Annotated in this window: 210 protein-coding genes, 2 tRNA genes and 19 pseudogenes (1 of these 231 only partly in view); 105 read left to right on the forward strand and 126 right to left on the reverse strand. The window is 63.1% G+C overall.

Translation table 11 applies throughout. The annotated features are described in order from the left end of the window. From ACNJYB_RS32920 to ACNJYB_RS32935, 4 genes and pseudogenes are all read left to right on the forward strand, one after another. Nucleotides 1–745 carry the 3' portion of a glycosyltransferase family 87 protein gene (locus ACNJYB_RS32920; protein ID WP_439370686.1) on the forward strand. 521 nt of this gene lie to the left of the window's left edge, so only the last 745 of its 1,266 coding nucleotides appear in the window; its start codon lies beyond the left edge, outside the window; the stop codon is at nt 743–745. 204 nt (nt 746–949) lie between these two features. Next, complete coding sequence (locus tag ACNJYB_RS32925) at nt 950–1,171, forward strand: dodecin (RefSeq protein WP_439370688.1); 222 nt, start codon at nt 950–952, stop codon at nt 1,169–1,171. Nucleotides 1,172–1,581: 410 nt separating this feature from the next. Then, nucleotides 1,582–1,965: pseudogene (locus tag ACNJYB_RS32930) on the forward strand (diguanylate cyclase domain-containing protein); the annotation flags it as partial. Between the two features lie 142 nt (nt 1,966–2,107). Next, nucleotides 2,108–2,734 carry an HAD family hydrolase gene (locus ACNJYB_RS32935; RefSeq protein WP_439370690.1) on the forward strand — a complete coding sequence of 209 codons (627 nt, stop codon included), beginning with the start codon at nt 2,108–2,110 and terminating at the stop codon, nt 2,732–2,734. A 467-nt stretch (nt 2,735–3,201) separates the two neighbouring features. On the opposite strand, the gene ACNJYB_RS32940 is transcribed toward ACNJYB_RS32935, so the two are convergent. The 6 genes and pseudogenes from ACNJYB_RS32940 to ACNJYB_RS32965 form a co-directional block, all read right to left on the reverse strand. Then, nucleotides 3,202–4,170, reverse strand: a complete 969-nt coding sequence (locus ACNJYB_RS32940) for an ABC transporter ATP-binding protein (protein ID WP_439370691.1) — start codon at nt 4,168–4,170, stop codon at nt 3,202–3,204. Then, entirely contained in the window at nt 4,167–5,162 is a 996-nt protein-coding gene (locus tag ACNJYB_RS32945; RefSeq protein WP_439370693.1) for an ABC transporter ATP-binding protein, read from the reverse strand. The genes ACNJYB_RS32940 and ACNJYB_RS32945 overlap by 4 nt, the downstream gene beginning before the upstream one ends. Continuing rightward, a complete protein-coding gene (locus tag ACNJYB_RS32950; protein ID WP_439370694.1) occupies nt 5,162–6,079 on the reverse strand; it encodes an ABC transporter permease in 918 nt (305 codons plus the stop codon). The genes ACNJYB_RS32945 and ACNJYB_RS32950 overlap by 1 nt, the downstream gene beginning before the upstream one ends. Continuing rightward, nucleotides 6,045–7,004, reverse strand: coding sequence for an ABC transporter permease (locus ACNJYB_RS32955; protein WP_439370696.1), 960 nt, complete (start codon nt 7,002–7,004; stop codon nt 6,045–6,047). Before ACNJYB_RS32955 ends, ACNJYB_RS32950 begins: the two co-directional genes overlap by 35 nt. 29 nt (nt 7,005–7,033) lie before the next feature. Further along, nucleotides 7,034–8,822, reverse strand: a pseudogene (locus ACNJYB_RS32960) (peptide ABC transporter substrate-binding protein). 261 nt (nt 8,823–9,083) lie between these two features. Continuing rightward, nucleotides 9,084–10,502, reverse strand: a complete 1,419-nt coding sequence (locus tag ACNJYB_RS32965; RefSeq protein WP_439370697.1) for a M20 family metallopeptidase — start codon at nt 10,500–10,502, stop codon at nt 9,084–9,086. 288 nt (nt 10,503–10,790) lie between these two features. On the opposite strand from ACNJYB_RS32965, the gene ACNJYB_RS32970 reads away from it, so the two are divergent. From ACNJYB_RS32970 to ACNJYB_RS32980, 3 genes are all read left to right on the forward strand, one after another. Continuing rightward, nucleotides 10,791–11,762, forward strand: coding sequence for a S1C family serine protease (locus ACNJYB_RS32970; protein ID WP_439370699.1), 972 nt, complete (start codon nt 10,791–10,793; stop codon nt 11,760–11,762). Between the two features lie 21 nt (nt 11,763–11,783). Next, nucleotides 11,784–12,854 (forward strand): phospholipase, encoded by a 1,071-nt coding sequence (locus ACNJYB_RS32975; RefSeq protein ID WP_439370701.1) that lies wholly within the window; start codon nt 11,784–11,786, stop codon nt 12,852–12,854. A gap of 82 nt (nt 12,855–12,936) precedes the next feature. Continuing rightward, nucleotides 12,937–13,143 (forward strand): hypothetical protein, encoded by a 207-nt coding sequence (locus ACNJYB_RS32980; protein ID WP_439370702.1) that lies wholly within the window; start codon nt 12,937–12,939, stop codon nt 13,141–13,143. Between the two features lie 77 nt (nt 13,144–13,220). On the opposite strand, the gene ACNJYB_RS32985 is transcribed toward ACNJYB_RS32980, so the two are convergent. The 5 genes from ACNJYB_RS32985 to ACNJYB_RS33005 form a co-directional block, all read right to left on the reverse strand. Further along, nucleotides 13,221–13,880, reverse strand: a complete 660-nt coding sequence (locus ACNJYB_RS32985) for a DsbA family protein (RefSeq protein WP_439370703.1) — start codon at nt 13,878–13,880, stop codon at nt 13,221–13,223. Nucleotides 13,881–13,967: 87 nt separating this feature from the next. Further along, a complete protein-coding gene (locus ACNJYB_RS32990; RefSeq protein WP_439370705.1) occupies nt 13,968–14,690 on the reverse strand; it encodes an LrgB family protein in 723 nt (240 codons plus the stop codon). Next, a complete protein-coding gene (locus ACNJYB_RS32995; protein WP_439370707.1) occupies nt 14,687–15,070 on the reverse strand; it encodes a CidA/LrgA family protein in 384 nt (127 codons plus the stop codon). The genes ACNJYB_RS32990 and ACNJYB_RS32995 overlap by 4 nt, the downstream gene beginning before the upstream one ends. Nucleotides 15,071–15,136: 66 nt before the next feature. After that, complete coding sequence (locus tag ACNJYB_RS33000; protein ID WP_439370708.1) at nt 15,137–15,592, reverse strand: PaaI family thioesterase; 456 nt, start codon at nt 15,590–15,592, stop codon at nt 15,137–15,139. A gap of 3 nt (nt 15,593–15,595) precedes the next feature. Beyond that, nucleotides 15,596–16,024, reverse strand: coding sequence for an acyl-CoA thioesterase (locus ACNJYB_RS33005; RefSeq protein WP_439370710.1), 429 nt, complete (start codon nt 16,022–16,024; stop codon nt 15,596–15,598). 99 nt (nt 16,025–16,123) lie between these two features. Here ACNJYB_RS33005 and ACNJYB_RS33010 point away from each other — a divergent pair, with 99 nt between their 5' ends. Beyond that, nucleotides 16,124–16,672: a TetR/AcrR family transcriptional regulator gene (locus ACNJYB_RS33010; protein ID WP_439370712.1), complete on the forward strand. Its 549-nt coding sequence runs from the start codon at nt 16,124–16,126 to the stop codon at nt 16,670–16,672. 62 nt (nt 16,673–16,734) lie between these two features. On the opposite strand, the gene ACNJYB_RS33015 is transcribed toward ACNJYB_RS33010, so the two are convergent. Then, the gene (locus ACNJYB_RS33015) at nt 16,735–17,226 is read right to left on the reverse strand and encodes a hypothetical protein (protein ID WP_283021959.1); all 492 of its coding nucleotides are present in this window, start codon (nt 17,224–17,226) and stop codon (nt 16,735–16,737) included. Nucleotides 17,227–17,438: 212 nt separating this feature from the next. Here ACNJYB_RS33015 and ACNJYB_RS33020 point away from each other — a divergent pair, with 212 nt between their 5' ends. Together ACNJYB_RS33020 and ACNJYB_RS33025 are read left to right on the forward strand one after the other, a co-directional pair. Beyond that, the gene (locus ACNJYB_RS33020) at nt 17,439–17,714 is read left to right on the forward strand and encodes a PsiF family protein (protein ID WP_439370713.1); all 276 of its coding nucleotides are present in this window, start codon (nt 17,439–17,441) and stop codon (nt 17,712–17,714) included. A gap of 101 nt (nt 17,715–17,815) precedes the next feature. Beyond that, nucleotides 17,816–18,901 (forward strand): AbrB family transcriptional regulator, encoded by a 1,086-nt coding sequence (locus ACNJYB_RS33025; RefSeq protein WP_439370714.1) that lies wholly within the window; start codon nt 17,816–17,818, stop codon nt 18,899–18,901. Here the strand turns inward: ACNJYB_RS33025 and ACNJYB_RS33030 are convergent, their stop codons facing one another. Then, complete coding sequence (locus ACNJYB_RS33030; RefSeq protein ID WP_439370715.1) at nt 18,902–19,441, reverse strand: disulfide bond formation protein B; 540 nt, start codon at nt 19,439–19,441, stop codon at nt 18,902–18,904. A 159-nt stretch (nt 19,442–19,600) separates the two neighbouring features. Here ACNJYB_RS33030 and ACNJYB_RS33035 point away from each other — a divergent pair. The 5 genes from ACNJYB_RS33035 (at nt 19,601) to ACNJYB_RS33055 (ending at nt 22,882) form a co-directional block, all read left to right on the forward strand. Then, nucleotides 19,601–19,685: transfer RNA gene (locus ACNJYB_RS33035), tRNA-Leu, on the forward strand. A 90-nt stretch (nt 19,686–19,775) separates the two neighbouring features. After that, a complete protein-coding gene (locus ACNJYB_RS33040; protein WP_439370716.1) occupies nt 19,776–21,278 on the forward strand; it encodes a tyrosine-type recombinase/integrase in 1,503 nt (500 codons plus the stop codon). 100 nt (nt 21,279–21,378) lie between these two features. After that, nucleotides 21,379–21,570 (forward strand): hypothetical protein, encoded by a 192-nt coding sequence (locus ACNJYB_RS33045; RefSeq protein WP_439370718.1) that lies wholly within the window; start codon nt 21,379–21,381, stop codon nt 21,568–21,570. Beyond that, entirely contained in the window at nt 21,567–21,818 is a 252-nt protein-coding gene (locus ACNJYB_RS33050) for a hypothetical protein (protein WP_439370720.1), read from the forward strand. Before ACNJYB_RS33045 ends, ACNJYB_RS33050 begins: the two co-directional genes overlap by 4 nt. Beyond that, nucleotides 21,815–22,882, forward strand: a complete 1,068-nt coding sequence (locus ACNJYB_RS33055) for a hypothetical protein (protein ID WP_439370722.1) — start codon at nt 21,815–21,817, stop codon at nt 22,880–22,882. Before ACNJYB_RS33050 ends, ACNJYB_RS33055 begins: the two co-directional genes overlap by 4 nt. Nucleotides 22,883–22,886: 4 nt before the next feature. On the opposite strand, the gene ACNJYB_RS33060 is transcribed toward ACNJYB_RS33055, so the two are convergent. Then, nucleotides 22,887–23,033, reverse strand: coding sequence for an ArdC-like ssDNA-binding domain-containing protein (locus ACNJYB_RS33060; protein ID WP_439370723.1), 147 nt, complete (start codon nt 23,031–23,033; stop codon nt 22,887–22,889). A gap of 347 nt (nt 23,034–23,380) precedes the next feature. After that, nucleotides 23,381–23,725: a hypothetical protein gene (locus ACNJYB_RS33065; protein WP_439370725.1), complete on the reverse strand. Its 345-nt coding sequence runs from the start codon at nt 23,723–23,725 to the stop codon at nt 23,381–23,383. A 171-nt stretch (nt 23,726–23,896) separates the two neighbouring features. On the opposite strand from ACNJYB_RS33065, the gene ACNJYB_RS33070 reads away from it, so the two are divergent. Continuing rightward, complete coding sequence (locus tag ACNJYB_RS33070) at nt 23,897–24,130, forward strand: hypothetical protein (RefSeq protein WP_439370727.1); 234 nt, start codon at nt 23,897–23,899, stop codon at nt 24,128–24,130. Nucleotides 24,131–24,456: 326 nt separating this feature from the next. Here the strand turns inward: ACNJYB_RS33070 and ACNJYB_RS33075 are convergent. The 4 genes and pseudogenes from ACNJYB_RS33075 to ACNJYB_RS33090 form a co-directional block, all read right to left on the reverse strand. Further along, nucleotides 24,457–24,600 (reverse strand): annotated as a pseudogene (locus ACNJYB_RS33075) (PepSY domain-containing protein); the annotation flags it as partial. Nucleotides 24,601–24,827: 227 nt separating this feature from the next. Further along, nucleotides 24,828–25,457 carry a hypothetical protein gene (locus tag ACNJYB_RS33080; protein WP_439370729.1) on the reverse strand — a complete coding sequence of 210 codons (630 nt, stop codon included), beginning with the start codon at nt 25,455–25,457 and terminating at the stop codon, nt 24,828–24,830. A 203-nt stretch (nt 25,458–25,660) separates the two neighbouring features. Then, a complete protein-coding gene (locus tag ACNJYB_RS33085) occupies nt 25,661–26,905 on the reverse strand; it encodes a type II toxin-antitoxin system HipA family toxin (RefSeq protein WP_439370731.1) in 1,245 nt (414 codons plus the stop codon). Then, nucleotides 26,898–27,215, reverse strand: a complete 318-nt coding sequence (locus tag ACNJYB_RS33090) for a helix-turn-helix domain-containing protein (RefSeq protein WP_439370732.1) — start codon at nt 27,213–27,215, stop codon at nt 26,898–26,900. The genes ACNJYB_RS33085 and ACNJYB_RS33090 overlap by 8 nt, the downstream gene beginning before the upstream one ends. Nucleotides 27,216–28,212: 997 nt before the next feature. Here ACNJYB_RS33090 and ACNJYB_RS33095 point away from each other — a divergent pair. Beyond that, entirely contained in the window at nt 28,213–28,539 is a 327-nt protein-coding gene (locus tag ACNJYB_RS33095; RefSeq protein ID WP_439370733.1) for a hypothetical protein, read from the forward strand. Here ACNJYB_RS33095 and ACNJYB_RS33100 read toward each other — a convergent pair. Continuing rightward, a complete protein-coding gene (locus ACNJYB_RS33100; RefSeq protein WP_439370734.1) occupies nt 28,484–29,842 on the reverse strand; it encodes a tyrosine-type recombinase/integrase in 1,359 nt (452 codons plus the stop codon). The genes ACNJYB_RS33095 and ACNJYB_RS33100 overlap by 56 nt on opposite strands. Before the next feature lie 250 nt (nt 29,843–30,092). On the opposite strand from ACNJYB_RS33100, the gene ACNJYB_RS33105 reads away from it, so the two are divergent. After that, a complete protein-coding gene (locus ACNJYB_RS33105) occupies nt 30,093–31,127 on the forward strand; it encodes a TetR/AcrR family transcriptional regulator (protein ID WP_439370736.1) in 1,035 nt (344 codons plus the stop codon). Between the two features lie 317 nt (nt 31,128–31,444). Beyond that, nucleotides 31,445–32,452 carry a hypothetical protein gene (locus ACNJYB_RS33110; protein WP_439370737.1) on the forward strand — a complete coding sequence of 336 codons (1,008 nt, stop codon included), beginning with the start codon at nt 31,445–31,447 and terminating at the stop codon, nt 32,450–32,452. Nucleotides 32,453–32,511: 59 nt separating this feature from the next. Here the strand turns inward: ACNJYB_RS33110 and ACNJYB_RS33115 are convergent, their stop codons facing one another. The 6 genes and pseudogenes from ACNJYB_RS33115 to ACNJYB_RS33140 form a co-directional block, all read right to left on the reverse strand. Beyond that, the gene (locus tag ACNJYB_RS33115) at nt 32,512–33,981 is read right to left on the reverse strand and encodes an NCS1 family nucleobase:cation symporter-1 (RefSeq protein WP_439370739.1); all 1,470 of its coding nucleotides are present in this window, start codon (nt 33,979–33,981) and stop codon (nt 32,512–32,514) included. A 316-nt stretch (nt 33,982–34,297) separates the two neighbouring features. Then, nucleotides 34,298–34,479: pseudogene (locus tag ACNJYB_RS33120) on the reverse strand (GreA/GreB family elongation factor); the annotation flags it as partial. A 52-nt stretch (nt 34,480–34,531) separates the two neighbouring features. Then, nucleotides 34,532–35,710, reverse strand: a complete 1,179-nt coding sequence (locus ACNJYB_RS33125; RefSeq protein ID WP_439375704.1) for an acyl-CoA dehydrogenase family protein — start codon at nt 35,708–35,710, stop codon at nt 34,532–34,534. 489 nt (nt 35,711–36,199) lie between these two features. Beyond that, nucleotides 36,200–36,682, reverse strand: a complete 483-nt coding sequence (gene greA, locus ACNJYB_RS33130) for a transcription elongation factor GreA (RefSeq protein WP_439370741.1) — start codon at nt 36,680–36,682, stop codon at nt 36,200–36,202. 60 nt (nt 36,683–36,742) lie between these two features. After that, a complete protein-coding gene (locus ACNJYB_RS33135; protein WP_439370742.1) occupies nt 36,743–37,222 on the reverse strand; it encodes a hypothetical protein in 480 nt (159 codons plus the stop codon). A 324-nt stretch (nt 37,223–37,546) separates the two neighbouring features. Next, a complete protein-coding gene (locus ACNJYB_RS33140; RefSeq protein ID WP_439370744.1) occupies nt 37,547–37,879 on the reverse strand; it encodes a hypothetical protein in 333 nt (110 codons plus the stop codon). Nucleotides 37,880–38,154: 275 nt separating this feature from the next. On the opposite strand from ACNJYB_RS33140, the gene ACNJYB_RS33145 reads away from it, so the two are divergent. Together ACNJYB_RS33145 and ACNJYB_RS33150 are read left to right on the forward strand one after the other, a co-directional pair. Then, nucleotides 38,155–38,388: a DUF3551 domain-containing protein gene (locus ACNJYB_RS33145; protein ID WP_439370745.1), complete on the forward strand. Its 234-nt coding sequence runs from the start codon at nt 38,155–38,157 to the stop codon at nt 38,386–38,388. Nucleotides 38,389–38,727: 339 nt separating this feature from the next. Continuing rightward, entirely contained in the window at nt 38,728–40,266 is a 1,539-nt protein-coding gene (locus ACNJYB_RS33150) for a peroxidase family protein (RefSeq protein ID WP_439370747.1), read from the forward strand. 202 nt (nt 40,267–40,468) lie between these two features. On the opposite strand, the pseudogene ACNJYB_RS33155 reads toward ACNJYB_RS33150, so the two are convergent. The 11 genes and pseudogenes from ACNJYB_RS33155 to ACNJYB_RS33205 form a co-directional block, all read right to left on the reverse strand. Next, nucleotides 40,469–40,957: pseudogene (locus tag ACNJYB_RS33155) on the reverse strand (IS5/IS1182 family transposase); the annotation flags it as partial. 286 nt (nt 40,958–41,243) lie between these two features. Continuing rightward, nucleotides 41,244–42,287 (reverse strand): IS110 family transposase, encoded by a 1,044-nt coding sequence (locus tag ACNJYB_RS33160; protein ID WP_128944741.1) that lies wholly within the window; start codon nt 42,285–42,287, stop codon nt 41,244–41,246. 23 nt (nt 42,288–42,310) lie between these two features. Continuing rightward, nucleotides 42,311–42,958, reverse strand: a pseudogene (locus ACNJYB_RS33165) (IS5/IS1182 family transposase); the annotation flags it as partial. 67 nt (nt 42,959–43,025) lie between these two features. Further along, nucleotides 43,026–44,273: a group II intron reverse transcriptase/maturase gene (gene ltrA, locus ACNJYB_RS33170; protein WP_439368284.1), complete on the reverse strand. Its 1,248-nt coding sequence runs from the start codon at nt 44,271–44,273 to the stop codon at nt 43,026–43,028. A 534-nt stretch (nt 44,274–44,807) separates the two neighbouring features. Next, a pseudogene (locus ACNJYB_RS33175) lies at nt 44,808–45,077 on the reverse strand (transposase); the annotation flags it as partial. 403 nt (nt 45,078–45,480) lie between these two features. Further along, a complete protein-coding gene (locus tag ACNJYB_RS33180; protein ID WP_439375460.1) occupies nt 45,481–46,662 on the reverse strand; it encodes an IS91 family transposase in 1,182 nt (393 codons plus the stop codon). A gap of 6 nt (nt 46,663–46,668) precedes the next feature. Beyond that, nucleotides 46,669–47,529 carry a tyrosine-type recombinase/integrase gene (locus ACNJYB_RS33185; protein WP_439368084.1) on the reverse strand — a complete coding sequence of 287 codons (861 nt, stop codon included), beginning with the start codon at nt 47,527–47,529 and terminating at the stop codon, nt 46,669–46,671. Between the two features lie 319 nt (nt 47,530–47,848). Continuing rightward, entirely contained in the window at nt 47,849–48,991 is a 1,143-nt protein-coding gene (locus tag ACNJYB_RS33190; RefSeq protein WP_439370749.1) for an alpha/beta hydrolase, read from the reverse strand. Nucleotides 48,992–49,114: 123 nt separating this feature from the next. After that, nucleotides 49,115–49,291, reverse strand: a complete 177-nt coding sequence (locus ACNJYB_RS33195; protein ID WP_439370751.1) for a hypothetical protein — start codon at nt 49,289–49,291, stop codon at nt 49,115–49,117. Nucleotides 49,292–49,652: 361 nt separating this feature from the next. Next, nucleotides 49,653–50,171 (reverse strand): hypothetical protein, encoded by a 519-nt coding sequence (locus ACNJYB_RS33200; protein WP_439370752.1) that lies wholly within the window; start codon nt 50,169–50,171, stop codon nt 49,653–49,655. A 250-nt stretch (nt 50,172–50,421) separates the two neighbouring features. Beyond that, nucleotides 50,422–51,969, reverse strand: coding sequence for an acetolactate synthase large subunit (locus tag ACNJYB_RS33205; RefSeq protein WP_439370754.1), 1,548 nt, complete (start codon nt 51,967–51,969; stop codon nt 50,422–50,424). A 291-nt stretch (nt 51,970–52,260) separates the two neighbouring features. Here ACNJYB_RS33205 and ACNJYB_RS33210 point away from each other — a divergent pair, with 291 nt between their 5' ends. Together ACNJYB_RS33210 and ACNJYB_RS33215 are read left to right on the forward strand one after the other, a co-directional pair. After that, nucleotides 52,261–52,860, forward strand: coding sequence for a L,D-transpeptidase (locus tag ACNJYB_RS33210; protein WP_439370755.1), 600 nt, complete (start codon nt 52,261–52,263; stop codon nt 52,858–52,860). Between the two features lie 84 nt (nt 52,861–52,944). Beyond that, complete coding sequence (locus tag ACNJYB_RS33215; protein WP_439370756.1) at nt 52,945–53,760, forward strand: DUF2927 domain-containing protein; 816 nt, start codon at nt 52,945–52,947, stop codon at nt 53,758–53,760. Nucleotides 53,761–53,823: 63 nt separating this feature from the next. Here the strand turns inward: ACNJYB_RS33215 and sorB are convergent, their stop codons facing one another. The 3 genes from sorB to ACNJYB_RS33230 form a co-directional block, all read right to left on the reverse strand. Continuing rightward, complete coding sequence (gene sorB / locus ACNJYB_RS33220) at nt 53,824–54,132, reverse strand: SorB family sulfite dehydrogenase c-type cytochrome subunit (RefSeq protein ID WP_439370757.1); 309 nt, start codon at nt 54,130–54,132, stop codon at nt 53,824–53,826. Between the two features lie 14 nt (nt 54,133–54,146). Continuing rightward, nucleotides 54,147–55,346 (reverse strand): SorA family sulfite dehydrogenase catalytic subunit, encoded by a 1,200-nt coding sequence (gene sorA / locus ACNJYB_RS33225; RefSeq protein ID WP_439370759.1) that lies wholly within the window; start codon nt 55,344–55,346, stop codon nt 54,147–54,149. Between the two features lie 252 nt (nt 55,347–55,598). Further along, the gene (locus tag ACNJYB_RS33230) at nt 55,599–57,332 is read right to left on the reverse strand and encodes an adenylate/guanylate cyclase domain-containing protein (protein WP_439370761.1); all 1,734 of its coding nucleotides are present in this window, start codon (nt 57,330–57,332) and stop codon (nt 55,599–55,601) included. A gap of 297 nt (nt 57,333–57,629) precedes the next feature. Between ACNJYB_RS33230 and ACNJYB_RS33235 the strand changes: the two genes are divergently transcribed. After that, the gene (locus tag ACNJYB_RS33235; RefSeq protein WP_439375705.1) at nt 57,630–59,135 is read left to right on the forward strand and encodes a glycosyltransferase family 39 protein; all 1,506 of its coding nucleotides are present in this window, start codon (nt 57,630–57,632) and stop codon (nt 59,133–59,135) included. A gap of 61 nt (nt 59,136–59,196) precedes the next feature. Here ACNJYB_RS33235 and ACNJYB_RS33240 read toward each other — a convergent pair whose 3' ends face one another. After that, nucleotides 59,197–60,324 (reverse strand): threonine synthase, encoded by a 1,128-nt coding sequence (locus ACNJYB_RS33240; RefSeq protein ID WP_439370762.1) that lies wholly within the window; start codon nt 60,322–60,324, stop codon nt 59,197–59,199. 311 nt (nt 60,325–60,635) lie between these two features. On the opposite strand from ACNJYB_RS33240, the gene ACNJYB_RS33245 reads away from it, so the two are divergent. The 3 genes from ACNJYB_RS33245 (at nt 60,636) to upp (ending at nt 63,931) form a co-directional block, all read left to right on the forward strand. Next, nucleotides 60,636–61,892, forward strand: coding sequence for a GTP cyclohydrolase II (locus ACNJYB_RS33245; protein WP_439370764.1), 1,257 nt, complete (start codon nt 60,636–60,638; stop codon nt 61,890–61,892). 7 nt (nt 61,893–61,899) lie between these two features. Beyond that, nucleotides 61,900–63,138, forward strand: coding sequence for a URC4/urg3 family protein (locus ACNJYB_RS33250; RefSeq protein ID WP_439370766.1), 1,239 nt, complete (start codon nt 61,900–61,902; stop codon nt 63,136–63,138). Between the two features lie 163 nt (nt 63,139–63,301). Further along, nucleotides 63,302–63,931 (forward strand): uracil phosphoribosyltransferase, encoded by a 630-nt coding sequence (gene upp, locus ACNJYB_RS33255; protein ID WP_212348577.1) that lies wholly within the window; start codon nt 63,302–63,304, stop codon nt 63,929–63,931. Here the strand turns inward: upp and ACNJYB_RS33260 are convergent, their stop codons facing one another. Then, nucleotides 63,932–65,044 carry a M48 family metallopeptidase gene (locus ACNJYB_RS33260; RefSeq protein WP_439370768.1) on the reverse strand — a complete coding sequence of 371 codons (1,113 nt, stop codon included), beginning with the start codon at nt 65,042–65,044 and terminating at the stop codon, nt 63,932–63,934. Between the two features lie 3 nt (nt 65,045–65,047). Further along, entirely contained in the window at nt 65,048–66,202 is a 1,155-nt protein-coding gene (locus ACNJYB_RS33265; RefSeq protein ID WP_439370769.1) for a YjgN family protein, read from the reverse strand. A gap of 295 nt (nt 66,203–66,497) precedes the next feature. Here ACNJYB_RS33265 and ACNJYB_RS33270 point away from each other — a divergent pair, with 295 nt between their 5' ends. Together ACNJYB_RS33270 and ACNJYB_RS33275 are read left to right on the forward strand one after the other, a co-directional pair. Then, nucleotides 66,498–67,763 (forward strand): cytochrome P450, encoded by a 1,266-nt coding sequence (locus tag ACNJYB_RS33270; protein ID WP_439370771.1) that lies wholly within the window; start codon nt 66,498–66,500, stop codon nt 67,761–67,763. Between the two features lie 191 nt (nt 67,764–67,954). Next, nucleotides 67,955–69,229 (forward strand): cytochrome P450, encoded by a 1,275-nt coding sequence (locus tag ACNJYB_RS33275; protein WP_439370773.1) that lies wholly within the window; start codon nt 67,955–67,957, stop codon nt 69,227–69,229. A gap of 417 nt (nt 69,230–69,646) precedes the next feature. Here the strand turns inward: ACNJYB_RS33275 and ACNJYB_RS33280 are convergent, their stop codons facing one another. After that, nucleotides 69,647–70,567, reverse strand: a complete 921-nt coding sequence (locus tag ACNJYB_RS33280; RefSeq protein WP_439370774.1) for a LysR substrate-binding domain-containing protein — start codon at nt 70,565–70,567, stop codon at nt 69,647–69,649. Nucleotides 70,568–70,691: 124 nt separating this feature from the next. Here ACNJYB_RS33280 and ACNJYB_RS33285 point away from each other — a divergent pair, with 124 nt between their 5' ends. The 4 genes from ACNJYB_RS33285 to mdlC all read left to right on the forward strand — a co-directional run bounded on the left by ACNJYB_RS33285 (nt 70,692) and on the right by mdlC (nt 75,636). Then, the gene (locus ACNJYB_RS33285; protein ID WP_439370776.1) at nt 70,692–71,861 is read left to right on the forward strand and encodes an acyl-CoA dehydrogenase family protein; all 1,170 of its coding nucleotides are present in this window, start codon (nt 70,692–70,694) and stop codon (nt 71,859–71,861) included. Between the two features lie 9 nt (nt 71,862–71,870). Continuing rightward, nucleotides 71,871–72,971: a CaiB/BaiF CoA transferase family protein gene (locus tag ACNJYB_RS33290; RefSeq protein ID WP_439370777.1), complete on the forward strand. Its 1,101-nt coding sequence runs from the start codon at nt 71,871–71,873 to the stop codon at nt 72,969–72,971. A gap of 14 nt (nt 72,972–72,985) precedes the next feature. After that, on the forward strand, nt 72,986–73,837 hold the full coding sequence (locus ACNJYB_RS33295) for an FAS1-like dehydratase domain-containing protein (protein WP_439370778.1): 852 nt from the start codon (nt 72,986–72,988) through the stop codon (nt 73,835–73,837). A gap of 176 nt (nt 73,838–74,013) precedes the next feature. Next, nucleotides 74,014–75,636 carry a benzoylformate decarboxylase gene (gene mdlC / locus ACNJYB_RS33300; RefSeq protein ID WP_439370779.1) on the forward strand — a complete coding sequence of 541 codons (1,623 nt, stop codon included), beginning with the start codon at nt 74,014–74,016 and terminating at the stop codon, nt 75,634–75,636. 212 nt (nt 75,637–75,848) lie between these two features. Here mdlC and ACNJYB_RS33305 read toward each other — a convergent pair whose 3' ends face one another. Further along, nucleotides 75,849–76,643 carry an SDR family oxidoreductase gene (locus ACNJYB_RS33305; RefSeq protein ID WP_439370781.1) on the reverse strand — a complete coding sequence of 265 codons (795 nt, stop codon included), beginning with the start codon at nt 76,641–76,643 and terminating at the stop codon, nt 75,849–75,851. Between the two features lie 70 nt (nt 76,644–76,713). Then, on the reverse strand, nt 76,714–77,409 hold the full coding sequence (trhA, locus tag ACNJYB_RS33310; RefSeq protein WP_439370782.1) for a PAQR family membrane homeostasis protein TrhA: 696 nt from the start codon (nt 77,407–77,409) through the stop codon (nt 76,714–76,716). A 184-nt stretch (nt 77,410–77,593) separates the two neighbouring features. On the opposite strand from trhA, the gene ACNJYB_RS33315 reads away from it, so the two are divergent. The 3 genes from ACNJYB_RS33315 to ACNJYB_RS33325 all read left to right on the forward strand — a co-directional run bounded on the left by ACNJYB_RS33315 (nt 77,594) and on the right by ACNJYB_RS33325 (nt 80,580). Further along, the gene (locus ACNJYB_RS33315; protein ID WP_439370784.1) at nt 77,594–79,063 is read left to right on the forward strand and encodes a YcjX family protein; all 1,470 of its coding nucleotides are present in this window, start codon (nt 77,594–77,596) and stop codon (nt 79,061–79,063) included. Continuing rightward, the gene (locus tag ACNJYB_RS33320) at nt 79,060–80,088 is read left to right on the forward strand and encodes a YcjF family protein (protein ID WP_439370786.1); all 1,029 of its coding nucleotides are present in this window, start codon (nt 79,060–79,062) and stop codon (nt 80,086–80,088) included. Before ACNJYB_RS33315 ends, ACNJYB_RS33320 begins: the two co-directional genes overlap by 4 nt. Nucleotides 80,089–80,379: 291 nt before the next feature. After that, the gene (locus ACNJYB_RS33325; protein WP_027527932.1) at nt 80,380–80,580 is read left to right on the forward strand and encodes a cold-shock protein; all 201 of its coding nucleotides are present in this window, start codon (nt 80,380–80,382) and stop codon (nt 80,578–80,580) included. A 173-nt stretch (nt 80,581–80,753) separates the two neighbouring features. On the opposite strand, the gene ACNJYB_RS33330 is transcribed toward ACNJYB_RS33325, so the two are convergent. Beyond that, nucleotides 80,754–81,215, reverse strand: coding sequence for an Lrp/AsnC ligand binding domain-containing protein (locus tag ACNJYB_RS33330; RefSeq protein ID WP_439370787.1), 462 nt, complete (start codon nt 81,213–81,215; stop codon nt 80,754–80,756). A 114-nt stretch (nt 81,216–81,329) separates the two neighbouring features. On the opposite strand from ACNJYB_RS33330, the gene putA reads away from it, so the two are divergent. The 3 genes from putA (at nt 81,330) to ACNJYB_RS33345 (ending at nt 86,454) form a co-directional block, all read left to right on the forward strand. Next, nucleotides 81,330–84,329: a bifunctional proline dehydrogenase/L-glutamate gamma-semialdehyde dehydrogenase PutA gene (putA, locus tag ACNJYB_RS33335; protein WP_439370789.1), complete on the forward strand. Its 3,000-nt coding sequence runs from the start codon at nt 81,330–81,332 to the stop codon at nt 84,327–84,329. Between the two features lie 115 nt (nt 84,330–84,444). Next, nucleotides 84,445–85,650: a CaiB/BaiF CoA transferase family protein gene (locus ACNJYB_RS33340; protein WP_439370790.1), complete on the forward strand. Its 1,206-nt coding sequence runs from the start codon at nt 84,445–84,447 to the stop codon at nt 85,648–85,650. 156 nt (nt 85,651–85,806) lie between these two features. Next, entirely contained in the window at nt 85,807–86,454 is a 648-nt protein-coding gene (locus ACNJYB_RS33345; RefSeq protein WP_439370792.1) for a glutathione S-transferase family protein, read from the forward strand. A 46-nt stretch (nt 86,455–86,500) separates the two neighbouring features. Here the strand turns inward: ACNJYB_RS33345 and ACNJYB_RS33350 are convergent, their stop codons facing one another. From ACNJYB_RS33350 to ACNJYB_RS33375, 6 genes are all read right to left on the reverse strand, one after another. Continuing rightward, complete coding sequence (locus ACNJYB_RS33350; RefSeq protein WP_439370793.1) at nt 86,501–86,665, reverse strand: hypothetical protein; 165 nt, start codon at nt 86,663–86,665, stop codon at nt 86,501–86,503. A 28-nt stretch (nt 86,666–86,693) separates the two neighbouring features. Further along, a complete protein-coding gene (locus ACNJYB_RS33355) occupies nt 86,694–88,241 on the reverse strand; it encodes a hypothetical protein (protein ID WP_439370795.1) in 1,548 nt (515 codons plus the stop codon). 93 nt (nt 88,242–88,334) lie between these two features. Next, the gene (locus tag ACNJYB_RS33360; RefSeq protein WP_439370796.1) at nt 88,335–89,306 is read right to left on the reverse strand and encodes a hypothetical protein; all 972 of its coding nucleotides are present in this window, start codon (nt 89,304–89,306) and stop codon (nt 88,335–88,337) included. A gap of 475 nt (nt 89,307–89,781) precedes the next feature. Next, nucleotides 89,782–90,279: a TPM domain-containing protein gene (locus ACNJYB_RS33365; protein WP_439370798.1), complete on the reverse strand. Its 498-nt coding sequence runs from the start codon at nt 90,277–90,279 to the stop codon at nt 89,782–89,784. A gap of 3 nt (nt 90,280–90,282) precedes the next feature. Then, nucleotides 90,283–91,173, reverse strand: coding sequence for a TPM domain-containing protein (locus tag ACNJYB_RS33370; protein ID WP_439370800.1), 891 nt, complete (start codon nt 91,171–91,173; stop codon nt 90,283–90,285). Between the two features lie 198 nt (nt 91,174–91,371). After that, the gene (locus ACNJYB_RS33375; protein ID WP_439370802.1) at nt 91,372–91,980 is read right to left on the reverse strand and encodes a LemA family protein; all 609 of its coding nucleotides are present in this window, start codon (nt 91,978–91,980) and stop codon (nt 91,372–91,374) included. A 176-nt stretch (nt 91,981–92,156) separates the two neighbouring features. Here ACNJYB_RS33375 and ACNJYB_RS33380 point away from each other — a divergent pair, with 176 nt between their 5' ends. Genes ACNJYB_RS33380 through ACNJYB_RS33390 form a run of 3 tightly spaced genes read left to right on the forward strand, consistent with a single transcriptional unit; the run spans nt 92,157 to nt 95,368 of the window. Then, nucleotides 92,157–93,011: an enoyl-CoA hydratase gene (locus ACNJYB_RS33380; RefSeq protein WP_439370803.1), complete on the forward strand. Its 855-nt coding sequence runs from the start codon at nt 92,157–92,159 to the stop codon at nt 93,009–93,011. Nucleotides 93,012–93,016: 5 nt separating this feature from the next. Next, nucleotides 93,017–94,156: an acyl-CoA dehydrogenase family protein gene (locus ACNJYB_RS33385; protein ID WP_439370804.1), complete on the forward strand. Its 1,140-nt coding sequence runs from the start codon at nt 93,017–93,019 to the stop codon at nt 94,154–94,156. A gap of 15 nt (nt 94,157–94,171) precedes the next feature. Then, nucleotides 94,172–95,368, forward strand: a complete 1,197-nt coding sequence (locus tag ACNJYB_RS33390) for an acyl-CoA dehydrogenase family protein (protein WP_439370806.1) — start codon at nt 94,172–94,174, stop codon at nt 95,366–95,368. A gap of 122 nt (nt 95,369–95,490) precedes the next feature. Here the strand turns inward: ACNJYB_RS33390 and ACNJYB_RS33395 are convergent. From ACNJYB_RS33395 to ACNJYB_RS33405, 3 genes and pseudogenes are all read right to left on the reverse strand, one after another. Then, nucleotides 95,491–97,814: pseudogene (locus ACNJYB_RS33395) on the reverse strand (xanthine dehydrogenase family protein molybdopterin-binding subunit). A gap of 111 nt (nt 97,815–97,925) precedes the next feature. Continuing rightward, on the reverse strand, nt 97,926–98,801 hold the full coding sequence (locus ACNJYB_RS33400; protein WP_439370807.1) for a dihydrodipicolinate synthase family protein: 876 nt from the start codon (nt 98,799–98,801) through the stop codon (nt 97,926–97,928). Between the two features lie 56 nt (nt 98,802–98,857). After that, on the reverse strand, nt 98,858–99,823 hold the full coding sequence (locus ACNJYB_RS33405) for a VOC family protein (RefSeq protein ID WP_439370808.1): 966 nt from the start codon (nt 99,821–99,823) through the stop codon (nt 98,858–98,860). Nucleotides 99,824–100,013: 190 nt separating this feature from the next. Here ACNJYB_RS33405 and ACNJYB_RS33410 point away from each other — a divergent pair, with 190 nt between their 5' ends. Beyond that, nucleotides 100,014–100,880, forward strand: coding sequence for a S1C family serine protease (locus tag ACNJYB_RS33410; protein WP_439370810.1), 867 nt, complete (start codon nt 100,014–100,016; stop codon nt 100,878–100,880). Next, nucleotides 100,877–101,248, forward strand: coding sequence for a response regulator transcription factor (locus tag ACNJYB_RS33415; protein ID WP_439370811.1), 372 nt, complete (start codon nt 100,877–100,879; stop codon nt 101,246–101,248). Before ACNJYB_RS33410 ends, ACNJYB_RS33415 begins: the two co-directional genes overlap by 4 nt. Before the next feature lie 10 nt (nt 101,249–101,258). On the opposite strand, the gene ACNJYB_RS33420 is transcribed toward ACNJYB_RS33415, so the two are convergent. From ACNJYB_RS33420 to ACNJYB_RS33445, 6 genes are all read right to left on the reverse strand, one after another. Then, complete coding sequence (locus ACNJYB_RS33420; protein WP_439370813.1) at nt 101,259–102,500, reverse strand: amidohydrolase family protein; 1,242 nt, start codon at nt 102,498–102,500, stop codon at nt 101,259–101,261. 29 nt (nt 102,501–102,529) lie between these two features. Beyond that, nucleotides 102,530–103,612 (reverse strand): sensor histidine kinase, encoded by a 1,083-nt coding sequence (locus ACNJYB_RS33425; protein WP_439370814.1) that lies wholly within the window; start codon nt 103,610–103,612, stop codon nt 102,530–102,532. Beyond that, nucleotides 103,599–104,291: a response regulator transcription factor gene (locus ACNJYB_RS33430; protein WP_183246543.1), complete on the reverse strand. Its 693-nt coding sequence runs from the start codon at nt 104,289–104,291 to the stop codon at nt 103,599–103,601. Before ACNJYB_RS33430 ends, ACNJYB_RS33425 begins: the two co-directional genes overlap by 14 nt. Nucleotides 104,292–104,391: 100 nt before the next feature. Then, nucleotides 104,392–104,886 (reverse strand): hypothetical protein, encoded by a 495-nt coding sequence (locus ACNJYB_RS33435; protein ID WP_439370816.1) that lies wholly within the window; start codon nt 104,884–104,886, stop codon nt 104,392–104,394. A gap of 255 nt (nt 104,887–105,141) precedes the next feature. Then, nucleotides 105,142–107,475: a Tex family protein gene (locus ACNJYB_RS33440; protein ID WP_439370817.1), complete on the reverse strand. Its 2,334-nt coding sequence runs from the start codon at nt 107,473–107,475 to the stop codon at nt 105,142–105,144. A gap of 233 nt (nt 107,476–107,708) precedes the next feature. Further along, complete coding sequence (locus ACNJYB_RS33445) at nt 107,709–107,885, reverse strand: hypothetical protein (protein ID WP_439370819.1); 177 nt, start codon at nt 107,883–107,885, stop codon at nt 107,709–107,711. A 277-nt stretch (nt 107,886–108,162) separates the two neighbouring features. Between ACNJYB_RS33445 and ACNJYB_RS33450 the strand changes: the two genes are divergently transcribed. The 11 genes from ACNJYB_RS33450 (at nt 108,163) to ACNJYB_RS33500 (ending at nt 117,249) form a co-directional block, all read left to right on the forward strand. After that, nucleotides 108,163–109,413 carry a tyrosine-type recombinase/integrase gene (locus ACNJYB_RS33450; RefSeq protein ID WP_439370820.1) on the forward strand — a complete coding sequence of 417 codons (1,251 nt, stop codon included), beginning with the start codon at nt 108,163–108,165 and terminating at the stop codon, nt 109,411–109,413. Nucleotides 109,414–109,569: 156 nt separating this feature from the next. Next, on the forward strand, nt 109,570–110,376 hold the full coding sequence (locus ACNJYB_RS33455; protein ID WP_439370822.1) for a hypothetical protein: 807 nt from the start codon (nt 109,570–109,572) through the stop codon (nt 110,374–110,376). Between the two features lie 68 nt (nt 110,377–110,444). Beyond that, complete coding sequence (locus ACNJYB_RS33460; RefSeq protein WP_439370823.1) at nt 110,445–110,711, forward strand: hypothetical protein; 267 nt, start codon at nt 110,445–110,447, stop codon at nt 110,709–110,711. 61 nt (nt 110,712–110,772) lie between these two features. Then, nucleotides 110,773–110,952, forward strand: coding sequence for a hypothetical protein (locus tag ACNJYB_RS33465; protein WP_439370824.1), 180 nt, complete (start codon nt 110,773–110,775; stop codon nt 110,950–110,952). Then, the gene (locus tag ACNJYB_RS33470; RefSeq protein WP_439370825.1) at nt 110,949–112,985 is read left to right on the forward strand and encodes an AAA family ATPase; all 2,037 of its coding nucleotides are present in this window, start codon (nt 110,949–110,951) and stop codon (nt 112,983–112,985) included. The genes ACNJYB_RS33465 and ACNJYB_RS33470 overlap by 4 nt, the downstream gene beginning before the upstream one ends. A gap of 299 nt (nt 112,986–113,284) precedes the next feature. Next, the gene (locus ACNJYB_RS33475; protein WP_439370827.1) at nt 113,285–113,833 is read left to right on the forward strand and encodes a hypothetical protein; all 549 of its coding nucleotides are present in this window, start codon (nt 113,285–113,287) and stop codon (nt 113,831–113,833) included. After that, a complete protein-coding gene (locus ACNJYB_RS33480; protein WP_439370828.1) occupies nt 113,833–114,189 on the forward strand; it encodes a hypothetical protein in 357 nt (118 codons plus the stop codon). The genes ACNJYB_RS33475 and ACNJYB_RS33480 overlap by 1 nt, the downstream gene beginning before the upstream one ends. Before the next feature lie 387 nt (nt 114,190–114,576). After that, the gene (locus tag ACNJYB_RS33485) at nt 114,577–115,068 is read left to right on the forward strand and encodes a hypothetical protein (protein WP_439370830.1); all 492 of its coding nucleotides are present in this window, start codon (nt 114,577–114,579) and stop codon (nt 115,066–115,068) included. Between the two features lie 228 nt (nt 115,069–115,296). Next, entirely contained in the window at nt 115,297–116,226 is a 930-nt protein-coding gene (locus ACNJYB_RS33490; RefSeq protein ID WP_439370831.1) for a hypothetical protein, read from the forward strand. Further along, nucleotides 116,223–116,429, forward strand: a complete 207-nt coding sequence (locus tag ACNJYB_RS33495) for a hypothetical protein (protein WP_439370833.1) — start codon at nt 116,223–116,225, stop codon at nt 116,427–116,429. Before ACNJYB_RS33490 ends, ACNJYB_RS33495 begins: the two co-directional genes overlap by 4 nt. A 52-nt stretch (nt 116,430–116,481) precedes the next feature. Further along, nucleotides 116,482–117,249, forward strand: a complete 768-nt coding sequence (locus ACNJYB_RS33500; protein WP_439370834.1) for a hypothetical protein — start codon at nt 116,482–116,484, stop codon at nt 117,247–117,249. Between the two features lie 174 nt (nt 117,250–117,423). On the opposite strand, the gene ACNJYB_RS33505 is transcribed toward ACNJYB_RS33500, so the two are convergent. The 3 genes from ACNJYB_RS33505 to ACNJYB_RS33515 form a co-directional block, all read right to left on the reverse strand. Next, nucleotides 117,424–122,658, reverse strand: coding sequence for a beta strand repeat-containing protein (locus ACNJYB_RS33505; RefSeq protein WP_439370836.1), 5,235 nt, complete (start codon nt 122,656–122,658; stop codon nt 117,424–117,426). Nucleotides 122,659–122,957: 299 nt separating this feature from the next. After that, nucleotides 122,958–123,641: a helix-turn-helix transcriptional regulator gene (locus tag ACNJYB_RS33510; RefSeq protein WP_439370838.1), complete on the reverse strand. Its 684-nt coding sequence runs from the start codon at nt 123,639–123,641 to the stop codon at nt 122,958–122,960. 641 nt (nt 123,642–124,282) lie between these two features. Next, nucleotides 124,283–124,819, reverse strand: a complete 537-nt coding sequence (locus tag ACNJYB_RS33515) for an ATP-dependent DNA ligase (protein ID WP_439370839.1) — start codon at nt 124,817–124,819, stop codon at nt 124,283–124,285. Between the two features lie 184 nt (nt 124,820–125,003). Here ACNJYB_RS33515 and ACNJYB_RS33520 point away from each other — a divergent pair, with 184 nt between their 5' ends. Both ACNJYB_RS33520 and ACNJYB_RS33525 read left to right on the forward strand, forming a co-directional pair. Then, on the forward strand, nt 125,004–125,960 hold the full coding sequence (locus tag ACNJYB_RS33520; RefSeq protein ID WP_439370841.1) for a hypothetical protein: 957 nt from the start codon (nt 125,004–125,006) through the stop codon (nt 125,958–125,960). A gap of 117 nt (nt 125,961–126,077) precedes the next feature. Next, entirely contained in the window at nt 126,078–126,656 is a 579-nt protein-coding gene (locus ACNJYB_RS33525; RefSeq protein WP_439370842.1) for a HEPN domain-containing protein, read from the forward strand. 10 nt (nt 126,657–126,666) lie between these two features. On the opposite strand, the pseudogene ACNJYB_RS33530 reads toward ACNJYB_RS33525, so the two are convergent. Beyond that, nucleotides 126,667–126,834: pseudogene (locus ACNJYB_RS33530) on the reverse strand (transposase); the annotation flags it as partial. 470 nt (nt 126,835–127,304) lie between these two features. On the opposite strand from ACNJYB_RS33530, the gene ACNJYB_RS33535 reads away from it, so the two are divergent. Continuing rightward, entirely contained in the window at nt 127,305–127,913 is a 609-nt protein-coding gene (locus ACNJYB_RS33535) for an MgtC/SapB family protein (RefSeq protein ID WP_439370843.1), read from the forward strand. Here the strand turns inward: ACNJYB_RS33535 and ACNJYB_RS33540 are convergent. Continuing rightward, nucleotides 127,910–128,293 (reverse strand): NUDIX hydrolase, encoded by a 384-nt coding sequence (locus ACNJYB_RS33540; RefSeq protein WP_439370844.1) that lies wholly within the window; start codon nt 128,291–128,293, stop codon nt 127,910–127,912. The two genes, ACNJYB_RS33535 and ACNJYB_RS33540, sit on opposite strands and share 4 nt — an antisense overlap. 752 nt (nt 128,294–129,045) lie before the next feature. Here ACNJYB_RS33540 and ACNJYB_RS33545 point away from each other — a divergent pair. Together ACNJYB_RS33545 and ACNJYB_RS33550 are read left to right on the forward strand one after the other, a co-directional pair. Continuing rightward, nucleotides 129,046–130,155 (forward strand): ring-opening amidohydrolase, encoded by a 1,110-nt coding sequence (locus tag ACNJYB_RS33545; RefSeq protein WP_439370845.1) that lies wholly within the window; start codon nt 129,046–129,048, stop codon nt 130,153–130,155. A 127-nt stretch (nt 130,156–130,282) separates the two neighbouring features. Beyond that, nucleotides 130,283–131,752, forward strand: coding sequence for an amidase (locus ACNJYB_RS33550; RefSeq protein WP_439370846.1), 1,470 nt, complete (start codon nt 130,283–130,285; stop codon nt 131,750–131,752). A 117-nt stretch (nt 131,753–131,869) separates the two neighbouring features. Here ACNJYB_RS33550 and ACNJYB_RS33555 read toward each other — a convergent pair whose 3' ends face one another. After that, nucleotides 131,870–132,187, reverse strand: a complete 318-nt coding sequence (locus ACNJYB_RS33555) for a hypothetical protein (protein ID WP_439370847.1) — start codon at nt 132,185–132,187, stop codon at nt 131,870–131,872. A 151-nt stretch (nt 132,188–132,338) separates the two neighbouring features. Between ACNJYB_RS33555 and ACNJYB_RS33560 the strand changes: the two genes are divergently transcribed. The 7 genes from ACNJYB_RS33560 (at nt 132,339) to ACNJYB_RS33590 (ending at nt 137,305) form a co-directional block, all read left to right on the forward strand. Beyond that, entirely contained in the window at nt 132,339–133,247 is a 909-nt protein-coding gene (locus ACNJYB_RS33560) for a PaaI family thioesterase (RefSeq protein ID WP_439370848.1), read from the forward strand. A 69-nt stretch (nt 133,248–133,316) separates the two neighbouring features. After that, complete coding sequence (locus ACNJYB_RS33565; RefSeq protein WP_439370850.1) at nt 133,317–133,682, forward strand: hypothetical protein; 366 nt, start codon at nt 133,317–133,319, stop codon at nt 133,680–133,682. A 208-nt stretch (nt 133,683–133,890) separates the two neighbouring features. Continuing rightward, nucleotides 133,891–134,751: a tyrosine-type recombinase/integrase gene (locus ACNJYB_RS33570; protein WP_439368084.1), complete on the forward strand. Its 861-nt coding sequence runs from the start codon at nt 133,891–133,893 to the stop codon at nt 134,749–134,751. Nucleotides 134,752–134,757: 6 nt separating this feature from the next. Further along, entirely contained in the window at nt 134,758–135,939 is a 1,182-nt protein-coding gene (locus tag ACNJYB_RS33575; protein WP_439375460.1) for an IS91 family transposase, read from the forward strand. A 413-nt stretch (nt 135,940–136,352) separates the two neighbouring features. After that, nucleotides 136,353–136,739: a helix-turn-helix domain-containing protein gene (locus ACNJYB_RS33580; RefSeq protein WP_439370851.1), complete on the forward strand. Its 387-nt coding sequence runs from the start codon at nt 136,353–136,355 to the stop codon at nt 136,737–136,739. A gap of 82 nt (nt 136,740–136,821) precedes the next feature. Further along, nucleotides 136,822–137,022 (forward strand): hypothetical protein, encoded by a 201-nt coding sequence (locus ACNJYB_RS33585; RefSeq protein ID WP_439375706.1) that lies wholly within the window; start codon nt 136,822–136,824, stop codon nt 137,020–137,022. Next, the gene (locus ACNJYB_RS33590; protein ID WP_439370853.1) at nt 136,952–137,305 is read left to right on the forward strand and encodes a transposase; all 354 of its coding nucleotides are present in this window, start codon (nt 136,952–136,954) and stop codon (nt 137,303–137,305) included. The genes ACNJYB_RS33585 and ACNJYB_RS33590 overlap by 71 nt, the downstream gene beginning before the upstream one ends. A gap of 6 nt (nt 137,306–137,311) precedes the next feature. Here the strand turns inward: ACNJYB_RS33590 and poxB are convergent, their stop codons facing one another. The 3 genes from poxB to ACNJYB_RS33605 form a co-directional block, all read right to left on the reverse strand. Further along, nucleotides 137,312–139,048 carry a ubiquinone-dependent pyruvate dehydrogenase gene (poxB, locus tag ACNJYB_RS33595; protein ID WP_439370854.1) on the reverse strand — a complete coding sequence of 579 codons (1,737 nt, stop codon included), beginning with the start codon at nt 139,046–139,048 and terminating at the stop codon, nt 137,312–137,314. 120 nt (nt 139,049–139,168) lie between these two features. Further along, nucleotides 139,169–139,801, reverse strand: coding sequence for a 2-dehydro-3-deoxy-6-phosphogalactonate aldolase (locus tag ACNJYB_RS33600; protein ID WP_439370855.1), 633 nt, complete (start codon nt 139,799–139,801; stop codon nt 139,169–139,171). A gap of 13 nt (nt 139,802–139,814) precedes the next feature. Then, entirely contained in the window at nt 139,815–140,729 is a 915-nt protein-coding gene (locus ACNJYB_RS33605) for a 2-dehydro-3-deoxygalactonokinase (protein WP_439370857.1), read from the reverse strand. Nucleotides 140,730–140,939: 210 nt separating this feature from the next. On the opposite strand from ACNJYB_RS33605, the gene ACNJYB_RS33610 reads away from it, so the two are divergent. Together ACNJYB_RS33610 and ACNJYB_RS33615 are read left to right on the forward strand one after the other, a co-directional pair. Beyond that, nucleotides 140,940–142,037: an LLM class flavin-dependent oxidoreductase gene (locus tag ACNJYB_RS33610; RefSeq protein WP_211413171.1), complete on the forward strand. Its 1,098-nt coding sequence runs from the start codon at nt 140,940–140,942 to the stop codon at nt 142,035–142,037. Nucleotides 142,038–142,094: 57 nt separating this feature from the next. Then, nucleotides 142,095–142,649: a flavin reductase family protein gene (locus ACNJYB_RS33615; RefSeq protein WP_439370859.1), complete on the forward strand. Its 555-nt coding sequence runs from the start codon at nt 142,095–142,097 to the stop codon at nt 142,647–142,649. Between the two features lie 206 nt (nt 142,650–142,855). Here ACNJYB_RS33615 and ACNJYB_RS33620 read toward each other — a convergent pair whose 3' ends face one another. From ACNJYB_RS33620 to ACNJYB_RS33640, 5 genes are all read right to left on the reverse strand, one after another. Then, complete coding sequence (locus ACNJYB_RS33620) at nt 142,856–144,721, reverse strand: sigma-54-dependent Fis family transcriptional regulator (RefSeq protein WP_439370861.1); 1,866 nt, start codon at nt 144,719–144,721, stop codon at nt 142,856–142,858. Nucleotides 144,722–144,819: 98 nt separating this feature from the next. Next, the gene (locus ACNJYB_RS33625) at nt 144,820–148,125 is read right to left on the reverse strand and encodes a carboxyl transferase domain-containing protein (RefSeq protein ID WP_439370862.1); all 3,306 of its coding nucleotides are present in this window, start codon (nt 148,123–148,125) and stop codon (nt 144,820–144,822) included. Nucleotides 148,126–148,137: 12 nt separating this feature from the next. After that, nucleotides 148,138–149,859 carry an AMP-binding protein gene (locus tag ACNJYB_RS33630; RefSeq protein WP_439370863.1) on the reverse strand — a complete coding sequence of 574 codons (1,722 nt, stop codon included), beginning with the start codon at nt 149,857–149,859 and terminating at the stop codon, nt 148,138–148,140. 150 nt (nt 149,860–150,009) lie between these two features. Then, nucleotides 150,010–150,681, reverse strand: a complete 672-nt coding sequence (locus ACNJYB_RS33635; protein WP_439375707.1) for an aspartate/glutamate racemase family protein — start codon at nt 150,679–150,681, stop codon at nt 150,010–150,012. A gap of 374 nt (nt 150,682–151,055) precedes the next feature. Beyond that, complete coding sequence (locus ACNJYB_RS33640) at nt 151,056–151,655, reverse strand: TetR/AcrR family transcriptional regulator (protein ID WP_439370864.1); 600 nt, start codon at nt 151,653–151,655, stop codon at nt 151,056–151,058. 155 nt (nt 151,656–151,810) lie between these two features. On the opposite strand from ACNJYB_RS33640, the gene ACNJYB_RS33645 reads away from it, so the two are divergent. Further along, nucleotides 151,811–152,188, forward strand: coding sequence for a tautomerase family protein (locus tag ACNJYB_RS33645; protein ID WP_439370865.1), 378 nt, complete (start codon nt 151,811–151,813; stop codon nt 152,186–152,188). A 72-nt stretch (nt 152,189–152,260) separates the two neighbouring features. Here ACNJYB_RS33645 and ACNJYB_RS33650 read toward each other — a convergent pair whose 3' ends face one another. From ACNJYB_RS33650 to ACNJYB_RS33660, 3 genes are all read right to left on the reverse strand, one after another. Then, complete coding sequence (locus tag ACNJYB_RS33650; RefSeq protein ID WP_439370867.1) at nt 152,261–153,130, reverse strand: urea carboxylase-associated family protein; 870 nt, start codon at nt 153,128–153,130, stop codon at nt 152,261–152,263. Nucleotides 153,131–153,206: 76 nt separating this feature from the next. Then, nucleotides 153,207–154,136, reverse strand: coding sequence for a CobW family GTP-binding protein (locus ACNJYB_RS33655; protein WP_439370868.1), 930 nt, complete (start codon nt 154,134–154,136; stop codon nt 153,207–153,209). Between the two features lie 3 nt (nt 154,137–154,139). Further along, nucleotides 154,140–155,630, reverse strand: coding sequence for an amidohydrolase family protein (locus tag ACNJYB_RS33660; RefSeq protein WP_439370869.1), 1,491 nt, complete (start codon nt 155,628–155,630; stop codon nt 154,140–154,142). Nucleotides 155,631–156,135: 505 nt separating this feature from the next. On the opposite strand from ACNJYB_RS33660, the gene ACNJYB_RS33665 reads away from it, so the two are divergent. Continuing rightward, the gene (locus ACNJYB_RS33665) at nt 156,136–156,678 is read left to right on the forward strand and encodes an SEC-C metal-binding domain-containing protein (RefSeq protein WP_439370871.1); all 543 of its coding nucleotides are present in this window, start codon (nt 156,136–156,138) and stop codon (nt 156,676–156,678) included. A gap of 46 nt (nt 156,679–156,724) precedes the next feature. Here the strand turns inward: ACNJYB_RS33665 and ACNJYB_RS33670 are convergent, their stop codons facing one another. Beyond that, nucleotides 156,725–157,993, reverse strand: a complete 1,269-nt coding sequence (locus ACNJYB_RS33670; RefSeq protein ID WP_439370872.1) for an IS256 family transposase — start codon at nt 157,991–157,993, stop codon at nt 156,725–156,727. Nucleotides 157,994–158,556: 563 nt separating this feature from the next. On the opposite strand from ACNJYB_RS33670, the pseudogene ACNJYB_RS33675 reads away from it, so the two are divergent. The 3 genes and pseudogenes from ACNJYB_RS33675 to ACNJYB_RS33685 all read left to right on the forward strand — a co-directional run bounded on the left by ACNJYB_RS33675 (nt 158,557) and on the right by ACNJYB_RS33685 (nt 160,589). Continuing rightward, nucleotides 158,557–159,335, forward strand: a pseudogene (locus tag ACNJYB_RS33675) (alpha/beta hydrolase). 194 nt (nt 159,336–159,529) lie between these two features. Then, nucleotides 159,530–160,000, forward strand: a complete 471-nt coding sequence (locus ACNJYB_RS33680) for an aminoacyl-tRNA deacylase (RefSeq protein ID WP_439370874.1) — start codon at nt 159,530–159,532, stop codon at nt 159,998–160,000. A 169-nt stretch (nt 160,001–160,169) separates the two neighbouring features. After that, nucleotides 160,170–160,589, forward strand: coding sequence for a CBS domain-containing protein (locus tag ACNJYB_RS33685; RefSeq protein ID WP_439370876.1), 420 nt, complete (start codon nt 160,170–160,172; stop codon nt 160,587–160,589). A gap of 322 nt (nt 160,590–160,911) precedes the next feature. Here the strand turns inward: ACNJYB_RS33685 and ACNJYB_RS33690 are convergent, their stop codons facing one another. The 6 genes and pseudogenes from ACNJYB_RS33690 to ACNJYB_RS33715 all read right to left on the reverse strand — a co-directional run bounded on the left by ACNJYB_RS33690 (nt 160,912) and on the right by ACNJYB_RS33715 (nt 166,921). Next, complete coding sequence (locus ACNJYB_RS33690; protein ID WP_439370877.1) at nt 160,912–161,877, reverse strand: ATP-grasp domain-containing protein; 966 nt, start codon at nt 161,875–161,877, stop codon at nt 160,912–160,914. Nucleotides 161,878–161,939: 62 nt separating this feature from the next. Further along, the gene (locus tag ACNJYB_RS33695) at nt 161,940–162,191 is read right to left on the reverse strand and encodes a hypothetical protein (RefSeq protein WP_439370878.1); all 252 of its coding nucleotides are present in this window, start codon (nt 162,189–162,191) and stop codon (nt 161,940–161,942) included. Between the two features lie 524 nt (nt 162,192–162,715). Further along, nucleotides 162,716–163,668: pseudogene (locus ACNJYB_RS33700) on the reverse strand (IS630 family transposase). A gap of 413 nt (nt 163,669–164,081) precedes the next feature. Beyond that, on the reverse strand, nt 164,082–165,263 hold the full coding sequence (locus ACNJYB_RS33705; RefSeq protein WP_439375460.1) for an IS91 family transposase: 1,182 nt from the start codon (nt 165,261–165,263) through the stop codon (nt 164,082–164,084). A gap of 6 nt (nt 165,264–165,269) precedes the next feature. Continuing rightward, nucleotides 165,270–166,130 carry a tyrosine-type recombinase/integrase gene (locus ACNJYB_RS33710; protein ID WP_439368084.1) on the reverse strand — a complete coding sequence of 287 codons (861 nt, stop codon included), beginning with the start codon at nt 166,128–166,130 and terminating at the stop codon, nt 165,270–165,272. Nucleotides 166,131–166,852: 722 nt separating this feature from the next. Further along, a tRNA-Glu gene (locus tag ACNJYB_RS33715) sits at nt 166,853–166,921 on the reverse strand. A gap of 113 nt (nt 166,922–167,034) precedes the next feature. Between ACNJYB_RS33715 and ACNJYB_RS33720 the strand changes: the two genes are divergently transcribed. Next, entirely contained in the window at nt 167,035–168,390 is a 1,356-nt protein-coding gene (locus ACNJYB_RS33720; protein WP_439370879.1) for a tyrosine-type recombinase/integrase, read from the forward strand. A 72-nt stretch (nt 168,391–168,462) separates the two neighbouring features. Here the strand turns inward: ACNJYB_RS33720 and ACNJYB_RS33725 are convergent, their stop codons facing one another. Further along, entirely contained in the window at nt 168,463–168,843 is a 381-nt protein-coding gene (locus ACNJYB_RS33725) for a hypothetical protein (RefSeq protein WP_439370880.1), read from the reverse strand. A 503-nt stretch (nt 168,844–169,346) separates the two neighbouring features. On the opposite strand from ACNJYB_RS33725, the gene ACNJYB_RS33730 reads away from it, so the two are divergent. From ACNJYB_RS33730 to ACNJYB_RS33750, 5 genes are all read left to right on the forward strand, one after another. Continuing rightward, nucleotides 169,347–169,526, forward strand: coding sequence for a dsDNA nuclease domain-containing protein (locus ACNJYB_RS33730; RefSeq protein ID WP_439370882.1), 180 nt, complete (start codon nt 169,347–169,349; stop codon nt 169,524–169,526). A 56-nt stretch (nt 169,527–169,582) separates the two neighbouring features. Continuing rightward, a protein-coding gene (locus ACNJYB_RS33735) for an IS3 family transposase (RefSeq protein WP_439368046.1) occupies nt 169,583–170,760 on the forward strand; the annotation gives its coding sequence in 2 pieces (ribosomal slippage) (nt 169,583–169,880 and nt 169,880–170,760; 1,179 coding nt in all). A 574-nt stretch (nt 170,761–171,334) separates the two neighbouring features. Next, nucleotides 171,335–171,736, forward strand: coding sequence for a hypothetical protein (locus ACNJYB_RS33740; RefSeq protein ID WP_439370883.1), 402 nt, complete (start codon nt 171,335–171,337; stop codon nt 171,734–171,736). Continuing rightward, nucleotides 171,733–172,290 (forward strand): hypothetical protein, encoded by a 558-nt coding sequence (locus tag ACNJYB_RS33745; protein ID WP_439370884.1) that lies wholly within the window; start codon nt 171,733–171,735, stop codon nt 172,288–172,290. The genes ACNJYB_RS33740 and ACNJYB_RS33745 overlap by 4 nt, the downstream gene beginning before the upstream one ends. Beyond that, nucleotides 172,287–174,194, forward strand: a complete 1,908-nt coding sequence (locus tag ACNJYB_RS33750) for a hypothetical protein (protein ID WP_439370886.1) — start codon at nt 172,287–172,289, stop codon at nt 174,192–174,194. Before ACNJYB_RS33745 ends, ACNJYB_RS33750 begins: the two co-directional genes overlap by 4 nt. A 234-nt stretch (nt 174,195–174,428) precedes the next feature. Here the strand turns inward: ACNJYB_RS33750 and ACNJYB_RS33755 are convergent, their stop codons facing one another. From ACNJYB_RS33755 to tnpA (ACNJYB_RS33765), 3 genes are all read right to left on the reverse strand, one after another. Beyond that, a complete protein-coding gene (locus tag ACNJYB_RS33755; RefSeq protein WP_439370887.1) occupies nt 174,429–174,701 on the reverse strand; it encodes a hypothetical protein in 273 nt (90 codons plus the stop codon). Then, nucleotides 174,701–174,838 carry a hypothetical protein gene (locus ACNJYB_RS33760; protein ID WP_439370889.1) on the reverse strand — a complete coding sequence of 46 codons (138 nt, stop codon included), beginning with the start codon at nt 174,836–174,838 and terminating at the stop codon, nt 174,701–174,703. Before ACNJYB_RS33760 ends, ACNJYB_RS33755 begins: the two co-directional genes overlap by 1 nt. Nucleotides 174,839–175,173: 335 nt before the next feature. Then, a complete protein-coding gene (tnpA, locus tag ACNJYB_RS33765; RefSeq protein ID WP_208088656.1) occupies nt 175,174–175,635 on the reverse strand; it encodes an IS66-like element accessory protein TnpA in 462 nt (153 codons plus the stop codon). Between the two features lie 417 nt (nt 175,636–176,052). Between tnpA (ACNJYB_RS33765) and ACNJYB_RS33770 the strand changes: the two genes are divergently transcribed. Beyond that, nucleotides 176,053–176,493, forward strand: a complete 441-nt coding sequence (locus ACNJYB_RS33770; protein WP_439370891.1) for a YybH family protein — start codon at nt 176,053–176,055, stop codon at nt 176,491–176,493. 234 nt (nt 176,494–176,727) lie between these two features. Here the strand turns inward: ACNJYB_RS33770 and ACNJYB_RS33775 are convergent, their stop codons facing one another. Further along, nucleotides 176,728–176,850 (reverse strand): hypothetical protein, encoded by a 123-nt coding sequence (locus tag ACNJYB_RS33775; RefSeq protein WP_439370893.1) that lies wholly within the window; start codon nt 176,848–176,850, stop codon nt 176,728–176,730. Nucleotides 176,851–177,072: 222 nt separating this feature from the next. Between ACNJYB_RS33775 and ACNJYB_RS33780 the strand changes: the two genes are divergently transcribed. From ACNJYB_RS33780 to ACNJYB_RS33790, 3 genes are all read left to right on the forward strand, one after another. Continuing rightward, nucleotides 177,073–177,282 (forward strand): hypothetical protein, encoded by a 210-nt coding sequence (locus ACNJYB_RS33780; RefSeq protein WP_439370894.1) that lies wholly within the window; start codon nt 177,073–177,075, stop codon nt 177,280–177,282. A gap of 772 nt (nt 177,283–178,054) precedes the next feature. Beyond that, nucleotides 178,055–178,444 (forward strand): transposase, encoded by a 390-nt coding sequence (locus tag ACNJYB_RS33785; protein WP_439370896.1) that lies wholly within the window; start codon nt 178,055–178,057, stop codon nt 178,442–178,444. Further along, complete coding sequence (locus tag ACNJYB_RS33790) at nt 178,441–178,899, forward strand: IS3 family transposase (protein ID WP_439370898.1); 459 nt, start codon at nt 178,441–178,443, stop codon at nt 178,897–178,899. The genes ACNJYB_RS33785 and ACNJYB_RS33790 overlap by 4 nt, the downstream gene beginning before the upstream one ends. A 429-nt stretch (nt 178,900–179,328) precedes the next feature. Here ACNJYB_RS33790 and ACNJYB_RS33795 read toward each other — a convergent pair whose 3' ends face one another. Both ACNJYB_RS33795 and ACNJYB_RS33800 read right to left on the reverse strand, forming a co-directional pair. Further along, nucleotides 179,329–179,499, reverse strand: coding sequence for a hypothetical protein (locus tag ACNJYB_RS33795; protein ID WP_439370899.1), 171 nt, complete (start codon nt 179,497–179,499; stop codon nt 179,329–179,331). 513 nt (nt 179,500–180,012) lie between these two features. Beyond that, nucleotides 180,013–180,297 (reverse strand): PilZ domain-containing protein, encoded by a 285-nt coding sequence (locus tag ACNJYB_RS33800; protein WP_439370900.1) that lies wholly within the window; start codon nt 180,295–180,297, stop codon nt 180,013–180,015. A gap of 310 nt (nt 180,298–180,607) precedes the next feature. Here ACNJYB_RS33800 and ACNJYB_RS33805 point away from each other — a divergent pair, with 310 nt between their 5' ends. Then, nucleotides 180,608–181,066 (forward strand): cupin domain-containing protein, encoded by a 459-nt coding sequence (locus ACNJYB_RS33805; RefSeq protein WP_439370901.1) that lies wholly within the window; start codon nt 180,608–180,610, stop codon nt 181,064–181,066. 1,160 nt (nt 181,067–182,226) lie between these two features. Here ACNJYB_RS33805 and ACNJYB_RS33810 read toward each other — a convergent pair. The 5 genes from ACNJYB_RS33810 to ACNJYB_RS33830 form a co-directional block, all read right to left on the reverse strand. Continuing rightward, a complete protein-coding gene (locus tag ACNJYB_RS33810; RefSeq protein ID WP_439370887.1) occupies nt 182,227–182,499 on the reverse strand; it encodes a hypothetical protein in 273 nt (90 codons plus the stop codon). After that, nucleotides 182,499–182,636: a hypothetical protein gene (locus ACNJYB_RS33815; protein WP_439370889.1), complete on the reverse strand. Its 138-nt coding sequence runs from the start codon at nt 182,634–182,636 to the stop codon at nt 182,499–182,501. The genes ACNJYB_RS33810 and ACNJYB_RS33815 overlap by 1 nt, the downstream gene beginning before the upstream one ends. 341 nt (nt 182,637–182,977) lie before the next feature. After that, the gene (locus ACNJYB_RS33820; protein ID WP_439370903.1) at nt 182,978–183,220 is read right to left on the reverse strand and encodes a hypothetical protein; all 243 of its coding nucleotides are present in this window, start codon (nt 183,218–183,220) and stop codon (nt 182,978–182,980) included. Nucleotides 183,221–184,252: 1,032 nt separating this feature from the next. Next, a complete protein-coding gene (locus tag ACNJYB_RS33825) occupies nt 184,253–184,531 on the reverse strand; it encodes a hypothetical protein (protein WP_439370905.1) in 279 nt (92 codons plus the stop codon). An 8-nt stretch (nt 184,532–184,539) separates the two neighbouring features. Then, the gene (locus ACNJYB_RS33830) at nt 184,540–185,544 is read right to left on the reverse strand and encodes a chemotaxis protein CheB (protein WP_439370906.1); all 1,005 of its coding nucleotides are present in this window, start codon (nt 185,542–185,544) and stop codon (nt 184,540–184,542) included. An 83-nt stretch (nt 185,545–185,627) separates the two neighbouring features. Here ACNJYB_RS33830 and ACNJYB_RS33835 point away from each other — a divergent pair, with 83 nt between their 5' ends. Both ACNJYB_RS33835 and ACNJYB_RS33840 read left to right on the forward strand, forming a co-directional pair. Then, nucleotides 185,628–186,032 carry a response regulator gene (locus tag ACNJYB_RS33835; protein ID WP_439375708.1) on the forward strand — a complete coding sequence of 135 codons (405 nt, stop codon included), beginning with the start codon at nt 185,628–185,630 and terminating at the stop codon, nt 186,030–186,032. A 137-nt stretch (nt 186,033–186,169) separates the two neighbouring features. Further along, nucleotides 186,170–186,613: a hypothetical protein gene (locus ACNJYB_RS33840; protein ID WP_439370908.1), complete on the forward strand. Its 444-nt coding sequence runs from the start codon at nt 186,170–186,172 to the stop codon at nt 186,611–186,613. A 122-nt stretch (nt 186,614–186,735) separates the two neighbouring features. Here the strand turns inward: ACNJYB_RS33840 and ACNJYB_RS33845 are convergent, their stop codons facing one another. Together ACNJYB_RS33845 and ACNJYB_RS33850 are read right to left on the reverse strand one after the other, a co-directional pair. Continuing rightward, the gene (locus tag ACNJYB_RS33845) at nt 186,736–186,945 is read right to left on the reverse strand and encodes a hypothetical protein (protein ID WP_439370910.1); all 210 of its coding nucleotides are present in this window, start codon (nt 186,943–186,945) and stop codon (nt 186,736–186,738) included. Nucleotides 186,946–187,023: 78 nt separating this feature from the next. Then, nucleotides 187,024–187,236 carry a DUF6894 family protein gene (locus tag ACNJYB_RS33850; RefSeq protein WP_439370911.1) on the reverse strand — a complete coding sequence of 71 codons (213 nt, stop codon included), beginning with the start codon at nt 187,234–187,236 and terminating at the stop codon, nt 187,024–187,026. Between the two features lie 257 nt (nt 187,237–187,493). Here ACNJYB_RS33850 and ACNJYB_RS33855 point away from each other — a divergent pair. Then, a pseudogene (locus ACNJYB_RS33855) lies at nt 187,494–187,673 on the forward strand (alpha-amylase family glycosyl hydrolase); the annotation flags it as partial. A gap of 1 nt (nt 187,674) precedes the next feature. On the opposite strand, the pseudogene ACNJYB_RS33860 reads toward ACNJYB_RS33855, so the two are convergent. The 20 genes and pseudogenes from ACNJYB_RS33860 to ACNJYB_RS33955 all read right to left on the reverse strand — a co-directional run. Continuing rightward, nucleotides 187,675–188,439: pseudogene (locus ACNJYB_RS33860) on the reverse strand (IS66 family transposase); the annotation flags it as partial. A 51-nt stretch (nt 188,440–188,490) separates the two neighbouring features. Continuing rightward, a complete protein-coding gene (gene tnpB / locus ACNJYB_RS33865) occupies nt 188,491–188,835 on the reverse strand; it encodes an IS66 family insertion sequence element accessory protein TnpB (protein ID WP_271597244.1) in 345 nt (114 codons plus the stop codon). A gap of 2 nt (nt 188,836–188,837) precedes the next feature. Next, nucleotides 188,838–189,260 (reverse strand): IS66-like element accessory protein TnpA, encoded by a 423-nt coding sequence (gene tnpA / locus ACNJYB_RS33870; RefSeq protein ID WP_439370912.1) that lies wholly within the window; start codon nt 189,258–189,260, stop codon nt 188,838–188,840. A gap of 1,283 nt (nt 189,261–190,543) precedes the next feature. Then, nucleotides 190,544–190,906 (reverse strand): hypothetical protein, encoded by a 363-nt coding sequence (locus ACNJYB_RS33875; RefSeq protein ID WP_439370913.1) that lies wholly within the window; start codon nt 190,904–190,906, stop codon nt 190,544–190,546. A gap of 165 nt (nt 190,907–191,071) precedes the next feature. Continuing rightward, nucleotides 191,072–191,209 (reverse strand): hypothetical protein, encoded by a 138-nt coding sequence (locus tag ACNJYB_RS33880; protein WP_439370914.1) that lies wholly within the window; start codon nt 191,207–191,209, stop codon nt 191,072–191,074. A gap of 611 nt (nt 191,210–191,820) precedes the next feature. Beyond that, nucleotides 191,821–192,105 carry a DUF6894 family protein gene (locus tag ACNJYB_RS33885; RefSeq protein ID WP_439370915.1) on the reverse strand — a complete coding sequence of 95 codons (285 nt, stop codon included), beginning with the start codon at nt 192,103–192,105 and terminating at the stop codon, nt 191,821–191,823. A 486-nt stretch (nt 192,106–192,591) separates the two neighbouring features. Further along, nucleotides 192,592–192,843 (reverse strand): annotated as a pseudogene (locus ACNJYB_RS33890) (transposase); the annotation flags it as partial. Between the two features lie 77 nt (nt 192,844–192,920). Next, nucleotides 192,921–193,682 (reverse strand): hypothetical protein, encoded by a 762-nt coding sequence (locus tag ACNJYB_RS33895; protein ID WP_439370916.1) that lies wholly within the window; start codon nt 193,680–193,682, stop codon nt 192,921–192,923. A gap of 254 nt (nt 193,683–193,936) precedes the next feature. Beyond that, a pseudogene (locus tag ACNJYB_RS33900) lies at nt 193,937–195,031 on the reverse strand (SphA family protein). 340 nt (nt 195,032–195,371) lie between these two features. Continuing rightward, nucleotides 195,372–195,818 (reverse strand): DUF2721 domain-containing protein, encoded by a 447-nt coding sequence (locus ACNJYB_RS33905; protein ID WP_439370918.1) that lies wholly within the window; start codon nt 195,816–195,818, stop codon nt 195,372–195,374. Nucleotides 195,819–196,283: 465 nt separating this feature from the next. Continuing rightward, nucleotides 196,284–198,032: an arylsulfatase gene (locus tag ACNJYB_RS33910; RefSeq protein WP_439370919.1), complete on the reverse strand. Its 1,749-nt coding sequence runs from the start codon at nt 198,030–198,032 to the stop codon at nt 196,284–196,286. After that, a complete protein-coding gene (locus tag ACNJYB_RS33915; protein ID WP_439370920.1) occupies nt 198,010–199,011 on the reverse strand; it encodes a formylglycine-generating enzyme family protein in 1,002 nt (333 codons plus the stop codon). Before ACNJYB_RS33915 ends, ACNJYB_RS33910 begins: the two co-directional genes overlap by 23 nt. Before the next feature lie 168 nt (nt 199,012–199,179). After that, nucleotides 199,180–199,473, reverse strand: coding sequence for a hypothetical protein (locus tag ACNJYB_RS33920; RefSeq protein ID WP_439370922.1), 294 nt, complete (start codon nt 199,471–199,473; stop codon nt 199,180–199,182). A 298-nt stretch (nt 199,474–199,771) separates the two neighbouring features. Further along, nucleotides 199,772–200,515, reverse strand: a complete 744-nt coding sequence (locus tag ACNJYB_RS33925; RefSeq protein WP_439370923.1) for a S1 family peptidase — start codon at nt 200,513–200,515, stop codon at nt 199,772–199,774. Nucleotides 200,516–200,999: 484 nt separating this feature from the next. Continuing rightward, nucleotides 201,000–201,253, reverse strand: a pseudogene (locus ACNJYB_RS33930) (DUF459 domain-containing protein); the annotation flags it as partial. 114 nt (nt 201,254–201,367) lie between these two features. After that, a complete protein-coding gene (locus tag ACNJYB_RS33935; RefSeq protein ID WP_439370924.1) occupies nt 201,368–201,889 on the reverse strand; it encodes an ATP-dependent DNA ligase in 522 nt (173 codons plus the stop codon). A 194-nt stretch (nt 201,890–202,083) separates the two neighbouring features. Then, nucleotides 202,084–202,326, reverse strand: coding sequence for a hypothetical protein (locus ACNJYB_RS33940; protein ID WP_439370926.1), 243 nt, complete (start codon nt 202,324–202,326; stop codon nt 202,084–202,086). A gap of 203 nt (nt 202,327–202,529) precedes the next feature. Further along, nucleotides 202,530–203,147: a LuxR C-terminal-related transcriptional regulator gene (locus tag ACNJYB_RS33945; protein WP_439370928.1), complete on the reverse strand. Its 618-nt coding sequence runs from the start codon at nt 203,145–203,147 to the stop codon at nt 202,530–202,532. 1,719 nt (nt 203,148–204,866) lie between these two features. Continuing rightward, nucleotides 204,867–206,080, reverse strand: a protein-coding gene (locus ACNJYB_RS33950) for an IS3 family transposase (RefSeq protein ID WP_439375484.1) whose coding sequence is annotated in 2 segments (ribosomal slippage) — nt 204,867–205,804 and nt 205,804–206,080 — 1,215 coding nt in all. Because the reading frame shifts where the segments join, the coding sequence is not laid out codon by codon here. A gap of 38 nt (nt 206,081–206,118) precedes the next feature. Continuing rightward, nucleotides 206,119–206,436, reverse strand: a complete 318-nt coding sequence (locus tag ACNJYB_RS33955; RefSeq protein WP_439370929.1) for a hypothetical protein — start codon at nt 206,434–206,436, stop codon at nt 206,119–206,121. A gap of 1,241 nt (nt 206,437–207,677) precedes the next feature. Here ACNJYB_RS33955 and ACNJYB_RS33960 point away from each other — a divergent pair. The 8 genes and pseudogenes from ACNJYB_RS33960 (at nt 207,678) to ACNJYB_RS33995 (ending at nt 216,192) form a co-directional block, all read left to right on the forward strand. Then, complete coding sequence (locus ACNJYB_RS33960; protein WP_439368084.1) at nt 207,678–208,538, forward strand: tyrosine-type recombinase/integrase; 861 nt, start codon at nt 207,678–207,680, stop codon at nt 208,536–208,538. Nucleotides 208,539–208,544: 6 nt separating this feature from the next. Beyond that, a complete protein-coding gene (locus ACNJYB_RS33965) occupies nt 208,545–209,726 on the forward strand; it encodes an IS91 family transposase (protein ID WP_439375460.1) in 1,182 nt (393 codons plus the stop codon). A 403-nt stretch (nt 209,727–210,129) separates the two neighbouring features. Then, a pseudogene (locus tag ACNJYB_RS33970) lies at nt 210,130–211,035 on the forward strand (IS5 family transposase); the annotation flags it as partial. Between the two features lie 23 nt (nt 211,036–211,058). Further along, nucleotides 211,059–212,102, forward strand: a complete 1,044-nt coding sequence (locus ACNJYB_RS33975; RefSeq protein ID WP_439370931.1) for an IS110 family transposase — start codon at nt 211,059–211,061, stop codon at nt 212,100–212,102. 286 nt (nt 212,103–212,388) lie between these two features. Further along, a pseudogene (locus ACNJYB_RS33980) lies at nt 212,389–212,877 on the forward strand (IS5/IS1182 family transposase); the annotation flags it as partial. 504 nt (nt 212,878–213,381) lie between these two features. Continuing rightward, entirely contained in the window at nt 213,382–214,587 is a 1,206-nt protein-coding gene (locus tag ACNJYB_RS33985; protein ID WP_439370932.1) for a CRISPR-associated endonuclease Cas3'', read from the forward strand. Beyond that, a complete protein-coding gene (gene cas3, locus ACNJYB_RS33990; RefSeq protein ID WP_439375709.1) occupies nt 214,520–215,452 on the forward strand; it encodes a CRISPR-associated helicase Cas3' in 933 nt (310 codons plus the stop codon). The genes ACNJYB_RS33985 and cas3 overlap by 68 nt, the downstream gene beginning before the upstream one ends. Nucleotides 215,453–215,583: 131 nt before the next feature. Then, nucleotides 215,584–216,192 (forward strand): hypothetical protein, encoded by a 609-nt coding sequence (locus ACNJYB_RS33995; RefSeq protein WP_439375804.1) that lies wholly within the window; start codon nt 215,584–215,586, stop codon nt 216,190–216,192. A gap of 19 nt (nt 216,193–216,211) precedes the next feature. Here the strand turns inward: ACNJYB_RS33995 and ACNJYB_RS34000 are convergent. Beyond that, nucleotides 216,212–216,736, reverse strand: a pseudogene (locus ACNJYB_RS34000) (alpha-amylase family glycosyl hydrolase); the annotation flags it as partial. Between ACNJYB_RS34000 and ACNJYB_RS34005 the strand changes: the two are divergent. After that, entirely contained in the window at nt 216,697–216,936 is a 240-nt protein-coding gene (locus ACNJYB_RS34005) for a hypothetical protein (RefSeq protein WP_439375805.1), read from the forward strand. The pseudogene ACNJYB_RS34000 and the gene ACNJYB_RS34005 overlap by 40 nt on opposite strands. A 126-nt stretch (nt 216,937–217,062) precedes the next feature. Here ACNJYB_RS34005 and ACNJYB_RS34010 read toward each other — a convergent pair whose 3' ends face one another. From ACNJYB_RS34010 to ACNJYB_RS34020, 3 genes are all read right to left on the reverse strand, one after another. Beyond that, nucleotides 217,063–217,347, reverse strand: a complete 285-nt coding sequence (locus ACNJYB_RS34010) for an inorganic diphosphatase (protein WP_439375710.1) — start codon at nt 217,345–217,347, stop codon at nt 217,063–217,065. A gap of 351 nt (nt 217,348–217,698) precedes the next feature. Further along, nucleotides 217,699–218,178, reverse strand: a complete 480-nt coding sequence (locus ACNJYB_RS34015) for a DUF2269 family protein (protein WP_439370933.1) — start codon at nt 218,176–218,178, stop codon at nt 217,699–217,701. Then, nucleotides 218,178–219,449 (reverse strand): SDR family oxidoreductase, encoded by a 1,272-nt coding sequence (locus tag ACNJYB_RS34020; RefSeq protein ID WP_439370935.1) that lies wholly within the window; start codon nt 219,447–219,449, stop codon nt 218,178–218,180. Before ACNJYB_RS34020 ends, ACNJYB_RS34015 begins: the two co-directional genes overlap by 1 nt. A gap of 555 nt (nt 219,450–220,004) precedes the next feature. Here ACNJYB_RS34020 and ACNJYB_RS34025 point away from each other — a divergent pair. Further along, nucleotides 220,005–221,930, forward strand: coding sequence for an APC family permease (locus ACNJYB_RS34025; protein ID WP_439370937.1), 1,926 nt, complete (start codon nt 220,005–220,007; stop codon nt 221,928–221,930). Between the two features lie 477 nt (nt 221,931–222,407). After that, entirely contained in the window at nt 222,408–222,626 is a 219-nt protein-coding gene (locus ACNJYB_RS34030) for a hypothetical protein (protein ID WP_439370938.1), read from the forward strand. 216 nt (nt 222,627–222,842) lie between these two features. Here ACNJYB_RS34030 and ACNJYB_RS34035 read toward each other — a convergent pair whose 3' ends face one another. After that, complete coding sequence (locus tag ACNJYB_RS34035; protein ID WP_439375806.1) at nt 222,843–223,097, reverse strand: hypothetical protein; 255 nt, start codon at nt 223,095–223,097, stop codon at nt 222,843–222,845. 169 nt (nt 223,098–223,266) lie between these two features. Between ACNJYB_RS34035 and ACNJYB_RS34040 the strand changes: the two genes are divergently transcribed. Beyond that, nucleotides 223,267–223,398, forward strand: a complete 132-nt coding sequence (locus ACNJYB_RS34040; protein ID WP_439370940.1) for a hypothetical protein — start codon at nt 223,267–223,269, stop codon at nt 223,396–223,398. A 556-nt stretch (nt 223,399–223,954) separates the two neighbouring features. On the opposite strand, the gene ACNJYB_RS34045 is transcribed toward ACNJYB_RS34040, so the two are convergent. Continuing rightward, the gene (locus tag ACNJYB_RS34045) at nt 223,955–224,452 is read right to left on the reverse strand and encodes a ferritin-like domain-containing protein (protein ID WP_439370942.1); all 498 of its coding nucleotides are present in this window, start codon (nt 224,450–224,452) and stop codon (nt 223,955–223,957) included. 232 nt (nt 224,453–224,684) lie between these two features. Here ACNJYB_RS34045 and ACNJYB_RS34050 point away from each other — a divergent pair, with 232 nt between their 5' ends. The 5 genes from ACNJYB_RS34050 (at nt 224,685) to ACNJYB_RS34070 (ending at nt 227,240) form a co-directional block, all read left to right on the forward strand. Then, nucleotides 224,685–225,251: a NuoB/complex I 20 kDa subunit family protein gene (locus ACNJYB_RS34050; RefSeq protein ID WP_439370944.1), complete on the forward strand. Its 567-nt coding sequence runs from the start codon at nt 224,685–224,687 to the stop codon at nt 225,249–225,251. A 22-nt stretch (nt 225,252–225,273) separates the two neighbouring features. Continuing rightward, the gene (locus ACNJYB_RS34055) at nt 225,274–226,152 is read left to right on the forward strand and encodes an MBL fold metallo-hydrolase (protein WP_439375711.1); all 879 of its coding nucleotides are present in this window, start codon (nt 225,274–225,276) and stop codon (nt 226,150–226,152) included. 32 nt (nt 226,153–226,184) lie between these two features. Continuing rightward, nucleotides 226,185–226,556: a hypothetical protein gene (locus tag ACNJYB_RS34060; RefSeq protein WP_439370945.1), complete on the forward strand. Its 372-nt coding sequence runs from the start codon at nt 226,185–226,187 to the stop codon at nt 226,554–226,556. Nucleotides 226,557–226,951: 395 nt separating this feature from the next. Then, nucleotides 226,952–227,062, forward strand: a complete 111-nt coding sequence (locus tag ACNJYB_RS34065) for a hypothetical protein (protein ID WP_439375712.1) — start codon at nt 226,952–226,954, stop codon at nt 227,060–227,062. A gap of 19 nt (nt 227,063–227,081) precedes the next feature. Further along, the gene (locus ACNJYB_RS34070) at nt 227,082–227,240 is read left to right on the forward strand and encodes a manganese catalase family protein (protein WP_439370947.1); all 159 of its coding nucleotides are present in this window, start codon (nt 227,082–227,084) and stop codon (nt 227,238–227,240) included. Nucleotides 227,241–227,584 lie beyond the last annotated feature (344 nt).

Raw genomic sequence — 227,584 nt, forward strand, 5'->3', positions numbered from 1 at the left:
GCGCCAGGTCATGGCCGGTCTTGCGCTGGGCGCGATGGTGATCAAACCGCATCTGGCCATCGCCGCGGGCTTCTACATGCTTGCGACGCGGCGTTGGACGGCGCTTGCCACTGCTACGACAGTCGTACTCGCGAGCTCGCTCGCCTGCACGTTGATGTTCGGATGGCAGATCTGGACCGCATGGCTCGGCGCAATCAGGGAATCGGCGATCTTCCTCGATCGCGGTTTTTATCCACTGTTCCGCATGGTCTCGACCTACGCCGCGCTCGGCCGGGCCGGCCTGCCCTCGAGTATTGCCTTTTGGGCGCAGGCGGCTGCCGCGAGCCTTGCCCTGTTTGCAGTCGCGCTTGCTGTCTGGCTCGGAACAACACGCAGGGCGTCGCCTGCGTTTACGATCGGTGTCGCCACCCTCGTCTCGGTGATGATCAGTCCCTACGCCTATGACTATGACTTGCCGATCATCGGGATCGGCCTCGCCTTGATACTTCCTGACCTCACGCAAATGGCGAATGCGCGAGAGCGCGGTTTCGTCTACGGACTGATCCTGCTTGCCGGCGCCTACGGAATGCTGCAATCAGCGCGGCTCGCCGCGCAGTTCGGCAGTGATGCGGATCTGACCGGAATGGAGGACAAGCTCGCGCCATCCATCGGGGGCTTCGCGATGATGGCGCTGCTGGCCCTGTTGCTGCGGCTCCTATGGCGGGCAACGCAGCCTGTGGCCGCAGTACCTCAGCCGGCGGAATAATTCAGGCGCGCTGAAACGCCAATGTCGCGCCGAATCCATGGTAGCTCTCAGCAGGCGGACACTGGCAGCTACGCCTCGACCGGTGCATGCTGGCCATCGCCGGGCACGGAACCCGCCGCCCGGGTGCCCGTTCACAGGGAGGCCCGACGCCGATAACCGCGGGAGCGGTATCGGGCCCCGCCACAGCCCAAGGGGAGACGCCTCATGCCTACAGCCGAAAATGACCACGTCTACAAGATCCTGGAACTGGTCGGATCATCCGAGACCTCGATCGAGGATGCGATCAAGAACGCCATCGGCCGCGCCGCCAAGACCGTCCGCGAGATGAAATGGTTCGAGGTGGTGCAGACGCGCGGCCACATCGAGAACAACGCGGTGCGGCACTACCAGGTGACGCTGCGGGTCGGATTTACGCTGGAGGGATGACGGGCCGACGTCGGCAAAGCCGTCTCGCCGCAGCGGCATGGTTAACATCTACTGGCGAGAGTCGATCAAGACCTATCGACCCGATCTGGTTGAATACGGACCGCGCACGATCATCGCGGATATTGCAACAGGCCGTTAAGTCGAAAATGAGAGGCTTGCTCCGATTTGGAGCAAGCCTGATGGTCACGAGCCGCGAACTCGGCACGACGCGCCTTCCGCTCTGGGCGGCGGGTTTCGTGGTGCTGATTTGCGTGACGATCCTCGGCTTGAGCGCCTGGCGCGAATGGGAGACGCGGAATGCCGATCTCAGGAACGCCGAGGTCGACATGGCCAATCTCGCGCATTCGCTGATTCAGCACGCCGACGACACGTTCGAGCTCGCCGATACGATCCTGGTCGGGCTGGTCTCACATCTGGCGGGCGACGGGTGCCTTCGCGCGCTGAGCCGGATTCTATCCGCCCACGCCAGGCGTCCCGCCGATCTCGCCGCCCGCTACGGCGGCGAGGAATTCGCCCTGTTGTTGCCGAACACCGGCCCGGACGGCTGCGCCGAGGTCGCCCAAGCGATTCGAAAGGCGCTGCACGATCTCGCCATGCTGCATGTGCAAGACCCGCCCTCTCGCCTGGTGACCGTCAGCTTGGGCGGCGCGGCAAGCCTCCCATCGGAGACCACGGCGGACTCCAGCACGCTGGTCGCGGCTGCCGACCGCGCGCTCTACGCCGCCAAGGACAGCGGCCGTGACCGGCTGGTGATGTCGGGACAGGTCGTCCCCTGGCGTGCGAAGACCGCGTGACGGGATCGGACCGCTCACCAGGCGTAGCGAGCGCTGCGGCGCGCACCACAACCGTAGAGAGTCTCGGGTTTGCACTCTGTACTTTGGCGCGATATGACTGCGATCGCGGCCGGATGTTTTCGGCCAATCCAAGAGTGCTGTTGTGACCGACGGAATCAAGCTCGTCCTGTTCGACATGGACAATGTGCTCTGCGACTATGACAGGGCAAAGCGCGTCGCCTGCCTGGCAGAGCTGGCGGGAACGACCAGCGCGTTCGTCCACGAGGCGATCTGGGACAGCGGCTTCGAGGCGCTCGGCGATTCCGGCGCGCTCGATGCTGCGGACTATCTGCGAGGCTTCGGCGAGCGCATGGGCCATCCGCTGTCGCTCGATGAGTGGGTGGAGGCGCGGCGCCGTTCGATGCAGGCGAGTTCCGCGATGCTGGAGATCGTCCGCCGCATGCGCGAGACCGTCGATGTTGCGGTGCTGACCAACAACACCACGCTGGTCACCGACCATCTCGACACGCTGCTGCCCGATCTGCGTCCGCTGTTCGGCTCGAGGATCTACGCCTCGGCCCGGTTCAAGACGGCGAAACCGGACCCGCGCTGCTATCGTCTGTGCCTGTCCGAGCTCAACGTGATGCCGCAGAACGTCCTGTTCGTCGACGATCTCATGGCCAATGTCGCCGGCGCGCGCGAGGCGGGGCTATTCGCGCATCACCACACGTCGGTGGAGGCCTTCAGGCAGGCCCTCTCGGAATATGGCCTGCTTCAAGGACGAACATAACGTCGGTGAAGGCGTCCAGGCAGGCTCGGCCCCGGCGCGATCACCTGTCGTGGTTGGGGACCCATTCCTCCGCGGTCGAGTCCCAATGATGGGTGTCGTCGAAGTGCCGCCACGGGGGCCGCTGTGGTTTGGGCTCAGCGGGCTTTTTCCGCGGTTGGGGCATGAGCGCGCCAAGCCTCATCGTCCAGTCACGGGCGCTCTGTTCCCAGTACGGCCTGTTGAAGGGTGTCAGCATTCGGGGCCTCCTTCAGGGAAGAAGCGTGGCTATTCTAGCACCATCGGAGGCATGTGGTGTAAGATGCTTCACAGTCCGGAAATGAGTTTGTCCGCTCAGTCCAATGGGCGGCCAAGGGACCCTTGCCGCCCGCGTGCAGGACGACGCCCAACTCGCCCGTTCGAATTATTCCTCCCTCAGTTCAAAGATTAAGCGGCAGCGTGAAGGCGCCTACGCACGGCGCGCTGCACCATTACGCCAGATGACACGCCACGAAGTGCCCGCCCGCCCCCTCCTTCAGCTCGGGCGCGCTCTCGGCGCAGCGCGGCTGGGCGATCGGGCAGCGGGTGTGGAAGTGGCAGCCCGACGGCGGCTTCATCGGGCTCGGCACGTCGCCCTTGAGGCGGATGCGCTCGCGCTTGAGCTTTGGATCGGGCACCGGCACCGCCGATAGCAGCGCCTTGGTGTAGGGATGCTGCGGATTGCGGTAGAGATCGCTGGCCCTCGCCAGCTCGACGATGCGGCCGAGATACATCACCGCGACGCGGTCGGAGATGTGCTCGACCACTGAGAGGTCGTGCGCGACGAACAGATAGGTCAGGTTCAGCTCGGCCTGGAGATCTTCCAGCAGGTTGATGACCTGGGCCTGGATCGACACGTCGAGCGCCGAGACCGGCTCGTCGCAGACGATCAGCTTCGGCTCGACCGCGAGCGCGCGCGCGATCACGATGCGCTGGCGCTGGCCGCCGGAGAATTCATGCGGATAGCGCCGCATGTGCTCGGCCTTCAGGCCGACCTTCACGAGCAGGCCCGCGACGCGCTCCTCCCGCTCCTTGGCCGACGAGGCCAGATTGTGGATGGTGAAGGCCTCGCCGAGGATGGCGCCGATCGTCATGCGCGGATTGAGCGAGGCGAACGGGTCCTGGAACACCAGCTGCATGTTCCGCCGCATCGCGCGCAGATCGTTGCCGCCGAGCTTGCGCACATCCTGGCCGTCGAAGGTGACCTCGCCGTCGGTCGGCTCGATCAGTCGCAGCACGCAGCGGCCCGTGGTGGACTTGCCGCAGCCGGATTCGCCGACCAGGCCGAGCGTCTCGCCGCGATTGACCGAGAACGACACGCCGTCGACCGCATAGACGGTGCCGACCTGGCGCGACAGCAGGCCACCGAGCACGGGGAAATGTTTCTTCAGGCCGCTGACGCGGAGCAAGGGCTCGCTCATGCAGCGCCTCCCAACTGTGTATCGCCGAGGTGACAGGCCATGCGATGGCCCGGTGAGACCTCGCGGAGCAGCGGCTCCTTCTCGATGCAGACGTTCATGGCGAACTTGCAGCGCGGCGCGAAGCGGCAGCCGACCGGCGGATTGATCAGGATCGGCACCGAGCCACCGATCGCCTCCAGGCGCGTCTTGTGTTCGCTGTCGAGATCGATGCGCGGGATCGAGCGGATCAGGCCTTGCGTATAGGGGTGACGGGGATCGCCGAAGAGATCGTCGACGGGCGCCTCCTCCACCACCTTGCCGGCATACATCACGACGACGCGCTGCGCGGTCTCGGCGACGACGCCCATGGCATGGGTGATCAGCATCACCGCCATGCCGAAGCGCTCCTTCATGTCCTGCAAGAGGTCGAGGATCTGCGCCTGGATGGTGACGTCGAGCGCCGTAGTGGGCTCGTCGGCGATGATCAGCTTCGGCTTGCAGGCGAGCGCCATCGCGATCATCACGCGCTGACGCATGCCGCCGGAGAACTGGTGCGGATAATTGTGCACGCGGCCTTCGGCGTTGGGGATCTGCACCAGCTTCAGCATCTCGATGGTGCGGTCGAGCGCCTGCTTCTTCGTCACGGCCTCGTGCCGGCGCAGGCTCTCGGCGATCTGCTCGCCGATGGTGAGCACCGGATTGAGCGAGGTCATCGGCTCCTGGAAGATGAAGCCGATCTCCTTGGCCCTGATCTCGTCGAGCTGATTGCTGGTCAGCGGCACGAGATCGCGGCCCTCGAAGAGGATCTGGCCGGCCGCGATGCGACCCGGCGGCATCGCGATCAGCTTCAGGATCGACATCGCGGTCACGGTCTTGCCGCAGCCGGATTCGCCGACGACGCAGAGCGTCTCACCCTTGTTGATGGAGATATCGACGCCGTCGACGGCCTGGAGGATACCGTCGTCGGTGGAGAAGTGGGTCTTCAGGCCCTTGATCTCGAGCAGCGGCGCCATCAGATCACCCGTCGCGCGTCGAGCGCGTCCCGCAGGCCGTCGCCGATGAAGTTGATGGCGACCACCGCGATGAAGATCGCGCCGCCCGGGAACAGCGCCCAGTGCGGACCGATGTCGAGAAAGTCCTTGGCGTCGTACAGCAACCGTCCCCAGGTCGGAGTGTCGGGCGGAAAGCCGAGACCGAGGAAGGACAGCGTCGATTCCGCGATGATGGCGGCGGCGACGTCGATGGTGCCGGCGATGATCACCGGGCCGACCGCATTCGGCAGGATGTGGCGCACCACCTGCCGGACCGGGCTGGCACCGAGCGCGCGGGCCGCCTCGACGAACTCCTTCTCGCGGATCGACAGGAACTGCGCGCGCACGAGCCGCGCCACCGGCATCCAGCGCAGGCCGCCGATCACGAGCACGATCAGGATGAAGATGCCGCCTTCGGGACCGAACACCTGCTTCAGCCCGTCACGGAAGAGGTAGATGAGCAAGAGCAGCAGCGGCAGTTGCGGCAGCGACAGGAAGAGGTCGGTGAGCCACATCAATCCATGCCCGAGCGCACCACGCGACATGCCGGCGAGCGCGCCGATCAGCGTGCCGATGAAAACGGAGACCAGCATCGCGGCGAGCCCCACCGCGAGCGAGATGCGGCCGCCATAGATCATGCGCGCCAGAATGTCCTGGCCGAGATCGTCGGTGCCGAACGGATGGGCGAACGACGGCCCCTGCATGCCCGCGACAATGTCGATGTCGTTGATCTTCACGCGCCACACGAACGGCCCGAGCACGACGGCGAGCACCAGGATGAGGAGCAGGAAGGCGCTGACGACGGCGAGCTTGTGGCGGCTGTAGCGCCGCCACGTCTCGCGCCAGGGCGAGTAGACCCCCCGCTCAGCGGAGGGAGATGCGAGGGTCAAGCCAGCCATAAAGGACGTCCGCGATGAGGTTGAACAGCACCACGAGGCACGCGAAGACGAAGGTGACGGCCATCACCACCGGCGTGTCGTTGGAAAGGATGGAGGAGATCAGCAGCGAGCCGATGCCGGGGATACGGAAGATCTGCTCGGTGACGATGGCGCCGCCGAACACCGCGGGCATCTGCAGCGCGATCAGCGTGACCACGGGGATCATGGCGTTGCGCATCACGTGCTTGACGATCACCGTGGCCTGGCCGAGACCCTTGGCTCGCGCCGTGGTGACGTAGTCGAGCCTGATGACGTCGAGCATCGCCGAGCGCACGAAGCGCGTCATCGACGCCGCCTGGAACAGCCCGAGCACCGCCACCGGCATGACGGCCTGACGGATCATCTCCAGCACCCAGTGGATGCCGGTGGCCTTGATGTCGGTGGTGTAGACGAAGGGCAGCCAGTCCAGCGTGACCGAGAAGATCAGGATGAACAGGATGCCGGTGAAGAAGGTCGGCAGCGAGAAGCCGACGAAGGCGAGCGTGTTGGCGATCTGGTCGAATAGCGAATAGGGCTTCGTCGCGGCATAGACGCCGACCGGAATCGCGATCAGCAGCGCCAGGATCTGCGCCGAGCCGATCACGTAGAGCGTGGCCGGCAGGCGCTGCAGGATCAGCGTGTCGACGTTCATCCGGCTGACGAAGGAGAAGCCCCAATCGCCGTGCACCATCGCGTTGAGCCAGTGCAGGTAGCGGAGGTAGATCGGATCATCGAGGCCGAACTTCGCCCGAAGCGCGAGAGCGACTTCGGGCGGAACGTTCGGATTGGTCGCGAGCTCCGAGAACGGGTCGCCCGGAGCGAGCGCGAGCACGACAAACAGCACCAGCGAGATTCCCAGCAAGCTGGGAATCGCGATCAGGAGACGACGCAGAACGTACTGAGTCATGAGGGAAGGACCCGCCTAGCCGCGCGTGATCATTCCTCGCGGTACCAATCGTGCAGATTGTCGGTTTCGTTGGCCCAGCCGCTGACGATCGGCCGCAAATTGTTGGCCGCGGCCTCCACCTTCAGCCGATGCTGCACCGGGATGAATACGGTGTCCTGGTACATGAGGTCGTTGGCCTTGATGTAGTGTGCCGCGCGCTTGAGCGGGTCCATTTCGCTTTCGGCAGCCTCGATCGCCGCGTCGTACTCCTTGTTGACCCAGCGCGGGAAGTTCGTGCCCTGCCACTTGTTCTCCTTGGTGGCGACGTTGGTGGACAGATAGCGGCGCATGTGCTGCGACGGGTCCGGCTGGCTCAGCGGAATCTGGAACATCTCGATGTCCGCATAGAACTTCGCGTAGGTATCGGGATTGGCGACGTCCGAGGAGAAGAAGACCGACGCAACGACCGACTTCAGTTCGACGTCGATGCCAGCCTTCTGGCAGGCCTGCTTGACGATCGCCTGCGTCTTCTGACGGGGACCGTTGATCGAGGTCTGGTAGAGCAGCTTCAGCTTCTTGCCATCCTTCTCGCGGATGCCGTCCGCGCCCGGCTTCCAGCCGGCGTCGTCCAGCAGCTTCGAGGCCTTTTCGACGCTGAATTCCCAGGTCGTGTTCTTGGAGACGAACTTTTCGGGACCGTTGAGGAAATTGGCGGTGGTACGGCCGGCGCGGCCATAGATCGCCTTCTTGACGGACTCGCGATCGACCAGCAGCGACAGCGCCTTGCGCACGGCGGGATCGGAGAACAGCGGATGCTTGGTCTTCATCGACGAGCGCTCGCCGTCGACCTCCGCGTTGGGATCGGTGAAGTTGAGCGCGATGAACTCGGTGTCGCCGCCGACGGCGTAGACGGTCTTGCCCTTGCCGCCCTTCTCGAGGCGCAACAGGACGTCGTCCTCGACCTGGATGTTCCAGCCGAAATCATATTCTCCAGTCTGAATCACCGCCCGCGCGGCCGAAACCGCATCGCCACCGCCCTTCATCTCGACCGTGTCGAAATAGGGGCGGTTCGGCATGTGATAATCGGGATTGAGTTGCCCGCGGACGAGATCACCGGGCTTGAACTCGACGAACTTGTAGGGACCGGTTCCGACCGGAGAAAGGTTGGCCGGCGCTTCCCGCGACTTGCTCCCCGTGTAGTCGGCGAAGAGATGCTTGGGAATGATGGTGTTGGGCGCTCCGACAAAGGCGTCGGCCCAGAACGGCGTCGGCTTCTTGAAGAGAATGCGGACCGTGAGGTCGTCCACTTTCTCCACGGTGATGTCGCGGTGCGTCGCAATGGTCAATGCAGAGGTCGCCGGGTCCTTGGCGTACTCCCAGTTGAAGACGACGTCATCCGCGGTGAACGGCTTGCCGTCATGCCACTTCACGCCGGGCTTCAGCTTCCACGTCACCGACTTGCCGTCGGCTGCGAGCAGACCGTTCTCGATCGACGGAATTTCCGCCGCGAGCACCAGCTTCATGTTGCCATCCGGATCCCAGCAGGCGAGCGGCTCGTAGAACAGGCGCGAGCCGTCCTGGTCCTTGGTGCCGGTGGCGAAGTGCGGATTGAGCAGGGTCGGGCCCTGCCACCACAGCAGCTTCAGCGCACCACCGCCGCCACGCTTGGTCGGCTTGTAGGTCGACGGGCCCTCCGCCATGGCGACGCCGCCGAGCGCGAGGATCTTTGGCCAGGGGGGCGGTGAGCCCGACCGCGGCCATGCGCTTGATGAAGGCGCGGCGATCCATCCGCCCGTCCTTCACCTCGCCGATCATCGAACGCAGTTCTTTATCCAGCATGGTTGTCCCCCGTCTGGTTCCCGTATGGATGCAGGCGGCCGCGAGAGGCGGCCGCCGGGTTTGGCTGGCGGTAGATGGCACACCGATTAGGGGGCACGTCAACTGGGACCGTGTGTATGCAAACGGTCTTCTGGCTGTCCGTTGGGCAAAACCGTGTTCCGCAGCCCAGGCGCTCGGCAATCCCGCGCCAAAACGGCCGGAAACCGCGCTGCACTGCGGAAAATTTGTTCGCCGGATCAGACGAAGTATCGAGACGGAATTCTATGCCACGGACATGTCGAGCGGAGGCGCGACATGGTCCGGCAGCGGACAGACGTAAGGTGTCTTGGCCGTGCGCTTCTGAAGATCGGCTTTGGCGGCCTTGATCAGCTCGGGATCCGTCAGCGCCTTGATGCCGAGCCCGGCCATCGCCTTGGCCGCCTGTACCATGGCCTTGTGCGCGTGCGGGCTCTTGCCCTGCGCCACTACCTGCCAGGTGTGGAAGGGCGTGCCGATTGCAACCGTGGGTGCGTGAACCTGCACGGTCGGCACTACCCAGCTGACGTCGCCGACGTCGGTCGAGCCGACAAGCGGGTTGCGCTTGGCATCGAGCGGCACCAGGAAGTCGGCCAGCGGCCGATCGTTCGGCTCCATGCCGATCGCGTAGTAGACCGAGGAGATGTCCTTGTCGCTCAGCGTCGCGCGGATCTCCGTGGCAAAGCTCTTGTCCGCATCGTCGAAATGCGGCGGACCGAGCTCTTCCATGACCCGGTGCAGCGCCTGCTCCAGCGGCGCGTTCGGTAGGATGTTGGAGACCGCGGAGATGATCTTCATCTCGACCTTGGTCTCGGTCATCAACGCGGCCCCCTGCGCGATCTTGGACACGCGCTCGACCAGCTCGTTCATGCCGGGAAGATCGCGGGCGCGGATCGAGTAGCGCACGCGGGCATGCGCCTGCACCACGTTGGGCGCGATGCCGCCGGTGTCGAGCAGCGCATAGTGCACGCGGGCGTCGCTCGGCATGTGCTCGCGCATATAGTTCACGCCGACATTCATCAGTTCCACGGCATCGAGCGCGGAACGGCCGAGATGCGGCGAGGCCGCCGCATGCGACGTGCGGCCGGTGAAGATGAAATCGGCGCGCGTGTTCGCGAGTGACGGCGTCACCGCCACTTCCCAGAAGCTGTGCGGATGCCAGGTGATGGCGATGTCGGCGTCTTCGAACGCGCCGGAGCGCACCATGAAGGCCTTTGCCGCGCCGCCTTCCTCGGCCGGACAGCCGTAATAGCGCACGCGACCCGGCACCTTGTTCTCGGCGAGCCAGTCCTTCACGGCAGTCGCGGCGAGCAGCGCGGCAGAGCCAAGCAGGTTGTGACCGCAGCCATGGCCATGGCCGCCGGCTTCGACCGGACGGTGTTCCGCAACGCCAGCCTCCTGACTGAGGCCCGGCAACGCATCATATTCGCCCATGAAGGCAATGACCGGTCCGCCCTCGCCCCATTCGCCCATCAGCGCGGTCGGAATGCCGGCGACTTTCTCGGTGATACGGAAGCCCTGATGACGCAGCTCGGCGAGATGTTCGGCGGCGGACCGCGCCTCGGTGTAGCACACCTCGGGCGTGCCCCAGACCTTGTCGCTGAGGTCGATGAAACGCGCCTTGATCGTGTCGACGCCACGCCAGATGTCGCTGCGGTTGTCCATGCTTCGGTCCATGATCCCTTGGTCAAACGAAGCGGCAATGGTTAGCAGCTTCACTGCAGCCCGCCTAGCACCTCGCCGGACAGCAGCCATGCGGCCGGTCCCGGATCGCGCGGTTGCCCGCCCCCGGTGCACGAGGTGTTTCGGTGCGTTTCGAGGATTTCATGCGGCATTCTCGGGAATTGTTGAGGAGCGAGGCTTTCAAGACGGCCCTCTCCGGCCTAAATTATCCACGCTTCGCGCATCGTCCCGCGCCAACGGCGACGCGATGCCCTCAGCCAGGAGAACTCCATGCCCGCCCTGACCGAATGGAGAGTGCCGCCGGCCAATCAGCCGCGCGCGAGCGATTACGGATTCGATCTCGACCGCGCGCTCGCCTCCGTCGTCGGCCTGCACGCCATCGTCCCGCCGGACGCATTCAGCGCCGAGACGCTGGGCACCGAACGCGCCGGAAACGGCGTTGTGATCGATAACGGCCTGGTGCTGACCATCGGCTATCTCATCACCGAGGCGGAATCGGTGTGGCTGCACCTCGCCGACGGACGTGTCGTCGAGGGGCACGCCCTCGGCTTCGATTCCGTCACCGGCTTCGGCCTCGTGCAGGCACTCGGTCGTCTCGACGTCGACCCCCTGCCGCTCGGCAACTCGGCCGATACCCGCGTCGGCGACCGCGTCGTGCTCGGCGGCGCCGGCGGCCGCACGCGATCGGTTGCAAGCCAGATCGTGGCCAAGCAGGAATTCGCCGGCTACTGGGAATATCTGCTGGATGAAGCCGTCTTCACCTATCCCGCGCATCCGAACTGGGGTGGCACCGGCCTGCTCAACGAGCGCGGCGAGCTGATCGGCATCGGCTCGCTCCAGCTCGAGCGTGAACGCGACGGCAAGGCCGAGCACGTCAACATGGTCGTGCCGATCGATCTCTTGAAGCCGATCCTGGAGGATCTGCGCAAGTTCGGCCGCGTCAACAAGCCGGCGCGACCCTGGCTCGGGCTTTACTCGACCGAGATCGACAGCCGCGTGGTGGTGATCGGGATCTCCGCCAACGGCCCGGCCGCGCGCGCCGAGCTCAAGACGGGCGACGTCATCCTCGCGGTGGACGGCGACAAGGTCACGAGCCAGACCGCTTTCTACAGGAAGATGTGGGCTCTCGGCGCCGCCGGGGTCGACGTGCCGCTGACCGTGCACCATGAAGGCGTCACCTTCGAGGTGACGGTGACCTCGACCGACCGTTTCAAGCTGTTGAAGGCGCCGAAGCTGCATTGACCCCAAGCCAGGGACGCCGCGATGAGCGAGGCCGTGATCGACGACATCGTGGCCGTGCTGCCGCCGCTGCTCAATGCGCTTGAAGCGCTCGGCTTCTTCGCCCGGCATCTGCATCCGCCGGCCTTCGCGTCCGTGATGAACGCGATCGGAACGCCGGACGAAGCACTGCAGGCATCACAAGCCGGGATCGGAGAATGGCCGGAGCAATTCGCCGGACTGCGCGAACGGCTCGACCGCGCCTGCAGCGAGACGCTCGCCGCCTTTGCCGGCATCCGCGACGTCGAGCGCGGCAATGGCGACCTCGTCACGGTCTTCCGCGCATTGCGGCATCTGCCGCGCGCGCAGGAGGCGCTTTATCCGCTGGCGGCACAGTTTCCACCGGTGAACAGCTTCTTTCTCAACGCCGCCAATCGCGAGAACGGTGATTTGCTCTCACGGCTGGAAGCCGGCGCAGGGGAGCACACCGGCATCTTCCACGACCACAACGAGCCCGGCAGCCGCGGCGGCTTCTCTGTCTATGTGCCCGAGTATTACAGGCACGATCGCCCCATGCCGCTGGTGATGGCGCTGCATGGCGGCAGCGGCAACGGCCGCGGCTTTCTCTGGAGCTGGCTGCGCGATGCCCGCAGTCTTGGCGCCATTCTGGTGGCGCCGACCGCGACCGGTCCCACCTGGGCGCTCATGGGCGACGACGCCGACACGCCGAACCTGATGCGCATCCTCGAGAACGTGCGCAGCCGCTGGAGCATCGACACATCGCGCATGCTTCTGACCGGCATGAGCGACGGCGGAACCTTCTGCTACGTCACCGGGCTCGACGGCGCCTCGCACTTCACGCATCTTGCGCCGGTCTCCGCGACCTTCCATCCGCTGATGGCGGAGATGGCCGACGCCGAACGCATGCGGGGCCTGCCCATCTTCATCACCCACGGCAAGCTCGACTGGATGTTTACGGTGCAGACCGCGCGGCAGACGCAGGCCGCGCTCTCCGCCGCCGGCGCCGACGTCACCTACCGTGAGATCGACGACCTCAGCCACACCTATCCGCGCGAGATCAACGCGGAGCTGCTGCAATGGCTGAATGGAAAATGAACAACCTCTCCTTGGATGCGCCGCATGGCTGCGGAACCATCATTCCGGGCCGACGTTGTCGTCCCGCTACCGGAGGTTCCACATGCAGACTTTTTTCGGAATGATCCTGGGCGCGCTGCTGCTTGCGGGCGGCGTCTACGTCTATGACTCCATGCAGACCTCATCGGTCGCCAATGGCGGGGTCGCGACCACCAATCGCACCATCGTGAACTGGGATGTCGCCAAGGCCGATTGGGATGCGCTGCGTGATCGCGCGCACAAGGACTGGGTCCGGATCTCGTCGAAGTAACGTCGCGGTATCATGAACAAGGCGCCGTCGCGGGTCCGCGGCGGCGCCTTCACGTTGGCTGCGCTCAACGATGCGCCTCAGTTCATCTTGGCTTTGCGGGCGTCGGCGATGACCTGCTCGAACTCGGTCATGCTGAGCACACCGGGCACGCGGTACTTTCCGACGATGAAGGACGGGGTGCCGCGGAAACCAAAGGCTTCGGCCTGCTCGTTGTTGCGCTTGAGAATGGCGTCGATGTCCTTGGCGCGATCGGCAAGATCGCGCTTCAACCGGTCCATGTCGACGCCGGCGGCAGCGAGCCGCTCGTTGATGCGCGGCTCGGTCAGACGCGAAGAGACGCCCATCATGGCGTCATGGGCCTGGTGGTACTTGTCCTGGAATTTGGCCGCGAGCGCGATCCGCGCCGCCGTGACCGAGACCGGTCCGAGGATCGGCCAGTCCTTCATTACCAGCCTCACCTTGCCGTCATCCTGAACGACCTGGCGCAGCTCGGGCTCGAGCTTGCGGCAATAGGGACAATTATAGTCGGACCATTCGACGATGGTGATGTTGCCGTCGGGATTGCCGGCGACCGGGGTGTCGGGATCGCGCAGCACCTTGGATTCCGTGAGCACCTCGTCGTCGGCGGCGGCCGCCAATGCCGAGGTGATGCCGCCCGCAAGCGCCCCTGCCCCGATCAGCGTCAGCGCTGCGCGCCGCGTCGGCACCAGGCGGTTCTTATTCCAAGATCCAGTCATATCTCGTCCCGTTTCGGTCCCGTCTTCGGCAAATACGCTTGGGATCGGGAATTGTTACCGATCATATAGAGAGTCGCGGCGGCGATGTCATCGCACCAGCAGCGTGACTGCGAGGGGGACCAGGAACGAGGTCACCAAAGCGTTCAGGCTCATGGCGATGCCGGAGAAGACGCCGGCGATCTCGTCGACCTGGAACGCCCGCGCGGTACCGATGCCGTGCGCGGCGAGGCCCGCGGCAAAGCCGCGAGCCCGGTAATCGGTGATGCCGGTGCGGTTCATCAGCGGCGTCACGATGATCGCGCCCATGATGCCGGTGAGGATCACCGCGACCGCCGCCAGCGAAGGATCGGCATGCAGGGATTCGGCGATGCCCATGGCGACGCCGGCGGTGACGGATTTCGGCGCCAGCGACAGCACGACATCGCGCGGCAGCCCGGCGACTTCGGCCAGCAGGACCACCGACACCACCGCCGTGACCGAGCCCGCGATCAGCGCCACCAGCATCGGCACGATGGACGAAACCACGCGCTTGCGGTTTTCATAGAGCGGCACGGCGAGCGCGACGGTCGCCGGTCCCAGGAGGAAGTGCACGAACTGCGCACCGGCGAAATAGGTCGTGTAGGAGGTGCCGGTCAGGAGCAGGAACGCGCCGATGATCCACATCGCGTGCAGCACGGGATTGGCAAGCGCATGGCGCCGCGTGGCCAGCGACACCGCATCCGTGCCCGCATAGACCAGCAGGGTCACGGTCAGCCACAGCAGCGGCGACTGCGAGAGATAGACCCAGAGCGAGAACGGGTTGTCCGTCATTGCGCGTCCTGCTGCCGCAACAGGCGGGTGACGAGGCGGAAGGTCAGCACGGTCGTGAGCAACGTGACGGCCACGGACAGCGCGAGCACGACGACGATGGCAATGCCGTGAGAGGCGAGGACGTCGAGCTTCTGCACGACGCCGACGCCGGCCGGCACGAACAGCAGCGAGAGATGGACCAGAAGGCCCTTGCTCGCCGTCTCGATGCCGTTGTCGCGCAGCGGCCCGCGTGCAAGCAGCGCAAAGCGGTCGCGGGCGAGCAGCAGGATCAGGAGCAGCAGCAATCCGAGCACGGGTCCCGGCAATGGCTGGCCGAGGCCGCGCACGACGGCTTCGCCGATCAACTGGCAAAGCAGGATGAGACCGAGACTTGCGAGCATGGCGTTCGCATGAGGGGACGCGCCGCCCGGCTTGTCAATCGCCGCTATGCGCGGGACGCGCGCACCTCATGCGAACTCGCGGGGGCGAGGCAGCATCGCCATCAGCGTCCCGGTCATCGTCGCGATCAGCGTGGTCTTGCCGTCATGCTCGGCGAAGGCCTTTGCCTCGCAGAAGGTGAGCGCACGGCCGGGCTTGACCACCTCGGCCTTGAAGACGAAACGCTCGCCGCGGGCGGGCGCGAGCAGCGTGGTCTTGAATTCGACGGTGAGGATATCGGCCTCCGGCGGCATCAAGGTGAAGGCGGCAACGCCGCAGGCGTTGTCGAGCCCGGCCGTGATGATGCCGGCATGAATGAAACCGTTCTGCTGTGTGAAGGCCGGCGCATGCAGCATCGCCAGTTCGACCTCGCCCGGCGCGAGACGGACGATCACGATGCCGAGCGTGCGCATCGCCGGCTGGGCGTCGAACATGGCGACAGTCGCCGCGCGGTAGCCCGGGTTTTTCGGCTCGAACGCAGTCATGGTTCAGGTCCCGGCCGGTTCGGCAAGATGCCTCGCGGCAGCTTCGCGGATGGCATTGGTGAACGGCGCGGACTTGCGGAGCTGACGGTCCAGATGCACGCCGGTGATCTCGCAGGTCGCGGCGATCTCCCCGGTCTCGGCATTCCGCATGTCGTGCCGGAAGCGGATCGACTTGTCGCCGACCTCGAGCAGATGGCTGCGGATCTCGACGATGTCGCCGGCAAGCAGCTCGCGCTTGTAGGCGATGTTCTGCTGGACCGCGGCCATGCCGCGCCCCGAGCTGCGCAGGTAACTCGGCGTCAGGCCGAGGCGGGCGAACAGATTCCAGTTGGCCTCGTCGAATTTGCCGACATACCACATGATGTTCATGTGGCCGACATGGTCGCATTGCCACGGATAAACCGTGCCGCGATAGGTCGCCTCCCGCTCCATCGCCAATCCTCCTGCCCTTGATTTTTGATACGGTAGCGTATCAGGGCGGTTCTGCGTTAGCAATACGGCACCGTATCAAGAACCGGTGAGGCTTCCTCCATGAGCGACGGCAAGGGCGATGTCTGGGTCGAGGCGGGGTTCGCCGAGCTCGCCCGCTCGGGGGTCGAGGGTGTCAGGGTCGAGGTGCTCGCCAAGAATCTCGGTGTCACCAAGGGAGGCTTCTACCGCCGTTTCGCCGACCGCGCCGCGCTGCTCGAGGCCATACTGGAACGCTGGCGCGAGGGGCGCGCGGCGTCGATCGCGCAGCAGACGAGCCTCGACGGCGAAGCGCCACGCGAACGGCTGAAGGCCGTGATCCAGCTCTACTCTGAGCGCCTCAATCCGGAAGGAATGGCGATCGAGCTCGCGATCCGGCAATGGGCCCGCTCGGACGAGAACGCCGCGGCGGCCGTGGCGAGCGTCGATGCCGCGCGGCTCACGCATGTTGCCGAACTCTATCGCGCGACCGGCCTCGACGCCGACGCAGCCGAGGCGCAGGCCTTCCTGTTTTATTGCTTCATCTTCGGCCAGAGCCTGCTGTTCGTCGAGCGCGGCCCGCGCAAGCGTTCGCAGCTCGTGGCGAAGTCGGCCGAGAAGCTCCTGGACTAGGCGATCGGTCAAACGAAGATGGCCGGAGCTTTACTCCGGCCATTGCACGCTGTTGTCGAAGCTCAGGCGGCGCCCTTCAGCTTCTTGGTGCATTCGCTGTAATAGCCGCCGCCCTTCTGGATCCACTTCAAGCCGCCATTGCCGTTGGTGGTCTTGTTGGCATTGTACTGATCGACGCAGGTGTGCAGGCGCGCCTTGCCGGCGGGCTCCTTGGCGTATTTCGGATCGACCGCGTTCGGATAGATCGCGGGGCCGGCCGGCAGGGTCGGCGCGGCGGCGGGAGCCGCCTCCTTCTTGGCCTGTTTCGGCTCGGCCGGAGCGGCGGGGGCGGCCGGAGCAGCCGCCGTCGGCGCGGCGGCGGGCGTCGCATCGGCCCCGCACTGGGCCTTGCGGAAGTCGTTCCACTTCATGGTGCCGAGCGAGCCGTCCTTCTTGGCGGCCTGATATTTCGCGCTGCACTCCTGCGAGGTCAGCGCCTGCGCCGGCGCGGCGGCCATCAATGCCACGACACCTGACGCCACAATCGCACACAGCAATTTTGTCTGATTGGTCATCCCTGATCTCCTCCTTGGTCTTCGCTTGATCTTCCCCGAGGGGAAGTGAAACGGGGATTGCTATCCTAGCGTGCCGCCGCCTCGCGACAAGGAAGCGATGGCTTTCGCCGCAAAAATATAGTGATCGCACCGTCCAGATCATTCATGTCGCGTTCAGCATCGCAAGCCGACGTTCCACTCCTTCGCAATTCTCGCAAGAAGAGTGCAACACCATGACCCTCGCCTCTCGCCTCGCCGCCGCCGCCCTCGTCTCCCTGCTCGCCTCCGGCACCGCCTTCGCGCAGGCCACCGCGCCGGCCGCCAAGACCGATGCCGCTGCCACCGCCGACAAGAAGGCGCCTCCGAAGGAGCGATCGGCCGAGTCGCTCGAATGCTCCAAGCAGGCAGACGCCAAGGCCCTGAAGGGCAAGGAGCGCAAGAAATTTCGCCGCGAATGCATGAAGGAAGCGAAGGCCGGCACCTCGGCCCCTGCCGCCGACAAGAAGTAAGTCCGTCACAATACGGTTCGCGAGCAGCAAGGAGAGGCGCGCGCATTGCGGCATGACGTAGCCGCAATTGTGCGCCTCCCGCTGATTTGCGATAAGGCGGCGTGAAGCAAATCACCGCCTCCCTGCCGTTCGAATGGCCGAGCCGTGCCAAAATCCTGAGCATGGTGGAGACGCTCGCCATCGGCACCGCCGGCGGTCTCGTATTTCTCTTGGCGGGCCTTCCCGGCGGCCTGATCTCGGGCTCGATGATCGCGGTCGGGATCGCCGCAATCGCCGGCCGCCCGCTGACGCTGCCGCCGATCCTGACCCAGACCGTGCTCGTGCTGCTCGGCATCTCGCTGGGCTCGGTGGTCTCGCGCCATTTGATCCAGCAGCTCAGCGCTTATCCCCTCACGATCGGGCTGCTCGCGCTCGCCACCTTCTGCTCGACCTTCGGCTCGAGCTATTACCTCCAGCGCATCCATGGCTGGGACCGCACCTCGGCCTTCCTCGCCGGCAGCCCCGGCGCGCTGTCGCAGATCACGATTTTGGCCGTCGAGCGCGGCGCCGACCTGCCGGGCATCGCGGTGGTGCAGACCATGCGCGTCATCGTCCTCACCGCCGCGCTGCCGATGGTGCTGGCGCTCGCGGGTGTGGCGCCTTCGGCCGCGCCGTCGCCGACGACGACGATCGCCTCCCCGCTCGGCCTGCTGGCGTTGGTCGCGGCCTCCCTGGTTGCGGCGCTCCTGCTGCGGCTGGTCAAGTTTCCGGCAAGCTGGATGTTCGGCGCGATGATCGGCTCCAGCGTGCTGCACGGCGCCGGCTTGATCGAGGGCGGCCTGCCGGATTGGGTGCGCGGCGTGGCGCTGGTCGGCATCGGCGCGCTGATCGGCAGCCGCTTCGCGCGGATGCGGATCAAGACGCTCGCCGGCCATATCCATGCGGCGCTGGGCTCGTTCACCGTGGCCATCGCCGTCTCCGCGATCTTCGTCGGCGTCGTCGCGCTCACCACGCAGGTGAAGTTCTCCGACGTGGTCGTCGCCTTCGCCCCGGGGGCGATGGACGCGATGCTGGCGCTGGCCCTGACGCTGCACATCGATCCGATCTTCGTCGGCGCCCATCACCTGTCGCGTTTCGTATTCGTGACGATCGCAACGCCGGGCATCGTGCACCTGTTCGGGCGCACGCAGGACGATGTGGATGATTGACTAGCGCTTCGCGGTCCGCACAAATCCCCAGGCGGCGATCGCGGCCATCAGCAGCGAGATCAGGACGTTGTAGCCGGCGAGCGAGAGGCCGAGGAAGCGCCACTGCACTTCGTCACAGCGCACCACCTTCACCGTGTCGAGCTTCGACAGCAGATCAGCGGCGCTGCCGAGATTGATGACGGGACCGGAGCAATCGGTCGGCCCCTTCCACAAGCCCCATTCAACGCCGGAGTGGTAGGTGCCGAGGCCGGCATTGGCGAGGGTCGCCAGCGCGAGGATCGCAAGCCCTGCGAGCAGCAGCGGCCGCGGCGCGCCGGCGCGTGCCGCGAGCGCCGTGAGAGCGCCGACCGGGATCGCCAGATAGTAGGCGTAGCGCTGCTCCAGGCACAGCGGGCACGGCAGGATTTCAAGCACGAGCTGGAAGAACCAGGCGCCCGCGATCGTGGCCGCCGCGATCCCGGTGACCGCAAGCGAGGCGGCCAGCGCGGGGCTCGTGGCCGCCGGCTTGAACGCAGGTGTTGCGGCACTGTGGGTCGTCACGGCAGCCTCTTTCCGATCGCTCGCGCTCCAATGCCTCTAGCCCTGGCCCAAGCGGCTGTCGAGAACGGCCGGGATCACTTTGGCGCGGGTTGACCCCGCCATGTGCATGGCTATAGTCCGCCCGCTTCGTGACGCCCTCCTTGGAGGGGCCGACCGAGGGCCCCTGTGGCGGAACTGGTAGACGCGCTCGACTCAAAATCGAGTTCCGCAAGGAGTGCTGGTTCGATTCCGGCCAGGGGCACCAACTAGGCTGTTCGAGCCAGTTCTAAAGCCTCCGCAACCGTCCGCGCAGTGCTCGGAAGCCCTTGAAAAATAGGCGCTTCCGCGTACATCGGTGTTCGTCACCGTTTGTTCTCGTCCGCTCCCAGCCGCCCGATTTGTTGGTATTTTTGTTGGTATCGTGTTGGTATCGGGAGAACAAACGTTCACGGCGACTTTCGCTATTCCGAACGAAGGAATTGAGCAGATGGCCCCCAAGAACGGTGGCGCGTGCGCCCACCCCGAGCAGATCAGAACCGACGTCGACTGCCGCGCTGCGCGACCCAGATTCGACAATGGCGCGTGGAGTCCCGCCAAGATTTCCGACGTGACCGGCGGCGGCCTTTATCTCTTCGTTACGCCGAACCAGAGCAGGCCCGGCAACGCTGCTTCCAAGCTTTGGCGGATGGGCTATCGCTTCCACGGCCGCCAGAAAACCTACTCCATCGGCCCTTACGGCAACGGCAAGGATGGAACGTTCTCGCTCGCCGACGCGCGGCGCGAGCGCGACAAGGCCAAAGTCCTGCTCAAAGACGGCAAAGACCCAAGTACCGAGAAGCAGCTCGACAAGCACAGGCAGGCGGCCGCTCGGCCTTTCGGGCAATGGGCCGACGAGTGGCTCGCGAAGAAGAAGGTGGAGAAAGTCAAACGCGGCAGGATCGTCGCGGTGCGCGACCCCAAGACCATCGAGGTGCTTGAGCTCCGCGTCGGCTACGTCAAGGATCGCTTCGGCAAGCTGTGCAGGCAAGACATCAAGCGTCCGGACGTGCTCGCGTTTATGCGTTCATACGAAGCCGAGGGAAAGCTGGAAACCCGCGACCGTGTGCGCAGCATCGGTGAGCAAATCTGCGAATATGCCGATGTCGAAGGCGACGGTTACAATCCATTCCGCAACCTGAATGGGCAGATGATTGCCAACATTTCGACGCCGCGTCCCGGCGTCACCGAACCACGTGACGTGACGCGCGTCTTCAAGCTCATCAGTGCACCCTGGACGAGAGCGAGGTTTGGTGATGTTGTTGGCCTTGCCTTGCTCTTCGATGCGCTGACTATTCCCCGCCCCGGCATGGTCAACGAAATGGAGTGGAGCGAGGTCGATTGGGATGCCGAACGCTGGACTATTCCAGCCGCCAAGATGAAGACTGGTTGGGACCATGTCGTGCCTTTGTCACGGCAGGCACTCGCAATCCTGCGCAGCGTTCAGAAGCTGACCGGCCATCGCCGGTACGCGTTTTCCTGCTCGAAGGACGCGCCGCTATCGAACAACACGCTCAACAAGCGCCTGCGGCTGCTTGGCATTGACACCAAGACTGATCATTGTGCCCACGGATTCCGGACCACCTTCTCGACCTTGTCTCACCACGAAGAGATCAAGGACGCCAAGGCGTGGGATGGCGATGTCGTCGAGTTGCAGCTTGCGCATCTCGATAACTCTACTGTCGAAGGTCTGTACAAGAAGCACGGACCGCTCGCGTTGATAGGCTCGCGTACGAAGCTGATGCAGCATTGGGCTGATCGGATCGACCACTGGCTGGATCCCAAGAAGCTGATGCCGATCAGCGGGGGCGCGCTTGCGTGATCATCTAAAGGCGACCTTCCGGGTCGCCTGCGCCGACATCGCAAGTATCGGGGCGCAATCACCGCCTAGGCTCTGTTGCTCAGATCGCAACCTGAACCGAATGTCGGTATCGCTCGTGCTTGCCGATCCGCGCCTCGCCAACAAGATCGACTTCGAGGTGACGAGCCTCAGCAAACCGAAGAAAAAGCCGCAGTATTGGCGCGCCAATACCTTCTACCTGCTCGACAGCTACGCGCTCGATATCCCGGGCAACGAGGCCATCAACAGATTCGGTGCGGCGGCGAAATCATGAGTGGTCCCATCAAGGCCTCGCAGGTCGAGCAAGGTTTCTATTATGAGAAGACCGATACACCGGGCTGGCTGCGCCTGATCGTGCGCCGGCACGGCGATGAGGTCGTCTATGCCGACTTCACCGGCTTGAGCCAATGCTGGGCCTCGACCATCGCCCGATGGGCAGGCACAAAATACAGCCAGATCGAGGCCGCAAGGTTGTTTCCAAAAGTGGTGGCCGACATCGCAAGGCAGCTGGAAGCGCGATGAAGCTCGACCGCAACACCCGGATCGGAGGGCAGCCGGCCAAGCTCGTCCGCGACCTGCTGGCGATGCCACGAACCGACGGCTTCTACGCCGATCTGGTCGACGAGCACCTCTTCAAGGCACGGTGGCGCGCGATCATCGATGAGTTCATCGATACCGGCAAGCTCGACGGATCCAACCGCGGCCACGCCTTGCGCCTTTGGACGAATGCACGCAAGCGCGACAAAATGTTCGGCGTACGGTTGCCCAAAGTGCAGGATTTTACTGGGCAGACGCACGGCCTGATCGAAGCTTTGCCCGCGCACGAGCTGATCTGCGAAGAGGGCCGGGAAAGCGACGGCCGCGTGGTCTATCGGGTGACGGACGAGGACCACGCAACCGGGATGAAATCCCCGACTTCACGCGTGAACCGCACGGCCGCTGAGGCTCTGCTCGAAGAGGTTCTGGCGCGCGTTGAAAGCATCAACGGCGACAGCGAGCTCCTCCATTATGTTACAGAGGTGGGCGTATTCGGCTCCTATCTCACCGACAGCGATGATCTCGGCGACCTCGACGTCGCCATCAAGATGGAACGCAGGCGGATCGCGGGCGAGTGGGTGGAGGCCGCCCAGGCTGTCGCCGACAAGAGAGGCAGGACCTTGAGCTTCTTTCAAAGGCTGACGTTTCCGGAGACGGAAGTCCGGCGCCGGATCAAGCGCCGTTTGCCGCGAATCTCGCTGTACGAGACAAGCGAGCTCGATGAGCCCCCCAAATGGGCCGTAAGACGATCTACACTCTCACACCGCCCGCAGATAAGCCGAAAGATCTCTTGGGACGGGCCGATGACGGAGCTTAACGCGCACGTCTTGCCACCGTGTACGATCCCGCACCCATCGACATCATGGAGATCCTCAGCCGCAGCGGCAGGCACGGCATCCGGAAAACCATCCACCTGCTCGACATTGAACACGGGCTTCGCCCGCGCAAATGCGCGGCCTGGATTTCGTCTTCGGCATCGTCGTCAGACGCAAACTCAACCTGCTTATAGAAAGCGACGTAGGAAGCCTTCTGGCCCTTGCGGACGCTAGACACCTAATCGGCCCGCTGGGGGCAGGTCCCCCACAGGGGCGAGCTGCCGTTGACCTGGGACTCGACCCAAAGCGCAAGAACGTTGACGCGGCGATAGGTGTTGCCCGAGGCGATGTGTCTCGATGGCGCCTGGCGCTGCCGCGATGCCATGGCATCTGCCTTTGTCCCGCACCGGCCTCGATCGCCGCGACGATGCGGTCGATGAGATGCTGGTGAATATTCCTTACATATGTCGTATCTCCTTTGTTTGCGGCCATCGTCCGTGCCGGCGACCGAAGGGATGCGGAGAGACGGGAGCCGCACCCGGACGGCGCGCCTGTGCGAGGGCTTGCCCCCAGCGGTGGACGGAAATCCGCGTCAGGTCAGCCGGTGAGCATGGCCGGCGGCTGTACAGGAGAGATGGCAAGGCACGCGAGAGCAGAAGCATGAGGCGTCGCGCGGCCGGTCTAAGCTCGAAGGACAACGACAAGGCCGGTGAAAACCGCGCCTGCGCTGCGCTACCATTTCCACGTATCGGGGCTCGTGGCGGTAACAAGCACCCCGATGCCGTAGCCGCTGATGGTGACAACGGCATAGGTGTCGCCATCGTAGCAATTCAGCTGGTACTCCCTGAATCGTTCCGACCAGCGCCAATAATCCCGGTTACCACTGGACGGAAAAAACTGCTTTCGCGGCGAACCTCTGCCGGGCTCAAGCCCATTGACGTCGAGCTTGATCTCATTGCCGCCGCTTCTCCACAAAACGTGCCCCTTCAGCTTTTCATTGGTCAGATTCACCACGAAAAATTCGTGCCTTCCTCCGCCCTTCATTGCTCCCTTTTCGCCTTCTCTTTCCTTACTCATCACCGGCCCTCATGGCTCCCCTCCGCGTGAACGGCAGATTCGCCGGAGTTTGCTAACGTGATCCTGCTGTCTCAACTACCTGATTTGGTGGGGTTGGCAGTCACATCCGGCTCGCACATCGCCGATAGCTTTCGAGCATCTTGGTGAGCTGGTTGGAAAGGGACAATACTTATGGCGGTGCGTGCGCGCAGATTGCGGGCAAAAGAGTTCCGGCGGCTGGAGCAGAGTTACCTGCTACAGGCTGAGCACTCACCAGGAGAACTCGAACGGGACAGCTTACTCAATCTCGCCCAAGGTTTCGGATATGCGGCCGAGCAAATCGAGAGACGCGCGGTGATCGCCAAGACAGTAGTTCTCTGCGCTATCGCCGCGCTCGCACTCTTTGCCGTTCTGTATATTCCTTAGCGTGCTCCCACGCGTTGCCGCGGCTCCAGGGCGTGCGAAGTCCCGGACGGTCTGCAATCCGAAAAGCGCCTGGTCAAAAACTGCTCGAACGCTGTTGTCAGACTGCCCCAAACAGGAAGGGATTGCCGCAAACAAGGTTTCGCTCGACACGCCGCGTTGGAATGCCAGCGAGGACGTCGTTCATCGATCGAAGGCGAGAAGCGCACCGCGACATTTCAGTCGGACCGATTGTGATTCGAGCGGAGGCATGGGTGGCGAGGACGAAAAGAGCCAGATCGAGGCATTAGGGTCGTCGGATACTGACCTTCACGGCGACCACGAGGGCAGATGCCTGAAATCCACAGAACCACTTGCCGCCAGCTCGCACCGTCCTGCCGAACGACCGTGGGATAAATCCAGTGCGGGATCGAGCCGAGCCAATTCCAGAGCCTCTCGTGCCGCGTGGTGTCGAGCGCCAGTTCGCCTGTCTTCGCCGAGATGTGGCTTTGCGAACGAGTTCGTTGCGGGCTTCGATGTCAACAAGATCGACTTCACTCACGCCAACAATTCGCCCTATGGCGGGACATCCTCGGTCAGCGCCGATGCCGTCGACATGGGCTATTTTTCTGCCACGACAACGCCGACTACTCCTGGTTACAACGCAATCGTCAATCGATACGCGCTGTTCGCCGAAGACCGACTATCACTGACCGATTCCCTAGCGCTTCGCCTTCTTGGGGACCGCATCGGCCGGAGGAAGCCGACTCGGAAAATACCAGCCCCCGCGTCTGCTAATCGGCGCGCCCTTGCCCGTCGTCCGGCAGAGGTAGGCGTCCCAAATGCGCCACTCCGGATCTTCCGTCCGGACGAAGACCTTGCCGTTGAGGCCGAAGTCGACGATCGGATGCCCCATCGCGATGCGGAATTCGGCTCGATCGACGCCCATCGCGGCGAAGCAATCTTCAAGCGTATCGGTCTCATCCACCGCATCGTTCATCGAATGCTCGGCCACCCCCGGCCGCATCACCCGCTTGAGCAGCTTGAGAATCTCGTCATCGTCTTCAGAGGAGTAGAATTTCAAGCGCATCCGACCGCGGACAAGATAGCAGGCCTTCATTCCCGGCTCTCGGTCCTCGGCGCGCTCCACCGCGGCGTATCTGGGGACGTCCCCGATATCCGGAGGCAGCCGCTCTCCATCCTCGGAGAAGCGCGGCTTACACGCCATCTGTACCGCATCAGCAACGCGCGCGAGACCGAACTCGCCGATCCAGTCGACGAACGCGTCGGTCCAGCCCGGGCCGAGAGGCTCGTCGGGCCAGGTCTTGTTCTCCCACATCTCGCGCAGCATCCACGCCGCGCCACGCCACGCCATTCCGAAGTGGAGCGCATCGTCGTTCGCCTGTGGATGTCGTCGTCCTGCGGACAGTGGCGATCGCACGCTGCTGCCAGCGTAACGCTCGGAAGGCCGGCTAAAAGAGCGAGCGCATTCGTCAAACGTCACTCATGGGATGGCGGAATCGGCTGCTATGCGTTTCAAGACCTGCCCATCCCCTAGGGAGCAAGAATGGCTGCCATTTCATCGATATGTTTGTCGATACGATCGAGGACCTGCGCGGGAACGACGTCGCGTTCTGGAAGAACCGACCACTTATCTCGTGCGGCCACCGCAATCTCGGATACGGCGGTTAGAACCGTCCCTTCCGGGAGACGGCTGCGGTTTGCGAAATTGCGCCAGCGCTCTGGGGTCAGAGCCTTGAATGACTTTTCGCCGGCAAGGCTCAGTGCTAGACCGTCTTTCGGGATGTAGGGCACTGTTGAGAGCACGTCGTAGATTGGCGCCAACCTAGGCGTCCGCCCGTCTCCAGGATACAGTAGCGACCAATTCTTGAGATGCATGTCGCCATTGCCCGTGATCGCGGTGAGCGCAAGACGGCGGACAAATTCGATCGCGGAATCGAACGAGACACCGCTGTTCAGCGCGGCCGCAATATTGTGATACGCCGCGCCAGTATATTTCTCGGACGGATAGCGACCGAAGACCTGTGCAAAGTCCTCCATATGCACGCGCGCTCCATCGGCACTGCGATCGAAGCGACGGACAAGAAGCACTTTGCCCGTGGACATCGTGTTGAACTCTTCCGGAATGCCGGCGAAATCCGTCTTTTCGACGAGCTCACGCGCAGGCGCTTCCATCCCTAGCGCTTCCGCCAAGGCCAGGATCGCGAATTCGTTTTCCGAAAGTCCAATATGGGTGAGGGAGGGAAATTTCGCGATGTACCGCCCTTGCTCATCGTCGACTGCGAGCGTGATTCCCCCTTCTTGTCCGGTATTTTTCATGACGGAGAGCTTCATCTGGACACCGGCGAGCGAAAAGCGCGCCTTCTTCTTGCCTTCTGATTCTGGCCCGGCCGGAACGGGAACGCGGTCGCTCGGCAACGCTCGTACCGCTCCCGGTAGATTTGTCCCCAGTGCCGCCAAGAGATCGAAGTCGTTTCCAGGTCGTACTGACGCTGCGTGGTGCTTTTCCATTGCCTCGCGCAGTTTCTCTTCGGGCAGCAAGTTTGCGAAGAACGGCGGCAGCGCGCCGCGTATGGGTTTGGGATCCCGACGGAGGCTGCCATCTGCCGAGCGAAGCGACAGGCTGAATACCGGTGGTTTTTTCAAGCTCCGATACGCGGGCAAGAGATTGAATGCGTTGTAGTCGCCCGGCGTTCGGACGAGCGTGCCGACAGCAAGATCGTTTAATGAGATGTCGAGCGATTGGATACGTTCAGCCGCGAGGACAGGCTTATTCATGCTCCTCCTCCTCCTCAACGTCTGACGTGAACGCAGGACGGTCATCATCGCCCGTAGCTGGCTGCAGCATTGATTGAATAGCCGGTACCATCGCTTGCGGAATCAGCATCATTTCCATGCCAAGGGCGCGGGCCACGTTGACGAGTGTCGTTGCGCGGGCTGCAGCGGTACCCGTTTCAATGTCGCGATAGCGGGGTCTGCTAATGTTCGCCCGGAGGGCGATTTGCTCCTGCGATAGGCCAGCAGCCATCCGCGCTCTTCGAAAGTGCAAGCCAAGTTCCTTGAGCAGCGGGTTCGGGGTCGAAGCCATGGATACGTTCTCGGATCATTAAAACCAAAATGATACCTAAACAGATCACAGATCGCGGTCAAGTGGAACCTAAACAGATCTTTCTTGTTCATAATGATCCGTAAACATATCTTTTCGACGATGATTGAGCGGCACCCGTCGTCTGAACTGTTGATCTGCTGCCAGAATGCTTTTGTGGCTATGCGCCTGACGCGATGAAGGAGGCAGATCTTATCGCCAAGGTCGACCAAGATTTCTATGGCGCTCGCGTGCATTGGGCGCACAGCAATGGCCCTTCAGCGAACGAACCAATCCTGGAACGCAGTGCCTCGCTTTTATGGAACGCCGAAAGCGATCGGTAAATGGACCGTCCAAGTTCATCCATGACTCCGTCCCGGTGGCGTCGTGCCGAGTCGTTTCCGCGAGACGCCTTTGGCGCCGAGCAAGTCCGTATCACCAAGTCAATTCCAATGTCCCCCAACCCGCCTCGACGTAGCTGCGAAGCGTCGAAACCTATCAGTTTGTTTTTCAATCCTGAGACTGCGGGTGCAGGGTCGTCATCTCGCACTTCCAGCGTCACCAATCGGTCGGAGTGAGGGTGCTGTTCACCCATGAGTCTCCGCTTTCCTGAGCATCAGTCTTTCCGAGGACGCCGACAGCCGAAACGCATCGCTTTCCATTGTTTGAACAACAACGCTGCTACGATATAATTTTCAGGCTATAGGCCATCAGTGGAAGCATGTCGGGCGGGGGCGGGACCGGCCGCTGACGTGGCCACCTCGCAGGGCTGCAATGCGAGCGGAGTGGTCTCAGCAACTTTTCTTCTATTCGCGTTGATATCCAATCCCACGACGCGCAATTGACGTGTTCCAATGCAACATCAACCGGAGCATGATGGTCGGATCGGCAGCACTCGACAGGCAAAGTTCGACGACCGCGTGATTCTCTTGACGTTCCGCCCAAGAAGCGACGGGCGATTACACAAGAGCCTCGCTCGCTTCAACCGTGAGAGTTGACGATGGGCCAATCGAAGGAGACGTTCCGCACCATGAAGCGACCTCGGAAGAATCGTGGCATGCCGCCGCCCGCGACGTTCGATATCGATTCGCTGCCGGGCAGCTCTAATTTAACGGCATTAGAGACGGCCGCCGTCATCCGGCGCACGCCTGGAGCTCTGGAGCTATGGCGGCGCAATCCGAGCCATCCGCTGAAATGGCGCTACGTCGATGGCCGCCCGCTTTACCGCGTCGATGCGGTGCGCGACTATCTGGCCGGACGCGACAAGACAACTAAGTCGCCGCAGCCGCATAATGCTCGCGAAGACGGCCAAGCAATTCGCCCTTGATGGGATCGAGCGGATTCGTACGCTGCAGTCGCACGATCTTGCCCGCCCGTTTCGCGCCGACCAACTCCGCGATGTAGTCATGAGCAGCTTCGAACGCCATCTTGCGGATAATCCACTGTTCGTCGTGATTGTAGACCTGATCGATTCCGCGCGGCTTTTGCCCGACACACAACCGCTGGATTTCGTTGTCATAGCCGCAGCGCGACATGATGGTTCGCAAGCTGCGCCTTAAGTCATGCATGGTGAATTTGGCGGCCCCCGCTTCCTTGACCAGGCGCTCGACCATCTTTGTGAAGCCCGACATCTGGCCGCCGGTCTTCGGTGACGGGAAGACATAGTCCGACGTCGCACGCTGGAAATGTTTCGCGGCCGCAAGCACCTCGTCAATGAGGTGGGTGCGCGGCACGTCGTGGTGGAGGCCCATCTTAGTCCATGCTGCATCGAAAGTGATGCGGTCATCCATGACGCGATTTTGCCACTCGATCATGGTTGGCTCGCTGCGGCGCGGGCCACCGAGTAGGCACATTCGTGTCAATAGCCCAAACGTCCCGAGCTTGCCGGATGCGTGCCAGACTTTGATGATCTCCTCGTCGGTCAGCGCCCGGCCCTTCGTTCGGCGCCCGACTCGCTGCGCGCGCGTCTCCTTGGGCACGCGATAGCCGGCGAGCACGTTGTGCTCGACGTAACCTTCGCCAACGCACCATTCGAGGAACGCGTGCGTGTGCTTGCGCAAGTCCTTGGCTGCACCGCGCTTGCCGGTCTTGGCGATCCTGTCCACCGCCGCCATGATTTGCCGTCGCGTGAGCTCGGCGATGGCGAGATCGAAATGATCTTTCAGACCGCGTCGGAGCGCCGACATGGCCGGTTTCCAGTTGACGACCTGGCGCCCGGTCAGGGACATTTCGTAGGGGCCATATTCAACGATCAGGATCGCCAGTGTGGTGCACTGCCGCTCGGCTAGCGCTTGCCGCTTCGCCTCGCGTTTGGCCTCATTGGGATCGACCCCAATGACCACCTCCCCAGCGACGACGGTGGCCGCCCTGCGCGCGGCCTTCTCATTGAATTTGGGCCATGCACCCAGCGTCTTGCGTTGTGTGCCTTTCGTTCCAGGCTTTGTGAACATGAAGACCCAGGTCCGGCCACCAGTCGCGCGCATCCTAATTGCGAGCCCCGGCTGCTCTGTGTCGTGAAGATAGTGCTGCGACTTGCCCGGCGGCAGCGTTGCCACACGGATCGCCGCGTCAGTGAGTCTCAGGTAGTTCGTTGTTCCTTCAGCTCTGAGAGCTTCTTCGCTCTTTTCCATCGTTTGTGCCCATGCTCCTTGCGCCACGGGTCGAGGCGCGACCCTAGAAACGGACTACAAGCCGTTCCCTCCACGTTCCCAGTTTTGTTGTGCCCGAAGGGAATTTCTCCGGAGGGCACAGCAGGGACATACAAAATGTGGTAAGGCCAGCCAAGGCCAAGGATGGGCCGATATGGCCACAAACCCCTACCCTACAAGGACTTTTACAATCAAACTATGGCTGGATTAGGTTGACTGCAGTCTACCAATTGTGGTTCACACGGGAGAGGTCCAAGGTTCGATCCCTTGTGCGCCCACCATCCATTGCCCCGAGCGAGAAGTTATCGGCGATCCTCGCGCCGTCGCTGTTGGCAACTGCCTCCTCCAAAGCTCGAAAACAACCCCATGCACAGTAGCCGACCCAAGCCGGATCAACGGGTTATGCCGCTACGCGTTTTCCGAATCAACCATTGACGGGCCGGGCGAAGGAACGGCCCTTCCGCAGCGATCCAAGGGCCAATTGCGTGCAAGGAGGTTGTCATGTAACTCAGCTGAATCAGCCTGCCGCTCGAGCGGCCGTATTTCCGGAAATCTCATGCCGGCGGAAGCAACGAACAAAACGCACTTTCGCATCCGCCGCGCGCCGAAGGGCGGCCGCAGGGCCGCTGCGCCGGCCCCGGATATCGAGGAAAAGATTCTCGATGCCGCCGAGTTCGTGTTCGGACATTTCGGCTTCCGCGGAGCGACGACCGCGCTCATCGCCAAGAAGGCTTCCGTGGCGAAGGCCCACATCTATTACTACTTCGAGGACAAGGAGGATCTGTACCGCGCGATCCTCGAACGGGCGATGAACAAATGGGCGCGGGACATGGAGTCCCTCGACGCCACCACCGACATCGAGACCGTTCTCGTGCGCTACATCCACAGGAAGGTCGATTTCTCGCGGGATCACCCCCATCTGTCGCGGATCTACGCCAACGAAATCATCAGCGGGGCACCTTTCATCGGCAATTTCATCGAAAAGGTCTCGACGCCACTGCTGCACGAGAAGATCAAAACGATCGAGGCGCTGGCCGCGCGCGGAGCCATCAGGCCGATCAGCGCGGCCGATCTGTTCTTCTGCATCTGGGCCATGACTCAGGCTTACGCCGATTTTTCCAGCCAGATGGCCATCATGAAGCGCAAGCGGCAGCTGGAAGAGGCCGACTACGCATCGGCCAAAGCCACGATCGTACAGCTCGTGCTCGGCGGGCTTGGTTTTTCTGCCGCCGGCGCCGCGGCAGCGTCCAACCCCAAGGCCGGCTGAACGCCCGGCTCAGTGCCAATTGTCGGCATCGAAGACATTTGCCCCTGAACCGGGGGGCCGCGAACCCGCACCCTGCGCGCCTCTCTGCCTATTGACCGGGCAATTGTCTGCGCCTGCATACCTGTGCCGGCGTGTGTGCTCGCGGATGGCACTTCGAGCCTTTCACATTTTGGGCTCCCGACCCTGACCTTTCGTCTTTTGACCGATCGTTATAGACTCTTGAACGATCGTTTTATATCTGAGTGCAACCTGAATGTTGCTGCTCCCGGCCCTGCCGCGAGGAAACGTTTCGGCTGTCGATGAGGATATGAACGAACATGAGACGCCTGCTCCCGTATCTCGCCGCACCGGCCATCCTCGGAGCTCTGGCTTTCGCCGCGCATCTCTTCTGGAGCGGTGGGTCTCAGCCTCTCACCCCAGACGTCGATCCGCTCAGTTTCCGGCGCTTCCATGCCGCGCTGCTGGTCATGAGCAGAATTTCCGCAGAACGCGGTCCAGCCAACAGTGCGATGACCGAGGCGGCAGGGGACGAACCATTCACGGGCGCGCTGCGGGCGGCGCGGACCGAGGTCGATGATACCATCGCGATCCTGTCGGCCCTCCTTGCAGGCAAGGATCAACGCTCGCGCGACTTCCTTGCGCAGCTTGACGTCATCCGCTCGGATCTCCGTCGCGCACGGCGCGGCGTGGACGCGATCATCGCCCAACCTCGGACAGAGCGCAGTGCGGAGGGGCTTCAGCTTGCGATCGAAGGCATGTTCAGCGCCATCGATCCCGTGCAGGCTCTCGTCGGCGACCTCGGAGATCAGATCGTGGCCGCCGATCCCGCCGCCGCCAGCATGGTGCAGGTGGCGACGCTCATCACCGAGCTGCGCGACGTCGCCGGCCGGCTCGGCTCGCAGCTCATCGTGCCCTTGCACACCGGCCAACCGCCCGATGCCGAACGGGTGGCCGAGATCGCCCGACTGCGCACGCGAGTCAAGCAGATGCACGCGCTCGTCGCCGCCGACGTCGCGGCCTATCTCGCCGATCCCAGCGTAGCGCAGGCCTGGACCGTCGTGAACTCCCGTTACTTCGATCGCGCAATGGAGCTCGTGGACGGCGTACTTTTCCTGGTCGAGCCCCCCGGTGCCGTCGCCAAGCCGATGACACCAGCACAATTCACCGCGCGACTGGTGCCGGAGATGACCACGTTGCAAGCCCTGCGGGACGCTATCGTCAGCATGCGTCCCGAACGCACGGCGGATGCGCGTGATCGCTCCCGGCACTACGTGGCGGCCCTGCTTCGGGCGCTGGCATCCGCGCCGGAGCGGCAATCGTTATAGGGCATCCGAACATGCGAAAGGCGGCCTCGAAGCAAGGCCGCCTTTCCGGTGAAGAACAGTCACTCCGCCGGCACGGACGCAACCCGCATCTCGCGCGACATGAGCACGAGGTGCAGCACGGCTCCGAGACCTGCGCCGACCAACCAGCCCCAGTCGCCGATATTGGGAATGACCTTGTAGGCGCCGAGCAAGGAGAGACCGATCGAGGCCGCGCCGGACAACACCAAAGCGATCAGCGCTCTGCGATTCCAGCCGTTCTCGAAGTAGAGCGAGCCGGAGGAGGACATGGTGTAGAGATCCTCGACGACGACGTGCTGCTTACGAACAAGATAATAGTCGCTCACCATGATGCCGAACATCGGGCCTAGAATGGCGCCGAAAATGCCGACGAAGATCGTAATCGCTTGAGGGCTTGATACGAAGAGCCAGGGACAGACCATGACCGATAGGATCGAGGTGATGAGCCCACCGGTCCGGAAATTGATGCGTTCCGGATTGAGATTGGAGATGTCGTAGGCAGGGGAAACGAAATTGGCGACGATGTTGATGCCCATCGTTGCAACGATGAAGGTGATCGATCCCAAGGCGACGATCCATGGGTTGCCGATCTTTTCGACAATCAAGACGGGGTCCATGATCGCCTGGCCGAACACCTGCACGGTGCCGGCCGTCACGACGACGGTGATGACGGCGAAGACGATGAAGTTGACCGGGAGCCCGAGAAAATTGCCGAGCTTCATTGCCTTCTCGTCGCGGGCGAACCGCGAAAAGTCGCCGAAATTGAGCAGCAGCGCAGCGAAATAGGCCACGATCAGCATCGCGGCATTCGCCATATGGCCGGCCGTCGCTCCCCCGGCAGGCGGACTGAGCTGCAAGTCGAGACTGGAGGTGCCGGTCTGCGCCAGGATCCAGATCGCCAGCGCGAACATTACGACGTAGACGACCGGTCCGCAGAAATCGATGAACTTCCGAATCGTCTCCATGCCATTGAGGAAGATCAGGAGCTGAAACACCCACATGAAGCCGAAGCTGAGCCAGCCGAGCGTCGACAGGCCGGCGATGCCGTTCTGGGTCAACGACACCGCGCCCGGAAACCAAGTCAGCACGAGAACCTGAACGGCCTTGGATGCGAAATAAGTTTGCACGCCATACCACACGATCCCGACGATGCCGCGCAAACAGGCGGCAAGATTGGCGCCCATGACCCCGAAGGACATGCGGGCCACCACCGGAAACGGCACACCATACTTCAGAGAAGGGCGGCCGATCAGGTTCATCAAGACGTAGACCGCGGAGATGCCGATCACCATCGAGAGCAGGACTTGCCAGCCCGTCAGCCCCAGGAAGAACAGGCTGGCCGCGAAGGTGTAGCCCCCCACCGAGTGCACGTCGGACATCCACATCGCAAAGATGCTGAAAGCCCCCCAGGTCTTGCCTTCTCGCGCGGTCGGCGCGAGGTCGTGGTTGTAGAGCTTCGGATGGGCGCCCGTGATGACGACGACGGGCGGGTTGGCATGCGATCCGCTCATTGTTCCGACTCCTTGCTGAACAGGCCGTTCAACAAGCAAGCGGCGCGCCATTTTTGACCAAACGGTCAAACACATTTTACGATCGGTCAATTCGTGGGCAACGTCGGACCGAGGTCCAAGCGCCCGTCCAGCCCGTGGAGCGATTTCCGCCTTGATCGTCGAGGTTCGACACCCGGCGCCGACGGATTAAGGTGACCGTCCGACGACGCCCCGGGGCAGCGCGCATTCGAGCCGTGTACTCGCAGCAAGCACGGGAGGCGATTATGCGTGACCGTGGAGGACGCTTCCGCCCTTCCCGGATGCGCGGACGGCATGCCTACTCGATCGCCAGAATCTCGATCTCCTGCGCACCCGCCCCCCGACATCGCCCACGGTCTTTCCGATCAGCGAGCGCGCGACCGGCGAGACGAACGAGATCGAGCCGGCCTTCGGATCGGCTTTGTCCTCGCCGACGATGCGGTAGCTCCGCACGCGGAGGTCCGCCCGGCTGAACGTCATGCGCAAACACAACCTAGAGCGCGACGACGATTCATCCCGGTCTCATCGCGCTTTAGCGCGGCTTGAGCAGCTCGCGCGCGACGATCAGCTTCTGGACCTCGGTCGCCCCTTCGTAGATTCGAAGGGCGCGGACCTCGCGATACAGGCTTTCGACGATTTCGCCCTTGCGCACGCCGCGTCCGCCAAACATCTGCACCGCACGGTCGACGACCCGCTGGGCGGTCTCGGTGGCGGACAATTTTGCCATCGCAGCCTCACGCGTGGTGGGAAGCTTCTGGACGTCGCGGCGCCATGCGGCACGATAGGTCAACAGCGCCGCGGCGTCGGTTTCAGTCATCATGTCGCCGAGCGCGGCCTGGGTGAGCTGGAGATCCGACAGCGTCGCCCCGAACATGCGCCGTGTCTGGGCGTGCACTCGCGCCTCCTCCAGCGCACGTCTGGCAAAGCCGAGCGCGGCTGCAGCAACCGAAGCGCGGAAGATGTCGAGGGTCTGCATCGCGATCTTGAAGCCTGCACCGGGCGCCCCGAGCCGCCGGCTGCTCGGAATCCGACAATTGTCCAGGCGCAACGTCGCCAGCGGATGCGGCGCGATGATGTCGATGCGATCGGCAACGCTGAAGCCCGGGTCGTCCGGAAACAGGACGAACGCGGAAATGCCGCGCGCGCCGGGCGCCTCACCGGTCCGGGCAAACAGCGTGTAGACGTCCGCGATGCCGCCGTTGGAGATCCAGGTCTTCTCGCCGTTCAGAACATAACTATCGCCGTCTTGGCGTGCCGTGCAGGTCATCGCCGCAACATCGGAGCCGGCCTCCTGCTCCGAAAGCGCGAATGCCGCCAGCCATTCGCCCGAACGGACTTGCGGCAGCACGGAATGTCGCAGTTCCGCCGAGCCGGCAAGCGCAATCGCGCCGGATCCGAGCCCTTGCATGGCGAAGGCAAAATCGGCGAGGCCATCGGCATAGGCCAGCGTCTCACGCGACAGGCAGATCGAGCGGGAATCGATGCTCGCCACGTCGCCATCCGGCGCCGCGACCGCGCAATCGAGCAGCCCCTCCGCGCCAAGCGCGCGCACGAGCTTGCGGCAGGCGCCATCGACGTCGCGGTGATCGGCAGCCTGAAGTCCACCCTGCGCGACGAAGCGGTCGAGCGCGTCGCAAGTTGCGCGATGACGCGGTTCGAAGAACGGCCAGTCCAGCCAGTCGCGGGAGATTGTCATTGCCGGTGAGCCCATCTGTCGCTCCGCAAGGTCGGTGTCGGTTCGGGCGGCCGGCATGTTCTCTCAGAACCAGCGATCGCATCTGCCAACGCGGCTCGAACCGACTATTGTTTTAAGCATAAACTATTTCCTTCCCCGAAGGCGTTGTCAACGCGCCAAGACGCGGACGATGTTTCCAGTCCTAGTCCGGCGCTTCAGCGCCGGACTCGAATGCCCGGGACTTCGCGGTCCCGGGTCTGCGCCGTCTCACTGCCTGCTGCAGGACCCCTTCCTGATCTTGCGGGAAGACCGACTCCAGCAGCACGCAGACGAACATGAAGGCCGGAAACCACGGTGAACCGGTCGCACTCTGCACGACGGCGTTCAAGTCCAAGAGGCTCGTCCTGCACAGGACGAGGTACATCACATGGCAAGTCCTGCCAGCGCGTAGAACGGCGGTGCTCCCGACAGAAACCGCCTCATTCAACCATCGGGCTTCGTTTCACGGACGCGGCGGGAGCGATCTTACGCAATCGATACGATCTCGATCTCCTGCGCGCCCGTCCCGACGACGTCCCCCACCGCCTTCCCCATCAGCGACCTCGCCACCGGCGAGACGAACGAGATCGAGCCGGCCTTCGGATCGGCTTCGTCCTCGCCGACGATGCGGTAGGTCTGCACGCGTCCGTCGGTGCGGCGGAAGGTCACCGTGCTGCCGAAGGCGACGATGTCGGTGGTGACAGGATCCGGCATCACATTCGCCGTGCGCAACCGTTCGGTCAGATAGCGGGCGTCGCGCAAGGGCACGGCCGACTGCCGACGCTTCTCGTTGACGTCGTCGATGGCTTGTGCGGCCTCATAGGCCTCCCGCGCTTGTTGAAGCTGCGCCTGCAGGGCCTTGAGCCCGGCTTCCGTCACGAGATTCGGATGCGGCGAGATCGGACGATCCGGCAACAGCGTCTCGGACGCGGTCTCGGCGCTTTCTTCCTTGGTAAAGGCAACGCTCAATTCAAGAATCCTGTCGCTGTCCTGATGGTGACGCCCGCGCGGCAACATCGAGGACCACGACTATATCTCAAGTGCGACGAAACGGCGGAGCTTGACGACGAGATCCGGCATCGCCCGGCGGAACCGCGTCGCGTTCTGGAAGCTGGTGGAGAACGGCGCGAACGTGATCATCGCGTTCCAGTGCCGGTAACCGTAGACCGTGACCGAGGCGCCGGTCGCGGGAAAATCCTCCATCTTGCGAAGTTCACCGAGCACGAGATCGGCAATCGCTTCCGCGGGCAGCAACTGCCTGCCGTCCGGCGTCGTGGCGACCTTCACGGCCGGTTCGGCCGTCTTGGCTGCAGCCGGTGCGGCATCGGACGCGGCATCGGGCTTGGGCGATTCGGGGGTGGATGCCGGAACGGGCTCGAATCCATTCGTCGGGGCCGTCGGTGGAACCTCGGTGAGCGGTGGCGGAGCAACGATCTCTGCGCGCTTGTTGCCTCCGAGGATGCTGCTGATCATGGCCATGAGGCCAGCATCCTTCACGTCGTCGCTCATTACGCCCCCTGGCACTCCCTTCGGCCTCGGCCTACCTTAGCACCGCTCCGGCAGAGCGCCACAATGGATCTGCGGCCGGCCTCCGCCGAGCCGTCTTTCCCAGGGCAGCGGGGGCATTTCGCTTCTCGGCGGCGGTCTTCGCGCGCTTCGTCCTTCGGGACGACCGCTTTGCGGTCTCCTCATGATGAGGCTAAGCAGCATCGGTACCGTTGAAATTGCCGCCGCGTCGACCGCCCTCATCCTGAGGGCCCGCTGGAAGCGGGCGTCTCGAAGGATGGGCCGCGGCAGCGGCGCGAATTCTGATCACGTCGCCTCCGCAATCCGTTACTGCTTCTCGAACGGAATATATCGCTGGTACTGCTTCGGGACCGAGCTGCGGTAGCGCGCGGGCACGGTGCCGCTGTCGATCGAATGATCGATCTCCTGCTGCCGGGTCATCTTCTTCTTCGCTGGCTTCTTCGATGCGCTCTTCTTGGAGTCGGATGATTGGCTGGTGTCGGTAGTGGCGGCCGGCGCTGTCGCCGTGGCTGGTGCGGTGGCTGTCGCCGCAGGCGCAGCGGTCCCGTCGGCGGCGGGTGCGCTCTGCGCCAGCGCGAGCGATGATTGCGCAAGAAGCGCCAGCGCTGCTGCCGCAGCCAGCAAATATGACCTTTGCATCAGAACCTCCAAAACCTGAGCTGACCCGAATGAGGAAAAGCGTAGGCTTTCGGGAGTGGCGCGTGCAAGCCCGCTCACACAAGTTTGCCGACGAGAGGCCAGATGAACTGTGGCCGAGATCACATTGCTCACCGAGGCTTGGCCCATCATAGGCGCATGTTGAACGCGGCGCCCGCTGCGGACACCAAAACGTGCACGGCAATGTGTCGGACAAGTCACGGAACACGCAGATTGAGCCGGTGTTCCTCCTCCCCCCGTTCTCGAAGGAGACTGAAATGCGTCGCACCATCCTCGCCCTCGCATCGTTCGCAGCGCTGATCGCCGTAGCTTCCCCGGCTGCCCAGGCGCAGCCTGCAAACGACCGATATTGCCTGCAGGGCCGCATCTGGGGCTATCCCGGCAACTGCCAGTTCGCGACCTATCAGCAATGCCAGGCCTCCGCCTCCGGTACGTCGGCCTATTGCGGCGTCAATCCGCGCTACGCGTTCTGGCAGCAGCGTTACTACTGACATGATTGCGGCGTGCGCGCGACCACGCGCGCGCCGCCACAATTTTCACGCGAAGACGATCGGCCGCGCCGACAGCGCGGCGAGTAGACATCGCCTCCCCCGGCTCGCGCGCACCGATGACGAGAATGTTATCTCGTCATCGCTCCGGGACGAATTTGCAAAGCGCAGCCGCGGCTTGCTCGCCCCCCTCCGCTTCGAAACAGCGTCGACATAGCGCACGATGTGAAGCTGCGGCTTGTGGCGCGCCAAAATCCCTGATCTAGCTTTGCCTGCATATTCTATTGCGAACAACTTTAGCTTTATTCGCTCCGTCGTGACTTTGTCAGGGAGGTATTTTCAATGAGCAGCCGGCACGCAATTGTTCCGCGCGGATTGAACGCAACCCGTTCGCCGCTTTCGCAAGGCCGCTTCGGCCGCATGTTTCGCAAGCTCAGTCCGGCAAAATTCGGCGCGAACGACGCCGACAATGTCGCCAACCTGTCGGCACTCGCCGACAAGATGGTCGGCACGTTCGACGCGCCCAAGGATGGGCCGGACGCCGAGGAGAGCGGCATCCCCGCGCTCTACACTTATTTCGGCCAGTTCGTCGATCACGACATCACCTTCGATCCGGTCAGCTCGCTGACCAAGCAGCAGGATCCCGACGGGCTCGTCGACTTCCGCACGCCGTCGTTCGATCTGGACAACGTCTATGGCCGCGGGCCGAACGACCAGCCCTACATGTATGACGGCAACAAGTTCCGCCTCGGCGAGAAGCTGAGCGGCACGGGCGTCGCCGACACCAACGACCTGCCACGCTTCAAGGGCCGCGCGCTGATCGGCGATCCCCGCAACGACGAGAACAGCATCGTCTCGCAGTTCCAGGCCCTGATGCTGCGCTTCCACAACCGCATGGTCGACGACAATGACAGCCTGTCGTTCGAGGACGTGCAGCAGCGCGTCCGCTTCCACTATCAATACGTCGTGCTGAACGATTTCCTGCCGCGCATCGTCCACGCCAGCGTGCTGGAGGAGTTGAAGACCGCAGGGCGCTACGACCGCAGCAAGCTCGCCCACTATCACTGGAAGACCTATCCGTTCATGCCGGTCGAGTTCTCGGTCGCGGCCTACCGGCTCGGGCACTCCATGATCCGCCCCGGCTACCGGCTGAACGACGCGGACAACATGCTGCTGCAGATCTTCCCCGATCCGAACAATCCAGACAGGAACGCGCTGACCGGCTTCCGTGCCATGGGCCCGGGGCGCGCCATCGACTGGGGCCGCTTCATCGATCTCGACACGCGGCCCTACGGCGTCGAGGACGACGACACCAATCCCGACAACAAACGGCGACTGCAGTTCGCCTATCGCATCGACACATCGCTGGTCGATCCGCTGCGCAAGCTGCCGCCGGAGGTGGCGTCCAATCCGGCGTCGCTGGCGCTGCGCAATCTCGAGCGCGGCTGGCGGCTCGGCCTGCCCTCCGGCCAGGCCGTCGCCAGGGCGATGAACCTGACGCCGCTGACCGACGATCAGATCATCATCGGCAAGGCCGTCGACGAGCCGGGCCCTGGCGATCCGCAGGTGCCGATCGCGACGATCGCGAACGGCGTGTTCGCCGGCAATTGCCCGCTGTGGACCTACATCCTGGCCGAGGCGCGGCAATTCCAGACCGCCGTGGCCATCCCTGCCACCGGCGCACCGGCAGGCGGAATCAACACGCCGCAGCTCGGCCCCGTCGGCGGCCGCATCGTGGCCGAGGTCTTCCTCGGCATGCTGTTCGGCGACAATTCCTCGGTGCTATCGCTCGACCCGCAATGGACGCCGGTGACTGGCTCTGCCTTCGCGCTGAAGGACCTCGTCGCCTACGCGCTCGGCCAGGGCGATCCGCTGCACTGAGCGCGCCACGGAAGATGATGAGGAGGCCGCTCGCGTCACGCGGGCGGCTTCTGTGTACTCACTAGTCGCGTCCCGTCTTCTCTTGAAAGGCGACATTGAAAATGAGATGCATCATGTCGGCCTTGGGGCCAACAGGCGACATCGCCCTGCGGTTCAAAGGGACCAAACGGGCCACGAACTAGCGCCGCTACTGAGTCGTCCGTTAAGAAGGCGAATTGAGCGGGGCGGGACGGCCGAACGTGCGCCATAGCTGGAGCAGGATGAGGCACAAGAGTTCTCTGAGCCAGGCGAGGATGCGGCGGAAGTTGTGGCCCACGGCTGAGAGGATGACGTTAGCCGCATCGCCGGCGCGGCCTTTGAGGTAGCAGCGGCCGAGGTGACCATCGGCCTTCAGGTGTCCGATGATGGGTTCGATGGCGGAGCGGCGGCGCAGCTCGCGCTTGATGACACCGAAGACGCCGCGCTTCTGGCCGGAGATGAAGATCCGTCGGGGATTTTGTGCGTCGTGGCCGCGGTATCCCTTGTCGACATAGGCCCGCTCGATCGCGCAGCCGGTGAGTGTCTCGGTGCGGTCGATGACGTCCCGCAAGGTGTGACCGTCGTACGGGTTATCGGGTAGCGCCCTGGCGTGCAGCACGAACAGGCCCCCGGGAGAACGGCGGTTGTTGGTGACGATGGAGGCTTTGACGCCGATCTATGGACCACGCCCGCGTTGCAAGAGGAATCGACAAAGGGATGAAGCGGTTTGCGCCAATCTATCCGGCTTCAATTTGGGGCTGTTGCCCCGAGCCATCATGGATATCCGCTCACTTCTGTCCTCAATAACTCGCCGGCCTCAAGAAGGGCCATGGAGTCGAACCAGGCTTCAGAAGTGTCGGTGGAACCGTTTCTCCATTCGTCCTTTCCGTCTCGCAAACCTCGGCGGGTTATTGTGCCTTCTGATCCCGACCTTGGATTTTCCTTTCCGGCCCTGTTTCTTATGCGGTGCGGCCCAGGAGGTTGGCGTCGTAGTCACGGCCCTTTGCGAGCATGCTCCAGGCCATGCGCGCAAGTTTTGCGGCCAGGGCAACAACCAAGACATTGGAGTGGAGCCGCTTCGACGCTGCCTCTAACCAGGCTGCGAAGCCATGCCGAGGCCAACTCTGACGCTGCAGAAGTACGGCTCTGGCACCTTGAATAAACAGCGTTCGCAGGTACCGATTACCGCGCCTCGATATGCGCCCGAGAATGGTTCGATCGCCGGTCGAGATTTGCTTTGGTACCAGACCAAGCCATGCTGCAAAGTCTCGGCCTTTATGGAAGGCATCACCGGTTCCGATGGCGGCGACCATCGCGCTTGAGATGATCGGCCCGACGCCGGGCGCACTCATTAGGCGGCGACAGTGTGGATCTTGATCAGCGAGTTCGTCGATTTCTTTCGTCATTGACGCGACCCGTCGGTCGAGATAGCGCCAGTCCTCGGCCAAGTCCTGAATGAGCTGGATCACGCGAGGCGATAAGTTGTCGTTTGGCGCTGAGAGAATCTGAGGAAGTGCCAGTCGGAGTGCTGCCGCTCCCTGCCGCACTGGTAGCCCTCGCTCAAGCAAAAAGCCCCGGATTTGATTGATGACCGCCGTTCTCTGCGTCACCAATCGACTGCGAACTCTGTGTAGTGCCTGTAAATCAAGTTGTTCGGCTGACTTCACTGGAACGAACCGCATTGTCGGCCGCTGAGCGGCCTCGGCGATCGCTTCAGCATCCCGAAAGTCATTCTTGTGACCCTTGAGGTATGGTTTGACGTACTGCGCCGGCAAGAGCCGTACTTGATGGCCTAATTTCTCGAGCCTGCGCCCCAGATGATGTGCGCCTGCACACGCCTCCATTCCGATCAGACAACGCGGAATATTGCCCAGCGACTGGTCAAGCTGATTTCTCGACCGCTTCTTGCGTAGCGTAATTGCGCCTGTGGCATCGAGACCGACGACGTGGAATGTGTTCTTCCCGAGATCGATGCCGATTGTGACAAGGTTCGTATTCGACATGGCTTGCGCTCCTGCTGCTGCCCCCCGCCGGGCTGCACGTTGCCGCTGAGAGCGGGCGTGGTCCATGCCATTAACTCGTAAGGCGCGGCTGCTTTGCCCTTGCCGATGCACTCCACCTCCGGGGCGTGGAAGGAATAAAGCTTGAAGCCGCGCTGGCGTTGCTGCTGCGAGCGGATCTGCGAGGCCCGGCTGAGCGGGAGGGCGAACGTGTTCTCAAGCACAGCCTGACCTTCGATCTTGCGGCGGATATCGCGGATGATCCGGCCCAGTCGGCTGCGCAGGATGCGCAACTGCCGCTGATGCCGCTTGAATTGCTTGGCATGGCCGTAGCGTCCCGCCATCATTGTCGCGGTTTTGGCAATGCGCAGATAGGACTGCCGCAGCTTGACCCCGTGCTTCCTCGCCAGACGGTTGAGCCCCTTGATCGCCGCGTGCAAGAGCTTGGCATCGGTCGGGAAGGTGATCGCCTTCGGCTGCACGGTGGTATCGACTGTGACCCGCTTGATGTCCTGGCTGCGTAACGCGCCGGCCTCGTGTGCCACCCGCAAGCTCTCGGCCAGCAACAGCTCCAGCTTGTCGCCGAGCCGCTTGCGCCAGTGGCTCAGGTCCGAGCGCTCGTGCGGGAATGCGTGCTGGAAGAACTCTTCGCCGGTGAAGTACTGTCGAGTGGGCCGAGGGAGTTTCACCCTCAGCCCCTCACAGAACCGGACGTGATACTCTCGCATCATCCGGCTCTTGTCACCCAACCGTTGCGTGACCAAGGCGCGTCCAGTGGACGAAGAAAGAGGGATTGCGCTTCGCAATGCTGTTCAGTCGCCGCAAGCTCCGTCCCCGGTGCCTTTTGAGCGACTTGTACTTCCGCCGGAGCCAAGCCCCGAGACGTTCATCAAAGTACGTGAACAGCTTCCACATTTCCGTTGGATAGAAACGCCCATAATACTGCCACCATCCTTGAAGGATCGGATTGAGTATTCGGGCTATATCCGCCAACGGAAGCGGCGCGTGCTGTGGCAGGCGCCAGCTCCTTATCCGCTCCCGCATGCGTTTGAGCGCCTGCAGGCCAACTGCGGGAAGGAAGCGCGTGAAGAGCTTTCCCCAACGGTTCTTCGCCCTACGGGGTCGGAAGGTGAAGCCAAGGAAGGTGAAGTGGATCTGCGGATGCGTCCCGCGTCGATTACTGTCTCTGCAATAAACCACTTGGGTCTTCTGCGGGTGCAGCGTCAGATGACAATCGGCCAATCTCATTTCCAGCGCTGCCTTCAGATGCTCGGCCTCCTGCCGTGTCCGGCAATGGCAGATTGCATCATCGGCATAGCGTTCGAACGGAATGCGCGGAAACGTCCGACGCATCCACGCATCGAAGCTATAATGCAGAAAAAGATTCGCCAGCAGCGGGCTTACCACTCCACCTTGCGGTGTTCCGGCTTCCCGTTTCTGGATGGTCCCATCAGGCATCTCTACCGGAGCCTTCAGCCATCGTTCGACGTACAGCAAAACCCAGGGCTCCTGGCAGTGCTTCCGAAGCGCTCTAACCAAAAGGGCATGATCGATCGTGTCGAAAAAGCCTTTGATGTCGAGGTCCAAAGCCCACTCATAGTCCCAGCATCGCTTGCGCGTTTGCTCGATCGCCTGATGCGCTGATTTTCCCGGCCGATAGCCATAGGAGTCAGGATCAAACACCCGATCCAACCCCGGTTCCAGATACTGCTTGACCACCATCTGTGCGACGCGGTCCGCGACCGTCGGGATGCCCAGAGGACGGATGCCGCCATTGGCCTTGGGAATCTCCACGCGCCTGACCGCAGGCGGGAGATAGCTTCCCGACGCCATGCGATTCCAGAGCTTGTAGAGGTTATTCCCAAGGTTATGCGCGAATTCGTCCAGGCTCTGGCCATCGACGCCCGCCGCCTTTCCATTCCCTGCCACCAGCTGGTAGGCCTCCCAGACCATACGCTTGGTGATCGGCAACGGTTTGTCCGGCGTCATGACGCTCCTCCCGACAAAGCCGGTTGGCGTCCGATGTCGGACAGGATAACGCAGCCCCTTCGCTCCATAGCCATTACAGCTACTTCAGCGCTACTACAGGCTCCTCCGCCCCTGTCTCGGGTTTTGGTGTTCTCCCTCGTGGTGTGCACCACTTGCGGATTTCCCTTAACACCCCGAGCCAGGTTCCCTCGTTCCGGATTGAAGCCTGTGATGAGATCATGCCGCCTATACACCGGCTGCCGCGTGGACCGTAAGCAGGTATCGCCCACACTCTTCCGAGCATCACTATCCCCATGCTCGTTTTGACAGCGCCTGGACCCATTTCGATGCGTCATCGGCGGTTCGCTTGCGCTCATCTTCTCATCACTCACCTGACGGCGTAGCCTGCCGCCTTTTCCCCAGCGCTCACCACCACGTCTCTTAAACGCAGCAGCCTGGAGTGGTTTGAAGCCTGCCCCTGCAGGCCGGCTCCGGGAGACCAACTCCCATCTTCAACACAGTTGTGCCGGCAGATACGCACCGGCTACGAGGCACACGGAAATATGGGTCGTGGACCCAGCGCTCGCACACCCCCTCATCGGACAGCCCGTAAATGTGCTTGAGCAGCAACAGCCCGATCATGAAGCGGCTCGCGATCCCGGGCCGACCATTCTCGCTATAGAGCGGCGCGATCTCGCCGTCGATCCAGTCCCAATCGACCTTGCCGGCGAGCTGAACCAGCTCGTGCTTCATATTGATGATTTGGTCCAGCCTGGCCCGGAACAGATCGCCCGATCCCGTCGTCCTGTGCTTCTTCGGTCGCATCGCCACCTCCGATGTGATGACGGAATCATGGTTGGCGATTCGACGGAATCTTGAGGGTTCTGTGAGGTCGCGTGGCAGGCGCGAGCCGCGCGCTCTGTGGTGCGTGCGACCTCATAGAAGCCGGATTGAACGAAGCTGCGGAGTTGTGGGCGCTATGGGAATAGTGCAGCGGGTGCGGCTGCGGGGAACGCTCGCCTGTGGTCGCCGCGCGTCCGCGAGTCATTCATCGGATGTGAGGGGCCCGATTGATCGGGCCAAGGGCGCGATCCAGCGAGCGATTTGCAGCGCTGGGATGCGCTACCGAACGATTGGCGGGGTGTTCGGTGACGAGCGCGGCCACGGCGACTTCGGACGTTGCCACCAAGAAGGTGATTACGGAAGGGGTGGATGGTACAGACGCTGGTCATGACGTATCACAATGAAACGGCTGGTCGCGCGCGCAGGCTCGCGGGACGATATCGACGCGCCGCATGGTGCCGCCACAATGCGGGCAGACGGGGATCTCGCATTTGGTGAGGGGATCGGCGCCGGCTTCTTGATCAGTCGGAGCGTTGCGGACAGCAAGGAGTTGACGGCAGAAAGCGATTTTATCGTTGCGTCCGCCATTGGCGAGGAAACCATAGTGGCGGATGCGGTGGAAGCTGTCCGGCAGGGTGTGCAGGAGAAAGCGACGAATGAACTCATCGGCCTTAAGCGTCATCACTTTGGTTTTACGATTCTGCCGATAGTCCTTCCAGGCAAAGCTCACCTTGCCGTCGGCAAGCGAGATCAGCCTACTGTTGGCGATGGCGACGCGATGCGTATAGCGGCCGAGATAAGCCAGCACCTGTTCGGGCCCACCGAATGGCGGCTTGGCATAGACGACCCAGTCGGTCCATCGAAGTTGAGCGAGGCGCTCGGCGAATGCGGCGGGATCGGCGAGACGGGCGAGATCGCCAAAGAAGCCCAACTGGCCAGCCGCGAAGGCAGCTTGCAGCTCTTGCAGAAACAGGCGGCGGAACAGCCTGGAGAGGACGCGCACCGGCAGGAAGAAGCCGGGCCGGCAAGCGACCCAGTGTGTGCCGTCGAGTGAAGGTCCACCACCAGGCACGACGCAGTGGATATGCGGATGGTGTTGCAGGGTTTGACCCCAAGTATGGAGGACGGCGGTCAGACCGAGCTGAGCGCCGAGATGCTTGGGGTCGGCCGCGATGGTGGTGAGCGTCTCGGCCGCGCAGCGGAACAGAATGGCATAGACCACCGCCTTGTTCTGGAAAGCAATCTCTCTGGCCGGCGCCGGCAAGGTGAAGACGACGTGGAAGTATGGCACGGGAAGGAGTTCGGATTGTCGCTCGGCAAGCCATTGCGCGCGCGCCGAGCCTTGGCACTTCGGGCAATGCCGATTGCGACAGGAGTTGTAGGCGATCCGGGTGGCACCGCAGTCGTCGCATTGCTCGATGTGGCCGCCAAGCACAGCCGTCCGGCATGCCGTGATCGCGCCCATGACGCGCCGCTCGACGCGACCCAGATGTCCGGCACGAGCTTGCCGAAACGCTTCGCCGTGGCGGCGGAAGATATCCGCCACTTCCAGAACTGGAGTCATCAGGTCCGCTCAGCCGGGCGGCACGACCTCCAGGCGGAGCCGGTCAAGCGGACTTGGCGTATTGCTGATGGTCTTTGTGGCGACTTGGGTATAGCGCGCCGTGCTCTGCAGACTGGCATGGCCGAGCAGCACCTGGATGATGCGCACGTCGGCCCCGTTCTCCAGGAGATGGGTCGCGAATGTGTGCCGCAGCGTATGCACTGTCACCGACTTGCTCAAGCCGGCCGCCGTACAGGCTGAACGGCAGGCGGCGTGCAGCACGTTAGGGACGAGCGGACGCTCGTCGTCGCGGCCGGGAAATAGCCATCGTTTGGGCCGAGTGAGCCGCCAATACGTCCGCAGAATCCTCAAAAGCTGCGGCGAGAGCATAACGTAACGGTCCTTGCCGCCCTTGCCGTGCTCGACCCGGATCAACATCCGCTGGCTATCAATGTCGACAACCTTCAAGAGGACCACTTCCGATACGCGCAAGCCTGCGGCATAGACGGTGGTCAGCGCGGTACGGCTCTTGAGGCTTGGGATTGCTTCCAGGAAGCGCACGACCTCGTCGGCGCTCAGCACCACCGGCAGTTTGCGCGGTTTACGCGCATAGGCGATGCGCTCCGGAACGGTGTCATGACCCAGCGTCACACCGTAGAAAAACCGCAGTGCGCAGACGATCTGGTTCAGCGCCGGCCAGGACATCCCCGTCGCAACCAGATGAACCTGGAAAGCACGGATATCCTCCAGGTCGAGGCGGTCAGGAGAACGACCGAAATATCGGCTCAACTTCGCTACGGCGTTGAGGTAGGATTGCTGCGTCGCCGGTGACAGATTGCGGACCGTCATGTCCTCGATCATGCGGCGGCGAAGTGGGCTGATCTCAGCCATCGGAAAACCTCCTGTCTAAAGGGTTGGGCTTCGAAAACCCGCAATCCTCTCAGACAGGAGGCAATCCTTGCTATGCCTCCCTACATGCCGCGCCAGCGGCTTCGTTCAATCTTGAAAATGAAATTGCAAGGTTCCGACGCCCGAAGCATCAAACCCCTGCAAACGCAAAACAGTCCACAACGACAAATGCGATTCTAGCTCAATCGCTTAGCCACTCTTCACGGACGACTACTGAAACGGAATGATCGCCTTGAAGTGTCTGTCCAACACCCGTTGGACCAAACCATGCCCAACTTGCACGCTAACTTTGCGTAGGCCTTCACTGAGCAAGCGCCTGTCTTCCGCTGGCTACCGGTTGGAGCGTGGCGCTGTCTCCGTTCAAGACAAACGTACCAGCCGAGGTTCGGCTAGGCATGGTTTGCTGCATTCGCGAATAGAGCACGGCAACGCTGACGAACTGGTCATGTTTCATGCCGTCACGGGATTCGAGTTGAGAAATGTCGACAACCTGCACTTTGGCCTCTAGAGCCGCCTCCTGCACAACCGGGTTGTTGACATCCAAAGCTCCTATGCGAGGAACCCGGCTGCCGCTTATAAAACTAGACAGTTGGAGCGCACCATCATCCTTGGAGACCAGCACCAGCAACGGCGGCTTAAGCGGGCCGATAGCTTGTACCTGGGCGCGGAATGTCTGCGCGTTGATGTCGGGAGCCGCCAACACAACACGACCCAACCGCGCAATCACTTGATTCTTTCCTTCGGCACGAAGCTGCTGCAACGCGTCCGCGGTCAACTTGGCGCCCATGCTGTGGCCGACGACGAGAATGTCTCCGACCTCGGGACTACGGGTCAGCATCGTCAGGAACGTCATCAAATAATCACGCGAATAGCTCGCCGCGTCCTGGTCCGTTGCATAGGCAGCGACCTGGGCTTGCGACGGCCACGAGAATAGGATCGGTATCCCGTCAATTTTGGCATCGGCCTGCAACTGGGCCAGCCGGAACAGGGACTCTTGAAAGTTATTGTTGAACCCGTGCACGAAAACAAAAACTTTCTGCTTCTTGCGTCGGTCGGCTCTTTGCGGGGCGACGGCTTTTTGGAAATCGGCTTCGCTCATCACGGCCTGATCCACGACTGCAAAGCTGGTTTGCGGATCGGAAGGATTGGTCGGCATCTCGATTTCGCCGGGCTTGTGGTTGGGTGGGACCGATATGGCAAATTTTGCAAAGTTGAGTGCGTTCGCACGGTCCGCCGTGAACACGTTTTCTGACCGACTTTGCCGTTCGCGGGTGGTCGCCACGTAGACCTGCAAGGTCCTGACGCCAGGCGCGATCGCAACCGGGGTCAATACCTCCGGGCCAGGCCGGGTGGCGCAGCCGGGCAGGATCACGGCAAGGGTGGCAATGACAGCCCAGTGGATACTGCCGCGACGAAAAGGATGGCCATGACTTGTTACACGCACTGAATCCCCACCAAATCGACCCGACCCGACCCAACACTAAACCAATCGTCTTCGGATTCGTAAGAGAAACACAGATTCAGGAATGGACGCCTCTATTTCGCGCTCGCCTGAACATCGTGCAGTTCACGGGCGAACGTCCCGTCCCAAACCCAGACCCAGTAAATCGATGACGAGCGGGCTTATTTCACAGCCGGCGACGTCCGCAATGAGGCGAAGTTGCGGCCCGTCTGCGGCACTTCCGATCTGCACCCAGGCACGCACTCCCTTCAAAAGCTGAGCAATGTGACCGTCGTTGGCCATGCGGAATGGTCCCTCTCCAAACAGTTCGCCAGTCGGGCCGATCGGACGGCACCTCCGATCAGGTTCTACAAAAGGCCTAGAGCGCCATTTCAAGGGTGCGCCATGCGTTTTGCGGCGCCGACTCCGGTCAGAACGGTTTACCATGGCATATCCGCGTGACGTCGTTACCAGGCCGGTGAAAGACCGCTTCGGGTCTTGGCCGTGTAAAAACGGCCTTACAGGCCGTCAGTCTTAAAGCCAAAACTGGGCCGACCTCAGGCCACGATCGCGGCGATCAGCGGCCTGATCCTTAAGCAGTCGATGTTGGCGGAGCCAGACGACTTCCGCTTCGTCCCGAATCTGACATTGATGAGCAAGCACCCTAATGCGCGGCCCCGAGGCCGTTCTCCGCAAGGCGCGTCGCGAACCAGAGCGACAGCGGGTCGTCGACGGCGCCGCTGACATAGACTTCCGACATCGTCACATGCTGCTTGTCCAGCACCAGCAGCACGCCGATCCAGTAGGGAAACCAGACATGCACGTCGGTCAGCGCCCGCAGCTTGTGCTGGTCGTGCTCCAGCGGCGTGTGATTGCTTGCCTTGCGGATCTCGACCGTGAGCAGGTTGTTGGGAATCTCGCGCTGATGCACGGCGACGTCGGGGTAGATCGACTTGCCCAGATGATCGTCAGTCGAGATGATGGTGCCGTGCGGCAGATGCAGCGTGCGCTCGCCGAGTCGGTCGTAATTGCAGTCCACGGCCCAGCCGGAAAACTGCCGCTCCAGATAGACGGCGAAACGATGCGTGATCGCGCGCTCGCCGATGTCCTTCTCGAACAAAAATCCTTCGTGGGCGTAGAAGTCCCGGAGCGCCGCGATCACCTTGTTCAGCTCGGCCTGCATCGTGCCTCCGGGCCCATCTCGAACCTCGTGCATCCCGTCCGGTCTCTCGCTCCCTCGCCCCGTTCTTACGGGGAGAGGGTGGGGTGAGAGGCCGTCTCGGCAAATTCGGTTGCAATGATAGGTCGAACACGCGCCGCGTGCGAGTCGGATAGATCTTTGCGTGGGTTCGCGGCCTGCCTTGCCCCTCACCCGGATCGCTGCGCGATCCGACCTCTCCCCGCAGAAGAGCGGAGAGAGGTAAAGTGCAGACCTACATCTGGACTTCGATCAACCGCGGGCCGGGCTCGGCGACGGCCTCAGCCAGCGCCTTGTTGAACTCGTCGGCATTGGTGACGGCACGGCCGGGGACGCCCATGCCCTTGGCCAGCGCCACGAAGTCGAGCGTCGGACGGTCGAGGCGAAGCATGTCGTTGGCGCGCTGGCCGGGTTCGCCGGCGCCGACATTGTCGAACTCGCCGCGCAGGATCTGGTAGATGCGGTTGGCGAACACGATGGTGACGATGTCGAGGTTCTCGCGCGCCTGCGTCCACAGCGACTGGATCGTGTACATCGCGCTGCCGTCACCGACCATGGTGATGACCTTGCGGTCCGGGCAGGCGATCGCAGCACCGATCGAGAGCGGCGTCGAGAAGCCGATCGAGCCGCCCATGTTCTGCAGCCAGTCGTGCGGCGCCGCCGCCGCGGTCGGCGGGAAGAAGCCGCGACCGGTGGTCAGCGACTCGTCGACCATGATCGCGTTCTCGGGGATCGCACAGGCGATCGCCTGCGCGATCGAGGCGAAATTCAGCGCGCCGGTCGGCTTGACCAGTTCAGCCAAGGCCTGCGGCTTGACATCCCTGGCGCTCGCCTTCACGGCCCCGGCCAGCGCCTCGAGCGCCGCGACCGAATTCTCGCCCCAGGAGGTCATGCGGTGCACCTCGCAGCCCTCGGGCTTGAGCATGCTCGGCTTGTTCGGATAGGCAAAGAACGCCACGGGATCGTCTGACTCGACCAGCACGATGTGACGGAACTTCGCCAGCATCGGCAGTGCGTTCTCGATCACGTAGTGAATGCGGTCGATCGAGAAGCGGCCGCGGCCGCGCGCCATCTTCGGGCGGAAGGTTGGCCCCATCACCGTGCAGCCGGTCTTGCCCGCGATGCGCTCGGCCAGCGCCAGGCCCTGCTCGCTCAGGGCACTGCCGGTCATCAGCAGCAGCGTGCCCTCGCCGTCGCCATGCAGGATCTTGGCGGCGCGCTCGACCGCCTGCGGCGAATAGCTGGCGCGCTGCTGCTCGGCCGGCACCTCGGCGATGCCGTCGGCCTCGTTCCAGGCGGTATCGGCGGGCAGGATCAGGGTCGCGATCTGCCCCGGCGCGCTTTTGGCGGCGGCTATCGCCGCGGCGCCGTCGGCGGCGACGGATTTGGAATTCGGCGAGGTCCGGACCCAGGACGACATCGGCCGGGCCAGGCCCTCGATGTCGGAGGTCAGCGGCGCGTTGTAGTCGATGTGGTAGACGGCATGCTGGCCGACGATGTTGACGATGCCGGAATTGGCCTTCTTGGCGTTGTGCAGGTTGGCAAGGCCGTTGGCGAGGCCGGGACCGAGATGCAGCAGGGTCGAGGCCGGCAGGCCCTTCATGCGGTAATAGCCGTCGGCCGCGCCCGTCACCACGCCTTCGAACAGGCCGAGCACGCAGCGCATGCCGGGAACGCGGTCGAGCGCCGCGACAAAATGCATCTCGGAGGTGCCGGGGTTGGTGAAGCAGACGTCGACCCCACCCTTGACCATCGTCCGCACCAGGCTTTCCGCACCGTTCATTCTTTTTGCTCCCGCAACCGGCAATTTCGAGTGATCCGTCCGATCAATCATTGTTCGCAAGGCCTCGTCAAAGCAATAGGGGGCATCGCGGCCCTGCCCCGCGTAGCGATGCGTCGGTTTGGCTAACGACCCGTTCCGATGGGATCGGAACGGGTCGTTAGCAAACTGGCGGAGTTGCCGATTGGTAACGCCGTTCATTAAGCATGGGGTTCCTCACGGGGGCGTGGCTTGCGAAACCCTCGCAAATATGGCCTCTGACGTTCGTTGAATCGATTTTTTCCGGGGGAGACAATGATCCGGTTTTTTGCCGCGCCGATTGCCGCCATCGCACTTTTGACCGCCACGGCCGGCGGCGCATTCGCCGAGGAGTTCGACTCCCGCGACATCATGGGCGGCGGCCCGAGCTTCTTCCGCGGCGGCTCGAGCTTCTTCGGCGGCGGCTCGGGCCCGATCCCCCGCTCCACCGTCATGTACAACGGCCATTACGCCCCCGGCACGGTCGTGGTGAACACCGCCGAACGCCGGCTGTATCTGGTGCTCCGGAACGGCCAGGCGCTGCGCTACGGAATCGGCGTCGGCCGCGACGGCTTCCGCTGGGGCGGCGTGCACAAGATCACGGCCAAGAAGGAATGGCCGGACTGGACGCCGCCGTCGCAGATGCTGGCCCGCCGGCCCGACCTGCCGCGCCACATGAAGGGCGGCATCGAGAATCCGCTCGGCGCCCGCGCGATGTATCTGGGATCGACGCTCTACCGCATCCACGGCTCCAACGAGCCGGAGACGATCGGCCAGGCGGTCTCCTCGGGCTGCTTCCGCATGACCAATGAGGACGTCACCGACCTCTACAGCCGCGTCTCGGTCGGTACCACCGTGGTGGTGCTGAACAACTGACCGAACGGCCACAGCAGGAACCTGCAGGTCGCGTGAATTTGCGGTCTTGTGCGCGCGGCGCGAATACGGCAGCGTTGGGCAACGATGAGCGCATTGGACCTGCCCTCGGCTGCCCTTCGCATCGCCCTGCTGGCGCTCGCAGCGCTCATCTGCGTCCCTGACACCGCTACCATGGCGGCCGCGGGCGAACTCCCCGCGATCGCGTCACGCCAGCGCGTCGAGAAGAAGAGCTTTACCGACAACGAGATCGTCGAGGGTTTTCTCAAGACCGCGTTCGGCGCCGAATACCACCTCGCCGGCCGCGTCGACCGCATTCGCAAGTTCGACGGGCCGGTGCGCGTGTTCGCCGAGAGCGATCGCGCCGACCGCAAGACACAGCTGGCAAAAGTCGTCGCCGACATCGGCTTGCGCGTGCAGCATCTCGACATCGCCATGATCGACAGCAGCGAGGCGGCGAATGTGCGGGTGAAGCTGGTGCGCGACCGCGACTTCTTCCGCACCCTCACCAGCTTCTATGGCCTGGAGAAAGCCCGGGAGATCCGCTCCTCGCTCGATCCGCAATGCCTCTCCGGCTTCCGCAAGAACGACAATTTCGAGATCGAACATTCCGACGTCATCCTCACCGTCGACAACGGCGATTTCACCTTCCTCGACTGCGCCTATGAGGAACTCCTGCAATCGCTTGGGCCGATCAACGACACCACCAGCGTGCCCTGGACCATGTTCAACGACAACGTCTCGATGGGCTATTTCGACGTCTACGATCAGTACATCCTCAATTTGCTCTACGATCCCCGAATCAAGCCCGGCATGACTGTGCCGGAGGTCCAGGCCGTGCTGCCGCAAGTGCTCGCAGACGTGCGTGCGTGGGTGAAGCGGGTGAATGATCTGAAGGAGTGAGGCGCACTTACCCTCCCCTGGAGGGCCTGGAGGGAGAGGGTGAGAGAAGCCGCGTGGCGTCCCTCAATACGTCGCGGCCAGATACTCGACGATCTTGCTGACATCGGCGTCGTCGATCGGGGCGCCATAGACCTTGATCATCTTGGTCACCTCGGCCTGCCAGAAGGCCTTCTTGTCCTTCATCGGCGGCTGGGTGTTGATGTAGTCGGTCGAGTGGCAGGCGGTGCAATTGCCCTGCACCACCTCGAGATTGGGCCCGGGCTTGAACGCAGCGACCTCGTCGGGGGTCTTGTAGTTGACCGGCGCTGCGAGCGCCGAACCCATCGCGGCGGCGAGGACGAGCGTGGCGGAGATCAGAACGGTGCGCTGCATGATCATTCTCCCTCTCAGGCCACGCTGACGCGAACGGTTTCGACGACGTTGCGCAAGTAACCCGCCGGGTTCCAGCGCGGCGTATCGGGCTGGGTCTCGCCGCCGTTGCCCGTGGCGCGGACCTTGAGCTCAACGGCGCCGGCCGCGAGCTTCACCGGCAGCTTCCATTCGCGAAACGCGTATTTGCCGAGATCCTTGCCGAGCTTCGCGCTCGTCCAGGTCTTGCCGCCGTCGGTGGAGACCTCGACGTTCTTGACTCCCTTGCCGCCGTCGAAGGCGATGCCGCGCAGGGTCACAGCTCCCGCCTTCAGCTTCGCGCCATCAGGGACGCTGGTGATGAAGGATCGGATCGTGAAGCGGTTGATCGGGATCGTCGCCTTCGGCGTGGTGCCCGGCTCGATGGCGTTGTTCGGCGTATCGGGAATGCGATAGGCAGACTTCATCCAGAAGCCGTCATAGACGCTGTCGATGACGGTGATCTCGTTGAGGTGCTTGACCCAGTAAGTGCCATAATAGCCGGGCACGACCAGGCGCAGCGGAAAGCCGTTGAGGAACGGCAGGTCCTCGCCGTTCATGCCATAGGCCAGCATCACCTCGCCATCGATGGCGTGATCGATATCGAGCGCCTTGATGAAGTCGGGCGTCTTGTCGCTGACCGGACCGTCCATGCCGTTGAATGTGACCTGCTTGGCGCCGCTCTGCACGCCCGCCATCTCCAGCACGGCCTTCAGCGGCACGCCGCGCCAGCGTGCGCAGCCCATCGCGCCATTGGCGAGCTGGCCGCCGGCGACGCGCGGCTCGAAGAAGCCGCGGCTGTTGCCGGAGCACTGGTTGACGGCGACGATCTCGGTCGCCTTCATCTTTCTGATGTCTCTGAGCGAGAGTTTCAGCGGCTTGTCGACCTTGCCCTTGACCTCCAGCGTGAATTTATCGGGGTCGAGATTGTAGGGCAGGTCGGAGAGGTGGTAGCGCACGAAGAAGGCGTTGTTCGGCGTGAGCGGGCCGTCGTTGAATACCGCGAACGGCGTCTCGAGCTGCGGCGGACGGCTGGTGAGCCCGATCATCGGCCGCTTCTGCGGATATTTCACCAGCGGCCGCTCGCCATTGGCGAAGGGCAGGGTCACGGTGTCCAGGGCCAGCGCCCTGGTGGAATTCAGTGTGGCCGCCATGGCGGCAAGCCCCGCTCCTGTGAGCAGGTCGCGTCGATCGAACATGTGGTCTCCTCCCGGAGCTTTTCGTTGGACCGGCGGTCATCACCGCGATCCCGCGCTCATCTGTCGCAACGACTCGGATGAAGTCAATTCGTGCTTTCGCAGAAGGTCCATGTCGCTGCGTCGCAGCAAGCTGTGTTTACGCTCGTATCGACATTGCCGAGCACCAGCAGCGACGGTGGTGTGCTCCCTCGCCCGTTTCTTACGGGGGCGGGACGAGCTTCGCTCGCCCCGCAAGCGGGGAGAGGTGAAAGATCACGCCGCCACCCGGGCGCCGCGATCGACCAGCGCTGCCAGCTCCCGCGCATCCGCCACCACGCGCACGGCCATCGGCTCGTCGCGGCCGCGGATCGCGACCTCCTGCTGCGGCAGGGCGTCGTCGGCAAGGCCGGCGGTGCGGCGCACTTCCTCGGAGACGATCGCCTCGCAGGCCAGAGACTTGGTCATGTCCTGCAGGCGGGCGGCGACGTTGACGGCGTCGCCGAGGGCCGTGAACACGATGTGATCGCGGTAGCCGATGTCGCCGATGATGACCTCGCCGCCGTGAATGCCGATGCCGAAGCGGATCGGCTCGCGCAGATCGTGGCTGAGGAGCTGATTCAACTCGTCGATGTTTGCAGCGAGGCCGCTGGCAGCCTTCAGCGCCTGGCGGCAGGCCTCTTGCGGATCCGTCGACAGCCCGAACAGCGCCAGCATGCCGTCGCCGACGAACTGGTTCGGCTGGCCGCCATTCTCGATCACGGCTTGCGAGACCGCGCCGAGGAAACGGTTGACGATGAAGACGGTGTCGAAGGGCAACCGCTTCTCGGCGAGCTGCGTCGAGCCGCGCATGTCCACGAACAGGCTGACGAGATAGCGCTCCTGGCCGACGCGCGCCGGCGTCGTGGCCTGGCCGTCCGCCGCCTGCGTGTGGGGCGTGAAGAGCTGGAAGAAGGAGAGGTCGCATTCCGGACGCAGCTGGCACGCAAGCCGGATCGAGGGATCTGCGGTGCCGACGCGGGCCAGCACGAAGGCCTCGCGCTGCGACGGTTGGGGCAGGGCGCCATGGTCGCCGATGATGCGGATGCGGCAGGTCGAGCAGCGGGCGCGGCCGCCGCAGACGCTGGCATGCGGCACGTTGTGGCGCAGGCTCGCTTCCAGCACGGAGAGGCCCTTTGGCACGCGCACCGTCTTGCCGTTGCCGTAGGAGAGCGCGATCATGCCGCCGCGCCGCTCGCGCCAGGCCCGCACGCCGCGCGCCGCCAGCGCCAGTCCCAGCAATCCGAAATAACCGACGGTAAGGCCGGCGGCGATGCGGTCGAGCGTATTGGCTTCGGCGACCGAGCCGAGCTGGCGACGCGTGAGATTGTGCGTACGCCATTCCCCGTCGTCGGCGTCGAGCTCGACGCTGCGGCCGCCCTGGTAGATTCCGAGCAGCGACAGCGTCGGGATCAGCACGGCAGCCGCGAGCAGATAGGGCGCCGCGCGCGTGAAGAACCGCTTCAGGCGAAGCCAGAAATAGATGCCGATGCAGCCGTGCACCCAGGCGATCAGGAGCAGGATCGTCATCTGCCAGAGCCGGCCGGGCGAGCCGATGAAGAACAGATAGAGCTCCTGCGGATAGAGCTTCTCATGTCCGTACAGCGTGTGGCCGAGCCGCACGCCGATCACATGCGTCATGACGAGGGCGGGGATGCTCAGGCCCAGCACGAGCTGCAGCGGCTCGATGGTTTTCCAGCGGAACTGCCGGCGCTGATACAGCGCGTAGACGCCGAGCCCCATATGGGTCAGCGCCGCCGTGTAGAACACGATCGCAACAGGCAGGAACTGCCAGAACAACACGTGGTAGTAGACACCGGCCCCCATGGCGTTGACCGAGATGTTGCCGAGGGCATGGTTCAGGAAATGGCTGACCACATAGGAGAACAGGATGATGCCGCAGACGAGCCGCACCTGTCGCACGCTGGTCGTGCGGACGAGTTCGGGCATGTGGACGGAAGCGGTGGCCATGATTCGGTTGTATCAGTTCATGGAGAAGAACAGCCAGCGTAGCGTTTAATTCCCCCCGCGGACAGCTAGCCCGATCACATGCGCGCGCACTTGCGGTCACCCTCCGCCGTCGTCCCGGACAAGCGCGCCCAAAGCCGCGCCAGGCCGGGACGACTCGCGGAGAGAGCCTGGCCTACATTGACTCCCCCTCCCAAGTCGGGGAAAAGCGCGCCCGTGACGATCGCTCGCGACATCTCCGAGAAGCCAGACGGCGCCGAGCGCCGTCTCATCCTCGTAGCCGTGCTGGTCATCGCGGCGATGACGCTGCTTCGCATCGTCTATGCCTCCGCGCTCGAGTTGCGCACGGACGAGGCCTATTACTGGACCTGGTCCAAGGAGGCGGCGCTCAGCTTCCTCGATCATCCCCCCGGCATCGCCTGGCTGATCCGTTTCGGAACCGCGATCTTTGGCGACACCACGCTCGGGGTGCGCTTCGGCGGCATCGTCGCGATGCTGGTGACGCAGCTGCTGCTCGCCGACATCGTCCGCCGCCTCACGCACGATGTGCGCGCGGTCGTGTTCGCCGTGCTGATGCCGGAGGCCGCGCTCTATTACGGCCTGCTGATGGCCAAGGTCGCGCCTGACGTCGCCATGATCCCGTTCGCGGTTGCGATGATATGGTCCCTGGTGCGGCTGGCGCAGAGCGGCGACGGCCGTTGGTGGCTGATGGCCGGCCTGTTTGCTGGCCTCGCGATGCTGTCGAAATTCACCGCGATCCTGTTCGCGCCGGCGGTTGCCGCCTTTCTGCTGGTGCCGGACTGGCGCCGGCGCTGGTTGCGCAGCCCCTACCCCTATCTCGCCGTGTTGGTTGCGCTCGCGGTGTTCTCGCCGGTCTCGATCTGGAACGTGCAGCACGATTGGGCCTCGATCCGCTTCCAGGGCGTGCGCGCCACCACCAATTATGGCATCTCGCTGCGGACGGTCGGCGACTACATCGGTCTGCAATTCGGCCTCGTCGGCTTCGTCATGCTGCCGGTGGTGCTGACAGGGCTCGTGCTGACCGCGTGGCGAGGCTATCGCACGCGCGATCCGGTCGCGATCCTGCTGTCGACCGCAGTCTTGGTGCCGTTTTTCTATTTCCTGGTGAAGTCGCTGACGCTCCGGGTCGGCGACACCTGGCCGATGTTCATGTGGCCGGTGGGCTTTGCCTCTGCGGCCGTGAACCTCGTGATGCTGCCGCGTGAAAAATGGTCGGCGCGGATGATCCGGTCGAGCCCGTTCTGGGCGAAGACGGCGATCGTCTCGGGCATCGCCTTCGTCCTCATCGTATTCCTCTATTACGTCGCAGCGCCCTGGAATCTGCTCGGCAAGATCGATCCGATCGGCGCCGAGGCCGGCTACGAGCAGGTTGCCGCGCGCGCGCAGGCCGCCCTCGACGAAACAGGCGCGACCTGGATCGCCACCACGGACTATCGCACCTACGCCATGATGCGCTGGCTGTTCCGGGGCCGCGTGCCCGTCATCGAGATCAACGAGCGCGGCCGCTTCCAGGATTTCCGCGATCCCGGCATGGACAAGATCAGGGGACATGCGGGAATCTATGTCGGGCGCACGCCGGACAACCGGTCGTCGCTATGGGAGAATATCCCGGCAAAACGCGAGCCGCTCGGCGAAGTCGAGCGCCGCTGGCGCGGCGTTGTGACCGACACCTATGTGATCGAGAAGCTCACCGGCTGGACCCCGGAGCTGTCGCCGCCGAAGGATTCGCCGCTGTTCCAGTGGCGCGTGCTGGCGGGGGAGTTCGAAAAGCGGAAGCCCGCCTAGGCGCCTTCTCTTCCCCCCTGGAGAGCCCTCCAGGGGAGGATAAGTGCGGCGCGTCGTGCGCCTACTGCACGAGGTCGGCGACGGTGGTTGCGGCTTTCAGACCCGTGCCGGTGAGGACCGCGACCGTGGTCTCGTTCGCCTTGATCGATCCAGCCGCGGACAGTTTGTCCAGCGCCGCGGCGGCACTCGCGCTGGTCGGCTCGGCGAACAGGCCCTGCCGCGCGAGGCGGCGTAGCGCGGCGACGATCTCGTCCTCGGTGAGCGCGACGGTGCCGCCGCCGCTCTCGCGCAAGGCTGCAATGATCTCGCGCAGGCGCAGGGGGTTCTTGATCGCGGTGCCCTCCGCAATGGTCTTGCTCACCTCGCGCGCGACAGGAGTGTCGACACCGGCCTTGAAGCTCGCATCGATCGGCGAGCAATTCTGCGGCTGTGCCGCGAACAGGCGCGGCAGCTTCGATATCTGCCCGGCTTTCACCAGTTCGCGGAAGCCGAAGGCGCAGCCCAACAGGCTGCTGCCGGCGCCGACGGGCACGATGACGTTGTCGGGGGCACGGAAGCCGAGGTCTTCCCAGATTTCATAGGCGAGCGATTTGGTGCCTTCGAGGAAGAACGGCTGCCAATTGTGGCTGGCGTAAAACGTCTGGCTCGATTGGCGGATGGCTTCGGCTTCCGATTCCTCGCGCGGCCCCTCGACCAGCTGCACCGTCGCGCCGTAAGCGCGCACCTGCGCGATCTTGGCCGGTGACGTGGAGGCCGGAGCCAGGATCTTCACCCGCATGCCGCCGGCTGCACCCAGTCCTGCCATGGAGGAGCCGCCATTGCCGGACGAGTCCTCCAGAATGGCTGTGATGCCGATCTGCCGCAGGAACGACAGCATCACCGCCGAGCCGCGGTCCTTGAAGCTGCCGGTGGGGTTGAACCATTCGAGCTTGAACAACGGGCGCAGTTCGCCCCAGGCCTGCTGGACCAGCGGCGTGCAGCCTTCGCCGAGCGAGATCGGCTTTGCGATCTCGACCGGCAGCGCCGCCCGGTAGCGCCAGAGCGAGCGCGTCCGGCCATCGATGTCATCGCGCGAGAGCCCCGCCCCCGGCGTCACCAGCAGCGGCGTGCGCTCGTCCGAACACCAGCGCGGCTGGTCGAGGGGATAGAGCTTTCCATTGCGGGGGTCGATGTAGGCTGCTGTGGGCATTGGCGGTCTCCGGGCGATCCGGTCGATATGTCCGAATATGCAGCTTTTATCCAGCCGCCTGTTTCGGGGGCGCAGCGACACCCCTTCCAAAATTCCAACAATTACATAGATATAAGGCGCATTTGGCTGCTTTTCCTCGATCCGGACGAGCAGGAGGACGCCGCTGGCCGCGCGCCACGATTAACTTGTCTGTGGTGCCTCGCCGCTACAATATGTTGGATTGAGCTTGCGTCGCCGGTGGTCTGCACCGGCAACGCCAGCGAGCCTGGCCCGTCCAAGCGGCGGGCCGTTGGCTTTTTGGGAGCCTGGACATGAGCCGCGCGAACCGTACCGACCACATCCGCCTGACCTCCCATCCGGAGCCGGGCCGGAAGGCCGCCTTTCCGATCCATTGGGGCGCCACCGACGTGCGCGCCCGCGGCCCGATCATCGGCACGGTGTCGCGCGCCGGGGATCGCAACGTGATCGGCAGCCATGGCGGGTCCTACGCGATGTACCGGGCGCTCGCGGTGTCGGCCGGCGCGCTCGATCCCATCAGGCGGCCCGATCTCACCAACACCTTTCCGGCCGCGACCATCGGACCGTTCGAGCAGTGGCGCGATCCCGCAAAGATTGTCGCGCTCGATCCCTGGGGGCATCTCGTCGCCGAAAACTTCCGCCAGGAGATCGCCGAGGGCGCCGACATCCGCCCGAGCATCGCGGTGACGCGGGCGCGCCTCGACCTGCCGGAGATCCGCGAGGCGCTGGCGACCAAGCGGCTGCGCGCCGACGGCGAGGTGGTGCATGCCAATGGCAGCGTCTCGGTGGTGAAGATCGCGATCGATCCGGTCTGGTACCTGCCCGGCCTTGCCGAACGTTTCGGCACCGGCGAGACCGAGCTGCGCCGCACGCTGTTCGAGCAGACCGCCGGCATGTTCCCCGAGCTCGTGACGCGCCCGGACATGAAGGTTTTCTTGCCGCCGATCGGCGGCACCACAGTCTATCTGTTCGGCGATGTGACGAAACTGCCGGACCATCGCACAAAAATCACCTGCCGCGTGCATGACGAGTGCAACGGCTCCGACGTGTTCGGCTCCGACATCTGCACCTGCCGGCCCTATCTGATCCACGGCATCGAGGAATCCGCGCGCGGCGCGCAGGAGGGCGGGCTCGGGCTCGTGGTCTACAACCGGAAAGAGGGCCGCGCGCTCGGTGAGGTCACCAAATTCCTGGTCTACAACGCGCGCAAACGCCAGGAGGACGGCGATGCCGCCGCGGCCTATTTCGAGCGCACCGAATGCGTCGCCGGCGTCCAGGATGCGCGCTTCCAGCAGCTCATGCCGGACACCATCCACTGGCTCGGCCTCAAGCGCATCGACCGGTTCCTGTCGATGAGCGACATGAAGTACGACGCGCTGACCTCGCAGGGCATCGACATCGTCGAGCGCGTGCCGATCCCGCCGGAGCTGATCCCCGCCGACGCCTATGTCGAGATCGCCGCGAAGAAGGCCGCCGGCTATTACTCGACCGACATCGCGCCCGAGAAGGACGTCAACGGCGTGGTCGGCCGCTCGCTGGAAAAATACTGATCGCGCGATGGCGGACGCTTTGGAACAACAGGCCCGCTCCCTGCTCCGCGCAGGAGCGGTTCGCGCGCGCGCTGGGCAGATGCTCGAGCTCGGCCTTGCTGGCGGGCTTAAACATTTCACCATCGATCTCGACCGCATGGATGGCGTTGCGGACGCCGTGCTGGCCGTCACGCGAAAAGCCTATCCGGCGCTGGATGTTCCCTTCCACGCGCGGTGGCGGCACTTCGTGCTTGGCGGCGTCGATCGCTGGGGCCAGCTTGCGGACGCCGCATCATGGCCGGATCGCGCAGCGCGGACGCGCGCCGAGTTCGACCTTGCGATCGTCAGCGTACTGCTCGATGCCGGCGCCGGCGCTGCGTGGCGCTACCGCGATGCGGTGACGGGCGAAGCCATCGGCCGGTCCGAGGGGCTTGCGATTGCAAGCCTCGACATGTTCGCGAGCGGCCTGTTTTCACACGATGCCCGCGCGCCGTTCAGGGCCGATGCGGATGTGCTGGCAAAACTGCCCCTCGCCTCCCTCACCTCCGCCTTTCAGGTCAGCGACGCCAATCCGCTGCTCGGACTCGAGGGACGTACCGACCTGCTGCGGCGCCTGGGCAAGCAGGTCTCGGAACGTGCGGACGTGTTCGGCCTGCACGACACGCCGCGGCCGGGCGGGCTGTTCGATCATATCGCCGCGCAAGCCATCGGCGGTCGCGTCGCTGCGCCCGCGATCCTGTCTGCGGTGCTGAACCAGCTCGGGCCGATCTGGCCGTCGCGGCTCGAGCTCGCGGGCGTCCTGCTCGGCGATTGCTGGCGGCATCCGGCGATCAAGGCGCACGACGGTACGGCAGGGCTCGTGCCGCTGCACAAGCTGTCACAATGGCTGAGCTACTCGTTGATCGAGCCGCTGCAGCGCGCCGGACTTGCCGTCACCGACATCGACGGGCTCACGGGGCTTGCCGAATACCGCAATGGCGGCCTGTTCGTCGATCATCAGGTGCTGCGCCTGCGCGATGCCGCGGACGCCGAGCGTGCGCATGCGGTGGATTCCCTGCTGGTCGTGGAATGGCGCGCCTTGACAGTTGCGCTGCTCGATCGTCTTGCCGAACTCGTTCGCGCCAAGCTCGGCCGCACGCCGGAGAGATTGCCGCTCGCCAGCATCCTCGAAGGTGGCACCTGGGCCGCCGGCCGCGCCATCGCGTTTGCGCGCCGCCCCGATGGTTCGCCCCCGCTCAAGGTGATCAGCGACGGCACGGTTTTCTGAACCCTGTCCCCTTGTGGGAGAGGGTGCCTCGCGAAAGCGAGGCGGGTGAGGGGTTGTCTCCGCGGACACCTCTCTCATTGGAGTTCGCGGAAACGACCCTCATCCGGCGCTTCGCGCCACCTTCTCCCAGAAGGGGAGAAGGGAAAAGCAAGAGCATCCGATCATGGAAGGCGTCACGATCGTCGATCATCCGCTGGTGCAGCACAAGCTGACGCTGGTGCGGGACAAGTCCATCTCGACCAAGTCGTTCCGCGAGCTGATCAAGGAGATCGGCATGCTGCTGTGCTACGAGGTGACGCGCGACCTGCCGCTCGCGGATACCGTCATCGAGACGCCGCTGGCGACGATGCACTCGGCCAAGATCGCGGGCAAGAAGCTGGTGTTCGTGCCGATGCTGCGCGCCGGCACCACCTTCGTCGACGGCATGATGGACCTGGTGCCGACCGCGCGCGTCGCGCATATCGGCCTGTACCGTGAACCGGAGAGTTTTGCCGCGGTCGAGTATTTCTTCAAATCGCCATCGGACCTCGGCGAGCGCCTCGCGATCGTGGTGACGCCTGTCGTCGCCACCGCCAACACGGCCGTCGCCGCGATCGACCGGCTGAAGGAGCGCGGCGCCAGGGACATTCGCCTGGCCTGCCTGATCGCAGCTCCGGAAGGCCTCGAGCGGCTGCGCGGCCTGCATCCTGACGTGCCGATCTGGACGGCGGCGGTCGACGAGGGGCTCGACGAGAACGGCTTCATTCTGCCCGGCCTCGGCGATGCCGGCGATCGCGCTTACGGGACGCGATAGCTAAACCTTCCCGCTGCCGCAGATCATCTTCAGCGCCTGCCATTCCTTGTCGGTCAGCAGCGACGGACCGCTCGCGGGGCGATCTTCCTTCGTCATGCGCGCGAGCCGGTCCTCGGTCAGCGGATGGCTGGCGAGGATATTCGTCAGACCCGAGCCGCCTTCCTTGCCGGTGATGCGGAACATCAGTTCGGCCGCGGGTTTCGGCGAACGGCCGAGCTTGTGCATGATCTCGATGGCGAAGGTGTCGGCCGCGGTCTCGGCCTCGCGCGAATAGGAGGCCTCGACCACGCTGCGCGAGGCGAAGATCACCGCGGACGAGCCGGTGATGTCGCCGAACAACAGGCCGATCAGGAACGAGGTGCCGCCGTTGTAGATCAGCCCGCGCATGTTGTCGTGATGCTTGAGATGGCCGAGCTCGTGGGCGAGGATGCCGGCGATCTCGTCCGGGCTCTCGGCCTTGTCGAGCAGGCCCTTCAGCACGAACACCTTGCCGCCGGGCAGCGCGAACGCGTTCGGCACCGCGGTCGGCAGCACGCCTGCCGTCATGGAATCGTCGTCGAGGCCGGCAGCGTCGCGCAGGCGATTGACGAGCTTGGTGAAGGCTGCCTTACCCGCGGGATCTTCGCAGGAGCTGCGGCCGAAGATGGTCTTCATCTGCACCTCGGCGGCATCGCCAATGCGCCGTTCGACCGGTTTCGGCACCAGCGGCGCGAGACGGTCGGCGGCGAGCGGCACGCCGAACAGTACGACGCAGACGATGGAGGCGGCTGCCGCCACCGACCAGCCGACGATCTTCGCGATACCGCGCCGCGAGGTCTGGTGCTCGTCGAGCCGCAGGCAGCGGACGGCCACGTCAGCAGCGAGCACGGCGTCGCGGATCTCGAGCCGTGCCAACGGCGGCGCGGAGGTCGAGGCCAGGCGCAAAATCCCCGCCGGGCTGTCGGCGCGGCGGATATCGGCATAGGCCCAGCGGACGGGCGTTCCGCCCTCCTCGACGATCTCGAGCGTATCACCGAGCGTCAGCGTCACCTGCCGCCTGCGGCTGGATACGCCGTCGAAGAAGATCGTCGGCTTCGCGAACTGCGCCAGGGCCTCGGTGGACACATCACTCACAGCTCAGAATCCCGCGACATCGAGCCCGTCGGCAAAGCCTTCGCCGAGCGCGCTGGCAAGCTCGCCGCTGCCGCGCACATCCGCGGCGGCCGCGATGTTGTTCACCTGGACGGTCTCCAGCACCCTGGCCCACAGATCGCGCTGAAGATAGACGCGCATCACGATATTGACGGCAAGGGCGAGCGCGAAGTAACCGATGACCATGATCACCAGCATCGGGATGCTCCTCGCGGGATCGCCGGATCCGAACAGCTGCTCGGCCGAGAGACCGCTCAGCTGGAGGACGAGCGCGGTGGAGCCGGCGAGATAGGCGCCGAAGATCATCGAGAGCAGCACCCACCAGCCGATCACCTTCCAGTACAGGCCGTAGAACGCATTGTGCGGAAGCTCCGAGGACAGGCTGACGCCGCCGATGCGGATGCCGTCGAGCCACCAGCGCCACTCGCGCGCCTTGAACTCGGCATAGAAGAACGGCGCGAGCGGAAAGATGATCAGCGCGATCGGGCTCAGCAGCCACAGCCACCAGCCGCGCTTGAAGAAGGTCCAGCCATTGCCTTCGAAATCGCCGCGCAAATCACCGAAATGGGTGTGCCGCATCTTGTAACGTTCGAGTGAAGCCTCGCGCCAGGGCAGCGCCAGGCCGAGGGTCAGGAACACCAGCAAGCCCCACGCCATGGCGCGGAACGCATAGGCCCAGCCCGAACCGTCCATCCAGAACCGCACGCCGCGCCAGACCGTGCGGGTCAGGCGATAGCGCCGCGCGCGGAAGATCGCGAAGTGGCCGAAAGCGTAGAAGCTGATGAACAGCGGCGTCGAGGCAAAGCCCTGCCAGCGCTCGAACTCGATGCCGATGAGGAAGTAGGCCAGATAGATCGGCACCAGGATCGCGAGCGCGAACAGGAAGCCGACCAGCAGCTCCTTGCCGCGACCGGTATATTCGGCCGCATCGCCGTCGATCGCGGTGTTCGACCAGAGATGACGGCGGACGTCGGTGACGAGCCAGAACCGGTAGAAACCGAAGGTGACGAGCTCCAGCATGGCACCCTTGGCGACCATGTTGAAGAACCCGGACCGATTGCCGGTGAAATCCACCCGGGTCGGCGGCAACGGCGGCGGGACCGGTTCGGAGCCGATGGGGGCCCATTGCATGTCGTTCACGGCGGCAACCTCGGGGTGCGGACCTGTCGGGGGCAAACTTATAGATCAGAGATTGGTCGATCCCCAAGATGGGCGGGTTCGATTTACCCCGTTTCCATTCGATTTTCTTGCATGATTTCATGACGAACGGCGTGCGGCAGGTCACGCTGGCGATGTCCCGCTGCCCCCCTCGCAAGAGTTGGATGTGGCAAAACTCTCCCTTGCTCCGGCGCAGACAACCGGCTGTAATTGCAAATCAAATACCGCAGCGCAGAATTCAAGAAAGACGCGCGGAAGAATGCCAGGGAGAACGGTCATGCATGGTACCATCGAGAACGCGTCCCAGCTCGACGCACTTCGCGAGCGCGCGTTGACATTGCCGCTGGAGCAATTCGATCCGGGCGATCCGGAACTGTTCAGGACCGATACGTTCTGGCCCTATTTCGATCGCCTGCGCCGGGAAGATCCCGTGCACTACTGCAAGGACTCGATGTTCGGCCCGTACTGGTCGGTGACGCGCTACAACGACATCATGGAGATCGAGACCAACCATGCGGTGTTCTCCTCGGCCTCCGCACTCGGCGGCATCACCATCCGCGACATCGACCCTGACCTCCGCCGCGAGAGCTTCATCTCGATGGATCCGCCCCGCCATGCCGCCCAGCGCAAGACCGTTGCGCCGATGTTCACGCCGACACATCTGGACAATCTCGCCATCAACATCCGCAGGCGCTCGGCCGAGTGCCTGGACAATCTTCCCCGCGGCGAGGTGTTCGACTGGGTCGACCGCGTCTCGATCGAGCTCACCACGCAGATGCTCGCGGTGCTGTTCGACTTCCCGTGGGAGGACCGCCGCAAGCTGACGCGCTGGTCCGATATCGCCACCACCATTCCCGGGCCCGACGGCCTGGTCGCGACCGAAGATGAGCGGCAGGCCGAGCTGACGGAATGCGCGGCCTATTTTTCCCGCCTCTGGAAGGAGCGCATCGAGCAACCGCCGAAGAGCGACCTGCTCTCGATGATGGCGCATGGCGCCGCGACGCGCGACATGGATGCGAAGAACTTCCTCGGCAATCTCATCCTCTTGATCGTCGGCGGCAACGACACCACGCGCAACACCATGTCGGGCTCGCTTCTCGCGCTGAGCCAGCATCCGGCGCAATATCGCAAGCTGCGCGAGAATCCTGCTCTGCTCGACAGTTTCGTGCCCGAAGTGATCCGCTGGCAGACGCCGCTGGCGCATATGCGCCGCACCGCGCTCTCCGATTTCGAGTTCCGCGGCAAGCAGATCAAGAAAGGTGACAAGGTCGTGATGTGGTACGTCTCGGGCAACCGCGACGAAGAGGCGATCGAGAAACCTTACGATTTCATCATCGACCGCGCCCGCCCGCGCACGCATCTCTCGTTCGGCTTCGGCATCCACCGCTGCGTCGGCCTCAGGCTCGCCGAACTCCAGCTCAAGATCATTTGGGAAGAGATTCTGAAGCGCTTCGACCATATTGACGTGGTCGGCGAACCGAAGCGGGTCTATTCGAGTTTCGTGAAGGGACTCGAGGCGTTGCCGGTGAAGATTGCGGCGTAGATTGGCAGCAAGATGACCCCAAACGATATCCACGAGGAAGCTGCGCCCCCTCCCCCGCTTGAGGGGGAGGGCTGGGGAGAGGGTATCTCCGCGGGCGAGAACCCCCAAGAGGATAGGACCCTCACCCGGCGCTACGCGCCGACCTCGCCCGCAAGCGGGAGAGGTTGAGCAGCAACACTGGAGCCACGACGATGAACATCCAAGCGCCGGTTAACGTGGACAAGGCCGAACGCATGCGCCGGGCGCGCGAGGAGGCCTATGCGACGCCGTTGTCGCAATTCCACCCCGGCGCGCCACGGCTGTTCCAGGACGACACGCTGTGGCCGTGGTTCGAGCGGCTGCGCAAGGAAGAGCCGGTGCATTACTGCACCAATGCGCCGATCGAGCCGTACTGGTCGGTGGTGAAATACAACGACATCATGCATGTCGACACCAATCACGGCATCTTCTCCTCGGACTCCACGCTCGGCGGCATCTCGATCCGAGACGTGCCGGAAGGCTACGACTGGCCGAGCTTCATCGCGATGGACCAGCCCCGGCATTCGGCGCAGCGCAAGACGGTGTCACCGATGTTCACGCCGACACACCTCGACGAGCTGGCAAAGCTGATCCGCCAGCGATCGCAGACCGTGCTGGACAATCTGCCGCGCAACGAGACCTTCAATTTCGTCGAGCGGGTCTCGATCGAATTGACGACGCAGATGCTGGCGACCCTGTTCGATTTTCCGTGGGAGGAGCGGCGCAAGCTGACGCGCTGGTCCGACGTCTCCACCGCGCTGCCCAAGAGCGGCATCGTCGCCTCCGCCGAGGAGCGCCGCCGCGAGATGGACGAATGCTACGCCTACATGTCCAAGCTCTGGAACGAGCGCGTCAACTCGGCGCCGCGCAACGACCTGCTATCGCTGATGGCCCATAACGACGCCACGCGCCACATGGACCCCGACAACCTCATGGGCAACATCATCCTGCTCATCGTCGGCGGCAACGACACCACGCGCAACACCATGACCGGATCCGTGCTGGCGCTGAACGAGAACCCGGAGCAGTACGACAAGCTGCGCGCCAACCCTGAACTGATCGATTCCATGGTGCCGGAGGTGATCCGCTGGCAGACGCCGCTGGCCCATATGCGGCGCACCGCGCTTGCCGATACCGAGATCGGCGGCAAGCACATCAGAAAGGGCGACCGCGTGGTGATGTGGTACGTCTCCGGCAACCGCGACGAGGAGACGTTCGACAGGCCGAACGATTTCATCATCGACCGCCCGCGCCCGCGCACCCACCTCTCCTTCGGCTTCGGCATCCACCGCTGCGTTGGCATGCGCCTCGCCGAGCTGCAGCTGCGCATCGTGTGGGAGGAGATGCTGAAGCGCTTCGACCGGATCGAGGTGGTGGGCGAGCCCAAGCGGATCTATTCGAGCTTCATCAAGGGATATGAGTCACTGCCGGTGAGGATTCCGGGATAACTCTATCCTCCGTCATTGCGAGGAGCCCTTGCGACCAAGCAATCCAGACTGTCGCCGCGGAGGGATTTCTGGATTGCTTCGCTGCGCTCACAATGACGAGGTCTTGGACGCACCTGCTCGTCACGCCCGCAGTGGCAGGCGCGGCAACCGCCAGCTATAGAATTCCGGCATGACAGCTCGCGCCGAATGCGAAGTGCGGGCTGCGTGCTGCTGCCCTAAGCATTCACTGCAGCGCTCCCTGCGCCCCCTCGCCCCGCTTGCGGGGGCGCGACGTGCTTCGCTCGCGCTGAGAGGGTTGGGGTGAACGGGAGTTTTCACGGGGACGGCGACAGTTGGACTCGCGGAGGCCCCCCTCACCCGGAATTTGCTCCGAAAATTCCGGCCTCTCCCCCGCAAGCGGGGAGAGGCAAAGAAAGGTCAACTCAACTTGATGTCCCACACCCCTTCCTTGCGGCAGGCGGCGACCTCCTCGCGCAGGAGGGCGGTGATGGCGAGCGAGGCCGTCGAGGCCGGGCGGTCGATCGGAGAAGCGAAAATGAGCTCGCGCGTCATCGGCTTGGACACGGCGGTGGTTTCCAGCCGCCCCTCCGCGACCTCGCCATGGACCGACGAGGGTGGCAGCAGCGCGAAGCCGAGGCCTTCCTCGACGAGGCTCGTCAGCACGCGGAACGAATCCGCTTCCAGCTGGACGTCGAGCTTGATCTTGCGCTGGGCAGCGGCGTGCTCGATCAGCGCGCGAAGACCGTGGGAATGACTGGGCAGCACCAGCCGCTGCCGCAGCAGCCAGCCGATGTCGACGCTCTTCTTGCGCGCGAGACCGCAGCCGCGCGGGCCGACCGCGACGATGTTGTCGCGCCCGAGGCTCTGCACGTTGAGATGCAGATCGGCCGAGCGGCCGTAGAGGATGGCGAGGTCCATCTCGCCGCGATGCAGCCATTCGACCAGATGGCCGCTGTAGCTCTCGACGATGCGCAGCGAGATGCCGGGAAATTTCTCGACGCAGCGCCGCGCAAAACGCGCCGACAGCACGCAGCTCACGGTCGGAACCAGGCCGAGCACGACCTGCCCCGACGGCGGTCCCTTGGCCGACTGGATGTCGTCGCGGATCTGGTCGATCTGCCGCACGATGCCGGAGGTGCGCGCGAGCAGCAGCCGCCCCGCCTCGGTCAGCACCATGCCGCGCCCGTTGCGGGTGAACAATTCGGTGCGCAGCTCGTGTTCCAAGAGCTTGATCTGCCGGGAGAGCGCCGGCTGCGCCACGCGCAGCGTGTCGGAAGCCTTGGAGAGGCTGCCGAGCTCCGCCACGCAACTGAAGGTCCTGAGCTGCCGGAAATCCATGCTTGCCAATCCTGGAAGGCTACTGCATACGCTATAACAAATGAGCATAGGGGGTGGCGATGTTTTCTCAACGCCAGAGGATGGGCCGGCGTTATCTTGAGTGCCGCTACAATTGGGAAACGCCATGAGTGAAGAACACCACACCGAAGATCACGCCGACATCCGCGAGGCCGTCGCAAAGCTCTGCGCGCAGTTTCCCGGCGAATACTGGCGCAAGCTCGATCGCGAGATGGCGTACCCGAAGGCTTTCGTCGATGCGCTGACAGAGGCCGGCTATCTCTCGGTGCTGATCCCGGAAGAGTATGGCGGCGCGGGGCTGAAGCTGTCGGCTGCGGCTGCGATCCTGGAGGAGATCCAGCGCGCGGGGTGCAACGGCGGCGGCTGCCACGCCCAGATGTACACGATGGGCACCGTGCTGCGGCACGGCAATGCCGAGCAGAAGGCAAAGTACCTGCCGAAGATCGCGAGCGGCGAATTGCGCCTGCAGGCCTTCGGCGTCACCGAGCCGACCAGCGGCACCGACACCTCGTCGCTGAAGACCTTTGCGCGCAAGGAAGGCAACGACAGCTACATCGTCAATGGCCAGAAGATCTGGACCAGCCGCGCCGAGCACTCCGATCTGATGGTGCTCTTGGCGCGCACCACGCCGAAGGAGCGGGCCAAGAAGCGCACGGATGGCCTCTCCGTTTTCATCGTCGACATGCGCGAGGCCAAGAACAATGGCCTTGAGATTCGCCCGATCCGCACCATGATGAACCACGCCACCACCGAAGTGTTCTTTACCGACATGAAGGTGCCGGCCGAGAACCTGATCGGCGAGGAAGGCAAGGGCTTTCGCTACATCCTCTCCGGCATGAATGCCGAACGCATCCTCATCGCCGCCGAATGCGTCGGCGACGCCAAATGGTTCATTGCGAAGGCGACCAACTACGCGAAGGAGCGCAGCGTTTTCGGCCGGCCGATCGGCCAGAACCAGGGCATCCAGTTCCCGATCGCCAAGGCCTACGCCTCGATGCGCGCGGCCGAGCTGATGGTGAAGGAGGCGACGCGCAAATACGAGGCCGGGCTCGACTGCGGCGCCGAGGCCAACATGGCCAAGATGCTGGCGGCGGATGCGTCCTGGGAAGCGGCGAACGCGTGCATTCAGACCCATGGCGGCTTCGGCTTTGCCGAGGAATACGACGTCGAGCGCAAATTCCGCGAGACGCGGCTTTACCAGGTGGCGCCGATCTCGACCAACCTCGTGCTGTCCTACGTCGCCGAGCATGTGCTCGGCATGCCGCGTTCGTACTGAGGTCACGCCATGGGAGCACTTGACGGGATCAGGGTGATTGCGGTCGAGCAGGCGGTGGCGGCACCGTTCTGCTCCTCGCGTCTGGCGGATGCCGGCGCCGAGGTGATCAAGGTCGAGCGGCCCGAGGGCGATTTTGCCCGCGGCTATGACGCGGCGGCCAAGGGCCAGAGCAGCTATTTCGTCTGGCTCAACCGCGGCAAGCAGTCGGCGGTGGTCGATCTCGCCACGAAAGAAGGCCGCGCCGAGCTTGAGAAGCTGATCGCCAGCGCCGACGTGCTCATCCAGAACCTCAAGCCGGGCTCGATGGACAAGCTCGGCTTCTCGCGCGAGCGGCTTTTGAAGGACTATCCAAAGCTGATCTCGTGCACAATCACGGGCTATGGTGACGAAGGTCCCTACGCGCATCGCAAGGCATATGATTTGCTGATCCAGGCCGAGAGCGGGCTCGCCTCGATCACCGGCAATCCTGACGGCGCCTCGCGCGTCGGCATGTCGATCGTGGATGTTGCGACCGGCGCGACTGCGCACGCGGCGATCCTGGAGGCGCTGATCGCACGCGGGCGCACCGGCAAGGGGGCCGATATCCGCATCTCCATGTTCGACGTGATGGCAGACTGGTGCACCGTGCCGCTGCTCAACGCGGAGGCCGGCAATCCGCCGAAGCGCATGGGCCTGCGCCATCCCTCGATCGCGCCCTACGGCGTGTTCACCTCGAAGGACGGCAAGGACATCCTGATCTCGATCCAGAGCGAACGCGAATGGAAGACGCTGTGCGCGAAGGTGCTGGATCAGCCCGATCTGCCCAGCGATCCGCGCGTCGCCAACATGGTCGAGCGCGTGCGCAACCGCGACTTCACCGACAAGACGGTCGCCGACATTTTCGGCAAGATGACCCGCGATGAGCTCTTGAAGCGGCTGTCGGATGCCGACATCGCCTTTGCCGAGGTCAACACCATGGCCGACCTCACCAACCATCCGCATCTTCGCCGCATCGAGGTCGACACGCCGAACGGCCGCGTCAGCTATCCCGCGCCGGCGCCGATCGTCGTCGGCGAGATGCGCAGCTATGGCGCGGTGCCGGCGATCGGCGAGAAACCAGCCAAGAAGTAACAGAGCGAGGCGTCATGACCGAGAAGCTCGACATCGATCATCTCAGGCAATGGATCGGCCGCAGCACGGAAGCCACCGACATCGTCACCGCGCAGCTCGTGAGGGGCCTGCGCGCGACGCTGTTCCAGGAGGTCGGGGAGCCCAAAAAGGGCGATGCCGCGCCATTCACGGTGCACTGGTGCCTGGCGCAGCCGGTGTTTCCGATGTCGATGCTCGGGCCCGACGGCCACCCCACCCGCGGCGGCTTCCTGCCGCCGGTGCCGCTGCCGCGCCGGATGTGGGCCGGCGGCGAGATCGAATTCCTGCAGCCGCTTCGGGTCGGCGATGAATCGACCCGCACCTCGCGCATTGCCGATGTGCAGGTGAAGACGGGCTCGACCGGCACGCTGTGCTTCGTCTCGGTCGAGCACAGCATCTCCTCGCCACGCGGCACCGCCATCCGCGAGCGGCAGGACATCGTCTATCGCGAGATGACGAGCAGCGCGCCCGCGAGCGCCAAGGCGCCGCCTACGCCGCCGAAGGCGCAGCACCGGGAGACACACGTCTCCGATCCCGTGCTGCTGTTTCGCTATTCCGCGCTGACCTTCAACGGCCACCGCATCCATTACGACCGCGACTACGTCACCAAGGTCGAGGGCTATCCGGGCCTGATCTTCCACGGTCCCTTGCAGGCGGCGCTGATCATCGAGATGGCGGCAAAGCTGCACGGCGGCAAGGCGCCGAAGAAGTTCAGCTATCGCGGGCTTCAGCCGCTGTTCGAAGGGACGGAGTTCTCCGTCAACGCCAATGACGGCGGCGAGAGCATGGAGCTGTGGACCGCGAATGCCGAGGGGCAGCCGACGATGAAGGGCACGGCGGTGTGGTAGCCGCCGCTGTTTCCTCCTCGTCATTGCGAGCGTAGCGAAGCAATCCAGAATCTTTCCGGAGCGGCTCTGGATCGCTTCGTCGCATCAGCTCAAAATTGCTACGCAATTTTGTCGCAAGCTCCTCGCAATGACGGGTGGGGCTGCTATTTTCGATAAACAACAAGGGGACGGAGACCATGGCCAAGAACGGCAAGACCGGCAGCAAGTCCGTCACCGTCAAGCAGGCGACGCTCGACCTGCTGCGCGCCTTCGGCATCACAAAAGTGTTCGGCAATCCTGGCTCAACCGAGCTGCCGTTCCTGAGCGACTGGCCCCACGACATCGACTATGTGCTGGCGCTGCAGGAAGCGTCCGCGGTCGGCATGGCCGACGGCTACGCACAGGCGACGCGCAATGCCGGCTTCGTCAACCTGCATTCGGCGGCCGGCGTCGGCAACGCCCTCGGCAACATCTACACCGCGCACCGCAACCAGACCCCGCTGGTGATCACCGCGGGTCAGCAGGCCCGCTCGATCCTCCCCCTGCAGGCGTTCCTCTATGCCGAGCGCGCCTCGGAATTTCCGAGGCCCTACGTCAAATACAGCGTCGAGCCGGCGCGGGCCGAGGACGTGCCGGCCGCAATCGCGCGCGCCTATTACACCGCGATGCAGCCGCCCTGCGGGCCGACCTTCGTGTCGATCCCGATCGATGATTGGGCACATGCATGCGCACCCATCGAGGCGCGCAAGGTCAGCCGCGAAATCGGGCCCGAGCCTGACGCGATGAAGGCGCTGGTCACAGCGCTCGATTCGGCAAAATACCCTGCGCTCGTCGTCGGCCCAGGCGTCGACCGCGCCGGCGCGGTCGACCTGATGGTGCGCGTGGCCGAGAAGGCCAAGGCCAGCGTCTGGGTCAGCCCGTTCTCGGCGCGCTGCTCGTTTCCGGAGCGGCATCCGCAATTCTCAGGGTTCCTGCATGCCTCGCCGGCGCAGCTGTCCGACGCCTTGCGGGAGCACGACCTCCTCGTCGTCGTCGGCGCGCCGGTCTTCACCTTCCACGTCGAGGGGCATGCCGCGATTTTCGATGGCGGCGCAACGATTTTTCAGATCACCGACGATCCCGATGCAGCGGCGGTGACGCCGGTCGGCACCAGCATCATCGCGACGATGAAGCCGGCGCTGAGCCTGCTGCTGGATCTGTTGCCGGAGAGCAGGCGCGCCACGCCGAAAGGCCGCACGCTGCCGCCGGCGCCGCAGGCGGCCGATCCGCTGCCGGTGGAATTCCTGCTGCATTCGCTGTCGCAGGCGATGCCCGACGGCGCGTCACTGGTGGAGGAAGTGCCCTCGCACCGGCCGGCGATGCAAAAATTCCTGCCGATGCGCGGCCAGGACAGCTTTTACACGATGGCGAGCGGCGGTCTCGGCTATTCCTTGCCTGCCGCCGTCGGCATGGCGCTGGGCAAGCCGAAGCAGCGCACGGTTTGCCTGATCGGCGACGGCTCGGCGATGTATTCGATCCAGGCGCTGTGGACCGCCGCGCAGCGCAAGCTGCCGCTCACCGTGGTCGTCATCAACAATTCCGGCTACGGCGCGATGCGCTCGTTCAGCCAGGTGATGCAGGTGCGGAACGTGCCGGGACTGGAACTGCCGGGGATCGATTTCGTGAAGATCGCCGAAGGCATGGGGTGTCATTCGGTGCGGGTGAGCAAGGCGGCCGAGCTTGGCAAGGCGCTGAAGCGCGGAATCGCGTTCGAAGGGACGAGCTTGGTGGAAGTCGTCGTGGATTCCGCGGTGCCGGTGCTTTACGGGCAGAAGCATTAGGGTACGTGTAGTGCCGTAGCCCGGATGAGCGCAGCGACATCCGGGGTCGACCCACACCGCGTGATCTATCGATCAACACGGGCATCAGTACCGCGGGAAGGGTAACGACCCGTCTTCGCCAAACTACTCCCTGTGGTTATGGGTCCCGGCCTTCGGCGGGACGACGGCGGAATGCTTGGCGCAAGGGTGCCTCAAACAGGATGACCTGACGGTCACTTCCCGAACTCCTCGCGCATCTTCGCCTGGATCTTGGCCATACCGCCGATCCAGCGGTCGTAATTCTCGGTCTTCTTGCGCATGTAGCCGAGTACCTGGGGGTGCGGCAGGATCAGGAATGTCTCCTGCTCGAGGCCGGCGAGCACGTCCCTCGCCACCTGCTCCGGCGTGAGATCGCCGTCGCCGGATTGCGGTCCCTTGGGGATCGAGCGCAGCATGTTGGTGTCGACACCCTGCGGGCAGAGGATCGAGACCTTGATGTTGTGGGCCTTGTGCGAGATCGCGAGGTTCTCGGCAAAGCCGACGGCGGCGTGCTTCGTCGTCGAATAAGCGGGGCTGCCGACCTGCGAGAGCAAGCCTGCAGCCGAGATCGTGTTGAGGAAATAGCCGCCGCCGCGCGCCTTCATGCGGGGGACGAGATGCCGCGCCGCATAGACGTGGGCCATGACGTGGATCGCCCAGCTGCGCTGCCAGGGCTCGTCGGAAGCGCCGCCGGCATTCACCGACATCGGATCGAAGCCGCCGCCGATGCCGGCATTGGAGCAGAACAGTTCGATCGGGCCGAACTGCCGCTCGGTCTCCTCGATGACGTGGGCGATGTCCTTTTCCTGCGCGACGTCGCATTTGAACGCCGCGCCATCGACCATCGCGGCGACCGCCCTTGCATTGGCGGCGTCCATGTCCGCGACGACGACCTTGGCGGCGCCCGCTTTGTGAAAGGCCTCGCACAGCGCCTTGCCGATGCCATTTGCGCCGCCCGTGACGACCACGACCTTGCCGGTCACCTTCATGCGACGTCTCCTCTCGTCGTGTCTTGTACCGCTTTATACCGCGCCGCTTATTCCGCGTCGTCGGTTCTGCTCAGCTCAACACGAGGCCGAGCACAGCGGTATAATGGCATGCCGCGCCGGCCAAGACAAAGCCGTGCCAGATCGCATTCTGGAAGCGCAGCCGCCGCCAGGCATGGAAGATCACGCCAAAGCTGTAGAGCAGCCCACCGGCAAGGATGAAGCCCAGCACCAGCGCGGGCAGCGCCCTGACCACGGGACCGTAGAGCATCACGCCGCTCCAGCCCATCGCCAGATAGATGCCGACCGAGACGCGATCGAATCGGCCGGGGAAGAACAGCTTCAGCCCGATGCCTGATATGGCGACGCACCAGACGCCGGCGAGCAGCATCAGCGCGAACACGCTGTCCTTCACCTCCAGGATGAACGGCGTGTAGGTCGCGGCGATCATGAGATAGATCGCCGAATGGTCGAACCGCCGCAGCAGCCATTTGGCCGGCGACACCGGCCAGAGATTATAGGTCGCCGACAGCACGAGCATCGACAGCAGGCCGGCGACGTAGATCGAGACGCCGACGATGTCGGTCGCCGTCGCGTAGACCGCCGTCAGCACCACCAGCACGATCGCGGCGATGAGGCCGCCGAGGACGCCGATCGCGTGGACGACGCCATCGGCGATCAGCTCGGCGCGGTCGTAATCCCAGCCGATCACGTCGGCAGCGGCGTGGACGGAAGAGGATGCGAACTGTTTCAGCTGGAACACGGTCATGGCAATCCGCAAAGGCTAAGGCAATGCCCTCTTCATATGGGTCTTTCGGACCGGCGCGTCGTTCAAGCGGCTGATTTGCCGACAAAGGCGGTGGAAGTATGAAAGCTTGATTTTCCTCAACCAGTTGCCACTTTTGTGACTAATCCGATTTGCGTACCCCTCGCCCGAGCCCCCTCACGTTCATATGGCATTCAGTTTCCAGGATATGGTCGAGGAAGCGCGGCTGTCGGCCCGGGCGCTGATCGACTTTGGCGAGCATTTCTTCAACCCGACAGTGCGGCTTGGTGTCACCGGCCTGTCGCGAGCCGGTAAGACCGTATTCATCACCGCGCTGATCCATGGACTGACGCGTGGCGGGCGGTTTCCGGTGTTCGAGGCCTATGCCTCGGGCCGGATCGCGCGGGCGCATCTGGCGCCGCAGCCTGATGATGCCGTGCCGCGCTTTGCCTATGAGAACCATCTGCGCGCGCTGGTCGAGGAACGGCGCTGGCCGAACTCCACCGTCGACATCAGCGAGCTCCGCCTCGTCATCGACTACCAGCGCCCGAACGGCGCCGACCGTACGCTGACGCTCGACATCGTCGATTATCCCGGCGAATGGCTGCTCGACCTGCCGCTGCTGCAGAAGAGCTACGAGCAATGGTCCGCTGAGAGCCTGGCGCTGTCGCGCGAGGCGCCGCGCGGGCATCTTGCGAGCGAATGGCTCGCGCATCTTGCAACGCTCAAGCCCGAGGCACCCGAGGACGAACAGGCGACGCTGACGGCCGCAAAACTCTTCACGAACTACTTGCGCGCCTGCCGCGACGAGCGTTTTGCCATGAGCCTGCTGCCGCCCGGCCGCTTCCTGATGCCGGGCAATCTCGCCGATACGCCGGCGCTGACCTTTGCGCCGCTCGACGTGCCCGTGGGCAGACAGGCACCCGAGGGATCGCTGTGGGCGATGATGGTGCGGCGCTTCGAGGCCTACAAGGACGTCGTGGTGCGGCCGTTCTTTCGCGATCATTTCGCGCGGCTCGATCGCCAGATCGTGCTGGCCGATGCGCTCGGCGCGTTCAACTCCGGCCCGGAGGCGCTGCACGATCTCGAAGCCGCACTCGCCGGCATTCTCGATTGCTTCAACATCGGCCGCAGCACCTTGCTCTCCAGCCTGTTCCGGCCGCGCATCGACCGCGTCCTGTTCGCGGCAACCAAGGCGGATCATCTGCATCATTCCAGCCACGACCGACTCGAGGCCGTGCTGCGCCGTGTCGTCTCGCGTGCCGTTGCGCGGGCAGAAGATACCGGCGCGGCCATCGATGTCGTCGCGCTCGCTGCGGTGCGCGCCACGCGCGAGGCGCAGGTGGCGCATGGCCGCGACAAATTGCCGTCGATCCTGGGAACGCCCGCCGCGGGCGAGAGCGCCGGCGGCGAGTTCTTCGACGGCAACACCGAGGTTGCGACTTTTCCGGGCGATCTGCCGCTGGATCCCGAGCCGCTGTTCAATGGCGGGGACGCGTTCCAAGGGTTGTCGACGCAAGCTGCCGAGGAGAGCGATTTCCGCTTCCTGCGCTTCCGGCCGCCAAAGCTCGAATGCGAGGGAACGGACGAGCCCGTACTGCCACATATCCGCCTCGACCGTGCCTTGCAGTTCCTGATCGGAGACAAGCTGTCATGAACGACCGATCGAAGCCACGGCGGCCGGCAACGTTCCGGCTCGACGATCCCGGCGTCGTCGTCACCGAAGCCGACGAGACCAGCCGGCTCGCGCGCGCCACGATCCAGATCACGCCGGAGCCCGATCCATCGACATTGCCGGTGCCGGTTCAAGCCGCGCTGCCGGCGCGGCGCGGCTTTCCGTGGGGCACGCTGTTCTGGTCGGGGCTTGCGGGATTGACGCTGCTCGGCACCGGGCTTGGCGTCGTGCATCTGATCGAGGACCTGTTTGCGCGCAGCGAAACACTCGGCTTCGTTGGCGTTTCCTTGGCCTTCGTCACCGCGCTCGCGCTCGCGGTGGTGATTGGCCGCGAGGCCTTTGGCCTGGCGCGGCTTGCGACCATCGAGAAGCTGCATCAGCGCGCCGCCACTGTGCTTGCCAGCGACGACCGCAAGGAGAGCCGCGTCATCGTGCAGGATCTGCTGAAGATCGCGCACCAGAATCCGCAGCTTGCGCGCGCCCGCGCCACGCTGGAAAGCCACGCCGGCGAGATCATCGACGGCGCCGACATGATCCGCCTCGCCGAGCGCGAACTGATGTCACCGCTGGATGCCGAGGCGCGCCGGCTGGTGTCGTCGGCGGCGCAAAAGGTCTCAATCGTCACCGCGGTCTCGCCCCGCGCGGCGATCGACGTGCTGTTCGTGTTCATGGCCGCGCTGCGCCTGATCCGCCAGCTCGCCTATCTGTACGGCGGCCGTCCCGGCGCGCTCGGCATGATCCGCCTGCTCCGCCACGTCGTCGCCCACCTCGCCATCACCGGCGGCATGGCTGCGAGCGACAGCCTGGTGCAGCAGATGCTAGGCCACGGCATCGCGGCCAAGTTGTCGCAGCGATTGGGCGAAGGCGTGCTCAACGGGCTGCTGACGGCGCGGCTGGGCCTCGCCGCGATCGACGTGACGCGGCCGCTGCCCTTCGCGGCGCTGCCGCCGCCGAAGCTGTCGGATCTGGCGACGGATCTGCTGCGGAAGAAGGACGACGAGGAGTAGGGCTCTTCTTACCCTCCCCTGGAGCGCCCTCCGGGGGAGGGGAAGGAAGAATGACCGGCAGCGGCAGCACCGCGACCCATTGACTGATGGCGCGCGGCGCACGCGCCGACTGACCGCGAAACGGGCAAAACCGGCAAAAACGCCGCTAAGTTGAGCGGAATTCGGCGAAAGGGGGATGTGGTTTGAGCTACCATGCCCGCCACATTCCGCGTATCCTGTTAGGACCGAACCGGCCGGTTGGCGGGGACTGGCGGTTCGCGATCTCGGAGGAAGACCCGCGGAGAAGACGTGATGCCCAAAGGTACGGTCAAGTGGTTCAACCCGACGAAGGGTTATGGATTTATCCAGCCTGCGTCGGGAGGCAAGGATGTGTTCGTGCATATCTCGGCAGTGCAGAAGGCCGGTCTGTCGACCCTGAACGAGGGACAGACGGTTGAATACGAAGAGATCGCAAACCGGGGCAAGACCTCCGCAGAGAACCTCAAAGTATAAGCCCGCCAGCGTTTCGCTGCCTCCCGGATCACCTCCGGGAGCGAGGCCAAAAGAATTTAGAAGACGGTCAGTGCATTCGACGACCCGGCGTTGCGATTGCGCGAGGATAGCTATTTTTCCCGCGAAAACCACGGATTCAACGCCTCGGCAATGACAATCGCGACGGCATTTCGCTAACCCACCGGCAACGGTGCGTCGCGCTTGATCTCTTCCATCACCGCATAGGTCCGCGTCTCGCGCACGCCGGGCATCGACAGCAGGGTCTCGCCAAGGAAGCGCCGATACGCCGTCATGTCCGCAAGCCGCGCCTTCACCAGATAGTCAAAGCCGCCGGCAACCATGTGACACTCGAGCACTTCAGGGGCGAGCTTCACCGCGCGCGCGAAGCGCTCGAAATTGTCGGGCGTGGTCTTGTCGAGCAGCACCTCGACGAACACGAGCAAGCCGAGGCCGAGCCGGTGCGGATTGAGCCTGGCGCCGTAGCCCTCGACGAAGCCCTCGCGCTGCAGGCGCTTCAGCCGCTCGCCGATCGAGGTCGGCGACAGGCCGATGCGCTCGGCGAGTTCGACGTTGGCGATGCGTCCATCTTCCTGCAAAATCCAGAGGATTTTCCGGTCGATTCGATCTAGTTCCATATCTTATACGGCCAATACGTTTCTATTCTTCATTTCCTAAGGCAAAGCGGCTAATTTGTCTATCGAACTACGGGAGCGCAGGCCTTATTCTTGATGTCACCCACAGGACACGCCATGCCGAACCTTCCGCCGCCCTTCACAGCTCCCTACGCCCCTGACGATGCCGAGATCGCCGCGCGCCTGTTGCCGGCCTCGCATCTGTCCCCGCCGCAGGAGGCGCGGATCGACCGCACCGCGACGCGGCTGATCGAGGCGATCCGCAAGCGCGACGACAGGCTCGGCGGCGTCGAGGACATGCTGCGGGAATTCGCGCTCTCGACCAAGGAGGGCCTCGCGCTGATGGTGCTGGCCGAGGCGCTGCTGCGCGTGCCGGATGCGCGCACTGCCGACCAGTTCATCGAGGACAAGCTCGGCGAGGGCGACTTCATCCACCACGAGACCAAGTCCACGGCCTTCCTGGTCAATGCCTCGGCCTGGGCGCTCGGCCTGTCGGCGCGCGTGATCCAGCCCGGGGAGACGCCTGACGGGACCATCGGGCGTCTGGTGAAGCGACTGGGTGCCCCCGCCGTGCGTACCGCCACGCGCCAGGCGATGCGGCTGATGGGCAATCATTTCGTGCTGGGCGAGACCATCGAGCAGGCGCTGGAGCGGGGACGCCCGCGCTCCGGCCAGAAGCCGCGCTATTCGTTCGACATGCTCGGCGAAGGCGCGCGCACGGCTGCCGACGCCAAACGCTATTTCGACGCCTATGCCAGTGCGATCGAGACGATCGGCAAGGCGGCCGGCAACCATCCCCTGCCCGACCGGCCCGGCATCTCCGTCAAACTCTCGGCGCTGCATCCGCGCTTTGAGGCGATCAGCCGCGAGCGTGTGATGGCCGAACTGGTGCCGCTGCTGCTGGACCTCGCGCAGCGTGCCAGGGCCTATGACCTCAACTTCACTGTCGATGCCGAGGAGGCCGACCGGCTGGAGCTGTCGCTCGACGTGATCGGGGCAACGCTCGCCGATCCCTCGCTCAAGGTCTGGGACGGGTTTGGCCTCGCAATCCAGGCCTATCAGAAGCGCGCGAGCGCGGTGATCGACTATGTCGATGCGCTCGCCCGCGCCCATGACCGCAAGCTGATGGTGCGGCTGGTCAAGGGCGCCTATTGGGACACCGAGATCAAGCGCGCGCAGGAGCGCGGGCTCGACGGCTACCCCGTGTTCACGCGCAAGGCGATGACGGACCTGAACTACGTCGCCTGCGCGACGAAGCTGCTGGCCTTGCGGCCGCGCATCTTCCCGCAATTTGCCACCCACAACGCGCTGACGGTCGCGACGGTGCTCGAGATGGCCGGCGGCAGCGGCGGTTTCGAATTCCAACGCCTGCACGGCATGGGCGAGGCGCTGTACGAGCAGCTTGCCAAGGACCACCCTGATATCGCCTACCGCACCTATGCGCCGGTCGGCAGCCACCGCGACCTGCTCGCCTATCTGGTGCGGCGGCTTTTGGAGAACGGCGCGAACTCGTCCTTCGTGGCGCAGGCCGCCGACTATCGCGTGCCGGTGCCGGCGCTGTTGCAGCGGCCGGCAGATGCCATCGCCCGGCCGCAAGCGGCCGCGCATCCCAGGATCCCGTTGCCGGGCGATCTGTTCGCACCGGAGCGGCGCAATTCGCGCGGCGTCGAGTTCGGCGCGCGCGCCGCGCTCGATCAGTTGCTGACGGACGTGAAGGCCGAGGCCGCCGACCTCAAGCCGATCACTGACGCCACGCCGGAGCAGGCCAATGCGGCAGTCGCCGCAGCGCGTGCAGGCTTTGCTGCCTGGAGCCGGACGCCTGCGGGCACGCGCGCGGCGGCGCTGGAGCAGGCCGCGCATCTGCTGGAGAGCCGCAGGGCGCATTTCATCGCGCTGCTGCAAGCCGAAGGCGGCAAGACGCTCGACGATGCCTTGTCCGAGCTGCGCGAAGCCGCGGATTTCTGCCGCTATTATGCCGCGCAAGGCCGCAAGTTGTTCGGCGTTGATGCCGCCATGCCCGGCCCAACCGGCGAGAGCAACGCGCTCGGCCTGCGCGGCCGCGGCGTCTTCGTCGCGATCTCGCCCTGGAATTTTCCATTGGCGATCTTCCTCGGCCAGGTCACGGCGGCACTGATGGCCGGCAACAGCGTGGTGGCAAAGCCCGCCGAGCAGACCCCGCGCGTCGCGCGCGAGGCGGTCGCCCTGCTGCACGAGGCCGGCATTCCCAGGAGCGCGCTGCATCTCGTCACCGGCGACGGCCGCATCGGCGCCGCGCTGACCGCGCACCAGGATATCGCCGGCGTCGTCTTCACCGGCTCGACCGAGGTCGCGCGCAGCATCAACCGGACGCTCGCCGCCAAGGACGGGCCGATCGTGCCGCTGATCGCGGAGACCGGCGGCATCAACGCCATGATCGCGGATGCGACCGCGCTGCCCGAGCAGGTCGCCGACGACGTCGTCACCTCCGCATTCCGCTCCGCTGGCCAGCGCTGCTCGGCGCTGCGGCTGCTGTTCGTGCAGGAGGACGTCGCCGACCGCATGATCGAGATGATCGCGGGCGCGGCGCGGGAGCTCAGAATCGGCGATCCCGCCGAGGTCGCGACCCATGTCGGGCCGGTGATCGACGCCGAGGCCAAGCAACGGCTCGATGCGCATGTCGCGCGGATGAAGAGCGAGGCGCGGCTGCATTTTGCCGGCACTGCTCCGGAGGGTTGCTTCGTCGCCCCGCACATTTTCGAGCTCAGGGCCGCCGGCCAGCTCACAGCGGAGGTGTTCGGCCCGATCCTGCATGTGGTGCGCCATCGCGCCGAGAACCTCGAACGCGTGCTGCAGGCGATCGAGCGCACCGGCTACGGCCTCACGCTCGGCGTCCACTCCCGCATCGACGACACCATCGAGGCCATCATCGAGCGCGTCCAGGTCGGCAACATCTACGTCAATCGCAACATGATCGGCGCCGTCGTCGGCGTGCAGCCGTTCGGCGGCAACGGCCTGTCCGGAACCGGCCCCAAGGCCGGTGGCCCGCACTACCTCGCGCGCTTTGCGACCGAGCAGACCGTGACGATCAACACCGCAGCAGCCGGCGGTAATGCGGCATTGCTTGCGGGGGAGGAGTGAGGCCCTGCGCCGGGCGCCGTTGCATCCCGGCAAAACATCGGTCTAATGCTCCAAGACTTGGCCTGCGCCAATTCCAGCGCACGGGAAACGACAAGAGCGAGGGAGCAACGCCGCGATGGAAAAGGGCATTTTTGCAGGGCTGAAGGTTCTGGACTGCGCGAGCTTCATCGCAGCGCCCGCAGCCGCGACCGTGCTGTCGGATTTCGGCGCCGACGTCATCAAGATCGAGCCGCCTGGCACTGGGGACCCCTACCGCAACCTGCCCAACCTGCCCGGTTATCCCACCGGCGAGCACAATTTCGCCTGGCTGCTCGAGGGCCGCAACAAGAAGAGCATCGCGCTCGACCTCGCAAAGCCCGAGGCGCAGGCCGTGCTCTACAAGCTCGTCGAAGAAGCCGACGTCTTCATCACCAACATGCCGCCGCCGGTGCGCGCCAAGCTCGGCATCACCTATGACCATCTCGCCCATCTCAACGACCGGCTGATCTACGCCTCCTTCACCGGCTACGGCGAGAAGGGCGAGGAAGCCAACAAGCCCGGCTTCGACAGCAACGCCTATTGGGCGCGCTCCGGCCTGATGGACCTCGTCCGCGCCGACATCCACACCACGCCGGCGCGCTCGGTGGCCGGCATGGGCGACCACCCCTGCGCCATGGCCCTGTACAGCGCGATCGTCACGGCGCTGTATCAGCGCGAGAAGACCGGCAAGGGCTCGCATGTCGCCTCCAATTTGATGGCGAACGGCGTGTGGGCGGCGAGCGTGCTGGCGCAGGCCAAGCTCTGCGGCGCCAAGTTTGGCGAGCGGCGCCCGCGCGAGCGCGCGCTGAACGCGGTTGCCAATCACTACCAGTGCAAGGACGGCCGCTGGCTGATCCTGTCGCTGCTGAACGAGGAGAAGCAGTTTCCGACGCTGGCCAAATGCCTCGGACGCGAAGACCTGATCAATGATCCGCGCTTCGCCACCAAGGCCGATCGCCACGCCCGCTCGGTCGAGCTGATCAGGATTCTGGACGAGACCTTCGCCACGAAGGATCTCGCCGAATGGCGAAAAATCCTCGACGGCAATGGCCTCGTGTTCGGCGTCGTCGCCATTCTCGACGACATCCCGAACGACAAGCAGATGCTCGACAACGAGGTGCTGGTGCCGTTCGAGAACGACACCATGCTCACCATCAACAGCCCGATCTGGGTCGACGGCGCCAAGAAGGTGCAGCCGCGCAAGCCGCCCGCTGTCGGCGAGCACAGTGACGAGATTTTGCGCGGGGCGGGATACGACGAGGCGGCGATCAAGCAGCTGCGGTCGAAGGGAGCGGTGGGGTAGGAGCGCGCGCTCGACAAACTCGGTCATCGCGACCGCAGCGAGGCAATCCAGAATCCCGGCGCGGATGCATTGCTGGATTGCTTCGCTGCGCTCGCAATGACGGCGAGGGACGATCCCGCTATAATAGTCGGCAATTCATGAATGCCGCGAGATCCCATGCCGCTCTACCGCCTGCACTACTTCCCCGAATCCGGCAACAGCTACAAGCTGGCGCTGATGCTGACGCTTTGCGGCGAAACGTTCGAGCCGGTATGGACCGACTTTGGCGGCGGCGTCACCCGTACGGCTGAGTGGCGCAAGTCCGTCAACGAGATGGGCGAGATTCCCGTGCTCGAAGTGGACGGCGTGAAGATGACGCAGACTGCGCCCCTCCTCTTGAAGCTCGCCGAGCAGTACGGCCGTTTCGGCGCCGAGACGGAGGAGGAAAAATTCGAGCTGCTGCGCTGGCTGTTCTGGGACAACCACAAGCTCACCGGCTACATGGCGACCTATCGCTACATGCGCGCCTTCACCGAGAAGAACGATCCGCAGGTGCTGAAGCATTTCCGGCGGCGCCTCGACGATTTCCTCGGCATTCTCGAAGGACATCTCCAGCACAACGCCTTCGCGATCGGAACGAAGCCGACGGTCGTCGACATCTCGATGATGGCCTACCTGCACTATCCGAGTGATGAGCACGGATTTGATTTCGCGACGAGTCATCCCGCCATCCACGCCTGGCTTGGCCGCATGGCCGCGCTGCCCGGCTGGAAGCCGGCGTACGAGTTGCTGCCGGGCAAACGAATAACGAATTACGCGAAGTGAGGCACGCTCTCTTCCCCTCTCCCCGCCTGCGGGGAGAGAAGAGAAGCTACCTCAACGCCAGCCAGCCGAGCGTGAACAGGATCCCGCCGACGATCACGACCACCGCGACGGCCCAGCTGCTCACCCGGGCGCTGCCGGTGATCTGCTTGGCTTCCTCATTGCGCGCGATCTCGCGATTGCGCATCTTGTTGGCTTCGCTCGTGTCCGTCATGGGTCATCCAAACCAGGTTGGAGGCGGCCTAATGCGTCTTGATGAAGCACATGCCGATGCGGCGCGAGGCCGCGGCGGCCTGACAGGTCAAGCCCGTAGCACAGCTCCACGACGTAAAACTCTCATCTCGCGTTCGCGATCCTGCATATTGCAGGGAACAATGCGCGCCCCAGCCGTCCTGATATTCGGTGCCGGCCAGCTCCGCGCTGCCGCGGGTCTGCGGCCGGCTGGCAAATCCGCGAGAGAAATCAGGGCTTTTCCCTGCGGCAAACGCGGTCAGGATGTCGCGGCGGCGCACCTGGTCGCCGACAAAATGCGGCGAGGCCGGCACGATGGTGGAATTGGACGGCTTGTCGGCGAGCCAATCCACCCCCGGAAAATGGAAGCCGCCGATCCCTCGGGTCTGGTGGCAGCCGGCGCAGGTGACATCGTTGAGACGGCGCTGGAAGCCCGCGACCGAGCGGACGTTCTGCAAGTCCCCGCGCGCGGCCGCCTGCTTCAGCGCGCCGACCACGTCGTTGTCGGTGAAGACGGGATCGCTTCTGCCCTCTCCTTTTTCTTCCCCTTGCATCATGCCGAACTCCGGCTGCAATGGCGAAGCATCGAGGCCGGTCGGCGTCGGCACTATCGCGGCCTTGGCGAGGAATTGCTCGGGGATCAGCACTGTGCCGCGATCGAACTCGCGGAGATTTTCCGGCGCGAGCAGCCAGGTCTTGAAATCGCGCCGGAGATCGTTGTCGGCAAGGATCCGGTCGCGGTCGATCTGGTTCTCCAGCGTGGACTCCTCGAACGTCTTCGTCGTGGCGTGGTACTTGAAGACCTTCAGCAGATAGTCGGAGCGGAAATCGTGCAGCACCGATTTCCGTGCAATCGAGATCTGGATGTTGGTCTCGATGCGATCGAGCATCGCGTCGTAAGGATAGAAGCCGCCGCCGATCAGCCCCTGCCAGTCGCCATTGTCGAGCCAACGCCGCGCGACCTCGGCGCAACTGACCGGCTTGCCGCTCGCATCGGTCTGGCGCGCGTCGCGCGCCTTCATGACCAGATTGAACGTCATGGGGAGGCGCGTCGCCGTCGTGGCCCCTTCAGCCCCGGCATCGATGCGAGTCAACCGGTAAATCAAGCGGATCTCGCCGCAGGAGTCCTCCGACACATAGGCGCGATCCATGCGATTGACGATGCCGGCCAGTACGAAGCGCGTGTTGGGGGATTTCAGCACCGCCCGATCGAACAGCTGCACGTCAAAGCCTTCGCCGACGCCGATGGTCTCGGTCGGCCAGGCGGCTTTCTGCCGGGCGATGTAGCGATCGAACTCCGCGTCGACCGCGGCAGGAATGTCCTTGAGCTGCGGCAACCTCGAGAACAGCAGATCGTTCGTCAGCGGAAAGTTCGCGTTGCGCTCCGGCCATAACAGGCGCGAGATCGTCAGCACATCGTGCTCGTCGAGCTTGCGCAGGAGACCGGGATCGGTGATCGCCGTGCCGCGCGTGAGCTGCGCGGTCTCGGTCGCGCAGAGCGACATGACGCCGCCGAACAACGCGACCACAGCAACGACAATTCTCAAGGCCCGGCTCATGCCTCAGGTAACACCGCGCGGGCGAGCCTATTCAAGCAAAAAGGCGCTTCACAGCGAGGTGAAGCGCCTTTTCGAAAGTCGAATATCGAACGCTCAGCGTGCGACGATCAGGCCCTTGGTGGTGACGACGACCCAGCGGCCGTCCTGGCGGCGGATCGCGTCGACGCGGCCGACACCGGGGATGGGATCGCCGGCATAGACCTCATAGAGGCCGTTGCGGCTCTCGATCAGCGCGCCGCCGTTGGCGACGTCGCGCAGCCTCCAGCCTTCGAGCGTCGGCAGACGGCCGACCTCGGACTTGGGCGCGGCGGGAACGGGCGCCGGAACGGCAGAAGCGGTCGCAACCTGCGCCGGCGAGATCGAGCCGGTCGTCTCCTTCGCGGGGGCGGGAACTGCCGCGGCCTGTGCGGGGGCAGCGGGTGGCGTGGCGCGAAGCTTGTCGACGGTCTCGGACAATCTTGCCAGCTTGGCCATCGGCTCGGCCTGCGCCTTCTCGAGCTTGTCGAGACGGTCGTTGGCCCGGTTGAACTGGCTGAGGCCGGTCTTGGAGGAGTGCTCGACATTCGCCTTGAGCGCAACGAGATCGGCATCGATCCGCGCGACGGACGCATCCAGCGCGCTGGTGTCGACGACCTGCACCGGCGCGGCGGCCGGGACAGCGAAGTGCATCATGCCGGCGGTCGCGAGCGCGCCGCTGATTGCACCGACGCAGGCGGCAACCGCGACCACGGCGGCCATCGCCGAGAGGCGACGCTTGCTGCCGGCCTCGCGCGGCTCGTCCGCCTTCACGTGCGGAGCGAACTCCTCGCGCTCCCAGGCGCGGTCGGCGGGAGCCATGACGATGAGCTTGCCGGGTTTGGGCTCGGGCTTGGTCTCGACCTTCGGCTCAACCCTGGCCTCGAACTTCGGCACCTCGATCCTTGGGGGCTCGACTTTGATCGGTTCGGGCTTCGGCGGCGCCTCGTGGTCGGGGGCGATCGAGGGGGCCTCGATCCCGGCCGCCGCGACAGCCTGCGGCGCTGCGGCCTCGACGGCACCGGAATCCTGGGCAGCCTGCTCAGCCATTGGTTCGCTCACGGCTCAAATACTCCAGTCTGGATTGACCTTTTGGTAACTTTCATTGCTTGCGAAATCCTTACCTTCGGACCCGCTTACCGAAATTTTAGGAACTCATCCGCGGCTGAATTGAGCCGGGAACGTGGAACCGGTGTGGCGGGCGTGAAACAGTTTGTAATCGGGACAAGATGAACGGCGGCGCAATGGACCACACACAGCCCAATTCCCGCCCCGTCATTCTGAGGCGCGAACCCTGCGGCGCAACGTGCCGCAAGGAGAGCCTCGATGGATGAACGGCCGGGCAGCAGCGGGGCCGTCGCCCTTCGAGGCTCACTGTGTTCGCGCCTGAGCGCGACGGTGAGAGAGTGGAGCGCGCTGCATCCTCATCGTCATTGCGAGCGCAGCGAAGCAATCCAGACTGTCTCCGCTGAGGGATTCTGGATTGCTTCGCTCCGCTCGCAATGATGGTGGCTAGAGCGGTGGACTACATCACCACCGGCGCATCCGGCAGCTCGTTCGCATGCGGGCCTTGCGGAGGAAAATGCCTTGCCAGTTCGCGTGACACTGCCGCGATGCCGGCGATCACCCCACGCTCGAACTGGCCGGACCTGAACTCGGCCTCCATCGCGCGGCAAATGGTCTCCCACCCCGCCGCGCCCACCTTCGCGTCGATGCCGCGGTCGGCGACGATCTCGACGTCGCGGTCGGCCAGCAGGAGATAGATCAGGACGCCGTTGTTGTGCGCGGTGTCCCAGATGCGCAAATGCGAGAACAGGTCGATCGCGCGCTCGCGCGCCGGCTGGTTGCGGAACAGCGGGCGACCGTCGAGCGCGCCTTCGACCACGAAGCGGACCTGGCCGGAATGGGTGGTCTCACCCTGCCGGATCGCCTGTTCAATGCGGTCGAGCGCGGCTTGCGGGAAGATCTGCTTCACCCGCCAATGGTGCTGCACGAGATGTCTGGCAATACGCTTGAGGCTCATGTCCTACCAGCTCCCCGAGGCGCCGCCGCCGCCAAAGCTGCCGCCACCGCCGCTGAAGCTGCCGCTGTCGCTTGACGAGCTGCTCCAGCCGCCGGACGAGGAGCCGCTCGACCAGGAGCCGCCGCGCGAGCGGCCCATGCCGGGCGTGATGGCCGAAAACAGATCGGCGATGAAGCCAATGATGAAGCCGAGCGCACCGAGCCCCATGGCTAGCGCAGCGGAGCCGAGAATGAGCCAGGTCAGCACGGCGATGATGCCCCCGGTCGCCAATGATCCGACCAGCCGCCCGAGCATGGCCCGAAAAAATCCGCCGATTCCGATCGAGACGAACAGCGTCACGATGAACAGCGGTGCGAGATCGTCCAGGCTGCCGAAGTTCACGGTGGGAGAAGGAACGGGCAATGGCTCGCCGTCGATCACCCGCATCATGCGCTCGACGCCATCGCTGATGCCGCCGGCAAAATCGCCCGTCCTGAATTTCGGCGTGATGATCTCGTCGATGATGCGCCGCGACGTGACGTCGGTCAGCGCGCCTTCGAGGCCGTAGCCGACCTCGATGCGCAAATGCCGGTCGTTCTTGGCGACGATGAGGATCGCACCGTCGTCGATCTTCTTGCGGCCGATCTTCCAGGCATCCGCAACGCGGATCGAGAACTGCTCGATCGTCTCGGGCTGCGTGGTCGGCACGATCAGGACGGCGATCTGGCTGCCCTTGCGCGCCTCGAAGTCACGCAGTTTTTGCGTGAGCGAGGCGACGTCGCTGCTCGAGAGCGTGCCGGTCTGGTCGACCACGCGGCCGGTGAGCTGGGGAACGGCGACATCGGCGAAGGCGGGAAATGCCCAGCCAAGCAACAGCGCGAATACGATGATCGTTCGCCACAAGTTCACTGTCATCGCCCGGCTTGCCGTCTTCGCTGGCGCTTCGCCGGCCCAATACCCAAGTGCCCGGCGAAGCCCTTGGCGGAGCCGGGACCGGGCGATCCAGTATTCCAGAGATGCCAGCGGACTACAGAGAAGCCGCGGCGTACTGGATTCCCCGCCTTCGCGGGGAATGACGGCGGTGGGTGTGGCGCGCATTTGTGCCGAACGCAGCTACTTCGACGGCGCGGGAGCCGGGTTGAAATCCACCTTCGGCGCGGTCGAGATCTCCTTCTCGTTCTCGACCGTGAAGTTCGGCTTCTCCTTGTAGCCGAACGCCATCGCAGTCAAATTGGTCGGAAACGAGCGGATGGTGACGTTATAGTCCTGCACCGCCTTGATGTAGCGGTTGCGCGCCACCGTGATCCGGTTCTCGGTACCCTCAAGCTGCGACATCAGATCCTTGAACAGCGCGTCCGATTTCAGCTGCGGGTAGTTCTCGGTGACGACCAGGAGGCGCGAGAGCGCGGTGGAGAGCTCGCCTTGCGCGGCCTGGAATTTCTGGAAGGCTGCGGGGTCGTTCAGCACCTCCGGCGTTGCCTGGATGCTGCCGACCTTGGCTCGGGCATTGGTGACCCCGAGCAGTACGTCCTTCTCCTGCTGCGCAAAGCCCTTCACCGAGTTGACGAGATTGGGCACGAGGTCGGCGCGGCGCTGATACTGGTTCACGACCTCGGACCAGTTGGCCTTGATCTGCTCGTCCTCGCTCTGGATCGCGTTGTAGCCGCAATTGGTGAGGCTCAGCGAGGCCAGCGCCGCCAGCACGGTGAGGATCTTGCGCATTAAATTTCTCCCGGTGGAATCTGGCGCAAATTACCAGATTGAGCGCGCGGGACGCCAGACCTCTTGCAAACGCGAAAAGCGGCCGACTGACGCAAGCCTCTTGCCTATCAGCGGCCGACATTGTCAACTCGGGCACAACAAGACCATCAACGCCAGGGAACGCCAAGGGGAACGCCATGAGCTCGTTCGAGACCATCCTCGTGGAGCGGCCGGAGCCGGCGATCACCCGGATCGTGATGAACCGGCCCGAGGCGCGCAACGCGCAGAACCTGCAAATGACCTACGACCTCAACGCCGCCTTCGATGCGGCGGTGCAGGACGATGCGGTCAAGGTCATCATTCTCGCCGGCAGCGGCCCGCACTTCTCGTCCGGCCACGATCTGCGTCCCGGCGGCAAGAACGCCGCCGGCGTCGATTTCCCGCCGATCGGAAATTGGGGCGGCTTCGCCGAACCCAATGCCCACGGCCGCTTCGCGCGCGAGCAGGAGATCTACCTCCAGATCACGCGGCGCTGGCGCAATCTGGCAAAACCGACCATCGCGGAGGTGCACGGCAAGTGCATCGCCGGGGGCCTGATGCTGGCCTGGGCCTGCGACCTCATCGTCGCCAGCGACGATGCGCAGTTCTGCGATCCCGTCGTCACCATGGGCGTCTGCGGCGTCGAATGGTTCGTGCATCCCTGGGAGCTCGGGCCGCGCAAGGCCAAGGAGTTTTTGTTCACCGCCGACAGCTGGAGCGCCGAGGTGGCGCACCAGCTCGGCATGGTCAACCAGGTCGTGCCGCGCGCGGAATTGTCGGCGCGCGTGCTGGAGCTGGCGCGCCGGATCGCGGCAAAGCCGTCCTTCGCGCTGAAGCTGACCAAGGAAGCCGTGAACCGCTCGGTCGACGTCATGGGCCAGCCCGCCGCGATCGATCAGGCCTTTGCGCTGCATCAGCTCTGTCACGCTCATAATCTGCAGGAGTTCGGCATGATCGTCGACCCATCCGGCCTGCATCCCTCGGTGCGCAAGCCGCCGGCGGCCGCGGAGTAATTTCGATGGACCTGACCCTCAGTGACGAGCAGCGGCTGTTGCGCGAAAGCGCGGAGCGCTTCGTGGCCGAAAGCTACGATGCCGACCACCGCCGCAAGATGGCGAACGATCCGCTCGGCTACAGCCCTGATGTCTGGAAGCAGTTCGCCGAGCTCGGCTGGCTGGCGCTGCCGATCGCCGAAGAGTTCGGTGGGCTCGGCGGCGGCGCGGTCGAGATCGGCATTTTGATGGAGGCCTTCGGGCGCGGGCTGGTATCGGAGCCCTATGTCGCAACAGTGGTGCTGGGCGCGGCGCTGATCGACCGATGCGGCAGTGCAGCCCAGAAGCAGGGATTCCTGCCGAAGGTTGCGGACGGCTCACTGAAGCTCGCCGTCGCGCATTCCGAGCGCGCCGCGCGGTTCGATCTCGCCAGGGTTGCGACCACCGCCAACAAGACGGCGCAAGGCTGGCGCCTTGCCGGGCACAAGATAGCCGTGCTCGACGGGCACGCCGCCGACGAGATCATCGTCTCTGCGCTCATCCATGATCATCACGGGCCCTCGGGGCGAATCGGGCTCTTCCTGGTGCCGGCGACCGCACCTGGCCTCGTCATCAGCGACTATCCCCGCCTTGGCGGCGGGCACGCCTGCAACATCGAACTATCTGACGTGCATCTGAGCGAAGACGCCCTGCTCGGCGATGGACACGGCGCGCTGCCCGCGATCGAATGGGCCGTCGACCGCGCCATGGCGGCGCTTGGTGCGGAAGCCGTCGGCATCATGCAGACGCTGCTTGATACCACGCTGGAATACACCAAGATCCGCAAACAATTCGGCCGGCCGCTCTCGGCCAACCAGGTGATCCGTCATCGCCTCGCCGACATGGCGATGCAGGTCGACGAGTCGCGCTCGATGGCGCTGCGGGCTGCGTTGAAGGTGGATACGGCGCCGGTCGAGCGCGCGCGCGCCGCCTCGGGTGCGAAGGCGAAGATCGGCAAATGCGCGCGTTTCGTCGGCGAGCAGTCGATCCAGCTTCATGGCGGCATGGGCGTGACCGAGGAGCTCGAGGTCGGCGCCTATTTCAAGCGGCTTGTCGCCTTCGACACGCTGTTCGGCGGCAGCGCGCATCACTATGCCCGCCACGCGCAGCTCGGCCGCTCGGCCTGACACTGGGAGAGCCTCATGGACCTCACGTTCAATGCCGAGGAGCGCGCCTTCCAGAGCGAGGTGCGCGGCTTCATCGCCAGCAATCTCACGGACGAGATGAAGCGCGCCGCCGCGTTGACGCCGTCGGTGTTCTCCGACCCCGACATCGGCATGGCCTGGCAGCGCGCGCTGCACAGGCAAGGCTGGGGCGCGCCGGGCTGGCCGGTCGAATATGGCGGTCCCGACTGGACGCCGGCGCAGCGCTGGATTTTCGAGACCGAGTGCGCACGCGCCGGCGTGCCCAATGTCAACGTGATGGGCGTGAAGATGGTCGGGCCCGTCATCATCGGCTTCGGCACTCCCGAGCAGAAGAATTTCTACCTGCCGCGAATTCTTTCGGGTGAAGACTATTGGTGCCAAGGTTACTCAGAGCCGGGCTCGGGCTCCGACCTCTCCTCGCTGAAGACGCGCGCGGTGCGCGACGGCGACGACTACGTCATCAACGGCACCAAGATCTGGACCACGCATGCCCATCATGCCAACCGCATGTTCGCGCTGGTGCGCACCAGCGACGGGCCGCGGCAGCAGGACGGCATCAGCTTCATCCTGATCGACATGAAGACGCCGGGCATCACCACGCGACCCATCCTCACCATCGGCGGCGACCACGAGGTCAACCAGGTGTTCTTCGACGACGTCCGCGTGCCCGTGGCCAACCGCGTCGGCGAGGAAGGCAAGGGCTGGACCTACGGCAAATATCTACTGGAGTTCGAACGCGGCTCCGGCATTGCCTCGGCAAAGCTGCGCGAGGGGCTGAAGGCGATCGCCGATCTTGCTGCATCCGATTTGACCGGGCGCGCGATCGACAGCCCTGACATCGCCACCCGCATCTCGGAAGTTGAAGTCGACATCGACGCGCTGGAGATGACCGAGCTGCGCGTGCTTTCGGCGCTGCAGACCGGGCAAAATCCCGGTGCGGTGTCGTCGATCCTGAAGCTGCGCAACAGCGAGATCCGCCAGGCCGTGACGCGGTTGGGGGTCGACGTGATCGGCCACGACGCCCTTGCCGTCGAGCCGATGCGCCCGCTCTACAAGCTCAATCACGAGCCGGCGACGCCTGAGGACATGCTGACGGTGGTGCCGGAATATCTCAACGGGCGAGCCTATACCATCTTCGGCGGCACCTCGGAGATCCAGCGCGACATCATCGCGAAGATGATGCTGGGGATTTGAGGGCGACGACTCTCCCCACCGTCATTGCGAGGAGCCCTTGCGACGAAGCAATCCGGAATCTTTCCGCGGACGGAATCTGGGATTGCTTCGCTGCGCTCGCAACGACGGTGCACGTGGTGGTGTTAACCCGCCGCCTTCGCGTCCCGGATCGCCTGCCAGATCTTCTGCGGTGTCAGCGGCGTATTCAGCTGGGTGATGCCCAGCTCGGCAAGCGCGTCCATCACCCCGTTGGTGACGCAAGGAGGGCCGCCGATGGCGCCGGATTCGCCACAGCCCTTGGCGCCGAGCGGATTGGTGCGGCAGGGCGCGGAATCGTCGAGCGTCACCACGATCGGCGGAACGTCGTCGGCGCGCGGGATGCAGTAGTCCTGGTAGCTGGCGGTGAGGAGCTGGCCGCCGGCATCGTAGGAGACGCCTTCATACAGCGCCTGGCCGATTCCTTGCGCGACCCCGCCATGGATCTGGCCAGTCACCAGCATGGGGTTGACGGCGACGCCGACGTCGTCGACCGTGGTGTAGCGCACGACCTTGGACACGCCGGTCTCCGGGTCGATCTCGACCTCGCAGATATGCGTGCCGTTCGGCCAACTCGGCCCGTCGACCTCGCCCTCGGAATCGACGCTGAGCTTGGCGCCGCTCTCCTTCTCGGCGAGGTCGAACAGGCTGATGCGGCGGTCGGTGCCGACCACGGTGAGCATGCCGCCCTGGTACTCGATGTCCTCGACCGAGGTCTCCAGCACGTTGGCCGCCTTCTCGCGCGCCTTCTGGATCAGATCGCTGGAGGAGACCGCAACGGCAGTGCCGCCGACGAACAGCGAGCGCGAGCCCACGCTGCCAAAACCCATGGCGAGATCGGTGTCGCCCTGGACGACGTCGATCTTGTCGAGGGGAATGCCGAGCGAGTCGGAGATCATCTGGGTGTAGGTGGTCTGCAGCCCCTGCCCCATCGCCATGGTGCCGGAATGCAGCACGACGCGGCCCTGCGAGGTCGCGTGCAGGCTGACCTTCTCGGTGTGGGCGCGGCCGCCGGTCCACTCGATATAGGAGGTGAGCCCGCGGCCGTAGAGCAGGCCCTTCTTCTTGGCGGCCTTCTTGCGCGCCGCAAAGCCGTCCCAGTCAGCGAGCTTCACGGCCCGGTCGAGCATGTGGGCGAAGGCGCCGGAATCGTAAACCTGCCCCGCCGCGTTGGTGTAGGGCAGCTGCGCCGGCTTGATGTAGTTGGCTTTCCGGATCGCACGCGGATCCATGCCGATTTTCGCGCGGCGGCGTCGAACAGGCGCTCGACGATGAAGACCGCCTCGGGCCGGCCAGCGCCGCGATAGGCGCCGACGGGCGCGGTGTGGGTCATCACCGACTGCACCTCGAAATGCACCAGCGGCAGGTCGTAGACGCCGGTCTGCACGAACGGCCCGAGCACCAGCGGGATGATGTTGGCCGCACCCGACGAGTACGCGCCGGTGCAGCCGATCGACTTGACGCGATAGGCCAGCACCTTGCCCTTGTCGTCGAGTGCGAACGAGGCGGTCGAGGTCAGATCGCGGCCATGGGTGCCCCCGAGGAACTCGTCGGTGCGGTCGCCGCGCCAGCGGATCTTCCTGTTCAGCTTGGTCGCGGCGTAGGCGACGATGCCGTCCTCGGGATACAGGTTGGTCTTCTGGCCAAAGCCGCCGCCGATGTCGCCGACCAGCACCCGCACGCTGTCCTTGGGACGCTTGAGCACGGCTTCCGCCAGCACGTCGCGGGTCGAGGCCGGAGTCTGCGATTGCACATGCAGCAGCAGTCGGCCGGTCTTCTTGTCGATCTCGGCGATGGTCGAGCGCGGCTCCATCGCGGAGGGCACGAGGCGCTGGCTCACGAGATCGAGCTCGACCGTGTGCGCGGCTTTGGCGAATGCCTCGTCGACTTTGGCGGCATCGCCGTATGACATCGCGCCGACGATGTTGTCGGGCGCCTCGGGCCACACCACAGGTGCGCCGGGTTTTACGGCCTCGACGGGATCCACCACTGCGGGCTGCACGTCGTATTCGATCACGATCGCCTCGGCCGCGCTCTGCGCTTCCGCGCGGGAGGCAGCCACCACGGCCGCCACCGCTTCGCCGGCGTAGCGCACGATCTCATGGGCGAGCAGGCGGCGCGGCGGCACCGTCATCGGCTTGCCGTCGGGGCGCTTGAAGATGCTCAAGGTCGGGATGGCGCCGATGTCGTCCCTGACGAGGTCGGCACCGGTGTAGACCGCGGTCACGCCGGGCATCGCGGCCGCAGAGCTGGTGTCAATCGAGACGATCTTCGCATGCGCATGCGGCGAGCGAAGCACGTACAACCACAGCGCGCCGTCCTCCGCCTTGTCGTCGATGAATTGTCCCTTCCCGGTCAGCAGCCGCTGGTCTTCCAAACGCTTGACGGGCTGGCCCGCTCCGAAACGCAAATTGCCGGGAAGAATGTTCATTCCGTGGGGTCCTCAGGGTCTTTTCGAAATTGCGGGCTGCCTTTTAGCGGATCGATCAGGAGCATGCCAGCCGCGGTTTTGGGCGGGATATCCAAGGATTCGGCATGTCAATCACGCCAGCTCTCTCAGCGCCGCCTCCACGACCTTGCGCGCTTCGGCCGTCAGCGCGGCCTGTGGCGGGACGGGATCGCCGACGTCGTAGCCCTGGGTCGACAGGCCCGCCTTGATGCAGGCGGCGAGGTTGAAGCGGGCGAAGGCCTCGTTGATGCGCCACAGCCGGCACTGGAGCGTCATGGCCTCGTCCCAGCGGCCGGCTTTGCAGAGGTCGTAGAGCCTAACGCTCTGGCGCGGGATGATGCAGGCCGGGCCCGCCATCCAGCCGAGCCCGCCGATCAGCATCACCGCGGCCGGGATATGGGCGGAGGCCGAGAACACGCGCAAGCCATCGCCACAGCGGTTCATGATCGAGAGCAGCCGGCCGGTGTTGGTCGAGGCGTCCTTGATGTAGCCGATGCGCGGATGCTCGGCGAGGCGCGCGATCACGTCGAGGGTGAGATCGGAGCGCTGGAATTGCGGATTGGTATAGATGACGACGGGAATGTCCACGGCATCCGCGATGGCGCGGAAATAGGATTCGACCTGGGCATCGGCGAGCGGGAAATACGCCTCCAGGATCGCGAGGATGCCGTCGGCGCCGAGCCTCTGATAGGCCTTCGCCTGCGCCACCGCATCCGCGGTCGCGGTGGAGGCGACGCCGGCCACGACCGGCACACGGCCCTTCGCGGCTTCGATCGTGGTCTGCACGACCGTCCGGCGCTGCGCGGCATTGAGATAGGCGAACTCGCCGGTCGAGCCCAGCGGGGTCAATCCATGTACGCCGGCGCCGATCAGGTCGTCACAGAGCTTTGCGAGCACGCTCGTCCGCACCGTGCCGTGGGCATCAACGGGAGATACGAGGTAGGGAAAGACGCCGTGGAATTCGGACATGTCGGGGGCTCCGGAAGCTGGCACCCCAGAGCTATTAGCAATGCCCGCCCGGGCGATCAAACCTTGAGCAAGCGTACCCGCGTGCCCCAGGGATCGATCGCCTCCACGCCGTCCGCGAGCGCCGTGACTTTCACGCCGCGCTTGCGCAGACGCTCTTCCTGAGCGGCGAGCAGTTCCTGCTTCGCCATCACCAGCGAGAACCAGGCGAGGCCGGTCGTCGAATCGTCGCGCTGGCCGGCGCCCTCGCTCTGCCAGACATTCATGCCGAGGTGATGGTGATAGCGGCCCGACGACAGGAAGGCCGCGCCGTTGCGCTTGCGGGTCGGGTCGAGACCGATCGCGCCGTGATAGAAGCTCTCGGCCTGCGCGAGATCGCCGACCCGCAAATGCATGTGTCCGACGCGCATTCCGTCCGGCGCCTTGGCATAATCAGGCACGCGCGTATTTGTCAGCGACAAGAGGTCGGGGATGTTGAGCTCGTCGGTCGCCATTTTCACGCTGCCCTCGCTCCACTGCCATTGCGAAGGATCGCGGTCGGCATAGACCTCGATGCCGTTGCCTTCGGGATCGTCGAGATAGACGGATTCGCTGACGAGGTGATCGGCAAAGCCCGACAGCTTCACCCGGTGCGAGGCGGCGTGGACCAGCCAGCGCGCGATGTCCTTGCGGGTCGGCATCAGGAAGGCGGTGTGGTAGAGGCCGGCGGCGCTGCGCGATTCAATCGCGGCATCGGGACGGGCTTCCAGCACCAGCAGCGGGATGCCGCCCGTGCCGAGTTTCGCGGCGGCCGACGAGCGCTCCATCACGGTGAGTCCGATCACGTCGCGGTAGTAGTCGGCAACCGTATCCAGATTCTTGACCCGCAGCGTCACCATGCCGACTCGCATCGGCGTGCGGCTGGCATAGGTCGGTCCGACGCCCTGCGGGTTGCCCTCGGCACGCGCTGCGGCTGCGGCCGCCATCGCGAGCGAGGTAGCACCGGCGAGGTGAAGCAGGGTGCGGCGGGTGAGGTCGATGGTCATGAGTCGGGGCTCGCTGAAAACTGGAGGCCATAGGCGCAATTTCGGGATTGCTACACGTTCCCGTGAGGCGCTCCCAATCACATGTTCGTCGGCCGTGGTCCTACGGGGGCCTGCCTGTTTCCTGGCCACCCGGCCAGTTTCGCAATCGCCCGCGGCATCCCAGATTGAGGACAACTTACAGGAGCCCGCCATGACTGATCTCAGTCCCCTGTCCTCACTGTCGTCCGCGCTCGCGGAATTGGTGGCGCGCACCGCGCCGTCCGTGGTCACCGTGCATTCGCATCGCTCCCGCTCGACCGGCTTCGTCTGGAAGAGCGGCCTGATCGTCACCGCCGACGAGGCACTGGCCGACGAGGGCGATGTCGAGATCGGCCTGGCCGATGGCGGCCGGGTCGCCGCCACGATCGCCGGCCGCGACCACACGACCGACATCGCGCTGCTGCGCAGTGAGGCCGCTATCGCGCCTATCAAGCTCGCAACCACAGTCCCGCCGCTCGGCGCCTTGTCCATCGTGGTTGCCACCCATCGCGAGACGCCGAGCGCCGCGCTCGGAATGGTATCGGCGTCCGGCAAGAGCTGGCGCTCCCTGCGCGGGGGCGACATCGATGCCCGGATCGAGCTGGACGTCCGCCTGCGCGAAAGCCAGCAGGGCGGCCTGGCGCTCGACGCATCGGGTGACGCCTTTGGCATGGCCGTGCTCGGGCCGCGGCGGGTGCTCGTCATTCCGACCGCGACGATCGAGCGTATCGCTCCGCAACTCGAGACGCGCGGCCGCATCGCCCGCGGATATCTCGGCCTCGGGCTCCAGCCGGTGCGGCTCGACGACGGCATCGGCGCGATGGTGATGAATGTCGACAAGGCCGGTCCGTCGGCCGCGGCAGGCATCCGCCAGGGCGATGTGATCGTCGCGGTCAACGACCAGAAACTGTCAGGCGTGCGCGCGCTGTCGCGGACGCTGGGTCCGACGAGCGTCGGAGCCGTGGTCGATGTCGCGGTGCGCCGCGCCGGCGAGCCGGTCAGCTTCAAGGTCACGGTCGGCGAGAGGCCGGAGGCGTGAGCGCGGACAAGACCAGCGAGATCGTGCTCGCGCTGGAGATCGACGATCCAGCGCTGGCCGATCGCCTGACGGCGCTGCTCGGCAATGTCGGCGGGATTCGCCTCGCCGCCCCCGGCGAGCGGGCCGCCGCGACGGTCGTCGCCCGCGATGCACGCAGCATGCCCGAGGACATCGCCTTGACGCAGCGGGAGCTCGACGTGCTGGCGCTGATGGCCGAGGGCGCGTCCAACAAGATGATCGCGCGCCAGCTCGGCATCTCCGTGCACACCGTGAAATTCCATGTCGGCTCGCTGCTCGACAAGCTGGATGCCACCGGCCGCACCGACGCCGTCGCGCATGCGGCGCGCCGCGGCGTGATCGAGCTGTGAGCCGCGTGGATCAATCGCCGGCGGCAATCTGCGCCAGCTGGCGCATGCGGCCGGTGTCGACGATGCGGCCGTGGCTGATGACGACGCGCGGGGGGCTGTGGAAACGCAGCGCCTCGGTGACATCGCCTTGCTCGAGCACGACCAGATTGGCCGCACAGCCGAGCCCGAGACCGTAGCGTTCGAGGTTGATCGCCGCCGCCGCGCGCGTGGTGATCATGTCATACAGCGTCTCGAACTCGCTCCCCCCGGTCATCCAGAGCAGATGCGAGGCGAGGAACGCCACTTCCAGCATGTTGTTGCGACCCAGCGGGTAGTAGGCGTCGGAAATGTCGTCCTGGCCGAGGCAGACATTGATGTCGGCGGCCACGAGCTCCTTCACGCGCGCATGCAGCGGACCGGTGTGGGGATTGCTGACGACGCTGACGCGGGCCTCTCCGAGCAAGGCCTTCAGCTCCCGCAGATAGTTTTCGGGATAGAGCGCCATTGCCCGGCAGTGATGCGCGAGCGCCCGGCCCTCAACACCGCGGGCGATCACCGCGCGCGCCATCATGTCGAGCGTGCGCATATCGGCATCGCCTACGTCATCCAGCAGCATCGAGATTTCGGCTCCGTGCTCGGCCGCAAGGTCGAAGCAGAACGCGACATGGCGGCGCATGTCCTCTTCATCGGGCTCGATCCACGGAATACCGCCGACGACGTCGGCCCCGAGCGTCATCGCCTTGCGCATCAGGTCGGCCGCGCCGGGCTCGCGAAACAGGCCGTCCTGCGGGAACGCCACGACCTGGACATCGACGATGCCGCGAAACTCCTCGCGGATGGCGAGCAATGCCTTGACCCCTTCGAGCCGCGCCTTGGTGTCGACATCGGCAAAGGCGCGAATGTGGAGATTGCCGTGGAGCGCGGCGAGCGCCACCGCGCGCCGCGCGTTCGGGACGATCCAGGACGCGTCATAGTTGTTCTTCACCACCGCGGCGAGCTCGACCGCCTTGGCCGCCTCGCTCATGCCGCCGCCCTGATAGGCCTCCAATGCCGCCTCCGACATCATCGGCAGGGTCCAGACCTTGCAGAGATGCAGATGCGGATTGACGAAAGCGGGCGTGACAAGACCGCCCTTGGCATCGACGAAGGATTGGGCGCCAGTCTCCGGCCGGCCGCCGATTGCGGTGATCACGCCATCGGTGATGGCGATGTCGACGACCTCGCGGCTGCGGGTGTGGGCGTTGGTGATGACGAGGTCTGGCAGGCGGGACATTGCAGGACTTCCACTCGATACCAGTGCGATCATGCAAGTTGGGGGCCGGTACGCGGAAACTGGAGCTGCACGGTCAGCCCCGGCGCATTGTCATGCAGCGCAATCTCGGCGCCATGAAGGCGCGCCACGGCGGCGACGAGGCTGAGCCCGAGGCCGTTGCCCGGCGTGTAGCGGCTCTGCTCGAGCCGGTAGAAGCGCTTGAAGACGTGATCGCGCGCCTCGGTGGGAATGCCCGGTCCATCGTCGGCGATCGCGATCACCGCGCCGCCATTGGCATTGCGGCAGGTCACCGTCACCTGACCGCCCTTGCGGCCGTGCTTGATCGCGTTGTCGACGAGATTGGCGACGGCGTCGAACAGCAGGTCGCGGTCGCCGGTGATCGCCACCTCGCGGTCGCCATCGAGACCGAGGCGGGTTGTGACCTCTTCGGCGGCGGCGTCGTAGAGCTCGACGACCTCGCCGGCGATCTCGGTCAGGTTCAGCGCGCGAAAGGCGCTCCGGCGTGCGCGGGTCTCGATCTCCGAGATTCGCGTGATGGAGGCGAACATGCCGAGCACGGCATCGAGATCGGCGATGGTGTCGCCGATCAGCGCCGCGTCGGCCTCGCTGTTGCGCGGGGTGTGATAGGCCTTCTCCAGCCGGCCGCGCATACGCGTCAGCGGCGTGCGCAGATCGTGAGCGACATTGTCGCTGACCTGCTTGACCTCGCCCATCAGCGTCTCGATGCGGTCGAGCATCTGGTTGAGGTTTTCGGCGACACGGTCCCACTCGTCGTGACTGCCGCGCAGCGGAATGCGCCGGTCGAGGCCGGACTGCATGATGGCACGGCTGGTCGCGTTGATCTCCTCGATCCGGCCGACCGTGCGCCGTGTCACCAGCACCGCCGCCAGTCCGGCGAGGACGAGGAGCAGCACGGCGACCGCGACCATCGCGAGCTCGATCATGCCGGTGAAGCCATCGTGATCGACGGCAGCGCCGAGCCGGCGCTCCACATAGGCGAGCGTTCCGACATAGACGTAAGCCATGATCGCCGCGACGATCAGCCCGAATGCCGCAATCGCCATCAGCGCCAGGCGGAAGGTCGAGGAGCGCAGGGTCTTAGCCAGGAGCACGGAGGCAATATCCGATGCCGCGGATGGTGTGGATCAGCGGATAGGCCTGGGCGTCATCGACCTTGCGGCGAACGCGTCCGACATAGACGTCGATGATGTTGGTGGAGGGGTCGAAATGCAGGTCCCAGACGTGCTGGAGCAGCATGGCGCGGGAGACGACGCGGCCCTCGTTGCGGACGAGATATTCGAGCAGCTGGAATTCGCGCGGCAGCAGCGGGATCTTGCGGCCGCGGCGGCTGGCGCTGCGTGCGATCAGGTCGATGGCGAGGTCGCCGACGCGCAGCAGCGTCTCCTTGGCGATGGTGTCGCTGCGGCGGCCGAGGGCCTCCAGCCGCGCCAGCAGCTCGACGAAGGAGAACGGCTTGACCAGGTAGTCGTCGCCGCCGGCGCGCAGGCCTCGGACGCGATCGTCGACCTCGCCGAGTGCAGAGATGATCAGGAAGGGCGCGGCGATGCCGTCGTCGCGCAACTGGCGCATCACGGTGATGCCATCGATGTCGGGCAGCATGCGGTCGATGGTGATCACGGCATAGTCGCGCGCGGCGCCGTGGCTGAGGGCCTCGCGGCCGGTGGCGGCGAGATCGACGTCGTAGCCCGAGGTCGTCAGCTCCTCGACGAGCTGGCCTGCGGTTTCCGGATCGTCCTCGACGACCAGGATGCGGCGGTGACCTCCGGTCATGCAAAACTCCGCGCGACGATCGCCGCCAGACTATCCCGTTCCGGGGCTGAGCGGAACTGCCCGGCGGCGATCGCGACAATGGTGCGGTACGGCGATGCGACTACCAGTAGTCTCCGCACACATTGACCCATTGCCATCCCCACGGCGTCCAGCTCCTGCGCCAGCAGCCATCATAGTAGCCGGCGTAGATGAAAGGTGCTCCGAAGAAGAAGCGATGGTGGTGCCGGAAGAAGGCGTGGCGGCCGATGAAGGACCTGCCGTGCCAGCCCGTGCCGGCAAACCGCGGTCCAAAGGCAGCGCGGGTCGCCAGCGGAGCTCCGGCAAACCGGGGGCCGATGGCGGCGCGAGCGGCCATTGGCGAACCGACGAAGCGGGCCCCACCGAAATGGGCGCCGCCCATGCCGCCAAATCGCATGCCCCCGCCACCCATGCCGCCACCGCCGACATGCATGCCGCCACCACCGAAGTGGCCACCACCGCCGAAGCCGCCGTGACCTCCGCCGCCGAAGCCGCCACGGGCGAGCACTGGGGAGGAGAGCGCCATCACCGCGGCGACCGTCACCGCAGTGAGGCCTTTGAGAAGCCTGTTGTCCATCGAAGCATCCTCCGTGCTGCGCGGCGGTATTGTCGCCGCGTCAGAACGATGAGATGAGAGGAAGAGACGGGCACCTTCAACTTACAAACGCGCCAGATTCTGACGCGGAAGTTAGGAAGCGGAGCTCAAGCAATCCAGACCGTTTTCGCGGCGGACTGGATTGCTTCGCTGCGCTCGCAATGACGACGTGGAGAGAGTTCTCCATACGTCGAGCAGCTAGCCTCTCCCCGCAAAGAGCGGAGAGAGGTTGAAGACTCACGCCCGCTTGCCGCTCTTCTCGGCGGCACGGCGCATGGCTTCGGCAAGCGCGCCGCCGCTGGAAGATTCCTGCTTGCGCGGCGCGGACGAGGTCATGCGGCTCGGGTTGCGCGAGCCGTTGTCCCGCTGCATGCCGGGGGCGTCCTTCTTGGCGCCGACCTCGTCGTCGAGCCGCAGGGTCAGGGAGATGCGCTTGCGGGCGACCTCGAAGTCCAGCACCTTCACCTTGACGATGTCGCCGGGCTTCACCACCTCGCGCGGATCCTTGATGAAATTCTTCGACATCGCCGAGATGTGGACGAGGCCGTCCTGGTGCACGCCGATGTCGACGAAGGCGCCGAACGCGGCGACGTTGGTCACGGTGCCCTCGAGGATCATGCCCTTCTGGAGATCCTTGATCTCCTCGACGCCTTCCTTGAACACCGCGGCCTTGAACGCCGGACGCGGGTCGCGGCCGGGCTTTTCCAATTCGCGCAGGATGTCGGTGACGGTCGGCAGACCGAAGGTCTCGTCGACGAAATCCTTCGGCTTCAGCGTGCGCACGATCTCGCTAGAGCCGATCAGCGTCTTGATGTCGCTCTTGGTTGCTTCGAGAATCCGGCGCACCACGGGATAGGCTTCCGGGTGCACGCCGGAGGCATCGAGCGGGTCCTCGCCGCCGAGGATGCGCAGGAAGCCGGCGCACTGCTCGAACGCCTTCGGCCCGAGCCGCGGCACGTCCTTGAGCGCCTTGCGCGACTTGAACGGGCCGTTGGCGTCGCGATGCGCGACGATGCTCTGGGCAAGGCCGGAGCCGACACCCGACACCCGCGCGAGCAGCGGCGCGGAGGCGGTGTTGACGTCGACGCCGACGGCGTTCACGCAATCTTCAACCACGGCATCGAGCGACTTGGCGAGCTTGGCCTGGCCGAGGTCGTGCTGATACTGGCCGACGCCGATCGCCTTCGGCTCGATCTTGACCAGCTCGGCGAGCGGATCCTGCAGGCGCCGCGCGATCGAGACCGCGCCGCGCAGCGTGACGTCGAGGCCGGGCAACTCCTCCGAGGCGAAGGCCGAGGCCGAATAGACCGACGCGCCGGCTTCCGACACCACGATCTTGTTCATCTTCAGCTCGGCGAGCCCCTTGACCAGCTCGGTCGCGAGCTTGTCGGTCTCGCGCGAGGCGGTGCCGTTGCCGATCGCGATCAGCTCGACGCGATGCTTCATCGCGAGCCGGCCGAGCGTCGCCAGCGACTCGTTCCATTGCCGCTGCGGCTCGTGCGGATAGATCGCGGTGGTATCGACCACCTTGCCGGTCGCATCGACGACGGCGACCTTGACGCCGGTGCGGTAGCCGGGATCGAGACCCATGGTGACGCGGGTGCCGGCGGGCGCCGCCAACAGCAGATCGCGCAGGTTCGAGGCGAACACGCGCACGGCCTCGGTCTCGGCCGAGTTCCACAGCCGCATGCGCAGGTCGATGTTGAGATGCACCTGGATCTTGGTGCGCCAGGCCCAGCGCACGGTGTCGAGCAGCCAGCGGTCGCCGGCACGTTTGAGGTCGGCGATCCCGAAGCGCTTCATGATCTTGAGTTCATAGGCACTGGGCACGCCCGGCGGCGGCGCCTCAGCCTCGGGCTGAATCTGCAGGTCGAGGATTTCTTCCTTCTCGCCGCGGAACATCGCGAGAATGCGGTGCGACGGCAGCTTGGTCAGCGGCTCGGAGAAATCGAAATAGTCGGCGAACTTTTCGCCCTCGGTCTTCTTGCCGTCGCGCACCTTGGAGGTCATGCGTGCATTGGTCCACATCTCCTCACGCAACGCGCCGATCAGGTCGGCGTCCTCGTCGAAGCGTTCGACCAGGATGGCGCGGGCTCCATCGAGCGCGGCGGCGGCATCGGCGACGCCCTTCTCGGCATTGATGAAGCCTTCCGCCACGACCTTCGGATCGTTGCCCGGCTCGGCGAGGAGCTGATTGGCGAGCGGCTCGAGGCCGGCTTCCTTGGCGATCTCGGCCTTGGTGCGGCGCTTCGGCTTGAACGGCAGGTAGATGTCTTCGAGCCGGGCCTTGCTGTCCGCGGCCATGATGGTGGCTTCCAGCGCGGCGTCGAGCTTGCCCTGCTCGCGGACCGATTCGAGGATGGCCTTGCGGCGATCCTCGAGCTCGCGCAGGTAGACCAGGCGCTCCTCCAGGGTGCGCAATTGCGCGTCATCGAGCGCACCGGTCGCTTCCTTGCGGTAGCGGGCGATGAAGGGAACCGTGGCGCCGCCGTCGAGCAGCGTCACCGCCGCCTCGACCTGCTCCGCCCGGACCCCAAGCTCCTGCGCAATCTTCTGGTTGATATTTGCCACGCGAGAACCCCTCTATCCTAACACGCGACGCAGGGCGAACCCGGCCGCGGGACGCCGCTTATGGACCAACCAAGGTTGATTCATCAAGGTGCGGCGCGCAACCGTCGACAGAGGATTTTTTGCTGGATCGATGCGATCTCGCCACATTCGTCGATTTGTGGCCGCGCTCTCGTGTCCCGCACGCGGCGCAGCGCCGAAAGCGTATGGCACAGTGCCCGGTGCCGCCACGATCGTCATTGCGAGCGCAGCGACGCGATCCAGAATCCCACCGCGGAAAGACTCTGGATTGCTTCGCTGCGCTCGCAATGACGGAGTACGAGGCAGTCGCGCCGCTCTTTCAGCTGGCATTCAACGCGCAGACACGCCTTCGCGTCCTCGCGGCGGAATATGCCCGAGCTTTGCCTGGTCACGACACCCTCCTCTGTCAGAGGGCGCAGGGAAGACCGAGTGCCGGCCGGGCACCCACGGTCCACGGTGCGAAGGTGGTACAAAGAATGTGCACAGCGGCATACAGGTGAGGCCAAACAACCGGTCTTCCCTGCGCAGGGGAAAATAAATGTCGGCATGGACTTCTGTGGAGCCCCATGGATAGAGCAAGTTATTGATCTTTCGAAAGAACCCGCCACATTGTGCCACGGCAGTCTCTGCTGCTCCACACCCACCATCGGGACAAAACCGGGGACACACATGGCACGCAAGGTTCGTCACAGCGCCCTCGAAAGCCGCAGCGCGCGCTTGAAATTGCCCGTTCGTCGTAAGCCGTATCCCGGCCCGTCGTTGGCGCGGGGCGTGTCTCTGCTGTACCGCCGGAATCGGACGAATGGCACGTGGGTCGTGAAGGCGAGCGATGGTCACGGCGCCTACTGGACCAAGCGCATCGCCGACGCCGACGACTTCGCTGAAACCGATGGCAAGAGCGTGCTGTCGTTCTTCCAGGCGCAGGATGCTGCGAAGCGATTGGCGCGCGGCGATAGTGACGCCGGAGATAAGGCGCCGCTCACGGTTGACGCCGCCCTCACTGCCTACGAAGCCGACTTGAAGGCCCGCAGCTCCAATCCGTACAACGCACAATGGCCTCGCGTGCATCTGACCTCGGTGCTGCTCGCCAAGCCCGTCGCCCTGCTCACCTCCACCGAGCTTCAGAAATGGCGCGACGGCCTGCTGACCAAAATGGCGCCGTCCACAATCAACCGGCTCTCCGGCTGCCTCTGCGCTGCGCTGGAGCTGGCTGCCCAGCATGATCAGCGTATCCAGAATAAGCGAGCGTGGGACGTTGGTCTTGCCGGTCTGCCCGATGCGCAGGAAGCCCGCAACGTTGTTCTCTCTGATCAGAAGGTACGGGATTTCGTTGCGCACGCCTACGAGCTCGATGACAAACTCGGGCTGCTCGTCAAGACACTGGCGGTGACCGGCGCGCGGCCAAGCCAAGCCGTGCGGCTGCGGGTCGAGGACCTGCACGATCATCCGGTGCGGCCGAAGCTGATGATGCCGAAGTCGGCCAAGGGTGGCGGACGCAATCGCGCGAAGAAGAAAGTCGAGCGCTACTCAGTGCCGATCACCGTGCAACTGGCGGCGAAGCTGAAGGAAGCGGCTAAGAACCGCCCCGACGACGCACCGCTGCTGTTGCAGAGTGACGGCAGCCCCTGGGGCGAGAATCCCGGCCAGACGTATCATCGCCAGATCGACAAGATCGTCACCGCAATCGGGCTCGACCCTGCCCTCGCGACGATCTATGCGCTGAGGCACAGCAGCATCGTGCGGATGCTGTTGCAAAATCTTCCGATCAGGCTGGTGGCATCGCTGCACAACACCAGCGTCGCCATGATCGAACGAACGTATTCAAAGTACATTACCGAGCACAGCGACGACGTCACGCGCAAGGCGCTGCTGCAGGACGAGCCGCCGAGCGGCGCGAAGATCGTAGCGCTGGCGAGTTGATCAGTCTGAGTCTGTTCGTCAGCGGACGAGCAACAGTTGTCCTGTAACGGTTGTTATCCAACAGTTGGCCACCAACGTCAGACAGATAGTTGGTGACAAACATTAGTTGTTGCGGCCTCTAGCCGGCGACCCGGGAGCGTGTCGTCTTGCGTCAACTTGATCACTGAAGATTCTTGGTTCGCGTGGCAACGCGCTGCGGCTCTCTGCGTTCTTGAAGCAGCATATTTGGAAGTGTCGGTGCAAGCTATGCTTAAACGAGAGAACGCATCCGCCGGTCGCCGGCCACGACCCGGAGCATCGTCCATCGGCGCGGTCGATTCCGCTGGCGCGATAGGCGTCGTGCCTTTTACTTGTTTCTCCGACACCCAATGGCAGGCCATTCGAGCAATCCGTGACGACTGGCCTAGCAACATTAATTGGCCAGAAGTCCGCCGGCAGATCGAGGAAGCCGGCCGCGAGTATGCAGCGGTCGAATATCAGCGAGAACAAAGGAGACGATCTGCAGCGTACAAAACGGCCCTCTACAGTGCGCGGAGGAGCCTCATCGGCCTGCAGTTCAATCTGTCGCGACTGGAGACGCTAGCCCCATCGGACCTAGTTGGATTGCCTATCTCCGATCTTAAAAAAATCGAGAAACGGCTCAAGGAGCTGGATACTCAATATCAGACTTGGTCCACGCCCTTTGTCGGCCGAAAAAGCTGGATACGCGAGACATTGATCAATCGGCTTCTAGACATCTGGAAAAAGCAGCTGCACGGGCGACTTAGCTCTTCGAGAAGCAAGGTTGGAGAACCGACCGGGCCGCTGGTTCGCTATTTGACCCTAACGCTCACAGCCATACAGGGTGAATCACCCGGTCCACACGGCATCGAGAGCATCGTCGACAAGGCCAAGAAACGGCGACGGGGCAATTCCGGAAAACGGAAGCAATCGGGCAAGACGCTGCGTCAGATTCGTCAATAAAATTGGACATTGATTACCCCCCGTCACCGATCATCCAGGACCGTCTACTTTTGCTCCTACGTAGCCACATGGACACGGAGGACAAGGAAATGGCGCGCCCCGAAGTAACCGGCCGCAAGACAACCCACACTGATGACGCCGACGCTTACGGCATTGACGAATTTTGCGCGCGGCATCGCATCAGCCGTCAGTTGTTTTACAAGCTGAAAGCGCAGGGCATCATGCCCGCGACTTTCAAACTTGGCACGCGCGTTCTGATCTCGCGCGAGGCTGCGGCGGCATGGCGCCGTGCCCGCGAGAACGCGGCCCAGGCTGTGACCGACCGGGTCGCCTAGTCACAGAAAAAGCGGCCCGCCACAGGCCGCCTCTCCATCATCTTCTCAAGGAATATTTGGAATGTCTGTCACTGATACCAGTGCGCCCTCGTGCGCGCAAGCCGACGCCAGGAAAATTGCTACTACCCAGCCGCAGGCGATCGAGCTGCAAGCGCGCAAGTTGCGCCTGCGTTTCGCGCTCGCCCCGGAAACGGCCCGCACTCTCGCCAGCATCGCGTTTGGTGGGGAGGCGCGGGCATGACCAACATCATCGACTTCAACTTCGCCAAGCGCCAGGACGAGCCGATCACCGGCTCGATCGACGCCGAGGACATCCGCGAGCGCCTGCACGCCGACGCGCGCCGCTTCGTCGAGTGGCTGTACTCCGGCCGCGCCTTCATCAGCCGCAACGAGGCACGCGTTGGCGACGTGTATGGCACGCCCGGCGCTTCAATGTCGATCAAGCTGACCGGCGCCGATGCCGGCTTGTGGAAGGATCATGCGACCGACGAGGGTGGCGACCTGATCGCGCTCTATCGCGCGTTCATGGGCTATCACGGCAACGCCGACTTCGTGCAGTCGCTCAAGGAGATCGCCAAGGAATATTTTGGCGATCCCGTCGATGTCGAGCGTCCGAACTGGCGGCCGACCGCAGCCGATCGCATCGCGCAGAGCAAGGAAAAGCTCGGCACCAAGCCGCGCGAGGACTTGGTCGAGCTGGGACCGCCGGTCGCGACCTACAAGTATTACGACACGCGCGGCAACATCATCGCCTCGGTGGTGCGCTATCAGCCGGACGGCACGCGCGAGAACAAGACGTTCCGCCCGTACTGCTTCAAGCGGATCGATGGCGTGCAGAAATGGGTCATGGGCGCGCCCGATCTGCGTCCGCTGTACCGGCTGCCCGAGATCGCTATCGCCAAGGAGATCGTGCTCGTCGAAGGCGAGGGCTGCGCCGATGCCCTGGCTCAGCTCGGCATCGAGGCGACCTCCGCGATGCAGGGCGCCAAGGCGCCGATCGACAAGACCGACTGGGGCCCGCTCGCCGGCAAGAGGGTGACCATCTGGCCCGATGCCGATGAGCCAGGGCTCGTCTACGCGCGCAGCGTGGCAGCGCGCCTGCAAGCGCTAGGCTGCACCGTGCTCGGCATCACGCCGCCGCCCGAGGCGTCCGAGGGCTGGGACGCGGTCGATGCGATCGCGGAAGGGCGCAACGTGCAGGACATCATCGCCGGGGCGACGCCGCTCGACGTGAAGTCCGAGGCGCCGCGCCAGCGCATCAACATCCAGAACTATCGGGAGATGGAGCGCAGCGCCGCCACGCCGATCGCGTGGCTGATCTCGAACATCATCACCGAGGGCGGGTTGTCGGTGCTGTGGGGCAAATCCGGGTCGATGAAATCGTTCGTGGCGCTCGACATGTCGCTGTGCATCGCGACGGGTCTGGCGTGGCACGGGAACGAGGTTAAGAAAGGCACTGTGATCTATGTCGCCGCCGAGGGCGGGTTCGGTCTGAAGCGCCGCGCCATCGGCTGGCGCAAGACGCGCGGCCGGGAGCTGTCCGATCCGGACTTCCATCTCATCGACCACTCCATTGCCTTGACCAGCGACGACCTCAACGAGCTGATCAAGAAAATCCTTGAGAAGGAGTTGCAGCCCGTCCTGATCGTGCTTGACACCCTGGCCCGCACCTTCGGCGCTGGCGACGAGAACAAGCAGGCCGACATGGGTGCCTATGTGCAGGCGTCCGACAAGCTGCGCGAAGCGACCGGCGCCAACATCATGATCATCCATCACTCGGGCGTCCACGAGGATAAGCGCGAGCGCGGTTCCAACGCGCTGCGCGGCGCCGCCGATACGATGATCAAGATCGCGCGCAAGGATCACAAGATCGACGTGATCAACAAGGCGCCCGAGGGCAAGCAGAAGGACGCCGAGGAGTTCAAGACGGTCAAGCTGGAGGCGCGCAAGGTCGCGTTCGAGACCCAGGACGACCAGGGCGAGATCATCGAGCAATCGACCCTGATCCTGGCGCTGCGGGACGATGCCGATGTGCTCGGCAACGAGCCGGTCGAGGACGACGGTGAGCCCGCTGCAAAGCTCGGTAAGAACCAGAAGGTCATCCTGGAAGCCTTGCAGAAAGCTGGCAAGCCGCTTGGCTCGAACCGACTCAAAGGCATCACGGGGCTGAAAGACAATGTTCTGCATGCCGCGCTGGGCCGTCTGGTCGAAAACGGATTTCTGATCGTCGAGAAATCCGGGAACCATCAGGAATGGAGACTGGCCGATGCTTGACGCTCACTCCACTCGCTTTTGGCACTCTCGCGAGAGTGACACGGGTGGCGAGAGTGATGCACTCGCTTCACTCACTCCACTCGCGCGAGAGTGTGTGTTCTGTTCCGGTTGCGTTCACTCGTCTCACTCGGTCCCCCCGTAAGGGGGGCCGTGGTGAGTGAGCAACCCGAGAGTGGGCACGCCACCGACGGCTACGGGTCCTTCCTGGCGCCCGGCCAATGCGGGTCGGGCGGCAGCGCCCGGTATCCCTAGCGATGCAATTTTTGGAACTTGCTGCAACAACAACAGGCTGAATTCTCATGAAACTGCACTTTTCGATCAACGCCCTTGCGCTACTTCTCGAACATGATCGCGGGACCCTGACGCGGGCGCTGCGCGACTTTGCGCCCGATCGCGTCGAGCGCGGACGGCCCCTGTGGAAGGTCTCGACCGCCGTGGATGCTCTCGCACGCCGGGGCACGAGGTCACAACGCCGGCACATGCGGCAGCAAACCTGCAAGTACCGCGACCAGTACGACTTCGATCGCCCCACGGCGCTCGATGCCATGCGTCTGGAATTCGAGAAACAGGTGGCGCTGATCGGCGCGGAGAAGTCTTTCGACAACCGTCGCGAGATGGCGCTCAAGCTCGCGCCGCTCCTGGAAAAATATCAAGTGACCTATCTCGAAGTTGGCCGATCGCTCCGCGCCGTTGACGACGACGTGCTCAGCGCCCGCGCCGAGCTGATTTGGCAGGAGATGATGGAAGAGGTCAGCGCGGCGGCCGAATGGCCTCGCAACGGCGGCGACTTTTGGATCAGGATGAATGAAGCCATGCCGTCTTACACCGAAGCGGATGAGGTGACCTGATGCCCACCGACACCGAACGCGCTATCCTGCTTGAGCAGATCGCCGCCGAACTGCGTCGTCGCCCGGATCAACGCAACTGGATCACGCAGTTTCGGGACTGCGAGGCGGTGCCGTTGTCGAAGGCTGCGGACATAGCCGGCGCCGACCCGGAAACCATCCGGCGCTGGTGCGTTGCTGCCGAGTGCAGCGATCGGCCGCTCGGCTACAACGTGGGCGGGCTCTGGCTGGTGGACATGCCGGAGCTGATGCGCCAGCTTGAGGAGCGCCGTGGTCAGCGTGCGCGGCAGGCTGCGGAGGCTCGGTTAGATAAATGTCGGGTGCAGCAGTCGATCAAATTGTTAGCGTGCGCGCCCTAAGCGATCGGACCACATATGACGGCGGCCGCGCCAGCCGCGCGGTAGTCCCATGTGCGGACACCGCTGATCGCGTCGGGGACCTGCGCTGGACGGTTGAAGCCGGATCGCGCCGGGACAAGACGCTGACGCCTTCGGGCGACTTGATGTTGGTCTCTATCCAGACCGAGAGCTGTAGGCGCGGCGGCGGGATCAGGGAGGGCAGGGCGTTGCGGCGGATGGCGTCAAGCGTGATCAAATCGATACTCATAGGGAATGCACAATCTGTGCGGTTGAAAAAGCAAGAGAGTACTGCTTCGATCAAACGAAATTACCGATCTAACCTCGATGTGGCGACGCGGTAGACCAGCGGCTAGGCGGTTCGCGCTCTAGCGACGAAGGAGGAATGGAATGAGCAGTGAAGTCGTTCAACAAGAGGCGGTCTCGGACCAGGATCGCAAAGCCATTGACGAATACTATGATTACGGAGGTGATTTTTGGGAAATAGGCTGGCACAGCAAGAGGCGTGACGGGCTTCATGTTTTCCCGCAAGGAAGCGACGAAGATCGAATAGAGTGGATGGACCATAAAGACACACTGAAGAGACAGGACAAGGATACCGACCTTCCGATCTTTGCTGGGATAGGAGGGGTCGGAATCGCCGCAGTGCTGTTTAATCCTGGTAGTTGGTTCCTTGCATTGGGCGCAGGCGCAATTTTCGTCCTTTACAAAGTCAGAAAGGAGTTGAGCAAAAAACGTATGCTGTATGCTTACGGCCGCACCTTTATCTTCGATCGCAAGGGCCGCGTGGTTGAGGCTGCAAGGGGGCAATTGCGCTCGTCGAGCTTGAGCTGGTTTTACCAGCGACCATTCATCCCGGCGAGGGATAACCGAGACCGCTAATCCTACGCCTCACCAATCTCACTCGGCGCCGCCCTAATCTCTGCGTCGATCTCGGCAATGCCGCTGTGCGACAGAGGCGGCGGCCGCGCCTCGCCCGAGCCGGCACCGCGAGCACGCCGGCTCTGACCGAAGATGTGGAGTAGACGGCACCGATTGTGGCGTGCGCCGCACCCGAGCGGCCTGAAATCGCCTACTGTGCCGGACATGGCATTCTTCAAGCGAAAGACAATGACCGAACAACTCGAAGCCCAACTCGCGGACTTGCGAGGACGCGCCGATATTTTGACTAACCGCCACAGGAGCGCCGAAGCGGCGTTGGGTGACGCCAAAGCCAAGCTCCAGCATCATCACCTCGAAGCCGATCTCGACACGGACGACAAGGGCCGCGTGAGGCTGGAGACGGCCGTTGCAGCGTGCGCTGTCGCGCGCGACGGGTACGTCGATGCTCTCGCGGAAGTGCAGGCGAAGCTCGGTCAGGTCGAGCAGAAGCTCGCAGCCGAGCGCGCCACGGCCGAACGCAAGGCGGCGAGCAAGAACCTGGCGCGCGATCTCGATGCCGTGGAGCGGGCGCTGCCGGAGTACCTGCATGCCGGTCGAAGTCTTGCCGGTGCATTGGAAGCGATCGACCACAACTTCGAGGCCGCGCAAATCGCGACTTTCATTCACAACGGACAGGCACAGGTCGAGATCGCCGCCGCGTTCGTTGTGCAGGAATTGCGCAATATGGTCGGCGCGATCCGTGATGGCGCGGCGCCGATCCCCACGGCCAAGCCCGACGGCCGGTCGGCCCCTGCGCCCGAGCCGGCGCCGCCCACGATGACGGTCTTCATGCTGCGCAGCGCCCGCTATCTCGACGGCGACGGCCGCAAGCGTTTCGCCGGACAGTGGGAGGACGCCACCTTGCCCGTGGCAACAGCACAGCGTGCGCTGCGCCTGGGCGTGGCGGTCGCCGTGACCGATCCGCGTCGCGCGCAGCTCCGTGGCGCGCGGGGCGGTGACTTCAATCCGAAGGCGCCCGATGTCGTCGATCTTGACACCGTCGATGATGAGCCGAAGCCCGTGTCGCACGTCGATCCGGTGCTGCGCGACGCCAACTTCACCGTCATCGATCGTAGCGCCGAAGCGCGCACGCTCCAGATCGAGGTGCCGCGCCTGTGACCAGGAAAGCCGCCCCTCCCGGCTGGGAGCCCCACAAGATCGTGACCCGCATCGACGGCTACATCACAGCTGGTGGCGATCGCATCCCGGCCGCCGTTGCGGAGATGATTGCCCGCGCGATGCCGCAGCCCGGCGACGGCAACGTCGCTGCGATCTATGCGCGCATGGTCGCCCGTCACTTGAGGGTGTTTGGTCATGTCTGAACGAAATCTGGTTGAGGAAGGTAACGCGCAGCCCGCGACCTCTCTCGCCGAGGTGGAGGCCGCTGTCGGCGTCGGAGGCGAGACCGACAACGGCAGCGGCCCCGATGGGGAGATCGACGAGTACCAGGAACTACTTGCCTCGCTCGATCGCACATTCGACCAGGATGTCCGCATTGCGGCCCACGAAGCCGGGCATGCGGTTTGCGCGCGCCTGCTCGGGCATGAGGTTGGCGGCGTCACCGTGAGCCCGGACACTGCCGGTAGGTACGAGGGCCTGTGTTGGGGTGTAGGCCATAGAGAAGCGTTCGCAGAAGGTCACGGCGACGCTGCCGACGTTCGCGAGGCGCTTGCTTCAGAGATGCCACAGGCGGGTGAAGATCGTCGTCCTGTGGCCGATGTTTTCGCCAGCGTCTACGCCAAGTGTGTCGAATTCCTTGCCGGCCGGGCGGCAGAGCGCATGCTGCTCGACGGTGAGCCTGCTGTGCCTGCCGATGATCTGCGGCAGGCGCGCGAGCTGGCGATGCTGATGTGCAAGAGTGAAGAGGCGATCGAGAGCTTCCTCGCGCACTGCGATGTCGCTGCGCGCGATCTCCTGATGCCGTATGGCGACCTCGTGATGGTGCTGGCCACCATTTTGCGCATCAAGCGCACCCTGAGCGGCGCCGAGATCGACAGGATCATCCTGGAATTCGAGGCCAACAAGGCGTTAGCGATCGAGCGCCGGCGGCGGAAAGAGTGGCGCAAAGCCGAGCTGGCCGCGAGCCGTTTTCGCGCGGAATGTGATCGCCTCAATGCTCTGCGGCTGCCATCATCTGCATAAGATCGGGTGCGGTAATCGGCGACATCTGGATCAGAAAAGGCACGGCGGAGGTAACCGGCCTGATGATCTTGAAGGCCCCGACGTGCGACATCGTCGGGGCTTTTTTTGGAGGTTATTTACCTGGGACGCGCTGAGAATGTCCATCGGTTTGTATTTGATGCGCGTCTCCTTCGGTCAGACGATGAAATCCGTCGTGTGCAGTAGCGGCGCTCCTACCAGCATCACGACGCCGTCGTTGCTCGCATTGTACCCGGCTGTGTTGTCGTTGATGACGACGTAGGTTCCGGCATCCGTCCCGCCTGTGATGGTGACTTCAGCGGCTCCATTCTTGCTGAGATTGCCGGTATTGAGAACGCTTGCGAGATCTGCGGCAAGATTACCGGTGCCACCAGATTTCACGATGCCGGTGGTCAAGCCCATGAGCTTGTGTCCGATCTGCAAGTGATCACCTGAGGTGAAATCGATGGTGTCGAACGCCGGAGCGAGTGAGTTTGCCAGGTTCGTGAAGACAAATAGGTCACCTCCGTCGCCGCCGAACAAAGTGTTGGCGGCCGAATTACCCGTGAGCGTGTCATTTCCTGATCCGCCGGTGACGTTCTCCACGCCCGAGATCGAATTGAAGCCTGTTGCGGTCGAGGTTGACAGGTTGACCGACACGCCTGAGGTGGTTCCGGTGTAGCTCAGAGTATCGGTACCGGCACCAAGATCGAGGAAAGCTTTCTCGACGTTAGTGATTGTCCCACCCTCCACTCCACTGAGCAAAACGCCGGACACAACGACGTGGATCGTGTCGGCGCTGGAACCAGGCATGCCGGTGATGGTGAGAGTGTCTGCCTGTTTGCCGCCGTCAATCGTGTCCGCACCGTCGCCAACTCTGTAGAGGAAGTTATCGTTGCCGGCGCCGCCCTTCAGAATGTCATTGCCGAGGAGGCCCTGTAACGTATTGTTGCCGTCGAGGCCGGTGAGCGCGTCCTCCTCATTCGTGCCGGTGATCGTCGGGTCGTTATTAATCAGCGATACGCCAGCGACGTTGGTCACTGTGACCGCAATCGCCTGCGTGTCGATGCCGCCGTTGCCGTCCGCGACCTGCACAGTCACGTCGTAGACGTTGTTGGCACCTGCATCGCCCGGAGCTTCGAAATCGGGGGCCGTAACGAAGGTGAGCGCGTGAGTCGTCGCGTTGAGTGTGAACTTGGCAGCGTCCGCGCCGCCACTGATCGTATAGTTCAACGTCTGCCCTGCATCTGGGTCGGTTGCGACAACAGTCGTCACCGCGGTGCTGTTCTCTGCGACCGAAACCGCCGCCGTGTCGCCGCCGCCGTTCGAGGTGATGGTCGGGGCCTCGTTCGCGTTCTGCACTGTGACCGCGATCGCCTGCGTATCGATGCCGCCATTGCCGTCCGCAGCTTGGACGGTCACGTCATAGACGTTGTTGCCGCCGGTGTCGCTCGGAGCCTCGAAGTTTGGCGCCGTGACGAAGGCGAGCGCGCCCGTCGTTGCGTTGATCGAGAACTTGTTGGAGTCCGCGCCGCCAGAGATTGAATAGGTCAAGGTCTGTCCGTCCGGGTCGCTCGCGGCGACCGTCGTCACCGCCGTGGTATTCTCGGCCGTTGAAATCGCCGCGGTGCTGCCGCCGCCATTCGAGGTGATCGTCGGCGCCTCGTTCTGGTTGGCTACTGTGACCGCAATCGCCTGCGTGTCGATGCCGCCGTTGCCGTCCGCGACCTGCACAGTCACGTCGTAGACGTTGTTGGCACCTGCATCGCCCGGAGCTTCGAAATCGGGGGCCGTAACGAAGGTGAGCGCGTGAGTCGTCGCGTTGAGTGTGAACTTGGCAGCGTCCGCGCCGCCACTGATCGTATAGTTCAACGTCTGCCCTGCATCTGGGTCGGTTGCGACAACAGTCGTCACCGCGGTGCTGTTCTCCGCGACCGAAACCGCCGCCGTGTCGCCGCCGCCGTTCGAGGTGATGGTCGGGGCCTCGTTCGCGTTCTGCACTGTGACCGCGATCGCCTGCGTATCGATGCCGCCATTGCCGTCCGCAGCTTGGACGGTCACGTCATAGACGTTGTTGCCGCCGGTGTCGCTCGGAGCCTCGAAGTTTGGCGCCGTGACGAAGGCGAGCGCGCCCGTCGTTGCGTTGATCGAGAACTTGTTGGAGTCCGCGCCGCCAGAAATTGAATAGGTCAAGGTCTGTCCGTCCGGGTCGCTCGCGGCGACCGTCGTCACCGCCGTGGTATTCTCGGCCGTTGAAATCGCCGCGGTGCTGCCGCCGCCATTCGAGGTGATCGTCGGCGCCTCGTTCTGGTTGGCTACTGTGACCGCAATCGCCTGCGTGTCGATGCCGCCGTTGCCGTCCGCGACCTGCACAGTCACGTCGTAGACGTTGTTGGCACCTGCATCGCCCGGAGCTTCGAAATCGGGGGCCGTAACGAAGGTGAGCGCGTGAGTCGTCGCGTTGAGTGTGAACTTGGCAGCGTCCGCGCCGCCACTGATCGTATAGTTCAACGTCTGCCCTGCATCTGGGTCGGTTGCGACAACAGTCGTCACCGCGGTGCTGTTCTCCGCGACCGAAACCGCCGCCGTGTCGCCGCCGCCGTTCGAGGTGATGGTCGGGGGATCGTTGACCGCGCTGACATCGATCGTCACGGTCGCCGTCTGGGACACATTTTCTCCCGGATCTATGCCAGCGCCGCCGTTCCAGTGCTGCGAAATTTGCGTGGTGGAGAGGGCGTGGTCCCAGATGGTCACGTTGTCGACGACACCATCGACAGTGAAATTGCGCGGGTCGCCGGCGTTGCGTCCGCCGATCAGAAGCGGCCCTGACGAGGGTATGATCGCGCCGCCTCCTGAGCCGCTAAGGACCTGGGTACCGTCTACAAACAGGTTGAAGGTTGTGCCGCTACGCTCGGCAACAAACTGGTGCCACTCTCCCGTGGCAATCGTCAGCGGATCTGACGTGAGGACTGCTACTCCAGCGGCATAGAATTGCAGACGGTGGTCCCCCAGAACCGTGAACGTCCAGCCCGGTCCGCTGTCGTTGGTAAACTTCTCAATCAAGGTCGATTCCCGGCTGAGGTCATCGAACTTGACCCAGAGCTCAACAGTAAAATCGCTCGAACCAAAATCGAAGGCCGAGGGGTCGGTGCTGAGCACGGCGCCGCTGCCCTTGGCGCCATCGAGAGCCAGCGCCTCGCCAAACAAGCCCGGCGCAAAGCCGGCGCCGCCAGTCAGCGCCAGGTGATGGTCGTTTCCGGAATCATCCGCGCCGCTGCCGCTGAAGGTCCAAGTCCCCGCCGTGCCGGCGCCCACCCCATCGTCGCGCACGTGGAAATCGAATGTCGCGTAGTCGCTGCCATTTGCATCGGCCCCTGCCGTGAAGGTCAGTAGACCGGAGGCGATGGCCGCCGGCGAGACGACAAGACCGCTTGCCACCTGCGCCGCCGTGATCGCGACGCCGTTCAACGCCAGCGTGCCGGCCGCGGGGATCGAAGTGATGACGATGTGGCGCAGGGCGTCGGAGGACTGATCAGCGTCGTTGAACGCGAAATCGGCCAGCGTGAACGTGTAGGTCGTATCTTCGGCCGCGGTCACGGTGGCGCTTGCGGTCGCCGGCGCCTCGTGCTGGTTCGTTACCGTGACCGCAATCGCCTGCGTATCGATGCCGCCATTGCCGTCCGCAGCTTGGACGGTCACGTCATAGACGTTGTTGCCGCCGGTGTCGCTCGGAGCCTCGAAGTTTGGCGCCGTGACGAAGGCGAGCGCGCCCGTCGTTGCGTTGATCGAGAACTTGTTGGAGTCCGCGCCGCCAGAGATTGAATAGGTCAAGGTCTGTCCGTCCGGGTCGCTCGCGGCGACCGTCGTCACCGCCGTGGTATTCTCGGCCGTTGAAATCGCCGCGGTGCTGCCGCCGCCATTCGAGGTGATCGTCGGCGCCTCGTTCTGGTTGGCTACTGTGACCGCAATCGCCTGCGTGTCGATGCCGCCGTTGCCGTCCGCGACCTGCACAGTCACGTCGTAGACGTTGTTGGCACCTGCATCGCCCGGAGCTTCGAAATCGGGGGCCGTAACGAAGGTGAGCGCGTGAGTCGTCGCGTTGAGTGTGAACTTGGCAGCGTCCGCGCCGCCACTGATCGTATAGTTCAACGTCTGCCCTGCATCTGGGTCGGTTGCGACAACAGTCGTCACCGCGGTGCTGTTCTCCGCGACCGAAACCGCCGCCGTGTCGCCGCCGCCGTTCGAGGTGATGGTCGGGGCAATATTGGCGGCCGCCGCCGGATCGATGATGATGGCACGGATTTGGGTCGGCCCAGGCTCATTGGACTGCCACGTGACGACCAAATTCCCGTCCGGCAGCGCCGTCACCGTGGGCTCAACTTGATCGCCCGCCGTGGTCGTGTTGACGATGAAGTCGTCGCCGGCCGCGGTGCCGTCGGCATTGAACAACCGGGCGCGGATGAGGGAGCCCGACCCATCGCCGCCGTCCGACGAGTACCATGTGACGGCAAAATGTCCATCCGGCAGCGCTGTCACAGTGGGCTCCGACTGACGGCCCGCGACTGTGCTGTTCACGATGAAGTCGCCGTCCGCCGCGGTGCCATCCGCATTGAACAGCCGGGCGCGGATGAGGAAGCCCGACCCGTCGCCGCCGTCGGCGGAGTACCACGTCACCACGAAATGCCCGTCCGGCAGCGCCGTCACCGTGGGCGCAAACTGAGCTAAGAACGTCGTGCTGTTGACGACGAAATCGTTGTCCACCGCGGTGCCGTCCGCATTGAACAGCCGGGCGCGGATGAGGGAGTCCGACCCGTCGCCGCCGTCATTCGACTGCCAGGTCACCACGAAATGCCCGTCCGGCAGGGCCGTCACTGTGGGCCCGCTCTGAGAACCGAACGTCGTGCTGTTGACGATGAAGTCGTCGTCCACCGCGGTGCCGTCGGCATTGAACAGCCGGGCGCGGATGAGAGTTCCGGACCCGTCGCCGCCGTCTTCCGACCTCCACGTCACCACAAAATGTCCGTCCGGCAGCGCCGTGACCGTAGGCTCAACCTGCGAGTTGAACGTCGTGCTGTTGACGATGAAGTCGTCGCCGACCGCGGTGCCGTCCGCATTGAACAACCGGGCGCGGATGAGGGAGCCCGACCCATCGCCGCCGTCAACAGACTGCCACGTCACCACGAAATGCCCATCCGGCAGCGCCGTGACCTCGGCCTCAATCTGGTCAAACAGCGTGGTCGTGTTGACGATGAAGTCGGCACCAACCGCGGTGCCGTCGGGATTGAACAGCCGGGCACGGATGTCCGTCGATCCGTCAAGTTCAAACGTCGTGTACGTCACCACGAAATGCCCGTCCGGCAGCGTCGTGACCGTGGGCTGGAGCCCGACTGTCCTTACGATGAAATCGGCCATGCTGACCTCCTCGTTTCTGAGTTGCGGACACGCATAAAGCTGGTGGCGGTTGAACAGGTAGACGCGGCTTACAAATCAATGACTCCGGCAGGCGCGTAAAAAAGGCGAGTCCAACTGGCGGTGCCGATCGAATGAACGGTTATTGCGGGGCCTCCCGCGCTCTTGCTTGTTCCTGTCGAAGGGTCTTGGGCGCACCACGCCCGAGACTATTCTGCGCGGCGCGCGGTTGAAGCGCATGATGCAAATGTACCAATCCTCTTACCCCATTCGAGGTGAGGATGAGACCAGCGAAGGACTGCTCAACGACACCCGAATATGCCGAGCGTACCGACGATCGCTGTCACGAGTTTCGCTTGCCGCCGCGTGCCGGTCTTCTCAAGAGCGGACGCGAGTTGGTTGCGCACAGTATTGCGCGAGTGCCCGCTGTCCTGTGCATACTCGACCAGGGTCCGGCCTGCGATCAGCGCGCTGACGAGTCGCGCCTCTGCGGCGGACAATTTGAACGCCGCCTGAATCGCCTCTGGGGGAATGGATAACGCGCACTCCGCCTCAATTACGAGGACAAGAACAGCCGCATCGACGCCACGACCGAGCATAGATTGCGAGCGATGGTTCGATCGGCTTGCCTGCTCCGACCTCATCGGCACGGCCCAAGCGACAAAAGCCCGTCCGGACGAGCGCGACGTCAACCGCACGGGCTGCGTCGTGAGCACCGCCGGTGAGCGCAAGGCGCACGTAAGGGCGGCCTTGAACGCCGCATTCTCGGCCGAACTAGTCGCGCACAGTCGCTTCGAACGATCGATGGACAGCACACTATCTTGATCTTGTCTCAACAGGTCCTTAGCTTTTTGAGAGGCGAGCAGGATTCGCCCGGCTCCGTCGACCACGACCGCGGCGAGCCTCAGCGCATCAAGGACACACGGCGCCAGCGCCGCCACGACACCATCCAGCTCCGCTTGCCGATGCACGCCGAGCTCGGTCATGGCAGCCACCAGCTGATTGCGCGCGGTGGCGCCACATATGCAGAGCAGCCGATCGGCTGCACGGTGTTGATCTCGGCAATTCTCAGGACGACACTCGCTTCTGCATGCGACCGCCCGTAGCGGCCGTTGAGCAGGTTGCTTGGAGGGCTTGGCGCAGGTCGACGATCGCTGATCATCAGTAGGACAACCCGAAATCCACGCACAGAATCGCTCCTTAACGGCAGTGAGCGGAGGTGTGTGATCACGTGGTCAGTGCGTTGCTTGAAGTGCCGTCGCCGTTCTGCCCCCACATGCCCAAAGTTGGGCAGCATAACTCAATCGACTGCTCGTCACCGACGGTGATACGACTACGCACCTGCATGCAAATCGAGTGGCAGTTGGCATTCAGAGAAGCGGGAAAGTGAAAAGCCTGCCGATGGCGCTGGCGCTGCCACTTGAAGTCACAGCGAAGTTCGGCGACGTCGCTGTTTGACGGACAGCAGATGGCAAGGAGTGCTTGCCTGTAGCGCCTATGCTCTCCCGGTTTTTGAGAAAGGCAATAATAACTGCATTGGGCATATTGTCGCGCCATTGTTCCGCTGATGAAACCAGAGTTGGACTTCCACAGAAGTCCGGCACGACCTCGGAGTGTAGAAACCCAATCATTGTGCGGCGGTGCGGCTCTGCAGTCGAGCCGAACACGGCCGGCACCCGCTGCGTACTTCATGCGAACGACGCTCGACGCGCTCTAGTGAGATCAGGCCCAAGGTCGCCACGATTGACGAAGACGCCTTCAGGGCCGCGCGCGCCAGCAGGCGCTCCAATTTCGTCTTCCGCATCGACAGGGGAAGCGTGCGGAGGTCGTCACCGCCTTCGGCGAGAATATCGAAGGCGCAGAACTGCACTTCATCATCGTGCCTGCGCGAGTGAAGCGCGTTGAAATCTGAGATGCCATTGATGCTCAGCACGACCGCTTCGCCATCGAGCACAAACTGCTTCTGGCGGACCTTGCGCGCGGCCTCGACGATCCAGGGATAGCGGGTTGACCAATTATAGCCGCCGCGCGTGATGAGACGCACGCGATCGCCATCGCGCTCCAAGCGGAGGCGATACCCGTCGTATTTCACTTCATGAAGCCAGTCCGGGCCGTCCGGGACGGTGGTGCCCTTGGTTGGCAGGCAAAATTCGAATGAACGCATGCGGGAAGGTCCAGCGCCCGCCGCGCGGGCGTTATCCACGCCCACGATGTGCCGTAGACGACCCTGGGCCGATCACCTATAGATTGATAATTTGCGAGTTCGTTTCACCACAGAGGAGGTTCGCTATGCTTGGGGGCGTCGTCTTGGTGTGCTTCGGCGCCGTGCGGCAAAGGTTGGAAATGCCATGATCGATCTAAGGGCGATAATCGCGACAATTGAAAAGCTGCTGGCGGAGGATACGCCGCAAAGCATCACCTATGCTGCCCTCGAATGTCGTCTCGGCATCGAGAAGGTTTGCTACGACCGCCTGAAGATCGCGCATGACTATATCGCGCACGAGGACTTGCGCGGCTGGCGACCAAGGGATGTTGTGGTCACCTTGATCACCGAAGTCGATAAACGCGCCACTTCGCAGCAAACCTTGTATATGGCGAAGCAGCCGTTTGACGCGTATCAGGTTTCGCTCGAAAATATACCGGACAAGGAATGGGTAAAGATCGGCACGCAAGCCGGGTTCGACGCCAAGCTGCTGAGCGAATACTGGCAGGCGCTTTCAAATCTCGCTCTGCATGTAGCGTTGCCGAAAACCAAAGACGAGGACATTCCGGCCTACGGCGACTTCAACAAGACGAAGGCAAAAGTCATCGAGGTGCTGGCGGAATTGAAGCGCTTGGTCGAGGTCGGCGGCATGCTGACCAGCGGAATTGGTCTAACAGAACACCTCAAGTGTGAGTGCGGCAGAACAATCCAGCGACGATCTGCCATGCTCAAACATGAGCAGGTCATAAACTGCATTGGAGGCGACTGCGACGAAAGTTTCTCCGTCTTGATCGAAAACGGGGAGGTCTGCTTCGTCCGGCGCGTGCTTCGGCTAGATTGCCACGATTGCGGCGAAGAAGTTGCCGTGCCAACCCGCCGCGCTGAAATGCTGAAGCCCGGCAAGCCCTTGACTGAGAAGTGTCTTAACTGCGGGACCGAGAATGAAATCGGGTGGGTCCTGATGAGAAGACAGAGGACCGCGCGACGGCGGCAGTTCAGCCAGTTGAGACGCGCCAGGCGGGCAGCACGCATCGATCGGGAGTGGTACCGCCGCATCTCCGAGCGGCGTGCGAGAAGGGCTGGTGGGTCAACGACAAAGTAGCAGCCGCATAATCCAAAGGCATCAGCACATGCTCGGCGCTTTGCGCAAATTGATCAGAAAGCCCCGCAGAAACCTTCAGCCCTTCACGCTGTACGCGAAGCCATACGGCATGAGCAGGTGATCAACATTACTGTGAGGACGACGGTGTCGCTGGGCGGCATCGTCGAAAAGCTCAATCAGTGGTTCCACAAATTCTTCACGCGCCGATCTGAAACGGTCCTCAAACGCGACGGCGCGACTGCAACCAACGTTACGGCGACCCGACTTATGGGCCTTTCCTTGGCCGACAACTATCTCGATGATGCCGAAGCATATCTGTCTGCCGCCAAGCAACTCACCGCAGACCTGTCTCATTTCTCACCGAAGTATTTCCTGCTTTCCCACGCCATCGAGCTTGCCATCAAGGCGTACATTCTGGCTAAGGGCGGCTGCGAAAGGGAAACGAAGAGGATCAGGCACGATCTGGACGCGGCACTGGCTCGCGCACTGGAATTGGGACTTCAACCCAGCGAGGACCTTCAGAAGCTCGTACAGCGCGTCGCGCCCGCGCACCGTGACTACTCGTTCAGATATAGCAGTGAGCCTTGGACACATATTTTGCCGAGCGCGGACAGTTTCGAGAACACCGTTGCCGAACTGATCAACCAAGTCTCGGCAGCCCTGCCAGACCACCACGCCGTGTTGAGGATCGGCTAGATCGGCGAAAGTACGGACCAAACATGTCGGGCAGATCACGCCAAGGTGCCCCAGAGCGCAAGACCCGGAAGATGCCATTGAAGACACGACGGTCGTTCACCTGAGGAACGCCACGGGGCTTATTAGCCAGCATGGGCTTGATGGCAAACCATTCATGATCGGCGAGTTCGTAGCGCATGATTCGAGCCCCCAGTTTGGAAGCTTGAATCACAGCGATCCGGTCGGACGCAATGCTTCGAGGCAGGCGCCCGTTGGACGTTTACGGGCAGAAGCGGACATCAGCCCTCCGACAATCCCTGTTGAAACCGTCGAAATGACCCGAAGCAGGCCTTGTGCCCAGAGTGTTAGCGCTGCGTGTGTGATGCGAAATGACGTTCGCTGTAGCTCGCATATCGCTTCGGCTGTCAGGTTTATTCTTGGCGTTTTCGGTCACTGTGTTAGCTTTTTCGAGGCGAGGTTAACCACACCTCCCTTGTGGCTCTGATTTACGCCTGGCCCTTTTGATTTCCCCGGGGGGCGTCTTCTTTTCGATGTGACTTCGTGAAAACGCATAGGAGGCGACCATGGGGCACGACGAGCTGGTGATTATCGTCAGAGTTGCTGGTGCTCTCACCATTGGCGCTATGATCGGGTTCGAGCGCACATTTCATGGACGCCCGGCAGGTTTTTAGAACGCATTCCCTCGTCTGTATCGCGTCAGCCATTCTCATGATCGTTACGGTTTATCAGCACCAGTGGATGACATTACTTGAACATGACGCCATCCGCACTGACCCGACCCGTATGGCGCAGGGCATCATGACCGGCATTGGATTTTTGGGAGCTGGCGTCATTTTCAAGGAGGGACTTACTGTCCGCGGATTAACAACGGCTGCATCCATTTGGGTGACGGCAGCTATTGGTATTCTGGTTGGAATCGGGTTCTGGTTTGCGGCGTTTGTTGGCGCCGTCGCAACCCTCATGGTACTCGCGCTGTTCAGGGTCATCGAGGTTCGATTGCCGAGCGAGTTCTATGCCCATCACATGTTACGCTTTGCTCGGGATAAGGTGATGGGCGAAAGCGAAGTCCACAAGATGATTGGCGATCACGGCTTTACGATTGCCAACCTGTCATCGCGACTAAGCGAGGGCGGGCAGCAGTTCGAGTACCGGATGACCATTAAGAGCCGCGACAGGCTCAATGCCGAACGACTTGCCAAACATTTGCGCGGCTTGCCCGAGGTGGTTGAGTTTCGCATTACCCCGACGGGCGACTAGGACCCTTTAGGAAATAGCTTGTCTCGAATATAGCGGGAGGTCGGCGTGAGCCTGATGCCGCGCGGCTTGCGCCAAGCCGCTTTATCGATCTCCTTCTTGTCGCCGATCTTTAAGCGACCCGCCGCGTTCTTGGCGACGAAAATCGCATCGCTCATCTTTCGCCCGGATCGACGGTTTGTACCCTTCACTTCTTTCCATAGCTTCATCGGCCCAAGCTTGAGCTTCGGCAATTCTTCGCTGATCTCACGGCGAAGACACTTTCTCTCGCTCTCACCTGCACGCTTGCGGCCGCCCGGGAACATCCAGAGCTTGTCGCGCCTCCGCCTGACCAGAAGCACGCGCCCGTTCTTCGCAGCAACAAGTTTCGAGGATTTCGCCATAGTCCCGCGAATCGACTTCACAATCCGAGCTAAGTCTAGAAGGCGGCGCCCCGCGCGGCGGCTCGCGGAGGGGCGGGTAGGCGTATGGATGCGAAAATATTTTTGGATCGCGGATCGCGACACAACGGTGGACACAAGGCAGTCAGAACATTGATATTACTGCGATTTTTGCGGTGAAACCTTCCCTGCGCAGTGGTTTTACGGCTTATGCCGAGCTCTCCCCGGGCAGCGATGCACTATTGCCCCCGTCGCCTTGCCGATAACTGACGCGCGCACCCGGTTGGGCCGCCACATCACGACAAGACTTGACGCACAGACCCCGGGCGTCAGGACGGCTCGATTTTACCGTACGCCGATCACACCGGTCGTATGCGCGAGGTATTTCGCTCACGGTTGCCCGCCCTGCAAAACCCTTCGCGCCGGTGTGGCCTTGCGTCCACCACGGCTCACCCCGCGTTCGTGACGATCGCGATACGCCGCTCTGACCGGGATGAGCTGGCGGGAGAATGCGATAAATCAGAAATTCTGCAAAGGCGAATATTTTCACGCGTGCGGGTTGACCCGCCGATCGGATGTTTTGGCCGTCGGCAACGCGAGATCTTGCAGGCCGGGTGAGCGGAGCGATACCCGGCCTGACATCGCGCCGCTCCGGCTGTGCTTCGCTCATCGGGCTACGGACCACTTGCACCTTGACACGCGCCCCCGTTCCACGGCTGGTGAGCCCCGCCGGGCCACCGAACCAAGGACTCCTCATGCGCACCACATCGGTCGGCGTCTTCAAAATCGCCACCACCGGCCCCGGCGACGTTTCCGGCCTCATGGCCATGATCGCCTCCGGCGCGATCGATCCGAAATCGATCCTCGCCATTCTCGGCAAGACCGAGGGCAATGGCGGCGTCAACGATTTTACCCGGGAGTACGCCGTGGCCGCGCTGTGCACGGCGCTGGCGCCGCAACTCGGTCTCACCCCGCACGAGGTCGAGCAGCGCATCGCCTTCGTGATGTCCGGCGGCACTGAAGGCGTGCTGAGCCCGCACATCACGGTGTTCACACGGCACGACGCCGAGCGCCCGGCCGGCCTGTCCGGCAAGCGCCTGAGCATCGGCATGGCGCAGACGCGGGACTTCCTGCCCGAAGAGCTTGGGCGCTCTGCGCAGATCGTGGAGACGGCCAAGGCCGTGAAGGCCGCGATGGCGGACGCCGGCATCCCCGAGCCCGGCGACGTCCATTTCGTGCAGATCAAATGCCCGCTGCTCACCAGCGAGCGCGTCGCGGCGGCCAATGTGCGCGGCAGCAAGACGGCGACCACAAGCGCCTACAGCTCAATGGCCTATTCGCGCGGCGCCTCCGCGCTCGGGGTTGCGGTCGCGCTCGGTGAGATCGGCCCCGACGTCCGCGACGAGGACGTGCTGCGCCGGTACGACCTGTTCTCCAAGGTGGCCTCCACCTCGTCCGGGATCGAGCTGATGCATAATGTCGTCATCGTGCTCGGCAACTCGGCGACCTCAGCGAGCGCGTTCGAGATCGGACATGCGGTGATGGATGATGCGATCGACGCCCCGGCGGTGCTATCGGCATTGAACAGCGTGGGGCTTGGCGTCGCGCCGCAAACCAGCGCGGGCCGCGCGCTCGTCAACATCTTCGCAAAGGCGGAAGCCTCGCCCGACGGCAGCGTGCGCGGCTTTCGCCACACCATGCTCGAGGACACCGACATCAGCTCGACGCGCCACGCTCGCGCTGCGGTCGGCGGCCTGATCGCGGGCCTCGCCGGCACCGGCGCGGTCTACGTCTCCGGCGGCGCCGAGCATCAGGGGCCGGCGGGCGGCGGCCCGGTTGCGGCGATCGCGCGACTGTCGGATTGAGACGGCCGCAGCTCCGGCCCTCCCGACCTCTCCGCCCGGCGCAACCCTGCCCCTCGCGCCGGCTCAGTTGATTCACGCGGGCCGTTGCGAAAAAGGTGGCGCCGCATCTTAAGGGGATTTTGACTTCATGACGTTGCCGATGAGCTGGAATGAATGGGCGCAGCACGATGGCGTGGCGCTGGCGGCACGCGTCCGCAAGGGCGAGCTGACCGCGAAGGAATTGGCGCGCCAAGCCGCCGCCGGCGTCGCCAAGGTCAATCCGGCACTGTCAGGCGTGGTCGAGCTGTTCGAGGACGTGATCGCCGATCCGGCCAGGGACGGCGCCAATCTCGCTGGTCCCTTCGCAGGCCTGCCCTTCCTGATGAAGGATCTGGGACCGACCATGAAGGGCCGGCTCCAGGAGATGGGCTCGCTGTTGATGCGCGGCAATCGCGCCGCTGCCGATACGTTCCTCACCGGTAAATTCCGGCAAGCAGGGCTCAACCTGATCGGTCGCACGACGACGCCGGAATTCGGCGTGTGCAGCTCCGCCGACAATCCCGCCGTCTACGTCACCCGCAATCCCTGGAATACCGACTATACCACCTGCGGCTCGTCGGCGGGTAGTGCGGCGATGGTCGCCGCGGGCGTCGTTCCGATCGCGCATGCGACCGACGGCGGCGGCTCGATCCGCATTCCCGCCGGCGTCAACGGCAATATCGGTCTGAAGGTCTCGCGCGGCGTGTTCTCGCTGGCGCCACACATGTCTGACCTCACCGGCCTCGTCTCGATCCAGGGCTGCCAGTCGCGCTCGGTCCGCGATACCGCCGCCTTCGTCGATCATGCCCGCGGGCCCGCCCCCGGCGAGTTCATGCCGTTCTGGACCACCGCGCAGCCCTATTCCGAGATGATCAAGCGCGATCCGACAAAACTTCGCATCGCGCTGTCGCATACCTGGGGCGATTACACCGCGACGCCCGAGATCGCCACTGAACTGGAGAAGACCGGCCGCTTCCTCGAAGGCCTCGGCCATCACGTCGACTATGCGCTGCCCGAGCTGGACTTCCGCGCCGCCTTCGCGGCGCAGACCACCTGCTACGTCTCGAATTTCGCGGTGGTGATCTCCAACATGCTGGCCGCGCGCGGGCTGGAAAAGCCGCCGGAAGATCTGATCGAGCCCATGAACATCCGGATCTGGGAGGCCGGCCGTCACACCAGTTTTGCCGAACGGGCGAAGATGCAGGCCGTGTTCAACACGACCTCACGCGGCTTCGGCGCGTTCTTCGAGCAGTGGGACGTGATCCTGACGCCGATCACCGCGCTGCCGACGCCGAAGGTCGGCACCAGGGAATATCTCACCATCTCCGACAACCCCGACGTGCTCGACTGGTTCGGCAATCTCTGGCGCTTCTTCGCCTTCACACCGCTCGCCAATCTCTGCGGCATACCCGCGATCTCGATGCCGATGGCAGCGCAGGACCACGGCCTGCCGCTCGGCATCCAGGCGATCGCCAAGCAGGCCAATGACGGCTTGCTCTTGCAGCTCGCCGCCCAGATCGAGCGCGCGCTCGACGGCAAGTGGAACGGCGGCAAGAAGCCGAAGGTGCATGTGAGCTGAGGCGAAGCTCTTCGCTTCGGAGGGCGGTGCGCTTGCGGCCATCCTTCGAGACGCCCGCCATTGGCGGGGCCTCAGGATGAGGTCTCGTTTCGCGGCGAGAATCCCGCGCGACGGACTTCAGTTCTTCACCGCCGGAATGTCCTCCGCGGGCTGCTGCTGGCCCTGCTTGTACATCGCCAGCGCCTTGTCGAGCGCTTCGCGCAGCGCCAGCGCCGCGGGGACGCTGCAGCGCAGATGCGCAGTCTGGACCACGTCGACCCTGACGGCGGCGCCGACTGGCATCAACAGGTTCGCGGCGAGCTCGATCTGGATCGCACCATTGTGATGGCCGAAGCAGGAGGCGCCGTCGAAATAGATGATCGGCGCCCGCTCCGAGCTCGAGGTCGAAATGGTGACGGGCCCCTGGGTGGTGCCGGGTGTCTCGGGGTCGGTCATGGGCGCTCCTTGCGGGCATTGGACGAACGAAGTGCCCACCATCCTTGCTTTGGGCGGCCCTGTCGAGGCCAAAGCGGCCCCGACAGGCATCCCCGGACAAGGCGAGTTCTCGAGTTTTGCGCGGCGGCCGGCACTGGTCTAGAACATCGCCATGTCCACTGAACCTGTCACGCTCCCGTTCGAGGAACTCGCCGAGGCCATCAAGGGCCGCCGCTCCGACTACGGCCATATCAGCGGGCTCCAGCTCGACCGCTTCGCGCCGAGCGAGGCCTGGTCCCGCCTGCCCTACCGTCCCGTCTTCGTCGGCGACACCGAGACCGGCGTTCTGCATGGTGGCGTCGTCACCGCGATGCTGGACGAGAGCTGCGGCATGGCGGTGCAACTCGCGCTCGACGGCACACGCGCGATCGCAACTCTCGATCTGCGTATCGACTACCAGAAACCGGCGACGCCCGGCCTCGACATCAAGGCGCATTCGGTCTGCTACCGCACCACGCGCTCGATCGCCTTCGTGCGCTCAACCGCCTATCAGGAGTCCGAGGACGATCCGGTCGCGACCGCGACCGCGTGCTTCATGATCGGCGCCAACCGCACCAACATGCTCGCCGACCGCCGGATGGATTCGCGCAGCGTCCCGACGCTGGAGGCGCCGGAGGATCCGGATGGTCCGTTCGCGCGCAGCCCGTTCGCGCGCGCGCTCGGCATCCGCCTCAACGACGACGGCACGCTGACCATGCCATTCTCGCCAAAGATCATCGGCAATCCGATCCTGCCCGCGATCCATGGCGGCATGACCGGTGCTTTCCTGGAGACCACGGCCATCATCGGGGTCGCGCGCGAGCTCGGCGCGGCTGCGCCGCCCAAGCCGATCGGACTCACTGTCAACTATCTGCGTTCCGGCCGCGCGCTCGATACGTTTGCCAATGTCTCGATCGTGAAGCAGGGCCGCCGCATCGTCGCTTTCGAGGCGCGCGCCTGGCAGGACGATGCGGACAAGCCGATCGCCACCGCCTTCGGTCATTTCATGCTGCGGCCGACGCCCGGAAGTGACGAGGAATAGGCGTATTTTCCCTTGACGGAGGGGGCGCCGGGCCACAACGATAGTGCGGTTCCTGCGAGAGGTATTGGGTTGCGGCATCCGATCGACATCGTCGCCATGTTCGCTGCGATCTGGCTGCTCGCCTCGATGGTGCTCGACGCGCTGACGCCGAAGGAGCTGACGGCGGTCATGATCGCCATCGCCATCGGGCCAGCCATCGTCATCACCGCGGTGTTCTATTATCTGCGCTGCCCGCGCACGGATTTCGCGGTGATCTTCGCCGCTGTCTGGCTGATCTCGGACATCGCCATTGCCTTCATCTCGCCGAAGGAGCTGCCGCATTTCCTGATCGTGCTCGGCTTCGTCCCGGCCCTGCTGATCGGCATCGTGCTGCACTGGCAGCGCTTCCAGCGCCGCCACGAGCGGCTGCCCATGCCGTCGGCGAAGCGGGGCTGAGGGAAGGCGCAGCCCGTGTCTACCTCTCCCTTCGGGAGATGTGAACCAACCGCCTCGCCGGAATTAGAGCGGTTCACGGATTTATTGAATCGGAAGGGATTGAACGAAGCCGCTGGCGCGGCATGTAGGGAGGCATAGCAAGGATTGCCTCCTGTCTGAGAGGATTGCGGGTTTTCGAAGCCCAACCCTTTAGACAGGAGGTTTTCCGATGGCTGAGATCAGCCCACTTCGCCGCCGCATGATCGAGGACATGACGGTCCGCAATCTGTCACCGGCGACGCAGCAATCCTACCTCAACGCCGTAGCGAAGTTGAGCCGATATTTCGGTCGTTCTCCTGACCGCCTCGACCTGGAGGATATCCGTGCTTTCCAGGTTCATCTGGTTGCGACGGGGATGTCCTGGCCGGCGCTGAACCAGATCGTCTGCGCACTGCGGTTTTTCTACGGTGTGACGCTGGGTCATGACACCGTTCCGGAGCGCATCGCCTATGCGCGTAAACCGCGCAAACTGCCGGTGGTGCTGAGCGCCGACGAGGTCGTGCGCTTCCTGGAAGCAATCCCAAGCCTCAAGAGCCGTACCGCGCTGACCACCGTCTATGCCGCAGGCTTGCGCGTATCGGAAGTGGTCCTCTTGAAGGTTGTCGACATTGATAGCCAGCGGATGTTGATCCGGGTCGAGCACGGCAAGGGCGGCAAGGACCGTTACGTTATGCTCTCGCCGCAGCTTTTGAGGATTCTGCGGACGTATTGGCGGCTCACTCGGCCCAAACGATGGCTATTTCCCGGCCGCGACGACGAGCGTCCGCTCGTCCCTAACGTGCTGCACGCCGCCTGCCGTTCAGCCTGTACGGCGGCCGGCTTGAGCAAGTCGGTGACAGTGCATACGCTGCGGCACACATTCGCGACCCATCTCCTGGAGAACGGGGCCGACGTGCGCATCATCCAGGTGCTGCTCGGCCATGCCAGTCTGCAGAGCACGGCGCGCTATACCCAAGTCGCCACAAAGACCATCAGCAATACGCCAAGTCCGCTTGACCGGCTCCGCCTGGAGGTCGTGCCGCCCGGCTGAGCGGACCTGATGACTCCAGTTCTGGAAGTGGCGGATATCTTCCGCCGCCACGGCGAAGCGTTTCGGCAAGCTCGTGCCGGACATCTGGGTCGCGTCGAGCGGCGCGTCATGGGCGCGATCACGGCATGCCGGACGGCTGTGCTTGGCGGCCACATCGAGCAATGCGACGACTGCGGTGCCACCCGGATCGCCTACAACTCCTGTCGCAATCGGCATTGCCCGAAGTGCCAAGGCTCGGCGCGCGCGCAATGGCTTGCCGAGCGACAATCCGAACTCCTTCCCGTGCCATACTTCCACGTCGTCTTCACCTTGCCGGCGCCGGCCAGAGAGATTGCTTTCCAGAACAAGGCGGTGGTCTATGCCATTCTGTTCCGCTGCGCGGCCGAGACGCTCACCACCATCGCGGCCGACCCCAAGCATCTCGGCGCTCAGCTCGGTCTGACCGCCGTCCTCCATACTTGGGGTCAAACCCTGCAACACCATCCGCATATCCACTGCGTCGTGCCTGGTGGTGGACCTTCACTCGACGGCACACACTGGGTCGCTTGCCGGCCCGGCTTCTTCCTGCCGGTGCGCGTCCTCTCCAGGCTGTTCCGCCGCCTGTTTCTGCAAGAGCTGCAAGCTGCCTTCGCGGCTGGCCAGTTGGGCTTCTTTGGCGATCTCGCCCGTCTCGCCGATCCCGCCGCATTCGCCGAGCGCCTCGCTCAACTTCGATGGACCGACTGGGTCGTCTATGCCAAGCCGCCATTCGGTGGGCCCGAACAGGTGCTGGCTTATCTCGGCCGCTATACGCATCGCGTCGCCATCGCCAACAGTAGGCTGATCTCGCTTGCCGACGGCAAGGTGAGCTTTGCCTGGAAGGACTATCGGCAGAATCGTAAAACCAAAGTGATGACGCTTAAGGCCGATGAGTTCATTCGTCGCTTTCTCCTGCACACCCTGCCGGACAGCTTCCACCGCATCCGCCACTATGGTTTCCTCGCCAATGGCGGACGCAACGATAAAATCGCTTTCTGCCGTCAACTCCTTGCTGTCCGCAACGCTCCGACTGATCAAGAAGCCGGCGCCGATCCCCTCACCAAATGCGAGATCCCCGTCTGCCCGCATTGTGGCGGCACCATGCGGCGCGTCGATATCGTCCCGCGAGCCTGCGCGCGCGACCAGCCGTTTCATTGTGATACGTCATGACCAGCGTCTGTACCATCCACCCCTTCCGTAATCACCTTCTTGGTGGCAACGTCCGAAGTCGCCGTGGCCGCGCTCGTCACCGAACACCCCGCCAATCGTTCGGTAGCGCATCCCAGCGCTGCAAATCGCTCGCTGGATCGCGCCCTTGGCCCGATCAATCGGGCCCCTCACATCCGATGAATGACTCGCGGACGCGCGGCGACCACAGGCGAGCGTTCCCCGCAGCCGCACCCGCTGCACTATTCCCATAGCGCCCACAACTCCGCAGCTTCGTTCAATCCGGCTTCTATGAGGTCGCACGCACCACAGAGCGCGCGGCTCGCGCCTGCCACGCGACCTCACAGAACCCTCAAGATTCCGGGTCTGGGACGAATATGATTCAAGATGCTGGCTGGGCTGGAGGCCAGCATCCGATGGTCCGACCAATTTCCAACGATTTGCGTAAGCGTGCGGTATCCGCTGTTGCCAAAGGTGAGAGCTGCCGATCTGTGGCGGAACGGTTTGGCGTTGCTGTCTCGTCAGTTGTGAAGTGGTCACAGCGTTATCGAACGACCGGCTCGGTAGCGCCTGGCAAGATGGGTGGTCACCGCAAGCCTGTGCTTGATCCGCACCGCGCCTTCATCGTCGAGCGGATCACTCAGACGCCGCACCTGACGCTGCATGGTCTGAAGGCGGAACTGGCAGCCCGTGGGGTCAAGGTCTCACACAATGCGGTCTGGCTGTTCCTGCGCCGGGAAGGGCTGCGGTTCAAAAAAAACACTGTTCGCCCTCGAACAGGCTCGCGCCGACGTCTCTCGTAGGCGCTTGCGTTGGCGAGCCTGGCAGGCCGGGCTCGATCCGGGCCGGCTCGTCTTCATCGATGAGACCTGGATCAAGACCAACATGGCCCCTTTGCGAGGCTGGGGACCCAAAGGGGCGCGCCTGCGCGGCTTCGCTCCGCACGGTCACTGGCGTACCCTCACATTCCTCGGCGCGCTCCGCCATGACCAACTCACGGCACCCTGCGTCTTCGATGGCCCGATCAACGGTGAATGCTTCCGTGGTTGTCAACGTAAAGCACATTCTCCTGCCAACCCTGCGTGAAGGCGACATCGTCATTCTCGACAATCTCGGAAGCCATAAGTCGAAAGCCGTCAGGCAAATGATCAAGGCTGCTGGCGCCAGACTCTGGTACCTGCCGCCATACTCGCCCGACCTCAACCCAATCGAACAGGCCTTCTCCAAGATCAAACACTGGATGCGGCAAGCTCAGAAGCGCTCAATCGAGGAGACTTGGCGCCATATCGGTCACCTCGTCCAAGACATCCAGCCTCGCGAATGCGCCAACTACTTCGCCAGCGCCGGTTATGCTTCAATCAAAATGTGAAACGCTCTAGCGCGGCAACAAATTCGTCTTCGCGAGGTCCAGCACCTCGTCGCCGCGGCCGTTCATCACGGCGCGCAGGACCCAGAGGCTGAAACCCTTGACCTGTTCGGCCGTGATGGTTGGCGGCATCGACAGCTCCTGCTTGGCGGTGACGACGTCGAGCAGTGCCGGTCCGTTGTGCGCCATCATCTCCTTCATCGCGCCCGGCAGCTCGCCGGGGTCCTCGACGCGCTTGGCAAAGATGCCCATCGCGCGCGCCATCGCCGCGAAGTCTGGATTTTCGAGATCGACATTGGTGTCGACGAAACCTGCCGCCTTCATCTCCAGCGCGACGAAGCCGAGCACGCCGTTGTTGAAGACCACGACCTTCACCGGCAGCTTCATCTGCGTCAGCGTGATCAAATCGCCCATCAGCATGGTGAAGCCGCCGTCGCCCGACAGCGAGATCACCTGGCGGCCGGGCTGGGCGGCCTGCGCGCCGATCGCCTGCGGCATGGCGTTGGCCATCGACCCGTGCACGAAGGAGCCGATCAGCCGGCGCCGGCCGTTCATGTCGAGATAGCGTGCGGCCCACACTGTTGGCGTGCCGACATCGGCCGTGAACACGGCATCGTCGCTCGCATGGTCGCTGAGGACCTTTGCAAGATATTGCGGGTGGATCGGCTTGCTGCCGGGCGTCCCCTTGGCGAGCGAGTCGAGACCTTCCCGCGCCTTCCTGTAGTGCGCGATGGCATCGTCGAGATGCCGGCGCTGCGTCTTGGTCTTGAGCAGCGGCAGCAGCGCCTCGAGGGTCAGTTTGACGTCGCCGACGAGGCCGAGGTCGATCCTGCAGCGCCGCCCGAGATTTTCCGGGCGGATGTCGATCTGCGCAATCTTGGCGTCGGTCGGGAAGAATTGCTTGTAGGGGAAATCGGTACCGAGCATCACCAGCGCGTCGCAGGCATGCATGGCGGCATAACCGGAGGAGAAGCCGATGAAGCCGGTCATGCCGACGTCGTAAGGGTTGTCGTATTCGACATGCTCCTTGCCGCCGAGCGCATGCACGATCGGGCTCTTCAGCGCTTCGGCCAGCAGCATCAACGGCGCATGCGCGCCGGCGCAGCCGCGGCCGCAGAACAGCGTGATGCGCTCGGCGCCGTTGAGGAGATCCGCCAGAGCCTTCAGCTCATCCGCCTGCGGCACGATTTTCGGTGCCGACAGCGCAAGGCCGCGCGCCGTCGAGAGCGCGCGCTTCGGCGGGCTGCGGAAGGCGACATCGCCGGGCATGGCGACGACCGCGACGCCGCGCAGGCCCACCGCCGCGCGGATGGCGTTCTCCAGCACGTAGGGAAGCTGGCTCGGATCCGAGACCAGCTCGCAATAATGGCTGCATTCGCGGAACAGGTTCTGCGGATGGGTTTCCTGGAAATAGCCGCCGCCGATCTCGGCCGTCGGAATTTGCGCCGCGATCGCCAGAACGGGGACGCGGCTGCGATGCGCATCGAACAGGCCGTTGATCAGATGCAGATTGCCGGGACCGCAGGAACCGGCGCACACCGCAAGGCTTCCGGTCATCTCGGCTTCGCCCGCTGCCGCGAATGCCGCGACCTCCTCGTGGCGGACATGGATCCATTCTATGGTGCCGCGACGTCGCAGCGCTTCGGTCAGAGCGTTCAGGCTGTCGCCGACGATGCCATAGATGCGCTTGACGCCGGCCTCTTCGAGCGTTGCAACGAACAGATCGGCCACGTTGTTGATCGCCATGTCGGTCTCCTGCTGTCGCAAGTCGCGTGTCTACGATGCCAAGGCATCAGCATCGCGACACAATGCGGCACAATGCGGCACAATAAGCAATGAGAGGATCACGGCCAGTTCATTGCGGCATCAGTCTTTCGTAATCGCCCGATCATAGGCGGCGACAGTCGCCTTCGCGCGTGCTGCGACGTCCGCCGCGCTCACGCCGGGCTTGTACAGGCTGGAGCCGAGCCCGAACGCCGTCACGCCGCCCTTGATGTACTCGGCAAAATTCTGGTCGGAGACGCCGCCCACGGCGGCGATCATTACCCCCGCGGGCAACACGGCGCGGATCGCGGCAATGCCGGAGGCGCCGAGCACACTCGCCGGAAAGAATTTCAGGCCCGATGCGCCGGAGCGCGCCGCGAGCAGCGCCTCGCTCGGCGAGAACACGCCCGGCAACGTCACCATGCCGCGCTGATGCGCGCGGGCCAGCACCTCGGTGTCGACATTGGGCGAAACCATCAACCGGCCGCCGACATCGCTGAGGCGATCGACGTCTGCGGCGGTCAGCACGGTGCCGGCGCCGATCAGCACGCCGGCGGGCGCGAGCTTCGCGGCAAGCCCTATCGAGCGGAACGGATCGGGCGAATTCAGGGGGATCTCGATCGCGGTCATGCCGGCCTCGATCAGCACGCCAACGATCGCCTCGGCCTCCTCGGGCTTGACGCCGCGGAGGATCGCGACCAGCGGGCGCTGCATCGGGGGAAAGGGAACGCTCATCGCAAAAGTCCTTCTATTTCGTCCAGATCGCCGCGGCCGCCATCGACAGGCCACGGCGGACCGCTTCATCCGCATCGATCGGCTGCACGTTGACCGACAAGGCATCGAAGGCGTGCCGGTACAGCTTTGCCAGACGCCCCGCGGCAATCAGCGTGATGCCGGCTTTCGGCACGGTGCCGGAAAGCCCCGCCGCCAACTCGGCGCCGATCAACGTGCCCGACAGCGTTTCGCGGGCCGCGGCCGGCGTGCCGCCGAACAGCAGCTGCCGCGCCCGCGCGCCGAACAGCAGGTTCGCCGCAAAGGCCGGTGCATCAAACGCGGCTTTTACCGCCGCCTTGAAGCTCGCAACGTCCTCGGCATCATCAGCATTGGCAACCGCGAGCGACAAGATCGTCTCGCGCGAGACCACGCCGAAGAGCTCGCCGGTCATGAAGGTGGAAAACCGCGCTACCGTGCCATCAGTCACGCGTACCCATTTCGAATGCGTGCCGGGCATGCAGACCAGCGCTTCGCCGGCGCCCTGAAGACCCATCGCGCCGAGCAACTGCGTTTCCTCGCCGCGCATCACATCAGGCGCCTTGACATCGCGCTGCGCGATGCCGGGCAGGATGCGGATGTCGCGCGCTTCCCCCGGCACGCGCGCGGCCTGCTTCAGGATGGCGGCGAGCGGCGCCGGCGCGTCGACATAGCCGGCCTCGACCCAGCCGTTCCTGGCGCCGGCCATGCCGCAGACGAGAACCGGCAGATGCGGGGGTGCCTCGGCCGCGGCAAGATGCGATTGCAGCACGGCAGCGAAGCCGGTCTTCGCCGCGGCCAGCATGCCCTCGCCGCTGCGGCGCTCGGCCAGCACCTGGCCGGTGCGATCGACCAGCCACAGGCGAAAGCTGCTGGTGCCCCAGTCCACCGCGACATAGGCGGGTTCGGTCATCGTATCCTCGTCTCACCGCCAAGACGCCGTCTCGCGACAATGAGACGAACGCTTCGCAAATCCGCCCCGGGATATCGGCTATTGCCGCCGCAAACCAGCGTTTTCTCGCGGGTCTGGGGCGTAAACGCGCTGGCACACCGCTTGCTCAAGCGTCTCCACTCACATCCGTGAACCGCGCGACAAGACGCGTCAATTGTGGAGAGGAATCCCATGGAGATCGGCTATTTCACGATGCCTTCGCATCCGCCGGAGTGCGGCCTGAAGGAAGGAAACGACTGGGACCTGCAGGTCATGCGCTGGCTCGACGAGCTCGGCTATCAGGAGGCCTGGGTCGGCGAGCATCACACCGCGCCCTGGGAACCCAACCCCACGCCGGACCTCCTGATCGCGCAGGCCTTGATGCAGACCAAGAAGCTTCGCATCGGGCCGGGCGGATTCCTGCTCCCCTATCACCACCCGGCCGAGCTCGCCAACCGCGTCGCGATGCTCGACCACATGTCCGAAGGCCGGCTCAATTTCGGCGTCGCCGCATCGGGCCTGCCGAGCGACTGGGCGATGTTCAACGTCGACGGCATGAGTGGCCAGAATCGCGACATGACCCGCGAGGCACTGGAGATCATCCTGAAGCTCTGGTCCGATCCCGCGCCCTTTACCTACAAGGGCAAGTTCTGGACGGTGACCAAGCCGGACACGATGTTCGACTTCCTCAAGCCGCACATCAAGCCGCTGCAGGCGCCGCATCCGCCGATTGGCGTCGCCGGTCTGTCGAAGAACTCGGACACCTTGAAGCTCGCCGGCGAGCGCGGCTTCATCCCGATGAGCCTCAACCTCAATCCGGCCTATGTCGGCAGCCACTGGGACTCGGTCGAGATCGGCGCGGCCAAGACCGGGCGCAAGCCGAACCGGCAGGACTGGCGGCTGGTGCGCGAGGTGTTCGTTGCCGACACGGACGAGGAGGCCTGGAGACTCTCGACCGGCGACATGATGGGCCGGATGATGCACGAGTACTTCCTGCCGCTGCTCGGCCATTTCGGCTTCAAGGATTATCTGAAGCATGCCCCCGACGTGCCCGACAGCGACGTTACGGTCGAATATTGTGCCAAACGGAACTGGATCGTCGGCTCGCCCGCGACGGTCGCCGAGAAGATCGAGAAGATCTACGACGAGGTCGGCGGCTTCGGCGTGCTGCTGGTGTTCGGCTTCGACTACAAGCACAAGGCCGAGGCCTGGCACCACTCGCTCTCACTACTGAAGAACGAGGTGATGCCGCGCCTGACGCATCTCGGCTCCGCGAAGAAGGCGGCTTGACCCGATACGGGTGCGGCGCGATCGTGCCGCACCCGCATTCATTTGGGAGATTTCCGCGTGTCGGTTGACGCCAAGGATTTCAAGCAGGCGATGCGCCATTGTGCCGGCGCCGTGGCGCTGCTCACGGTCGGCGCCGAGCACGGCAAGCGCACCGGATTGACGGTGACGTCGGCCTGCTCGCTATCGGACAATCCGCCCTCGCTCATCGTCTGCGTCAACCGCAACGCCAGCGCGCATGCGCGGATCCGGGCGGAAGGCGCCTTCGCGATCAACTTCCTGCACGAGGATCACGCAATGCTGGCGCTGACCTTCAGCGGCCAGAAGGGCGTCAACGGCGATGATCGGTTCGCGTTCGGCCAGTGGACGCGCGGCGTAACCGGCGCGCCGGTGCTGACCGACGCGGTCGCCGCGTTCGACTGCGTGCTGGCGCAGGAATTCGAGACGACAACGCATTCGATCTTCGTCGGCGAGGTCCGTGGTGTATCGCATGCGGATACTGCCAAGCCGCTTGTCTATTTGCGCGGCCATTTTCATACGCCGCAGGAGATGCGCGAGACGGTCAGCCTCGGCGACCTCGATGCCCGGCATCTGAGCTGGACGGATTTTTCGTAGGGGCGTTTACGTTCCAAGCGCGGTGCCTTTCCTTCTCCCCTCGTGGGAGAAGGTGGCGCGAAGCACCGGATGAGGGGTATCTACCGCGCACGTGGACGGCAGTGACTCGCGGAGACACGACCCCTCACCCGTCTCGCCGCTATCGCGGCGAGCCACCCTCTCTCACGGGGGGAGAGGGGAAGAGCGCTCCCGCATGCGATTGAGGGCTACTGCGCCGTCTCGATCTTCATCACTTTGATCTTCCGATACAGCGTCGCGCGGCTGAGCTTCAGCGCGCGGGCCGCTTCCGTGACGCGGCCGCCATGCTGGCGCAAAGCTTCCACGATCGTGGCGCGCTCGGCCGCCGCGAGATCCGGCTCTGCCCTCCCACCGAACGGCGGCAGATCGAGATCGGCATCGGTGATCACGCCGTTCTCCGCCGTGCAGCCGGCGAGCCGCAGCACATGGCGGAGCTGGCGCATGTTGCCGGGATAGGGATAGCCCGAAAGCAGCGACCGGGCTTCGTCCGAGAGGCGGCAATCCGGCGCCTCCTCGCGCGCGATCTGGCGGATGATGTCGTCGCGGTCGGCGCGCTCGCGCAACGCCGGCAGATGCACCTCCATGCCGCGCAGGCGGAAATAGAGATCGGCGCGGAAGGCGCCCTCTTCGGCCATGCGGCCGAGGTCGCGATGGGTGGCGCTGATCAGGCGGATGTCGACGGCTACAGGCTTCAGCGCGCCGAGCGGCCAGACCTCGCGGTTTTCCAGGACGCGCAAGAGGCGCGTCTGCAGCGCGATCGGCATGTCGCCGATCTCGTCGAGGAACAGCGTACCGCCGTCGGCCTGAACGATCAGGCCCTTGGAGCCCTCGCGCCGCGCGCCGGTGAAGGCGCCGGCCTCGTAGCCGAACAGCTCGGCATCGATCAGGCTTTCCGGCATCGCCGCGCAGTTGAGCGCGACATAATTGTTGCGCGCGCGGTTGCTGGCGGCGTGGATGGCGCGGGCGAACACGTCCTTGCCGACACCGGTCTCGCCATGCAGCAGCACCGGCAGATTGTGATCGCCGATGCTTCGGAGCCGCTTTACGCTTCTGACCAGGCCGGGATCGCGACCGGCGAGCCGGTGCAGCGCGTCGAAACGGTCGGCGGGCGCATCGCGGCGCGGTGCATGCGATTTTGCACGCATCGGCGGGACGACGTGCCCCTGGCCCAGCGGACTGCCGTCGGCGCGGCGCAGCTCGACGATCTCGTCCGTGCCGCGTGCACCGTGATGATCGAACCTGATGTAGCGCGACAGATCGATGCCGGAGGCGATCAGGCCATCGGTGAGGCCGAGCAGCGCACGCGCCGAGCGGCAGGCGCCGACGATGCGGCGGTCGTCGTCATAGGCGATGACGCCGCTGCCGCCGTCCCCGGGCACGGTTGCGATCCAGGCGTTGCGGAAATGGCTGCGGAAGATCGCGCCCTCCATCCGCCGCGTCGCCTCCATCGTCACTGCGAGCGCAAGCTGATGCGCGGCGCGCTCGAGATCCTCGCGGCAGGACGTGATGTTGACTGCACCTGTGAGCCGTCCGGCCTGGTCGAACAGCGGCGCAACGGCGCAGGAGAACATGTGCCACTGCGCGCGAAAATGCTCGTCGCGATGCACCAGGATCGGCTTCTCCTCGGCGAGCGCAGTCCCGAGCCCGTTGGTGCCCTCGAAGGCCTCTGCGAAATTGGAGCCGGTGTAGATCTTCCAGTCCAGAAACATCTTCGCGTCGGCTTCGCCCGGCAGGCGGCTGAACAGCATGGTCGCGTTCACGTCAGCTAGGTTGACGCAATAACCGGCGTCGCGCAGCACACGGGCGAGATCGTCGAGCTCGGGCGTGGCGAGCCTGATCGTCTCCTCCATGGGTTCGGCGACATGACGGATCTCGGCTTCGGTCAGCGTCTGCGGCGGGCCCTGGCGGGCGGGATCGAGCTTGTGGCTGATCAGGCAGCGCCGCCAGGAATTGGCAATCCGCGAAGAGGCATCGACGTCGGCCAAGCGGTCAGTAACCTGATTGGCGACGGACAAGACACGGGCGACATGGTTCGAGGCCGAAAGGCTGGCCATCGCGGACGTCTCCACCCTGCGTATTATTGTGCAAAGTCTGGCACCGCGGGCGGGGATGTCAATCGGGAATAGGGAACACAGCTGTTGCTGCACCGCCCTCACCAGGTGTCGATGCAGGGTCGCTTCTTCGCCGTCCTCGCGGGCGGCTTCGGCACCGACCTGAGCCCCGCCATGATCCACCGCCGCGTCTCGGCGGGATCGATGACGTTGTCGATCTCGAACACCGAGGCGATCGAGACCGCTTTGCCGTTGGCATAGAGCTCGGCGACCTTGTTGCGATAATAGGTCTCGCGCTCCTCGGGATCGGCGATCGCCTCCATCTCCTTGCGAAAGCCGAGACGTACATAGCCCTCCAGGCCCATGCCGCCGAACTCGCCGGTCGGCCACGCCGCGGTGAAGAACGAGGCATGGAAGCCGCCGCCGATCATCGACTGCGCCCCCAGGCCATATCCCTTGCGCAGCACGATGCCGAACAGCGGCACGGTGAGGCTGGCACCTGTGACGAACATCCGCGAGACGTGGCGCACGATCGCGGTCTTCTCGGCCTCCGGGCCGACCATGAAGCCGGGCGTATCGCACAGCGAGACGACGGGTAAGTCGAACGCATCGCAGAGCTGGAGGAAGCGCGCGGCCTTGTCGCCGGCATCGGCGTCGATGGCGCCGCCGAGATGGCGCGGATTGTTGGCGATCAGGCCGAACGGCTTTCCTTCGATTCGGATCAGCGCGGTGATCATGCCGACGCCGTAGTCGCGGCGCAGCTCCAGCACGCTATCCTTGTCGGCGACGAGATCGATCACGCTGCGGATGTCGTAGACGCGCAGGCGGTTCTCAGGGATGGCGCGGCGGAGCAGGCGCTGGTCGGCGGCTTCCCACTCCGTCACCGCGCCCTGAAAATAGGACAGATACTTTTGAGCGACGCGCGTCGCCTCCTCCTCGTCCTCGACCAGGATGTCGATGACGCCGTTCGACGACTGGAACGAGACAGGACCGACCTCGGCCGGGTGATAGACGCCAAGCCCGCCGCCTTCGATCATGGCGGGGCCGCCCATGCCGATCGAGGCATTCTTGGTGGCGATGATGACGTCGCAGCAGCCGAGCATCGCGGCGTTGCCGGCGAAGCAATAGCCGGAGACAACGCCCACGACGGGCACGAGGCCCGAGAGCCTCGCGAACTGCACGAAGGAGGGACCGTCGAGGCCGGTCATGCCGAGCCGGTCGGTGTCGCCGGGCCGGCCGCCGCCGCCTTCGGCATAAAACACCAGCGGCAGACGCCAGTCTTCCGCCAGCGTCAGCATACGGTCGATCTTCTTGTGGTTCATGTGGCCCTGGGTGCCCGCGAGCACGGTGTAGTCGTAGGCCACGACGATGCAGCGTGCGCCCTCAGGGCCAAACTTCTCCGCGTTCACCGTGGCGAGGCCCATGACGAGCCCGTCGGCCGGCGTGTTCTTGATGAGGTCGTCGAGCTTGCGCCGGCGCCGCTGCGCCGCGATCGCCAGGCTCCCGTACTCCACGAATGAGCCGTCATCGACGAGCTGCGCGACGTTTTCGCGCGCGGTGCGCTGGTTGGTGTTGCGGCGGCGCTCGACCGAGGCGGGGCGATTTTCGTCGAGCGTGTTGGCCTGGCGCGCGATCAGCTCGGCAAGGTCCGGGCGGATGTGGTCGAGATCGACATCGGCTTCCGCCGCCGAATGATCGGCAGCGACGTCGAGCGGCTCCAGATACATGATCGCTTCGCCATGCATCAGCGTGACGCCGTCACCGGCAACGATCTTCATGATCCGACCGCCCTGCTCAGCCATGACGAGGTGTTCCATCTTCATGGACTCGATCACGGCCAGCTGCTGGCCGGGACGGACGATCTCGCCTTGCTTCACCTGGACCGTGACGATGGTGCCCTGCAGGGGCGCTGCGACCATCACCGCACCTTCGGGCACGATCTGCGCGACGTGAGCTTCCCCGCCGTGACCGCCGCCGTGCTCCGTCGCCGCAAAATAGAGCGGCCTCGCCGCACCATCCGCCGCCTCGACCAGCTTCGCGATGTTGCGATCGATGAAATCGGTCGCGATGCGGTTGGTCCTGAAATCGGGATGCGCCAGCACCGCCTGCAGGAATGCGATGTTGGTAACGACGCCGTCGATCCGGAATTCGCGCAGCGCGCGCGAGGCTTTCGCAACGACGTCATGCCAGGCCGCGCCCGGCGTATGCACGATGACCTTTGCGAGCAGCGAGTCGAAAGCGGCGCTGGTCTTGTAGCCGGCATAGCCAAAGCTATCGACACGCACGCCCGGCCCCGACGGCGGCTCGAACACGGCGAGCACGCCGCCGGTCGGATGCGTGGCACCCGTCTCGTCCAACGTCTCCATGTTGACGCGAAGCTGCATGGCATAGCCGCGCGGCTTCGGGATCGATCCTTGCGCGAGGTCGAGGGATGCCAGCGAAGCTCCCGCGGCCACGGCGAACTGGGCGCGGACGAGATCGAGGCCGAGCACCTCTTCCGTGACGGTATGCTCGACCTGGAGCCGCGGATTGGCTTCGATGAAGGCGAAACTGTCCTCGGCCGTGCCGTCGACCAGGAACTCGAAGGTGCCGAGATTGTCGTAGGAGGCCGCCGTCGCCAGCTGCTTTGCCGCCTCGATGATGCGACCGCGTAAGGGATCGCTCAGCGACGGGCTCGGCGCGACCTCGACCAGCTTCTGGTGCCGGCGCTGGATGGTGCATTCGCGCTCCCATAGATGGGAGATGGCGCCATGGCGGTCGCCGATGATCTGGACCTCGATGTGACGCGCCTGCCGGATCAGGCGCTCGGCATAGACGCCTTCGAAACCGAACGCAGCCTTGGCCTCGGACTGGCAGCGCGCATAGGCCTCCGCGAGATCGGCAGCGTTCTCGACGACGCGCATGCCGCGGCCGCCGCCGCCGGCCATCGCCTTGATCACGATCGCCGCATTGCTGCCGAGCGAGGCGAAGAACGCCGTGATCTCGTCCAGCGAGGAAGGCCCGCTGGTACCGGCGATGATCGGCACGCCGCAGCGCTTTGCCAATTGCCGGGCCGCGACCTTGTCGCCGAATAGCTCGAGCGCGGACGCCTTTGGCCCGACGAAGGTGATACCGGCGTCAGCGCAGGCTTTTGCGAATGCCGCGTTCTCGCTCAGAAAACCGTAGCCGGGATGCACGGCATCGCAGCCGGCAGCCTTCGCCGCCTTCACCACGGCCTCGATGTCGAGATAGGCCCGCGCGCCACGTCCGGGAATTTCGACCCCCTCGTCGGCAACGCGCACATGCAGCGACAGCGCATCGTCGGCGGGATGGATCGCGACCGTCGCGATGCCGGCGTCAGCCGCCGCGCGCGCGATGCGGATGGCGATCTCGCCGCGGTTGGCGATCAGGAGCTTCTTGAACGACATCGTCTCTCTCATTCAGACAGCAGCAGGAAGATTTGGATCGAGGTCCTGCTTCCTCACCTTGCCCGTCGCCGTCAGCGGCAGGGCTTCGATGATACGCACTTCCGGGACCTTGTAGACGGCCATGCGCTCGGCACACCAGGCGCGCAGGTCCTCCGCGGAGATGGTGCCGACCGCCTCCGGCTTGAGCTGGATATAGGCGACCGGCACCTGCCCTTTGTCAGGATCGTCGCGCCCGACGACGCCGGAGCCCAGCACCTTCGGATGCTGGCCGAGCAGCGCCTCGATCTCCGGCGGGAACACGCTCATGCCCTTGACCTTCAGCATCTCCTTGCGGCGGCCGAGGAAATGCAGAAAGCCGTCCCTGTCGATGGTGCCAATGTCGCCGGTGCGCAGCCAACCATCGATCAGTGATTCCGCGGTCGCCTCCGGCTTGTTCCAGTAGCTCTTGAGCAGCGACGGCGTGCGCACGCGGATCTCGCCTTCCGCGCCCAGCGGCAACAGCGCGCCGGTCTCGAAATCGGTGATCTTGAACTCGGCGCCGGGGACCGGCAGGCCGACGAAGATCGGCTGGTTGTTGAGATCGAAATCGTCGTCCTGGAAGCCTGACGTGAAGGTGTTGGAGGTGTGGGTCTCCGTCATGCCCCAGGCCGCCTCCATCAGGATCGTGCCGGTGAGGTCCTTCCAACGCTTGCGATAGTCGGCGTTGAGCTTCTTGACGAAAGAGACGACGCGCACTTGTTTCAACGACGTCAGGTCGAATTCGCGCCAGCGCGGATGATCCATCAGCTCGACCGCGCCATCGACGGGCATCGCCGTGATCGTGACCCTGTATTTCTCGATGGCGGCCATGGCGCCGACGGCGTCCCAACGCGCCAGCAGGACCAGCGTCGCGCCGGAGAACAGCGGGAAGATCAGGCCGAAGTTTTCGCCCGCAATCCAGAATTCGGGAAAGAACGACAGGAATACGCTGCTCTCGTCCGACAGCACCGAGATGCCGTAATTGGCGGCGGCCGTGTAGACCATGTCGCGATGGGTGTGGACGCAGCCTTTGGGCATCCCGGTGGTGCCGCCGGTGTAGTTGAGCGCCGCAACGTCATCGAAGCCGGGCGGCGGCAGCGGCCTCGGCGCCTGCTGTGCCGCGAGCGCCGGCAACAGGTCGGTCGCGCCCGGGATCGCGATGCGCGGCGCGCGGATGGAGTCCGGCGTCGGGAATGCCGGCGCAGCCGGCACCACATCGGCAAAGCTGGTGACGATGATCTCGCGCAGATTTACCTCTGCCCTCACCTGCTCGACGACGGGAATGAGCTGGTCCAGCGCCACGATCACTTCGGCCTGGGTGTCGTTGAGCTCGTAGGACAATTCGAAGGCGCGCGACAGCGGGCTGACGGGGACGTGGACCGCGCCGAGCTTCAAGATGCCGAAGAAGACGACGTGGAATTGCGGGCAGTTCGGCAGGAAGACGGCGACGCGATCGCCCTTGCGCACGCCCTTCGCTTGCAGCAGCGCCGCAACGCGATCGCTCTGCTGATCCAGATCGGCATAGGTCGTGACGTGCCCGTAGAAGATCACGGCCGGGCGATCGGGACTGCGCTTCGCCCAGGCGCGCAGATATTCCGTCAGGGGAACTTCGCCGTGCAGATAGGTCGGCGAGCGCGGCATGCCCTTGGGCCAGGCCTTGTCCCACAGGCCGCGCAAGGTGGCGAGGTAGTCCTTCTCGTCGAGGCCTGCACTCATGGCGTCTTTCCCACATCTCTTTCTTCTTTTCACGACGCCACGCAACGTGGCGTCGCCCGACCTCGTTACAGGTCGAGCACGGCAGAGTTCATGTCAAGGAAAACAGTTTTCCGCGGCACGGCCGATGCCGCGACGCGGAAAAACCAGACGTTACGCCGTGACGAGACGAATGATCCGCCGCACGGCGGACGGGATCGTTGCGATGACAGGCACGGCGAACATCGGCTGAAGCTCGCGGGCCGCCTCGCCCAGCGGCCCGCCGCCGATGATCACAGCTTCAGCCCCGTCCTGCGCGATGCAGGCCTCGACCGCGCCGGCGAGCGCCGCCCGCAGCCGCGCTGGATCGCGCATCAGCACCTCGGGATCGCCGTCGGCAAAGCACGTGCCAGTGTAGCGCGATCGTAATCCCAGCATGTCCGGCAATGCGTCGATCTTTGCTTGGAGCAGCGGCGTCGTGGTCGCCACGCCGAAGCGGCGGCCATTCTCAGCGGCCTCCAGCATCGCGGATTCGCCGATGCCCGCGGCAGGCAGCTTCATCGCCGCCCTGATCCCGGCGAGACCGGGATCGCCGAATGCGGAGACGATGATGCCGTCGCACGCACGGCTGTTGGCACGCGCGATCTCCTCGACTTCCGACGCGGCCGCCTCCAACGCATCCGCCGAGACGATCATCGCGGGCGCACGCGTTGCCGTGGCACCGACGATATCGAAAGCATCGGCGGCAGCGGACCTTGCGATCGCCACCATCATCGTGGTGGTCGCCTCGTTGCTGTTCGGATTGATCAGGAGGATCCGCGCGCGCCGATCGGAGTTTTGGCCCATCATCCCGCTATACTAGGCCGCGCGCACGCCCGCAACGAAGGCGCTGACCTCGTCCAGGAGCGATTGCAGCTTCTGCGTCCCAGCGCCCTGCTTGTTGACGACGTCGACGAAACCCACGAACAGTCTTGGCCTGACGATCGGCGATCATCTGCGCGCGCAAGGTTGCAAGCGCGATCGGCGCCAGCACGACCATGCCGAGCAGGCTGATGCCGACAATGAGGACCAGCTTGAAACTGATGCGGGAGAAAACCCTCGGGGCTCGCAAGAATTGGAAGGCTGATATGGAACTTGCATCGGTCGTCGGCCAGTTCGTCGGCGACGAGAACGAGATTGCGACGACGCGGGCAGTCAACGCGCTTGCGGTCTGCTGAGACCTAACCTCCTTTCTTGTCGAGCACGAGATCGATCGTGTGCGCGGCTATCTTGCGCAGTTGGGCTTCGTCGCCGTAGGCGCGTTCGAGCACGGCAAGGCCGCGCGTCACCGTGACGATGTGCAGCGCGGCGGCTGCGGGATTGCCGTTGAACTCGCCACGCCTCGCGCCCGCCGACAACGTGTCCTGAACCAGCGCGGTGATCCGGGAGACGAGGCTCGCAAAGGCCTGGCGCGCCTCTTCATCCAACCCCTCGCCTTCCGCCGCGCCGAGCTCCATCAGGCCGCGCGTGGTCGGACATCCCCGCGGCGGCGAGCCGGAACGGAAATTGGTGATCGTCAGGTCGAAGAAGGCGGCGAGGCGTTTGCGCAAGGACCCCGTCCCCAGCGCCTTTTGCAAGGCGAGCAGATAGTCGGCCGCGTAGCGCTCATAGGCGTGAAGGAACAGCGCTTCCTTGCTGCCGAAAGCATTGTAGAGGCTGCCGCGCTGCACGCCGGCGTCGCGCGCGATGTCAGACAGCGAGGTGCCGCGGACGCCCTTGCGCCAGAACTGGTCGAACGCGATGCGCAGGACGTCGTCGTGGTCGAACTCGCGCGGCCTCAAGCTCTGCTCCTCAAAATATTTGACACGACGTCAAAAACATGGTTTCTCGACATCGTGTCAAAAACAAAGTGGGATTGATATCCCGTTTCGTCAATGAGCCGGCGGCGGCGCGGATGATGCCTGGCCGAGCGGGCCCGCATGCAGAGGAACGTACGATGCCTCTCCTCCACATCTCGATGCGCGCCGGAAAGCCGGAGACCTACCGCCGGGCGATTCTCGACGGACTCTACCGCGCGATGCGCGAGGCGCTGAACGTGCCTGATGGCGACGAATTCATGACCATCAGCGAGCTTTCGCCCGCCAACTTCCGCTGCGGCAATGCCTATGGCGTCAGCCGCAGCGAGGATGCCGTGCTGATCCAGATCACCGTGTTCGCCTCGCGCACGCCCGAGCAGAAGAAGGCGCTGTATCGGCGGATCGCCGAGCTGCTCGGCGAAAGCCCGGGCATCCGGCCCGAGGACGTGTTCGTGAACGTGCTCGACGCGCCCAAGGAGAACTGGTCGGTCGGAAACGGCATCGCGCAATTCGCGTGAACTTGCCGGGCCGACGGGGACTGCGCATGCCTGCGAGGTGATCGTGAAGGCAGAGGCGCTGCGCACTGAAATTCAACTTCCCGCGTGCGCCCCGTGGTGACGGTGATAAGCGCTCGGCGCGGACCAGGTCCAGCCCTTCAGGGCCGTTCGATCCGGCTCGAAGATTTCGATCTTGAGCGGATGGCATGCCGCGGCATCGCTGGAATGGGTTGCGCTGCAGTCTCCACCGGGACAGGCCGACAACGCGCCGAGCAGGTCGATCTCCGCGAAGAGCTCGATGAAGTCGCCGGGGCGGACAGGGCTTGCCTTCATGAAATAGTGGTGCGTGTCCTTGGTGAAGCCGGTGCACATGAAGACGTTGAGCACGTCGTGGACATGATGCTCCACTGCGGCCGGATCCGCCTTCAATTCGGTCGCGAGGGCGCGGGACAGGTTGGAGTGGCAGCAAAAATCGTAAGCCGTGCCGTTCAGCAGGAGATTTGTATAGGGATCGCAGCGCGTGCCGATCACATCGTGAATGCCGGCGCCGTCCGCATCGAAGCCGTACCAGCCAAGCGTATCGTGACTGATGGTCGCCATCGGTCGAAGATAGGGCAAATTGCTCCAGAGCCGGTCGCCAATGCCGACATGCGTGCCATGGAGCGCCCGCGTCTTGCCGCTGAAGAAGCGCTCGGAGAGATCGTCCGCGTTCCAGAGATTGAGGTCGCCGACCTGAGGGCCTTCGATGCTGACGATGCGGAAGAACTGGCCGCGCGCCACGCGAAAGGCACGGGCATCGCGTGGCGGCACGATGAGCTCGTGCGTCTTGACCGCCGCACGGCGGGCTGCTTCGAGCGTGGCCATATCCGGCCCGGGCATCGTCCCGGCCGGATAGACGATGGCCGGCTTGGCGGCGCGGCGCGCGGCGGCATCAGCGGGGGCGGGTGGGATATTTGGAGGCATTGGCAGGTCTCGGATCGACGCGACAAGAGGAGAGGCGGTGGCTGACGGCGGAAGCGGTTGACCCTACCGCCTCGCCTCAACCGCCGGCAACGCACGCTTCCATGATCCCGTCGAGTTCGGCCTGCGAAAGCACGCCGAGCTCGGCGATGAAGACGATGCGTACCCGCGGCACGCCTGCCCGCGGCGCCTCGCCCGGCGCGAGCGTGGCGCGGCCGCCGGCGAACTGGAAAACCATCAAGCGTCCGGGCTGCTCGACGGTCTCGAACAGGCCTTTTGCGCGCGCGAGCCTGGGTGCGAGCCGGTTGATGGCCCGCTGCAAACGCGGCAGCGAGATCGGCTGATCGGAGGTCCAGCTCAGCGTCTCGAAGCGTTCCTCGGCCGGCCGTTTCGGTCCCGGCTCGCGCGGGGCTGGCGCGCGATCGACGGCCGCGGGGAACAATAGCGCAGACGGAATCTCGCCGTGGTTCGCCTCGACCACCACGCCGGGGACGCGCAGCGCGCGGATGGCTTCGCGCATGCGCGCAGCTGCGCCCTCGTCCGCCAGATCGAGCTTGCTGAGCGCCACGATGTCGGCGACGCGCAACTGCGAGCGCAGCAGCGCGTCATCGAGAGCTGACGGCGGAGTCCCCGCGTCGAGCACACAGAGCACCGTTTCCAGCGGCGCCTCGCGCAGGATCACCGGGTCCATCAGGTTGCGCACGATGTCGGCGGGATCGGCGACGCCGCTGGTCTCGATGACGATGTACTCGGGCCTGGGATCGCGCCGCAGCAGGGTCGAAAGCGTGCGGAGCAGATCGCCCTCGAGCGAGCAGCAGATGCAGCCATTGGCGAGGCTGACCACGCCGTCGCTCGCGCCTGCGATCAGCTCCGCATCGATGTTGATGGCGCCGAAATCGTTGACCACGGCGGCGATCCGTCGCCCATCCGCATGGGCGAGCAGATGGTTCACCACCGTGGTCTTGCCGGCCCCGAGAAAGCCCGTCACCAGGACAACCGGGACCGGCATGGCTCAGCTCTCGACGACGGGGCGGCGCACGGGTTTTCCGGGCCGCGCGGTTACATCCAGCACACCGTCGCTGATCAGCGGCTGACCGCTGACGATCAGATGCCGTACTCCTTCCGACGGGCGGTTCATCGCCGTGAAGGTTGCACGGTCCGAGAGCTTTTCGTAATCGAACACGACGATGTCCGCATCAGCGTCCTTGGCAAGCCGGCCCTTGGCGCGCATCGCGGGCGTGCTCTGCGACAAAATCTCCGCCGGGATCAGCGCGCATTTGCGCACGCCTTCCAGCAGCGACACGGCTTTGCGCTCGCGCACCCACTCACGAATGAATTTTGTGAAGCAGCCGGCCGAGCGCGGGTGCGAGGTGGCGTCGTCAGGCAGCGGCCAGGCATCGCCGGTGTAGGTCTTGCCATCCGAGGTCGTCCACGGCATCGCATCGGAGGCAATGGCGCCGCCGGGATACAGCACCGACATGTCGAGCAGGTCGCGGTGATGTGCATTGTGCTCGGTGTCCAGGATGTGCCAGAGCACCAGCGAGGACGGCTCTTCGGCCTGCGCCTTCAATAGCTCCTCGCGGTCGTGGAAGCGGTAGCCGTCGGTCACGCGCTGCACGGAATCGTAACCGGTGCCGTTGCGCTCGACGAATTGGGGATCGCTGAAGAAGGCGGCGGCCAGCACGGTCGAGCCGGTGCCGTAGGGATAGGCCTCGACCGTGATCGGCAGACCCTGCGCCTGCGCCTTCTCGACCAGCACGCGGCAGCGCGCGATGTCGGTCTTGCTCGACGAGTTGAAATGGCAGATGTGCATGTGCGCGCCGGTGGCACCGGCATAGCCGATCAGGCGGATATACGCTTCCACGGCACTTTCGGGATCGATGCGCGACATGAAGGCGACGTGCGTGAAGGTCGGCACGCCCTGCTTCGCGGCGAGCTGGCACACTGCGGTCAGCTCCTGCACGCCGGCGCCCGGCGCATAGGCATTGAGGATGCCGATGCCGATGCCGCCTTCGTTGAGACCGCGGGTGAGGCGCTCGAGGATGCCTGATACCTCCGCATCGGTCGCGACATTGTCCATCCAGCGGCGGTCGCGCATGGCGTTGCCGAACGCCTCCAGCGAGCTCTCGGCATTGGAGCCCGTCATCGCGCCGATACGGGCAAAGGCCCAGTTGGTGGCAGCGCCGTAGTTCAGCACGCGGCCCTTCCGCGCCTGGCTCTCATACCAGGACCCGACCGGCAGCACGCCGGCCTCGAGATCAAGCGTCGTCGTGACGCCGTCGAACGCCTGCATGCGGTCGGCCGGGATCGACTGGCCATGGGCGTGCAGGTCGATGAAGCCGGGCGCGACCACCAGGCCGGCGGCGTCGATCACCCGCTCGGCGCCGCCGAGACCCGTGCCGACGGCCACGATCTCGCCGTCCACCACCGCCACATCGCCAATGGCATCCATCCCGCTCGCGGGATCCACCACCCGGCCGCCGCTGATCACCAAACCGCTCATCTCGTCACTCCGAAAAGCCATTGCCAACACCTCCGAAGGCCCGGCAACAGCTCCGGAGGCACGTCGGCGCGCATAGTGCAGATTCTGGGGAGAACGACCACCACCACCGATGCCGATGCTGCATGCTTGCACGTGAGACCGATGAACGCAGGGCGTGTATCGGGACCGGAGCGCAACAACGCCGCTGCGTCAATTCGCCAATCGGCGTACGCCCGCATCCTCGCGGCATATTTGGCCCGAGCTGTGTTTCGATTCATACCCTTTCGAAAAGGGGGTCGCAGGGAAGACCGGGCGCCAGCTGGCACCCATAAGAGCCCTGCGCTGAAGCCTTTACCGCCGTCATGGTGGTTCACAAGATGAACCGGGTGGCCGGCTATTATGGCCTTGCGCCGCCGGCAATCATCCCCGCGTCTCTGCCGCTGTCCATACGGACCGGCCAGCCGCCCGCCCAACCAAGCTGCTTTTTGTCTTGTGACCCAATCAAATTCTGTCGCGGATGCTCGCCATGGTAAATTCGCACAAGGTAGGACGAAACGACCCCTGCCCCTGCGGCAGTGGCAAGAAGTTCAAGAAGTGCTGTCTCTACTCGCAAAGGCTGGATGAGCCGTCATCCGGTTTCCCCCAAATTATGCGGACACCGGACGTTGCCCGATCGGCGCTTCAGGACGAAGAAGCGACCCTGGCGTATGATCCATTGATAGAGCCAGACCCGGATCTGTGGGTTGCGCTGGACGAGGAGGAACGGATCGATCTCGTGATGGCGTACCATCGGCGCGCCGGAATCCGCCCTCCGCGGGAGAAAGTGCACGCTGTCTTTCATGCGATCGTCGAGAGCCAAATTGCCGATCCCAAGCTGCCGGTGCGAAGCAAGGCGCAGCGACTGATGTCCGAAGGACTCGATCGTCACGAAGCCATCCATGCGATCGGCTCGGTGCTTGCGGGACACGTGAACGAGCTGATGCGCGAGATCAAATCAGTGATGACAGCGTCGATGCGAAGCCCAATCAGGACCCTAATGAGGCTTATTTGGCCGAGCTGGAACTACTGACGGCGGATGAATGGCGAGCTATGCAGGATTTTGGGTGACGAGGCGATCAGGCGGCGTGGTTTGCCGGCATGTGGATGACCTCGATGCCGTCGTTGAATCTGACACCTGCGATGAGCTTCGGCAACTGATTTGTGCCTTTGAGCCGCCGCCACTTTTTTGATGCGGCGATAACCAGCTTGAACACCATCAGCCTGGCGGTCGTTGAGGACAGCGATCCTTTCGTTCGCACGGTTCTGTGTCGCACGGTCGCGAACACGCTTTCGATGGGGTTGGTCGTGCGCAAGTGATCCCAATGCTCGGCAGGAAAGTCGTAGAAGGCCAGCAGCGCGTCGCGGTCCTTTGCGAGGCATTCGACCGCCCGGCCGTACTTGGTGCGGTATTTCTCGGCGAAGACGTCGATCGCCACTTCGGCGGCCGCCCGGTTTGGCGCCCAATAGACTTCGCGCAGGTCCTTCTTCATGTTGGCCTGCACCGAGAGCGGGACCTTGTCCAGGACGTTGACGGTCTTGTGCACCCAGCAGCGCTGGTGCCGCGTGCCGGGAAACACCTCGTCAAGCGCCTTCCAGAAGCCGAGCGCGCCGTCACCAACGGCAATTTCCGGGGCGATTTGCAACCCGCGTTGCTTCACGTCGATCAGGAGCTCACGCCAGCTCTGCGCGCTCTCCCGGACACCGACCTGAAAGCCGATCAACTCCTTCTTGCCTTCCGGCGTCGCGCCGATCAGCACCAGCATGCACTCGCCGTGGTCTTCCATGCGTGCCTGCAGGAAGACGCCATCGGCCCACACATACACGTACCGCCGCGCCGAGAGATCGCGCTTCTGCCAACGCTCATACTCGCCCTGCCATTCGGCCGTCAGCCGGGAAATCACCGCCGGCGACAGGTTCGGCGCGTCCTTACCCAGCAGGGCCGTCAGCGCCTCCTGGAAATCGCCCGTCGAGATGCCACGCAGGTACAACACCGGCAACAGCGCATCCAGGCTCCTGGTCCGCCGCGCCCATAGTGGCAGAATCGCCGAGCTGAAGCGGATCCGCTCGCCATCGCCGGCTGCACCGCGGTCCCGGATCTTCGCCCGTGCGACCTCGACCGGTCCGATGCCGGTCGCAATCGTTCGAGCCGGGCCGTAACCATGCCGCACGACACGGGCGCGCCCGTCGGCAAGCTTCAAATCTTTCACCGTGGCAAGAAACGTCTCGACTTCGATCTCCACGGCCTGCGCCAGAAGCTGCCGAGCACCAGCTCGCAAAATATTGGTCAGTGGATCGTCGATCTCGTCGGGCTGACGAAGGGCAACAATATTGCTAGTCTCGTTCATGGCGTATCGCTCTCCTTGAGAGGTTCTGGCAGGCTCGACACCCGCCTCGATACGCCGCCTATCCCATTCCGTCATCACCCAGCTTCACGCATAGCTCATGAATGGCGTCGGTCGGGCTGAGCAGATGAGCCACACAGAGGCATTGCGCGTTCGGTGCGCACTACATTCCGTTGAAAATCATCTACTGATCTGGCGCTTTTTTCGGACGCGACGATCAGGAACCGACCGCGAAACTGCTGCGCCGTCTTCTCGCCCCCATTGTCATTCAGTGAGACAGGCGGGGCGGCTTACGGTGGGCTAGTTCCCTGGGGTTCCGTGTGATCGTCCAACGTCTTCTGCAAAGCGACTCCCGTCATTCCATTTCGCGCCGCGCGCTCCTCGGCGGACTTGTGTCGGCAGGAAGTGCCCTCGCGCTCGGCGGATGCGCTGGCCTCGCTGCGACCGGCGCGCGCTTCGACGCGTCGTCACTCTCCGCTGACCCCACGCTGCTTGTCACCACCACGCGCAAGCCCGTCAGCGGCGGCCGCACCAAACCCTGGTTTGGGCCGGAGCGGGCGACGAGCATGACGGTCGCGCGGGCCAGGCTTGTGGCTCCGGACGAGAGCCGTCTTTCTCTCGCTTCGGTTGGCCTCGGCGATTGGCGTCTTGATCGGATCGAATCGGTGTCGGCCGACGCTGGCGATCTCGCCGCGCAGGCCGGCGGAGGGGACGTGCTGATCTACGTGCACGGCTTCAAGCAGACATTCGAGACGGCGGTGCTGGATGCCGCTCATCTCTCCGACGGGATCAAGTTCCGCGGCCGGACCATGGCATTCTCCTGGCCTTCCAAGGCAGGACTGTTCGACTATGCTATGACCGCGACAGCGCGATGTGGTCCCGCGACGATTTCGAGCGCGTGCTCTCTGCGCTCGTGTCGGCGCCAGGCGGCGGCCGCGTGCACATCGTTGCGCACAGCATGGGAACCATGCTGACCCTCGAAAGCCTGCGTCAGCTCTATGCGCGATACGGCGACACGGTCACGAGCAGGATCGGTGCGGTCGTGTTTGCCGCACCCGATATCGACATGGACGTGTTCTCGTCAGCCATCCAGCGCATCGGCCCGCTCGCCGGCAAGATTACCGTGATCGCCGCGACGAACGATCGGGCCCTTGCGCTGTCGGGACAAATCGCAGGTGGAATGACCAGGGTCGGCGCCGCGGAGAAGGCCGCCATCGCGCAGCTCGGTGTACGCGTGCTCGATGCCTCCCAGGAAGGCTGGGGCATCATCAACCACGATCTGTTTCTGTCGAATGCGGAGGTGCAACGGGTGATCCGCCGTTCGATCGAAGGCACGACGGCGTGACAGAGCGCCGGCGCAGAGCCAGGCGAAGCCTGCTTCTGCGCACGCTCGCTGCGGCTTCGAAGGGAAATGAATTGCAGCTTGCGGGTGGAAGACTTATGCTGGGTCTCTAGTCAGGCAGCCGCCCATCGTATGGCGAGAGTCTGCAGGGTCGACCTCACGGTGGATGGTTTCCATTCAGCATCGGAGGTGATGCCATGGCCATTGCTCCCACGCTCCAGAAATACCTCGCCGCAGAGAACATCCAGTACGAGGTGATCCCGCACGAACTCAGCATGACGTCGGCTCGAACGGCGCAGGCATGCCACATCTCGGGCGACCGCCTCGCCAAGGGTATCGTATTGCGGCGCGACGGCGGATACATGCTGGCCGTCCTGCCCGCATCGCATCACCTCCGCCTGTCGGACCTGAGGACAAGCCTCGGCGACAATGTCCACATGGCCGATGAAACCGAGATCAATCGGCTGTTCCGCGACTGCGCACATGGTGCAGTTCCCGCCGTCGGCAAATGCTACGGATTGGACATCATCGTCGACGACAGCATCGAGGCACAGCCGGACATCTACATGGAAGCCGGCGATCATGAAACGCTGCTTCATATGGGTCGCGCGCAGTTTGCGCGCCTGACGGCCAATGCACGGCACGGGCGCTTCAGCGCGCATGACTGAGGATTTTGTACACAGCCCATTGCCCTTACGATATTGGGCGGGAACTCTGGCCGCGAGGTCACCGTCATTCTGCCCAGGATGGCGAGAGTGTCTGCGCTCGTTGGAGTTCTGAAGATGGGGTGCCGCTGCGTTGCATCTACGCACTTGAAACCACGAACGGAGGCTCGCCATGAAAGTCAAAGACGTGATGCACAAGGGTGTCGACTGGGTCAGCCCCGACACCCCGATCACCGAGCTTGCCAAGCTGATGCGGGCGCATGACATCGGCTGCATTCCGATTGGCGAGGATGACAAGCTGGTCGGAATGGTGACCGACCGCGATATCGTCTGCAAAGGACTCGCGAGCCACAGCTTCGATGCCCGCCGCGCGACGGCGCGCGACGTGATGACCGAGGGCATCCATTGCTGCCGCGAGGACGATGACCTCGCCAAGGCGATGCAGCACATGGAGAAGCTGCAGGTCCGCAGGCTGCCGGTAATCAACAAGAGCAAGCGGATGGTCGGCATCATCAGCCTGGGTGACATCGGCCATTCCGCGTCGGGCGATATGCTCACCGAGACCGTCAGGAGCGTTTCGGCGCATCACTGAACTCGCGGCCAGGGATAGGGTCAGGACGTAGGGCCAAGGCTCCTCTCGCGATCGCCGCTCGAACAGGCGTCGAGGGGAGCCCGGCCATGCGCTCGTCATGCCACCATCGCGCGGCGCAGAGGCAACGGCGCTCTGTGGCTCATTTTGCGCCGGAGTGAATGCAAGTTGCGCCGGAGCGAATGCAAGGCGGTTCACTCGATCACGTCATCAGCGGTGACGCTGCGGCGCGCAACCTACCACGATCTGTTTTCAGACGACGGGGCTACCCGCTCGGTGGCGGATCACTCAGGCGGTCTCCGTCGTATGGGTACGTCGTACGAGCCTAACGCTGCCGAGACCTCACATCTTGCTTCGCCTGGTCGACAAGGAAGGCGGCGAAGATATCGGCGAGAGGCAGGTCGCACAGGGCCTCCACGAAGAGAAACTGACCTTGCGGGTTGACCTCGAGGAACACGGGCTCATCGTCATCGGTCAACTTCACGTCGAAGATCCCCATGACCAAACCGAGCTCGTGGAGGGTGTCGCGCAACCGTTGTCCGAGGTGCCTCTCGAGCGGGTAAGGACTGAAGGGCACATTGAGATCAAACCGCCAGTCGAGTGCCTCGGCCTCGATGAGCGCACCATCGCAGCGCTCGCCAAGGACGGAGATGCGCAGGTGGCGCGTGCCTGGGATGCACTCCTGGTAGATCGAGGCCGTCAGGGCCAGGGCTTCCTCGTTGTCGAGCAGCTCCTGGCTGACGACTGCTGTCGACGCCAGTTCGACGCCACGCGGCGTCGCGACGGGCTTGATGATCGCCCCCGGATGCGCCGCACAAAAGCGGCGAATGTGCACTGGATCTTGACTGACGAGCGTGGCTGGGATCCGGAGACCGGCGCGCTTTGCGGCATGTAGCTGCACCAGCTTGTTCTCCGCCAAGCGGGTGGCAAGAGGATGACTGACCCAGTGCCCTTGAAAGGCGTTCAGGAGTATGCCCTCGAGGACTCTCTCAGTGCCACGAAAGATAGGCAGCTCATAGGCAGCGTCAGTGTGCTCGGGCAGCAACTGTTTCACGGTCGTGCGCCGGTACCACAGCGTGTTCAGCGTCCTGACGTCGACGGTCTGCCCATCCATGGTCGGGAGAAGGGCTGGTGCGTCACTGTCCGACGACCACTCCAGGCGCCCGCGGAGTACAAGCTCGTCGCTTGGGATCAGGCAGCACCAGACTCCATGCTGCTCTCCGATCTTCTTCTTGATCAGATGGCCATGTGGATCGTCACCGTACGTTATGATCCCAATCCGTGGTTCCATGGTGGCTCTTCTCCTATGGAAGTCGTCCCCGGCTTTCCGGACTGGTCCAGAAAGCCGGATCGTTAGGCTGCGCAGTCGTCAGCCTGCATGACATCCGCCCATCCGGCCGAACCCGAAAAGGTCGTGTGACCACCGGAACCGTCAGGCCCATCGATTGTCAGTCGTGATCCGGTTGCGTGGCGGACCTGGCTCAGTCCTCCGGCTACCTCGAGGAGGTGGCTCTCGAAGAGTTCGAGCCGTTCGGGCTTCTGGGCGTCAAACTTAACGCCGTCTAGTTGCTTCTGAAAGAATACTGCTGGAATGACTTTGGGCATCACTATTCTCCATGGTTGGTACTCAGGCAGGCATTTTTGCTAGCCTGTCGCGAGAATAGGCCACCGTTTCAGTTTCACCGTGATGCGCATCACGCGCCAACGGCCGCGGCACAGCATCACAAGCCGGAACGGGCGGGTTTGCGTATCGGGACAGCGTCTTCTCACACCGAAGACAGCGTTCTCCAACTCTCCTTCAGGCCCCGTCACCCGGGGCGGGGTTCTGTTTTTGTCGGGTCCGTGGGCGTGCCCGCTACCCCACCTCTAGTCTCCGGACTTCGCGGCTTTCTGCCGCGCTTTTCGCCCGTTCCAGACATTCACTCCTGAACAAGGGGACATCCGGAAGATTACTTCCGATAACATCTTTTCTCGGAAGCTATCAGCCACTAGCTAAACCGGCCAATGAGTAGCGGATTTCTATCAACGCTTGGCGGACTATCGTTTTCGTTCTGATGGCGTTGATCCCGGACTTCGACCGGGACCAGACTGGGTCTCCCCCACGATAGGACGAGAAACTCTAGAGCGTTTCACATTTTGATTGAAGCATAACCGGCGCTGGCGAAGTAGTTGGCGCATTCGCGAGGCTGGATGTCTTGGACGAGGTGACCGATATGGCGCCAAGTCTCCTCGATTGAGCGCTTCTGAGCTTGCCGCATCCAGTGTTTGATCTTGGAGAAGGCCTGTTCGATTGGGTTGAGGTCGGGCGAGTATGGCGGCAGGTACCAGAGTCTGGCGCCAGCAGCCTTGATCATTTGCCTGACGGCTTTCGACTTATGGCTTCCGAGATTGTCGAGAATGACGATGTCGCCTTCACGCAGGGTTGGCAGGAGAATGTGCTTTACGTTGACAACCACGGAAGCATTCACCGTTGATCGGGCCATCGAAGACGCAGGGTGCCGTGAGTTGGTCATGGCGGAGCGCGCCGAGGAATGTGAGGGTACGCCAGTGACCGTGCGGAGCGAAGCCGCGCAGGCGCGCCCCTTTGGGTCCCCAGCCTCGCAAAGGGGCCATGTTGGTCTTGATCCAGGTCTCATCGATGAAGACGAGCCGGCCCGGATCGAGCCCGGCCTGCCAGGCTCGCCAACGCAAGCGCCTACGAGAGACGTCGGCGCGAGCCTGTTCGAGGGCGAACAGTGTTTTTTTTGAACCGCAGCCCTTCCCGGCGCAGGAACAGCCAGACCGCATTGTGTGAGACCTTGACCCCACGGGCTGCCAGTTCCGCCTTCAGACCATGCAGCGTCAGGTGCGGCGTCTGAGTGATCCGCTCGACGATGAAGGCGCGGTGCGGATCAAGCACAGGCTTGCGGTGACCACCCATCTTGCCAGGCGCTACCGAGCCGGTCGTTCGATAACGCTGTGACCACTTCACAACTGACGAGACAGCAACGCCAAACCGTTCCGCCACAGATCGGCAGCTCTCACCTTTGGCAACAGCGGATACCGCACGCTTACGCAAATCGTTGGAAATTGGTCGGACCATCGGATGCTGGCCTCCAGCCCAGCCAGCATCTTGAATCATATTCGTCCCAGACCCGGAATCTTGAGGGTTCTGTGAGGTCGCGTGGCAGGCGCGAGCCGCGCGCTCTGTGGTGCGTGCGACCTCATAGAAGCCGGATTGAACGAAGCTGCGGAGTTGTGGGCGCTATGGGAATAGTGCAGCGGGTGCGGCTGCGGGGAACGCTCGCCTGTGGTCGCCGCGCGTCCGCGAGTCATTCATCGGATGTGAGGGGCCCGATTGATCGGGCCAAGGGCGCGATCCAGCGAGCGATTTGCAGCGCTGGGATGCGCTACCGAACGATTGGCGGGGTGTTCGGTGACGAGCGCGGCCACGGCGACTTCGGACGTTGCCACCAAGAAGGTGATTACGGAAGGGGTGGATGGTACAGACGCTGGTCATGACGTATCACAATGAAACGGCTGGTCGCGCGCGCAGGCTCGCGGGACGATATCGACGCGCCGCATGGTGCCGCCACAATGCGGGCAGACGGGGATCTCGCATTTGGTGAGGGGATCGGCGCCGGCTTCTTGATCAGTCGGAGCGTTGCGGACAGCAAGGAGTTGACGGCAGAAAGCGATTTTATCGTTGCGTCCGCCATTGGCGAGGAAACCATAGTGGCGGATGCGGTGGAAGCTGTCCGGCAGGGTGTGCAGGAGAAAGCGACGAATGAACTCATCGGCCTTAAGCGTCATCACTTTGGTTTTACGATTCTGCCGATAGTCCTTCCAGGCAAAGCTCACCTTGCCGTCGGCAAGCGAGATCAGCCTACTGTTGGCGATGGCGACGCGATGCGTATAGCGGCCGAGATAAGCCAGCACCTGTTCGGGCCCACCGAATGGCGGCTTGGCATAGACGACCCAGTCGGTCCATCGAAGTTGAGCGAGGCGCTCGGCGAATGCGGCGGGATCGGCGAGACGGGCGAGATCGCCAAAGAAGCCCAACTGGCCAGCCGCGAAGGCAGCTTGCAGCTCTTGCAGAAACAGGCGGCGGAACAGCCTGGAGAGGACGCGCACCGGCAGGAAGAAGCCGGGCCGGCAAGCGACCCAGTGTGTGCCGTCGAGTGAAGGTCCACCACCAGGCACGACGCAGTGGATATGCGGATGGTGTTGCAGGGTTTGACCCCAAGTATGGAGGACGGCGGTCAGACCGAGCTGAGCGCCGAGATGCTTGGGGTCGGCCGCGATGGTGGTGAGCGTCTCGGCCGCGCAGCGGAACAGAATGGCATAGACCACCGCCTTGTTCTGGAAAGCAATCTCTCTGGCCGGCGCCGGCAAGGTGAAGACGACGTGGAAGTATGGCACGGGAAGGAGTTCGGATTGTCGCTCGGCAAGCCATTGCGCGCGCGCCGAGCCTTGGCACTTCGGGCAATGCCGATTGCGACAGGAGTTGTAGGCGATCCGGGTGGCACCGCAGTCGTCGCATTGCTCGATGTGGCCGCCAAGCACAGCCGTCCGGCATGCCGTGATCGCGCCCATGACGCGCCGCTCGACGCGGCCCAGATGTCCGGCACGAGCTTGCCGAAACGCTTCGCCGTGGCGGCGGAAGATATCCGCCACTTCCAGAACTGGAGTCATCAGGTCCGCTCAGCCGGGCGGCACGACCTCCAGGCGGAGCCGGTCAAGCGGACTTGGCGTATTGCTGATGGTCTTTGTGGCGACTTGGGTATAGCGCGCCGTGCTCTGCAGACTGGCATGGCCGAGCAGCACCTGGATGATGCGCACGTCGGCCCCGTTCTCCAGGAGATGGGTCGCGAATGTGTGCCGCAGCGTATGCACTGTCACCGACTTGCTCAAGCCGGCCGCCGTACAGGCTGAACGGCAGGCGGCGTGCAGCACGTTAGGGACGAGCGGACGCTCGTCGTCGCGGCCGGGAAATAGCCATCGTTTGGGCCGAGTGAGCCGCCAATACGTCCGCAGAATCCTCAAAAGCTGCGGCGAGAGCATAACGTAACGGTCCTTGCCGCCCTTGCCGTGCTCGACCCGGATCAACATCCGCTGGCTATCAATGTCGACAACCTTCAAGAGGACCACTTCCGATACGCGCAAGCCTGCGGCATAGACGGTGGTCAGCGCGGTACGGCTCTTGAGGCTTGGGATTGCTTCCAGGAAGCGCACGACCTCGTCGGCGCTCAGCACCACCGGCAGTTTGCGCGGTTTACGCGCATAGGCGATGCGCTCCGGAACGGTGTCATGACCCAGCGTCACACCGTAGAAAAACCGCAGTGCGCAGACGATCTGGTTCAGCGCCGGCCAGGACATCCCCGTCGCAACCAGATGAACCTGGAAAGCACGGATATCCTCCAGGTCGAGGCGGTCAGGAGAACGACCGAAATATCGGCTCAACTTCGCTACGGCGTTGAGGTAGGATTGCTGCGTCGCCGGTGACAGATTGCGGACCGTCATGTCCTCGATCATGCGGCGGCGAAGTGGGCTGATCTCAGCCATCGGAAAACCTCCTGTCTAAAGGGTTGGGCTTCGAAAACCCGCAATCCTCTCAGACAGGAGGCAATCCTTGCTATGCCTCCCTACATGCCGCGCCAGCGGCTTCGTTCAATCCCCTCCGATTCAATAAATCCGTGAACCGCTCTAGCGGCCCCAAACTGCTTCGCCACTGCCGTTGCCCCCGCTATCCACAGCCCCGTGCGTGCAGCAGGTTGACAATCGAATTGATTCGGCACGTCGGCAATGTAGCCTCGCGTCTTGGGAATGCGCGTATGAGTGGGGGAAGTCCATGGACAGCATCGAGCGAGCCTTTGTCCTCGTCGCATTGACCGGCTTTGACGTCATGGTCGCCGGGATTACTTGCCTTCTTCTAATCTCTTGAAACGGCGCAGCCCGCCAGCCTGAACCGGCCGGCCTCCCCGTGCTGCATCAGTTCAGATTGCCAGAGGCGGCATGAGTTGGCAGTTGGCCTGCAAACGCTTCCGAGGCAACCAGGTCCGCTCGCATCACGTAATAGCGACTGTGTCTGGCCGCGCCACGGTTCTGGGGATTGCGAATTGCGAATGAAGCGGCGTGGGCGAGCCATCGCTCGCGAGGAAGCTGAGCCTTCTGAGCAGCGGGGTGCGTACCGCAGCGCCTTGTGCCCTCAAAAAAGTCTATACACGGTCGCTCCGTGGTCGGTGGACCATTACCCGTTGCGCGCGGCAGATCAGTTATTGATTTTCTGGCGCTCCCTAGGGGAATCGAACCCCTGTTTCAGCCTTGAGAGGGCGGTGCGCGGAAACTACCGCAAACCACGTCACTTGAAAAACCACCGACTGATCATACCTTTAGTAACAGCGACAAACTGTGGCGAACTGCCACGCAAGCCGCGATGTTTGGTTCATGTTTGGTCGCGGAGGGGTTCATGGCCGGCACGGTCAAGTACGCTCGATTGGAAAGTCCGAGTGCTCGCGAAAGGCTGAAACGCCGGCGACAGCCGCATTGGCAGGCCCTGGAAGAGGGCAAGGTGCATCTTGGCTGGCAATGCTGGAAAGGCGATCTTGCCGGGCGCTGGGTGTTGCGCCGCTACATCGGCAAGCACAAGAGCGGCCAGGACGAGAACGGCAGAGACAAGCTGGTCGCCAAGTACCGGATGTTGACGCTCGGCCTGGCCGATGATGCCAATGGCGCGCCGTCGGACGGCGTCAAGGTGCTGAACTACGAGCAGGCCAAGGACAAAGCCCTGGCCATGGTCGCCAGCCCCAAAGACAGCAAAATTCAGCGCATCACCGTGCGGCAGGCCATGGACCGCTACATCGAGTTCAAACGCTCGGAAGGTAAGTCGGTGGCCGATGTCCAGTCGCGCGGCACCGCCCACATTCTGCCGCCGCTCGGCGACCTCACGGTTAGTGAGCTAACAGCTGAGACGTTACGGCGTTGGCTCGCCACGATGGCAGCCTCCCCGGCTCAGATGCGACCGAAGAAGGGCAAGGTGCAATATCGACCCGAGCCTGACGGTGATGAAGCAATACGCCGACGACGCGCCACCGCGAACCGTGTGCTGACCATGCTGAAGGCGATCCTCAATCACGCCTACGACGAGGGCCACGTCACTCACCGGGACGCTTGGGGTCGGAAGCTGAAACCGTTCCCCGGCGTCGACGCCGCACGGATCCGATACCTGAGCATTGCCGAGGCCCAAAGATTCCTGCACAGCTGTGATCCTGAGTTTCGGTCTTTGGCGCGGGCGGCGCTGGAGACCGGCGCGCGCTACAGCGAGCTCGCCCGCTTGGAAGTCGTAGACTTCAACCCGGACAGCAGCACCATTGCCATCCGCAAGAGCAAGACCCACAAGGCGAGGCATATCCACCTAACCGAGGAAGGCGCCGCCTTTTTCACGGCCCATTGCGCCGGTCGCTCGGGGCCTGAGCTGATGTTCGACCACGCCGCGCAGCCGAGGCAACCGCAAGCAGACCGCAGTAGCGGCGTCAGCGCGCCATGGAAGGCGGCGGAACAGGCGCGGCCGATGCGGCAGGCGAATGAGCGGGCAAAGCTGCACCCGCCGATCAGCTTTCACGGGCTGCGCCATACCTGGGCGTCGCATGCTGTGATGAACGGCGTGCCATTGATCGTGGTGGCGCAAAATCTCGGCCACAAGGACACCCGCATGGTCGAGAAACACTATGGTCACCTGGCCCCTAGCTTTATCGCAGACGCTATCCGTGCTGGTGCGCCGAAATTTGGCATTGAGCCGGACGCCAAGGTAACGGTTCTCCGATAATAGCGGGCACATCAACCGCTATAGCAGCGGGTCTACGCACCCTTTTGGCGCCCGCCAAAGGTTGTCTGTGGCCTAGCGCTGCGCAGGAGGCAACTTCTCCCCTTGTGGGAAGCTTATTACCGGGAAGCCCGATACGCGCTCGCGATGCTTCGACACAAGGCCCTCAAGGCCCATGTTGCAGGCCGCGCGGAATAGCTCGGGCCCCATCTCGCCCTGCTCGAACGGCCCGGCGTGGATGCCCTCGGGGTAACGCACCAGAAGCTGTGCGAGGTTCTGCTTGCGGAGAAACAGCGGCAGCTTGCGATAGTCGTCACCTTCGCCCGCGAGCATGTCGAAGGCATAGAGCTGCACCTGATCATCGTACTTGCGCGACTGCAGGTCATCGAAATTAGAGATGCCATCGTCCTCGATCACGTCCGGCAGCGTGCCGAAGATGTCGAAACGATTTCTCATCCGCTCCGACAACTTGGCATAGACCTTCTCGTCACTGTTGGCTCAAGAGCGCCGTGATAGAGAAGGTTCAGCATGTCGACGCGGTCGCGACGCTGCCCTACGGCCTTTTTCTTCTTGTGCCGCTCGAGTTGACCCTAGCGGCCCCCATACGTCCCACACGACGGCAGCGTTTTGCTTCCAGTGATGCTCGGAGGACGCGATTGACGGAAGACCCTTCCATGCGTTGCAAGCCACCGCAAGCTCAATCGCGAGTGTCCCCCCATTTCACCTAAAGACGCTACTCTCAGAAACCTATCCCCTTGAACTAGCATAACTTTAGACAGTGAATAGTCGCGCTGCTGAATCCGACCCACGCGACTGCAATAACCCGCCAGCCGCCTTTGCTGCAGTTGCGAACAATGGTGCCGGTTGAAAACGCGCCCGCGAGGATCAGTTAGGCATTTCAAGTTGTGGGCACCCGGCTATTCTAGTGACATGGCTGCGGAGTGAGGGGCTGGGTTAAATTGGAGACGTTGCCGTCGATTTTCGACCTGGTTCCGCTCGAACACGGGGGGCCGATCGCGCGTGCCGGTTTTCTCTATCAAGACCATGTCGCTGCGAAATATTGCATCGAGATGCTGCTGGACCCGGCGCTCGAACAAGTCTGGTGCGAAACGCTCGACGACATCACGCTGATACGTTGAACCTCCTCCGAATTGATGGACACCCGTAGTAGGCTCGAAGAGCCAGGAGGTGTCGGATGGAAGGACGTCAACGTCGCTCGTTTACCGATGACTACAAGCGGCAAGCGGTTGATCTCGTAGCGTCTAGCGGTCGCTCGATCGGCTCGGTTGCCAAGGAACTTGGCTTGCGTGATTCCGTGCTACGGCGGTGGGTGGAGCAGCGAGGGGCCCGGCTGGAGCCGACGGCGGCGGCGCGGCGCCCCGCAACGCAGGCGACGCTGCCGTCGGCGGACCACGCGGCGGAGATCGCTCGTCTGCAGCGCGAGAACGACCGGCTGCGCATGGAGCGCGATATTTTAAAAAAGTCCATTGCGATCTTTGCTGGAGTTCAGAAATGAGATTTCGCTTCATCGAAGATCGCCGCGCCGACTATCCAGTGACGATCATGTGCGACGTGCTTGGCGTCTCGCCTGCTGGATATTACGCCTGGCGAGCGCGCCCTGAGAGCCAGCAGGCCATTGCCAACCGTGAGCTCGTCGACGACATCAAGCGGGTTCATCGCGACACAAACGGCCGCTACGGCAGCCCGCGCATCCATGCCGAGCTGAGAGCCCAAGGCCGTGGAGCGAGCCGTGGTCGCATCGAGCGGTTGATGCGTCGTCACGGTATCAGAGCCATCATGGCGAGGCCGCGACGGGTGCGCACCACCGACAGCCGTCACGATTTCCCGATCGCGGCGAACTTGCTCGAGCGCAACTTCGTCGCCGCCGCGCCGAACCGCATCTGGCTCGCCGACATCACCTATGTCCAGACTGATCAGGGCTGGCTCTATCTGGCCACGGTCATGGACCTCTACAGCCGCAAGATCGTCGGCTGGGCGATGGCGGATCATTTGCGCGCCGAGCTGCCTCTGGCGGCGTTGCGGATGGCAATCGCGGCGCAGCGGCCAAATGCCGGCCTGATCCACCATTCCGATCGCGGCGTTCAATATGCCTCGGCGGATTATCGCAAGCTGATGCAAGCCACCGGCCTCAGAGCCTCGATGAGCCGCAAGGGCGACTGCTATGACAATGCCCCGATGGAGAGCTTCTTTCACACGCTCAAGACGGAGCTCGTTCACCACCGGCACTATGAAACGCGGGCAGAAGCCACACGGGATCTCTTTGCCTATATCGAGGGCTTCTACAATCGAGTTCGCCGTCACTCCGCCATCGGCTTTATCAGCCCGATCGAGATGGAGCTAAAAGCAGCTTAACCCTGTCCATTTTTTCGGTGGAGGATCACGTCGCGTAGATGGGGCGCCCCTCATTGAATTTGTTCAGGTAAAGGCGGCAGACCTCTCGCAGATGTGGACCATCGCCCTTATCTGCGACGGGAAACTGCAGTCGATAGTGGCCCGGTCCCTCGCTCACCATAGGTGCGCGGAGCCTTGCAGATTCCGCGTTGTCAGCCGCACTGGTGTGCATGCCGACCTTAAGGTCCTCACGTTCGACGCAATCGCAGACGAACGCTGCATCGGCAATCCGTCGACTTGCGCACTACACCGCGATGTTGGCATCCGGCTCGATGGCGTTCATTCACCGGCGGGGTGGTCGCCATCCAATTGGCTTGCGCATACGTCCTGGGAAGACGCGGGATCAGAGCAAGCCGTACGGGACGCGAATCTTCTCTCTCTGGAGAAATGGTTAGAAGCGATAGGTGAGCCCCTTTTTAGCGATCAAAGAAGCGACCTTTACAATCAGATTCTAGCGCGGATCGTGCATATATCTGCGCTTCCGCCAGCGAAGCGCGAACAGAGGAAGCTGAAGCGGGCTGAGACTCGAGACTGGGTGCTGAAAGAGGTTCAGCGGGTTCGTGGACAACTCCCTACCAAAGCGGGCACGAACCTCATGCACAAGATGGAGCTGGCAGGGATCCCCACGTCTACAATCGACAACGCTTTGAAGCTCCGCATTGCATACCGTCGACGCACGCTAGACGTTAAATATCAACAGGAGGATGAATACAATTCAGCCGAGCTAGAGCTTACTGCTGAGTTGAACCAGCTCGTCGCACGACTGGACAGCGGCTTCATTCAGCAAAACGGGCTGACATTCCACGCAGCGTGCCTTGATGCGGTTCTTGCAGTCCGAACCAGGTATGGCAACGTGGAATTGAACTTCCTGCAAGGCTACATGTACTCGATGACGGATCGCTGTCGGCATCGATATCTACCGGCGCCCATCCCATGAAGACGCTGCGAAATCTTGCCGGACGTCCCGCCGCCGCCCCGCTAGTGGCAGACGATGTATTGGAGTTTCACGCCGCTCGACTGCTGCTGCTCTTGAGCACCTGTGGCGGTGCCACTGGCGCCATCAGTGGCCTAACCAAAATGGCGAAGCTCGATTTCTTCGTTCGTTACCCTGATTTCTTTAGAGCGGTCGAATCGCACGGCAAATCCACGCGAGAGGACGGAGCGGTGGAAGCAGCAATGATCCGGCACCACTATGGCCCGTGGGACAAGCGCTATTACCACCTGCTAGCGTATTTGGAGGCGCGTCAATTGATCTCTGTTAGTCTGACGGGCCGCGCATATCGCATCGCGCTCACAGCTCTTGGAAAAACGACAGCCAAAAAGCTCGTTGGTAGTGATTCGTTCGCCGATCTCCTCAAGCATATGCGGGATGTGAATGAGAAATTCGGGCGAAAGACAGGGAACGAATTGAAGACCTTGATTTACGAGACGTTCGGCGAGGAGGTCGCTGAGCAGGAGCTGGGATCAGTCATCTCTGGGGGGGCGAGATGAGCAATCGCCTCATCATCGAGCAAATTGCGCGTACCAGAGCCGATGGAAATATCGAAAGGCTCGAGTTCACCGATGGCGTCAATGCAATCGTCGGGCCGCAGAATGCCGGCAAGAGCACGTGGCTGCGGATGTTCGACTTTCTAATGGCGGACGACGGAACGCCAAAAGGGACCTTTGATGAAGTTCTAGTCGAGAAGTATCGGGCGATTTCGTCGCTCATTCGATTTGGAAGTTCGGTGGTTGAGTTGGAGCGCTCGTGGAGCGGAGACGGCACCCGATCTCAGATGTACCTTAATGGGGATCGCATCCGGACAGAAGACGCGCAACCCATCTTGCTGGAAGCGCTCAACATCCCGGTATTGCGGTATCCGCAGGGAAACATATACGCCTCAGAAAGGACGTGGCCGACACTGGGCTGGAGGAGCCTTTTCCGGCATATATACCGGCGGCAGGATTTTTGGAGCGATCTTGTTCCTAGGCAGCCGGAGAGCGAGCAACATGCGTGTTTGCTGCAATTTCTGGGCCTAGCGGAGCATCTTTTTTCCCCCGATCTGTCGCTGCTCACCGACAAGAAAAAGAGGTTGTCGCAGCTTGAGACGCGACGCGAGCATTTCAAGGAACTGCTTCGGAAGCTCGTACCTCAGCTGATGGACGAGGCGGATGCTGATCTTGCTAAGGACGTTACGCCGAAATCAATCGCTGAGGCTGCGGAGCGGATAGAAGCGGAGATCAGTGACCTGGTTTCCGAGCGGGCGACCCTTGTCGAGCGAGTACGTCAGCAGTCGCAGCCACAGGCCACTCGACTGGATGCAATCCTCGAGGAGAGGACCACAACCCAAGGCAGGCGGGACGTCCTGCGCAGGGAGTTGGCAGCTATCCACGAAAGAGTCAGGGAATTAGAGCAATACAAGAATGGCTTGGATAGAGAGGTTATCCGTCTGGATCGAACGGATGCGGCCGCAGGAATTCTGGAGAATCTAAGGGTCACGCATTGTCCGGCTTGCGACCAAACGGTCGAAGGTCGCTCCCGTATGAGCCACAACTGCTTCCTATGTGGTCAGCCCACTGCAGAGACTGAGGCGAACGCCGAAGCCGCGGCGCGACGACTGAAGTTTGAGCGTGATCAGATCAGGGCAGAACGCTCGGAAGCCGAGGAGCTTCTGACAGTAGCAAAGCAGGAGTTGCGCCAAAAGACCTCGGCAGTGAGCGATCTGGAGCGCCGCTTGCGGGAGCTTGAGCAGGCTTTGCGACCCTTTCAGGCATCCGCCTCAGCAGTGGTCCCTGAGGAGTTGGCGCTGATAGACCAGCGCATTGGCGAGATGAACGCGCGACGCCAAACAATCGAGGCATTTCATGGTCCGCTCGAAATGAGCGAGAAATTGGGAGCCGAGATAGATCAGTTGCAATCGGAAATTAGGGATCTGGAATCGCGTGTTACGAAGAACGAGAACAAAGTTGACTTCGATGAGGCGGGATATCGCCTGGGTGAAGGATTCAACACGTATCTGAACGCCATACGTACTCGCGATCCTAATACGTGGACCGCGACAGGCGAGGTGTCGGTGTCAGTAAGCGAACGTCGAACTCAACTCTCAATTGGCGGCAGGTCTGCAAAAAAGCTCGGCGGAACGCTGACCATCTATTTTCTGTTCGCCTACCACTATGCATTGCTGAACCTGAGCCGATATGCCGATTGCCACTATCCGGGACTCACCATTCTCGATTTTATTCCGGACATCGCGAAGGAATCCGCCCTCGGACCTCGATTACATCTTGTGCTCACGCCCTTTGTCGAGCTGTCGCAGGACAAAGAAATCGCGCCAATACAGGTCATTGCTACCAGTCGTGCCCTGCCTAAGCGACCACTCATCAACTATATCGAGCTCACGGACATCTGGCGCTGATGTGCTAGGGGACATCACAAGCCCAGCTTAGCGTCGCAGGCCGGCGAACTTGCCGCCGGTCGGCTGCCATCCCGGACGGGGTGGGCCCGTTTTATCACCTCACAGCAGAGGGGGTGCGCCACCTTTTTTCGGCGTCAGGTCGACCCAAGGGGAGGTACAGGAAAAAATAGAAGTCTTGCGCTGCGCTTCGGTGCCCAAGCCGCTCTTGTCTTTATTATCGATTGCTCCGCGACGTTAGGCAGACGCCTTCTGCCGCGCCTCAACGGCTCGGAACCCCGCGCGGCACAACTGCGCAATGGCCGCCTCGATTGCCTGATCGTCGTTGCTCTGCTCAGCCTTGAGCACGCCGATCCTGATGAAGGCGTCGCGCGCCGCGGCCCAATCCGTGACCTCGATGCGCACAATGCGCGCGCCAGACTGCTTGCGCGCCCGGCACCGCTGCACCCGAAGTACGTTCTGCCGCTTCCGTTTGGCGATACGATCCAGATCGTTCGGTGCTGCGTCCATCAATCCCTCGGCTTGGGCAGCTTGCCGACCACGTGGATCATGATACGCAAATACGTGGCCGGGTCCTGCTTGATGAGTTGCCGGATCGCCGCGCGACCGCCGTAGCGCCAGGAATGGAAGAGATCGTCGATGTACATCTCCCGCAGCTCATCGCGCGGGGGCCGACCAGGGCTCACACCGACATGGCCCCGCAAGAAACGACCACGTGCATCACGCTCCGATGACGGCGATGTCGGTGTCGGCGCGCCAGTCCCCGGCGGCAAAGCATATCGCCGGACGCGGGCCCGACTTGCGATCCGCAACGCTCGATCAATCCTCACGGCGGCCTCCACCGCAACTGTAATGCGTTAACAGGAACGGAGGGCAAATCGCCCTGCCCTCAGCTCGATAGTTTAGCACTTCCAAGGCCTTAGGACCAATCGGGATCGAATTAGTCGTTGAAGGGACCTGGGCCCTTCAGAGCGTAGCGCAATCACCGGATGCCCCGAAGCGCCGCCAGCACGGTCGACAGCGTCGCCAGCTCCACGCCCGGCTCGACCCGGATGCGCGCCCCGTTCACCTCGATCTCGACAACCCCGCAAACCTTGGCCGGCGGCGCGGCGATCTCCAAAGGCTTCGTCTGTAGCCGCGAAATACGCTCGGGCTCGCCGGCTGTCCCGCTACCGCTCTCGGCACCAATTTGGATTGGCACGAAGTTCGGCGCCTTGCCCACCACCGCCGCCGCAACTTGGCGTCGCCACACCGTAAGCAGCCCCCGCGAAACGCCGTTGCGCCGCGCAACCTCGGAGATGTTCGCACCCTCCCCAAAGCTCTCCGCCACGATCCGGGCCTTCTCCTCGCCCGTCCACCGACGCCGTCGGCGCTCCCCAGTGATCACCTCGACGCGACGATAGGAGTCATCTTCCTGCCTGGCATCAAGCATGGCATTTGCCATCGTTCCACCTCCACCGATCAGCTCATGCCAGGCTGTATCGCGCGCAAGCCGAGGGGGGCTAGGTGGGGGCCTCATGCCGGTTACGCTCCAGCTTCCCCCCATTACGGCTGGAGCCGCTTCTTTGCGGCGAGCGCTCTCAATCGTCGGGCTTACCGACGTGGATGAAATGAACCCCCTCGGCGCTCTCGTGGAAATCGATTCCCGCGAGCACGGCGACGACTGGCCAAAAGTTATGTTCAGCTTCTCGAACACCCTCGTCGAGGTCCCGGCGCGGCGGGCCTGTTCGGGGACAGAAAGCATTGAGCTAGATCAAGCTTTCGGCCGGTCAGAGTGTGAGCCTTGCGCGGGATTGCAACGCAGCGCCCATCGCGGTGGGCGTCACGGTGCAATTACGCACCATCGATGGAGGGAATGGAAATGAAACGTCGCGTTTTATTGACGTTGTGCACCCCCTTTATGTTCACGGCTTCGGCGTTTGCCGATGACTTCAAGCAGGAAGCCAGCAAGATCGCCCAGACCTACGAGGGTTGCTACACCAAGCAGGACGCGGCGTGCGTTGCGGCACTCTACACCAAGGACGGCGTGTTTATTAACCCCATGGGAAAGCACGACGTCGCGACCGCGTATGCCGGTGCTTTCAAGGCAGGTTTCAACAAGCTCGAAGCCACGGTCGATGAGGTGTGGCAGGTTGACAATGATACCCCGGCCGCCATGGGCAAATTCCACATCAGCGGCAAGAACGACAAGGGTGATGCGCTGGATGCATCGGGTATTTGGACCGGCGTCTACGTCAAGGTAGACGATAAATGGAAACTCCGAATGCTTGCAGCATCGCCAGCTCCACCCAAGAAAGACTGATCGTTAAGCGGAGCGCCCATGTCGCAAATCGGTGGGCGTTACTCCGATCACGAGCGCTCTCCGCTGCTGTCGTCGTTATAGACCGCCACCGTATCGCCGCGCTGACGATACGGGCACTCATCATAGACCCGGCCCTTTTCGCGGCGGGCTCTCAATCGTCGGGCTTGCTGACGTGGATGAAATGAACCTCTTCCGCGCTCTCGTCGAAATCGATGTAGTACCCAGCAGGGACAATCAATCTGCGACCCCCGAGTGCAGCGGCTCGCCGGTATCGTTGTCGATGACGACGGGGGGCTTCGTGTCCGGTGGCAATGTGCACAGCTTGGCGTAGTATTCGACCAGCTCTTCCAGCGCCATCTCGTCTCGGGCTTGGCCTTGATGGTGCGGTTGACGTTGGCATCGACTGCGAGCTTGGCCTGCAGCGGGATCAAGCGGCCGAGAAGCGTCGCGAGAGTCTCGGGGCGCGTATCCGCGAGATACGTGAGGTAGCCGACGAGATCGGCGTGCGTCTTCGAGTGCTAAGTGGCTTCACGAGATCAAGTACGATGGACCATGTACTTCCAAAAAAGGAGCGTACCGATGCCTGACTTAAGGGAAAAGCAACGCGAAGCCCGCCGGAAAATCATTCGTCAATGGGCGAAGCTTCCGAAGGATAAACGGCAGTCTATGGAGGGGATTTCTGAATTTGCCAGGACCGCCGCACAGCAGAACGAAAACGCATTCATCAGCAGTCATCGCGATCCGTATGAAAAGATCATGAGCTGGCTATTGCCGCGTGCTCATCTCTGAACGATTGAGCCTTCCTTGTGCCGGGACCGAAGTGGTTGAACGTACCGGCGGCCATAAAGTGATCCGACTACGGCTCTAGGCCCTAGCCAGCAGGACGGGGTACAGGCCGAACTGGCCATCCGCACGTTGCCGTGTAGTTAGCTGCGGATGAGTTTCTGAATTTCCAGCCGTTGCATCGGGGTCTTCCTCCGGGAACGTGGCGGACATAGGCTTGATCCGAATTGTCTCCGCTTCAATAAGTGTCGGGATTTGCCGGATTTCCATATGCTCCGGTAGTTCACCGGGGATTTCGCTGGTGCCATCCGAAGCTATATTGGCGCGCTCCCAATGAGCATATGATGGCAAGCCGCCGCAACCAAGACAATGCACCTATTCTCATCTGCAGCGAATGCAGACGCCCTATGGAGTATCTTGCAACACTGCCGGAGAATGCAAAACTGCCAGCGGTCTATGCCTACAGATGCTTGCCGTGCCGCAGGGTTGACACGATCGACCTGAAGTAGTCCGGCAACCATTCAGGCGGGCTGCCGCACGTGATCGGCGCTCAGACCGGAGTAGCCAGGGTCACGTGGGTGGTGGTACAGCGGCTTGGCACCTCAATGGATACCTGTCTCTCCGTACCCTCTACGTCGCAGCCTGAGGCGACTTGCCCCATTATGCTACTCTATTACTTCGTCGGCGCGGCCCAGTAGTGATGTAGTGAACTGCTCCCTGTTTTGACCGGACATCGGCGTTAGCCGGAGGAGCTAGGCCTAGTCCTAGGCATACGCCTATGTCCGAGACGTTTTCAAAGGTGGAAGTCATCACCGGCGTTGCCCGCCGGCGACGGTTTACGACGGAGCAGAAGCTCCTGGTCGTTAACGAGACGCTGCAACCGGGCATGTCGATCAGCTATGTTGCCCGTCGCCATGGGCTCTCCCCGAGCCTGGTCTTCCGATGGAGGCGGCTGATGAGCGAAGGAGGCAAGGAAGCAGTGCGGGCGGATGAGGAGGTGGTCGCCGGATCCGAGGTCCGGCGGCTGGAGGAACGGGTTCGAGACCTCGAACGCATGCTCGGCCGCAAGACCCTGGAGGTCGAGATCCTCAAGGAGGCTCTTGACCTTGCGCGGGTAAAAAAACCGACCTTGCTGTCGCGATCGCATGCGCCGGAGGATATCCCGTGAAACGGATCGCAGAGACCCTCGGGGTGGCCCGTTCCAACCTGGTTGAGCGAGTTGACGGCAAGCGTCCGAAGCGCGGTCCCCAGATCCGCGCCGGGGATGTGGAGCTCACGTCTGATATCCGGCGCTTGGTGGATAGCCGGCCGAGCTATGGATACCGGCGGATCGCCGCGCTCCTCAAGCGCGCGCGGCGATCCGCCGGCCACGATCCCGTCAACGCCAAGCGCGTCTACCGGCTGATGAAGAAGGGCGGCTTGTTGCTGGCGCGGCATACAGGGCGCCGCATCCCGCGGGCTCATGATGGAACGATCATGACAAGCCACTCCAACGTGCGTTGGTGTTCGGACGCGCTGGAATTCACCTGCTGGAATGGTGAGATCGTGCGGGTTGCCTTTGCCCTGGACAGCCATGACCGCGATCATCAGCTGGGTGGCCACAACGGCCGGGATCTCCGGTGAGATGATCCGGGACATGATGGTCCACTGTGTCGAGCAGCGGTTCGCCGACATCCGGGCTCCACGCAAAGTGCAATGGCTGACCGACAAGCTTCGCCGCTTATCGCACTCTTGAGATTGCCGCGGCCCTCAACCTCGAGGCCCTGCTTCAAGGTTCACGCCCATCTTGCGGAGCCTAGTTGCCCATAGAGCGCAGGACGAGCGCTCTTTGAGGCGCACCTTAGGCGAGGGCGTCATCACTCGGTACATCGCCGGATGAGTCCGTTTTGACCTTGATCCAATATTTCGAGGAACCTTCTAATATCTCCGGCGCCCAAAACACAGGCCTTACTTCAGAAATCCCTCGTAGATCCACATGCCGATCATCGCAATGATGAAAATGAGCGCGCCCGCTTCAAAGAGCCGCTCAATTTCTCGATCGCTCTTCATGGGCTACTCGTCCCATGTGCGCTCGCCGCAGCGGCATTTGAACATCTGAATAAGTTTGCCGCTGCGGGAATCCAGTATCGCGCGGACGTGTTCTAGTTTTTGCGCGCAAACCCGGCAGGTCTTCAGCGAACGGCTATCGGCTTCCCCGACCTTCTCTGCCTTGAACAGCTCCACGGCTTGTGTCTCCTGTCCAGGCTGGAAGTGTACACCGCGACGGTGCGGCGCGACCGGGAAAAAGTGGCAATAGGGGTGAATGCGGCCTTGCTGCCTCTTCAGAAATTGGATCCGATTGTTGCGTCAGGAGACGCAATCTGGGGTCCATCGGGGATGCGCAAACAAAATTCCCGCCTTTGCTGGAAGGGTGGGATTCGTGCTGGGGGACCGCAGAGGCAGATTAGGACACACCCAAATCTGCCCGCTCCTGTATCCGGGGCTGGGCTCGGATTTTGCCAGGGAGCGGGCGAGTTGAATGTGAGTGCTTCGAACCGGCACTCTCGGGAAAAAGTAGCAATCCGCGTCGATTGCGCGAACCCACGCTAATGCAGAGCCGTCCTGCACAATAACTGGGCACCCGTTGAGGGGGATTAGCATCGAAGCCAGCAGGCGTAGAGTCTGATGGCCTCCGGGGTCCAACCCTCAGGCGACCCGGAGCGCAGGCGCGAGGCGGCCCGCGAGGGCGGCCTCGCGTTAGGCAAATGCGACGCCAATCCGACGATCCGAACGCCACACGGCACGGCAGGAAAACCGGAACTGCGCAGTGGGAATGCTCAATGTGAATTCATGTGGAATGCCGATTACGCTGGGTACGTCCAAGTTGGCCCCGGTATCGGACAGATTGCGGACGACGCAGCTGAAGGCGCCGCCCGGAAACTCGATCATCCCAGCCTTGAACACGCGCTTACGGTGTGCAGTTCGCTTTTCCATGTCACCAAGCTTAGGGGCGATATCTAGAAAATGGATAAAAGTTGTCACGGAAACTCACGTCGGAATCCGCGAGCGCAGGAAAGAATATGTTTACCTTAGCTGTTCTGGGCGCTTGAGGAGCTGGGAAACGGCGGCGACAATTAACTACTGGCCGCCGCACTGAATAACGGCAGCACTCGCTTGGTAACGATTGTCGTCTCTGCGACTCCGGCGGCAGTGCGTAACTTCAATCGCGACTGCGAGGTACCTCGTTTGAGCCTGACGAACGGCGCGACAAAATGGCCTCTTCACACTCTTGGCGGAGATCTGCTTTTCTAGCTCCGGGAAGTCTCGGTAATGCCGGAGTGGGGTGAGACGGATGCCGCTCGCGCTAATCGAAACCAGTCATTGCAATGTGGATCTCAAACCATCGCCGATCGAGCCATCCTGGATCATTGAGGGGAATCCAGACGCCCGCAACTGCACGTTGTCGATCAGCGCGGATGGCGCAGCCCGTACGTTGATCTGGTCCTGCACCGAAGGCAAGTTCAATTGGTACTACGATGTCGATGAGACCATCGTGATTCTCGAAGGATCGATCGTGCTGGAGAGCGACGGCATGCCGGCGAAGCGCTATGGCGTCGGTGACGTAATCTTTTTCCGGCGCGGTGCGCACGCCAAATGGCATGTCGAGAGTTACGTGAAAAAGGTGGCCTTCTTCCGTACGACCAATCCGGCCGGGCTCGGTTTGGCCATCCGCGCCATGAACAAGCTGAAGTCTGTGATTTCGCGGCGGCGTGGTGCAGGTGAGCAAAAAGTGCGCGCCACCGCCGCATGATCGATCACTGTTTATGAAGGCAAGACTGCCGACATTTTGCCGGATGAGGTCGCCGACTGAGGCGGCCCTAGTTCCTCGTCAAAGGCTTTGATGGCTGTTCGCTCATCGCCTCTACGTCATCGGGTGGGAGTTCTCCGCTTCGATCTTTCCGCAACCGCCTGGTTCTTTGTTGTCTTTGCCATACGGAGCAGCGTTGCTGCTGCCTCACGGGCGAAATAATGAACACGCGACACCTATCGACATCCGAACACTTAGGCCGTGGACATGATGCATGAGCCGCGCTTCCGTTCCCGGATTGGTGCAAAAATGTACACAAGCGATTAAAAGGCTGCACCGCGATGGAAATCGGCCGTCAGCCTAGGGGGATTCGAGCGAGAGGGGTTGGCGCGATCAGCTGCAGATTCGCGGGCACTGCCCTAAAATCATGCGGCCCCGTACGATTTAGTTGTAGCCGGCTCGAGCTCGGCTTGGTCGTACCTTCAGCAGCAATCCTGCGCTCGAGTTCGCGGGCAATGTCCTCGGACCCGTCGCGCGGCCAGCCCTCGACGGGGTTGAACGCACACTCGAAGCACCCGGTCATATTGCCCGGCGAGCAGATCGTCGATCAGCGTCGGTCTCCCGGAAGGCCGCACCGTCGCGGAACTCCTCCATGGCCAGGTAGAAGTCCCTGTCGAGGCGATCGTTCGGAATGATGGACGGTGAGGCCATACGCGAGAAGTCCATTGACCGGAGTCCAAGATAGGTAACGTTCGGGCCGAAGGCGAATCGGAAGCTACGAATTCCTAGGAACGAGAGCCCCTGCTGTCCGTTCGTTGATCAGTCTTGCATTCGATCCTTTGGCAAGACTTTGTTCCGCGACTAAGCTCCAGCTCGCCCCCGACAGGCTGGGGCTTAGTTTTGGGCAGCGGCCTCGCCAACCGCTGTTACATGACGAGGCCGCCTGCCCCGAGCATCAGGGCTGGATGCTGGCCGGAGGTTTGCTGATCTTATCCCCGCCGCCCTTGGCGGGCTTGCCTTTTATCACCTCACAGCAGAGGGGGTGCGCCACCTTTTTTCGGCGTCAGGTCGACCCAAGGGGAGGTACAGGAAAAAATAGAAGTCTTGCGCTGCGCTTCGGTGCCCAAGCCGCTCTTGTCTTTATTATCGATTGCTCCGCGACGTTAGGCAGACGCCTTCTGCCGCGCCTCAACGGCTCGGAACCCCGCGCGGCACAACTGCGCAATGGCCGCCTCGATTGCCTGATCGTCGTTGCTCTGCTCAGCCTTGAGCACGCCGATCCTGATGAAGGCGTCGCGCGCCGCGGCCCAATCCGTGACCTCGATGCGCACAATGCGCGCGCCAGACTGCTTGCGCGCCCGGCACCGCTGCACCCGAAGTACGTTCTGCCGCTTCCGTTTGGCGATACGATCCAGATCGTTCGGTGCTGCGTCCATCAATCCCTCGGCTTGGGCAGCTTGCCGACCACGTGGATCATGATACGCAAATACGTGGCCGGGTCCTGCTTGATGAGTTGCCGGATCGCCGCGCGACCGCCGTAGCGCCAGGAATGGAAGAGATCGTCGATGTACATCTCCCGCAGCTCATCGCGCGGGGGCCGACCAGGGCTCACACCGACATGGCCCCGCAAGAAACGACCACGTGCATCACGCTCCGATGACGGCGATGTCGGTGTCGGCGCGCCAGTCCCCGGCGGCAAAGCATATCGCCGGACGCGGGCCCGACTTGCGATCCGCAACGCTCGATCAATCCTCACGGCGGCCTCCACCGCAACTGTAATGCGTTAACAGGAACGGAGGGCAAATCGCCCTGCCCTCAGCTCGATAGTTTAGCACTTCCAAGGCCTTAGGACCAATCGGGATCGAATTAGTCGTTGAAGGGACCTGGGCCCTTCTGGGCTTGCCTTTTATCACCTCACAGCAGAGGGGGTGCGCCACCTTTTTTCGGCGTCAGGTGGACCCAAGGGGAGGTACAGGAAAAAATAGAAATCTTGCTGCGCTTCGATGCCCAAGCCGCTCTTGCCTTGGCGATCGGTTGCTCCGCGATGTTAGGCAGACGCCTTCTGCCGCGCCTCAACGGCTCGAAACCCGCCCGGCACAACTGCGCAATGGCCGCCTCGATCGCCTGATCGTCATTGCTCTGCTCGGCCTTGAGCACGCCGATCCTTTACATCTCCCGCAGCTCGTCGCGCGGGGGCCGACCAGGACTCACACCGACATGGCCCCGCAAGAAACGACCACGTGCATCACGCTCGGATGCCGGCGATGTCGGCGTCGACGCGCCAGTCCCCGGCGGCAAAGCATATCGCCTGACGCGGGCCCGACTTGCGATCCGCAACGCTCGATCAATCCTCACGGCGGCCTCCACCGCAGCTGTAATGCGTTAACAGGAAAAGGGTGCAGCTCGTCCTGCCCTCCACTCGATAGTTTAGCACTTCCAAGGCGTTAGGACCAATCGGGATCGAATTAGTCGTTGAAGGGAGCTGGTGGCCTGGGCTTGCCTTTTATCACCTCACAGCAGAGGGGGTGCGCCACCTTTTTTCGGCGTCAGGTGGACCCAAGGGGAGGTACAGGAAAAAATAGAAATCTTGCTGCGCTTCGATGCCCAAGCCGCTCTTGCCTTGGCGATCGGTTGCTCCGCGATGTTAGGCAGACGCCTTCTGCCGCGCCTCAACGGCTCGAAACCCCGCCCGGCACAACTGCGCAATGGCCGCCTCGATCGCCTGATCGTCATTGCTCTGCTCGGCCTTGAGCACGCCGATCCTTTACATCTCCCGCAGCTCGTCGCGCGGGGGCCGACCAGGACTCACACCGACATGGCCCCGCAAGAAACGACCACGTGCATCACGCTCGGATGCCGGCGATGTCGGCGTCGACGCGCCAGTCCCCGGCGGCAAAGCATATCGCCTGACGCGGGCCCGACTTGCGATCCGCAACGCTCGATCAATCCTCACGGCGGCCTCCACCGCAGCTGTAATGCGTTAACAGGAAAAGGGTGCAGCTCGTCCTGCCCTCCACTCGATAGTTTAGCACTTCCAAGGCGTTAGGACCAATCGGGATCGAATTAGTCGTTGAAGGGAGCTGGTGGCCGATCATCCCAACAGCTAAAAGCGGAAAACGTTCGGCCTCGGCCGAGCCCGGACCCCACGAAGCGTGGCCTCGGCATGACGGCGGCGGACAATCACCTGCGCTAATGGATCGGCGGCACCGGATCGACCTCCTGCTGGAGGAAATTCACCCTCTCAATGATGAGGGTGCGGTGCCGTTCCCATTCCGCCAGAGTCTGCTTGAGCAGCTCCACCAGCCGCTCTGCCTGCCGGCAGTCATGTCCGCCGGCCTGCAGGTCCCGCACCCGATCTTCCTGCCTGTGGATGCGCTGGCAACCTTCCTCGATATCGAGGTTGGCCTTCTCCAGAAGGCGCCGCTCGTCGTGAAGCTGCTGGGTGCGCTCGGCAAGGGATACTGCCATATCGGCCGTCACTTCCCGCGTTGGACCGGACGATCGAGCGATTGTAACACGACGCGCCGGATCATATCGGCATATTCGCGATACTCGGCCGCGCGCCGCTCGTACATTTCGGCGACCGCCGGTCTGCCGCTGCGGCGGCCATCCGCGGCCATGCGGTGCACCAGCTCGGCGCGCTCCTCAATGATCCGGAGCGCGACGCGCAGGGCTTCGTCGACTTGCCCTTCCTGCTCCTTGGCGAGGGCATCGGCGGTGTAGGCATGGCCGACCTGACAGCGGAAACGCAGGGGGTGGCCACTCTTCACCTCGGACAGCACCCCGCCGCAGCTGGGACAGGTCAGTGCCGCGGGATCTGCGATCTTGGCAAGGCTGGCAGATCCTATCCTTTCGCCCGCGGCGATTTCGACTTCCAGGCGGATATCCGGAGCGACCGGAAGAGCGACCCCCGGCGGCTCGTGGGCGAGATCGGAGAGCACGTCGCCGAGTCGCGCGGCGGGAACGCAGAGGTCGGCGGTGGTTACCTCCAGCGCGCGCTGCGGCATTTCCGCCGCGATGGCCTCCAATGGATCCTGCACGAGAGCCATTCCGCCACAGCGCTTGATAGCGTTGAGGCCGGAGGCACCGTCCGAAAGCAATCCGCTGAGCACCACCCCGATCACGCGGGGGCCGTGATGCAGCGCGGCTGAGCGGAACAATGCGTCGATCGCCGGACGCACCATGTTCTCGCGTGGGCCGCGCCCGAGGCGAATATGATCGCCTGACAGCAGCAAATGATGGTCGGGGGCGCCGAGATAGACGTGGCCGCGCTCGAACTTCATGCCGTCTTGGGCCTGGTGCACGGGGAGCCTGCCGACGCCCGCGGCGACAGTGGACAGAATGCCGATGCCCTGCGCGGGAAGGTGGAGGACGATGAAGACGGCAGCCGGAACATCCGGATGCAGATCTGCCAGGATCCGTTTCAGCGGCGCCGTGGCTCCGGAGGAGCCGCCGATGACAATGATGTCGCGGTTGCTCATGGAACCCGCCATTCAATGCTTCGTTTGCATCAAGACGGCCTTGCGGCCTATGTTCCTATCCGTTGCTGGGTGCTGGAGGAGACATGGCGCTATCGCCAACGTTGTCGCGTGGGCGCGCTCTCTTGTCCGGACGTCGTATCCTCGTCGTCGAGGATGAGTATTTCCTCGCCGACGACATCAGCCGGGCCCTGCGGTCGGCGGGCGCGGAAATTGCCGGCCCGGTCGGCGAGCTCGACGATGCGCTCCCGATCATCAAAGACGGCGGTGTTCTCGACGGCGCAGTGCTCGACGTGAACATTCGCAGCGAAATGGTTTTCCCGATTGCGCAGGAGCTCAGGGCGCGCCAGGTGCCATTCGTATTCACGACGGGCTACGACAAGGTCAGCATTGCTCCGGAATTTCACGATGTGGTGCTGTTGGAAAAGCCGATCGACATCGCAGCGATGGTCCGCAGCCTGGCCGGGCTGATCGGGAAGCCGAAGGCGTAAGGCGCCGCGCCGCGCCGTTGCGCGGCCCGCACATGATCCGAGGGACGTCGAATGATCTACACCCGCGGCGCAGGCGACGCGCAACTCCTGTCCTTTTCGCGCGAACTGGTTCGGCCACCAGCTCCCGATTTCTGCGTATGGCCTCGCCGTCCATCATTTCGAACGATCGCCTCGACAAGGACTTCTACATTGTCGTCGAAGACTTCCGCGACGGTGCAGCCTTCCGCGAGACCGACGAAGGCATCGACCATTCCACGCTGATCGAGGACCTGCTCACCGGGCAATATGACCGAGTGCTTCGCGTCGTCGCCTTCAACCCGGTCGAAGGCTGGTCGCGCGACGCGTCCGAAGACATCGCGCACGAGCTCGAGCACCGAATCTCCGCCAACGTTCGAGATCTCTCCCGCGTTGAAGGATTTTGTCGAGAGCCAGCTCGGACGCGCGATCGGCGGTCAGTTGGCGCTTCCGCTGCGACACGCAAATCATGGCTGAACGAGGCAAGCCGCGCCTCCTGGCGCGAGGCGGCCTTACTTCTTCCGGCGCTGCTCTATGGTCTCAAGGGCTTGGCAGGAGCGGTTTAGCACGGCGGTGCTCCTGGGTAGCCAACGTAACGTTTCGAGCTGGGACTTAGAGATTACGTCCCGGGCGCGCTCCGCAGCCCTCTCGAAGCGCTCGGCTTGTGCCATGTATTCTACTGGCGTCATCATAGGTTGTCTGAATGGCGGCTTTTGCATTCTGCGGCGTCCTGCACGGTGCGGATCATCTTAGATCGACGTGCCATTTGATCGTAGGACTTGGCGACCCTGTGGAGCGATTCCTTCGTCTGTGGATGCTCGCAATTGGCGGCCTTTGCTCGGAACTCCTCCGCGCGATCCCGAAAATACTTTGGGGTGAAGTTGCGTTCGATACCCATGAAGCCAAACCCTGATCGGTCATTCAGGCCGATAATGGAACATCAGGTGCGCAAGTTCCGATGCCGTGATTAGGAGTATTACTTAATACGTTCGATCTGGACCGTGAACCGGACGCGCATCACAGGCCCAGAATCGTCGCGGACCTCGATGGCGGCTTCGCCGGGTTTGATGGGACGCTGGAAACTTTCCCGAGCCGCATCGGCCATGGCTTGGGCGGCCTCTCGCTCGACACCATCCATGTCCGCGAATTCTAAACCTTCCTCATCGACCGCAAGGCCGTCCTGGTCCAACAAATATACCGCGCCATCGTGATCTGCTCATTCTTTGAGCGATCAATTAGCTTATGTTACTTTCGTTCCTAAGCTACTTAGAGGAATGGCGGATTCGCATATTCGCGCGGCGTGACTATCTCGCTCCCATGCCCAGCACATTCGAATTTTGCCTGCCGACCGACAACGCGCTGCACTCGCGCCGACACGATGACCGAGGTGCAGCTCTACGCGTTTGATCTTCTCGCAATCGGCGGCGAGGATCTCAGGCCACTGCCGCTCGGTTCGTCGAGAGCTCCAGCTCCCCGAACAGTCCCAAGGCCGACTGGTACATCTGGGCCGATGCTGCCGGGACTGGCGGGCCACCCAATAAGTGGCTTAGCCGTTTCGGGGGCAGCGGCTGGGAATGGTGCGAGGCGCGGCGGCAATACTATTATCACGCCTTCCTGACCGAACAGCGGTTTTCGTTCTGCCGCGGCCCGGGTCCAACACCGGCGCCGGGGTCTCATCGACGCAGAGTTTCGAGGAGGTGAGCAGAAGCTGGCGCAGCCGATGCCACAACGGCTTCAGTTCCTGGGCGGCATAGCCGACCCAGAAGGCGAGCGTGGAACGGTCCAGCGCTATTCCGTGCGTCGCCAGCATCTGCGCCTGGCGGTAAAGCGGCAAATGCCAATGATACTTCGCGTCGATCACATGCGCGACCAGCCGCTCGGTGGGCAATCCTCCCCTGATCAGTCGCTCGGGAGCAGCATGCTGGAGGACGACGCCATGACAGGCGCGGCAGGCGAGCTTAGGCCGGCGGGTGACGATGACGCGATACTGCGCCGGAACGACGTCCAGCCTCTGGCTCTCGTCCCGACCAATCTCAAAGAGGTCGCCCGCACAAGACGGGCAACAGGTCTCGGCCGGCATCAGGGTTTCCACGATGCGCGGCAAATGCTCCGGCAGCTGACCACGGTTGGTTCTGCGCTCGGCCGTCCTCTTCTCGCAAACTCTGGGATTGGCGCGATCCTCGGTGGCTTCGAGGGCCGCGACGGCCTCTTCGATGTCCTCCAGAACAAGCTGCAGCTGATCAGCGTCCAGCTTTTCCGAGGATCGACCGAACTGCGCATCTTTCGCAAGCTTGAGTAACCGCTCGAGCCTGGCGCAGCGATCCAGCAGAGCCGCGGCAAAGACACGCAACTCGGCTGGATCGCTCGGCAGCTCATCGGGCAAATCACTCATTGGCCCGAGCTTGCCATGCTTCGCGCCGTGATGCAGCGAAGATTTGTATTTTTACGCAAGCGCTTTCGGCTGCGGGATTCGAGGCGCGTGCATGCGTGTCCAATCCATGCCGGCCAGAAGCGCCGACAGCTGCGCGGCGTTCATCCGCATCACGCCGGCCACGATGGGAGGCCATTTGAAGCCGCTGCCATCGAGCCGCTTCCAATACATCACAAGGCCGCTGCCATCCCAGACGACAATCTTCACCCGATCGGCGCGCTTCGCACGGAACACCACCGCCACGCCCTTCATAGGGTCATGGCCCAGCGTCTCCTTCGCCAACAGCGCCAAGCCCTCCGCACCCTTCCTGAAGTCCACAGGTTGCGTCGCCACGTAAATCATGAGGCTCGCGGGCATTGTCAGCATGAACGTGTCCGTCGGAGCGCTAGAAAAACGTCACTCAGCACAGCAAGGCCAGGCGCCCCGCGCACCTCTACGCGCGCCCCTTGGAACTCGACGGTCACAACGGCGGCTTCCGGCGACCCGGAGGGTTCTGCGGTCGCCGGCAACGCCGATTCCGATACCACCGGCACGAACGACAGCGTTTCCGCCGACGCCGGAAGCACCAACTGGCCCAACCGCGCCCGGCGCCGCCAGTCGTGCACCTGCTGGGGCCGGCAGCCATGACGACGGGCGACATCCGTGACAACCGCACCCGGCTCGAGGCTTTCGGCGGCAATCTGCGCCTTCAAATCGTCTGGCCAGCGCTTGCGACCTGCACCAGCATATACTTCGATACGTGGTGACAACGGTCGTCTCATGTCGTCAGAATGGTCGTCCATTATGAGCACCCTTGTAGAAGATGACTCTTCTAGCGGTGCTCTCAAGACTCCGCACAAACAATCCAAAGGGCCTCGGCGCTACGCTTACCTTCAAGGTGCTCGCGGATCAGCTTGAATATCTCATCAAATACGGGAAGGCGAACGAGACCTTCTTGGCCGGAAGACCGAAAAGCCTTTCCCGACGGGGGACCTCGCCCGCTCTGACACGGAAATGGCCGCAGGACGGGGGTCGGTCCTGCGGCCTTTCCGGGAAAATTGACTGTCCGGGAAAATTGACTGTTTATTGAATGGACACTTCCAGCCCCGGCTGATTGGGATGATTCCAGAACTTGCGGTGCAGTTTGAGTCTGAAAGCGTGTTCCAGAATGGAACATGCCAACTGTTGCGGTGGTGCCACGTTAAGGTCAGGAATGCGAACCCAAGTTTAGGCCGCCGCTCGCAAGCTGATCTGACACGCAGGCCGTACTGCTCTGCGCGAAAAGAAGGCCCAAGCCGGTGTAGCGCCCGGCTTGGGCCTCGCTGGGGCATCTGGTGGGGAAAATATCCGCCGATCGACGCCCCGAAAATGGCCTTCCCCTTCGTCGATTTTCCCGCCCCCGCTAATTCCCGCAATGACAAATGTGAATCGCTATCGCGATTCCGAAACGTAATGGACAGCACTCGAAGAGACAGCGAGACAGCGCTCTGCTGCACGGGGCTGAGTACGCTCCTTGTCTCGCAGCACCAACGCTCCCAGCCCTAGGATGTTTGGATCAGATGCGATCAGCTCCTGACCCATTTTTCGTTCAGCTCGGAGTGCAATTTCAGGGAGATACGCTCAGCCTGGGCAAAGGCCCTCGGTTTAGGGGGCATGTGCGCAAGGGAGAGCGCGGTACGAAAGTATATTTTGTCAAGCAACTCCATATCCGCGACGGCGCGGAAAACGATGTCTCAACGCGCCTGTGTCGATCAGTGCGAAAACATCCCCGATAGCGTCACCGCAGCGCGTACGCAATCCCGACCGGCGCGACGAGCTTGCCGACGAGTTCTTGCGCTCCACTAGAGCGGACATGCGCGAGGGCGGCGAAGCGCATTGCGTGCCGAGCCGAGATTTTATCTCTCAATTACGCTCAATTGCTGAACCAAGCCAAAAGGCCAGAGCCCGAGCGCCATATGTCAGATAAGACCGACCACGATGACGCCAGCGTTGCCCGTTCTTAATGAGCCGCACGGGCGTCCTGTATATTTCTGAGATACGTGTTGGCGCTCGCAAAAGGAGCGGCCTGTCCCTGCACCCCCGGGGGTCAATTGTCATGATCGTGCTGTGTCGTCGCCGCGAGCTTCTGAAACAGCGTACGCAATAACTCGCGCTCGTTCTGCCCGTGCCGCCACTTGATTGGGGTGGTTGGAAACAGTGCCCCCTGCTCGTTCTCAATTTTAATGAACGGTGGTACGGTCACCTTGTTCTCACCTTCGGCGCAGAGAACGACCTGATCATGTGTGGCCCAATAAGCGCAAAATTCGCTTTGAGACATCGGCGGCCGGCGCAAAAGTTCTCGCACTGTCGCAATACGTGGTCGCAGATGAGCGCGCTTTAAGCCCTGCTTGCTTTTGTAGCGATAGTTTAGTTGAGCGAACTTTCTCAGCGCGGCTTCTGTGATGCCCACGACCCGCCACGCAGAAGGTCTCATGGACATGACCACCGTGAGTATACGTGTGCAATGGTTAGCAGTCCAAATCTCTGGGGCCTTAGCGTGAGCGCTATGACGATGCCCAAGCCGCTCTTCTTGTTATCGGTTGCTAACGATCCACATCGTTCGGTGCTGCGTCCATCAATCCCTCGGCTTGGGCAGCTTGCCGACCTCGTTGATCATGATGCGCAAATACGTGGCCGGATCCTGCTTGATGAGTTGCCGGATCGCCGCGCGACCGCCGTAGCGCCAGGAATGGAAAAGATCATCGATGTACATCTCCCGCAGCTCGTCGCGCGGGGGCCGACCAGGACTCACACCGACATGGCCCCGCAAGAAACGACCACGTGCATCACGCTCGGATGCCGGCGATGTCGGCGTCGACGCGCCAGTCCCCGGCGGCAAAGCATATCGCCTGACGCGGGCCCGACTTGCGATCCGCAACGCTCGATCAATCCTCACGGCGGCCTCCACCGCAGCTGTAATGCGTTAACAGGAAAAGGGTGCAGCTCGTCCTGCCCTCCACTCGATAGTTTAGCACTTCCAAGGCGTTAGGACCAATCGGGATCGAATTAGTCGTTGAAGGGAGCTGGTGGCCCAATCGGGATCGAATTAGTCGTTGAAGGGAGCTGGTGGCCGCGGCAAGATGGCGGATAGGACGATCACCACGTACTCAGTGGCCCCACCTGCCCGCTCGGTGCGGTGGACATTCGCGAAGCACTCGCCGCGCACGTAGCCTTACGTTACAATCATTGATCGTCTGCTCCACACCAGAAGCGGCGCTAAAGCGGATATTTGCTGATGGGCATAACCTCCGTTTACTTCCGCTCACGCTCTTCGGGATTTGGGCGATCAGTCGCAATGTAGCTGATTGCGTTGCGGGTCTCCGATCACCGGCGTGTCAAGGAATAGGCTGCTTGTTCGGCTTCCTTAGTGACCACCCGATGATTGGCCGCAGTTTTCAGCATTATCGTTCCCTGGAGCAAAAAACCGGAGCCGTCGCGGACCTGGATAGACACGCAGCCTCGTCTACCGGCAAGCGCCATGTCGCGTGCCGCGTCGGCCAGCGCAACCAACGCAGCCTTTTGCGCCGCTTCGAGGCTCGACAGTTCCTCGCCGGAGTCATCCGTCCACAGGCGGCCGTCATCGCAATAGTCAAAATAGTAGCGCGGCATACGGTTGTGAATCCGGAGGCGCCGCCAACGTTCCTACATCGATAGCGAGTCTCTTGATACAGGTTCAATTGAGTTCCGCCGTCCACTCCTCAGGGCAGCTCGGGTGGGCCGACTTTCACACGTTCGAGCGACCAATAGAGGTGCTGAGACCAGTAGCGGCTCTCTGCGATTAGGGATTGGGTGTGGTGTTGCGGTCGCTTGCTCTCGGCTATGACGTCGTCGGCGCGTTTAAGAAGGTTGCTGTCGGTTCCGCTCATAAAGCCAAGGCCATTCGCCTGCGAGCGGATCGTCACGTTACAAGTCCACTCCCTCAGGGGTGGTCATCGCTCCTCGCGAACAATAACAGCGAACGTCAGCTAAGGGTCTTGGTTGTGTGCAAACGGATGGTCGGCACGCTGCCGTGGTCGCCTCGTGTCGGATCGTCCAATGACGGCCAAAGTGGGTATCGCGAGGCGGTATTGCGCTTTTGGATGTACTTTCCGGGCTTCAAACGGCGCGGATGGCGGCAATCAGCCCCGATTTGCCACGATGTTCATCATCCGCGTGAGGTTATAAGCGAGAACATGCAGCGCCATCTCGGCGGCGACATTCCGTAGGCGCTTCATCAGGAAGTGCGTCGCACCCATACGGGCTTTGATCGTGCCGAAGGGGTGCTCGACGGTCTCGCGCCGCGTCGGCATGACATCGGTATTGGAATCGAGCCGTCTGGACCTCCTCGACCACATGTTCATGCTCCCAGGCGTGATGCGGCGCGCCTGAAAGTGCCGATCTGAATCTCGATTGCCCCGCAATCAACGGACGTGGATGACCTGCACTTAACCACCACACTTCATCAGGCTTTCCAGGTTCTGCGGCCGGACCTCGATCAAGCCATGCCGCGGAGCATCGATATCGGCGATCAAAAGGAACGCAAACGAAACGATCAGCGGCAGCACGAACACCAGCCCTCGCCCGGCCTTGCCGCTTCGCGACCGATAGCCCATCAGCGCGTTGGAACATAGCGCAATAATTGCCATGAGATACCACGCGGCGATTGGGATCCGGTTCCAGTATGCCGCCTGCGTATAGCCTTGCGAGTTGATTACGTCATTCATGCCGGCAACCGCGAGCGCCTCCACCGGCGTGGGCTGTGCTGCCAACGAAGCGCGGACTGCAGACCAGAGATCCCCCTGCAACTGAGCCGTCCGCTCGTTGATTCGCTTGCGCTGGTCGTCGTCTGTATTGAGGTAGAACTGGATTCGTAGGCCGGTGTATTCGGCAAGAAGCTTGCGGACGTTTGCGGCATCCGCAGCAGGCAGAAAGTCGGCACGCAACATTTCGGTTCCGATGGCGTTGGCTTCCGCCTCCTCGAAATTCTTGCGCTGGTCATAACGACTCATCGCCATGGAAAAACTGAAGCCGATGATCAAGCCGAGCAGCGTCAGGGTGGTCGCAAGGATGACACCGAGATGCTCGTTCTGTTCATTGTCGATGTCACGATAACGCCCGCGCAACCAGGAAGCTGCTGCTGCGACGATCGATAGCGCCACGAACGAAGCCACGAACAAGAGCAGAGGGTAGTGCGTCAGAATTTCCATAGCCAGCCCAATGTTTGCAGTAACCGTCTTATTCCGGCGCTGCCAGCAGCACGTGATCGCCGCGGACGCCATCGGGACCTAGCCAAAATGTCCGCCTCGGTCAAAAGCTGGCATGATGTGATTGAGCACAAGATTTCAGCTGAGCCAGCGACGGCGTCGACATCTACGCTTTTACAGGGATCGACCAGATAGTCGACTGTCGGCCCGCATCGGTCGAGATCGATCCGAGTGCGGCATTGGCGGCGGGCGTCGACCTACTTCGTGTACTTCGGCCTTGAAGACGATGTCGGCGGCGTTGGCGCGGCGGGCGAAAGATTGAACGTCAGCCAGACGTTCCAACCCGCTGGCCGATTTTCATTGGCGAATTCGCCGTAAGCCTTCAGGTTGAGATATCCCTGCATGTCTCCGACAGGGAAAATGTAGCCGACCTGCGGTCCGATGCTAGCCACCCGCGACCGGAAGCAGCCGACGCGATCGCCGGAGCCGCTGTCGCAGCCGAGTTGCTGATAGAGGTAACCGACGAGGCCGACCTGCCACTGCTTGGTCAGGAATTGCGAGGCGCCCCAGTCGAGGTGCATGTCGACGCCGCTTTGATATTGGGTGGCGGGGTTTTTGAAGTTGTAAGAGAATCCCAGCACAGCCGAAGCTTCGTGCCCGCTCTTTGAATCGAAATAGGTGTAGCCACCTCCAACGTCGACTACCCAATGCCCGAGCCCGATATTTGCAAGACGGTCCGACTGGTAGGCCCCGACCGGGATATCACCGGTGATGTAGGCCATCTAGTTGTTGACCCCGGCATTCCACTTCATCTGGAACATTGGCAGCAAATCGCCAAATGCAGTGAGCGAGCTATCGATGCTGTCGAAGCGCGAGAAGGGGACCGTACCGCCGCCCGGCCCCGTCAATGTCCCTACAAGCGATCCCGCCAGCGACGTGGAGTTGGAGCCGTAGACGCCCAGCAGGCTGGCAGAGGCCTGACCACCCAGTACCGGCGTCGCAAAGGTGTAGGTCCCGGCCACAAGGCCAAGATCCACATTCGCCTTGACGTTCGCGTTCACGGTGGCCGTCAAATTCGCAGGGATACGACCGAGCGTGATCTCGCGTGCGCGCGCCACGTCGGCGCCGGCGGAAACCGAGGTGTGATAATAAATCGAGGTCATCGACCAGCCCGACGCCTGCGCGGGCACAGCGGCGAGGCTGCCAAAGAAACCGGGTACCCAAAAGCCGACACCGCCTTCATCGGCTCGCGCCGCATCATTGGGGAGCAGGAGTGAGGCAGCAATTGCGGTCGCGCCCAACCGCCAAGCAAACCCAGCCGTCGATACCAACTTCGCGACCCTTAACCGCATCTGCCGATCCCCCACGCTATCTACTGCCCTCCACAACCGAAGAACAATCCGGCCGTGTGAGGACTCGGAAAACGAAGCAACGCTACCACAGCACGTCTATGCGGAGCCGGCGCATTCCCAGCCTATGCACCTTTAGGGGAGACTGTGCCTTCCATGCCACATTTTCCGGCGTGTGGCCGGCGTTCTTGCAGTTTTTGCACGGTCAGCCACGCTCGCGACAACAAGAGGCGCCGCCGCCAGCGACGCCTTCAAAGTTGAATAAGTTCAGAATGCGCACCCCGAGCAACGGAAACGGTCGCCGCTCAAGAAGATCGCCGATTGTTGCCGGGAACGAGTCCCGCTATGCACGTGTTGGGCCGGCGCCGGATGACCGATGAACCGTTCTATCTGCGTCGGGGCGGCGGCAAGCCTCGGGTCGAACTGAATCACCGCGCCGTTCGGGAAATAGACGGTCCCTCGTTGAAAGGCATCGATCCAGATCCGGCTCTTCGGCGAAAACCAGTCCGGCCATGCTTGTGCAGTTGAGTGCAGCTCCGTTCTGCGTGATATGGGCAGGCAGGTTTCCGTGGCGTCCGGGGCAGGGCGACCGATGGGGACCTTGGTCTTGTTTGTAGCGACCAATCTCATGCAATGCGATGCGAACCTCGCGCACCAAATCTATCAGCGACAGCGTGAAGAAGCTGAGTGCGACGATGAAAAGGATCGCAACTCCATACTCGTGCTGAAATTGAAAGAATGCGCTGACGAAGGCCACGATCACCAACAACGACGTTACAATGGCGCCCATTGGTGGAAAACACTATTGCCTTGTTCAAGAGCATAGCTCGGCGTCTCAGGTGAGGCACATCGGTCTTTAGGTGCGCTTTGGAGCCGTCGTCGTCGCCTATCGCGTTCAAGGCTTGTAACCTGTCGATGATGCGGTTCATTCGCCCGATCAGCACTGAGACGACGCCGCCACCGCGCCGAGGAGAAATGACGGGGCAGTCACCTGGCTAATGACCTGGGATAGTTGGGTGGCGGAGGGCATATCAATGGGCATGCAACTATCCCTTCAAACCTTGCCCGTGCTGCGAACAATCGGCGGCGGGTCTGAGCGATGAATGGCGTCCCAACCATCCATCGCCATGGCAGGCCGCACCCGGAGCAGCCCCGCCGCTTGGATGCGCCCTCGACAAAAAACAGCCACACCGACGTCGATATCGAAGTAGCGGGTGCTCTCCGGAGAGCACCCGCTGCCGAAAGATCGGGCCAACTACTGCCCTTGATGAGCTTTGATGGCTTGTTCAACCTCTCTCTTTACGGCTTCAAGGTTAAAGCTGGCCGGTGCTTGCATGGGGGGATACTCGATTGCCGTTTGCGCCAATCTGGCAACCTCCTGTTGAACAACCACGAACCGCCAGAATTCACGGCCCATGAAATCGTTCATATAGCCGCCGCCGGCGTTGTTCAGGCTTTCGCCGCGGGTTATCGGCGTTCGCTCAAACGGATCCTGACGAATGTTGATGACGGTCGGCATGTCCGTCGTGTCCTTTTCGCCCGGCCACCCGTATGGCTGCTGGAAGAATTGGAACTTGAAGTTATCGTGGCGGAGAGCACCGAGATGCGGACCAGCGAAATAGAAGATCTCGTGGCGCGCGGACGGGCCCTTGCCCGTCAGCAGATCCATCTGATTGTAGCCGTCGAGGTGGTTCTTGTAAGAACGTCCTTCTAGCGTCACACCCTTGAGAAGCTGGTCGGTTATGTTCGGATTTCCCGCCGCAGCGCTCAGCGTCGGTAACCAGTCGAGACCTGAAAAGATGCCGTTCTCGACCGAACCCGGCTTGATGCGACCCGGCCAGCGAATGATGCACGGCACGCGGAAACCACCTTCATAGCTGGTCCCTTTGGTGGCCTTGAACGGTGTCATGCCGCCATCCGGCCAGGTGAATACCTCGGCGCCATTGTCGGTCGTGAAGATGACGATCGTGTTGTTGGTTTCGCCCATATCGTCGATATGCTTGAGCAAGGCGCCGACGCTGTCGTCGAGTTGCGCCATGCCGGCTTCCTCGAGACCGTAGTTCGTCTCGGAGTTCTGCATCGCGCTGTACTTTTTCTGCAGGAACGTCCAGACGTGCATGCGCGTCGTGTTGTGCCAGACGAAGAACGGCTTGCCGTCGCGCTTGGCCTTATCCATAAAATCGCTGGACGCCTTGACCAACGTTTCGTCGAAAGTGGTCATGTCGTACTTTGCCTTGAGGAATGGCAAATCGTGCATATTGGGCACGTTCGACATGTCGGCAAACGGCGGCAGAGGCCCCTCGTCGACGATCCTTTGCTTCCCGACCTTGCCCCAGCGCGGCATCTCGGTGCTATCGTCCTTGTCCGTCGCGTAGCTATGGATCAGACTGCGCGGGCCGTACTTGTTGTAGTAGTCCTCGTTGGCGGGGAATGAATACCAGTATGGATCAGACATCGCGTCGAGGTGATATAGATATCCGAAGAATTCGTCGAAGCCATGCACCGTCGGTAGATATTTGTTGAGATCGCCGAGGTGGTTCTTGCCGAATTGTCCGGTCGCGTAGCCCTGCGATTTGAGCACGGTGGCGAGCGTCACCGCTTGGTCGGGTATACCGACATCGGCGCCGGCCTGACCGACAGTAGTCAATCCGGTGCGGATCGGCAGCTGGCCCGTAATGAAGTTGGCGCGCCCTGCCGTGCAACTCGCTTCTGCATAGTAGTCGGTAAACATCAAGCCTTCGGATGCCAACCTGTCGAGGTTCGGCGTCTTGCCTGACATTATTCCGCGGTGATAGGCGCCGATGTTGAACCAGCCGACATCGTCACCCATGATGACGAGTATGTTGGGCCGCTGGCCGCTTGGCGCCTGCTGCGCCTGCGCCAGCGCCTTTTCAACCGATGCGGCGGCCCCCAGTGCCGACGCCGCAGCTAGGCTTGTCGTCGCAAGCAGAACATTGCGACGGCTCATATCGCGCGTGGATTTATCCTTCTTGTCTTCGCTCATCGTTGCCTTCTCCGTTCCTTGTGACGCATCGAAAACCAACGTGGCTCGTGGACGTATCCACCGCTTCCGCGTGGCGCGCAGCCGGGCGGTAGCGGCGGCAGTAGTTCGGCGCGCACAGATGCGAGCCGCCCTTCAGGACTTTGCGCGGGATAGGCAGGTTCGGTTGACATGGATCAAGGCTCGCGGCCTCGGGACCGCCGCGCGGGTTACTTGGAATGCAGCACGGCTTCGCCACGTTGCCCTCGTGTTTGGTGGACCACCAATCCGTGGTCCACTCCCAGACATTGCCGATCATGTCATAAAGGCAGTAGCAGTTCGGCGGGAAGGCCATTACCAGCGAGGTACGCGCGTAGCCGTCGCTGGCCAGATTTTCGTATGGAAAAGCGCCTTGCCACGTGTTGGCCATCGGCTTGCCGTCAGGCATGAACTCGTCGCCCCAGGCAAACTCGCCACCATCGACACCGCCACGTGCGGCAAATTCCCATTCAGCCTCGGTCGGCAACTCTTTACCGGCCCATTTGGCGTAGGCGTCAGCATCTCGGAAGGCGATATGGACAACGGGATGATCGTCAAGCCCACTGATCGAGCTGCGCGGGCCATATGGTCTGCGCCAGTTGGCGCCAAATTTGAACTTCCACCACTGCGACCAGTCGCGCAAATCGACCGGATGTTTCGGCGGTGAAAAAACCAGCGAGCCGGCCTTGAACATATGCGGGAGCGCACCCGGATAGTCCTGCGGGTCAGGTGTTATCTCCGCGAACGTCACGTAGCCTGTTGCGTTGACGAACTTGCGAAAAGCGCGATTGGTGACCGGCGTCCGATCGATCCAGAACCCACTTACTGAGACCCGATGGGCCGGTGCCTCTTCAGGATAATGCTTGTCCGAGCCCATGCGGAACGTGCCGCCCGGAATCCAGATCATGCCTGGGTTGCCCGGCTCGTCCGAGGATACGCCTGCTGCAACGCCAACGTCGTGCATGGGTTACTCGCAGTGAACGATTTCAAAACTATGAGCGTCGCCTCCAAGAATCTCTCGCCAGCTTTCTAGCGCCGATTCTGCCGGGGAGGAGCGCGCCTCAACAACTTAGTTCAACTTGACAATTGAACATTTGAAGCGGTGGCACCTTCGCAGCGGCACAACCTTCTTTTATTGATCTAGATCAATCGAGAAAGGTTCCCCTTTTCCCTGCATGCACCTGAAACCGAGATGGGTTGCGGAGGTCTCGAGCGGGCATTGCGCGGCGCCGAAGGTGGCATCGTCGAAGTTGCCGAGCACGGAAGCAGTCATCGCGTGTTGCATGGCGTGCTTGTCGCTGCGATTCCTTCTACAAACGGTTTCGGCCTGGTGGCATCCGGCGCATGCCTGAGCTTCGATTAATTCTGGCCGGGTTGAGCAGGTGGACCGGGATAATCCGATCGCAAATTGTTCGTGATCTAACATGACATCTCTCCGGAATAGTCATCGGTCGACGGCTGGTGTGCCTGAAGAACGCAGCCTCATCAGGCCGCCGGGCCGCCCATAGTAAGGCGTTGAGGTTAGCGCCGACTTCGGGTGGTTGACTATGCAAGTTCGAAATGAGAAGCCCCCTGCCGGTCTCAGCGCGGCCTCAGCTCTTGAAGTCGGCAGCCCATGCGTTCTGGCCCTTCACGCGATCCGCCCCGGTGCGGAGCTCCCGCTTGCGACCGAACGGACCTAGCTGGCCCATAGGTCTGCCCAAGATAGTTACGCACTTGGATCCTCAGTTGGATTGCGCAAATTCGTCCAGCACCTCGACCGGCACGGAGACGACGTTGGGCATTCCCCATGCCGTCGAGATCCGTAGTTGGTGAGACGCCCAGACGATACTCTGCGTGAACACGTTGCTGATGACTGCCGCGACCCGGCCGTCGCAATCGATCACTGGTGCTCCCGACGCCCCATGGTCGATGACAAGGCGGTTCTCGCCTTCATAGAATTCCAGGAGTGCCATGCCGGCGAGCTTCCCATCGTCTCCGAAACGAACGAACCGCCCTCCCACTGGATGCAGGAGGCCGGCCAGATAGGTGAGCGTCATGACCTGCTCGTCCGGCACGAGCGGCTTCTTCCGGATTGCGACGCTCCGCGCGGCGGTGACGGCATGTTCGAGTTCGATGACTGTGATCTTTTCGGCCCTGACCCCTGCTACCCGCTGTATTCGCGCGGCGATAGAATGGCTGTTTTCCGCGTCCACGATGTCGAGCGACTTCCATTCCTCCGTGGAGAGCTTCATACCCGCCGTCACGTGCTCGGCGGTAACGATCGTCGTTGGGGACAGGAACCAACCGGTGCCTCCCACGCCGATAAGGTTCGGACGCGCATCGCGTTCGGCGTCATTGAAATGGCGCATGATGCGAACGGTCGAGTGCGCGAGCTGCGCAGGATCTATGCAGGCCGCACCAGCATGCAGGGTGGTCGCACACAGAAGGAAAGAAACGAACAGCAGATGATCGGCACGTCCACGCATTTAGCAGTCCCCGTGTCCAGTCACACTGAATGAGCGACTCTGCGACTGGGCAACAGAGCGGATCGACTTATCCGGAGCTTTTTCCAAAGCGCGGAGATTTTCGCGGCCGATGTCCCGCCTTTGTTACAGGCGGAGAATCTGCCGTGTCAGCAGCGGGCCAGCGCAACCTATTTCGGTTTGCGATCTGCGAGTAACGCCAGGGGCGGCACGGCGTTCCTAAGTTGATCGTGGGCTATTGAGGACTGGCATTTGATGCCGTCGCGCTTAGGTGCAAACGGTGGTGAGAGCTGAAAAATGATGTGGCTGCAGTGCAGCCTGAACTGATGGGCATCCTCGGCCGTGGGATGCGGCAGCCATTCGCGAATGCAAAAGGCCGCCAATTGAGGCAGAGACCGCGCGGGACCTACTTCTCAGCGGCGATGCTTTTCGGCTTTACCAATGCAGCCGGCGCGTCATCTGTGCGCGGACATCACCCAAGCCTGATGCCGATGCCACTGGCGCTTCCGACTTCCCGGCGCGGCCACGTAAAAAATCGTCAGCGCGACCGGCCGGCGGCGACAAAGGCTCACTTTGATCATGACCCGCGCGGCAAGCGCGTCGACCGCGGCCGGCGGCGCCTCCGCGGCGACTAGCGGCACGACCGGCCCCGCCAGCGGACGGCGCGGGCTGACCGGGGGCTACCTTGGAGTCGGGGATCGCAGGCTCGATGGGTAGCGCAATCGTCGCCGAGCGCGCAGCCTGCTCTGCACCGTTGCAGCCTCGGCTGGAACAATCGACTGCGATGGCACTGCCGGTTGGATTAACGTTTGCGACTGGAGCGCATCCGAAGGATCCCGTGCCTTGCACGGGCCCTTAAGCGAGGGCGTCCATCACTCGGTACATCGCCGGATGAGTCCGATTTTTGACCTTGATCCAATATTTCGATCGGCCGGCCTGGTAGGGTCGATCGCGGTGTTTGGAGACGATGCCCTCCAGGCCCATTTTACAGGCCGCCCGAAAGAGGTCTGGCCCGATCTCGCCTTGCTCAAACGGGCTGACGAAGAGGCCTTCTGGACGCCGCGCTAGCAGGCGGCGGAGAGCATTTTTCCGAAGGTGGAGGGGGAGCCTGCGAAGATCGTCACCGTTCTCGACCAGGAGGTCGAATGCGCAGAGCTGAACCTCCTCGTCATGCTGCCGGCTATGCAGGGCGTTGAAATCCGGGACGCCATCCACGCCAAGCACGACGGCTTCGCCGTCCAGGACAAAGCGGTTCTGGCGGATCTTGCGGGCGGCCTCAATGATCCATGGAAAGCGGGCGGTCCAGTCGTAGCCATTGCGCGAGAACAGCCGGACGCGGTCACCGTCACGATCAATCCTGACGCGGTATCCGTCCATCTTGCCTTCGTGGAGCCACTTGGGGCCGTCTGGCACGGCTTTAATTCGAAGGAGCTGCGCATATCGGGATCTATGCGCGGAAGGCAGAAATTCGAGTCTTCAGAGCGGCAACGGGATCTGAACTGCACGCGGCCGCCGAGCTCGGCCTCAATAAAGTCAGTCAGCGCCCCTGAAAACCTCGTAGCCTCCGGAACTTATATGACGCTCCAGCTCGCGGGCAACGTCTTCGGACGCGTCGCGCGCCCAGCCCTCGACCGGGTTGAAGGCGACGACGCGAAGCCTCGGTCATATTGCCCGGTGAGCAGGTCCTCGATCAGGGTGGATTGGTCGATGCCTTCGTCGGTTTCGCGGAAGGCGGCGCCGTCACGGAATTCCTCGAGGACCAGGTAAAAGTCCTTGTCGAGGCGATCGTTCGGAATGATGGACGGCGAGGCCATACCCGAGAACTCCACTGACCGGAGCCAAATCTAGGCGGGCTTTGTCCTCAAGGCGAATCGGAACTTGCGGAGTACGAACGGCCTCGGGCATCTCTGGGCTGGAGTCGAGACGCACCGAGACCGCCCAACGCACCAGACTAAATGCGGCGCGCCGTTGGTGACTTGCGTACTCGTGTGGCGCGAGTCGGGTGGCGGTCGCCCGATCAGTCGTCCTTCCCGAAGGCATGGGCGTTTGAAGGCGATGCAAAACTTTTGTTATTCATCCCCCAAATTGCGGCCTGAGTGCGGTTCTGGACCCCTATCTTGCGCAGGATTGCCTTGACGTGAACTTTCACTGTCGCGTCAGCGATGTCGATTTTCCGAGCGATACATTTGTTAGAATTTCCTTCAACCAAGCACGAAAGAATCGCCTGTTCGCGGGGGGACAGACGTAAGGCGACGTGCTCTCCAGGGATGTTAGGTTGCTCATCCACCGGTCGCTGCAGCGGTGGCTCCCCCTGAGAGCTGCCGTCGAGCACGAATGAAAGAAACGCCTGTGGGAATACGGTTTCCCCCATCATCACGAGCTGGATGGATTTCACGAAAGCATCGCAAGAATTGACCTCTACGAAGTAACCGCTTGCCCCCGCTCGGTAAGCCGCAATCAGCTCATGCGGTCGGTAGTGATCGGACACGACTGCAATGCGGGCGTCTGGATAGCCGCCTTTGACGTGTGAAATCTGCTTGAGAAGATCGGACTCTTCGGTGCTGTTCACGACTATAAAGAGAAGTGGATGTCCTTGCAGAGCTGTCGGAATTTCCTCGCTTGCAGCGACTGACAAGGCGACATTCAGATCAGTTCCCCGTAGTATTCTTGCGATTCCTTCTCGGAGGAGGAGATTTCGCCCAACCAAAACGACCGTGCTAGACCCCTGCCGTTTCATGACACACTCTCCGCAACTAGGAATTGGGCTGCTGCCGTTAATTAAGCCTAACCGTTTTGGTTCCTTCGGGGCCCCGCAGCCAAGGACATTCACGATGATCTCCAATTGATTGAAGATGGGCTGGAACAGCTGCGCCAGTCTGAATATCAGTGATCCTTCTGAGCGTGCTCGGCCTCTACGGCGCGGAGCCATCGCAAGCGTGGCGATTGACGCTCTCGACATAGTGGGCCAATCCGTCCGGCTTGCCGCTTTTACAAGCCTCGGGACAGTCTGGCACAAACCGCAGCGCCGGCCTCACTTAACTTAGGTTAAGGTCGGAGGCTCATCGCTCGATCAGCCTCCGGAATGCTTCCAAGGCCTCCTCGGAGCGCCAGCGATAGTAATCCACCATATGTGCGTCGTGGTACATCATTGCCTCCTCCGGTTCACCAGATGGTCTTGTCGCTCCCGACGAGACGACCTTTTCCATATGGTATGGATGCGCTGGGCCTCCTCAAACTTGTCCTCGACCGAGGCGGTCATCTGCTTTACGGGCGATCTCGCGCATCCGGACATTCTCCTCTGCGATCTGAGAGGCGTGCGCGCGATAAAGTTGGTTCCGCCATAGCTGGCCTCCCTGTCCTGTGCAGGCGGGAGCGCGCTCGGTCTCTGAGCCACCAGCGCCCACGGGCAGAGCCTCGGCCGATGATGGAGTGACAATAGAGCTTCCGGGGAGCGGTTCCTGCTCTATCGCCCAAACTCCCGGAACATTAGCAACCGCTCCGGTCGAGGAATGTTGGTCATCGGGCTACGGAGCTACTCATGACAAAGCACCGACGCCGCATAACGCAAACCCAATCTCTCGACGAAAGACTGGCCGAACAGGCCGTCAAGCTTAAGGAACAGGCCAGTCAGGTCCCTCCCGGAAAAGAACGTGACGACTTGCTTAAACGAGCCAGGATCGCGGAGACCGGCTCACACATCAACACGTGGATCAGCTCGCCCGGACTTCGCCCGCCGGACTGATCGCCACGGGCGCCTGAGCTGGCGGCCTCCTTTATTTCAAAGGATACTGAGCAGGTAGGCCAGTTCCCGCCGATCGTTTCGCAGATGAATTCACCTGCAAGCGCTTGAGTACTCAATTTGAGGCCGGCGCCGAATTCGCGGCCGTTGCCTGATGCGGCCGTCCTGGACCGCCTCGACTTGTGGCGAGCTCCATCAGCTTGCGCGCGGCGGCCTCTGGGCCGGCTGGCGCCAACTTAGTCACGCCGCGCTCTTACGATCGAGTAGGTTCGCTAAGTCGTTCCACGCCAATGCGATGCGCAGCCACTTTTCGGCGCAGCATGCTCGTGCAGAGCCGGCAATGACCAGATGCACGCTTGTGGCAGAACAAGTCGCCCCCAACGCTTTCATGTGGTTGGCGCCGACCTTCTTCACAATACTTCGCCTGGCTGTGCGCGGCCCGTCAGCGGTTGGCTATCTTGCGTTAATAGTCGATCTTAAGAATCGAAGGCCGTTCGCCAGTCAGCGGGCGCAGCTGTAGGGATTGTGAAAACCGCCCCGGTGAAATGGACCCGCGGAGCGGGACCGCTTGAACCGGTTTGTTAGTTGGAAACTGACCGCTCCTGATCCTTTCTATCACGCTGCCAGAGACTCTGTCTGCTGCTGTTGCTGTGGGCATGTGGTCAACGCGTCAGCGTTGTCCACCATGTCCACAGCCTTCGCGGCCTGGATCCGTTCGCGCCAGACCGCCATCGGCGTGCGATAGCCGAGGGACTGATGAAGGCGACGATCATTGTAGAAGGCGATCCAGCTCGCGATCCCTGCCTTGGCCTCGCGGCCGTCGGCATAGCCCTTGAGATAGATGTCCTCATGCTTGAGAGACCGCCACAGCCGCTCGATGAAGACGTTGTCCATCCAACGACCGCGGCCATCCATGGAGATCTTGATCTTTGCGGCCGCCAGCGCGCCGGTGAAGGCCACGCTGGTGAACTGGCTGCCCTGGTCGGTGTTGAAAATCTCCGGCGTGCCGTACTTCGCCAGCGCCTCTTCCAGAGCCGCCACGCAGAACGAGACGTCCATCGTGTTCGACAACCGCCACGCCAGAACCGCACGGCTCGCCCAGTCGATGATGGCGACGAGATAAAGAAAGCCGCGGCCGATGGGCAGATACGTGATGTCGGCCGCCCACACCTGGTTTGGCCGGTCGATCGTCATGTTGCGCAGCAGATAGGGATAGATCTTGTGGCCCGGCGCCGGCTTTGTCGTGTTCGGCCTTGGTCCCAGCGCCGCGATGCCCATCTTGCGCATCAACCGCTGCACACGCTTGCGATTGACCTGAAGCCCCTCAGCCTTCAGCATCGCGGTCATTCGCCGCGAGCCCAGGAACGGCCAGGCGGTGAACAGCTCGTCGAGGCGCCGCATCAGGGCGAGGTCGTTGTCGTTGGCCGGCCGTGGCGGCCGGTAGACCCCAGAGCGGGCGATACCAAGCAACATGCATTGCCGGCGAATCGACAGCGCCATGTCGGCGCGATCGAGCATTCCTCGACGGTCCGGCGTGCTCATCTTCCGGACCTCCGCGCTAAAAAATCGCGCTCGACTGTCAGTTGTCCAATCTTGGCGTGCAGCTTCTCGATCTCTCGTTCGCGAGCGTCCTCGCTCTCCCGCCCGACACCCGCGTCAAAGGCCCGGGCCGCCTGGTCCAGCAGCTGCTTCTTCCAGGCATAGATCTGGTTCGGGTGAACCTCATAGCGCTGGGCCAGATCGGCCACCGTCGTCTGCTCCCGCACGGCTTCCAGCGCGATCTTTGCCTTCAGTGCCGCGTCGATCTTGCGTCTCGTCTTCGTTGTCATCATGCGCTCCGTCTATCAAACGGAGCAGCCCCTTCCAACTAAGCACGTGGTCCCACAATCGGGGTCCATTTCACGGCTCTTGCTGGCGATGTCGCGGCGCCGCCGGAGCCAATTACTTTCGCTTGGCGCGTCGCGGAGGGCTCGCGCCCCAGTTCTGACAACAGCCGGTCCCGATGCTGCAGGTGCAGCCGCTGTGTCGCGCGCATGGTGGCAAGGAGCTTCAGAGCATCAAGCGTGTCGTGGCCGTCGCGGTCCAGCTCCGCAATCAGAGCCTCTTGCTTCACCAGGTGCTTCTCACCGAGAGCGACATGTCGCTCGGCCATCGCGAGATGCTCTTGCAGCATAGTGCGGTCCATGCCCTCTTGTACCGTCCGGCGAAAGTGGTCGCTTGATCTGGATCAGACGCGACGGGCAGCCGATGAAGACTGCGACCGTCAAATGCTTCGCGAGCACGCCATCACGGGCCAACGGAACGATGGCCAGCGGCAAGTGTTACGTTTTGAACAGATATCGCGCCGATGAAAGATGCCTATCAGCTCGCACTTGCGATGTTTGCTCTGGCTTGGGCAGGCGTAATGCTAGTCACTGGCCAACTTTACATGGAGTATCGTGCGGTACATATGCCGCCATTGGCGAACGCTGCTGCGGCTCAAAATGTATCCGCTATTCCTGACAGGGCACGGAGTGCGCCAATGCTCGTCGACGCTCGCTAATCACCACCCGGACCGCCCCCGCCTGTTGGCGTGCGCCATCTGCGTGGCGGGAATGGAGAGGAAGCCGAACGTGAGGCGGCCCCTAATTCTCTGGCGGGTCGCCACCATCCGACAGCGGCAACTTGCGCTTAAGCGCTCGGAGCTCCTCCGCACGACCCTGAAAATACGTTGGAGTGAAATGGCGTTCGATGCCCATGACGGCCAACCACCTATGCTCCGGTCAGCCTAATTAATGGACTCTCGCTCCGACTCTCTTCGGCCGGAAACGGCTTTTGGGTCTTGCGGCCCAGGAATGTGTCCGCGCGCGGGAGCTTTAGCGCCTCTAGGCATTCCCCCATCGCCGCCAGGTAGCGAGCTTGGGCGAGCGCCAAGCGCGAGTGGTCCTCGCGATAGGGCCGGTAGAACTCGGGCGGGCGCACGGCAGGCATGGCGTCTGCCTAGACCTCAAAAGCCAATTAGGACACTGCCCTTACGGACAGCACCGAGAGTGCCGTCCAACGGCCGGAGAGACGGCCCCGGCTATCAGGGCTAGAGGGTAAGGCCGGGGCCGCTCCGCCGGCTCGGCTGCGAACTTGATGCCGGCCCCGAACCCTTGGCCTATCGCCTTTGCAGCCGTTCTGCGACAGGAACGGCGCGTTGATCTTCTCGATGTAGTCGTCCGTGAAGAGTGGCTAAGCGATTGAGCTAGAATCGCATTTGTGTCGTTGTGGACTGTTTTGCGTTTGCAGGGGTTTGATGCTTCGGGCGTCGGAACCTTGCAATTTCATTTTCAGGATTGAACGAAGCCGCTGGCGCGGCATGTAGGGAGGCATAGCAAGGATTGCCTCCTGTCTGAGAGGATTGCGGGTTTTCGAAGCCCAACCCTTTAGACAGGAGGTTTTCCGATGGCTGAGATCAGCCCACTTCGCCGCCGCATGATCGAGGACATGACGGTCCGCAATCTGTCACCGGCGACGCAGCAATCCTACCTCAACGCCGTAGCGAAGTTGAGCCGATATTTCGGTCGTTCTCCTGACCGCCTCGACCTGGAGGATATCCGTGCTTTCCAGGTTCATCTGGTTGCGACGGGGATGTCCTGGCCGGCGCTGAACCAGATCGTCTGCGCACTGCGGTTTTTCTACGGTGTGACGCTGGGTCATGACACCGTTCCGGAGCGCATCGCCTATGCGCGTAAACCGCGCAAACTGCCGGTGGTGCTGAGCGCCGACGAGGTCGTGCGCTTCCTGGAAGCAATCCCAAGCCTCAAGAGCCGTACCGCGCTGACCACCGTCTATGCCGCAGGCTTGCGCGTATCGGAAGTGGTCCTCTTGAAGGTTGTCGACATTGATAGCCAGCGGATGTTGATCCGGGTCGAGCACGGCAAGGGCGGCAAGGACCGTTACGTTATGCTCTCGCCGCAGCTTTTGAGGATTCTGCGGACGTATTGGCGGCTCACTCGGCCCAAACGATGGCTATTTCCCGGCCGCGACGACGAGCGTCCGCTCGTCCCTAACGTGCTGCACGCCGCCTGCCGTTCAGCCTGTACGGCGGCCGGCTTGAGCAAGTCGGTGACAGTGCATACGCTGCGGCACACATTCGCGACCCATCTCCTGGAGAACGGGGCCGACGTGCGCATCATCCAGGTGCTGCTCGGCCATGCCAGTCTGCAGAGCACGGCGCGCTATACCCAAGTCGCCACAAAGACCATCAGCAATACGCCAAGTCCGCTTGACCGGCTCCGCCTGGAGGTCGTGCCGCCCGGCTGAGCGGACCTGATGACTCCAGTTCTGGAAGTGGCGGATATCTTCCGCCGCCACGGCGAAGCGTTTCGGCAAGCTCGTGCCGGACATCTGGGTCGCGTCGAGCGGCGCGTCATGGGCGCGATCACGGCATGCCGGACGGCTGTGCTTGGCGGCCACATCGAGCAATGCGACGACTGCGGTGCCACCCGGATCGCCTACAACTCCTGTCGCAATCGGCATTGCCCGAAGTGCCAAGGCTCGGCGCGCGCGCAATGGCTTGCCGAGCGACAATCCGAACTCCTTCCCGTGCCATACTTCCACGTCGTCTTCACCTTGCCGGCGCCGGCCAGAGAGATTGCTTTCCAGAACAAGGCGGTGGTCTATGCCATTCTGTTCCGCTGCGCGGCCGAGACGCTCACCACCATCGCGGCCGACCCCAAGCATCTCGGCGCTCAGCTCGGTCTGACCGCCGTCCTCCATACTTGGGGTCAAACCCTGCAACACCATCCGCATATCCACTGCGTCGTGCCTGGTGGTGGACCTTCACTCGACGGCACACACTGGGTCGCTTGCCGGCCCGGCTTCTTCCTGCCGGTGCGCGTCCTCTCCAGGCTGTTCCGCCGCCTGTTTCTGCAAGAGCTGCAAGCTGCCTTCGCGGCTGGCCAGTTGGGCTTCTTTGGCGATCTCGCCCGTCTCGCCGATCCCGCCGCATTCGCCGAGCGCCTCGCTCAACTTCGATGGACCGACTGGGTCGTCTATGCCAAGCCGCCATTCGGTGGGCCCGAACAGGTGCTGGCTTATCTCGGCCGCTATACGCATCGCGTCGCCATCGCCAACAGTAGGCTGATCTCGCTTGCCGACGGCAAGGTGAGCTTTGCCTGGAAGGACTATCGGCAGAATCGTAAAACCAAAGTGATGACGCTTAAGGCCGATGAGTTCATTCGTCGCTTTCTCCTGCACACCCTGCCGGACAGCTTCCACCGCATCCGCCACTATGGTTTCCTCGCCAATGGCGGACGCAACGATAAAATCGCTTTCTGCCGTCAACTCCTTGCTGTCCGCAACGCTCCGACTGATCAAGAAGCCGGCGCCGATCCCCTCACCAAATGCGAGATCCCCGTCTGCCCGCATTGTGGCGGCACCATGCGGCGCGTCGATATCGTCCCGCGAGCCTGCGCGCGCGACCAGCCGTTTCATTGTGATACGTCATGACCAGCGTCTGTACCATCCACCCCTTCCGTAATCACCTTCTTGGTGGCAACGTCCGAAGTCGCCGTGGCCGCGCTCGTCACCGAACACCCCGCCAATCGTTCGGTAGCGCATCCCAGCGCTGCAAATCGCTCGCTGGATCGCGCCCTTGGCCCGATCAATCGGGCCCCTCACATCCGATGAATGACTCGCGGACGCGCGGCGACCACAGGCGAGCGTTCCCCGCAGCCGCACCCGCTGCACTATTCCCATAGCGCCCACAACTCCGCAGCTTCGTTCAATCCGGCTTCTATGAGGTCGCACGCACCACAGAGCGCGCGGCTCGCGCCTGCCACGCGACCTCACAGAACCCTCAAGATTCCGTCGAATCGCCAACCATGATTCCGTCATCGCATCGGAGGTGGCGATGCGACCGAAGAAGCACAGGACGACGGGATCGGGCGATCTGTTCCGGGCCAGGCTGGACCAAATCATCAATATGAAGCACGAGCTGGTTCAGCTCGCCGGCAAGGTCGATTGGGACTGGATCGACGGCGAGATCGCGCCGCTCTATAGCGAGATTGGTCGGCCCGGGATCGCGAGCCGCTTCATGATCGGGCTGTTGCTGCTCAAGCACATTTACGGGCTGTCCGATGAGGGGGTGTGCGAGCGCTGGGTCCACGACCCATATTTCCAGTACTTCACCGGCGAAGAGTTCTTCCAGCACGCATTCCCGCACGAGCGCTCGGACCTGAGCCACTGGCGCAAGCGGCTCGGCGACAAGCTGGAGCTGTTGCTGGCCGAGAGCTTGCGGGTGGCACACGAGGCCGGCGCGTTACGCAGCCAGGACATCAAGCGGGTCACAGTCGATACCACCGTGCAGCCGAAGGCGATCACCTTCCCGACCGATGCCAAGCTCTTGCACGCGGCGATCAAGGGGCTCAACCGTCTGGCGAGGAAGCACGGGGTCAAGCTGCGGCAGTCCTATCTGCGCATTGCCAAAACCGCGACAATGATGGCGGGACGCTACGGCCATGCCAAGCAATTCAAGCGGCATCAGCGGCAGTTGCGCATCCTGCGCAGCCGACTGGGCCGGATCATCCGCGATATCCGCCGCAAGATCGAAGGTCAGGCTGTGCTTGAGAACACGTTCGCCCTCCCGCTCAGCCGGGCCTCGCAGATCCGCTCGCAGCAGCAGCGCCAGCGCGGCTTCAAGCTTTATTCCTTCCACGCCCCGGAGGTGGAGTGCATCGGCAAGGGCAAAGCAGCCGCGCCTTACGAGTTAATGGCATGGACCACGCCCGCTCTCGGCGGCAACGTGCAGCCCGGCGGGGGGCAGCAGCAGGAGCGCAAGCCATGTCGAATACGAACCTTGTCACAATCGGCATCGATCTCGGGAAGAACACATTCCACGTCGTCGGTCTCGATGCCACAGGCGCAATTACGCTACGCAAGAAGCGGTCGAGAAATCAGCTTGACCAGTCGCTGGGCAATATTCCGCGTTGTCTGATCGGAATGGAGGCGTGTGCAGGCGCACATCATCTGGGGCGCAGGCTCGAGAAATTCGGCCATCAAGTACGGCTCTTGCCGGCGCAGTACGTCAAACCATACCTCAAGGGTCACAAGAATGACTTTCGGGATGCTGAAGCGATCGCCGAGGCCGCTCAGCGGCCGACAATGCGGTTCGTTCCAGTGAAGTCAGCCGAACAACTTGATTTACAGGCACTACACAGAGTTCGCAGTCGATTGGTGACGCAGAGAACGGCGGTCATCAATCAAATCCGGGGCTTTTTGCTTGAGCGAGGGCTACCAGTGCGGCAGGGAGCGGCAGCACTCCGACTGGCACTTCCTCAGATTCTCCCAGCGCCAAACGACAACTTATCGCCTCGCGTGATCCAGCTCATTCAGGACTTGGCCGACGACTGGCGCTATCTCGACCGACGGGTCGCGTCAATGACGAAAGAAATCGACGAACTCGCTGATCAACATCCACACTGTCGCCGCCTAATGAGTGCGCCCGGCGTCGGGCCGATCATCTCAAGCGCGATGGTCGCCGCCATCGGAACCGGTGATGCCTTCCATAAAGGCCGAGACTTTGCAGCATGGCTTGGTCTGGTACCAAAGCAAATCTCGACCGGCGATCGAACCATTCTCGGGCGCATATCGAGGCGCGGTAATCGGTACCTGCGAACGCTGTTTATTCAAGGTGCCAGAGCCGTACTTCTGCAGCGTCAGAGTTGGCCTCGGCATGGCTTCGCAGCCTGGTTAGAGGCAGCGTCGAAGCGGCTCCACTCCAATGTCTTGGTTGTTGCCCTGGCCGCAAAACTTGCGCGCATGGCCTGGAGCATGCTCGCAAAGGGCCGTGACTACGACGGCAACCTCCTGGGCCGCACCGCATAAGAAACAGGGCCGGAAAGGAAAATCCAAGGTCGGGATCAGAAGGCACAATAACCCGCCGAGGTTTGCGAGACGGAAAGGACGAATGGAGAAACGGTTCCACCGACACTTCTGAAGCCTGGTTCGACTCCATGGCCCTTCTTGAGGCCGGCGAGTTATTGAGGACAGAAGTGAGCGGATATCCATGATGGCTCGGGGCAACAGCCCCAAATTGAAGCCGGATAGATTGGCGCAAACCGCTTCATCCCTTTGTCGATTCCTCTTGCAACGCGAGCGTGGTCCATAGATCGGCGTCAAAGCCTCCATCGTCACCAACAACCGCCGTTCTCCCGGGGGCCTGTTCGTGCTGCACGCCAGGGCGCTACCCGATAACCCGTACGACGGTCACACCTTGCGGGACGTCATCGACCGCACCGAGACACTCACCGGCTGCGCGATCGAGCGGGCCTATGTCGACAAGGGATACCGCGGCCACGACGCACAAAATCCCCGACGGATCTTCATCTCCGGCCAGAAGCGCGGCGTCTTCGGTGTCATCAAGCGCGAGCTGCGCCGCCGCTCCGCCATCGAACCCATCATCGGACACCTGAAGGCCGATGGTCACCTCGGCCGCTGCTACCTCAAAGGCCGCGCCGGCGATGCGGCTAACGTCATCCTCTCAGCCGTGGGCCACAACTTCCGCCGCATCCTCGCCTGGCTCAGAGAACTCTTGTGCCTCATCCTGCTCCAGCTATGGCGCACGTTCGGCCGTCCCGCCCCGCTCAATTCGCCTTCTTAACGGACGACGATGTAAATGCGGCCATCCTGGACCGCCTCGATGTTCTTGGCGAGCTCGATCAGTTTGCGCGCGGCGGCCTCTGGGTCGGCACAAGGCCGGCTCGGGCGAACTTAGTCACGCGGCGCCCTGACGATCTACTGGGCCCACCAAGGCGTTCCACGCCAATGCGATGCGCAGCCACTGTTCGCGCTCCAGGGGGCACGTCGCTGCCAGAGCTTTTCTCATTGCAGCGAGAGCTTCTGCTTGATGGTCGAGGGGGCGAATCATGGGACTATCGTTCGTTGGAATTATTAAAACCAACGAAATGCGACAGCCCGGAAAATTACGGATGAGCACGTGGGGGGCCAGTGCCATTGGCGGCTTACCGCTGTCAAAATCCGGTCGGACATCAGCACCGCGTCTGCCGCAAGACTGGCAGACGAACCGCGACTCAATGTCGGCTAGTCTATAGTGACTTCAACTCGCCCAGCCTACACTGGACCGGCGCGTGGATCGGGGGTCGTTGTGTCGCATCTGCAATTTTGGGGAAAGACTTTCGCCGCTGGCAATCAATCAATCAAACGCATAGAACCAACTTATAAGCCCGTCCTGCATCATCTTCTGGATGTCTCGGCCGTCACGCTAGTCTTTCTGCGAAACCAACCTGGCCGCTTGGCCCGCGAGGCCAAGCTCGTCTCGATGGAGCCGGATGCATATGCAAACCTCATGGCGTTTCTGGCCGGCTTGCATGATCTCGGAAAATTTACTCGGAATTTTCAGGCCAAGCGACCAGATCTCTGGCCCTCAGCCTTGGGGGCATACCCCGGCAGTTCGGTCCAGGGACCTCCGCACTGGCGCGCCACCGGATTAATGCTTCAGACGGATATTTTGAGCGCACGATTCCGAACTTTCTTCCCCCAACTGAGTGGATACGACGCTTGTGTAGTTGCCGCGATCGCTGGTCATCATGGCCGTCCACCGCCGTTGGAAGATACCGACAAGATCGCAAACGACGCTCTGCGCAAGGGAACTTGGCTGGACCGGCAATGCCTGAACGCCGCGTTGTTCGCTTTCGAGACTCTTGAGCGACTGACCGGCGCGGGACCCGCAATGTCATTTGACCCGGATTCTGCCACGTTGCTCTCCTGGCGACTTGCAGGATTAATTACGCTCGCCGACTGGATAGGATCGGACGCAGATTATTTCGGCCCTCTGGGAGTAAACACGCCAGTCGAAGACTATTGGCGCGACGCCCAGTGTTGTGCGCACAGTTCGCTGATCGCGAAAGGGCTCCTGCCGTTGAGGGTGGCGACTGCGATAAGTCTGGAATCGATCGCACCGCGTGCGGCGACGTCCCCCCGGCCAATGCAGCGGCTGGCGGAGGATGTAGCCCTCGCCGAGGGGCCGCAGCTGCTCGTTATTGAGGATGCGACCGGGTCAGGCAAGACCGAAGCGGCCATTCTCCTAGCCACGCGGATGATCGCAGCGGGGCTTGGCGAAGGTGTCTATATTGCTCTGCCGACAATGGCCACGGCGAACGCCATGCACGCACGTCTGGCTGACATGTCGGGCAAACTGTTCGAAACCAGCGACCGAATCCGACGCCCTTCGCTCATTCTCTCGCATGGCAAGTCGATCCTGGCCGGAGCGCTTGCCGAGCTTGGTGCGCGACTCTGCCGGCGAGGGGGAGGAAACGACCGCGGCCAGCTGCAACGGCTGGATCGCGGATGATCGGCGCCGCGCCTTCTTCGCCGACATCGGCGCTGGCACGGTCGATCAGGCATTTTTGGCTGTATTGCCGAAGAAGCACCTCACGCTGCGGCAATACGCGCTCGCTGGTCGTATTTTGATCATCGACGAAGCCCACAGTTTCGATAGCTATATGAAGGAGGAACTGGACTCTCTCTTGCAATTGCACGCGATGAACGGCGGGTCCGCGATCGTCCTGTCCGCGACGTTATCGGCGCAGGCGCGTCAGAAGATCGCGCGTGCATTCCTTCACGGGCTTGGACATGGGCTACGGCAGGCACAGCGACAAGCGGCCACTTGCGCCTCGCAGGCTTATCCCCTGCTCACACGCGTGGCGACTGTGGGCATCGAGGAGTGCGGACCCGGCCTGGACGCGCGATTGGAGCGGACAGTTGCCGTCGAGCGAGTTCCCGATCGACCGGCAGCCATTCGCATTGCGAGCCAAGCGGCAGATCGAAATGGGGCGGTGCTTGTCATCTGCAATGCGGTTGATGAGGCGATCGAAGTCCACACGGCATTGGCAGCCCTGAGGCCGCAGGGAACGGTGCATATTTTTCATGCACGCTTCGCGCACGGCGATCGGCTTGCGATCGAAGACGCTGTTCTTGCCCGCTTCGGCCGCGAGGCCGCCACCAGCGATCGCGCTGGCCACGTGCTGGTCGCGACGCAGGTCGTCGAACAGTCGCTCGATCTCGATTTCGATCTCGTCATTTCAGATCTCGCGCCGGTCGATCTTATTCTCCAGCGCGCCGGCCGGCTCTGGCGCCACATGGACCTTCGGCCCGCAGGATTACGCCCGGCAACTGGACCTGTCATGATGGTTGTTCGCCCGACCCGTCAGCCGTGACGCGCAGTGACTGGCTCGCTGGATGTCTGGGGCGCGCCGCTTACGTCTATCAACATGCGGGAATCATGTGGCGTTCCGCGCGGACGCTATTCGATCGGACGGCGTTTCAGGTTCCCGACGATCTCCGACCAATGATCGAAGCAGTCTATGGGGATCGCGTCGAACCCGTCCCGGCGGTCTTGCACGGAGCCGAGATGAAGGGCGCGGGGAAGGATAGCACGGCGAAGACTTTAGAAAGGTTCAATGTCGTGGATCTGGCCGCCGGCTACGGCACGCTTCCGTCGGACCTGCGCTGTGACGAGGAGATCGGCACCCGCCTCGGCGAGGAAACGGTCACGGTTCGCCTCGCACGGCGCGAAGGCGAATCGCTTGCGCCTTGGTTTCGCTCGGACGGTGGCGCTCGTCTCAACTGGGCACTGTCGGAACTGCGCGTTCGCAAGGCATTCTGGGGGAAGGCCGCCGCGCCGGGCGCAGACGCGGCCCTGCCAGTGCCATTTCCGCGGCTCGGCGGTGGTGTTGAGGGCTACCAGCACTTCGGTCGCGCCCGCCACGCGCTTGAAGGCGAGGACATCGTCCCGCGATCGCAGCGGGGCGTAGCCGCCCACGCGCAGGCAGGCATGCTCGCGCCGGAGCGCGATCAGCGCGCGAAACAGCGCAAGAACGGAACGTCATCCCGCTGCTGCTCGGCCACGTTGGGCGCATCGCCCGCTCCAGCGGCAGCCATGGCCCGCCCGTGGTGAAGCCGCCGCTCTCGGTGTCATCCCAGCGCATCGGCGCCCGCTCAGGGTCGCGGCACAGGCCATAGCCGGGCACGAGCTTCTCGAAAGGATCACGAACGCGATCGGGCGGTATGGCCACGCGTTTGCGCCCAATCTCGTCACCCATGTAGAGGAACGGCGTTCCCGGCAGCGTCATCAGCAGCATCGCGAGCACGCGCATCTGGGCCGTGCCGATTTTGCTCGCGATCCGCTGCTTGTCGTGCCCGCCGATCAGCCACCAAGCCTTGTCGGGGATTGCATTGAGATAGGCGTCGATGGCCGCTTGCAGCGGCAGCGCCTGCCATTGCGCGTCCAGCAGCGCGAAATTCAGCGGCAGATGCAGGCGCGGCCGACCGTCACCGTAGAAATGACCGATCCGGTCGGTCTTGCCCTGGAATTCGCCGCACAGCAGCCGATCCGGGTAGCTATCGGAGGTCAGAGACGCCGTCGACGCCGAGCACCACGGCCCTCCCCGTTGATGACAAAGTGCTGCTCTCGGTTGCGCAAGCTGGCGTGGACGATCCATGGAAAGCGGTCGGTCCAGTTGTGGCCGTTCCTGGTGATGAGGCGCGCGTTGCGGCCCGCGTACTGATGTCGACTCATCTGGACCGCCCGCGCGAACCTTTGCCGGACGCGACGATCCTGCTTCGGGGCAATGAAGGCGTAATCATCGCATTCATCTCCGACGACAACACCGGACACCGAACCTTTGATCGGCTCCTGTAGCGCATCCAGTCTCAAACCAGCGATGCATTGTGAGGTGGCCAAATTCTCGCGTTGGCCCAATCCGACCACGCTGCTTGATCTGGCGAGTCAGCAAGTGTACCCCGCGCTATAGACGACACCTATTTATCAGCTTGACGGCGCGGCCGCGCCGCGCCAGCCAAGAAATTCGAGCTTTTTGCTTTTGAGAGCGTTCGTAGCGTCGAAGAACTTTTCCAATTGCTCGGTTGCTGTCGCGGGTAGGTTACGAACGTCGGGCAAATCACCAGCAAAGAAGGAGTGCTGAGGCACCGCAACCACCCGGTCATTTCGCCTTTTTTTGCGTTCGCTCACCTGAAGGACCTTGAGAACGCCAATGGGCCTGCACCGAAGCACGGTCCCCGGATAAGTGGCGCCATCGTGGATCACCAACACGTCCAAGGGATCACCATCATCCGCCAGAGTGGACGGGATAAATCCCTAGGTTAAGCCAGCCATCAAGGCCTTCGAAAGCGTAAACACCCGCAGCTCGCGATCGAATTCCAATTTGCAGCAACTCCCGCGAGGAGTCTCAACCACAGCCAAGATATTCTCTTTGTCGGCCCAAGTAGGCATCAAATAGTTGGTCATCTCACACGTCCTCTGTTTGGAACGTGCGGTCAATTTCCGGGTTCCTATCTGAGAAGAGCAGGCGGGAACCCGCAGACGCAGTGGCCCTTGCGGCATCGGCGTCAGGGCAGGGCGGCGTCTCTTAGAGCCGGGACGATCCGACCAAACAACTGCATGTTAGTCCCAGTACGGAATAGTCGGGCGGGCGATCATCAGCCAGAACATCGCCAGCACGGCTGCGAACGCCGGAAATCCGAAGGCGAACCACCAGCGGAAGAGACGGTAATATTCGGCAGGCAGCTTGGCGTCGGTCTCGATCGCGCGAGCGGCAAGGTCGCGCATTCGCATTTGCATCCACACCACCGGCAGCCAGAAGGCGCCTGTCACCACGTAGAGTGCGATGGACGCCGCAACCCATCCGTCGCCAAGGGAATACCCGCTCGAGCAGGCGAGCCATGTGCCCGTGATCGGCTGCAGGATGACCGCAGTCGCCGTGAACAGGAAATCGGCCAGCACCACCGTCCGCGCGACCCCCGCGATCTCGCGCGGGTCGCCGCGAAGATGAGCCACCAGCATGAAGAAGGCGATGCCGGCACCCGTGCCGAGCAGGACGGCAGCACCGATGATGTGCACCATCTTCACGAGGAAATAGAACATCAGCGATCCTCTCGAATCGCCATGGCGACGAGATTGAGCATGATGACCGGCCAAATCTTCAACATCGGCCCAAGCGGATCGGCCCACAGCCGCGGCACCAGCGCCGTACCGATCACGGCATAGCTGAGCGAGATGGTCAGTGCTGCCCATAGGCCATAGCGGCTCACAGGCCGCCAGAGAATTGCAAGGCCAATGACGATGTCGGCGAGCGCGCCAGCGACGACTGTGAGAGCCGCGACTTTTTCTTGCAGCCCGCCTTCCCGCAGCAACGACATTCCAATTCCCCAGCCCGGACCGAGCGAGATGATGCCCGTGCCGATCCAGAACAGGCCGAAGACGCCGAAAATCAGCGGCTTGAGCGCATATAGCCGAGCAAACCAGCGCTCCTGCACCGAGGCGGGTTCGCGTGCGAGCGCAGCTTCGATGTCGCGCGGTCTTATGCCGGTGATCTGACGCCAGGGCTCGGCATCCCCGGTCGCGCCGCGCCGCATTTCTGCCTGCGCGGTCGAGTTGACGGGTGTTGCCCAACCCAGCATCTGCGCCACGTCACCCGCGCGATAAGCAGCCGAAGCCACCCAAGCTGGCAGGTGCAGGCGGTAAGCCGGCCTCCAGCGCAGCCAGGCGCGAAACAGCGCGACCGCGTCGCTGAACGCAATCCGCTCCGGGCCGGACAGATCAAGCGCGATGCGGGAGGGAGCGCCTGGTCGCAGGAAGAATACCACCGTCTCGACCACGTCGTCGAGATGCACCGGTTGAATAGAGGCGGTGTCCGGCATGACCGGTAGAACCGGGAGTGACGCCAGCCCGCGCAACAGCGCGCTGCCACCATAGGCCGGCCGGCCCACCACGACCGAAGGCCGCAGCACGACCCAATCGAGGTCCCTCGCCATCAAGACGGCTTCGCCGTCCGCCTTGGTGCGAGAAAAATCGCTGCGGGCGTCGCGATTGCTGCCGATGGCCGAGAACAGGATCACACGGCGGATGCCCGCGCTTTCACAGGCCGCGTAAAGCGCCGCGCTCCCGGCGACATGAACGGCTTGCATGTTCTGTCCTTGCAGGGCACCCGCCGCGTTGACGACGGCGTCGACGCCCGCAAGAAGTCCCTTCCATTTCGAAGCATCGGTCGTCCGAGCGAGGTCGAGGGCAACGTGGTGCCTATCAGGTGCGGCCGGATGGCGAGACACCAATACGCATTCGTGCCCTTCGGCGGACAGCCTGGCGTGGATTGCCGAGCCGATCAGTCCCGTACCCCCGACGAGAAGGATGCGCATAAACTTGTCCTTCCTCCGACCGAAAACGGCTGATCCGACATGCCACGAATAAAGCGAGTCTATTATGATCGTTCCTGGCCGTGGAACTGATGAGCTCGTGCAGCAGTGCCTGGTAGCTGGCTTGCACCTTGCCTACGACGCTCGTCAACCGAAGGCCTGCCTGCCGCCACGGCGGAAATGATTTGCTGCCCATTGAGCCCTTGCGCGAAGGTCCTCTCGTCATAGCGGCAGCCAGCCCGTGGCAGGCCAGGGCGCGTACAAGAAGCGGGTCTGGTCTCATCAGCTGGCCATCGCGATAGCTCCCTGCTCCGAAGCGCCCGCCAGCCGGGCCCGTCCGCAAGCCTCTCCAAAATGAGGAACGTTCACCGCTGCATCAGATTGGTTCGCAGACCATCTGCTCAGGAGCGAGCTCCAAATGCCTGCAACCGGGCGAGCGGGTAGGGAATGGGCTGCCGGTTGAAGGAAGCAGATCCGGAGAACGATGTCGCGGGCGAAAGAACAAATACAGCCGTTCTTAAGAGACTTTCGTTTCGTCTCTTACTTCTGGATACTTCTGTGAGCGTACTCGACATTATTCTTGGCAGACGGTTAGCCAATCGCGAGTTCAACGAGCGGAAAATCGGGACCTTCGAAGGGCTGCCGGCGATGGGACTGGACGGGCTCGGCTCGTCCGCATATGGACCCGAAGCCGCGCTTTCGATCCTGATCCCACTGGGAGCAGCTGCGACGTCCTGCATCGGCTGGGTCATGTTGCCAATAGTGGCCCTGTTGGCGATTCTTTTTGCTTCATACTGGCAGACCATCCGCGCCTATCCCAGCAACGGAGGCGCGTACATCGTCGCGAGAGACAATCTCGGCACGAACGCCAGTCTCCTGGCCGCCGCTGCGCTGATGGTGGATTATGTCCTCAACGTCTCGGTTGGGATTGCCGCAGGCGTGGGCGCCTTGGTATCCGCCGTGCCTGCGCTGCATCCGTACATCCTTCCTCTTTGTTTGGCCATCCTCGCCATAGTCACCTTGGTCAACCTGCGCGGCACCTTGGATGCGGGACGCGTGTTTGCGTTGCCAACTTACCTGTTCGTTATGACCTTCGGCTTTGTTATTGGTCTCGGAATCTATCGAGCGCTCTCGTCCGGCGGTCATCCACAAGCCATCGTGCCGCCGCCAGCAATGGGGGAGGCCACGGAGGCGGCGACGCTGTGGTTGCTTTTGCGCGCGTTCGCCAGCGGCTGCACCGCCATGACTGGCGTCGAAGCCGTCTCTAACGGCATGACGGCCTTCCGGGAGCCCGCAGTGAAATACGGGCATCGAACCCTGACTGCCATCGTCGTTATTCTGGGCGTGCTTCTGCTTGGCATCGCGTTTCTCGCCCGCGCCTATGGGATTGGTGCGATGTCTCAAGAGCACGACGGATATCGCAGCGTCCTGTCCCAGATCTCGGCCGCGGTGGTGGGGGAGGGCGTTCTCTATTACACGACAATCGGATCGCTGCTCTGCGTGCTGGCCTTTTCAGCCAATACCAGCTTCGTAGATTTCCCTCGCCTCTGCCGAGTTGTCGCTGAAGATGGATTTCTGCCAAAATCATTCGCCATCGCAGGCCGCAGGCTGGTCTTCGATGTCGGTATCCTCTATCTGGCTGTGACGTCCGGAATTCTGTTGATTGCATTCGGAGGGATCACCGACAGGTTGATCCCGCTCTTCGCGATCGGTGCTTTCCTGACGTTCACGATCTCCCAAGCTGGGATGGTTTGGCATTGGCGCAGGAGCATAGCGGCCGGACATTCAAGCAGGGAAAACAAGACCCATCTTGCCGTGAACACGGCGGGAGCGCTCACGACAGGCCTAGCTCTGATCGTCATCGTGGCTGCAAAATTTTTGGAAGGAGCCTGGATTACAATTCTGGTGCTTCCGATTGTCATCGTTTTGCTCAAGGGCATACGAAGCTATTACGATCAGCTTTTCGATGAGCTTCGTGCCGCAGCGCCCGTTCAGCTAAGCACGTTGAGCGCACCGATTGCCATCGTCGCGTTCGAGAGCTGGACCAAGCTGACCGAGAACGCCCTGATGTTCGCGATGAGCATCTCGCCGAACGTGACAGCGATCCATCTTCTAAAGTTGTCTGGGCCGGATCAGGAAGAAGAGCGGCGGAGACTGGAGGAGCGCTGGCGGACTCAACTGGAAGAGCCTTTGAGCCGAGCAGGCATGTCGCCGCCCCGACTCGTGCTACTGCAATCCCAGTATCGAAACCTGCAGATCCCCATGGTCAAGTTGATCAATGAGATCAAAACCGAACATCCGGGCAAGCGCATTGCAGTGTTGATTCCAGACGTGGTGAAGGATCGATGGTATCAGCACCTTCTGCATACGCATCGGGCGGCCCGGTTGCGCTCACGACTGCTCCGAATGGGGGATGAAGACCTGACGGTGATCAGTGTGCCGCTTCGCATACGGCATGGAGCGCAACACGATCACCCGGAGTAAGACATGCCAACGCGATTTGCCCGGCGCTGGCGAACAAGCAGAACTACCGGGCGACCCCTAGAGCGGCCCACGCAGAGGCAGCAGGCGAGCTTTTAAGGGCCGTCCAACCGGTGCGACCGGTACGTCTGCTGCGACGCAGACGCTCGGCCCGCCGGGCCCAATTCATCGAGGTCTTGGCTGCCTTGCGGAGCGATATCTTTATCTCTGGATATTCGCAATTGTCGGCGTTCGCGCGAAATTCTGCTGCGCGATCTCGGAAGTATTTCGGACCGTAGTGACGCTCGAAGCCCATGACACCAATCCCCGGATTGGCTGTTCACGGTTAATAATGGACCTTCAGTCCAAGTGTTCCGCCTTCCTAAGTCGGCCCAGCTCGCAGCTCCGATTCCGATAGGCTATTCCACCGATTTTAGATACGGTCGCGCAGCGTCGAACAGAACCATTGAGGCTGCCGTTAGCGAGGCGAGGAGTAACTCCATGAGTAAGGTCATTCGCAAGGTAGTCGCCGATCCTCCGATCATGACCGTTGGCGACCTCATCGATGAACTGTGCCGATTGCCAGATACCGCGCTCGTTAGCTTCCACTGCCCCATGCTCGAACAAGAACTTACGTTTTACCGTCTTCGACGGCGATCGAAGGCCGTCGTTGAAATCGAAGTGAACGCGTCTCCGCAAAGCATCCCATCCGCCGCTTAAGAATGGAAGTCGGTCGCGGGAACGACATCTCCGTCCCGGCTTAACAGACCGTCGCTCGCCGTGCCCATCGGGCGGCGCACGTCGCGGGATGCTAAAGGTCGCTGGACCCGCTGTTTCAAGCGCCCGCGTGGATACCAAAGGCGACGGTCTCGGCCTCTTTGAGAATGAGGCACGGGTAGGTCCGTAGTAATCTTTTTGACCTGGCTCACTGGTCGCCTATTGGCAACTCGAGCCGAATATTTCCGGTCCACCTCTCGATGAGCTGCCCGCATTGCGCTCCTGGCCACCCAACACGATGCGCGAGATCAGGTCGGCGAGATCGCCCTTGCCGTCGCCATTGGAGTCCTGAAACGAGATCAACGCGATCTCATAGATGACGGCGGACTTCCACCATGGATGTTCGGAATAGCGATCGGCCGTCATTGCCTCTGTTGACCTCGATTCTAAGTCGGCGGCGTTGAGCCGTTGCAAAGGACTCCCTCGGTTTCAAGCATATAAAGGGACAATGGTTGCTAGTGCTGCAGTATCTCTTCGCCTGCTATTGATAGGGTTCTCCATCCGAACGAATAGATTCCGCGGAGCAAGCTGGGGATCTAGGAACTTTAGGAGGCACGGGACTCTTTATCTCTGGAGACAAGCGATGCGAAAGCTGTTCAGCGACCTTGACGATAAGACGCGCAACTTCATCCTGCTCTATGTTAACGTCGCCATCGCGGTCTGTCTTTCCGCTGCGATCGGCGGCGTCATCCAGTTACTCAGAAACATGTTTTAGGCTGACCCTCGCGACTACGTTCACAGGGCCGGTACCGTTCGAGTCGCACCTTTGTGCAGTGTGGTTAAGCCGAGTAACTAGCCTGTAAGGACGAGAGCCCATTCCGGATATTCTGCTGCGTACTGCGCCGTTAGCCGTAGCCGGGAGCACTCCTCCGGCCGCCATTGGGAGACTGTTGTCGGTCTGCAAATATCCGCGTGGGCGTCTTGCTGACACTCCGCCGGATCCCTCCAGCCTGAGCGTGACGTTTGCTCGCTCTTCACGTGTGGGCATTTTGAAACAGGGTCGGCGCTTCGCCTCTCCGACTGGAGGGACGTTGCAAAAAAGGACGCCCTGCCATGACACCATGAACGGATGGGTCCCAAGTACCAAATTAGCCGCGTCGCGGCCGCCAGGTCATCTGTAGCATCTCCTTCCTCCGAAGCTCGCGTCAGTGCCGGATGGCGGTCGCGGTGAAGTCAATGTGCAGCATGCTTGGGGATCATCGAGCTCCCGCAGCAAGCTACGAGATCTCGATAGTCGCAAGTATACGGGCGATCTCACCCCTGCGCTGATGCTATGCGGCCTGCCGCTGATGCGACAGAAACTCCATCGTCACCTTTTCGACGTTTGAGTCGATCCACGCGGCCATACGCTGCTCTTCCTTCAAAGATGCCTCCAGTTCCGCCTTGGCCTCGGCGACTCCCGCTGCACCGCAGAGTGCAATGAGAGACTTGTAGGCCGCGATCTCGAAGTTCTCGAACGCGTTGTTAGCGAAGGTGTTCTTGAGGATCTCGTCATCGGCCACCGAGTGCGCCATTGCCTGCATGTTGGCCATCACCGACTGAGCCGTGTCCTTGAGGCTGGACGTGCTCTCCCCGCAGGCTTCCAGGCACCGCTCGAGCCGCTTCAGTTGCTCGTTGGTCTCCTGAAGGTGAGCTGCGACCTTCGCCTTGACCTCCGGATACTCGTCAAGGCGCTCCGACTGGCGTTCCATCAACTCCCTCGCCTGCACTTCCATAGCGTGTGCATTTCGCAATCCAACTACGAATGTGTCGTGCGCGCCGCTTGCCATTGGTTATCCTCCGTTTGAGTGCTTCCCTGCCGCAACCGCACCCCGCAGCGATCGTTCCAAAGACCCTTGTCCCGGCAGTTTTTTTGCTCGCGTGTTCCGAAAGAGGACCCGACGCTAACTTGCGATAACCCGACATCAAACACGTAGACGCTCGCAGGAACGGGCCCGTGAAACGCCTGTTCTCAGCAGCGTGACGTCGCCATTTGCGCCGTCTCCCATCCCGAGAGCCCCAATGAGTGACACCCCCTTGCACGCCGACACTCGCGATCTGCGGCGACCTGGCGACGGATCGCCGGCGAACGCATCCGATCCATACTTCATGCAGATCCGCGATGATCTCTCCGGCAAGGGGTTTTTCACGGCCACGGCGGAGGAGCTGATTACATGGGCACGCACGGGATCGCTGATGTGGATGACGTTCGGGCTCGCCTGCTGCGCCGTGGAGATGATGCAGATGTCGATGCCGCGATATGACGCGGAACGATTTGGCTTCGCGCCACGAGCCTCGCCGCGACAATCGGACGTGATCATCGTGGCCGGCACATTGACCAACAAGATGGCCCCGGCGTTCCGCAGGATCTATGACCAGATGCCGGAGCCTCGGTACGTGATCTCGATGGGATCCTGCGCCAACGGCGGCGGCTACTACCATTATTCCTATTCCGTCGTCCGCGGTTGTGACCGCGTCGTTCCCGTCGACATCTACGTCCCCGGATGCCCGCCGACCGCCGAGGCGCTGCTCTACGGTGTCATGCTGCTTCAGAAGAAAATCCGGCGGATGGGAACGATTGAGCGATAGAACCACAGCAGGCTGGCACGACATGACGCAAATTTGCTTACCCTCCGCGGCAAGCGCCGAGCACCCAAACCTCGATTTCGACCGCAACGACAATACGCGTCAAATCGTCGCTGACATCGCCTACAAGCAGCTTGCCATCGTCAATGTGATTTTCGTCGGCTGCGAAAATGCCGGGGACGGCAATTGGGTGCTGGTGGATGCGGGAATTCCGGGGTCGGCCCAACCGATCTGCTCCGCGGCGAGGGCGCGTTTCGGCGGCAGCGGCAGACCTGCCTGCATCGTCATGACGCATGGTCACTTCGACCATGTCGGCGCGCTCGAGACGCTTGCAAGTGGATGGGACGTGCCGGTCTACGCGCATGCTGAGGAACATCCGTATCTCGATGGCAGTCGCTCCTATCCGCCGGCAAATCCTGGCGTAGGTGGCGGGCTGCTCGCGCTGATCTCGCCGCTGTTTCCGACCAGGCCAGTCAACGTCGCATCGCAGCTCTATGATCTTCCCAGCGATCACAGCCTGCCATTCATGCAGGCTTGGCGCTGGATCCATACGCCCGGTCATACGCCGGGACACGTCTCGCTCTGGCGAGAGCGCGACCGTGTGCTGATCGCGGGAGACGCGTTCATCACCACGCGCCAAGAGTCCGTCTACTCGGCGGTCACGCAAGCGCCCGAGATGCACGGACCTCCTATGTATTTCACGCCGGATTGGACGAGCGCGAAGGCTTCGGTGCGCAAACTTGCAACGCTCGCGCCGGAGATCGTCATCACAGGCCATGGCGCTGCGATGCGGGGGCCAGAGATGCTCGCGGCGCTGGAGACGCTTGCCGCGCGTTTTGATGATGTCGCCGTTCCCCACAACGTTGCCGCTGAAGATGCGACGAACCGTGAAGGCCACAGGTGATTGGTCCGAGTCTCAACCCAAGGAGATGCAACATGCGTAAGACAATTCTGACAGTCCTCCTGGCCGCGATGCTGGCCAGTACCTCGATCGGCGCAGCGCTGGCGCAAGGGGCGGGCGGAGCTGGTGGCGCCGGCGGCGGCGCTGGTGGTGGCGCTGGTGGTGGCGCGGGCGGCGGAGCCGGTGCTGGCGCAGGTGCAGGTGGTGCCGGAGCCGGCGGGGGCGCGGGCGGCGGTGCCGGAGCAGGTGCGGGCTCCGGCAGCGGAGACGGCGGCTCGGGCGGCGCCGGGGCGGCGGGCGGCGGCGGCATCTCTCATGTGGAGCGCGGCGGGCAAGGTGCATCAAGCCCGCGCGGCATGCGCAACGAGATCACCCCTCCATCGAGCGGCAACGTTCCTCGACACTAGACAACCGCGCGCCTCGGTCCGTTTCCTTCCAGACGTGCGCGCGAGAGCGGCCCCGGCCAGACCCTCCCTTGCGCCGGGGCCGCATTCGTTTCTGCAGAATGATGCGACGGAATTAGAATGCATCCACGAATGCACGAACTGTTTGAGAAAAACAACCCGCCAGGTTCGATTGCACCCACGTACCAGGACGCGAGCTGCGCGTGTACTATTTCGACAAGTCCTGCAATATCCCGTCGGGGTCGAGAAGCCCGGTCCGATCTTCGCACGCCAGCTGAAGCAGGCCATCGGCGCGTCGAGGGCGAGATCCCCGTCTGCCTTCAATACTTCTCCAAGCCTAGGGCGCGCGCGGCCCTGCGAAGTATCGCGACGTCCTTCTCAACAGCGCGACGGAAGAGATCGGCCATATCGAGATGCTCGCCACGGCCGTTGCGTTAAATCTCGAGCAAGCGCCGGCAACGATGCAGAGAGCAGCATGCAGGCCAATCCCATGGTCGGTGCCGTCATGAGCAGCATGTCATCGAGGGAATGTTGCATCGGCATCTGCTGTCCACTGGACTGTCGGCATTCCCCGCCAATTGCGACGGCGTGCCGTTCGACTGCTCCCAGATCTACACCAGCGGCAATCTCGCGGCCGACATGTACTGCAACGTCGCCGCGAATCCACCGGACGTACGCTGGCCGTAGGTCTCTCCAACTCAACGAAGCCCCGGGAATGTAGGACATGCTCAGCTGCCTTATCGCGCGCGACACCATGCATCAGCAGAAATGGCGCGCCCAAGGCATCGCTGCCGATTCCGAACAGCTTCGATCGCAGCAAGGAAGCGACTGAATTCAGCTAAATCTTCATGTGCACCGAGCGCGGCGGTGACTCGCTGCAGACGGGACGCTATTGCGAGGGCCCTTCCTTCGACCGCAAGGGGACGTTCACGTTCCGCGGCGGATTCGAGCCTATGGGCGGGAGCCGGTGCTTGGACGCGCACGGTCTGACAGCGGCGCACAGTGGAGCAGATGGACGAGCCGCCCGTGAC

Origin of the sequence: Bradyrhizobium sp. SMVTL-02, assembly GCF_051853005.1 — a bacterium.
Lineage (GTDB): Bacteria > Pseudomonadota > Alphaproteobacteria > Rhizobiales > Xanthobacteraceae > Bradyrhizobium.

Bases quoted from the DNA above. Each gene is read 5' to 3' on its own strand.
- ACNJYB_RS32925 (WP_439370688.1), top strand. From the start codon at position 950: ATGCCTACAGCCGAAAATGACCACGTCTACAAGATCCTGGAACTGGTC.
- ACNJYB_RS32940 (WP_439370691.1), bottom strand. From the start codon at position 4,170: ATGAGCGAGCCCTTGCTCCGCGTCAGCGGCCTGAAGAAACATTTCCCC.
- ACNJYB_RS32945 (WP_439370693.1), bottom strand. From the start codon at position 5,162: ATGGCGCCGCTGCTCGAGATCAAGGGCCTGAAGACCCACTTCTCCACC.
- ACNJYB_RS32950 (WP_439370694.1), bottom strand. From the start codon at position 6,079: ATGGCTGGCTTGACCCTCGCATCTCCCTCCGCTGAGCGGGGGGTCTAC.
- ACNJYB_RS32955 (WP_439370696.1), bottom strand. From the start codon at position 7,004: ATGACTCAGTACGTTCTGCGTCGTCTCCTGATCGCGATTCCCAGCTTG.
- ACNJYB_RS32965 (WP_439370697.1), bottom strand. From the start codon at position 10,502: ATGGACAACCGCAGCGACATCTGGCGTGGCGTCGACACGATCAAGGCG.
- ACNJYB_RS32970 (WP_439370699.1), top strand. From the start codon at position 10,791: ATGCCCGCCCTGACCGAATGGAGAGTGCCGCCGGCCAATCAGCCGCGC.
- ACNJYB_RS32975 (WP_439370701.1), top strand. From the start codon at position 11,784: ATGAGCGAGGCCGTGATCGACGACATCGTGGCCGTGCTGCCGCCGCTG.
- ACNJYB_RS32980 (WP_439370702.1), top strand. From the start codon at position 12,937: ATGCAGACTTTTTTCGGAATGATCCTGGGCGCGCTGCTGCTTGCGGGC.
- ACNJYB_RS32985 (WP_439370703.1), bottom strand. From the start codon at position 13,880: ATGACTGGATCTTGGAATAAGAACCGCCTGGTGCCGACGCGGCGCGCA.
- ACNJYB_RS32990 (WP_439370705.1), bottom strand. From the start codon at position 14,690: ATGACGGACAACCCGTTCTCGCTCTGGGTCTATCTCTCGCAGTCGCCG.
- ACNJYB_RS32995 (WP_439370707.1), bottom strand. From the start codon at position 15,070: ATGCTCGCAAGTCTCGGTCTCATCCTGCTTTGCCAGTTGATCGGCGAA.
- ACNJYB_RS33000 (WP_439370708.1), bottom strand. From the start codon at position 15,592: ATGACTGCGTTCGAGCCGAAAAACCCGGGCTACCGCGCGGCGACTGTC.
- ACNJYB_RS33005 (WP_439370710.1), bottom strand. From the start codon at position 16,024: ATGGAGCGGGAGGCGACCTATCGCGGCACGGTTTATCCGTGGCAATGC.
- ACNJYB_RS33010 (WP_439370712.1), top strand. From the start codon at position 16,124: ATGAGCGACGGCAAGGGCGATGTCTGGGTCGAGGCGGGGTTCGCCGAG.
- ACNJYB_RS33015 (WP_283021959.1), bottom strand. From the start codon at position 17,226: ATGACCAATCAGACAAAATTGCTGTGTGCGATTGTGGCGTCAGGTGTC.
- ACNJYB_RS33020 (WP_439370713.1), top strand. From the start codon at position 17,439: ATGACCCTCGCCTCTCGCCTCGCCGCCGCCGCCCTCGTCTCCCTGCTC.
- ACNJYB_RS33045 (WP_439370718.1), top strand. From the start codon at position 21,379: ATGTCGGTATCGCTCGTGCTTGCCGATCCGCGCCTCGCCAACAAGATC.
- ACNJYB_RS33050 (WP_439370720.1), top strand. From the start codon at position 21,567: ATGAGTGGTCCCATCAAGGCCTCGCAGGTCGAGCAAGGTTTCTATTAT.
- ACNJYB_RS33055 (WP_439370722.1), top strand. From the start codon at position 21,815: ATGAAGCTCGACCGCAACACCCGGATCGGAGGGCAGCCGGCCAAGCTC.
- ACNJYB_RS33060 (WP_439370723.1), bottom strand. From the start codon at position 23,033: ATGGCATCGCGGCAGCGCCAGGCGCCATCGAGACACATCGCCTCGGGC.
- ACNJYB_RS33065 (WP_439370725.1), bottom strand. From the start codon at position 23,725: ATGAGTAAGGAAAGAGAAGGCGAAAAGGGAGCAATGAAGGGCGGAGGA.
- ACNJYB_RS33070 (WP_439370727.1), top strand. From the start codon at position 23,897: ATGGCGGTGCGTGCGCGCAGATTGCGGGCAAAAGAGTTCCGGCGGCTG.
- ACNJYB_RS33080 (WP_439370729.1), bottom strand. From the start codon at position 25,457: ATGCTGCGCGAGATGTGGGAGAACAAGACCTGGCCCGACGAGCCTCTC.
- ACNJYB_RS33085 (WP_439370731.1), bottom strand. From the start codon at position 26,905: ATGAATAAGCCTGTCCTCGCGGCTGAACGTATCCAATCGCTCGACATC.
- ACNJYB_RS33090 (WP_439370732.1), bottom strand. From the start codon at position 27,215: ATGGCTTCGACCCCGAACCCGCTGCTCAAGGAACTTGGCTTGCACTTT.
- ACNJYB_RS33095 (WP_439370733.1), top strand. From the start codon at position 28,213: ATGGGCCAATCGAAGGAGACGTTCCGCACCATGAAGCGACCTCGGAAG.
- ACNJYB_RS33100 (WP_439370734.1), bottom strand. From the start codon at position 29,842: ATGGAAAAGAGCGAAGAAGCTCTCAGAGCTGAAGGAACAACGAACTAC.
- ACNJYB_RS33110 (WP_439370737.1), top strand. From the start codon at position 31,445: ATGAGACGCCTGCTCCCGTATCTCGCCGCACCGGCCATCCTCGGAGCT.
- ACNJYB_RS33115 (WP_439370739.1), bottom strand. From the start codon at position 33,981: ATGAGCGGATCGCATGCCAACCCGCCCGTCGTCGTCATCACGGGCGCC.
- ACNJYB_RS33125 (WP_439375704.1), bottom strand. From the start codon at position 35,710: ATGGGCTCACCGGCAATGACAATCTCCCGCGACTGGCTGGACTGGCCG.
- ACNJYB_RS33135 (WP_439370742.1), bottom strand. From the start codon at position 37,222: ATGAGCGACGACGTGAAGGATGCTGGCCTCATGGCCATGATCAGCAGC.
- ACNJYB_RS33140 (WP_439370744.1), bottom strand. From the start codon at position 37,879: ATGCAAAGGTCATATTTGCTGGCTGCGGCAGCAGCGCTGGCGCTTCTT.
- ACNJYB_RS33145 (WP_439370745.1), top strand. From the start codon at position 38,155: ATGCGTCGCACCATCCTCGCCCTCGCATCGTTCGCAGCGCTGATCGCC.
- ACNJYB_RS33150 (WP_439370747.1), top strand. From the start codon at position 38,728: ATGAGCAGCCGGCACGCAATTGTTCCGCGCGGATTGAACGCAACCCGT.
- ACNJYB_RS33160 (WP_128944741.1), bottom strand. From the start codon at position 42,287: ATGTCGAATACGAACCTTGTCACAATCGGCATCGATCTCGGGAAGAAC.
- ltrA (WP_439368284.1), bottom strand. From the start codon at position 44,273: ATGACGCCGGACAAACCGTTGCCGATCACCAAGCGTATGGTCTGGGAG.
- ACNJYB_RS33185 (WP_439368084.1), bottom strand. From the start codon at position 47,529: ATGGCTGAGATCAGCCCACTTCGCCGCCGCATGATCGAGGACATGACG.
- ACNJYB_RS33195 (WP_439370751.1), bottom strand. From the start codon at position 49,291: ATGGCCAACGACGGTCACATTGCTCAGCTTTTGAAGGGAGTGCGTGCC.
- ACNJYB_RS33200 (WP_439370752.1), bottom strand. From the start codon at position 50,171: ATGCAGGCCGAGCTGAACAAGGTGATCGCGGCGCTCCGGGACTTCTAC.
- ACNJYB_RS33205 (WP_439370754.1), bottom strand. From the start codon at position 51,969: ATGAACGGTGCGGAAAGCCTGGTGCGGACGATGGTCAAGGGTGGGGTC.
- ACNJYB_RS33210 (WP_439370755.1), top strand. From the start codon at position 52,261: ATGATCCGGTTTTTTGCCGCGCCGATTGCCGCCATCGCACTTTTGACC.
- ACNJYB_RS33215 (WP_439370756.1), top strand. From the start codon at position 52,945: ATGAGCGCATTGGACCTGCCCTCGGCTGCCCTTCGCATCGCCCTGCTG.
- sorB (WP_439370757.1), bottom strand. From the start codon at position 54,132: ATGCAGCGCACCGTTCTGATCTCCGCCACGCTCGTCCTCGCCGCCGCG.
- sorA (WP_439370759.1), bottom strand. From the start codon at position 55,346: ATGTTCGATCGACGCGACCTGCTCACAGGAGCGGGGCTTGCCGCCATG.
- ACNJYB_RS33230 (WP_439370761.1), bottom strand. From the start codon at position 57,332: ATGGCCACCGCTTCCGTCCACATGCCCGAACTCGTCCGCACGACCAGC.
- ACNJYB_RS33235 (WP_439375705.1), top strand. From the start codon at position 57,630: ATGACGCTGCTTCGCATCGTCTATGCCTCCGCGCTCGAGTTGCGCACG.
- ACNJYB_RS33240 (WP_439370762.1), bottom strand. From the start codon at position 60,324: ATGCCCACAGCAGCCTACATCGACCCCCGCAATGGAAAGCTCTATCCC.
- ACNJYB_RS33245 (WP_439370764.1), top strand. From the start codon at position 60,636: ATGAGCCGCGCGAACCGTACCGACCACATCCGCCTGACCTCCCATCCG.
- ACNJYB_RS33250 (WP_439370766.1), top strand. From the start codon at position 61,900: ATGGCGGACGCTTTGGAACAACAGGCCCGCTCCCTGCTCCGCGCAGGA.
- upp (WP_212348577.1), top strand. From the start codon at position 63,302: ATGGAAGGCGTCACGATCGTCGATCATCCGCTGGTGCAGCACAAGCTG.
- ACNJYB_RS33270 (WP_439370771.1), top strand. From the start codon at position 66,498: ATGCATGGTACCATCGAGAACGCGTCCCAGCTCGACGCACTTCGCGAG.
- ACNJYB_RS33275 (WP_439370773.1), top strand. From the start codon at position 67,955: ATGAACATCCAAGCGCCGGTTAACGTGGACAAGGCCGAACGCATGCGC.
- ACNJYB_RS33280 (WP_439370774.1), bottom strand. From the start codon at position 70,567: ATGGATTTCCGGCAGCTCAGGACCTTCAGTTGCGTGGCGGAGCTCGGC.
- ACNJYB_RS33285 (WP_439370776.1), top strand. From the start codon at position 70,692: ATGAGTGAAGAACACCACACCGAAGATCACGCCGACATCCGCGAGGCC.
- ACNJYB_RS33290 (WP_439370777.1), top strand. From the start codon at position 71,871: ATGGGAGCACTTGACGGGATCAGGGTGATTGCGGTCGAGCAGGCGGTG.
- ACNJYB_RS33295 (WP_439370778.1), top strand. From the start codon at position 72,986: ATGACCGAGAAGCTCGACATCGATCATCTCAGGCAATGGATCGGCCGC.
- mdlC (WP_439370779.1), top strand. From the start codon at position 74,014: ATGGCCAAGAACGGCAAGACCGGCAGCAAGTCCGTCACCGTCAAGCAG.
- ACNJYB_RS33305 (WP_439370781.1), bottom strand. From the start codon at position 76,643: ATGAAGGTGACCGGCAAGGTCGTGGTCGTCACGGGCGGCGCAAATGGC.
- trhA (WP_439370782.1), bottom strand. From the start codon at position 77,409: ATGACCGTGTTCCAGCTGAAACAGTTCGCATCCTCTTCCGTCCACGCC.
- ACNJYB_RS33315 (WP_439370784.1), top strand. From the start codon at position 77,594: ATGGCATTCAGTTTCCAGGATATGGTCGAGGAAGCGCGGCTGTCGGCC.
- ACNJYB_RS33320 (WP_439370786.1), top strand. From the start codon at position 79,060: ATGAACGACCGATCGAAGCCACGGCGGCCGGCAACGTTCCGGCTCGAC.
- ACNJYB_RS33325 (WP_027527932.1), top strand. From the start codon at position 80,380: ATGCCCAAAGGTACGGTCAAGTGGTTCAACCCGACGAAGGGTTATGGA.
- ACNJYB_RS33330 (WP_439370787.1), bottom strand. From the start codon at position 81,215: ATGGAACTAGATCGAATCGACCGGAAAATCCTCTGGATTTTGCAGGAA.
- putA (WP_439370789.1), top strand. From the start codon at position 81,330: ATGCCGAACCTTCCGCCGCCCTTCACAGCTCCCTACGCCCCTGACGAT.
- ACNJYB_RS33340 (WP_439370790.1), top strand. From the start codon at position 84,445: ATGGAAAAGGGCATTTTTGCAGGGCTGAAGGTTCTGGACTGCGCGAGC.
- ACNJYB_RS33345 (WP_439370792.1), top strand. From the start codon at position 85,807: ATGCCGCTCTACCGCCTGCACTACTTCCCCGAATCCGGCAACAGCTAC.
- ACNJYB_RS33350 (WP_439370793.1), bottom strand. From the start codon at position 86,665: ATGACGGACACGAGCGAAGCCAACAAGATGCGCAATCGCGAGATCGCG.
- ACNJYB_RS33355 (WP_439370795.1), bottom strand. From the start codon at position 88,241: ATGAGCCGGGCCTTGAGAATTGTCGTTGCTGTGGTCGCGTTGTTCGGC.
- ACNJYB_RS33360 (WP_439370796.1), bottom strand. From the start codon at position 89,306: ATGGCTGAGCAGGCTGCCCAGGATTCCGGTGCCGTCGAGGCCGCAGCG.
- ACNJYB_RS33365 (WP_439370798.1), bottom strand. From the start codon at position 90,279: ATGAGCCTCAAGCGTATTGCCAGACATCTCGTGCAGCACCATTGGCGG.
- ACNJYB_RS33370 (WP_439370800.1), bottom strand. From the start codon at position 91,173: ATGACAGTGAACTTGTGGCGAACGATCATCGTATTCGCGCTGTTGCTT.
- ACNJYB_RS33375 (WP_439370802.1), bottom strand. From the start codon at position 91,980: ATGCGCAAGATCCTCACCGTGCTGGCGGCGCTGGCCTCGCTGAGCCTC.
- ACNJYB_RS33380 (WP_439370803.1), top strand. From the start codon at position 92,157: ATGAGCTCGTTCGAGACCATCCTCGTGGAGCGGCCGGAGCCGGCGATC.
- ACNJYB_RS33385 (WP_439370804.1), top strand. From the start codon at position 93,017: ATGGACCTGACCCTCAGTGACGAGCAGCGGCTGTTGCGCGAAAGCGCG.
- ACNJYB_RS33390 (WP_439370806.1), top strand. From the start codon at position 94,172: ATGGACCTCACGTTCAATGCCGAGGAGCGCGCCTTCCAGAGCGAGGTG.
- ACNJYB_RS33400 (WP_439370807.1), bottom strand. From the start codon at position 98,801: ATGTCCGAATTCCACGGCGTCTTTCCCTACCTCGTATCTCCCGTTGAT.
- ACNJYB_RS33405 (WP_439370808.1), bottom strand. From the start codon at position 99,823: ATGACCATCGACCTCACCCGCCGCACCCTGCTTCACCTCGCCGGTGCT.
- ACNJYB_RS33410 (WP_439370810.1), top strand. From the start codon at position 100,014: ATGACTGATCTCAGTCCCCTGTCCTCACTGTCGTCCGCGCTCGCGGAA.
- ACNJYB_RS33420 (WP_439370813.1), bottom strand. From the start codon at position 102,500: ATGTCCCGCCTGCCAGACCTCGTCATCACCAACGCCCACACCCGCAGC.
- ACNJYB_RS33430 (WP_183246543.1), bottom strand. From the start codon at position 104,291: ATGACCGGAGGTCACCGCCGCATCCTGGTCGTCGAGGACGATCCGGAA.
- ACNJYB_RS33435 (WP_439370816.1), bottom strand. From the start codon at position 104,886: ATGGACAACAGGCTTCTCAAAGGCCTCACTGCGGTGACGGTCGCCGCG.
- ACNJYB_RS33450 (WP_439370820.1), top strand. From the start codon at position 108,163: ATGGCACGCAAGGTTCGTCACAGCGCCCTCGAAAGCCGCAGCGCGCGC.
- ACNJYB_RS33460 (WP_439370823.1), top strand. From the start codon at position 110,445: ATGGACACGGAGGACAAGGAAATGGCGCGCCCCGAAGTAACCGGCCGC.
- ACNJYB_RS33465 (WP_439370824.1), top strand. From the start codon at position 110,773: ATGTCTGTCACTGATACCAGTGCGCCCTCGTGCGCGCAAGCCGACGCC.
- ACNJYB_RS33470 (WP_439370825.1), top strand. From the start codon at position 110,949: ATGACCAACATCATCGACTTCAACTTCGCCAAGCGCCAGGACGAGCCG.
- ACNJYB_RS33475 (WP_439370827.1), top strand. From the start codon at position 113,285: ATGAAACTGCACTTTTCGATCAACGCCCTTGCGCTACTTCTCGAACAT.
- ACNJYB_RS33480 (WP_439370828.1), top strand. From the start codon at position 113,833: ATGCCCACCGACACCGAACGCGCTATCCTGCTTGAGCAGATCGCCGCC.
- ACNJYB_RS33485 (WP_439370830.1), top strand. From the start codon at position 114,577: ATGAGCAGTGAAGTCGTTCAACAAGAGGCGGTCTCGGACCAGGATCGC.
- ACNJYB_RS33490 (WP_439370831.1), top strand. From the start codon at position 115,297: ATGACCGAACAACTCGAAGCCCAACTCGCGGACTTGCGAGGACGCGCC.
- ACNJYB_RS33505 (WP_439370836.1), bottom strand. From the start codon at position 122,658: ATGGCCGATTTCATCGTAAGGACAGTCGGGCTCCAGCCCACGGTCACG.
- ACNJYB_RS33510 (WP_439370838.1), bottom strand. From the start codon at position 123,641: ATGACCGAGCTCGGCGTGCATCGGCAAGCGGAGCTGGATGGTGTCGTG.
- ACNJYB_RS33515 (WP_439370839.1), bottom strand. From the start codon at position 124,819: ATGCGTTCATTCGAATTTTGCCTGCCAACCAAGGGCACCACCGTCCCG.
- ACNJYB_RS33520 (WP_439370841.1), top strand. From the start codon at position 125,004: ATGATCGATCTAAGGGCGATAATCGCGACAATTGAAAAGCTGCTGGCG.
- ACNJYB_RS33535 (WP_439370843.1), top strand. From the start codon at position 127,305: ATGGACGCCCGGCAGGTTTTTAGAACGCATTCCCTCGTCTGTATCGCG.
- ACNJYB_RS33540 (WP_439370844.1), bottom strand. From the start codon at position 128,293: ATGGCGAAATCCTCGAAACTTGTTGCTGCGAAGAACGGGCGCGTGCTT.
- ACNJYB_RS33545 (WP_439370845.1), top strand. From the start codon at position 129,046: ATGCGCACCACATCGGTCGGCGTCTTCAAAATCGCCACCACCGGCCCC.
- ACNJYB_RS33550 (WP_439370846.1), top strand. From the start codon at position 130,283: ATGACGTTGCCGATGAGCTGGAATGAATGGGCGCAGCACGATGGCGTG.
- ACNJYB_RS33555 (WP_439370847.1), bottom strand. From the start codon at position 132,187: ATGACCGACCCCGAGACACCCGGCACCACCCAGGGGCCCGTCACCATT.
- ACNJYB_RS33560 (WP_439370848.1), top strand. From the start codon at position 132,339: ATGTCCACTGAACCTGTCACGCTCCCGTTCGAGGAACTCGCCGAGGCC.
- ACNJYB_RS33570 (WP_439368084.1), top strand. From the start codon at position 133,891: ATGGCTGAGATCAGCCCACTTCGCCGCCGCATGATCGAGGACATGACG.
- ACNJYB_RS33580 (WP_439370851.1), top strand. From the start codon at position 136,353: ATGGTCCGACCAATTTCCAACGATTTGCGTAAGCGTGCGGTATCCGCT.
- ACNJYB_RS33585 (WP_439375706.1), top strand. From the start codon at position 136,822: ATGGCCCCTTTGCGAGGCTGGGGACCCAAAGGGGCGCGCCTGCGCGGC.
- ACNJYB_RS33590 (WP_439370853.1), top strand. From the start codon at position 136,952: ATGGCCCGATCAACGGTGAATGCTTCCGTGGTTGTCAACGTAAAGCAC.
- poxB (WP_439370854.1), bottom strand. From the start codon at position 139,048: ATGGCGATCAACAACGTGGCCGATCTGTTCGTTGCAACGCTCGAAGAG.
- ACNJYB_RS33600 (WP_439370855.1), bottom strand. From the start codon at position 139,801: ATGAGCGTTCCCTTTCCCCCGATGCAGCGCCCGCTGGTCGCGATCCTC.
- ACNJYB_RS33605 (WP_439370857.1), bottom strand. From the start codon at position 140,729: ATGACCGAACCCGCCTATGTCGCGGTGGACTGGGGCACCAGCAGCTTT.
- ACNJYB_RS33610 (WP_211413171.1), top strand. From the start codon at position 140,940: ATGGAGATCGGCTATTTCACGATGCCTTCGCATCCGCCGGAGTGCGGC.
- ACNJYB_RS33620 (WP_439370861.1), bottom strand. From the start codon at position 144,721: ATGGCCAGCCTTTCGGCCTCGAACCATGTCGCCCGTGTCTTGTCCGTC.
- ACNJYB_RS33625 (WP_439370862.1), bottom strand. From the start codon at position 148,125: ATGTCGTTCAAGAAGCTCCTGATCGCCAACCGCGGCGAGATCGCCATC.
- ACNJYB_RS33630 (WP_439370863.1), bottom strand. From the start codon at position 149,859: ATGAGTGCAGGCCTCGACGAGAAGGACTACCTCGCCACCTTGCGCGGC.
- ACNJYB_RS33635 (WP_439375707.1), bottom strand. From the start codon at position 150,681: ATGGGCCAAAACTCCGATCGGCGCGCGCGGATCCTCCTGATCAATCCG.
- ACNJYB_RS33645 (WP_439370865.1), top strand. From the start codon at position 151,811: ATGCCTCTCCTCCACATCTCGATGCGCGCCGGAAAGCCGGAGACCTAC.
- ACNJYB_RS33650 (WP_439370867.1), bottom strand. From the start codon at position 153,130: ATGCCTCCAAATATCCCACCCGCCCCCGCTGATGCCGCCGCGCGCCGC.
- ACNJYB_RS33655 (WP_439370868.1), bottom strand. From the start codon at position 154,136: ATGCCGGTCCCGGTTGTCCTGGTGACGGGCTTTCTCGGGGCCGGCAAG.
- ACNJYB_RS33660 (WP_439370869.1), bottom strand. From the start codon at position 155,630: ATGAGCGGTTTGGTGATCAGCGGCGGCCGGGTGGTGGATCCCGCGAGC.
- ACNJYB_RS33665 (WP_439370871.1), top strand. From the start codon at position 156,136: ATGGTAAATTCGCACAAGGTAGGACGAAACGACCCCTGCCCCTGCGGC.
- ACNJYB_RS33670 (WP_439370872.1), bottom strand. From the start codon at position 157,993: ATGAACGAGACTAGCAATATTGTTGCCCTTCGTCAGCCCGACGAGATC.
- ACNJYB_RS33680 (WP_439370874.1), top strand. From the start codon at position 159,530: ATGGCCATTGCTCCCACGCTCCAGAAATACCTCGCCGCAGAGAACATC.
- ACNJYB_RS33685 (WP_439370876.1), top strand. From the start codon at position 160,170: ATGAAAGTCAAAGACGTGATGCACAAGGGTGTCGACTGGGTCAGCCCC.
- ACNJYB_RS33690 (WP_439370877.1), bottom strand. From the start codon at position 161,877: ATGGAACCACGGATTGGGATCATAACGTACGGTGACGATCCACATGGC.
- ACNJYB_RS33695 (WP_439370878.1), bottom strand. From the start codon at position 162,191: ATGCCCAAAGTCATTCCAGCAGTATTCTTTCAGAAGCAACTAGACGGC.
- ACNJYB_RS33710 (WP_439368084.1), bottom strand. From the start codon at position 166,130: ATGGCTGAGATCAGCCCACTTCGCCGCCGCATGATCGAGGACATGACG.
- ACNJYB_RS33720 (WP_439370879.1), top strand. From the start codon at position 167,035: ATGGCCGGCACGGTCAAGTACGCTCGATTGGAAAGTCCGAGTGCTCGC.
- ACNJYB_RS33725 (WP_439370880.1), bottom strand. From the start codon at position 168,843: ATGAGAAATCGTTTCGACATCTTCGGCACGCTGCCGGACGTGATCGAG.
- ACNJYB_RS33745 (WP_439370884.1), top strand. From the start codon at position 171,733: ATGAAGACGCTGCGAAATCTTGCCGGACGTCCCGCCGCCGCCCCGCTA.
- ACNJYB_RS33750 (WP_439370886.1), top strand. From the start codon at position 172,287: ATGAGCAATCGCCTCATCATCGAGCAAATTGCGCGTACCAGAGCCGAT.
- ACNJYB_RS33755 (WP_439370887.1), bottom strand. From the start codon at position 174,701: ATGGACGCAGCACCGAACGATCTGGATCGTATCGCCAAACGGAAGCGG.
- ACNJYB_RS33760 (WP_439370889.1), bottom strand. From the start codon at position 174,838: ATGTACATCGACGATCTCTTCCATTCCTGGCGCTACGGCGGTCGCGCG.
- tnpA (WP_208088656.1), bottom strand. From the start codon at position 175,635: ATGGCAAATGCCATGCTTGATGCCAGGCAGGAAGATGACTCCTATCGT.
- ACNJYB_RS33770 (WP_439370891.1), top strand. From the start codon at position 176,053: ATGAAACGTCGCGTTTTATTGACGTTGTGCACCCCCTTTATGTTCACG.
- ACNJYB_RS33775 (WP_439370893.1), bottom strand. From the start codon at position 176,850: ATGGCGCTGGAAGAGCTGGTCGAATACTACGCCAAGCTGTGCACATTG.
- ACNJYB_RS33780 (WP_439370894.1), top strand. From the start codon at position 177,073: ATGCCTGACTTAAGGGAAAAGCAACGCGAAGCCCGCCGGAAAATCATT.
- ACNJYB_RS33785 (WP_439370896.1), top strand. From the start codon at position 178,055: ATGTCCGAGACGTTTTCAAAGGTGGAAGTCATCACCGGCGTTGCCCGC.
- ACNJYB_RS33805 (WP_439370901.1), top strand. From the start codon at position 180,608: ATGCCGCTCGCGCTAATCGAAACCAGTCATTGCAATGTGGATCTCAAA.
- ACNJYB_RS33810 (WP_439370887.1), bottom strand. From the start codon at position 182,499: ATGGACGCAGCACCGAACGATCTGGATCGTATCGCCAAACGGAAGCGG.
- ACNJYB_RS33815 (WP_439370889.1), bottom strand. From the start codon at position 182,636: ATGTACATCGACGATCTCTTCCATTCCTGGCGCTACGGCGGTCGCGCG.
- ACNJYB_RS33825 (WP_439370905.1), bottom strand. From the start codon at position 184,531: ATGGCAGTATCCCTTGCCGAGCGCACCCAGCAGCTTCACGACGAGCGG.
- ACNJYB_RS33830 (WP_439370906.1), bottom strand. From the start codon at position 185,544: ATGAGCAACCGCGACATCATTGTCATCGGCGGCTCCTCCGGAGCCACG.
- ACNJYB_RS33835 (WP_439375708.1), top strand. From the start codon at position 185,628: ATGGCGCTATCGCCAACGTTGTCGCGTGGGCGCGCTCTCTTGTCCGGA.
- ACNJYB_RS33840 (WP_439370908.1), top strand. From the start codon at position 186,170: ATGGCCTCGCCGTCCATCATTTCGAACGATCGCCTCGACAAGGACTTC.
- ACNJYB_RS33845 (WP_439370910.1), bottom strand. From the start codon at position 186,945: ATGGGTATCGAACGCAACTTCACCCCAAAGTATTTTCGGGATCGCGCG.
- tnpB (WP_271597244.1), bottom strand. From the start codon at position 188,835: ATGCCCGCGAGCCTCATGATTTACGTGGCGACGCAACCTGTGGACTTC.
- tnpA (WP_439370912.1), bottom strand. From the start codon at position 189,260: ATGGACGACCATTCTGACGACATGAGACGACCGTTGTCACCACGTATC.
- ACNJYB_RS33880 (WP_439370914.1), bottom strand. From the start codon at position 191,209: ATGTACATCGATGATCTTTTCCATTCCTGGCGCTACGGCGGTCGCGCG.
- ACNJYB_RS33885 (WP_439370915.1), bottom strand. From the start codon at position 192,105: ATGCCGCGCTACTATTTTGACTATTGCGATGACGGCCGCCTGTGGACG.
- ACNJYB_RS33895 (WP_439370916.1), bottom strand. From the start codon at position 193,682: ATGGAAATTCTGACGCACTACCCTCTGCTCTTGTTCGTGGCTTCGTTC.
- ACNJYB_RS33905 (WP_439370918.1), bottom strand. From the start codon at position 195,818: ATGGGCGCCATTGTAACGTCGTTGTTGGTGATCGTGGCCTTCGTCAGC.
- ACNJYB_RS33910 (WP_439370919.1), bottom strand. From the start codon at position 198,032: ATGAGCGAAGACAAGAAGGATAAATCCACGCGCGATATGAGCCGTCGC.
- ACNJYB_RS33915 (WP_439370920.1), bottom strand. From the start codon at position 199,011: ATGCACGACGTTGGCGTTGCAGCAGGCGTATCCTCGGACGAGCCGGGC.
- ACNJYB_RS33920 (WP_439370922.1), bottom strand. From the start codon at position 199,473: ATGTTAGATCACGAACAATTTGCGATCGGATTATCCCGGTCCACCTGC.
- ACNJYB_RS33925 (WP_439370923.1), bottom strand. From the start codon at position 200,515: ATGCGTGGACGTGCCGATCATCTGCTGTTCGTTTCTTTCCTTCTGTGT.
- ACNJYB_RS33935 (WP_439370924.1), bottom strand. From the start codon at position 201,889: ATGGACGGATACCGCGTCAGGATTGATCGTGACGGTGACCGCGTCCGG.
- ACNJYB_RS33940 (WP_439370926.1), bottom strand. From the start codon at position 202,326: ATGGCCTCGCCGTCCATCATTCCGAACGATCGCCTCGACAAGGACTTT.
- ACNJYB_RS33955 (WP_439370929.1), bottom strand. From the start codon at position 206,436: ATGGACCGCACTATGCTGCAAGAGCATCTCGCGATGGCCGAGCGACAT.
- ACNJYB_RS33960 (WP_439368084.1), top strand. From the start codon at position 207,678: ATGGCTGAGATCAGCCCACTTCGCCGCCGCATGATCGAGGACATGACG.
- ACNJYB_RS33975 (WP_439370931.1), top strand. From the start codon at position 211,059: ATGTCGAATACGAACCTTGTCACAATCGGCATCGATCTCGGGAAGAAC.
- ACNJYB_RS33995 (WP_439375804.1), top strand. From the start codon at position 215,584: ATGATCGAAGCAGTCTATGGGGATCGCGTCGAACCCGTCCCGGCGGTC.
- ACNJYB_RS34015 (WP_439370933.1), bottom strand. From the start codon at position 218,178: ATGTTCTATTTCCTCGTGAAGATGGTGCACATCATCGGTGCTGCCGTC.
- ACNJYB_RS34020 (WP_439370935.1), bottom strand. From the start codon at position 219,449: ATGCGCATCCTTCTCGTCGGGGGTACGGGACTGATCGGCTCGGCAATC.
- ACNJYB_RS34030 (WP_439370938.1), top strand. From the start codon at position 222,408: ATGAGTAAGGTCATTCGCAAGGTAGTCGCCGATCCTCCGATCATGACC.
- ACNJYB_RS34040 (WP_439370940.1), top strand. From the start codon at position 223,267: ATGCGAAAGCTGTTCAGCGACCTTGACGATAAGACGCGCAACTTCATC.
- ACNJYB_RS34045 (WP_439370942.1), bottom strand. From the start codon at position 224,452: ATGGCAAGCGGCGCGCACGACACATTCGTAGTTGGATTGCGAAATGCA.
- ACNJYB_RS34050 (WP_439370944.1), top strand. From the start codon at position 224,685: ATGAGTGACACCCCCTTGCACGCCGACACTCGCGATCTGCGGCGACCT.
- ACNJYB_RS34055 (WP_439375711.1), top strand. From the start codon at position 225,274: ATGACGCAAATTTGCTTACCCTCCGCGGCAAGCGCCGAGCACCCAAAC.
- ACNJYB_RS34060 (WP_439370945.1), top strand. From the start codon at position 226,185: ATGCGTAAGACAATTCTGACAGTCCTCCTGGCCGCGATGCTGGCCAGT.
- ACNJYB_RS34070 (WP_439370947.1), top strand. From the start codon at position 227,082: ATGTTGCATCGGCATCTGCTGTCCACTGGACTGTCGGCATTCCCCGCC.